The 229,975-nt window shown below is 72.9% G+C and carries 195 protein-coding genes, 4 tRNA genes, 1 pseudogene and 1 riboswitch (1 of these 201 only partly in view); of the genes and pseudogenes, 125 read left to right on the top strand and 75 right to left on the bottom strand.

The annotated features are described in order from the left end of the window. On the top strand, positions 1-1,030 hold the 3' portion of the coding sequence (locus ABFY03_RS16285; RefSeq protein WP_319008574.1) for an amidohydrolase family protein. 197 nt of this gene lie to the left of the window's left edge; 1,030 of the gene's 1,227 nt are visible here — the last part of the coding sequence; its start codon lies beyond the left edge, outside the window; its stop codon occupies positions 1,028-1,030. Between the two features lie 52 nt (positions 1,031-1,082). On the opposite strand, the gene ABFY03_RS16280 is transcribed toward ABFY03_RS16285, so the two are convergent. After that, a complete protein-coding gene (locus ABFY03_RS16280) occupies positions 1,083-1,400 on the bottom strand; it encodes a type II toxin-antitoxin system PemK/MazF family toxin (protein WP_319008575.1) in 318 nt (105 codons plus the stop codon). Then, a complete protein-coding gene (locus ABFY03_RS16275; RefSeq protein ID WP_319008576.1) occupies positions 1,397-1,702 on the bottom strand; it encodes a hypothetical protein in 306 nt (101 codons plus the stop codon). Before ABFY03_RS16275 ends, ABFY03_RS16280 begins: the two co-directional genes overlap by 4 nt. A 215-nt stretch (positions 1,703-1,917) precedes the next feature. Here ABFY03_RS16275 and ABFY03_RS16270 point away from each other — a divergent pair, with 215 nt between their 5' ends. The 6 genes from ABFY03_RS16270 to ABFY03_RS16245 all read left to right on the top strand — a co-directional run bounded on the left by ABFY03_RS16270 (position 1,918) and on the right by ABFY03_RS16245 (position 10,130). Continuing rightward, complete coding sequence (locus ABFY03_RS16270; protein WP_346170209.1) at positions 1,918-2,835, top strand: TIGR03619 family F420-dependent LLM class oxidoreductase; 918 nt, start codon at positions 1,918-1,920, stop codon at positions 2,833-2,835. An 11-nt stretch (positions 2,836-2,846) separates the two neighbouring features. Beyond that, entirely contained in the window at positions 2,847-3,608 is a 762-nt protein-coding gene (locus ABFY03_RS16265; RefSeq protein ID WP_346170208.1) for an SDR family NAD(P)-dependent oxidoreductase, read from the top strand. A 90-nt stretch (positions 3,609-3,698) separates the two neighbouring features. Further along, complete coding sequence (locus tag ABFY03_RS16260; RefSeq protein WP_346170207.1) at positions 3,699-4,823, top strand: LLM class flavin-dependent oxidoreductase; 1,125 nt, start codon at positions 3,699-3,701, stop codon at positions 4,821-4,823. Between the two features lie 270 nt (positions 4,824-5,093). Continuing rightward, positions 5,094-6,821, top strand: coding sequence for an N-acyl-D-amino-acid deacylase family protein (locus tag ABFY03_RS16255; protein ID WP_346170206.1), 1,728 nt, complete (start codon positions 5,094-5,096; stop codon positions 6,819-6,821). After that, on the top strand, positions 6,818-8,272 hold the full coding sequence (locus ABFY03_RS16250; RefSeq protein ID WP_346170205.1) for an aldehyde dehydrogenase family protein: 1,455 nt from the start codon (positions 6,818-6,820) through the stop codon (positions 8,270-8,272). The genes ABFY03_RS16255 and ABFY03_RS16250 overlap by 4 nt, the downstream gene beginning before the upstream one ends. A 292-nt stretch (positions 8,273-8,564) precedes the next feature. Beyond that, positions 8,565-10,130, top strand: a complete 1,566-nt coding sequence (locus tag ABFY03_RS16245) for an APC family permease (RefSeq protein ID WP_319008582.1) — start codon at positions 8,565-8,567, stop codon at positions 10,128-10,130. Between the two features lie 99 nt (positions 10,131-10,229). On the opposite strand, the gene ABFY03_RS16240 is transcribed toward ABFY03_RS16245, so the two are convergent. Continuing rightward, a complete protein-coding gene (locus tag ABFY03_RS16240; RefSeq protein ID WP_319008583.1) occupies positions 10,230-10,445 on the bottom strand; it encodes a hypothetical protein in 216 nt (71 codons plus the stop codon). Between the two features lie 58 nt (positions 10,446-10,503). Between ABFY03_RS16240 and ABFY03_RS16235 the strand changes: the two genes are divergently transcribed. After that, positions 10,504-10,986, top strand: a complete 483-nt coding sequence (locus tag ABFY03_RS16235; RefSeq protein WP_346170204.1) for a GNAT family N-acetyltransferase — start codon at positions 10,504-10,506, stop codon at positions 10,984-10,986. On the opposite strand, the gene ABFY03_RS16230 is transcribed toward ABFY03_RS16235, so the two are convergent. Further along, entirely contained in the window at positions 10,961-11,725 is a 765-nt protein-coding gene (locus tag ABFY03_RS16230; protein WP_346170203.1) for a GNAT family N-acetyltransferase, read from the bottom strand. The two genes, ABFY03_RS16235 and ABFY03_RS16230, sit on opposite strands and share 26 nt — an antisense overlap. Before the next feature lie 101 nt (positions 11,726-11,826). Here ABFY03_RS16230 and ABFY03_RS16225 point away from each other — a divergent pair, with 101 nt between their 5' ends. The 3 genes from ABFY03_RS16225 (at position 11,827) to ABFY03_RS16215 (ending at position 16,596) form a co-directional block, all read left to right on the top strand. Next, on the top strand, positions 11,827-12,660 hold the full coding sequence (locus ABFY03_RS16225; RefSeq protein WP_319008586.1) for a TIGR03619 family F420-dependent LLM class oxidoreductase: 834 nt from the start codon (positions 11,827-11,829) through the stop codon (positions 12,658-12,660). Positions 12,661-12,724: 64 nt separating this feature from the next. Then, entirely contained in the window at positions 12,725-15,331 is a 2,607-nt protein-coding gene (locus tag ABFY03_RS16220; protein ID WP_346170202.1) for a bifunctional FO biosynthesis protein CofGH, read from the top strand. A 170-nt stretch (positions 15,332-15,501) separates the two neighbouring features. After that, positions 15,502-16,596, top strand: a complete 1,095-nt coding sequence (locus ABFY03_RS16215) for an ADP-ribosylglycohydrolase family protein (RefSeq protein ID WP_346170201.1) — start codon at positions 15,502-15,504, stop codon at positions 16,594-16,596. Between the two features lie 52 nt (positions 16,597-16,648). On the opposite strand, the gene ABFY03_RS16210 is transcribed toward ABFY03_RS16215, so the two are convergent. After that, positions 16,649-17,434 carry an SDR family oxidoreductase gene (locus ABFY03_RS16210; protein ID WP_319008589.1) on the bottom strand — a complete coding sequence of 262 codons (786 nt, stop codon included), beginning with the start codon at positions 17,432-17,434 and terminating at the stop codon, positions 16,649-16,651. 86 nt (positions 17,435-17,520) lie between these two features. On the opposite strand from ABFY03_RS16210, the gene ABFY03_RS16205 reads away from it, so the two are divergent. Continuing rightward, positions 17,521-18,345 carry a hypothetical protein gene (locus ABFY03_RS16205; protein WP_346170200.1) on the top strand — a complete coding sequence of 275 codons (825 nt, stop codon included), beginning with the start codon at positions 17,521-17,523 and terminating at the stop codon, positions 18,343-18,345. Between the two features lie 123 nt (positions 18,346-18,468). On the opposite strand, the gene ABFY03_RS16200 is transcribed toward ABFY03_RS16205, so the two are convergent. The 3 genes from ABFY03_RS16200 to ABFY03_RS16190 form a co-directional block, all read right to left on the bottom strand. Next, positions 18,469-18,669: a DUF397 domain-containing protein gene (locus ABFY03_RS16200; protein ID WP_319008591.1), complete on the bottom strand. Its 201-nt coding sequence runs from the start codon at positions 18,667-18,669 to the stop codon at positions 18,469-18,471. Between the two features lie 341 nt (positions 18,670-19,010). After that, positions 19,011-19,871 carry a helix-turn-helix domain-containing protein gene (locus ABFY03_RS16195; protein WP_319008592.1) on the bottom strand — a complete coding sequence of 287 codons (861 nt, stop codon included), beginning with the start codon at positions 19,869-19,871 and terminating at the stop codon, positions 19,011-19,013. 253 nt (positions 19,872-20,124) lie between these two features. Next, a complete protein-coding gene (locus tag ABFY03_RS16190; protein ID WP_031013478.1) occupies positions 20,125-20,823 on the bottom strand; it encodes a GOLPH3/VPS74 family protein in 699 nt (232 codons plus the stop codon). 183 nt (positions 20,824-21,006) lie between these two features. Between ABFY03_RS16190 and ABFY03_RS16185 the strand changes: the two genes are divergently transcribed. From ABFY03_RS16185 to ABFY03_RS16170, 4 genes are all read left to right on the top strand, one after another. Then, on the top strand, positions 21,007-23,235 hold the full coding sequence (locus ABFY03_RS16185) for a D-alanyl-D-alanine carboxypeptidase family protein (protein WP_346170199.1): 2,229 nt from the start codon (positions 21,007-21,009) through the stop codon (positions 23,233-23,235). A gap of 153 nt (positions 23,236-23,388) precedes the next feature. Further along, positions 23,389-25,299, top strand: coding sequence for a DUF2339 domain-containing protein (locus ABFY03_RS16180; RefSeq protein WP_386723814.1), 1,911 nt, complete (start codon positions 23,389-23,391; stop codon positions 25,297-25,299). A gap of 99 nt (positions 25,300-25,398) precedes the next feature. Then, complete coding sequence (gene lepB / locus ABFY03_RS16175) at positions 25,399-26,172, top strand: signal peptidase I (protein ID WP_319008594.1); 774 nt, start codon at positions 25,399-25,401, stop codon at positions 26,170-26,172. A gap of 29 nt (positions 26,173-26,201) precedes the next feature. Further along, the gene (locus tag ABFY03_RS16170) at positions 26,202-26,495 is read left to right on the top strand and encodes a hypothetical protein (protein WP_346170198.1); all 294 of its coding nucleotides are present in this window, start codon (positions 26,202-26,204) and stop codon (positions 26,493-26,495) included. 52 nt (positions 26,496-26,547) lie between these two features. Here ABFY03_RS16170 and ABFY03_RS16165 read toward each other — a convergent pair. After that, positions 26,548-26,623, bottom strand: a tRNA-Arg gene (locus ABFY03_RS16165). A gap of 97 nt (positions 26,624-26,720) precedes the next feature. On the opposite strand from ABFY03_RS16165, the gene ABFY03_RS16160 reads away from it, so the two are divergent. Beyond that, positions 26,721-28,322, top strand: a complete 1,602-nt coding sequence (locus tag ABFY03_RS16160; RefSeq protein ID WP_386723817.1) for a class I adenylate-forming enzyme family protein — start codon at positions 26,721-26,723, stop codon at positions 28,320-28,322. 33 nt (positions 28,323-28,355) lie between these two features. Here ABFY03_RS16160 and ABFY03_RS16155 read toward each other — a convergent pair whose 3' ends face one another. Further along, a complete protein-coding gene (locus tag ABFY03_RS16155) occupies positions 28,356-29,627 on the bottom strand; it encodes a M6 family metalloprotease domain-containing protein (protein WP_319008609.1) in 1,272 nt (423 codons plus the stop codon). Between the two features lie 436 nt (positions 29,628-30,063). Between ABFY03_RS16155 and ABFY03_RS16150 the strand changes: the two genes are divergently transcribed. Together ABFY03_RS16150 and ABFY03_RS16145 are read left to right on the top strand one after the other, a co-directional pair. After that, positions 30,064-30,669 (top strand): TetR/AcrR family transcriptional regulator, encoded by a 606-nt coding sequence (locus tag ABFY03_RS16150; protein ID WP_319008633.1) that lies wholly within the window; start codon positions 30,064-30,066, stop codon positions 30,667-30,669. 121 nt (positions 30,670-30,790) lie between these two features. Continuing rightward, on the top strand, positions 30,791-32,332 hold the full coding sequence (locus ABFY03_RS16145; protein WP_346170196.1) for an MFS transporter: 1,542 nt from the start codon (positions 30,791-30,793) through the stop codon (positions 32,330-32,332). A 60-nt stretch (positions 32,333-32,392) separates the two neighbouring features. Here ABFY03_RS16145 and ABFY03_RS16140 read toward each other — a convergent pair whose 3' ends face one another. Beyond that, a complete protein-coding gene (locus ABFY03_RS16140) occupies positions 32,393-32,908 on the bottom strand; it encodes a MarR family winged helix-turn-helix transcriptional regulator (protein ID WP_346170195.1) in 516 nt (171 codons plus the stop codon). Positions 32,909-33,072: 164 nt separating this feature from the next. On the opposite strand from ABFY03_RS16140, the gene ABFY03_RS16135 reads away from it, so the two are divergent. Continuing rightward, positions 33,073-33,864 (top strand): dioxygenase family protein, encoded by a 792-nt coding sequence (locus tag ABFY03_RS16135; RefSeq protein WP_319008612.1) that lies wholly within the window; start codon positions 33,073-33,075, stop codon positions 33,862-33,864. Between the two features lie 18 nt (positions 33,865-33,882). Here the strand turns inward: ABFY03_RS16135 and ABFY03_RS16130 are convergent, their stop codons facing one another. Further along, complete coding sequence (locus tag ABFY03_RS16130) at positions 33,883-34,893, bottom strand: questin oxidase family protein (protein WP_346170194.1); 1,011 nt, start codon at positions 34,891-34,893, stop codon at positions 33,883-33,885. A 396-nt stretch (positions 34,894-35,289) separates the two neighbouring features. Here ABFY03_RS16130 and ABFY03_RS16125 point away from each other — a divergent pair, with 396 nt between their 5' ends. Continuing rightward, a complete protein-coding gene (locus ABFY03_RS16125; RefSeq protein ID WP_319008614.1) occupies positions 35,290-36,294 on the top strand; it encodes a sigma-70 family RNA polymerase sigma factor in 1,005 nt (334 codons plus the stop codon). Positions 36,295-36,485: 191 nt separating this feature from the next. Here the strand turns inward: ABFY03_RS16125 and ABFY03_RS16120 are convergent, their stop codons facing one another. Beyond that, positions 36,486-37,442 (bottom strand): helix-turn-helix transcriptional regulator, encoded by a 957-nt coding sequence (locus ABFY03_RS16120; protein WP_346170193.1) that lies wholly within the window; start codon positions 37,440-37,442, stop codon positions 36,486-36,488. 62 nt (positions 37,443-37,504) lie between these two features. Here ABFY03_RS16120 and ABFY03_RS16115 point away from each other — a divergent pair, with 62 nt between their 5' ends. The 4 genes from ABFY03_RS16115 (at position 37,505) to ABFY03_RS16100 (ending at position 42,966) form a co-directional block, all read left to right on the top strand. Then, positions 37,505-39,046 carry an MFS transporter gene (locus ABFY03_RS16115; protein ID WP_319008616.1) on the top strand — a complete coding sequence of 514 codons (1,542 nt, stop codon included), beginning with the start codon at positions 37,505-37,507 and terminating at the stop codon, positions 39,044-39,046. A 211-nt stretch (positions 39,047-39,257) separates the two neighbouring features. Beyond that, a complete protein-coding gene (locus ABFY03_RS16110) occupies positions 39,258-40,019 on the top strand; it encodes a DeoR/GlpR family DNA-binding transcription regulator (RefSeq protein WP_346170192.1) in 762 nt (253 codons plus the stop codon). After that, on the top strand, positions 40,016-40,969 hold the full coding sequence (gene pfkB / locus ABFY03_RS16105) for a 1-phosphofructokinase (RefSeq protein WP_319008618.1): 954 nt from the start codon (positions 40,016-40,018) through the stop codon (positions 40,967-40,969). The genes ABFY03_RS16110 and pfkB overlap by 4 nt, the downstream gene beginning before the upstream one ends. Next, positions 40,966-42,966: a PTS fructose transporter subunit IIABC gene (locus ABFY03_RS16100; protein WP_346170191.1), complete on the top strand. Its 2,001-nt coding sequence runs from the start codon at positions 40,966-40,968 to the stop codon at positions 42,964-42,966. Before pfkB ends, ABFY03_RS16100 begins: the two co-directional genes overlap by 4 nt. An 82-nt stretch (positions 42,967-43,048) precedes the next feature. On the opposite strand, the gene ABFY03_RS16095 is transcribed toward ABFY03_RS16100, so the two are convergent. Further along, a complete protein-coding gene (locus ABFY03_RS16095; protein ID WP_319008620.1) occupies positions 43,049-43,948 on the bottom strand; it encodes a hypothetical protein in 900 nt (299 codons plus the stop codon). A gap of 325 nt (positions 43,949-44,273) precedes the next feature. On the opposite strand from ABFY03_RS16095, the gene ABFY03_RS16090 reads away from it, so the two are divergent. Then, positions 44,274-45,350: a glycosyltransferase gene (locus ABFY03_RS16090; protein WP_319008621.1), complete on the top strand. Its 1,077-nt coding sequence runs from the start codon at positions 44,274-44,276 to the stop codon at positions 45,348-45,350. 24 nt (positions 45,351-45,374) lie between these two features. On the opposite strand, the gene ABFY03_RS16085 is transcribed toward ABFY03_RS16090, so the two are convergent. The 3 genes from ABFY03_RS16085 to ABFY03_RS16075 form a co-directional block, all read right to left on the bottom strand. Next, on the bottom strand, positions 45,375-46,151 hold the full coding sequence (locus ABFY03_RS16085) for a DUF6227 family protein (protein ID WP_346170190.1): 777 nt from the start codon (positions 46,149-46,151) through the stop codon (positions 45,375-45,377). Positions 46,152-46,294: 143 nt separating this feature from the next. After that, positions 46,295-47,377, bottom strand: a complete 1,083-nt coding sequence (locus tag ABFY03_RS16080; protein WP_319008623.1) for a P1 family peptidase — start codon at positions 47,375-47,377, stop codon at positions 46,295-46,297. 27 nt (positions 47,378-47,404) lie between these two features. Further along, the gene (locus ABFY03_RS16075) at positions 47,405-48,583 is read right to left on the bottom strand and encodes a low temperature requirement protein A (protein WP_319008624.1); all 1,179 of its coding nucleotides are present in this window, start codon (positions 48,581-48,583) and stop codon (positions 47,405-47,407) included. Positions 48,584-48,888: 305 nt separating this feature from the next. On the opposite strand from ABFY03_RS16075, the gene ABFY03_RS16070 reads away from it, so the two are divergent. From ABFY03_RS16070 to ABFY03_RS16030, 9 genes are all read left to right on the top strand, one after another. Beyond that, positions 48,889-50,310 (top strand): MFS transporter, encoded by a 1,422-nt coding sequence (locus tag ABFY03_RS16070; RefSeq protein WP_319008625.1) that lies wholly within the window; start codon positions 48,889-48,891, stop codon positions 50,308-50,310. A 178-nt stretch (positions 50,311-50,488) separates the two neighbouring features. Further along, positions 50,489-52,759: a formate C-acetyltransferase gene (pflB, locus tag ABFY03_RS16065; protein ID WP_319008626.1), complete on the top strand. Its 2,271-nt coding sequence runs from the start codon at positions 50,489-50,491 to the stop codon at positions 52,757-52,759. 157 nt (positions 52,760-52,916) lie between these two features. Continuing rightward, on the top strand, positions 52,917-53,702 hold the full coding sequence (gene pflA, locus ABFY03_RS16060) for a pyruvate formate-lyase-activating protein (protein ID WP_346170189.1): 786 nt from the start codon (positions 52,917-52,919) through the stop codon (positions 53,700-53,702). A gap of 110 nt (positions 53,703-53,812) precedes the next feature. Continuing rightward, positions 53,813-54,928 carry an MFS transporter gene (locus ABFY03_RS16055; protein WP_319012767.1) on the top strand — a complete coding sequence of 372 codons (1,116 nt, stop codon included), beginning with the start codon at positions 53,813-53,815 and terminating at the stop codon, positions 54,926-54,928. After that, a complete protein-coding gene (locus tag ABFY03_RS16050; RefSeq protein WP_346170188.1) occupies positions 54,929-57,241 on the top strand; it encodes a molybdopterin oxidoreductase family protein in 2,313 nt (770 codons plus the stop codon). It begins immediately after the preceding gene. Positions 57,242-57,247: 6 nt separating this feature from the next. Beyond that, on the top strand, positions 57,248-57,847 hold the full coding sequence (locus tag ABFY03_RS16045) for a 4Fe-4S dicluster domain-containing protein (protein WP_031007364.1): 600 nt from the start codon (positions 57,248-57,250) through the stop codon (positions 57,845-57,847). After that, positions 57,844-58,479 carry a QcrA and Rieske domain-containing protein gene (locus ABFY03_RS16040; RefSeq protein WP_319012765.1) on the top strand — a complete coding sequence of 212 codons (636 nt, stop codon included), beginning with the start codon at positions 57,844-57,846 and terminating at the stop codon, positions 58,477-58,479. Before ABFY03_RS16045 ends, ABFY03_RS16040 begins: the two co-directional genes overlap by 4 nt. Then, on the top strand, positions 58,476-58,889 hold the full coding sequence (locus ABFY03_RS16035) for a hypothetical protein (RefSeq protein ID WP_346170187.1): 414 nt from the start codon (positions 58,476-58,478) through the stop codon (positions 58,887-58,889). The genes ABFY03_RS16040 and ABFY03_RS16035 overlap by 4 nt, the downstream gene beginning before the upstream one ends. A 42-nt stretch (positions 58,890-58,931) precedes the next feature. After that, positions 58,932-59,150 carry a hypothetical protein gene (locus ABFY03_RS16030; RefSeq protein ID WP_319012763.1) on the top strand — a complete coding sequence of 73 codons (219 nt, stop codon included), beginning with the start codon at positions 58,932-58,934 and terminating at the stop codon, positions 59,148-59,150. Positions 59,151-59,169: 19 nt separating this feature from the next. Here the strand turns inward: ABFY03_RS16030 and mscL are convergent, their stop codons facing one another. The 6 genes from mscL to ABFY03_RS16000 form a co-directional block, all read right to left on the bottom strand. Then, complete coding sequence (gene mscL, locus ABFY03_RS16025) at positions 59,170-59,694, bottom strand: large conductance mechanosensitive channel protein MscL (protein ID WP_386723813.1); 525 nt, start codon at positions 59,692-59,694, stop codon at positions 59,170-59,172. 72 nt (positions 59,695-59,766) lie between these two features. After that, complete coding sequence (locus tag ABFY03_RS16020) at positions 59,767-60,318, bottom strand: hypothetical protein (protein ID WP_346170186.1); 552 nt, start codon at positions 60,316-60,318, stop codon at positions 59,767-59,769. Positions 60,319-60,417: 99 nt separating this feature from the next. After that, the gene (locus ABFY03_RS16015) at positions 60,418-61,284 is read right to left on the bottom strand and encodes an S-methyl-5'-thioadenosine phosphorylase (protein WP_346170185.1); all 867 of its coding nucleotides are present in this window, start codon (positions 61,282-61,284) and stop codon (positions 60,418-60,420) included. Between the two features lie 374 nt (positions 61,285-61,658). Beyond that, positions 61,659-61,970, bottom strand: a complete 312-nt coding sequence (locus ABFY03_RS16010; RefSeq protein WP_346170184.1) for an FmdB family zinc ribbon protein — start codon at positions 61,968-61,970, stop codon at positions 61,659-61,661. Between the two features lie 68 nt (positions 61,971-62,038). Then, positions 62,039-63,331 carry an MFS transporter gene (locus ABFY03_RS16005; RefSeq protein ID WP_319012758.1) on the bottom strand — a complete coding sequence of 431 codons (1,293 nt, stop codon included), beginning with the start codon at positions 63,329-63,331 and terminating at the stop codon, positions 62,039-62,041. Positions 63,332-63,592: 261 nt separating this feature from the next. Next, positions 63,593-65,122, bottom strand: coding sequence for a potassium/proton antiporter (locus ABFY03_RS16000; RefSeq protein WP_319012757.1), 1,530 nt, complete (start codon positions 65,120-65,122; stop codon positions 63,593-63,595). A 280-nt stretch (positions 65,123-65,402) separates the two neighbouring features. Here ABFY03_RS16000 and ABFY03_RS15995 point away from each other — a divergent pair, with 280 nt between their 5' ends. Beyond that, a complete protein-coding gene (locus ABFY03_RS15995) occupies positions 65,403-68,144 on the top strand; it encodes a penicillin acylase family protein (protein WP_346170183.1) in 2,742 nt (913 codons plus the stop codon). Here the strand turns inward: ABFY03_RS15995 and ABFY03_RS15990 are convergent, their stop codons facing one another. Further along, positions 68,145-68,729 carry a 5-formyltetrahydrofolate cyclo-ligase gene (locus ABFY03_RS15990; protein ID WP_346170182.1) on the bottom strand — a complete coding sequence of 195 codons (585 nt, stop codon included), beginning with the start codon at positions 68,727-68,729 and terminating at the stop codon, positions 68,145-68,147. It lies immediately after the preceding gene. A 117-nt stretch (positions 68,730-68,846) separates the two neighbouring features. Between ABFY03_RS15990 and galU the strand changes: the two genes are divergently transcribed. The 7 genes from galU (at position 68,847) to ABFY03_RS15955 (ending at position 74,224) form a co-directional block, all read left to right on the top strand. Further along, positions 68,847-69,758 carry a UTP--glucose-1-phosphate uridylyltransferase GalU gene (gene galU / locus ABFY03_RS15985; protein ID WP_319012754.1) on the top strand — a complete coding sequence of 304 codons (912 nt, stop codon included), beginning with the start codon at positions 68,847-68,849 and terminating at the stop codon, positions 69,756-69,758. Between the two features lie 4 nt (positions 69,759-69,762). After that, positions 69,763-71,130 (top strand): molybdotransferase-like divisome protein Glp, encoded by a 1,368-nt coding sequence (glp, locus tag ABFY03_RS15980; protein ID WP_386723812.1) that lies wholly within the window; start codon positions 69,763-69,765, stop codon positions 71,128-71,130. 59 nt (positions 71,131-71,189) lie between these two features. Continuing rightward, entirely contained in the window at positions 71,190-71,675 is a 486-nt protein-coding gene (gene moaC / locus ABFY03_RS15975) for a cyclic pyranopterin monophosphate synthase MoaC (RefSeq protein WP_031007335.1), read from the top strand. Then, the gene (locus ABFY03_RS15970; RefSeq protein WP_346170181.1) at positions 71,672-72,217 is read left to right on the top strand and encodes a MogA/MoaB family molybdenum cofactor biosynthesis protein; all 546 of its coding nucleotides are present in this window, start codon (positions 71,672-71,674) and stop codon (positions 72,215-72,217) included. The genes moaC and ABFY03_RS15970 overlap by 4 nt, the downstream gene beginning before the upstream one ends. Further along, on the top strand, positions 72,214-72,834 hold the full coding sequence (locus ABFY03_RS15965; protein WP_319012752.1) for a GNAT family N-acetyltransferase: 621 nt from the start codon (positions 72,214-72,216) through the stop codon (positions 72,832-72,834). Before ABFY03_RS15970 ends, ABFY03_RS15965 begins: the two co-directional genes overlap by 4 nt. 164 nt (positions 72,835-72,998) lie before the next feature. Then, entirely contained in the window at positions 72,999-74,060 is a 1,062-nt protein-coding gene (gene sepX / locus ABFY03_RS15960) for a divisome protein SepX/GlpR (RefSeq protein ID WP_319012751.1), read from the top strand. Positions 74,061-74,147: 87 nt separating this feature from the next. Further along, positions 74,148-74,224 (top strand) — tRNA-Ala (locus ABFY03_RS15955). Positions 74,225-74,300: 76 nt separating this feature from the next. On the opposite strand, the pseudogene ABFY03_RS15950 reads toward ABFY03_RS15955, so the two are convergent. Next, positions 74,301-75,053, bottom strand: a pseudogene (locus ABFY03_RS15950) (collagenase); the annotation flags it as partial. A 356-nt stretch (positions 75,054-75,409) separates the two neighbouring features. Then, complete coding sequence (locus tag ABFY03_RS15945) at positions 75,410-75,892, bottom strand: GNAT family N-acetyltransferase (RefSeq protein ID WP_319012750.1); 483 nt, start codon at positions 75,890-75,892, stop codon at positions 75,410-75,412. 50 nt (positions 75,893-75,942) lie between these two features. Here ABFY03_RS15945 and ABFY03_RS15940 point away from each other — a divergent pair, with 50 nt between their 5' ends. Then, positions 75,943-76,746, top strand: coding sequence for an exodeoxyribonuclease III (locus tag ABFY03_RS15940; protein WP_319012749.1), 804 nt, complete (start codon positions 75,943-75,945; stop codon positions 76,744-76,746). A gap of 237 nt (positions 76,747-76,983) precedes the next feature. Here ABFY03_RS15940 and ABFY03_RS15935 read toward each other — a convergent pair whose 3' ends face one another. Next, positions 76,984-77,607, bottom strand: a complete 624-nt coding sequence (locus tag ABFY03_RS15935; RefSeq protein ID WP_346172257.1) for a MerR family transcriptional regulator — start codon at positions 77,605-77,607, stop codon at positions 76,984-76,986. A gap of 199 nt (positions 77,608-77,806) precedes the next feature. On the opposite strand from ABFY03_RS15935, the gene ABFY03_RS15930 reads away from it, so the two are divergent. The 5 genes from ABFY03_RS15930 to ABFY03_RS15910 all read left to right on the top strand — a co-directional run bounded on the left by ABFY03_RS15930 (position 77,807) and on the right by ABFY03_RS15910 (position 82,169). Next, positions 77,807-79,330 carry a flavin-containing monooxygenase gene (locus ABFY03_RS15930; protein WP_346170180.1) on the top strand — a complete coding sequence of 508 codons (1,524 nt, stop codon included), beginning with the start codon at positions 77,807-77,809 and terminating at the stop codon, positions 79,328-79,330. After that, positions 79,327-80,235, top strand: a complete 909-nt coding sequence (locus ABFY03_RS15925) for an alpha/beta fold hydrolase (protein WP_346170179.1) — start codon at positions 79,327-79,329, stop codon at positions 80,233-80,235. Before ABFY03_RS15930 ends, ABFY03_RS15925 begins: the two co-directional genes overlap by 4 nt. Then, positions 80,232-81,140, top strand: a complete 909-nt coding sequence (locus ABFY03_RS15920; protein ID WP_319012746.1) for an SDR family oxidoreductase — start codon at positions 80,232-80,234, stop codon at positions 81,138-81,140. Before ABFY03_RS15925 ends, ABFY03_RS15920 begins: the two co-directional genes overlap by 4 nt. A 97-nt stretch (positions 81,141-81,237) precedes the next feature. Then, complete coding sequence (locus ABFY03_RS15915) at positions 81,238-81,432, top strand: hypothetical protein (RefSeq protein ID WP_346170178.1); 195 nt, start codon at positions 81,238-81,240, stop codon at positions 81,430-81,432. 212 nt (positions 81,433-81,644) lie between these two features. Continuing rightward, the gene (locus ABFY03_RS15910; RefSeq protein ID WP_319012744.1) at positions 81,645-82,169 is read left to right on the top strand and encodes a GNAT family N-acetyltransferase; all 525 of its coding nucleotides are present in this window, start codon (positions 81,645-81,647) and stop codon (positions 82,167-82,169) included. Here the strand turns inward: ABFY03_RS15910 and ABFY03_RS15905 are convergent. Then, entirely contained in the window at positions 82,112-85,402 is a 3,291-nt protein-coding gene (locus ABFY03_RS15905; RefSeq protein ID WP_346170177.1) for a S41 family peptidase, read from the bottom strand. The genes ABFY03_RS15910 and ABFY03_RS15905 overlap by 58 nt on opposite strands. Positions 85,403-85,592: 190 nt before the next feature. On the opposite strand from ABFY03_RS15905, the gene ABFY03_RS15900 reads away from it, so the two are divergent. After that, the gene (locus ABFY03_RS15900; RefSeq protein WP_319012742.1) at positions 85,593-86,165 is read left to right on the top strand and encodes a TetR/AcrR family transcriptional regulator; all 573 of its coding nucleotides are present in this window, start codon (positions 85,593-85,595) and stop codon (positions 86,163-86,165) included. A 103-nt stretch (positions 86,166-86,268) separates the two neighbouring features. Next, positions 86,269-88,431 carry an MMPL family transporter gene (locus ABFY03_RS15895; RefSeq protein ID WP_346170176.1) on the top strand — a complete coding sequence of 721 codons (2,163 nt, stop codon included), beginning with the start codon at positions 86,269-86,271 and terminating at the stop codon, positions 88,429-88,431. Between the two features lie 95 nt (positions 88,432-88,526). Here ABFY03_RS15895 and ABFY03_RS15890 read toward each other — a convergent pair whose 3' ends face one another. After that, positions 88,527-88,874, bottom strand: a complete 348-nt coding sequence (locus tag ABFY03_RS15890) for an SsgA family sporulation/cell division regulator (RefSeq protein WP_319012740.1) — start codon at positions 88,872-88,874, stop codon at positions 88,527-88,529. 167 nt (positions 88,875-89,041) lie between these two features. Between ABFY03_RS15890 and ABFY03_RS15885 the strand changes: the two genes are divergently transcribed. Genes ABFY03_RS15885 through ABFY03_RS15870 form a run of 4 tightly spaced genes read left to right on the top strand, consistent with a single transcriptional unit; the run spans position 89,042 to position 92,796 of the window. Further along, the gene (locus ABFY03_RS15885) at positions 89,042-90,091 is read left to right on the top strand and encodes an energy-coupling factor ABC transporter permease (RefSeq protein WP_346170175.1); all 1,050 of its coding nucleotides are present in this window, start codon (positions 89,042-89,044) and stop codon (positions 90,089-90,091) included. Positions 90,092-90,093: 2 nt separating this feature from the next. Next, a complete protein-coding gene (gene cbiQ / locus ABFY03_RS15880; protein ID WP_319012738.1) occupies positions 90,094-90,855 on the top strand; it encodes a cobalt ECF transporter T component CbiQ in 762 nt (253 codons plus the stop codon). Then, complete coding sequence (locus ABFY03_RS15875) at positions 90,852-91,595, top strand: energy-coupling factor ABC transporter ATP-binding protein (RefSeq protein WP_346170174.1); 744 nt, start codon at positions 90,852-90,854, stop codon at positions 91,593-91,595. The genes cbiQ and ABFY03_RS15875 overlap by 4 nt, the downstream gene beginning before the upstream one ends. A 40-nt stretch (positions 91,596-91,635) precedes the next feature. Beyond that, positions 91,636-92,796 (top strand): serine hydrolase domain-containing protein, encoded by a 1,161-nt coding sequence (locus ABFY03_RS15870; protein ID WP_319012770.1) that lies wholly within the window; start codon positions 91,636-91,638, stop codon positions 92,794-92,796. Between the two features lie 40 nt (positions 92,797-92,836). Here ABFY03_RS15870 and ABFY03_RS15865 read toward each other — a convergent pair whose 3' ends face one another. After that, the gene (locus ABFY03_RS15865) at positions 92,837-93,307 is read right to left on the bottom strand and encodes a hypothetical protein (RefSeq protein WP_346170173.1); all 471 of its coding nucleotides are present in this window, start codon (positions 93,305-93,307) and stop codon (positions 92,837-92,839) included. Positions 93,308-93,403: 96 nt separating this feature from the next. Here ABFY03_RS15865 and ABFY03_RS15860 point away from each other — a divergent pair, with 96 nt between their 5' ends. Continuing rightward, on the top strand, positions 93,404-94,150 hold the full coding sequence (locus tag ABFY03_RS15860) for an SDR family NAD(P)-dependent oxidoreductase (protein WP_319012735.1): 747 nt from the start codon (positions 93,404-93,406) through the stop codon (positions 94,148-94,150). Here the strand turns inward: ABFY03_RS15860 and ABFY03_RS15855 are convergent, their stop codons facing one another. Both ABFY03_RS15855 and ABFY03_RS15850 read right to left on the bottom strand, forming a co-directional pair. Continuing rightward, positions 94,151-94,804, bottom strand: a complete 654-nt coding sequence (locus ABFY03_RS15855; protein ID WP_346170172.1) for a YdcF family protein — start codon at positions 94,802-94,804, stop codon at positions 94,151-94,153. After that, positions 94,801-95,592 (bottom strand): GntR family transcriptional regulator, encoded by a 792-nt coding sequence (locus ABFY03_RS15850; protein WP_346170171.1) that lies wholly within the window; start codon positions 95,590-95,592, stop codon positions 94,801-94,803. Before ABFY03_RS15850 ends, ABFY03_RS15855 begins: the two co-directional genes overlap by 4 nt. Positions 95,593-95,725: 133 nt before the next feature. Between ABFY03_RS15850 and ABFY03_RS15845 the strand changes: the two genes are divergently transcribed. Next, positions 95,726-96,157, top strand: coding sequence for an ATP-binding protein (locus ABFY03_RS15845; protein ID WP_346170170.1), 432 nt, complete (start codon positions 95,726-95,728; stop codon positions 96,155-96,157). Positions 96,158-96,181: 24 nt separating this feature from the next. On the opposite strand, the gene ABFY03_RS15840 is transcribed toward ABFY03_RS15845, so the two are convergent. The 3 genes from ABFY03_RS15840 to ABFY03_RS15830 all read right to left on the bottom strand — a co-directional run bounded on the left by ABFY03_RS15840 (position 96,182) and on the right by ABFY03_RS15830 (position 99,212). Beyond that, positions 96,182-97,024, bottom strand: a complete 843-nt coding sequence (locus ABFY03_RS15840) for an EamA family transporter (RefSeq protein ID WP_346170169.1) — start codon at positions 97,022-97,024, stop codon at positions 96,182-96,184. Next, positions 97,021-97,509: a YbaK/EbsC family protein gene (locus tag ABFY03_RS15835; protein WP_346170168.1), complete on the bottom strand. Its 489-nt coding sequence runs from the start codon at positions 97,507-97,509 to the stop codon at positions 97,021-97,023. The genes ABFY03_RS15840 and ABFY03_RS15835 overlap by 4 nt, the downstream gene beginning before the upstream one ends. A 68-nt stretch (positions 97,510-97,577) precedes the next feature. Continuing rightward, the gene (locus ABFY03_RS15830) at positions 97,578-99,212 is read right to left on the bottom strand and encodes a penicillin-binding transpeptidase domain-containing protein (RefSeq protein WP_346170167.1); all 1,635 of its coding nucleotides are present in this window, start codon (positions 99,210-99,212) and stop codon (positions 97,578-97,580) included. 220 nt (positions 99,213-99,432) lie between these two features. On the opposite strand from ABFY03_RS15830, the gene ABFY03_RS15825 reads away from it, so the two are divergent. The 3 genes from ABFY03_RS15825 to ABFY03_RS15815 are packed head-to-tail and all read left to right on the top strand — an operon-like array spanning position 99,433 to position 102,889. Continuing rightward, complete coding sequence (locus ABFY03_RS15825) at positions 99,433-99,957, top strand: hypothetical protein (RefSeq protein ID WP_319012731.1); 525 nt, start codon at positions 99,433-99,435, stop codon at positions 99,955-99,957. Then, a complete protein-coding gene (locus ABFY03_RS15820) occupies positions 99,957-102,260 on the top strand; it encodes a DUF6571 family protein (protein WP_319012730.1) in 2,304 nt (767 codons plus the stop codon). The genes ABFY03_RS15825 and ABFY03_RS15820 overlap by 1 nt, the downstream gene beginning before the upstream one ends. A 2-nt stretch (positions 102,261-102,262) precedes the next feature. Next, a complete protein-coding gene (locus ABFY03_RS15815) occupies positions 102,263-102,889 on the top strand; it encodes a hypothetical protein (protein ID WP_346170166.1) in 627 nt (208 codons plus the stop codon). A 62-nt stretch (positions 102,890-102,951) separates the two neighbouring features. Here ABFY03_RS15815 and ABFY03_RS15810 read toward each other — a convergent pair whose 3' ends face one another. Further along, on the bottom strand, positions 102,952-104,709 hold the full coding sequence (locus ABFY03_RS15810; RefSeq protein ID WP_386723811.1) for a dolichyl-phosphate-mannose--protein mannosyltransferase: 1,758 nt from the start codon (positions 104,707-104,709) through the stop codon (positions 102,952-102,954). 90 nt (positions 104,710-104,799) lie between these two features. Here ABFY03_RS15810 and rsmI point away from each other — a divergent pair, with 90 nt between their 5' ends. The 6 genes from rsmI to ABFY03_RS15780 all read left to right on the top strand — a co-directional run bounded on the left by rsmI (position 104,800) and on the right by ABFY03_RS15780 (position 110,385). Next, positions 104,800-105,645 carry a 16S rRNA (cytidine(1402)-2'-O)-methyltransferase gene (gene rsmI, locus ABFY03_RS15805; protein ID WP_346170165.1) on the top strand — a complete coding sequence of 282 codons (846 nt, stop codon included), beginning with the start codon at positions 104,800-104,802 and terminating at the stop codon, positions 105,643-105,645. 253 nt (positions 105,646-105,898) lie between these two features. Then, positions 105,899-106,318, top strand: a complete 420-nt coding sequence (locus ABFY03_RS15800; RefSeq protein WP_319012727.1) for a hypothetical protein — start codon at positions 105,899-105,901, stop codon at positions 106,316-106,318. A 43-nt stretch (positions 106,319-106,361) separates the two neighbouring features. Next, positions 106,362-107,231 carry a TatD family hydrolase gene (locus ABFY03_RS15795; protein ID WP_346170164.1) on the top strand — a complete coding sequence of 290 codons (870 nt, stop codon included), beginning with the start codon at positions 106,362-106,364 and terminating at the stop codon, positions 107,229-107,231. 82 nt (positions 107,232-107,313) lie between these two features. Continuing rightward, a complete protein-coding gene (locus ABFY03_RS15790; protein ID WP_319012725.1) occupies positions 107,314-108,579 on the top strand; it encodes a resuscitation-promoting factor in 1,266 nt (421 codons plus the stop codon). 28 nt (positions 108,580-108,607) lie between these two features. Then, entirely contained in the window at positions 108,608-109,492 is an 885-nt protein-coding gene (rsmA, locus tag ABFY03_RS15785; RefSeq protein WP_319012723.1) for a 16S rRNA (adenine(1518)-N(6)/adenine(1519)-N(6))-dimethyltransferase RsmA, read from the top strand. Then, positions 109,489-110,385 (top strand): 4-(cytidine 5'-diphospho)-2-C-methyl-D-erythritol kinase, encoded by an 897-nt coding sequence (locus tag ABFY03_RS15780; RefSeq protein WP_319012722.1) that lies wholly within the window; start codon positions 109,489-109,491, stop codon positions 110,383-110,385. Before rsmA ends, ABFY03_RS15780 begins: the two co-directional genes overlap by 4 nt. A 30-nt stretch (positions 110,386-110,415) precedes the next feature. On the opposite strand, the gene ABFY03_RS15775 is transcribed toward ABFY03_RS15780, so the two are convergent. Continuing rightward, the gene (locus tag ABFY03_RS15775) at positions 110,416-111,384 is read right to left on the bottom strand and encodes an SMP-30/gluconolactonase/LRE family protein (RefSeq protein ID WP_319012721.1); all 969 of its coding nucleotides are present in this window, start codon (positions 111,382-111,384) and stop codon (positions 110,416-110,418) included. Between the two features lie 265 nt (positions 111,385-111,649). Between ABFY03_RS15775 and ABFY03_RS15770 the strand changes: the two genes are divergently transcribed. The 9 genes from ABFY03_RS15770 to ABFY03_RS15730 all read left to right on the top strand — a co-directional run bounded on the left by ABFY03_RS15770 (position 111,650) and on the right by ABFY03_RS15730 (position 123,836). Then, entirely contained in the window at positions 111,650-112,933 is a 1,284-nt protein-coding gene (locus tag ABFY03_RS15770) for an acyltransferase family protein (RefSeq protein WP_319012720.1), read from the top strand. Between the two features lie 75 nt (positions 112,934-113,008). Beyond that, positions 113,009-114,814, top strand: coding sequence for an ABC-F family ATP-binding cassette domain-containing protein (locus tag ABFY03_RS15765; RefSeq protein WP_346170163.1), 1,806 nt, complete (start codon positions 113,009-113,011; stop codon positions 114,812-114,814). A gap of 112 nt (positions 114,815-114,926) precedes the next feature. Beyond that, positions 114,927-116,792 carry an outer membrane protein assembly factor BamB family protein gene (locus ABFY03_RS15760; RefSeq protein WP_319012718.1) on the top strand — a complete coding sequence of 622 codons (1,866 nt, stop codon included), beginning with the start codon at positions 114,927-114,929 and terminating at the stop codon, positions 116,790-116,792. Next, positions 116,789-118,645, top strand: coding sequence for an outer membrane protein assembly factor BamB family protein (locus ABFY03_RS15755; protein ID WP_346170162.1), 1,857 nt, complete (start codon positions 116,789-116,791; stop codon positions 118,643-118,645). Before ABFY03_RS15760 ends, ABFY03_RS15755 begins: the two co-directional genes overlap by 4 nt. Before the next feature lie 248 nt (positions 118,646-118,893). Beyond that, entirely contained in the window at positions 118,894-119,577 is a 684-nt protein-coding gene (locus tag ABFY03_RS15750) for a helix-turn-helix transcriptional regulator (protein WP_346170161.1), read from the top strand. A 98-nt stretch (positions 119,578-119,675) separates the two neighbouring features. Beyond that, a complete protein-coding gene (gene galT / locus ABFY03_RS15745) occupies positions 119,676-120,719 on the top strand; it encodes a galactose-1-phosphate uridylyltransferase (RefSeq protein WP_346170160.1) in 1,044 nt (347 codons plus the stop codon). Further along, complete coding sequence (gene galE, locus ABFY03_RS15740) at positions 120,716-121,693, top strand: UDP-glucose 4-epimerase GalE (protein WP_319012714.1); 978 nt, start codon at positions 120,716-120,718, stop codon at positions 121,691-121,693. Before galT ends, galE begins: the two co-directional genes overlap by 4 nt. After that, entirely contained in the window at positions 121,690-122,829 is a 1,140-nt protein-coding gene (gene galK / locus ABFY03_RS15735) for a galactokinase (protein ID WP_319012713.1), read from the top strand. The genes galE and galK overlap by 4 nt, the downstream gene beginning before the upstream one ends. Positions 122,830-123,062: 233 nt before the next feature. Next, positions 123,063-123,836 (top strand): response regulator transcription factor, encoded by a 774-nt coding sequence (locus tag ABFY03_RS15730; protein ID WP_319012712.1) that lies wholly within the window; start codon positions 123,063-123,065, stop codon positions 123,834-123,836. Here the strand turns inward: ABFY03_RS15730 and ABFY03_RS15725 are convergent. Beyond that, positions 123,795-124,292, bottom strand: coding sequence for a MarR family winged helix-turn-helix transcriptional regulator (locus ABFY03_RS15725; RefSeq protein WP_030494707.1), 498 nt, complete (start codon positions 124,290-124,292; stop codon positions 123,795-123,797). The two genes, ABFY03_RS15730 and ABFY03_RS15725, sit on opposite strands and share 42 nt — an antisense overlap. 161 nt (positions 124,293-124,453) lie before the next feature. Between ABFY03_RS15725 and ABFY03_RS15720 the strand changes: the two genes are divergently transcribed. Continuing rightward, positions 124,454-125,290 (top strand): trans-aconitate 2-methyltransferase, encoded by an 837-nt coding sequence (locus ABFY03_RS15720; RefSeq protein WP_319012711.1) that lies wholly within the window; start codon positions 124,454-124,456, stop codon positions 125,288-125,290. Positions 125,291-125,366: 76 nt separating this feature from the next. On the opposite strand, the gene ABFY03_RS15715 is transcribed toward ABFY03_RS15720, so the two are convergent. The 4 genes from ABFY03_RS15715 to ABFY03_RS15700 all read right to left on the bottom strand — a co-directional run bounded on the left by ABFY03_RS15715 (position 125,367) and on the right by ABFY03_RS15700 (position 130,840). Continuing rightward, entirely contained in the window at positions 125,367-127,052 is a 1,686-nt protein-coding gene (locus tag ABFY03_RS15715; RefSeq protein ID WP_346170159.1) for an FG-GAP-like repeat-containing protein, read from the bottom strand. 217 nt (positions 127,053-127,269) lie between these two features. Further along, positions 127,270-128,970: an FG-GAP-like repeat-containing protein gene (locus tag ABFY03_RS15710; protein WP_346170158.1), complete on the bottom strand. Its 1,701-nt coding sequence runs from the start codon at positions 128,968-128,970 to the stop codon at positions 127,270-127,272. Positions 128,971-129,179: 209 nt separating this feature from the next. Continuing rightward, a complete protein-coding gene (locus ABFY03_RS15705; protein ID WP_078868049.1) occupies positions 129,180-129,860 on the bottom strand; it encodes a TetR/AcrR family transcriptional regulator in 681 nt (226 codons plus the stop codon). Continuing rightward, a complete protein-coding gene (locus ABFY03_RS15700; protein ID WP_346170157.1) occupies positions 129,857-130,840 on the bottom strand; it encodes an acyl-CoA desaturase in 984 nt (327 codons plus the stop codon). The genes ABFY03_RS15705 and ABFY03_RS15700 overlap by 4 nt, the downstream gene beginning before the upstream one ends. 237 nt (positions 130,841-131,077) lie before the next feature. Between ABFY03_RS15700 and ppc the strand changes: the two genes are divergently transcribed. Continuing rightward, a complete protein-coding gene (ppc, locus tag ABFY03_RS15695; protein WP_319011167.1) occupies positions 131,078-133,807 on the top strand; it encodes a phosphoenolpyruvate carboxylase in 2,730 nt (909 codons plus the stop codon). A gap of 65 nt (positions 133,808-133,872) precedes the next feature. Here ppc and ABFY03_RS15690 read toward each other — a convergent pair whose 3' ends face one another. From ABFY03_RS15690 to ABFY03_RS15655, 8 genes are all read right to left on the bottom strand, one after another. Beyond that, positions 133,873-134,742, bottom strand: a complete 870-nt coding sequence (locus ABFY03_RS15690; protein ID WP_346170156.1) for an LPXTG cell wall anchor domain-containing protein — start codon at positions 134,740-134,742, stop codon at positions 133,873-133,875. A 142-nt stretch (positions 134,743-134,884) separates the two neighbouring features. Then, positions 134,885-135,328 carry a hypothetical protein gene (locus tag ABFY03_RS15685; RefSeq protein ID WP_346170155.1) on the bottom strand — a complete coding sequence of 148 codons (444 nt, stop codon included), beginning with the start codon at positions 135,326-135,328 and terminating at the stop codon, positions 134,885-134,887. Between the two features lie 39 nt (positions 135,329-135,367). Beyond that, the gene (gene pth / locus ABFY03_RS15680; protein WP_319011170.1) at positions 135,368-135,970 is read right to left on the bottom strand and encodes an aminoacyl-tRNA hydrolase; all 603 of its coding nucleotides are present in this window, start codon (positions 135,968-135,970) and stop codon (positions 135,368-135,370) included. A 79-nt stretch (positions 135,971-136,049) separates the two neighbouring features. Then, the gene (locus ABFY03_RS15675) at positions 136,050-136,646 is read right to left on the bottom strand and encodes a 50S ribosomal protein L25/general stress protein Ctc (protein ID WP_319011171.1); all 597 of its coding nucleotides are present in this window, start codon (positions 136,644-136,646) and stop codon (positions 136,050-136,052) included. Between the two features lie 256 nt (positions 136,647-136,902). Further along, positions 136,903-137,877, bottom strand: coding sequence for a ribose-phosphate diphosphokinase (locus ABFY03_RS15670; protein WP_031007234.1), 975 nt, complete (start codon positions 137,875-137,877; stop codon positions 136,903-136,905). Between the two features lie 121 nt (positions 137,878-137,998). Then, positions 137,999-139,447, bottom strand: coding sequence for a bifunctional UDP-N-acetylglucosamine diphosphorylase/glucosamine-1-phosphate N-acetyltransferase GlmU (gene glmU / locus ABFY03_RS15665; RefSeq protein WP_319011172.1), 1,449 nt, complete (start codon positions 139,445-139,447; stop codon positions 137,999-138,001). A gap of 106 nt (positions 139,448-139,553) precedes the next feature. Continuing rightward, positions 139,554-139,628: transfer RNA gene (locus ABFY03_RS15660), tRNA-Gln, on the bottom strand. Between the two features lie 29 nt (positions 139,629-139,657). After that, positions 139,658-140,515 carry a hypothetical protein gene (locus tag ABFY03_RS15655; RefSeq protein ID WP_346170154.1) on the bottom strand — a complete coding sequence of 286 codons (858 nt, stop codon included), beginning with the start codon at positions 140,513-140,515 and terminating at the stop codon, positions 139,658-139,660. A gap of 128 nt (positions 140,516-140,643) precedes the next feature. Here ABFY03_RS15655 and ABFY03_RS15650 point away from each other — a divergent pair, with 128 nt between their 5' ends. Further along, positions 140,644-141,948 (top strand): sensor histidine kinase, encoded by a 1,305-nt coding sequence (locus tag ABFY03_RS15650; protein WP_346170153.1) that lies wholly within the window; start codon positions 140,644-140,646, stop codon positions 141,946-141,948. 158 nt (positions 141,949-142,106) lie between these two features. Here ABFY03_RS15650 and ABFY03_RS15645 read toward each other — a convergent pair whose 3' ends face one another. Together ABFY03_RS15645 and ABFY03_RS15640 are read right to left on the bottom strand one after the other, a co-directional pair. Then, positions 142,107-142,589, bottom strand: a complete 483-nt coding sequence (locus tag ABFY03_RS15645; protein WP_031007228.1) for an SUKH-3 domain-containing protein — start codon at positions 142,587-142,589, stop codon at positions 142,107-142,109. Between the two features lie 8 nt (positions 142,590-142,597). After that, a complete protein-coding gene (locus ABFY03_RS15640; protein WP_319007610.1) occupies positions 142,598-143,101 on the bottom strand; it encodes a YwqJ-related putative deaminase in 504 nt (167 codons plus the stop codon). Between the two features lie 306 nt (positions 143,102-143,407). Between ABFY03_RS15640 and ABFY03_RS15635 the strand changes: the two genes are divergently transcribed. The 5 genes from ABFY03_RS15635 (at position 143,408) to ABFY03_RS15615 (ending at position 150,742) form a co-directional block, all read left to right on the top strand. Then, positions 143,408-144,403 carry an SMI1/KNR4 family protein gene (locus ABFY03_RS15635; protein WP_319007611.1) on the top strand — a complete coding sequence of 332 codons (996 nt, stop codon included), beginning with the start codon at positions 143,408-143,410 and terminating at the stop codon, positions 144,401-144,403. A gap of 7 nt (positions 144,404-144,410) precedes the next feature. After that, a complete protein-coding gene (locus ABFY03_RS15630) occupies positions 144,411-146,879 on the top strand; it encodes an SUKH-4 family immunity protein (RefSeq protein ID WP_346170152.1) in 2,469 nt (822 codons plus the stop codon). Between the two features lie 147 nt (positions 146,880-147,026). Then, positions 147,027-148,061 (top strand): cellulose-binding protein, encoded by a 1,035-nt coding sequence (locus tag ABFY03_RS15625; RefSeq protein ID WP_319007613.1) that lies wholly within the window; start codon positions 147,027-147,029, stop codon positions 148,059-148,061. 9 nt (positions 148,062-148,070) lie between these two features. Next, complete coding sequence (locus tag ABFY03_RS15620; RefSeq protein WP_319007614.1) at positions 148,071-148,448, top strand: VOC family protein; 378 nt, start codon at positions 148,071-148,073, stop codon at positions 148,446-148,448. A 53-nt stretch (positions 148,449-148,501) separates the two neighbouring features. Further along, positions 148,502-150,742 carry a hypothetical protein gene (locus tag ABFY03_RS15615; protein WP_346170151.1) on the top strand — a complete coding sequence of 747 codons (2,241 nt, stop codon included), beginning with the start codon at positions 148,502-148,504 and terminating at the stop codon, positions 150,740-150,742. A gap of 18 nt (positions 150,743-150,760) precedes the next feature. Here ABFY03_RS15615 and ABFY03_RS15610 read toward each other — a convergent pair whose 3' ends face one another. Next, a complete protein-coding gene (locus ABFY03_RS15610) occupies positions 150,761-151,321 on the bottom strand; it encodes a nitroreductase family protein (protein ID WP_346170150.1) in 561 nt (186 codons plus the stop codon). Positions 151,322-151,365: 44 nt separating this feature from the next. Continuing rightward, positions 151,366-151,839, bottom strand: coding sequence for an ATP-binding protein (locus ABFY03_RS15605; RefSeq protein ID WP_346170149.1), 474 nt, complete (start codon positions 151,837-151,839; stop codon positions 151,366-151,368). A 103-nt stretch (positions 151,840-151,942) separates the two neighbouring features. On the opposite strand from ABFY03_RS15605, the gene ABFY03_RS15600 reads away from it, so the two are divergent. The 3 genes from ABFY03_RS15600 to ABFY03_RS15590 all read left to right on the top strand — a co-directional run bounded on the left by ABFY03_RS15600 (position 151,943) and on the right by ABFY03_RS15590 (position 153,553). Then, complete coding sequence (locus tag ABFY03_RS15600; protein ID WP_346170148.1) at positions 151,943-152,770, top strand: helix-turn-helix domain-containing protein; 828 nt, start codon at positions 151,943-151,945, stop codon at positions 152,768-152,770. Further along, positions 152,767-152,955: a DUF397 domain-containing protein gene (locus tag ABFY03_RS15595; protein ID WP_346170147.1), complete on the top strand. Its 189-nt coding sequence runs from the start codon at positions 152,767-152,769 to the stop codon at positions 152,953-152,955. The genes ABFY03_RS15600 and ABFY03_RS15595 overlap by 4 nt, the downstream gene beginning before the upstream one ends. A 118-nt stretch (positions 152,956-153,073) precedes the next feature. Continuing rightward, positions 153,074-153,553 carry a nuclear transport factor 2 family protein gene (locus ABFY03_RS15590; RefSeq protein WP_319007620.1) on the top strand — a complete coding sequence of 160 codons (480 nt, stop codon included), beginning with the start codon at positions 153,074-153,076 and terminating at the stop codon, positions 153,551-153,553. On the opposite strand, the gene ABFY03_RS15585 is transcribed toward ABFY03_RS15590, so the two are convergent. Further along, positions 153,543-155,057, bottom strand: a complete 1,515-nt coding sequence (locus ABFY03_RS15585) for an MFS transporter (RefSeq protein WP_319007621.1) — start codon at positions 155,055-155,057, stop codon at positions 153,543-153,545. The two genes, ABFY03_RS15590 and ABFY03_RS15585, sit on opposite strands and share 11 nt — an antisense overlap. Before the next feature lie 198 nt (positions 155,058-155,255). Here ABFY03_RS15585 and ABFY03_RS15580 point away from each other — a divergent pair, with 198 nt between their 5' ends. Both ABFY03_RS15580 and ABFY03_RS15575 read left to right on the top strand, forming a co-directional pair. Next, positions 155,256-156,044 carry an ABC transporter ATP-binding protein gene (locus ABFY03_RS15580; RefSeq protein ID WP_319007622.1) on the top strand — a complete coding sequence of 263 codons (789 nt, stop codon included), beginning with the start codon at positions 155,256-155,258 and terminating at the stop codon, positions 156,042-156,044. Next, positions 156,041-158,614 (top strand): ABC transporter permease, encoded by a 2,574-nt coding sequence (locus ABFY03_RS15575; RefSeq protein WP_346170146.1) that lies wholly within the window; start codon positions 156,041-156,043, stop codon positions 158,612-158,614. Before ABFY03_RS15580 ends, ABFY03_RS15575 begins: the two co-directional genes overlap by 4 nt. 66 nt (positions 158,615-158,680) lie before the next feature. Here the strand turns inward: ABFY03_RS15575 and ABFY03_RS15570 are convergent, their stop codons facing one another. Together ABFY03_RS15570 and ABFY03_RS15565 are read right to left on the bottom strand one after the other, a co-directional pair. Continuing rightward, positions 158,681-159,055, bottom strand: coding sequence for a type II toxin-antitoxin system VapC family toxin (locus ABFY03_RS15570; protein ID WP_346170145.1), 375 nt, complete (start codon positions 159,053-159,055; stop codon positions 158,681-158,683). Continuing rightward, positions 159,052-159,321 (bottom strand): type II toxin-antitoxin system Phd/YefM family antitoxin, encoded by a 270-nt coding sequence (locus tag ABFY03_RS15565; RefSeq protein ID WP_346170144.1) that lies wholly within the window; start codon positions 159,319-159,321, stop codon positions 159,052-159,054. The genes ABFY03_RS15570 and ABFY03_RS15565 overlap by 4 nt, the downstream gene beginning before the upstream one ends. A 247-nt stretch (positions 159,322-159,568) precedes the next feature. Here ABFY03_RS15565 and mfd point away from each other — a divergent pair, with 247 nt between their 5' ends. Next, positions 159,569-163,096, top strand: a complete 3,528-nt coding sequence (gene mfd / locus ABFY03_RS15560; protein WP_346170143.1) for a transcription-repair coupling factor — start codon at positions 159,569-159,571, stop codon at positions 163,094-163,096. 1 nt (position 163,097) lies between these two features. Here the strand turns inward: mfd and ABFY03_RS15555 are convergent, their stop codons facing one another. After that, the gene (locus ABFY03_RS15555; RefSeq protein ID WP_319007627.1) at positions 163,098-163,691 is read right to left on the bottom strand and encodes a TetR/AcrR family transcriptional regulator; all 594 of its coding nucleotides are present in this window, start codon (positions 163,689-163,691) and stop codon (positions 163,098-163,100) included. Between the two features lie 99 nt (positions 163,692-163,790). Between ABFY03_RS15555 and ABFY03_RS15550 the strand changes: the two genes are divergently transcribed. The 7 genes from ABFY03_RS15550 to ABFY03_RS15520 all read left to right on the top strand — a co-directional run bounded on the left by ABFY03_RS15550 (position 163,791) and on the right by ABFY03_RS15520 (position 179,374). Further along, positions 163,791-164,639 (top strand): SCO6745 family protein, encoded by an 849-nt coding sequence (locus ABFY03_RS15550; RefSeq protein WP_319007628.1) that lies wholly within the window; start codon positions 163,791-163,793, stop codon positions 164,637-164,639. Between the two features lie 45 nt (positions 164,640-164,684). Further along, entirely contained in the window at positions 164,685-165,446 is a 762-nt protein-coding gene (locus ABFY03_RS15545) for an HNH endonuclease family protein (protein WP_346172255.1), read from the top strand. A 55-nt stretch (positions 165,447-165,501) separates the two neighbouring features. Beyond that, positions 165,502-166,257 carry an N-acetyltransferase gene (locus tag ABFY03_RS15540; protein ID WP_319007629.1) on the top strand — a complete coding sequence of 252 codons (756 nt, stop codon included), beginning with the start codon at positions 165,502-165,504 and terminating at the stop codon, positions 166,255-166,257. 127 nt (positions 166,258-166,384) lie between these two features. Beyond that, positions 166,385-166,726, top strand: a complete 342-nt coding sequence (locus ABFY03_RS15535) for a hypothetical protein (protein WP_319007630.1) — start codon at positions 166,385-166,387, stop codon at positions 166,724-166,726. Beyond that, positions 166,723-167,337 carry a type 1 periplasmic-binding domain-containing protein gene (locus tag ABFY03_RS15530; RefSeq protein ID WP_319007631.1) on the top strand — a complete coding sequence of 205 codons (615 nt, stop codon included), beginning with the start codon at positions 166,723-166,725 and terminating at the stop codon, positions 167,335-167,337. Before ABFY03_RS15535 ends, ABFY03_RS15530 begins: the two co-directional genes overlap by 4 nt. A gap of 270 nt (positions 167,338-167,607) precedes the next feature. After that, on the top strand, positions 167,608-178,269 hold the full coding sequence (locus tag ABFY03_RS15525) for a LamG-like jellyroll fold domain-containing protein (RefSeq protein WP_346170142.1): 10,662 nt from the start codon (positions 167,608-167,610) through the stop codon (positions 178,267-178,269). A gap of 88 nt (positions 178,270-178,357) precedes the next feature. Continuing rightward, complete coding sequence (locus tag ABFY03_RS15520; protein WP_319007633.1) at positions 178,358-179,374, top strand: hypothetical protein; 1,017 nt, start codon at positions 178,358-178,360, stop codon at positions 179,372-179,374. A gap of 16 nt (positions 179,375-179,390) precedes the next feature. Here ABFY03_RS15520 and ABFY03_RS15515 read toward each other — a convergent pair whose 3' ends face one another. After that, complete coding sequence (locus tag ABFY03_RS15515) at positions 179,391-180,107, bottom strand: Rv1352/Rv1906c domain-containing protein (RefSeq protein ID WP_346170141.1); 717 nt, start codon at positions 180,105-180,107, stop codon at positions 179,391-179,393. A 189-nt stretch (positions 180,108-180,296) separates the two neighbouring features. On the opposite strand from ABFY03_RS15515, the gene ABFY03_RS15510 reads away from it, so the two are divergent. The 5 genes from ABFY03_RS15510 to ABFY03_RS15490 all read left to right on the top strand — a co-directional run bounded on the left by ABFY03_RS15510 (position 180,297) and on the right by ABFY03_RS15490 (position 186,574). Further along, entirely contained in the window at positions 180,297-182,354 is a 2,058-nt protein-coding gene (locus tag ABFY03_RS15510) for an N-6 DNA methylase (protein ID WP_346170140.1), read from the top strand. Positions 182,355-182,434: 80 nt separating this feature from the next. After that, positions 182,435-183,052, top strand: a complete 618-nt coding sequence (locus tag ABFY03_RS15505) for a hypothetical protein (protein WP_346170139.1) — start codon at positions 182,435-182,437, stop codon at positions 183,050-183,052. Continuing rightward, positions 183,049-184,614, top strand: coding sequence for a protein kinase domain-containing protein (locus tag ABFY03_RS15500; RefSeq protein ID WP_346170138.1), 1,566 nt, complete (start codon positions 183,049-183,051; stop codon positions 184,612-184,614). Before ABFY03_RS15505 ends, ABFY03_RS15500 begins: the two co-directional genes overlap by 4 nt. 57 nt (positions 184,615-184,671) lie before the next feature. Further along, positions 184,672-185,064 carry a VOC family protein gene (locus ABFY03_RS15495; protein ID WP_319007638.1) on the top strand — a complete coding sequence of 131 codons (393 nt, stop codon included), beginning with the start codon at positions 184,672-184,674 and terminating at the stop codon, positions 185,062-185,064. Between the two features lie 106 nt (positions 185,065-185,170). Then, entirely contained in the window at positions 185,171-186,574 is a 1,404-nt protein-coding gene (locus ABFY03_RS15490) for a collagen-binding domain-containing protein (RefSeq protein ID WP_346170137.1), read from the top strand. On the opposite strand, the gene ABFY03_RS15485 is transcribed toward ABFY03_RS15490, so the two are convergent. After that, on the bottom strand, positions 186,499-188,922 hold the full coding sequence (locus ABFY03_RS15485) for a YfhO family protein (protein ID WP_346170136.1): 2,424 nt from the start codon (positions 188,920-188,922) through the stop codon (positions 186,499-186,501). The two genes, ABFY03_RS15490 and ABFY03_RS15485, sit on opposite strands and share 76 nt — an antisense overlap. A 126-nt stretch (positions 188,923-189,048) precedes the next feature. On the opposite strand from ABFY03_RS15485, the gene ABFY03_RS15480 reads away from it, so the two are divergent. The 4 genes from ABFY03_RS15480 (at position 189,049) to ABFY03_RS15465 (ending at position 192,379) form a co-directional block, all read left to right on the top strand. Then, complete coding sequence (locus tag ABFY03_RS15480) at positions 189,049-190,044, top strand: glycosyltransferase family 2 protein (RefSeq protein ID WP_319007641.1); 996 nt, start codon at positions 189,049-189,051, stop codon at positions 190,042-190,044. A 122-nt stretch (positions 190,045-190,166) separates the two neighbouring features. Then, positions 190,167-190,859, top strand: coding sequence for a SurA N-terminal domain-containing protein (locus tag ABFY03_RS15475; protein WP_319007642.1), 693 nt, complete (start codon positions 190,167-190,169; stop codon positions 190,857-190,859). A gap of 26 nt (positions 190,860-190,885) precedes the next feature. Beyond that, positions 190,886-191,845 carry a nucleoside triphosphate pyrophosphohydrolase gene (locus ABFY03_RS15470; protein WP_319007643.1) on the top strand — a complete coding sequence of 320 codons (960 nt, stop codon included), beginning with the start codon at positions 190,886-190,888 and terminating at the stop codon, positions 191,843-191,845. A gap of 54 nt (positions 191,846-191,899) precedes the next feature. Further along, positions 191,900-192,379 carry an RrF2 family transcriptional regulator gene (locus tag ABFY03_RS15465; RefSeq protein WP_319007644.1) on the top strand — a complete coding sequence of 160 codons (480 nt, stop codon included), beginning with the start codon at positions 191,900-191,902 and terminating at the stop codon, positions 192,377-192,379. A gap of 69 nt (positions 192,380-192,448) precedes the next feature. Here ABFY03_RS15465 and ABFY03_RS15460 read toward each other — a convergent pair whose 3' ends face one another. Next, on the bottom strand, positions 192,449-193,654 hold the full coding sequence (locus ABFY03_RS15460; protein ID WP_319007645.1) for a globin domain-containing protein: 1,206 nt from the start codon (positions 193,652-193,654) through the stop codon (positions 192,449-192,451). A 207-nt stretch (positions 193,655-193,861) separates the two neighbouring features. On the opposite strand from ABFY03_RS15460, the gene ABFY03_RS15455 reads away from it, so the two are divergent. The 9 genes from ABFY03_RS15455 to ABFY03_RS15415 all read left to right on the top strand — a co-directional run bounded on the left by ABFY03_RS15455 (position 193,862) and on the right by ABFY03_RS15415 (position 204,441). Continuing rightward, positions 193,862-195,088, top strand: coding sequence for a cytochrome P450 family protein (locus ABFY03_RS15455; RefSeq protein WP_319007700.1), 1,227 nt, complete (start codon positions 193,862-193,864; stop codon positions 195,086-195,088). 151 nt (positions 195,089-195,239) lie between these two features. Then, positions 195,240-196,361 carry a transglycosylase family protein gene (locus tag ABFY03_RS15450; protein WP_428838192.1) on the top strand — a complete coding sequence of 374 codons (1,122 nt, stop codon included), beginning with the start codon at positions 195,240-195,242 and terminating at the stop codon, positions 196,359-196,361. A gap of 264 nt (positions 196,362-196,625) precedes the next feature. After that, a riboswitch (cyclic di-AMP (ydaO/yuaA leader) is annotated at positions 196,626-196,803 on the top strand. A 4-nt stretch (positions 196,804-196,807) separates the two neighbouring features. Then, positions 196,808-197,542, top strand: a complete 735-nt coding sequence (locus tag ABFY03_RS15445; RefSeq protein ID WP_319007647.1) for a transglycosylase family protein — start codon at positions 196,808-196,810, stop codon at positions 197,540-197,542. A gap of 288 nt (positions 197,543-197,830) precedes the next feature. Further along, positions 197,831-199,117 (top strand): phosphopyruvate hydratase, encoded by a 1,287-nt coding sequence (gene eno / locus ABFY03_RS15440; protein WP_031013622.1) that lies wholly within the window; start codon positions 197,831-197,833, stop codon positions 199,115-199,117. A gap of 119 nt (positions 199,118-199,236) precedes the next feature. After that, the gene (locus tag ABFY03_RS15435; protein ID WP_319007648.1) at positions 199,237-199,707 is read left to right on the top strand and encodes an FtsB family cell division protein; all 471 of its coding nucleotides are present in this window, start codon (positions 199,237-199,239) and stop codon (positions 199,705-199,707) included. 22 nt (positions 199,708-199,729) lie between these two features. Continuing rightward, a complete protein-coding gene (locus ABFY03_RS15430; protein ID WP_319007649.1) occupies positions 199,730-200,284 on the top strand; it encodes a DUF501 domain-containing protein in 555 nt (184 codons plus the stop codon). Next, positions 200,281-201,195 carry a Ppx/GppA phosphatase family protein gene (locus tag ABFY03_RS15425; protein WP_319007650.1) on the top strand — a complete coding sequence of 305 codons (915 nt, stop codon included), beginning with the start codon at positions 200,281-200,283 and terminating at the stop codon, positions 201,193-201,195. The genes ABFY03_RS15430 and ABFY03_RS15425 overlap by 4 nt, the downstream gene beginning before the upstream one ends. 370 nt (positions 201,196-201,565) lie before the next feature. Next, positions 201,566-202,957: an NAD(P)/FAD-dependent oxidoreductase gene (locus ABFY03_RS15420; RefSeq protein ID WP_319007651.1), complete on the top strand. Its 1,392-nt coding sequence runs from the start codon at positions 201,566-201,568 to the stop codon at positions 202,955-202,957. 185 nt (positions 202,958-203,142) lie between these two features. Continuing rightward, positions 203,143-204,441: a class I SAM-dependent methyltransferase gene (locus ABFY03_RS15415; protein ID WP_346170134.1), complete on the top strand. Its 1,299-nt coding sequence runs from the start codon at positions 203,143-203,145 to the stop codon at positions 204,439-204,441. A 51-nt stretch (positions 204,442-204,492) separates the two neighbouring features. Here ABFY03_RS15415 and ABFY03_RS15410 read toward each other — a convergent pair whose 3' ends face one another. Next, positions 204,493-207,024 carry an ABC transporter permease gene (locus tag ABFY03_RS15410; protein WP_346170133.1) on the bottom strand — a complete coding sequence of 844 codons (2,532 nt, stop codon included), beginning with the start codon at positions 207,022-207,024 and terminating at the stop codon, positions 204,493-204,495. Positions 207,025-207,102: 78 nt separating this feature from the next. Beyond that, the gene (locus ABFY03_RS15405; protein ID WP_319007654.1) at positions 207,103-207,873 is read right to left on the bottom strand and encodes an ABC transporter ATP-binding protein; all 771 of its coding nucleotides are present in this window, start codon (positions 207,871-207,873) and stop codon (positions 207,103-207,105) included. Between the two features lie 428 nt (positions 207,874-208,301). On the opposite strand from ABFY03_RS15405, the gene ABFY03_RS15400 reads away from it, so the two are divergent. After that, positions 208,302-208,387 (top strand) — tRNA-Leu (locus ABFY03_RS15400). A gap of 220 nt (positions 208,388-208,607) precedes the next feature. Further along, positions 208,608-209,510 carry a Bax inhibitor-1/YccA family protein gene (locus ABFY03_RS15395; protein WP_319007655.1) on the top strand — a complete coding sequence of 301 codons (903 nt, stop codon included), beginning with the start codon at positions 208,608-208,610 and terminating at the stop codon, positions 209,508-209,510. Between the two features lie 61 nt (positions 209,511-209,571). Here the strand turns inward: ABFY03_RS15395 and ABFY03_RS15390 are convergent, their stop codons facing one another. Next, on the bottom strand, positions 209,572-210,132 hold the full coding sequence (locus tag ABFY03_RS15390; protein ID WP_346170132.1) for a TetR/AcrR family transcriptional regulator: 561 nt from the start codon (positions 210,130-210,132) through the stop codon (positions 209,572-209,574). A 99-nt stretch (positions 210,133-210,231) separates the two neighbouring features. On the opposite strand from ABFY03_RS15390, the gene ABFY03_RS15385 reads away from it, so the two are divergent. Then, positions 210,232-211,104, top strand: a complete 873-nt coding sequence (locus ABFY03_RS15385) for an alpha/beta fold hydrolase (protein WP_319007657.1) — start codon at positions 210,232-210,234, stop codon at positions 211,102-211,104. A 23-nt stretch (positions 211,105-211,127) separates the two neighbouring features. Further along, positions 211,128-211,457: a hypothetical protein gene (locus ABFY03_RS15380; RefSeq protein ID WP_319007658.1), complete on the top strand. Its 330-nt coding sequence runs from the start codon at positions 211,128-211,130 to the stop codon at positions 211,455-211,457. A 72-nt stretch (positions 211,458-211,529) separates the two neighbouring features. Here ABFY03_RS15380 and ABFY03_RS15375 read toward each other — a convergent pair whose 3' ends face one another. The 3 genes from ABFY03_RS15375 to ABFY03_RS15365 form a co-directional block, all read right to left on the bottom strand. Beyond that, complete coding sequence (locus tag ABFY03_RS15375) at positions 211,530-212,357, bottom strand: hypothetical protein (RefSeq protein WP_346170131.1); 828 nt, start codon at positions 212,355-212,357, stop codon at positions 211,530-211,532. 385 nt (positions 212,358-212,742) lie between these two features. Continuing rightward, positions 212,743-213,963 carry an acetyl-CoA C-acetyltransferase gene (locus ABFY03_RS15370; RefSeq protein WP_319007660.1) on the bottom strand — a complete coding sequence of 407 codons (1,221 nt, stop codon included), beginning with the start codon at positions 213,961-213,963 and terminating at the stop codon, positions 212,743-212,745. A gap of 112 nt (positions 213,964-214,075) precedes the next feature. Further along, positions 214,076-215,146 (bottom strand): SGNH/GDSL hydrolase family protein, encoded by a 1,071-nt coding sequence (locus tag ABFY03_RS15365; RefSeq protein ID WP_346170130.1) that lies wholly within the window; start codon positions 215,144-215,146, stop codon positions 214,076-214,078. A 122-nt stretch (positions 215,147-215,268) separates the two neighbouring features. Between ABFY03_RS15365 and ABFY03_RS15360 the strand changes: the two genes are divergently transcribed. After that, the gene (locus ABFY03_RS15360) at positions 215,269-216,657 is read left to right on the top strand and encodes a cystathionine beta-synthase (protein ID WP_319007662.1); all 1,389 of its coding nucleotides are present in this window, start codon (positions 215,269-215,271) and stop codon (positions 216,655-216,657) included. Positions 216,658-216,960: 303 nt separating this feature from the next. Here ABFY03_RS15360 and ABFY03_RS15355 read toward each other — a convergent pair whose 3' ends face one another. Then, on the bottom strand, positions 216,961-217,716 hold the full coding sequence (locus ABFY03_RS15355; protein ID WP_346170129.1) for a DUF4232 domain-containing protein: 756 nt from the start codon (positions 217,714-217,716) through the stop codon (positions 216,961-216,963). A gap of 250 nt (positions 217,717-217,966) precedes the next feature. Here ABFY03_RS15355 and ABFY03_RS15350 point away from each other — a divergent pair, with 250 nt between their 5' ends. Next, complete coding sequence (locus ABFY03_RS15350; RefSeq protein WP_319007664.1) at positions 217,967-218,812, top strand: MurR/RpiR family transcriptional regulator; 846 nt, start codon at positions 217,967-217,969, stop codon at positions 218,810-218,812. 31 nt (positions 218,813-218,843) lie between these two features. Here ABFY03_RS15350 and ABFY03_RS15345 read toward each other — a convergent pair whose 3' ends face one another. From ABFY03_RS15345 to ABFY03_RS15320, 6 genes are all read right to left on the bottom strand, one after another. Beyond that, complete coding sequence (locus tag ABFY03_RS15345; RefSeq protein WP_319007665.1) at positions 218,844-219,215, bottom strand: hypothetical protein; 372 nt, start codon at positions 219,213-219,215, stop codon at positions 218,844-218,846. 42 nt (positions 219,216-219,257) lie between these two features. Then, positions 219,258-219,638, bottom strand: coding sequence for a roadblock/LC7 domain-containing protein (locus tag ABFY03_RS15340; protein ID WP_319007666.1), 381 nt, complete (start codon positions 219,636-219,638; stop codon positions 219,258-219,260). A 41-nt stretch (positions 219,639-219,679) separates the two neighbouring features. Further along, positions 219,680-220,447, bottom strand: a complete 768-nt coding sequence (locus ABFY03_RS15335) for a transcriptional regulator (RefSeq protein ID WP_319007667.1) — start codon at positions 220,445-220,447, stop codon at positions 219,680-219,682. Then, positions 220,444-220,851 (bottom strand): hypothetical protein, encoded by a 408-nt coding sequence (locus ABFY03_RS15330; RefSeq protein WP_319007668.1) that lies wholly within the window; start codon positions 220,849-220,851, stop codon positions 220,444-220,446. The genes ABFY03_RS15335 and ABFY03_RS15330 overlap by 4 nt, the downstream gene beginning before the upstream one ends. 177 nt (positions 220,852-221,028) lie before the next feature. Then, on the bottom strand, positions 221,029-221,496 hold the full coding sequence (locus ABFY03_RS15325) for an SRPBCC family protein (protein WP_319007669.1): 468 nt from the start codon (positions 221,494-221,496) through the stop codon (positions 221,029-221,031). Positions 221,497-221,528: 32 nt separating this feature from the next. After that, entirely contained in the window at positions 221,529-222,854 is a 1,326-nt protein-coding gene (locus tag ABFY03_RS15320; RefSeq protein ID WP_319007670.1) for a type III PLP-dependent enzyme domain-containing protein, read from the bottom strand. 193 nt (positions 222,855-223,047) lie between these two features. Here ABFY03_RS15320 and hutU point away from each other — a divergent pair, with 193 nt between their 5' ends. The 5 genes from hutU (at position 223,048) to ABFY03_RS15295 (ending at position 229,324) form a co-directional block, all read left to right on the top strand. Continuing rightward, on the top strand, positions 223,048-224,724 hold the full coding sequence (gene hutU / locus ABFY03_RS15315; RefSeq protein ID WP_346170128.1) for a urocanate hydratase: 1,677 nt from the start codon (positions 223,048-223,050) through the stop codon (positions 224,722-224,724). A gap of 17 nt (positions 224,725-224,741) precedes the next feature. After that, positions 224,742-225,932: an allantoate amidohydrolase gene (locus ABFY03_RS15310; RefSeq protein WP_319007701.1), complete on the top strand. Its 1,191-nt coding sequence runs from the start codon at positions 224,742-224,744 to the stop codon at positions 225,930-225,932. Then, positions 225,923-227,260: a formimidoylglutamate deiminase gene (locus ABFY03_RS15305; protein WP_319007672.1), complete on the top strand. Its 1,338-nt coding sequence runs from the start codon at positions 225,923-225,925 to the stop codon at positions 227,258-227,260. The genes ABFY03_RS15310 and ABFY03_RS15305 overlap by 10 nt, the downstream gene beginning before the upstream one ends. A gap of 60 nt (positions 227,261-227,320) precedes the next feature. Next, positions 227,321-228,490, top strand: a complete 1,170-nt coding sequence (gene hutI, locus ABFY03_RS15300; protein WP_346170127.1) for an imidazolonepropionase — start codon at positions 227,321-227,323, stop codon at positions 228,488-228,490. A gap of 84 nt (positions 228,491-228,574) precedes the next feature. Further along, a complete protein-coding gene (locus tag ABFY03_RS15295) occupies positions 228,575-229,324 on the top strand; it encodes a hypothetical protein (RefSeq protein ID WP_346170126.1) in 750 nt (249 codons plus the stop codon). Between the two features lie 3 nt (positions 229,325-229,327). Here the strand turns inward: ABFY03_RS15295 and ABFY03_RS15290 are convergent, their stop codons facing one another. Beyond that, positions 229,328-229,963 (bottom strand): phosphotransferase, encoded by a 636-nt coding sequence (locus ABFY03_RS15290; RefSeq protein WP_319007675.1) that lies wholly within the window; start codon positions 229,961-229,963, stop codon positions 229,328-229,330. Between the last annotated feature and the right edge of the window lie 12 nt (positions 229,964-229,975).

Raw genomic sequence — 229,975 nt, 5'->3', positions numbered from 1 at the left:
GATCGGCGACTGGTGGGTCTACGAAGACCTTCACCGTCCCCTCACCCGGCTCGACACGGCCGTCGGCTACGACCGGGACGAGATACGCCTCGAAGTCATCACCTACGAGCAGATGCGCCCGGGCTCCTTCTCCGTCCCGGACCGGCTCGCCGACATGGACGTCAACCACGTCCAGTCCGCGCTCTGCTTCCCGACCTTCCCGCGCTTCTGCGGCCAGACCTTCACCGAGGCGGCCGACCGCGAGCTCGGGCTCCTCTGCGTCCGCGCGTACAACGACTGGATGGTCGAGGAGTGGTGCGGCCCCGAGGCGCACGGCCGGCTCATCCCGCTGACCCTCATCCCGCTGTGGGACCCCGAGCTGGCCGCCGCCGAGGTGCGGCGGAACGCGGCGCGGGGCGTGCGGGCGGTCGCCTTCTCCGAGATCCCGCCGCACCTGGGGCTGCCCTCGGTCCACACCGACCACTGGGACCCCTTCCTCCGGGCCTGCGACGAGACCGGCACGGTCGTCGCGATGCACATCGGCTCGTCCAGCCGGATGCCGTCCACCTCGGCGGACGCCCCGCCGGCGGTGGGCTCCACGATCACCTTCGCCAACTGCTGCTTCTCGATGGTCGACTGGCTGATGAGCGGCAAGTTCGAGCGCTTCCCGAACCTGCGGATCATGTACGCGGAGGGCCAGATCGGCTGGATCCCGTACATCCTGGAGCGGGCGGACGTGGTCTGGGAGGAGAACCGCGCGTGGGGCGGGGTCGCCGACAAGGTCACCCGGCCGCCGTCGGAGCTCTTCGCCGGGCACGTCTTCGGCTGCTTCTTCGACGACGCCTTCGGGCTGCGCAACCTCGACGCGATCGGCGCGGCGAACGTCCTCTACGAGACGGACTACCCGCACTCGGACTCCACCTGGCCCCAGTCCAAGGAGGTCGGCGAGGCGCAGATGGGCCACCTGGCGCCGGACGTCGTCGAGCGGATCGTCCGCGGCAACGCGATCGACCTGCTGGGCCTGACGCCGGAGGGCCTCTGGAGGCCGTGACCCTGGATGCCGTGGAACGCCCCCCGCCGAGTGCGCCTGCGGGGGGCGTGCGCTAGATGGCCAGGACGTGCCGTAGTGCTGTAGCGACCTGCATCATCGTCTGCGCGGAGAGGGCGCCGAGGTCGGCCTTGATGTCGTCCCGGTACATCGGGCCGAGGTCATCGCAGAGAATCCGGCCGCCGACGGGATCATTCGGCCCCAGCCTGACGATGCTCGCAATGTCGGGCTTGTCGCTCGTGGTGATACGGACCACCAGGCATTCGTCCAGCTTCTGGTTGCGCGCGTTGTTGGAGACGACGAGCCAGGGCTTGAGGCCGAACCCCAGATCGGCGCGGTACAGCCGCCCGCGCACGGGAACGATCTCCGTCATTCGTCCACTCCGGCGTCGCTTCGCCTGCGAGCACGACGTGCGGCGGCGTAGGCGCGGTCTTCGTCGTCCTGAGCCGCGGCAAGTGCCGCGTAGCCGTTCTCCAAGGCCCTCTCCTGGACGGCGACCCGGCCGGCGTTGAGCAGTGCGCGGAGCACCTCGGCATCCGAGGTGTCGTCGCTCACGCTTATCCCGGTGACCTGGCGCAGGGCCGCATTCTCCGGGCTGGCATGGCGGCGTACGCGTTCCATCGTCTCTTCGACGAGGGCGTCGAGGGGAACGCTCTTACGGGTCATGGTGGCCATGCATCACAGAGTGCAGCAGATGATGCCGCATGTCAAGCTCGGGGTGATGCGGCATGCTGTCAGGTGGTCGTCGCCCGAGGGTGGCGGCGAGCGCCCCTGCTCGTCACGCGGCGAAGGGGTGAGAGGGGCTCCCCAAAGGCCTTGCCTGATGGCCCGTCAGGCGACAGCATGGCCCCGTCGCCATAACTGACGGTACGTCAGACAAGGGGGTCCCCATGGTGGTCTACGGGATGCAGCTGCCCGTCCAGTCCCAGTCCGCGATCTACGCCGAGCCCTGGGAGGCCGCCGCCGGGCCCGCCGATCTGCTCGCCGTCGCCCGGGCCGCCGACGCGCACGGCTTCGACTACGTCGCCTGCTGCGACCACGTGGCCATCCCGCGCCGGCTCGCCGCCGGGATGGGCACCGTCTGGTACGACCCGGTGGCCACGCTCTCCTTCCTGGCCGCCGCCACCGAGCGGGTCCGGCTGCTCTCGCACGTCGCCGTCGTCGGGCTGCGGCATCCGCTGGTCACCGCCAAGGCGTACGCGACCGTCGACCACCTCTCCGGCGGCCGGCTGGTCCTCGGGGTGGGGGCCGGGCACGTGCAGGAGGAGTTCGAGGCGGTCGGGGCGGACTTCGCCCGGCGCGGCGCGGTCCTCGACGAGACGATCGACGCGCTGCGGGCGGCGCTCGGCCCGGAGGAGTACCCGGAGCACCTCGGGGAGCGGTTCGCCTTCAAGGACCTCGGGCAGCGGCCGCGGCCCGCGCAGCGGCGGGTGCCGGTCTGGGTGGGCGGCTCCTCCCCGGCGGCGGTGCGGCGGGCCGCGCTCAAGGGCGACGGCTGGCTGCCGCAGGGCGACCCGCGGGACGTGCTGGCCCGCCGGATCGAGCGGATCCGGCGGCTGCGCGAGGAGGCCGGGCTCGCGGAGCCCTTCGTCCACGGCGCGATCGCCGAGCCGCTGTACGTCGGCACCCCCGGCTGGGAGGTCGGCCGGCGCACCCTCGCCGGCCCGCCGGAGGAGCTGGTGGCCTCGCTCCGGGCGTACGGAGCGATGGGCGTCGGCCAGCTCCAGGTGCGGTTCCGCAGCCGGAGCCGCACCGAACTCGTCGACCAGATGGCGGCCTTCGGGTCGGAGGTCGCCCCTCACCTGTAGGGAGTGGGCACATGGGCAAGCTGGACGGGCGGGTCGCGATCGTCACGGGCGCGGCGCGCGGGCAGGGCGAGCAGGAGGCGCGGCTCTTCGCCGCCGAGGGGGCCAGGGTGGTCCTCGCGGACGTGCTGGACGGCCCCGGCGAGGCGCTCGCCAAGGAGCTGGGGGAGGAGCGGGCCGCCTACGTCCACCTGGACGTGACCCGCGAGGAGGAGTGGGCGGACGCGGTGGCCGCCGCCAAGGAGCGGTTCGGGAAGATCGACGCCCTGGTGAACAACGCCGGCATCCTCCGCTTCAACGAGCTCCTCTCGACCCCCCTGGAGGAGTTCCAGGCGATCGTCTCGGTCAACCAGACCGGCTGCTTCCTGGGCATCCGGGCGGTCGCACCGGAGATCGCGGCGGCCGGCGGCGGCACGATCGTGAACACCGCCTCGTACACGGGCCTGACCGGAATGGCGGGGGTCGGCGCCTACGCGGCCTCCAAGCACGCCGTGGTCGGCCTGACCCGGGTGGCGGCGCTGGAGCTGGCCCCGAAGGGGATCCGGGTCAACGCGGTCTGCCCGGGCGCGATCGACACCGCGATGAGCAACCCGGAGGGGGTCGACCCGGCCGCCACCGCCGAGCTGTACCGCACGCTGGTGCCGCTCGGCCGGATCGGCCGCCCGGCGGAGGTCGCGGCCCTCGCCCTCTTCCTGACCTCGGAGGACTCCTCGTACGTGACGGGCCAGCCGTTCGTGATCGACGGCGGCTGGCTGGCCGGGGTCTCCCTGTTCTGACCTGACCTGACGAGCCGTCAGGTATTGACACGGCGCAGCGCATCCAAGAATCTGACGGCACGTCAGAAACTCACGAGGACGGTGACTTCCGTGGAATTCGGGATCTTCGTACAGGGATACGTCGGCAAGCGCGCCGAGACCGATCCCGAAGCCGAGCACAAGGCCCTCATGGAGGAGACCGAGTACGTCATCCAGGCCGACAGGTCGAACTTCAAGTACGCCTGGGCCTCCGAGCACCACTTCCTGGAGGAGTACTCGCACCTCTCGGCCAACGACGTCTACCTGGGCTACCTCGCCCACGCCACCGAGCGCATCCACCTCGGCTCCGGCATCTTCAACCCGCTCGCCCCGGTCAACCACCCGGTGAAGGTCGCGGAGAAGGTCGCCATGCTCGACCACCTCTCCGCCGGCCGCTTCGAGTTCGGCTCCGGCCGGGGCGCGGGCAGCCACGAGATCCTCGGCTTCTTCCCGGGCATCACCGACATGAACCACACCAAGGAACTCTGGGAGGAGACCATCGCCGAGTTCCCCAAGATGTGGCTCCAGGACGAGTACCAGGGCTTCCAGGGCAAGCACTGGTCCCTGCCGCCCCGCAAGATCCTCCCCAAGCCGTACGGCGCCTCCCACCCCGCCATGTGGTACGCCGCCGGCTCCCCGTCCTCCTACGCCATGGCCGGGAAGATGGGCCTCGGCGTCCTCGGCTTCAGCGTCCAGAAGGTCTCCGACATGGAGTGGGTCGTCGAGTCCTACAAGAACGCGATCAAGGAGGCCAAGGCGGTCGGCGACTTCGTCAACGACAACGTCATGGTCACCTCCACCGCGATCTGCGCCGAGACCCACGAGAAGGCCGTCGAGATCGCCGTCGGCGGCGGACTGAACTACCTCCAGTCCCTGCTCTTCCGCTACCACGACACCTTCCCCCGGCCCGAGGGCATCCCGGAGTGGCCCGAGCTGCTCCCCGAGTACTCGGCCGAGATCATCGAACTCCTCATCGCGGAGGAGCTGATGATCTGCGGCGACCCGTCGGAGGTCCTCGCGCAGTGCCGGCGCTGGGAGCAGGCGGGGGCGGACCAGCTGTCGTTCGGCCTGCCGATCGGGATCTCGTGCGAGGACACGATGAACACGATCAAGCTGATCGGCGAGCACGTGATCCCCGAGATCGACACGGACCCGATCCACCGCACCACCCGCTTCCGCCAGTCGGCCGGCTCCTAGCACCCCGGCACGGGCCGCCTCCGGCACGGGCCGCCCCGAGCGGGCCGCCCCCGGGCGGGACGGCGCCCGCCCCCACCCACCCCGTGTCGGCAGGCGTCCCGCCCCGGCCCACACCGGGCCGCGGAACGCCTGCCCCCAACGGGCGGCGGAACCGCACACGCGAGCCGTCCGGCTTCCCGGGTCGGCGGCTCGTCACCCGCCCCGGCCGGCGGCCGTTCCGCGGCGGCCCCGGCCGGGGCACACGCGTGGCCTTGGACAGAAAGGGACGTCATGCTCGACCACCTGATCAAGGGCGCCACCGTCGTGGACGGCACCGGCGCCCCCGCCCGCGTCGCCGACGTCGGCATCCGCGACGGACGCATCGTGCTCCCGCCTCCCGGCGCGGCGGCCCGCACCACCGAGGACGCCACCGGACTCGTCCTCGCCCCCGGCTTCGTCGACCCCCACACCCACTACGACGCCCAGCTCTTCTGGGACCCGTACGCCACCCCCTCCATGAACCACGGCGTCACCACCGTCGCCGGCGGCAACTGCGGCTTCACCCTCGCCCCGCTCCACCCGGACCGGCCCGAGGACGCCGACTACACCCGCCGCATGATGTCCAAGGTCGAGGGCATGGCCCTCGCCGCCCTCGAAGAGGGCGTCGACTGGAGCTGGTCCACCTTCGGCGAGTACCTCGACGCCCTGGAGGGCCGGATCGCCGTCAACGCCGGGTTCATGGTCGGCCACTGCGCCCTGCGCCGGTACGTGATGGGCGAGGACGCCGTCGGCGGCGAGGCCACCCCCGAGCAGCTGGCGCGGATGACCGCCCTCCTCAAGGAGGCCATGGAGGCCGGCGCCTGGGGCCTGTCCACCACCCAGTCGTCCACCCACTCCGACGGCGACGGCGCCCCCGTCGCCTCCCGGCACGCGAGCCCCGCCGAGCTGATCGCCCTCTCGAAGGCGGTCGGCGAACACGAGGGCACCCAGCTGGAGGCGATCCTCGCGGGCTGCCTCGACCAGTTCAGCGACGCCGAGATCGACCTCTTCGTCGAGATGACCGCCGCCGCCGGACGGCCCCTCAACTGGAACGTGCTCACCATCGACGCCGCCGTCCCCGAGCGCGTCCCCCGTCAGCTCACCGCCTCCGAACGGGCCCGCAAGTCCGGCGGCCGGATCGTCGCCCTCACCATGCCGATCCTCACCCCCATGAACATGTCCCTCGGCACCTTCTGCGCCCTCAACCTCATCCCCGGCTGGGGCGAGATCCTCGGCCTGCCGGTCCCCGAGCGGATCGCGAAGCTCCGCGACCCGGACGTCCGGGCCGAGATGCTGCGGCGCGCCGACTCCAGGGAGGCCGGCGTCTTCCGCCGCCTCGCGCACTTCGGCCGGTACGTCATCGGCGACACGTACAGCCGCGAGAACGAGGGCCTGACCGGCCGGGTGGTGCGGGACATCGCCGCCGAACGCGGCCAGGACCCCTTCCAGTGCCTCGTCGAGATCTGCGCCAACGACGACCTCAGGACCGTCCTGTGGCCGATGCCCACCGACAACGACCCGGCCTCCTGGGCGCTGCGCGCCGAGACCTGGCAGCACGAGGACGTCATGCTGGGCGGCTCCGACGCCGGCGCCCACCTGGACCGGATGTGCGGAGCCCCGTACACCACCCGCTTCCTCGGCGACTGCCTGCGCGGCCGGAAGCTGGTGCCGCTGGAGCAGGCCGTGCGGATGCTCAGCGACGACCCGGCCCGGCTGTTCGGCCTCCGCGAGCGGGGCAGGATCGCCGAGGGCTTCCACGCCGACCTGGTCCTCTTCGACCCGGAGCGGATCGACGCGGGACCGGCGACCCTCGTCCACGACCTGCCGGGCGACAGCCCGCGCCTGGACTCGCGGGCGGTCGGGATCGTCTCCGTCCGCGTCAACGGCGTGGAGACGGTCAGGGACGACGAGGTGACCGGGGCGATCCCGGGCAGGGTGCTGCGCTCGGGCCGCGACACGAGGACGGTGGGCACCCGGTGAGGACCGAGAAGCTCTTCATCGGCGGCGAGTGGACCGAACCCGACGGCGGCCACTACGAGGTGATCGACCCGGCCACCGAGGAGACCGTCGGACTCGCCCCCGAGGCGTCCCGGGCCCAGGTGTACGAGGCGGCCGCCGCCGCCCGCGACGCCTTCGGGCGCTGGTCCCGGACCAGGCCCGAGGAGCGCGCCGCGATCCTCGACCGGGCCGCCGCGATCATGGCCCGCGACGCCGACGCGCACACCCTGCTGGCCCGCGCCGAGACCGGCGCCACCACCGCCACCGCCCGCGGCATGCAGGTCGCCGTCGGCTCCTCCCGTTTCCGGCGGTACGCGAAGGGCGCCCTGGAACCGGTCGAGGAGGCCCTGCCGCCGCAGATCAACGAGGCCGGCCCGATGGGGCGGGCCGGCGTCTTCGGGGCCGTCGCGGTCCGCCGCCCGGTCGGCGTCGTCACCTGCATCACCTCGTACAACAACCCCTGGGCCAACCCGGCCGGCAAGATCGCCCCGGCGCTCGCCATGGGCAACACCGTCGTCGTGAAACCGGCCCCGCAGGACCCGCTGTCCGTCGTCGCCATGGTCCGCGCCCTGGAGGAGGCCGGCGTCCCGGCGGGGGTGGTCAACCTGGTGACCGGCTCCTCGCCGGCCGTCGGCGAGGCCGCCGTCGACTCCCCGGACGTCGACATGGTCTCCTTCACCGGCTCCACCGCCGTCGGCCAGGCCATCGGCGAGGTCTGCGGCCGGGCCGTGAAACGGCAGCTGATGGAGCTCGGCGGCAAGGGCGCCGCGCTCGTCTTCGACGACGCCGACCTGGACTCGGCCGTGCTGGGCATCGGCACCACCTTCGCCTTCTACAGCGGCCAGATCTGCACCGCCCCCACCCGGGTCCTCGCCCAGCGCGGGATCTACCGGCGGCTGGTCGAGAAGCTGACCGGCTACCTCGCCTTCATGAAGGTCGGCGACCCGGCCGAGCCGGGCACGGTCGTGGGCCCGGTGATCTCGGCCGCCCACCGCGACCGGGTGGAGTCGTACGTGGAACTGGGCCGCAAGGAGGGCGCCACGGTCGTCGCCGGCGGCGAGCGCCCAGCCCTCGACCGCGGCTTCTACGTGGCCCCGACGCTGCTCGCCGACTGCACCAGCGAGATGCGGGTGGTGCGCGAGGAGATCTTCGGCCCGGTCGTCGTGGTCGTCCCCTTCGACGACGAGGAGGAGGGCATCGCCCTCGCCAACGACAGCGACTACGGCCTGCTCGACTACGTGTGGTCCGGGGACGTGGCCCGCGCCTTCCGGGTCGCCGCCCGGCTGCGGGCCGGCGGGGTCGGGATCAACACCGTCGGCCGGAACATGGAGGCGCCGTTCGGCGGCTTCAAGAAGAGCGGGGTCGGCCGGGACGTGGGCTCGTACGCCCTCCACGCCTACAGCGAGCTCCAGGCGGTGGTCTGGCCGGGCTGACCGGTCGGTACAAAGGCCGGAACCCAGTTCTCCCAAGGGTTCCGGCCGCCCGGCCGGACGGCGGGAAAATTCCTCGGGAAAATTTGGAAACGGACATTCCGGGCTTTGCTGCGGTTCCCGCATATCGGACACCCGCCGGTCGACCTACCGGTTGGTCGGTCCCGTACGGTCGTCGATCTTTCAATCATTGGCGGCTGCCCCGATCTGACCTCGCAATGCAAGGCGTTGATCGATCAGCTGAGCGGAGTCTGATCCTCCGGATAAGGAAACCGCAGCACTTAACGTCCTGTTCATGACTCAGGTGGAAGCACGGCCCCAGGCCGGAGACACGGTAAGGGGCGTCAACGCCCCGGGCGTCACGCAGGACGTGCGCAAGAAGGGCCTCGGCGGCAACAGCGTCGGCCTCTTCGGAAACGCGATCATCGGCATCTCGACCGTCGCCCCGGTCTACTGCCTGACCTCCACCCTCGGCTCCACCGCCGGCGAGGTCGGCCTCCAGATGCCCGCCGTCTTCCTCGCGGGCTTCCTCCCCATGCTCCTCGTCGCCTTCGCGTACCGGGAGCTCAACAAGGCCATGCCCGACTGCGGCACCTCCTTCACCTGGACCGTGAAGGCGTTCGGCCCCAAGATCGGCTGGATGTGCGGCTGGGGCCTGGTGATCGCCACGATCATCGTCCTCTCCAACCTGGCCGGCGTCGCCACCTCGTACTTCTGGCTCCTGGCGGGCGAGGTCACCGGCAGCGAGTCCATCGCCGCCCTGGACGACAACAAGGCCGTCCACATCGTCACCTGCCTCGCCCTCATCGCCGTCGCCACCGCGATCAGCTACCGCGGCATGACGGCCACCAAGGGCGTCCAGTACGCCCTCGTCGGCCTCCAGCTCGTCGTCCTCGCCGTCTTCGTCGCCCTGGCCCTCTCCAAGGCCGGCTCCTTCGAGACCTCGGTCGACTTCTCCTGGTCCTGGATGAACCCCTTCGCGGTCCAGTCCTTCGCCGCCTTCACCGCCGGCCTCTCCCTCTCGATCTTCATGTACTGGGGCTGGGACGCCTGCATGGCGACCAACGAGGAGACCGTCGGCAGCGACAAGACCCCCGGCCGCGCCGCGCTCATCGCCATGGTCGTCCTGGTCGGCTCCTACCTCGCCACCGGCATCGCCGCGCAGATGGCCGTCGGCTCCGGCGACCAGGGCCTCGGCCTCGCCAACCCGGAGACCTCCGACAACGTCTTCGCCGCCCTCGCCGGCCCGGTCATGGGCCCCGCCCTCGGCGTCCTCCTCTTCGTCGCCGTCCTGGCCTCGGCCGCCGCGAGCCTCCAGACCACCTTCATCCCGGTCGCCCGCACGGTCCTCGCCATGTCCACGTACGAGGCCCTGCCGAAGTCCTTCACCAAGGTCCACCCCGTCTTCAAGACCCCCGGCAAGGCCACGATCGTGGCCGGCGTCGCCACCGGCGTCTTCTACACGGTGATGACCCTGGTCAGCGAGCACGTCCTGGTCGACACCATCTACGCCCTCGGCCTGATGATCTGCTTCTACTACGCGCTGACCGCCTTCGCCTGCGTCTGGTACTTCCGCGCCGAGCTCTTCCGCTCCGTCCGCGACCTCGCCTTCAAGGGCCTCATGCCGCTCCTCGGCGGCCTGATGCTCACGGCGGTCTTCGGCAAGACCCTCTACGACATGTGGGACCCGGCCTACGGCTCCGGCTCCGCCGTCCTCGGCGTCGGCTCGGTCTTCGTCATCGGCGTCGGCCTGCTCCTCCTCGGCGTGGTCATCATGCTGGTCATGCAGCGCCGCAGCCCCGCCTTCTTCCGCGGCGAGGTCCTCACCAAGGAGACCCCGTCCCTGGTGGTCGCCGACTGACCGGTCCGATCCGGACACACACCTGAGTCATCCAGAAACGCGAAGGCGGCGGTCCCGTGGGGGGTACCGCCGCCTTCGTCCGTTCTCCGGGTCTCCGGGTCAGCGCTGCCCCGGCAGCAGCTTCTCCACCGCCGCGTTGGCGGCCGGCATGTCGGCGGCCTGGGCGGGCTTGGCCTTCGGGGTCAGGACGCCGCTCAGCGGGACGACGGACGGGAGGTTCAGGCCGCCCGTGTCGGCGGCGGCCGTGCCGGCGGAGGCGAGGGCGCCGGTGGCGGCGACGGCGGTCAGGGCGGCTGCGGTGAGGATCCTCTTCATGACCGCTCCAACGGGGACCGGGCCGCAGCGGTTACGACGGCGCTCCTACGATCACGCCATGAGCGAGCGGTACGGGAACGGCAACGGGAGCGCGGACTGGTGGCTGCGGCCCGGGCGGGCCGAGGACGTCGAGGCCGTCGCCGAGCTGCGGGCGGTCGTGCTGCGCGCCGACCTGGAACGGCTCGGGCGGTACGACGAGCGGCGGGTCCGGCAGCGGCTGCGGGACGGGTTCTCCGCCGCGTACACCTCGGTGATCGAGATCCCCGGCGTGCCGCTCGCCGGCTGCGTCACCCTCCGGCCGGAGGGCACCGGCCTCTGCCTGGAGCACTTCTACCTCGCCCCGGCCCTCCAGGGGCGCGGGCTCGGCACGGCCGTCCTGCGCCACCTGCTCGACCGGGCCGACGCCGCCGCCGCCCCCGTCCGGCTCTCCGTGCTGCGGGGGAGCGCCGCCCGCCGCCTCTACGAGCGGATGGGCTTCACCCGGGAGGCGGAGGACGGCGTGGACGTGCACCTGGTCAGGGAGCCGGCGCCTCGGCGATGAGGGCGGTCGCGACCGTGCGGAAGCCGAGGCGGGCGTAGAGCCGCTCCACGTCCGCGTCCGAGGCCGTCAGGAAGACCAGCCCGGCCCCGCGCGCCCGGGCGTCCGCGACCAGCGCGGCGGTCACCGCGAGCCCCAGGCCCCGGCGCCGGGCCTCCGGACGGGTGCCGACGCCGACGATCTCCGCCACGTCCCCGACGGGCTGCACCTGGCCGCCCGCCAGGGCCTCCCCGCTCGCCGCGTCGAAACCGGCGGCGAGGACCGTCAGACCGGCGTCGATCCGGGCGGCCACCCGGGCCGCGTCGCCCGGGCCCGGGGCCGCGCCGAAGGCCGCGTACGGGGCGGCGACGGCCGCCGCCAGCTCCGGATCGTCCGCGCCGACGATCCGCACCCCCGCCCCCGCCGGCTCCGGCACGGGGAGCGGCGCGCCGTCCAGGACCATCAGCGGATGCGCGTGCACCACGAGCCCGCTCTCCTCCACGGCCGTCCGCAGCCCCGGCGTCGTCTCCGCCACCCACTCGAACGCCTCCGGCACCCCCAGCTCCCGCTGCCGGGCCCGCACCCGCTCCACGGCGGCCACCGGCACCGGCCCCTCGTGCCCCAGCGCGGGCCGCGCGTAGAAGGGCCAGCCGCCGGAGCCCTCGCGCACGAACAGGGTCAGCGGCCCGAAGTCCTCCCCGCGGGCGGAGGAGCGGGGCACGGCGTCGTAGTACGTCTCGATTCGGTTCAGCACGCGCGCCACGGTAGGCCCGCCGCCGGAGGCGGGCACCCGGATTTCGTCCCGCCGCCACCACGGCCGTCCGGCCCCTCGGAATCCCGCGCCGCAGCCCCTACCGTGCCGTCATGCGGATCTCGACCACGATCTTCCTGACCGACGAGACCATCTCGCCCGTGCGGCTCGCCCGCGAGCTGGAGGCGCGCGGCTTCGCCGGCCTCTACCTGCCCGAGCACACCCACATCCCCGTCTCCCGGGACACCGAGCACCCGGCGGGCGGCAGGGCCGCCCGCGAGTACGAGCGGACCCTGGACCCGTACGTCGCCCTCGCCCAGGCCGCGGCCGTCACCGACCGGCTCGCGCTCGGCACCGGCATCACGCTGCTCGCCCAGCACGACCCGATCGCCCTCGCCAAGCGGATCGCCACCCTCGACCACCTCTCCGGCGGCCGCCTCACCCTCGGCCTCGGCTACGGCTGGAACCGCGAGGAGGCCGCCGACCACAACGTCGACTGGCCCACCCGCCGCGCCCTCGTGCACGACCGGCTCGCCCTGATGAAGGCCCTGTGGGCCCCCGAACCCACCGCGTACGAAGGAGAGTTCGGCTACTCGGTACGCGCCTCGGAGGCATGGCCGAAACCGGCGGGCGGCGCGCCCCGGATCCTCCTCGGCGGAGCCGCCGGCCCGAAGCTCTTCCGGGCGATCGCCGAGCACACGGACGGCTGGATGCCGATCGGCGGCCGCGGCCTGACCGAGTCCCTGCCGGTCCTGCGCCGGGCCTGGGAGGAGGCGGGCCGCGACCCGAAGTCCCTCCGGGTCGTCCCGTACGCCGTCCTCCCCACCCCGGGCAAGCTCGCCCACTACGCCGACCTCGGCTGCGAGGAGACCGTCCTCCAGCTGCCGCCGGCCGGGGAGGCGGAGGTGCTGCGGGTCCTGGACGCGTACGCGGAGCACCTGGGGTGACGGACGGGCGCCGAGCCGCGGGGACCCCGGCCCGGCGCCGGGGCGCCGCTCGTATGCTCGGGGTATGACGGACCACCAGACCGGCCGCGCGGCCGACCAGCAGGGGGTTGCCCCTACCAGGAACTCGATGCGGCGGGCTCTGCGGCGGGCGCGGGACGGCGTCGCGCTCGACGTGGGCGAGGCGGCGGTGCTGCTGCGGGCGCGCGGCGAGGACCTGGACGAGCTGGTCGGCGTGGCGGGGCGGGTGCGGGACGCCGGCCTGGAGGCGGCCGGGCGGCCCGGGGTGATCACGTACTCGAAGAGCGTGTTCATACCCCTGACCCGGCTGTGCCGGGACAAGTGCCACTACTGCACCTTCGTCACCGTGCCGGGCAAGCTGCGGCGCGACGGGCACGGGATGTTCCTGTCGCCGGACGAGGTCCTCGACATCGCCCGGCGCGGTGCCGCGCTCGGCTGCAAGGAAGCGCTCATCACGCTCGGCGACAAGCCGGAGGAGCGGTGGCCGGAGGCGCGGGAGTGGCTGGACGCGCACGGGTACGACGACACCCTGGCGTACGTGCGGGCGATGTCGGTGCGGATCCTGGAGGAGACCGGGCTGCTGCCGCACCTCAACCCGGGCGTGCTGTCGTGGACGGACTTCCAGCGGCTGAAGCCGGTCGCGCCGTCGATGGGCATGATGCTGGAGACCACCGCCACCCGGCTGTGGTCCGAGCCCGGCGGCCCGCACTACGGCTCCCCGGACAAGGAACCGGCCGTGCGGCTGCGGGTCCTGGAGGACGCGGGGCGGTCGTCCGTGCCGTTCACCTCGGGGCTGCTCCTGGGGATCGGGGAGACGTACGAGGAGCGGGCCGAGTCGCTGTTCGCGCTGCGGCGCGTGGCGCGGGCCTACCACGGCGTCCAGGAGCTGATCATCCAGAACTTCCGGGCCAAGCCGGACACGGCGATGCGCTCGATGCCCGACGCCGAGCTGGACGACCTGGTCGCGGCGGTGGCCGTGGCCCGGCTGATCATGGGGCCGTCGGCGTGCCTCCAGGCGCCGCCGAACCTGGTGGACGCCGAGTACGAGCGGCTGATCGCGGCCGGCATCGACGACTGGGGCGGCGTCTCGCCGCTGACCATCGACCACGTCAACCCCGAGCGGCCGTGGCCGCGGATCGACGAGCTCGCCGCGCGCTCCCGCGCCGCCGGCTTCGAGCTGCGCGAACGGCTCTGCGTCTACCCGGAGTTCGTCCGGCGCGGCGAGCCGTGGCTGGACCCGCGGATCGTGCCGCACGTGCGGGCGCTGGCCGACCCGGAGACGGGCCTGGCGAACCCGGACGCGGTGGTGCGCGGCCTGCCGTGGCAGGAGCCGGACGAGGTCTTCACCGCCGCCGGCCGCACCGACCTGCACACCGCCGTCGACACCGAGGGCCGCACCGGGGACCGGCGCACCGACTTCGACGAGGTGTACGGCGACTGGGAGGCGCTGCGGGAGGCCGCCGCGCCCGGGATGCGGCCCGAGCGGATCGACGCCGACGTGCGCGAGGCGCTGGCGGTCGCGGCGGACGACCCGACGCGGCTGACCGACCCGCAGGCCCTGGCGCTGCTGCACGCCGACGGCCCGGCCCTCGACGCGCTGTGCGGGGTCGCCGACGACGTGCGGAAGTCCGTCTCCGGCGACGAGGTGACGTACATCGTCACGCGGAACATCAACTTCACCAACGTCTGCTACACCGGCTGCCGCTTCTGCGCCTTCGCCCAGCGCCGCACCGACGCCGACGCGTACACCCTCTCCCTCGACCAGGTCGCCGACCGCGCGCAGCAGGCGTGGGACGTCGGCGCGGTCGAGGTCTGCATGCAGGGCGGCATCCACCCGGACCTGCCCGGCACCGCGTACTTCGACATCGCGCGGGCGGTCAAGGAGCGGGTGCCCGGGATGCACGTGCACGCCTTCTCGCCCATGGAGGTCGTCAACGGCGCCACCCGCACCGGCCTGTCCGTCCGCGAGTGGCTGACGGCGGCGAAGGAGGCCGGGCTCGACTCGATCCCCGGCACCGCCGCCGAGATCCTCGACGACGAGGTCCGCTGGGTGCTGACCAAGGGCAAGCTGCCCACCGCCACCTGGATCGAGGTGATCACCACCGCGCACGAGCTGGGCATCCGCTCGTCCTCGACCATGATGTACGGGCACGTCGACCAGCCCCGCCACTGGCTCGGACACCTCCGCACCCTCGCCGGGATCCAGCAGCGGACCGGCGGGTTCACGGAGTTCGTGACCCTGCCCTTCATCCACACCAACGCGCCCGTCTACCTCGCCGGCATCGCCCGCCCCGGCCCGACGATCCGCGACAACCGCGCCGTGACCGCGATGGCCCGGCTCCTCCTTCACCCCCACATCCCCAACATTCAGACGAGCTGGGTGAAGCTGGGTACGGAGGGCGCGGCGGAGATGCTGCGGTCGGGCGCGAACGACCTCGGCGGGACGCTGATGGAGGAGACCATCTCCCGGATGGCCGGGTCGAGTTACGGCTCGTACCGCTCCATCCGCGACCTGGAGGCGATCGCGGAGGCGGCCGGGCGCCCGTCCCGTCCCCGGACCACCCTCTACGGCGAGGTCCCGGCCGAACGCCAGGCGGCCGCCCGCGCCTCCGACGGTCATCTGCCGGAGCTGCTGCCGGTGGTGGAGGGCTGAGAATCGGGTCTCCGCGCGCGCCGGGCGAAGCTCGGGTGAACTGTGGTCAAAAGCGGCCTGAAGGGCGTCCGATCACATAAGTGTCCGCACCCCGAACGGACACACCCGGTCGATTAGAGTGCTGCGGAGACCGGTGAGAGAACGGGACCTCGGACGGGGGAGGGCACGTCGTGACCACCACTGCCGCGGCCGTGTGGGGCCGCACCGAACAACAGGACTTCCGTTCGCGCGTCCGCGGCTGTCTGCTCGGCGCGGCCGTCGGCGACGCGTTCGGCGCGGGCGCGCACGACCGGACCCTGAAGGAACTCCGTACGGAACACGGCGACGCGGGCCTCACCGAACCCCCGGACGGCACCCTGCCCGTCACCGCCGCCACCCAGATGAGCCTCTTCACCGTCGACGGCCTCATCCGCGCCCACGTCCACCGCGACAGCGGCGTCTGGCACCCGCCCAGCGACGTCCACCGCGCCCAGCTGCGCTGGGCCGCCACCCAGCGCGACTGGGGCCCCGACGAACGGCGCCGCGACAACGGCTGGCTCGGCCGCCAGGAGTGGCTCTACGCCCGCCGCCGGCCGCCCCGCGCCTGCCTCACCGGCCTCGGCGACGAACGGCTCGGCACCCTCGACCAGCCCAAGAACCCCGACGCGGACGACTCCGGCGCGCTCGCCCGCTCCGCGCCCTTCGGCCTCCTCGTCGGCTGGGAGCCGCAGCTCGTCTGCCAGCTCGCCGTCGAGTGCGCCGCCCAGACGCACGGCGCCCCCGCCGCCACGCTGGCCGCCGGCGCGCTCGCCGTGACCGTCCACGGCGTGGCCCGCGGCGCCTCCGTCGAAGCCGCCGCCGGTACGGCCCTGGGGCTGCTGGCCGCCCGGGCCGGCCACGAACCGGTCACCGAGGCCCTGACCCGCGCCCTCGGAGCCGTCCGCGAGGGCGTCCCCGACGCGGACCGGGTCACCGCCCTCGGGGCGGACGAGGACACCGCGCAGGGCCAGCTGGCGGCGGCCGTCTACTGCGCCCTCGTCGGCGAGGACGTCCGCCACGGACTCCGCCTCGCCGCCAACCACGACGGCCCCTCCGCCGTGACCGCCGCGGCCACCGGCGCGCTCCTCGGCGCCCAGCACGGCGAGACGGCCCTCCCGCCGGCCTGGCTCGCGGCGCTCGAAGGCCGCGGCACGGTCCTGGAACTGGCCGACGACCTCGCGATGGAACTCACCCAGTCGGCCACCCTCCACACCCCCACCTGGCACACCCGCTACCCGACGCGGTGACCCCGTCGTGGGCTGCGCCCAGCCGCCGGCCCGCGCGCACCCGCACCCGCCCTCACCGCATCACCTCGCCCGCGTTCACGAGCAGCGACTGCCCCGTGATCGCCCGCGCCCGCCCCGACGCGAGAAACACGACCGCGTCGGCGACGTCCGCGTCCGTGGCCAGGTCCGGCAGCGCGACCCGGGAGGTGAGCCGGTCCAGGACCGCCGCCTCCTCCACCCCCTCCGCCTGCGCCGTGAAGCGGACGAACGCCTCCACCGGCGGGCCCCACATCCACCCGGGCAGCACCGTGTTGACGCGGATCCGGTCCGGTCCCAGCTCCCGCGCCAGCGAGTACATCGCCGAGGTCAGCGCCCCCTTGGACGCCGCGTAGGCGGCCTGCTGCACCTGCGTCGGCGCGGCGACGGCCGACTGGGTGCCGATGAGGACGACCGAGCCGCCCCCGCCCGCCCGCAGCGCCGGCAGGCACGCGCGGGTCATCCGCAGCGTGCCGAGCAGGTTGACGTCGAGGACGCCCTGCCAGGTGGCGAAGTCGGCGTCGGCGAGGCCGCCGAAGTACGAGTCCCAGGCGGCGACGTGGACGACCGCGTCGATCCCGCCGAACCGTTCGACGGCGAGCGCGGCCAGCGCCTCGCACCGCCGCTCGTCGGTGATGTCGGTGGCGAGGTGCGCGGTGCGCCCGCCCGTCGGGTCGATCGCGGCCGCGGACTTCACGAGGTTGGCCTCGGTGCGTGCGCCGAGGACCGCGTTGCCCCCGTCGCGTACCACCGCCTCCGCGACCCGGTGGCCGAGCCCGGTCCCGACGCCCGACACGACGACCGTCTTCCCCTGGAGCAGCATCCGGGTGCCTCCCGCCTCTGGTCACTCATCTGACGGTCCGTCAGAGTAGGTGCCCCGAGCCGCACTGGGAAGGGAGACGACGGAGGATGAGCGACGCCGAGACGTACGGGGAGCTGGCCGCCCACGGGCCGTACGGGGTCCGCCCCGGCCATGCCCTGATCACCCTGGTGGAACCGCACCCCGGGCACGAGTACGCGTACAACCGCTGGTACGAGGACGACCACTACTACGCCGGCGCGATGGCGATGCCCTGGATGTACGCGGGCCGCCGCTGGGTCGCCACCCGCGACCTCCAGGAGCTCCGGACGCCCGAGAAGTCGGCCGTCGCGCAGCCCGTCACCGCCGGCTGCTACCTCTCCACGTACTGGATCACCGAGGGCCGCTACGACGCGCACATGAAGTGGACCGTCGCCATCAACAAGCGCCTCAACCGCGACGCCCGCGTCTACCACGACCGCACCCACGTCTTCACGTCCTTCCAGGACCACGAGACGACGGTGTACCGGGACGGGGCGGCCGGTCCGCGCGACTTCCACGCCCTCGACCACCCCTACGCGGGCCTGGTCCTCCAGGTCGTGGACTGCGCGGGCCCGGCGGAGCGCGCCGCACTCCTGGAGCGGCTGGCCGCCCGTGAACTCCCGCGCCGGCTGGCCGGTTCACCGGCGGCGATGGTGACCGTCTTCCGCCCGACGCCGCTGCCCGGCGACCGCATGACGTACGTGAAGCAGGTGGAGGGCGTCGACACCCGGCTCACCCTGCTCTGGTTCCTGGAACGGGACCCGCGCGCCTGCTGGGCGGAGCACTTCGCGGACCTCGACGGCCTCGCGGGGGCGGAAGGGCGGGTCGAACTGGTCGCGCCGTTCGTCCCGACCGTACCGGGGACGGACCGGTACGTGGATCAGCTGAGGTGACGGACTCCGCCCGGTCCGGACCCGGGTCCGGACCGGGCCCGGACATGAGAGAGCCCTCTCGGCCAGGACGGCGGACCGGACGAGAGGGCGGCTCCACGGATGGTGCCTGCGGTGCTGCGAGGCTCAGAGGGCCCCGTTGCTCACCTGGCCGACGAAGGCGTTCCACGAGCCCGGTCCGAAAGAGAGCGACGGACCCTCGGGCGCCTTGGAGTCGCGGACGGCGATGGCGGCGACGACCGGGGACTTCACCTCGACGCAGGCGCCGTTGCCGCCGGAGTAGGAGGACTTGGTCCAGTTGTCGGTGGCACCCTGAATGATGGCCATGATGTGCTCAGCTCCGGTTCTGCCCCACGGGGCGTGAGAGTCGGTGCCGGCGTGTCCCCACCGGCCTGATCGACGCTACTCGCCGGTCCCGAGCGGCGGGACCGGCGTTCACACGACCGGGTGACATATGCCAACTGAGCTTCCGGCGGGCCGAGTCGGGGGTGTACCGTATCCGCCCCCACGCTGGTGCGCGCTGTCCGGTGCGCCTTCCCTGCCGGGCCTGTCCCCACCTGCCTGACCTGCCGGGACCGCCCCGGACCGTCCCCGACCGCCCCGGACCGTCCCCGACCGCCCCGGACCGTCCCGACCGTCCCGGGCCGCCCCGAGTGTCCGGGGGGCCGTCAGCCCTGGGCGTACCCCTTCGCGATGTCGGCGACGAACTCCCGCGTCTGCTCCACGCCCAGCGCCTGCGCCCGCAGGTGCTCGTACATGAAGCTGTACTTCGACACGTCCGGCCCCTTCTCCAGGTACAGGTCGCTCGTCACCCCCTCGATGTAGACGACGCTGGAGTCGGAGGCGTCCGGGAACTCCAGGATCGAGTACTGGCCGCTGATGCCCGGGTGCGCGCCCGTGTCGAAGGGCAGCACCTGCACCGTCACGTGCGGCAGGTGCGACTGCTCGACGAGGTGCTCCAGCTGCTCGACCATCACCTGCCGGTTGCCGACGACCCGGCGCAGCGCCGCCTCGTCGATGACCGCCCACAGCCGCAGCGGGTTCTCCTCGTTGTTGATCCGCTCCTGGCGGCGGGTGCGGACGTTGGTCCGCTTCTCGATGTCCGCGGGCGTCGACTCGGGGAGCGCGCCGGAGATGACGGCGGTGGCGTACGCGCGGGTCTGGAGCAGACCGGGGATGATCTGCGGCTCGTAGACGCGCAGGCTCTGCGCGTCCGTCTCCAGACCGATGTAGACGCTGTACGGGATGTCGCCGAAGGCGTGCCACCAGCCCTGCTGCCGTGAGTCCTTGGCCATCTGCATGAGGGAGTTGACCATGGCCTCGTCCTCGACCTCGTACACCCCGCACAGGTCGCGCACGTCGCGCTGGCTGATGGAGCGGCGGCCGTTCTCGAGCCGGCTGATCTTGGACTGGGAGACGAGGAGGCGCTCGGCGACCTGTTCGGCCGTCATGCCCTTGCCCTCGCGGAGCTTGCGCAGCTCCTGGCCCAATCGGCGTCGCCTGACGGTGGGGTTGACACTGGACGCCACGGAAACTGCACCTCCGGCTGCATGTCTGCGATGCGTAGCTGTGAGTATCTACTGCTTGGCAGACTGCCACCAAAGGTGTGGCCAGCGCTGGGAAAACGCGACAACGCCCGTGCGGGTGCTCGGATTCGACGCGGATGTGCGGGACGCCCGAAGGCGCCCCGCACACCTCTGTGCGGCTCCCGGAGGGTACGTGTGCGTGGTGCGTGTACGCCGCGCGGTGCGGGTGCGTACGGGTGGGTCGGGTGCGCCGGCCTCAGTGGGCGGCGGCGCGGGCCATGCTGCCCCGCGGCTGGGCGGGGACGCCCTGACCGCTCCGGCGCGGCTGTGCGGCCGCGCCGTTCTGGACGTCCATGACGGCGTGCGCCACCAGACCGCCCATGGGGTCGTGCCGGATCAGGTCGCGCAGCCGGGACCGCGACGACCGTCCTTCGTTGCCGGGGTACAGGTGCTTGCCGAGACCGACCGCGTGGGCCAGTGCGGCGAGCGCCGCGGTCCGCGGGTCCGGTGGTACGCCGGTGCGGATCGCACTGTCCAGCCGGGCCCTGATCTCCCGGCTGATCGCCGTGTCCGTCGCCTGGTAGCGAGTCGTCGGCAGCACCCCGCACATCTGGCCCTCCACGGCATGCACCATGCCGCATCGCTCCAGATGCGAGAGATACGTCTGGCGGAGCCCCAGCCGGGGCCCGCCGATCCAGTGGACGGCCCGGACCGGACTGCCGCGCCTGCGCAGCAGTTCCAGTGCGGAGTCCAGAGTCGGATCTCCGGTCGGCCGTGGCATCACCACGGCGATACGATCCCCGTCAGGGGCTATCCGTCCTGCCAGAGCCAGCTCCACTAGCTGTGCTCCGGCAAGGCCCAGGTCGAGCGACTGCGGCTGCGCTGTGGTACCCGTGGCCGGGTCCAGAGCGAGCAGCAGAAGCTCCTCCGGAATGGTTCTGCGGCTCCTGCCCATCCATGCCTCCCCGCGTGGATGAATGACAGGGTGACCCCTCTCACATTCATCTGTCGAGAGTGCCTGGGTGGTTCGTCCTGGAACCAGTAGGTATGTCGTTCTCGTCTAGCACGGGAGCCAAGGGGTTCACACAGGACACTGGTAGACGGTTCGGACGTACGTATGACGCATGGAGGAGGCACGGTGGCGGGCGAGTCCCCCGACAGGGCGGAGCAGCAGGGGTCGTCGGAGGGGAAGACGACGGCAGCGGCGCCGACGGTTGCGTCCTCGGGGACCCCGGCGTCCGGGGTGTCCGCGCCGGACCGGGTGGACCAGCCGACGGCCGTCTTCAAGACCCTGGCGCCGCGCGCCCCGGAGGACGACGCGGAGAAGCCGGCCGACAAGCCCGCGGCGGAGCCGCGGGGCGAGGGCGGCGACCGTCTGAAGCAGGCCGTGGCGGCCTGGGTCGCGACGGCGGCGCCGGAGGAGACCGAGGACGGTCCTGCGGAGGACGAGGCCGGGGACGGGGCCTCGGACGGTCGTGCCGACGCCGAGGAGGCCGAGGCCGACGACGCGGCGCCTGAGGCGTCCCGGACGCCCGAGGAGCCCGCTTCCGCGCCGGAGGAGCCCGCGGCGGCCTCCGAGGCCGACCGGGACGCCGACGACGCGCCGAAGGCGGCGGAGCCGTCCTGGTTCGCCGCGAAGAAGCCGGAGACGCCGAAGCCCGCGGAGCCGAAGCCGGAGACGCCCAAGCCGGAGACGCCGACGTCCGGGACGAAGCCCTCGTCCGGGACGAAGCCCTCGTCCGAGCCGGAGGCCGCCGCGCCCGCGCCCGTGGCCGAGGAGCCGGTCGACCAGCCCACCACCATGTTCCGGGCCGTCCGTCCGCCGGCCGCGCCCGCCGTGGACCAGCCGACGACCGCGTTCAAGCTGCCGCGCGACGCCGCCGCCACGGGCGCCGCCGCCGACTCCGACAGCGAGCGGACGAGCACCTTCGTACCGCTCCGCCCGGACCTCCCGACCGAGCGGAAGACGCCCTCCACCGGGGCCTCCACCCCCGCCTCCGCCGACAAGCCGGCCGCGTCCGCCCCGGCCGCCGCCCCCGTCCTCGGCGAGCCCGAGCGCACCCGGCAGCAGCCGCTCCCGCCGCTGCCCCCGCTCGACCTCCTGGCCGAGCTCACGAACACGCCGCCCCCGCCGCCGAACGCCTGGCGCACGACCCTGCGCCGGGTCCGCATCTGGACCCCGCTGGTCCTGCTCCTCCTGATCGTCTTTGCGATCGTGCAGATGGTCCGGCCGCTTCCGGCACCCGCGCTGAAGCTCTCCGCCGCGCCGACGTACACCTTCGAGGGCGGCCCGCTCCAGATGCCGTGGCCGGACGAGGGCCAGGGCGCGGTGGAGGTCGAGGGCGTCGGCTCCATGGGCACGTGGGGCGCGCAGAAGCCGGCCCCGATCGCGTCCGTGACGAAGACGATGACGGCGTACGTGATCCTCCGCGACCACCCGATCAAGGGGAACAAGGAGGGCCCCGAGATCACCATCGACAAGAAGGCCGCCGACCAGGCGAACGCGGTCCACGAGTCGACGGCGGCGGTCAAGGAGGGCCAGACCTACTCGGAGAAGGAGCTCCTGCAGCTCCTGATGATCCCCTCGGCCAACAACGTGGCCCGGCTGCTCGCGCGCTGGGACGCCGGCTCGGAGCAGGCGTTCGTCGACAAGATGAACGCCGCCGCCAAGGACCTGGGCATGACCCAGTCCCGCTACACGGACCCGTCCGGCCTGCTCGACTCCACCGTCTCCACCCCGCGGGACCAGCTGAAGCTGGCGAAGGCGGTCATGCAGTACGACGTGTTCCGCGAGATCGTGAACATGCCGAACGTGACCGTGGACGGCATCAACGGCCGCATCGAGAACAACAACAACATCCTGCTCCACGACGGTGTGAACGGCATCAAGACCGGCTCGTCCACCCCGGCCGGCGGCAACCTGCTCTGGTCGGCGAACACCGTGGTCGACGGCCAGAACCGCCGCATCCTCGGCATCGTGATGGGCGCGAAGAACGCGAAGGTCCTCAACGACAAGCTCCAGCTCGCCATCGACAACAGCCTCAAGCTGATCCAGAAGGCGCAGAACGACGTCACCTCCGCCACCTTCGTCAAGAAGGACCAGGTCGTCGGCTACATCGACGACGGCCTCGGCGGCCGGACGCCGGTCGTCGCGACGAAGGACCTCAAGGCGGTCGGCTGGCCGGGCCTGGAGGTCCGGCTGGCGCTGACCGACGGCGGAAAGGCCGTCCCGCACTCCGGCAAGGCCGGGGACGTCGTCGGCACCGTCTCGATCGGCACGGGCACCGGCAAGGTCAGCGCCCCGGTGGCGCTCCGGACCGACCTGGTGGAGCCCGGCTTCGACAAGAAGCTGACCCGGGTGCGCTGACGCGCGGGCCGCGCGGCCGGCTGACCTGATCGGGTGGGCGCCCCGGACGACCGGGGCGCCCTGCTGTTAGCGTCTTCTGGGGACGAGACGCGACACGCGGAACCGCGCGGGACGCGAGACGGGCAGAGGGAAGCAGCACGGGAAAGGGCCGCAGTGACCACCGCCGAGCCGACACGCGCGGGCCGCAGCACGGCCGCCACGCCCCGTCCCGCGGGGGAGTCCGAGCAGGACGCCCACCCCCCTTCCCCACCCACGACCCCCGGTTCACCCTCGCGAATAGTGCTCCCGAACCAGCGCTCCGCCCCCGAGCGGACCACGCCCCCGACGCCGCCGTCCCCGCCCCCGACGCGCCGGCGCAAGCGCCGCTACCCGGTGATGGTGGCGACGGGCGTCGCCGCCCTCCTCCACATCGTGTGGTTCTTCTACTTCGCGAACAGCGGCGGCGACCTGGCGGCGCAGGACGCCTGGGCCGAGTTCGTCGGCCGGCACCCCGACTCGGCGTACAACCTGGCCTGGTACGGGGGCATGCACCCGGTCTCGTACAGCGTGGTCTCGCCGTACGTCATGTCGGTGCTCGGCGTCCGCTCGACCATGATGATCGCGGGGACGCTCTCCGCCGCCCTGACCGCGCTGATCCTCGTGCGGGTCCCGGCCGTGCGGAACCCGATGGCGTGCTCCCTCGCGGGCGTCTTCGCCTTCCTCTGCAACGCGCTGTCGGGCCGGGTGACCTTCGGGCTCGGCATGATGTTCGCGCTCGGCGCGGTCGCCGCCGTCTTCTGCTGGCCGCACCGCTGGCGCCGCAAGCGCTGGGCGAAGGCGGCCGTGGCGGTGCCGCTGTCCGGGCTCGCGACGGCGTGCAGCCCGGTCGCCGGTCTGTTCCTCGGGGTCGTGGCCGCGGCGCTCTTCCTGAACAAGCGGCGCCCGGGCGCGTACGCGGTCGGCCTCGCCCCGGTGGCGATCGTCGCCCTCTCCTCCTGGCTCTTCCCCTTCTCCGGCACCCAGCCGATGGCCTTCGCGTCCACGGCGCTGCCGCTGGCCTTCGGGATCCTCGTCCTCGTCCTGGTGCCGAGGGACTGGCTCACGGTCCGCACCGCCGCCGCCTGCTACACCGTCGGCACCTTCCTGACCTGGCTGATCGACTCCCAGATCGGCTCGAACATCTCGCGGCTCCCGATGCTCTTCGCGGGCGTGGCGCTGCTGGCCGCCCTGCCGTACACGCGCCCGCGCTCGCGCCGCTGGTACGCGCTGGTCGTCGCCTTCCTCGGGCTGAACTTCTGGATCGGCTTCAAGGGCGTCGACGACGTGATCCGCACCCGCCCCGACGCCTCCTGGGCCTTCGAGGTGGCGCCGCTGATCAACCAGCTCCAGGTGCGGGACGCCCGCAAGGCGCGGGTCGAGGTCGTGCCGGCCTCCAGCCACCGCGAGTCCTCGGCGCTCAGCCCGTACATCAACCTGGCGCGCGGCTGGAACCGCCAGGCGGACATGGAGCGCAACCCCCTCTTCTACGACGACACCCTCAACGCCGTGAACTACCGGGAGTGGCTGCACCGCTGGTCCGTCCGGTACGTCGTCCTCCCGACGGGCGCCCCCGACTCGGGCGCGGAGCGGGAGGCGGAGCTCGTCGCGCAGGGCCTGCCGTACCTGAGCCAGGTGTGGGCCGACGCGAACTGGCGGCTGTACGAGGTCGCCGACGCCACGCCGCTCGCGGACGCCCCGGCGCAGGTCGAGCGCGCCGCCGAGAACGAGGTCGTCCTCCGCCTGGACCGCCCGGCCCGGATCACGATCCGGGTGCCGTGGTCGCCCTGGCTGGCGCTGATGGACGAGAACGGCGGCAAGCTGGAGCCCCCGCAGGAGACGGAGGCGTCCAAGCTGGCGCGGGAGGAGTCCGAGCACGAGATCCCGAAGGTCTTCGCCAACGAGAACGGCTGCCTGCTGAAGGCGGAGCCGGACGAGCAGGGCGACGAGTGGACGGAGCTGATCGCCCCCAAGGCCGGTACGTACCGCCTGGCCGCCCCGTACAAGCTCTTCCCGCGCGGCACGGCCTGCCCGGAGGAACTCCGCTGAGGCGCAGGGCGGGCACCGACGACCCCGACGGTCACTCATAAGGAGGGTGAACGCCCGGGAAGGCTGCGACCCGGTGGACTCCGGGCCTAGGGTCGTCCCATGCGGCAGGAACCAACTGAATCGGGGACGGCGGACGTGACGGACGCGGGAGACGTGGCGACGGACTTGCGGCCCGAACCCGAGGCGCCGGCCTCCGGCACCCGGCCGCCGAAGCGCCGCCGCCTCTCCCCCTGGGTGGAGTACCCGCTGCTGGCCGCGGTCGCGCTGGTGCTGGCCTTCCTGATCAAGACCTTCCTGGTGCAGGCGTTCCTGATCCCCTCGGGGTCCATGCAGAACACCCTCCAGGAGGACGACCGGGTCCTGGTCGACAAGCTCACCCCCTGGTTCGGCTCGGAGCCCGACCGCGGCGAGGTCGTCGTCTTCCGCGACCCCGCCGACTGGCTCGCCGGCCACGAGCTGAAGCCGCCCAGCACCACCCAGAAGGTCCTCGGCTTCGTCGGCCTGATGCCGGCGGCCGGCGAACAGCACCTGATCAAGCGCGTCATCGGCGTGGCCGGCGACACGGTCGAATGCCAGGGCACGGGTCCGGTCAAGCTCAACGGCAAGCCGCTGGACGAGCCGTACGTCTACGAGGGCAACACCCCGTGCAGCAACGACGCCGGCGGCCAGTTCAGGATCACCGTCCCGGCCGGCCACCTCTGGGTGATGGGCGACCACCGCCAGCACTCCCAGGACTCCCGCTACCACCAGAACGACGGCCGGGGCGGCATGGTCCCCCTCACCGACGTGGTCGGCCGGGCCATCGTCGTCGCCTGGCCGGTCCCGAACTGGTCCACCCTCCCGGTCCCGGACACCTTCGAAGCCCAGGACTGACAAGACCACCGCACCGAAAGAGACCCCAGATGGCCATCATCGTCACCTTCGACTTCCCCGGCGCCGGCCCCGACCTCTACGACACGGTCATCCACCGCGTCACCGCCGGCCAGGGCTTCACCCGCTTCGAGGACGTGTCCAACCCCGGCCTCATCTCCCACGTCGGGGGCCCGGTGGACGGCGGCTTCCGGGTCACCGAGGTCTGGGAGAGCCCCGAAGCCCTCGAATCCCACGCCAAGACCTTCGCCCCCATCCTGGCCGACCTCGGCTACGCCGACGCCCAGCCCACCATCACCCCGGCCCACAACGTCGTCGTCAACTGACCCCCACACACGAGAAGGACCCCTACCGATTCCCGGTAGGGGTCCTTCGCGCTGGTGCCCCCGGCAGGATTCGAACCTGCGACACCCGCTTTAGGAGAGCGGTGCTCTATCCCCTGAGCTACGGAGGCGGGGCCGGGGACAGCCTAGCGGATGGGGGGTTGGGGGGTGGGGTTGTGGGTCAGACTGGGGTGGTCGCGAGGAGGAGTGGTGGGGTTGAGCGGGGACGTGGGGCGGCTTGTGGGGGGTGGGGGGCCGTTCGAGGTGCGGGACGGGGTGTATGTGCGGGGGCCTCGGACCTTGCGGGAGTTCGTCGAGGTGGTGTGGGGGTTCGGGGACCGGGTCTTTCTGGTGGATGACGGGGGGCGGGTCACCTATCGGGAGTTCTTCGACGCCTGCTGTGGGCTGGCTCGGCGGTTGGTGGGGGAGTACGGGCTCCGGCGGGGGGATCGGGTCGTCGTCGCCATGCGGAACCTTCCCGAGTGGCAGGTGGCCTTCTGGGCGGTGCAGCTCGCCGGGCTCGTCGCCGTGCCGTTGAACGCCTGGTGGACGGAGGACGAGTTCGCCTACGCGCTGGACGACTGCGGGCCCAAGGCGCTGCTCGTCGACGGCGAGCGGGTGCCCCGGGTGCGGGCGTGGGCGCGGCGGGCCGGGGTGCCGGGGATCGTGTTCCGGGGGGAGGCGGAGGAGGGGTTCGTCGCGTACGAGGCCGACGACGATCCGCTGCTCGGGCCGCCCGATGTCGAGGTGCTCGGGGAGGACGACGCCACGATCTTCTACACGTCGGGGACCACCGGGCGGCCCAAGGGGGCCGTCGCCACGCACCTCGCGCAGGCCGGCGCAGCCATGCATCCGCGGTACTTCGCCGCGGTCGCCGCGCTCGCGCGCGGGGAGCGGCCGGGAGGCGGGGCGCCGGTCGTGTCGCTGACCACCTTTCCCTTCTTCCACGTCGCCGCCTTCACCTCGCTGTACGCCGTGATGGCGGGCGGCGGGACGCTCGTCATGATGCGGAAGTGGGATCCCGCCCGGGCGCTGGAGCTGATCCGGGAGCACCGGGTCACCCATTACGCCGGGGTTCCCACCACGGCGCTGGAACTGCTCGCGCTCGCCCGCGAGAGCGGTGATCCGCTGGAGTCGCTGGTGCTGCTGAGCACGGGCGGGGCCGCCGCGCCCCCGGGGGTCACCGGCGGGCTCGCCGCGGGGTACGGGGAGCGAATCGATCCCCGGAACGGGTACGGGCTCACCGAGACCTGCGGCGGTGTCCTCGCCAACGTCGGCGCCGAGTACCGGGCCCATCCGGGCAGCGTCGGGCGGCCCTCGCCGGCCACCGAGGTGCGGATCGACGGGGCCGGCGAGGACGGGGTCGGCGAGCTGTGGCTGCGCGGGCAGTCGCTCTTCCGCGGCTACTGGCGGAACGAGGCCGCCACCCGGGCCGCCTTCGCGCCCGGCGGCTGGTTCCGCACCGGTGACCTCGCCCGGGTGGACGCCGAGGGGCGGGTCACCCTCGTCGACCGGCTCACCGACCTGGTGATCCGGGGCGGCGAGAACGTGTACTGCGTGGAGGTCGAGCAGGTGCTCCAGACCCATCCCGACGTGCTGGAGGCCGCCGTCGTCGGGGTGCCGCATCCGCTGCTCGGCGAGGAGGTCGGGGCCGTCGTACGGCTCCGGCCGGGCGCCGCCGCCGACGCGGAGGCGCTGCGGGCGCACGTCGCCGCGCGCCTCGCCGCCTTCAAGGTGCCCGCCCACGTCCTCGTACGGGAGGGGGAGCTGCCCCGGAACCGGGCCGGGAAGCTGCTCAAGGGGGAGCTGCGGGGGCTGGTGGCCGGCTGACGGCCCAGGGGAGGGCCTGGGGGCCGGGCCTCCTCAGCCTCTGCTCACGCGTACCCGGAAGCCGCCGTCCGCGCTCTCGTCGACCACGCCTATCCGGATGCCGTGGGTGCGGTCCGTGAAGGTCTCGCCCGGGCGGTAGGGGGCGTCGGAGAGTTCCGCGTGGACGTTGGGGCGGCGGGTGCAGCCGCCGCTGGCGTGGTCGCTGTCGGAGACCGTCACCGGGCCGTGGCCGGTGTCCACGTCCGACTCCACGCGGTAGACCAGGACGCCCGGCTCGCAGACGGCCTCGTCGTTGCCCTCGCGGGTGCGGACCTCGACGGCGTACCCGGTGGTGTCGGAGAGCGGGACGAAGACGAGTTTGGGGCCGCCGGCGACGGCCAGCGGGGTGAGCAGGTGCTCGCTGGTGCCGGTGGCGGAGGCGCAGCGGATCTGGTCGTTGTCGAGCCAGCCGAGCTTCCACTTGTGCCAGCCGAGCAGGTCGTTGTTGGCCCCCCAGTCCTCGGACATGATGTCCCAGTGGCCGACCGTGCCGCCGCCGTCGGCGGTGTACAGGTCGGGGAGGCCGAAGACGTGCCCGTTCTCGTGGGGGAGGACGCGGTAGCCGGTCTCCGGGTAGCTGCCCGAGCCGTCGTCCTGGCGGCTGTAGACGAAGGACGTGTTGGCGAGCGGGACGCCGTCGGCGTAGGGCGCGTCGTCGTTGCCGGAGAAGGTCACGGACAGGACGGTGTCCAGGGCGGAGGGGCCGGCGTTCGGCGTGACCAGGACGTTGACCAGGTCGTAGGCGCTGAAGTCGACCTTCGGGTCGGCCGCCTTCACGATGTCCTCGACGAAGGAGCGGTAGCCCGGCTCGTACGGGGCGCCGCGCTCGATCCCGTACGAGGAGAACGGCTTCGGCATCCGCAGCCAGTCGGCTATCGGGGTCTCGGCCTGGTACTGGAGCCGGCCGTAGGAGCTGACGCGGAACCAGTCGGAGGTCTGCGGGAAGAACTCGCGGAAGCGGGCCATGGCGGTGCCCTCGCCGCGTGCGTCGGGGAAGTCGACCATGAGCGTGAGGGCCCGGATCCGGCCGGTGGAGCGGGCGTACCCGGGGGCGGTCGGCAGCCCTTCCGACATCTGCACGCCCATGGCGGTGGCGATGCGGCACGGTCCGAGCCGGGTGGTGTCCGGCGCGGCGGCCACCGGGCCGGCCGAGGCCGGGGCGGGGCCGGGGAGCGTGGTGCTCGCCGAGACGAGCACGGTGAGCAGAAGGGCCGCGGTCGCCGCGAGGGCGACCGGTCTGGGTATCCGCCGGCGGGTGTGCTGCATGCGGTCGCCTCTCCGGTCGGGGCCAGGTCAGCGGCGTGTTGCCGTGCGATCAGCCTGTGCGGAGCGGTGCGGGGGCGCGCGCCGGGTGGACCGATCGTGGGTATCCGGCGACGGGGAGTGAGGCGCGAGTCGGTGTGAGTCAGGTCACAGCGGGCTTTGAAATATCCGGGGATTCCTTCCCCGTTTAGGAGAGAGTTCGACGAAGTGGGGACTGGTTCCCCGGATGACTCCGAAAGGCTGAGGAGGTCGTGGCGTGAGTGGTGTGACCCGCACCGACGGGCCGGCAGAGGCGGGCGTCGTGGACGCGACGGGCGCCGCAGAGGCGGCGCCTGCCGTACCCGCGCCCGCACCCGCCGTACCTGCCGCACCCGCACCCGCCGCACCCGCGCCCGACGCCCCGCCCGCGCGGCGCGTTCCGCGGCCGCGGGCCGACGCCCTGCGGAACCGCGAGCGGCTGGTGACGGCGGCCCGCGAGATGTTCGTGGAGTTCGGCCCCCTCGTCCCCTACGACGAGATCGCCCGCCGGGCGGGGGTCGGCAACGCCACGCTCTACCGGAACTTCCCCGAGCGCGCCGACCTCGTCCGGGAGGTCGTCCTCTCCCTGACCGCCCGGGTCGCCGGGCTCGCCGAGCGGGCCGCCGCGTCCGTCGTCGACGGCGGGGCGGACGCCTTCGAGGCGGTACGGGGCTTCGTCCACGGCGCCGCCGACGAGCGGGTCGGCGCGCTCTGTCCGATGCTCGACGCGGGCTTCGACCACGACCACCCCGACCTCGTCGCCGAGCGGGACCGGCTGGAGGAGTGCGTCGAGGAGCTCCTCGGCCTGGCGCGCGCGGCGGGCCGGCTCCGTCCCGACGTGGGCGCGGGCGACCTGATGGTCGCGGTCTCGCAGCTCACCCGGCCGCTGCCCGGCACCGGATGCGCCGCCTTCGCCCCCTTCGTCCACCGTCATCTGCAGCTCTTCCTCGACGGCCTGGAGGCGCCCGCCCGCTCCGTGCTGCCGGGGTCGGCCGTCACCCTGGAGGACCTGAGACGCGACGCGTGACGGCGGCCTCCCGCCCCTGAGCCGTCGCCGGACCTCCCCCCCCGGGCGCACGGACTCACCGACCTACCGAACGTTCAGAACGTCCTTTTCTTCGCTTTCGCACCAAGAGGTGGCTACCCCCATGCCCGGAACCGCCGAGACCGCACGGTCGACGGCCGCCCTCCAGCCCGACCCCGGCCGCTGGAAGGCCCTCGTCTTCATCGCCCTCGCCCAGCTGATGGTCGTGCTCGACGCGACCATCGTGAACATCGCCCTCCCCTCCGCCCAGCAGGACCTCGGCATCTCGGACGGCAACCGGCAGTGGGTCATCACCGCCTACGCCCTCGCCTTCGGCGGTCTGCTGCTCTTCGGCGGCCGCATCGCCGACCTCTGGGGCCGCAAGCGCACCTTCGTCGTCGGTCTGATCGGCTTCGCCGCCGCCTCCGCCCTCGGCGGTGCCGCGACCGGCGAGGCCATGATGCTCGGGGCCCGCGCGCTCCAGGGCGCCTTCGGCGCGCTGCTCGCGCCCGCCGCGCTCTCGCTGCTCGCGGTGACCTTCACCGACGCCAAGGAGCGCGCCAAGGCGTTCGGCATCTACGGTGCGATCGCCGGTGGCGGCGGCGCCGTGGGCCTGATCCTCGGCGGCTTCCTCACCGAGTACCTGAACTGGCGCTGGACCTTCTTCGTCAACATCCCGTTCGCCATCGTCGCCGCCATCGGCGCCTACCTGGTGATCCGCGAGCCGGCCGGCGGCCGCAACCGCTCCGCGCTCGACATCCCCGGCGTGATCCTCTCGACGCTGGGCCTGGTCGCGCTCGTCTACGGCTTCACCCGCGCCGAGTCCGAGGGCTGGAGCGACGCCGGCACGATCGGCATGTTCGTGAGCTCGGTGGTGCTGCTCGGCGCCTTCGTGCTCGTCGAGGCCAAGGTGAAGAACCCGCTGCTGCCGCTGCGCGTCCTCACCGAGCGCAACCGCGGCGGTGTCTACCTGTCGCTCGGCCTCGCCGTCATCGCGATGTTCGGCCTCTTCCTCTTCCTGACCTACTACCTCCAGGTCGTGAAGGGCTACTCGCCGGTCATGACGGGCTTCGCGTTCCTGCCCATGATCGCGGGCATGATCATCGGCTCGACCCAGATCGGCACGCGGCTGATGACCCGGGTCCCGCCGCGGCTGCTCATGGCCCCCGGCTTCCTGACCGCCGCCGTCGGCATGCTGCTCCTGACGCAGCTGGAGGTCGGCACCTCGTACGCGGGTCTGATCCTGCCGGCGCAGCTGCTGCTGGGCCTCGGCATGGGCACCGCGTTCATGCCGGCCATGTCGCTCGCCACGCACGGCGTGGACCCGAAGGACGCCGGTGTGGCCTCCGCGATGGTCAACACCTCGCAGCAGGTCGGCGGCGCCATCGGTACGGCCCTGCTGAACACGATCGCCGCCTCCGCGACGACCGCGTACCTCACCGACCACGCCGCCGGCGCGACCACCCCGGCCGCCCAGAAGCTGCTCCAGCTCCAGGGCATGGTCGAGGGCTACACCGCCGCGATCTGGTGGGCGGTCGGCATCCTGGTCGTCTCCGCGACGATCGCGGCCGTGCTGATCACCACCGGCAAGCCGGACACGGGTGTCGTCGCCAGCTCCGGCGCGGGTGCCGACGACGAGGTGAAGGTGCCCGTCATCGCGCACTGACGCCGCGTTCGCCTGCGGCCCCCCGCGGTGACGCCCCGCAGTGACCTGCCCTGGTTCCGCTCAGCGGAGCCAGGGCAGGTCCGCGTCCGGGCCCGTCGGCTCCAGGCCCTCCGCCATCACCCGCATGATCGCGCCGAGCTGTTCGACCTGCTCGGGGCTGAGCCGGTCGAACATCGCCTGCCGCACCGCCGCCACGTGCCCGGGCGCGGTGCGCCGCAGCACCTCCATGCCCTCGTCGGTGAGCTGCGCGAACTGGCCGCGCTTGTCGGAGGGACACTCCTCGCGCCGCACCCAGCCGTTCTTCTCCAGGCGGGCGACGGCGTGCGAGAGCCGGGAGCGGGTGATCTTGGCGCTCTTGGCGAGCTCGGTCATCCGCAGGCGCCGGCGCGGGGCCTGGGAGAGCTGGACGAGCAGGCCGTAGTAGACGTGCGGCATGCCCGCGTCCCGCTGCAACTGGCGGTCGAGGTGGTCCTCCAGGAGCGTGGTGGCGTGGAGGTACGAGCGCCAGACGCGCTGTTCGCCGTCGCTGAGCCAGCGCGGTCCGCGCGGTTCGGTGTTGTCTTCGGTGGCACCCATGCCGTCCATCGTACGACCCATTCTTGAAAGTTGAACTATGTAGGTTTACGCTGCATGTAATACGACGCTTGAAACTTCAAGTGATACTTGAGCGACGCTGCGGGCGGACCCTCAGGCGAAGCTCCAAGCGTCCCCCGAGACCGGCTGCGAAACGGAGGCCCGCCATGGACGCCGCCCTCGACGTGCGGATGCCCGCGCTCTACCTCTCCCACGGCGCGCCCCCGCTCGCCGACGACCCGGTCTGGCCCGGCCAGCTCGCCGCCTGGTCCGCCGGACTGCCCCGCCCCAAGGCGATCCTCATGGTCTCCGCCCACTGGGAGGAGGCCCCGCTCGCCCTCGGCGCCACCGAGACCGTCCCCCTCGTCTACGACTTCTGGGGCTTCCCCGAGCACTACTACCGGGTGGAGTACGCCGCCCCCGGCGCGCCCGAGCTCGCCGCGTCCGTCCGCAAGCTGCTGCGCGCGCCCGGCACCCCCGTGCAGGACATCCCCGACCGGGGCCTCGACCACGGCGCGTACGTGCCGCTCGTCGAGATGTACCCCGGGGCCGACATCCCGGTCCTGCAGATCTCCATGCCGACCCTCGACCCGCGCCGGCTCATGGACATCGGGCGCAGGCTGGCCCCGCTGCGCGACGAGGGCGTGCTGATCGTCGGCAGCGGCTTCTTCACCCACAACCTCGCCGCCCTCCGGCACACCGGCGGCGGCGTCCCGGGCTGGTCCGCCGAGTTCGACGCCTGGGGGAACGAGGCCCTCGCCGCCCGGGACGTGGACGCCCTCCTCGACTTCGAGCACAAGTCCCCGGCCGGACGCCTCGCCCACCCCCGTACGGAGCACTTCGCCCCGCTCTTCGTCACCATGGGCGCGGCGGACGCGGCCGGCGACCTCGACGCCGAGCGGTCGGTCATCGACGGCTTCTGGATGGGACTCGCGAAGCGGTCCGTCCAGTTCGGCTGAGCCCCGGCCGGACGGCCGTCACAGGAGCGGCGGGTTCAGCTCCACCGCGCGGACGGCGGCGGTCAGCGCGAGCGGACCGCCCACGTCGAGGGCGGTGTCGGCGAACTTGATCGTGTGGTCGTCGCCGTGCGCCGCCGCCCGCGCGAACACCTCCTCGGAGGTGAGGCCGACCGGCTCGTACGCGGCGGGCTCCCGGGGCGTGTACGCGGCCGTCACCGCCGCCGAGGCCGCCCAGGCCGCCGCCAGGCTCGGCGCCCACAGGGCGCGGGGGAGCGCCGGCAGGGTCCGCAGCACCGCGTTGGGCGCGGTCGCCGCGTGCACCAGCATGATCGGCTCGCCGTGCCCGTGCGTCGCGTACCGGTGCACGGCCGCCGCCACCAGCTCCGCCAGCCGCTCCCGCGCCGCCTCGGGCTCGGTCTCCGCGCCCCACGCGGGCAAGGCCGTGAGCTGCGCGAGCCGCTGCCGGATCCCGCCCTCCTGTTCCGGGACCGGCGGTACGGCGGCGAGCGCGGCGGCCGCGTCCGGCGCGGGGGCCAGCGCGGCGAGCGGCGGCAGCGGCTGGTGCCGCGCCGCCCAGTAGCCGAGCGCGTGCGCCAGCTCGGCCCGCCGGGGCGCGGTCTCCCCGCCGGGCGCGAGCAGCGTCCGTACGGCGTGCCCGGTGCGGATCACCGGATGCGTCGCCCCGCCCGCGATGCCGGGCAGCAGCCGCGGCCACCACTCCGCCAGCACGTCCCGCCACGGCCGGTCCGCCAGCTCGCGGCCGAAGTGACGGGTCCAGTCGGTGATCCGGGCGGGGTCGCCGAGCGCCTCCCGCCAGTTCCCGGCGGTGACCGGGGCGGACGGGGCGGGCGCGTCCTCCAGCTTCCCCGCGTACGCGTCGAGCCAGCGGTGCACGGCGGCGGAGTGCCCGTGCCGGGCCAGCGCCTCCACGGCCATCGGCGCGTGGTTGGTGAGCCAGCCGTTCCGCTCGGGTCCGGTGGTGTGGAGCCGTTCGAGGGCCTCGTCGAGGATGCCGGTGGTGTCGTCCATGGCCGGGACGGTAGGCCGGGCGGCACCGGCCCCGTAACGGGCTCGGGACCTACACCCGGGGGCGGAGGCGGGTCTCGGCCGGGGCCGGTGAGGTCGATGAGGCAACTTCCGCTCCCGTTCCGGCGTCGTAGGAGAAGAAGGGCGGACGGCCCGATCGTGTGACGGCCGTCTCACCGACAGAGCGGTCGGGGAAGGCCCGGAGGGTCGTTCCGTGGGCTCTGACCTGCGGATCCGTACCGGCGGCAGGCCGCCGGGCGGGGTGGCGGCCGCGCAGGATACTGCATGATCGCGAAAATCCTGAGCCTCCTGGGAATTCTGTCCCGATTCCGGTCGTTGTTTCCGTCGGATGCAGGGCACCCGCAAGGGTGTCGCGACCTACTCAGCAAGGGAGCACGCATGGCAACCCGTGCCGTCGCCCGTCGTCAGTCCACCGCCAAGAGCGGGGACAGCCGGGCAAGCAGCGTTCGCGCCGTGGGCGGGGAGATCGCCGACCGCGACCTGGTCGGCATGTACCTCGACGAGATCGCGCGCACGCCCCTGCTCGACGCCGCCAAGGAGGTCGAGCTCTCCCAGACCATCGAGGCGGGCGTCTACGCCCAGCAGATCCTCGACGGCGAGGTGGAGGACACCGAGGCGGCCGGGGCGACCCGCGAGGAGCTCGAGGCGCTGGCCGCCGAGGGCGAGCGTGCCAAGGACCTCTTCATCAAGTCCAACCTGCGGCTCGTCGTCGCCGTCGCGCGACGCTACCCGCGCAGCGGACTGCCCCTGCTCGACCTGATCCAGGAGGGGAACGCGGGCCTGGTGCGGGCCGTCGAGAAGTTCGACTACGCGAAGGGCTTCAAGTTCTCCACGTACGCCACGTGGTGGATCCGCCAGGCCATCACCCGGTCCATCGCCGACCAGTCCCGGACCATCCGGCTCCCCGTGCACCTCGTCGAGGAGCTCGGCCGGATCCGCCGGGTCCAGCGCGAGTTCAACCGCGAGCACGGACGCGAGCCGGAGCCCGCGGAGGTCGCGGAGGAGCTCGGCTCGACGCCGGAGCGGGTCACGGACGTCCTGGACTGGGCGCGCGACCCGGTCTCGCTCAACATGTCGGTCGACGACGAGGGCGAGACGCAGTTCGGCGACCTGCTGGAGGACACGTCGGCGATCTCGCCGGAGCAGTCCGTCCTCACGCTGCTGCGCAGCGAGGAGCTGGACGACCTGATCGACAAGCTCGACCACCGGACGGCGTCCATCATCCGGATGCGGTACGGCATCGAGGACGGGCGCGAGCGGACGCTGACGGAGGTCGGCAAGGAGCACGGGCTGACGCGGGAGCGGATCCGCCAGATCGAGAAGCACGCGCTGCTGGAACTGAAGAAGATGGCGCGGGACACGGGCTTCGACGCGGTGGCCTGAAGCGGCCGGCAACCAGACCGACGTCCGCGCGGGGCGCAGCTGCAGGGCGCCCGTCCGCCGGGCCCAGGCTTCCGCGCCTGAACCCGCACCCCCTGTACGGCTCCGTACGGGTGCGGGTCCAGGCCCGGGCCGCGGAGGCACCGCTTAGGGGTGCCTGCGGAACGATTGCCCACAACGGAACGGCGCGGCCGTTACGCGAGGGCCGTGGTCAGGCGGGTGGCCAGGGACTGGAGGTGGGTGCGGAGGGGGGTGGGGGCGTGGACCTTGAAGGGGACGTCCAGCAGGGCCAGGCGGACGGCCACCCACTCGACGGAGTCGGTGACGCGGCCCCGCAGCCGGCACGTCTCCGGACCGGTCGCGACCGGCGCGAGGTGCGCCGGGAGGCGCCCGGCGACGACGTCCGCCGGCGCGCCGAACTCGACGTCCAGGTCCACCTCCCCCTGCGCCCGCGTCATCGACCGCGCCAGGTACGCCGCCTCGTCCCCCTCCGGCAGCTCCCGCGGGGTGAAGCGCGCCCCGGTCGCGAGCGGGTCGGTGACGCGGTCGACCCGGAAGGTCCGCCAGTCCTCGCGCCCGAGGTCGTACGCGACGAGGTACCAGCGCCGGCCCGTCGACACCAGCCGGTACGGCTCGACGAGCCGCTTCGTCTCGGCGCCGTCGCCCGCGCGGTAGCTGAAGCGGAGCCGTTCGCGGCCGGTGACGGCGCCCGCGAGGGCCGTGAGGGTGGAGGGCGCGACGGTGGCGCCGTCGCCGCGGGTCAGCGGGATCGTCGCGTTCTGCAGCGTGGAGACCCGGTGCCGCAGCCGCGCCGGCAGGACCTGTTCCAGCTTGGCCAGGGCCCGTACGGACGCCTCGTCTACGCCCTCGATGGCGTGCCCGGCACCCGCCCGGAGGCCGACGGCGATCGCGACGGCCTCCTCGTCGTCGAGGAGCAGCGGCGGCATCGCCGTACCGGCGACGAGCCGGTAGCCGCCGACCGCTCCCCGGGTCGCCTCGACGGGATAGCCGAGGTCCCGGAGCCGGTCGATGTCGCGGCGGATCGTGCGCGGGGAGACCGAGAGCCGGTCGGCGAGCTCGCTGCCGGGCCACTCGCGCGGGGTCTGGAGGAGCGAGAGCAGATTGAGGAGTCGTGCCGGGGTGTCCGTCATGCGTTCTATGATGCTGGCTAAATAGGACGCGGTCTGACCTACATCACTCCTATGGTCCTCCTATGAGCGCACACGAGACCGAAGCCGCCGCGGGGGCGGGCAGCAGCGACACGGGGGACAGCAGACGCTGGATCGCCCTGGCCATCGTCATGACGGCCGCCTTCATGGACCTGGTCGACGCCACGATCGTGAACATCGCGATCCCGAGCATCGAGCACGACCTGGGCACCACGACCGCCGCGATCCAGTGGATCACCGCCGGATACGCGCTGGCCTTCGCGGCCGGCCTGATCACCGGCGGCCGCCTCGGCGACATCTACGGCCGCAAGCGGCTCTTCCTGCTCGGCACGGCGGGCTTCACGGTCGCCTCCGCGCTGTGCGGCGTCGCCGCGAACCCGGAGATGCTGGTCGCCTCCCGCCTCCTCCAGGGCGCGGCGGCGGCGATGATGGTGCCGCAGGTGCTGTCGATCGTCCACGTCACCTTCCCGCCGCACGAGCGCGGCAAGGTCTTCGGCCTGTTCGGCGCGATCGTCGGCCTCGGCGCGGTCTCCGGCCCGCTGCTCGGCGCGCTGCTCACGGAGTGGAACATCGCGGGTCTGGAGTGGCGGCCCATCTTCCTGATCAACCTGCCGGTGGGTGTCGCCGCGCTGCTGCTCGGCCGGGCGTTCATCACGGAGTCGAAGGCGCCGAAGGCGCTCCGCCTCGACCTGGTCGGCGTCGTGCTCGTCACGGCCGCGCTGCTGCTGCTGATCTACCCGCTGACCCGGGGCCGTGAGCTGGACTGGCCGCTGTGGGGGCACCTGATGATGGCGGCGAGCCCGGTCGTCTTCGGCGTCCTGGTCGCGTACGAGCGGTACAAGACGAAGAAGGACGGCTCGCCGCTGATCGAGCTGTCGCTGTTCCGGGTGAAGTCGTTCGCGGCCGGCATCGCCGTGCAGCTGACCTTCGGCATCGTGCTCGGCATCTTCTTCCTGGTGTGGACGCTCTACATGCAGCTGGGCCTCGGCTGGAGCGCGCTGCGGGCGGGCCTGACCGGGGTGCCGTTCTCGATCGCGGTCTCCATGGCGGCGGGCATGTCGGTGCAGCTGCTGGTGCCGCGGTTCGGCCGCAAGGTGCTCCAGGCGGGCGCGCTGACGATGGTCGCGGGCGTCCTGCTGTACTTCTTCGTCGCCGGGCGGTACGGCGCGGAGATCACGTCCTGGCAGATGATCCCGGCGCTGGTGGTGATGGGTCTCGGCATGGGGCTGATCGTGGCGCCGCTGACCGACGCGGTGCTGTCGGAGGTCCCGAAGGAGCACGCGGGCTCGGCGTCGGGCCTGATCAACATGACCGGGCAGATGGGTAACGCGATCGGGCTCGGCCTGGTGTCGGTCGTCTTCTTCGGCACCTTCGACGAGGAGCGCCTGAAGCAGGCGCCGCAGGAGGTCACGACGGCCTTCACGGACGCCTTCCGCAACTCGCTGGGCTGGGCGGCGGTGGTCCTCGCCGGGATCTTCCTGGTGATGTTCGCCCTGCCGGCCAGGCCGAAGCAGCACCTGGAGGGCGGCGCGGGCGACGACGAGCCGTCCGCCGCGGTGGAGAAGGAGCCGGCGCTCACCGTCTGAGCCGCACGGCACGCAGGGAGGAAGGGCCCCGGTCTTCGGACCGGGGCCCTTCCCGTGTCCCGGGGCCTTCGGACGTCCGGCGTGCGGGCCCTTGGACCTCGATGTCCGTTCATGCCCGTTTGAATGCCCGAATCCGTTTACTTCGTGGAAACGGGAGCGTAGCCTGACACTGAAACCACAGGTTCGGGCATCGAACGGACACGAAACCACCATGTACGCACCCGAGCGCCAGCAAGAGATCCTCCGGCTCGCCCGCGAGAGCGGCCGTGTCGACGTCCTCTCCCTCGCCGAGGAGTTCCAGGTCACCGCCGAGACCGTACGGCGGGACCTGAAGGCCCTCGACCGGGCCGGGCTCGTCCGCCGGGTGCACGGCGGCGCCATCCCCGCCGGCCGGCTCGACTTCGAGCCCGACCTCGCCGAGCGCGAAGCGGTCGCCGCCGACGAGAAGGACCGCATCGTCGCCGCCGCCCTGGCCGAACTGCCCGAGGAGGGCAGCGTCGTCCTCGACGCCGGGTCCACCGTCGCCCGGCTGGCCGCCGCCTTCCCCCTCGACAGCGCGCTCACCGTCGTCACCCACGCGCTGCCCGCCGCCGCCCGGCTCGCCGACCACCCCGGCATCGACCTGCACCTGGTCGGCGGCCGCGTCCGGCACCGCACCCGGGCCGCCGTCGACGCCTGGGCGCTGCGCGCCTACGGCGAGATCCGCGCCGACGTCGCCTTCGTCGGCGCCAACGGCTTCTCCGCGGAGCACGGCCTCACCACCCCCGATCTCGCGGAGGCGGCCGTGAAGCGGGCCGTCCTCGCCTCCGCCCGCCGGGTCGTCCTCCTCGCCGACTCCGCCAAGCACGGCGAGGAGCACTTCGCCCGCTTCGGCGCCCTCGCCGACGTCGACCTGCTGATCACCGACAGCGGCCTCGCCCCCGAGACCGCCGCGGCCCTGGAGGCCGCCGGAACGGAAGTCGTCCGCGCATGATCCTCACCGTCACCCCGAACCCCTCCCTGGACCGTACGTACGAGGTTCCCGGCCTCGACCGCGGCGAGGTCCTGCGGGCCACCGCCGAACGCGTCGACCCGGGCGGCAAGGGCGTCAACGTCTCCCGCGCGGTCGCCGCCGCCGGCCGGCGCACCGTCGCCGTCGTCCCCCTCGGCGGAGCCCCCGGCGCGCTCGTCGCCCAGCTCCTCGCCGGCCAGGGCATCGAGGTCGCCCCGGTCCCGGTCGCCGGCCAGACCCGTTCCAACATCGCCCTCGCGGAGCCCGACGGCACCCTGACGAAGATCAACGCCCCCGGCCCCGAACTCACCGCCGAGGAGGCCGAGTCGCTCCTCGCCACCGTCGGCGCCCACTCCCCGGCCGCCGCCTGGATCGCCTGCTGCGGCAGCCTCCCGCGCGGCCTCGCCCCCGAGTGGTACGCCCGGCTGGTCGCCCGCGCCCACGGCGCCGGCGCCCGGATCGCCCTCGACACCTCGGGGCCCTCGCTGCTCGCCGCCCTCACCGCCCGGCCGGACGTCGTGAAGCCCAACGCGGACGAGCTCGCCGAGGCCGTCGGCCGCCCCCTCACCACCGTCGGCGACGCCGTGAAGGCCGCCGAGGAGGTACGGGAGCGGGGCGCGGGCGCGGTCCTGGCCAGCCTCGGCGCCGACGGGCAGCTCCTCGTCACCGCGGCCGGCACCTGGTTCGGCACGGCCTCCGTCGCCGCCGTCCGCTCCGACGTCGGCGCGGGCGACGCCTCCCTGGCCGGCTTCCTGGCGGCGGGCGGCGAAGGCCCGGAGGCGCTGGCCGCGGCCGTCGCCCACGGCGCCGCCGCCGTCCAGCTGCCCGGCAGCCAGATGCCCACCCCGGCGGACCTCGACCCGGCCGCCGTGACCGTCACCTCCGACGTACCCCTGGACGTCGTCCTCAGCCAGCAAGGGAGCCCGCGATGAGCGCCATGATCACCGCGGACCTGGTCGACCTCGACCTGTCCGCCGACACCAAGGAGGCGGCGGCCCGCTCGCTCGCCGAGCGCATGGTCGCGCGCGGCCGGGTGACCGACCTGGACGGCTTCCTGGCCGACGTCGCCGCGCGCGAGGCCCAGATGCCGACCGGCCTGGACGGCGGCATCGGCATCCCGCACTGCCGCAGCGCCCACGTCACCGAGCCGACCCTCGCCTTCGGCCGGTCGGCCGAAGGCATCGACTTCGGCGCCCCCGACGGTCCGGCGGACCTCATCTTCCTGATCGCCGCCCCGGCCGGCGCGGACGACGCCCACCTGACGATCCTGTCGTCGCTGGCCCGGCAGCTGATGGACGAGCGGTTCACCGGCGCGCTGCGGACCGTGGCCTCCCCGGCGGAGGCCGCGGCGATGATCGCGGGCGAGGAGACCCCGGAGGAGACGGCCGCTCCGGACGAGACGGAGGCGGTGGCTCCGGTGGCTGAGGCTCCCGCGACCGCAGCTCCGGTCGCGGAGGCGCGTCCCTTCCGGATCGTCGCCGTCACCTCCTGCCCCACCGGCATCGCGCACACCTACATGGCCGCCGAGGCGCTGGAGAAGGCCGGCCGGGAGGCCGGCGTCGAACTCGTCGTGGAGACCCAGGGCTCGGCCGGCTTCACCCGGCTCGACCCGGCGGTCGTCGCGGCCGCCGACGGCGTGATCTTCGCCCACGACGTGCCCGTCCGGGAGAAGGAACGGTTCACCGGCAAGCCGACCGTCGACGTCGGTGTCAAGGCCGGCATCAACCGGCCCGCCGAGCTGATCGGCGAGGTACGCGGCCGGGCCGAGCGCGGCGAGACGACCGCCGCCGCGCCCACCCCCGTCGAACAGGCCGGGGAGCCCGAGGAGGGGTACGCCACCAGGCTGCGCAAGTGGCTGATGTCCGGCGTCAGTTACATGGTGCCGTTCGTCGCGGCCGGCGGTCTCCTGATCGCCCTGGGCTTCGCCCTCGGCGGCTACGACATCGACAAGGCCCCGTCCGTCGCCGAGCACTTCGCCTGGGGCCAGATCGACAGCTGGGCCGCGCTGATGTTCCAGATCGGCGGGCTCGCGTTCGGCTTCCTGGTGCCGGTGCTCGCCGGCTACATCGCGTACGGGATGGCGGACCGGCCCGGCCTCGTGCCCGGCTTCGTCGGCGGCTCCATCGCGCTCACCATCGACGCGGGCTTCCTCGGCGGCCTCGCCGCCGGTCTCCTCGCGGGCGGCAGCGTCCTCGCGATCCAGAAGGTCCGGGTCCCCGCCGCGCTGCGGGGCATCATGCCGGTGGTCGTGATCCCGCTCCTGTCGTCGATCGCCGTCGGCTTCCTGATGTTCCTGGTGATCGGCAAGCCGATCGCGGGCCTCCAGTCCGCGCTCACCGACTGGCTCTCCGGCCTCTCCGGCGCCAACGCGGTCGTCCTGGGCGTGATCCTCGGCCTGATGATGTGCTTCGACCTCGGCGGCCCGCTCAACAAGGTCGCGTACGCCTTCGCGGTCGGCGGCCTCGCCACCCCGAACGAGGGCTCCCTCAAGGTGATGGCCGCGGTGATGGCCGCCGGCATGGTCCCGCCGCTGGCGATGGCCCTGGCCACCGTGGTCCGCGGCCGGCTCTTCACGAGGACCGAGCGCGAGAACGGCAAGGCCGCCTGGGTCCTCGGCGCCTCCTTCATCACGGAGGGCGCGATCCCCTTCGCCGCCGCCGACCCGCTGCGCGTCATCCCCGCCGCGATGGCGGGCGGAGCGGTCACCGGCGCCCTGTCGATGGTCTTCGAGTGCACCCTGCGGGCCCCGCACGGCGGAGTCTTCGTGATCCCGCTGATCGGCAACCCGTTCCTGTACCTGCTCGCGATCGTGGCCGGCGTCCTGGTGAGCGCCGCGCTCGTCATCCTGCTGAAGAGCATGCGGAAGACCGCCCCCGAGGGCGTCGAGACCACCGCCACGGCCGCCCCGAAGGTGACCGTGGCCGCCTGAACCGGCCCCCGGACAGGGAGGGCCGGACCCCGAGAGGGGCGGTGCGCACCGCGAGCGCACCGCCCCTCCGGGCTCGTTCCGGTTACTTGTTGACCGCGCCGCGGTGGGCCAGGTCGCCCTTGAACTCCATCGCGCGCATCGCGAGCGGGGTCGGGGTGGCCTGCTGCACCCACGGCTCGTCCCAGACGAAGGTGCCGCCCATGATGTCGCCGTGCGTCTGCCAGACGGCCCCGGTCGGCGTGATCACCTTGACGAAGGCGTCGTTGCCCTGGGCTTCGATGGCGATCCCGCAGGCGGTGGCCGGGTAGTTCGGGTTGGCCGGGTCCGTCATGGTCGGCGTCGTGTTGGTGAGGTCCTGCCACACGATGGCGCCGCCAGGCGTGGCCGCCTTGCCGACGAAGGCGTTGCCGCCGTAGAGCGCGGCCTGGAAGTCCTCGGTGTTGGACGGGCTGTAGGTGTCGATGTCGACACAGGGGCCGGCCGGGCCGGTGGGGCCGGTCGCACCCGTGGCACCCGTGGCTCCGGTCGCACCGGTCGCGCCCGTGGCTCCGGTCGCGCCCTTGGGGCCGGCAGGGCCCGTCGCGCCCGTGGGGCCCTTGGGGCCGGTCGGGCCGGTGTTGCCCTTCGGACCCTTCGGGCCGGTCGGACCGGTGTTGCCCTTCGGACCCTTGGGGCCCGTCGGACCGGTCGGGCCCTTGCAGCCCGTCGTCGGGGCCGACGCCGTCCGCGGGTCGCCGGAGACGGCCTCCTGCTCCAGGGCCTCCGTGCCCGGCGAGCCCGGAAGGGCCTTGTGCTTGCAGCCCGTCATCGGGTTCGACGACGCCGAGTCCGCGACCGGGGTCTGCGGGGTGCCCCACGCCGAGGCGGTCGGCGCGAAGCCGGCCAGGACGAGCGCGACCGAGGCGAGCGCGCCGCCGCCGAGCCAGACGCGCCGCCGCGGCAGCGGACCGAGCGGGGACCGGGTCCTGGGGTCAGGACGCATGAGGGTGCTCCTTCCTCCGCCGACGCCCGGCGGCGCCGGCGCGAGTGCCGGTGGGGGATCCGTACGGGAACAGCTCCCGGAACCGGATCGTGGGATGAACTTCCCATCGGTTCATCGGGTCGCGACTGCGAAGCCTTGATGGCCCCGGGGGCACTCTCAGCGCCATGGCGTAGCGGTGCCAGCCGAATGGATGCGTACGCGGCGGCGAACGCGGAACCCCCCGTCGGCGCGCCGCCGCCGCGCCCCCGCCGGGCCGTGCCTACCGTCGCCCACCGACCGAACCGCGAGAAGTGGTGTTGCCATGCGGCCGTCCCTCTGCTTGTGCATGATCGTCAAGAACGAGTCCTCGGTCATCGAGCGGTGCCTCGCCTCCGTCCGAGACCTCGTGGACACCTGGGTCATCTCCGACACCGGCTCCACCGACGGCACCCAGGACCTGATCAGAAAGGCCCTCGACGGCATCCCGGGCGAGCTGGTCGAGGAGCCCTGGGTGAACTTCGGGCACAACCGCAGCCTGAACATCGCCCGCGCCCGGGCCCGGCTCGGCGCGGCCGGCCGGGACGGCTACCTGCTGCTCCTCGACGCCGACCACGTGCTGCGCCAGGACGGGCCGCTGCCCGAGCTGACGGCCGACGCGTACATGCTGCGCCACGAGGGCGAGGTGGAGTACCGGATCAAGCGCCTGGTCCGGGCGGAGCTGCCGTGGCGGTACGAGGGCGTCACCCACGAGTACCTGACCGCCGACCGCGACGACGAGCAGCGGAACCTGGACGCGCTGGTCGTCGAGGACCACGCCGACGGCGGCTCGCGGCACGACAAGTTCGAGCGGGACGCCCGGCTGCTCGGCGCCGAACTCGTCCGCGACCCGGGCAATCCGCGGACGGTCTTCTACCTCGCCCAGACCATGCGGGACATGGGCCGTACGGGGGAGGCGATCGGGCTCTACGAGCGGCGCGCGGCCATGGGCGGCTGGGCCGAGGAGGTGTACTACGCGCTGCTCCAGGCCGGGGTGCTGGCCGCCGAGGCCGGTGACTGGCCGGCCGGGCAGGACGCCCTCGTGCGCGCCCGGGAGGCCCGCCCGGAGCGGCTGGAGGCCGTGTACGAGCTGGCCTCACGGCTCCGGCTGGCGGGCCGCCACCACACCGCGCACGCGCTCCTGACGGACGCCGTCGACCGGCCCGCCCCCACCGACGACCTGCTCTTCGTCCAGCCGTGGGTGTACCGCTGGGGCCTGCTCTTCGAGTACTCGATCACCGCCTACTGGGTCGGCGACCACGCGGCCTCGCTCGCCGCCTGCGACCGCCTCCTCGGCCTGCCGGACCTGCCCGCGCCGTACCGCGAGCAGACCCTGGCCAACCGGGAGTTCGCGGTACGGGCGCTGGGGGTGCCGGCCCAGGTCTGAGCCGGGCCGGCGGTGCGGCGGGGCTCAGACGACCCGGGAGCGGGCCTCCATCGCCCCGCGGGCCGCGGCCTCCGTCTCGTACACCTCGCACATGTGCCGGCCGTCCGGGGTGGCGGTGTGCTCGACCTCCCAGAGGCTCACCTCGGTGCCGTCGAGCAGCAGGAACTGGTGCTCGTAGAGGGTGAAGCCGGCGTCCCGGCCGCCCTCCACGGGGCAGTGGCGGCCGAAGACCTGGGTGATGTGGTGGGCGAAGGCGATCCGCAGCCGGCGGGCGGTCCGCTCGCCCGGCCGGTCCTCGTTCTCCGCGCGGCGCAGGACGCGGCGGGCGTGGTCCGCCGAGTTGTCCGGCACGTACATCCGGGGCTGGGCGGGTATCGGACGGGCCAGCAGCGCGCTCAGCGCCGCCAGGTCGTCGTCCTCGCCGAGCGGCCGCCCGTCGGCCCGCTCCACCGTCCACTCCGGCAGCGGACCCGCGGGCAGCCGGGAGGTGGCCAGCCGCGCCTCCGCCTCCTCCGTGTACAGCTCGTGCTGCTCGGCGCCGTCCCGGCCCGCGTTGTGCGTCAGCTCCCACAGGACGAGGGCGCTGCCGTCGGCCAGCAGATAGGTGTGCCGGTAGGTGGTGCGGTGCAGCGAGGAGCTGTGGTGCGAGGAGTGCAGCGCGGTGGAGTGGGCGAGCGCCGACTCCAGGCGCTCCACCATCGCGTCGGGCAGGTCGAAGGAGTTGAGCGCCCGGCCGAGGAGCCGCTCGACGTGCGTCTCGGTCGTCTCGTACGGATCGAGGTGATCCCGCGGATCGTTCAAGAGGGTCTCCAGGCCGTCGCCGCATGTCACTTGGTGCTTGCTTAACGTAGTCCCTGGGTCCGACAACGGGGCCGGGGTTACGGAAAACGAGGGGCCGGCGACGGAAGTTCCCGACCCCGCGGCCTCCCCCAACTCCCTTGCTGTTACCGGGAGTACGGCTCCGGGGGCGGGCCGTACAGCTCCCCGTACGACGGGAAGTCGCCGCCCGGCCCGCGCAGCCCCGCCGGCGCCGCCAGGACCGCGCGCACGATCGCCCGGGTCACCAGGTCGGCGCCGGCCGCCAGCACCTCGTTCAGGGCCAGCGGCCCCGGCCCGGCGGGCAGCTCACGGGCCCCGGTCGCGAGCGCGAAGACCGTGTCGCCGTCGTTCATCAGATGCACCGGCCGGATCGCCCGCGCGATCCCGTCGTGCGCCGTCCCCGCCACCTTCTGCGCCTGCGCCCGGGTCAGCACCGCGTCCGTCGCCACCACCGCCAGCGTCGTGTTCAGCGGCGGACGCACCGAGGCGGCACGGGCCTCGGCCAGCCGCCGGACCGCCGCCTCGTGCACCGCCCGCGCCGGCCGGACGGCCCCCGCGGCCGCCGGACCCTCCTCGAAGAGGCCGCCGTACAGGACACCGGTCGCCGGATCGACGGCCGAACCCACCGCGTTCACCACCACCAGCGCGGCCACCGTGATCCCCGACCCCAGCCGCAGGCTCGCCGTCCCGACACCGCCCCGCATCCCGCCCACGACCGCCCCCGTGCCCGCGCCGACCGCGCCCGTCGCCACGCGCGCGTGCTCCCCCGACGCCGCCGCGGCCTCCACCGCCGCCCGGCCCGTGGCCGCGTCCGGGCGCGCCGCGAAGTCCCCGCCCCGCCCCAGGTCGAAGACGCACGCGGCCGGCACCACCGGAACCACGTGCGCGGGATCCGGGCCGACCCGCACCCCGCGCCGCCGCTCCTCCAGCCAGGCCATCACCCCGGCGGCCGCGTCCAAGCCGTACGCGCTGCCGCCCGTCAGGACCACGGCGTCGATCCGCTGGACCACGTTCCGCGGATCCAGCGCGTCCGTCTCCCGGGTGCCCGGGCCCCCGCCGCGCACGTCCACGGCGGCCACCGCACCACCCTCCGGCGCCAGCACGACCGTCGTCCCCGACAGCGCCCCCGGGCCCGCCACGCGCGCGTGCCCCACCCGGATCCCGGGCACATCCGTCAGACCGTCCGGAGAGAGCCGCTCAGCCGTCATGTCCCCTTCCTACCCCAGGTGCCCGCCTCAGGCCCGGGAGCCCGACCGGGTGGCCGGGTTCCGCGCGGTGAGCGTCACCCCGACCGCGACCGCCGCGGCCGCCACCAGACCGGCGAACAGCACCGCCCAGCGGCCCGCGAACGAACACAGCAGGATCGCCAGCGACGCCCCCGGCAGCACCGCCTGCTGCGCCAGGCCCACCTTGAAGTAGCGGGCGTGCAGCACCCACACCGACAACAGGAACACCGCCGTCGGGATCGTCACCGACGCCGACGCAGCGAGCGTGCTGATGTGCGCCTTGCCCACCGCCTGCTCCACGGCGATCTCCAGGCCCGCCCCGATCGCCGCCGCCGACATGAAGATCACGAAGTGCCCGTACCCCCACAGGAAGCCCTGCCGGCTGTCCGTCAGCCGGTCGTGCGCGGGCACCACGAAGTAGATCCACCACGCCGCGAACACGATCAGCAGCCCGCCCGCCGCGATCGGCAGCAGCTCGTTCAGCGCGTCGTTCTCCACCACGCCCGACTTCACCGCCACCGTCGCCGCCGCCACCGACTCGCCCAGCACGATGATCGTGAACAGGCCGTACCGCTCCGCGATGTGATGCGGATGCCACGTGCTCGGCGCGTCCTTCTCCGCGAACACCGGCACCGCCAGCTCCGCCAGCGCCATCACCAGGAACACCCACGGCACCGCCCCCTCCGGCACGAACAACAGCGCCAGCCAGCCGACCTGCACCGCGAGCACCCCGCCCGCGTACCGCCGGCACATCGTGCGCTCCTCCGCCGACGCCGCGTGCCGCGCCGCCCGCAGCCACTGCGACGCCAGCGCCACCCGCATCACCAGGTAACCCACGTACACGACGAGGAAGTCGTGCTCCTCGAACGCCCGCGAGACGCCCGCCGCAAGGATCAGCACACCGGCGATCTGCACCAGCGTCACGACCCGGTACAGCACGTCGTCGTTGTCGTAGGCGGACGCGAACCAGGAGAAGTTCATCCAGGCCCACCAGATCGCGAAGAACACCATGGCGTAACTCACGACGCCCTCGCCCGCGTGCCCCTCCGCGACCGCGTGCACGAGCGACGCGCCCGCCTGGGCGACGGCGACGACGAAACACAGATCGAAGAAGAGCTCCAGCGGCGTGGCGGTCCGGTGCGACTCCTCGCGGGAGCGCGCGGTCAACGGCAGAAACGGTTGTGTCATGGACCCAGCACACCAGAGTCGCGGCCGCGGCGTTTTCGAGCCACGCGGAACGGCACGGCCCCCGGCGCCGCCACCGTGCCCGCCGCACCGCGAACGGCGTCCGCCACGGCCGGCGCCCGCCCTGGCCGGAGGCCCGGACGGACCCGCCGGTACCGGGACCTATGGCCGCTCCGGGAGCCGACCTAGGCCCGCCCGCGGTCGCGACCATCGGCACTGACGACACCCCCGACCCGAGGCGGAGCCTGGAAAGGCAAGGAAGAGGCCTCGAAAGGGCTCGCAAACGTCAGGGAAGTCAGGGAAGCGCCATGAGTTCCGTAGTCCAGGACAGCAGAACCACGGGCGGGTCACCCGCCTCGTACGACACGGAGCAGTACCGCCCCGGCCGGACCATCAGCGACTGGGAGCCGGAGAACGAGCTCTTCTGGAAGTCGATCGGCAGCAAGGTCGCACACCGCAACCTGTGGATCGCGGTCCCCGCCCTCCTCGTCGCCTTCGTCGTCTGGCAGGTCTGGTCGGTCACCGCCACCAACCTCAAGGACGTCGGCTTCGCCTTCTCGACCTCGCAGCTGTTCTGGCTGACCGCCATCCCCGGCCTGACCGGCGGCACGGCCCGGATCCTCTACACCTTCCTCGGCCCGATGATCGGCCAGCGGCGGTTCACCGCCCTGTCGACCGCCGTCCTCGTCGTCCCGCTGATCTGGCTGGGCATCGCCATCCAGGACCCCACCACCCCGTACGGCGTGATGGTCGTCATCGCCGCCCTCTGCGGCATCGGCGGCGCCAACTTCGCCTCCTCCCTCGCCAACATCGGCTTCTTCTTCCCGAAGGCCAAGAAGGGCAGCGCCACCGGCATCAACGGCGGGCTCGGCAACCTCGGCGTCTCCGTCGTCCAGCTCCTCACCCCGATCGTCATCACCTGGTCGACGATCGCCATCGGCTCCGCCCAGCACAAGGCCGACGGCACCCCCGTGTACCTCCAGAACGCCGCCTTCCTCTGGGTGCCCGTGCTGCTGGTCCTGGCCGCCGTCGCCTGGTTCGGACAGAACGACCTGAAGGTGGCCTCCACCCCCTTCAAGCAGCAGAAGATCATCTTCAAGCGCAAGCACAACTGGCTGATGACCTGGCTGTACGTCGGCACCTTCGGCTCCTTCATCGGCTTCGCCGCCGCCCTGCCGATGCTGATCAAGACCACCTTCCCCGACTACTCCGTCGCCACCTACGCCTGGATGGGCCCCGCCGTGGGCGCCCTCGCCCGCTGGGCCGGCGGCTGGATCGCCGACAAGTGGGGCGGCGCCCGGGTCACCATCCTGTCCTTCGTCGGCATGGCGGCCTCCATCGTCGGCGTCATCAACTTCCTGCCCTCGGGCGGCGACGGCGGGAACTTCTACGGCTTCTTCTTCTGCTTCCTCGCCGCGTTCTTCTTCTCCGGCATCGGCAACGGCTCGACCTTCCGCCAGATCCCGGTGATCTTCCGCGGAACCCACCTGAAGGGCCTCACCGAAGGCACCCCCGAACACGCCAAGGCCCTCAAGCAGGCCGAAATGGAATCCGGCGCGGTCACCGGCTTCACCTCCGCGATCGCCGCCTACGGATTCTTCTTCATCCCGGCGCTCTTCGGCTCCGTCGCCGTCACCAGCGCGATGTGGGGCTTCGTCGCCTTCTACGTCAGCTGCATGGTCGTGACCTGGTGGTTCTACGCCCGCAAGGGCGCCGAGGCCCCCAGCTGACCAGCCCCGAAAACGCCCGCGAAAGGTCCCGCCACGGCGGGGCCTTTCCGCATGCCCGGAAACAGGACCTAGGGCCCTCCACCGGTGACCAATGCCGCCCCAAATGATCGATCAAAAGGGGTGGAATGAAGGCAGGCAACGACGCGATCGAACGAATCGAAGAAGGCGGTGCGGGAAAGTGACGGCGACCCCTGCTGAAACCACGGTGACCGAGCGGGCCTGGAAGGGCTTCAAGGGCGGACTCTGGCGCGACGCCATCGACGTCCGCGACTTCATCCAGCAGAACTACACCCCGTACGAAGGCGACGACGCGTTCCTCGCCGGCCCCACCGAGCGGACCACCGCCGTGTGGAAGGCGATCACGGACAAGTTCCCCGAGGAGCGCGCCAAGGGCGTCTACGACGTCGCCCACGACATCCCCTCCACCATCACCGCCCACGCCCCCGGCTACATCGACCGCGACAAGGACCTGATCGTCGGCCTCCAGACCGACGCCCCGCTGAAGCGGGCGATCATGCCCTACGGCGGCTGGCGGATGGTCGCCGGCGCCCTGGAGACGTACGGCTACCCGGTCCCCGAAGACCTGGAGAAGGTCTTCACCGAGTACCGCAAGACCCACAACGCCGGCGTCTTCGACGCCTACACCCCGGAGATCCGCGCCGCCCGCAAGGCCGGCATCGTCACCGGCCTCCCCGACGCCTACGGCCGCGGCCGCATCATCGGCGACTACCGCCGCGTCGCCCTCTACGGCGTCGACCGCCTCATCGAGGTGAAGAAGGAGGAGAAGGCCGGACTCGACGTCCTCCCCGCCGGGAACCGCTCCCTGGAGGAGACCATCCGGCTCCGCGAGGAACTCTCCGAGCAGATGCGCGCCCTCGCCGAACTGAAGGCCATGGCCGCCTCGTACGGCCACGACGTCTCCGGCCCCGCCACCACCGGCCGCGAGGCCATCCAGTGGCTGTACTTCGCCTACCTGGCCGCCGTGAAGGAGCAGAACGGCGCCGCGATGTCCCTCGGCCGCACCTCCACCTTCGTCGACGTCTACCTCCAGCGGGACATCGAGGCCGGCCTCCTCACCGAGGAGCAGGCCCAGGAACTCGTCGACGACTTCATCATCAAGCTCCGCATCGTCCGCTTCCTGCGCACCCCCGAGTACGACGAACTGTTCTCCGGCGACCCGACCTGGGTCACCGAATCCCTCGCCGGCATGGGCGAGGACGGCCGCCCGCTCGTCACCCGCACCTCCTTCCGCTACCTCCAGACGCTCTACAACCTCGGCCCGGCGCCCGAGCCGAACATGACCGTCCTCTGGTCGCCGCGACTGCCCCAGGGCTTCAAGGAGTTCTGCGCGAAGGTCTCCATCGACACCTCGTCCGTGCAGTACGAGTCGGACGAGCTGATGCGGCCGCGCTTCGGCGACGACACCGCCATCGCCTGCTGCGTCTCGGCGATGCCCGTCGGCAAGCAGATGCAGTTCTTCGGCGCCCGCGTGAACCTCGCCAAGACGCTCCTGTACGCGATCAACGGCGGCCGCGACGAGAAGTCCGGCGCCCAGGTCGGCCCCGCCACCGGCGCCATCGACTCCGACGTCCTCGACTACGACGAGGTCATGGCCAGGTTCGACGAGCAGATGGAGTGGCTCGCGAACGTCTACGTCCACGCCCTCAACGTCATCCACTACATGCACGACAAGTACGCGTACGAGCGCCTGGAGATGGCGCTCCACGACCGCGACGTGCGCCGCACCATGGCCTGCGGCATCGCCGGCCTCTCCGTCGCCGCCGACTCCCTCGCCGCCATCAAGTACGCGAAGGTCACCCCCGTCCGCGACGAGACCGGCCTCGCCACCGACTACACGGTGGAGGGCACCTACCCCGCCTACGGCAACAACGACGAGCGGGCCGACGAGATCGCCGTCTGGCTGGTCGAGGAGTTCATGCGCAAGATCCGCAAGCACCCGACGTACCGGAACGCCGAACACACCCAGTCCGTCCTGACGATCACCTCGAACGTCGTCTACGGCAAGAAGACCGGCAACACCCCCGACGGGCGCCGGGCCGGCGAACCCTTCTCCCCGGGCGCCAACCCGATGAACGGCCGCGACACCCACGGCTACGTGGCCTCCGCCCTGTCGGTCGCCAAGCTGCCGTACGAGGACGCCGAGGACGGCATCTCGCTCACCAACACCGTCACCCCCGACGGCCTGGGCCGCACCCCCGAGGAGCGGATCACGAACCTGGCCGGCGTCCTCGACGGCTACATGGCCGGCGACGGCTTCCACATGAACGTCAACGTCCTCAACCGGGACGTGCTCATGGACGCCATGGAGCACCCCGAGAACTACCCGCAGCTCACCATCCGGGTCTCGGGCTACGCGGTCAACTTCGTCCGCCTCACCCGCGAACAGCAGCTCGACGTCCTGAACAGGACCTTCCACGGGACGCTCTGAGCCGGGCGGTCCCGGCGGTGCGTCCGCCGGGGAGCGCACAACGCACAACGCACAACGAAAAAAAGGGGGGAGGGGGCCCCTCCCCCCTCCCCCTCCCCGCCCCACCCCTCCCACCCTCCGCCCCGCCCCTCCCTCTCCTCCCTCAGGAGGTCCTGCCATGACCGGCCTCACCACCACCCCCGTGACGCTCGCCGCGGCCGCGACCCATCGCCCGTCCGAGGGGTCGGTGCACTCCTGGGACCTGTCCACCGGTGTCGACGGGCCCGGCACCCGCTTCGTCACCTTCCTCTCCGGCTGCCCGCTGACCTGTCTCTACTGCCACAACCCGGACACCTGGCGGATGCGGAACGGCCGGCGGACCTCCGCCGACGACGTGATCGCCGAGGCGTCCAAGTACGTCCGCTTCATCTCCGCGTCCGGCGGCGGCGCCACCGTCTCCGGCGGCGAGCCGCTGCTCCAGCCCGTCTTCACCGGCGAGCTGCTGCACCGCATGAAGCACGAGCTCGGTCTGCACACCGCCCTCGACACCTCCGGCTTCCTCGGTGTCCGCGCCACCGACGCCCTGCTCCGCGACACCGACCTCGTCCTCCTCGACATCAAGTCCTGGGACCCGGAGACCTACCGGAAGGTCACCGGTCGGCCGGTGAAGCCCACCCTGGACTTCGCCCGCCGCCTCGCCGACCTGGGCCGGGACGTCCACGTCCGCTTCGTGCTCGTCCCCGGCCTCACCGACGACCCCGCCAACGTCGAGGGCGTCGCCGCCTTCGCCGGCGGCCTCGGCAACGTCTCCCGCGTCGACGTCCTCCCCTTCCACAAGCTGGGCGAGGCCAAATGGCAGGCCCTGGACATGCCGTTCACCCTCCACGGCACCCCGTCGCCCACCCCCGAGCAGGTCGCGTCCGTCCGCGAGACCTTCCGCGCCCACGGTCTGAACGCGGTCTGAGCACGGTCTCCGCGCGGCCTGGGGACGGCCTGCGGGCGGTCCCGGCGACGCGTTCACCCTTCAGGGGTCCAAAACAGGCTTAAAGGGTACATACGTCCTACCGTGGCCCCGTGACCGAGCCACCGCAGACCGCCGAGCCGACCACTCCCGAGCCGGAGGCGCCCGCCCCGGTCCCGGACGGCCGCGCGCCCCAGACTCCCGCCGCCGTCCGCCGCCGCGCCGTTCTCGTCGGCACGGCCGTCTCCGTCCTGCTGATCCTCGCGATCGTCTTCGGCAGCCGGCTGCTCCGCGACTTCGACTCGGCCCTGCTGCCCTACGCCGTCGCCACCGTCTTCCTCGCCTTCGGCGTCGCCTACCGCTACACCGTCTGGATCTCCGCCCCCGGCGCCCGGCGCCTCTTCCGCCAGGGCTGGCGCTCCTTCTTCTCCGCCGCGAACTTCCGCAGGGCCCCCACCGCCCTGCCGAGGATGATCGCCACCTATCTCGGCTTCCAGAAGTTCCTCGGCGCCCGCTCGCACGCCCGCTGGGCCGCCCACCAGCTCCTCTTCTGGGGCTGCGTCCTGGCCGCGCTCATCACCTTCCCCCTCACCTGGGGCTGGTTCACCTTCACGTCGAGCACCGGCGACGGCCCCGGCTACGAGATGCGGATCTGGGGCTTCAAGGTCCTCGGCTTCGACTCGCTGAACATCGTCGGCTGGCTCATGTTCCACGGCCTGGACATCGCCGCCGTCCTCGTCATCGCCGGCGCCGCCTACTTCCTGTGGCGGCGCATGAAGGACCGCGGCGCCATCACCGGCCAGCGTTTCGCCTACGACCTGATCCCGCTGATCGCCCTCATCGTCATCTCGGTCACCGGCCTGCTGCTCACCTTCTCGTCGATCTTCCTGCACGGCGGCGGCTACGAGTTCCTGGCGATCCTCCACATGGTCTCGGTCGTCTTCACCCTCATCTACATCCCCTTCGGGAAGTTCTTCCACATCGTCCAGCGGCCCGCCGCCGTCGGCATGCAGCTCTTCAAGTACACCTCCCGCCGCAAGGACGAGGAGCTCCGGACCTGCCGCCGCTGCCACGAGCCCATCGACACCACCGACTACGTCGACAACCTGCGCGGCACCATGAAGGACCTCAAGCTCGACTTCGACGCATGGGCCGAGTACTGCCCCCGCTGCAAGCGCGTCCTGCGCGGCAACGCCTACCTCACCCACGTCAAGAAGGGCTACAAGTAAGTGACCGCGACCGACCCTTCCCGCGCGCTGCCGCTCGACCCCTCCGTCGCCCCGCCCGGGACGCGCAACTTCCGGGACGCCGGGGGGATCCCCGCCGACCGGTGGCACGCCGACCAGAACGAGGAGACGCTCGTCCCCACCCACTGCTGCTTCTGCGGGGTGCAGTGCGGCATGTACCTGCGGGTGGACCGGGCCGGCAAGGTCTTCGGGGTCGAGCCCCGCAACCACGACATCAACCGGATGCGGCTCTGCCCGAAGGGCATCAACGCCTACCAGCAGGTCAACCACCCCGACCGGCTCACCGCCCCGCTGATGCGCCGCAACCGCGACGAGCCGTTCCGCGAGGTCAGCTGGGAGGAGGCGCTCGACCACACCGTCGCCGAGATCCGCCGCATCCAGGGCGAGTACGGCAACGACGCCTTCGGGCTGCTCGGCGGGGCGAGCCTGTTCTCCGAGAAGACGTACCTCGTCGGGAAGTTCGCCCGGGTCGCCCTCAGGACCAAGCACGTCGACTACAACGGGCGCCTCTGCATGGTCTCCGCCGCCGGTGCCAACAAGCTCGCCTTCGGCATCGACCGGGCCGGGAACCCCTTCTCCGACATCCTCCTCACCGACTGCCTCCTCATCGCCGGCTCCAACGTCGGCGAGTGCTTCCCGGTGATGACCCAGTACCTGTGGGGGGCCCGCGACCGCGGTGCCTCCCTCATCGTGGTCGACCCCCGGCAGACCGCCATCGCCCGCACCGCCGACGTCCACGTCGCCCTCAAGCCCGGCACCGACTCGGCCTTCTTCAACGCCGTGCTGCACGTCATCGTCGCCGAGGGCCTCACCGACGAGGCGTACCTCGCCGCCCACGCCACCGGCTGGGACGAGGTCAGGGCGACCGTCGCCGAGTACCCGCCGTCCCGCTCCGCGCGGATCTGCGGCGTGCCGGAGGAGCAGATCGTCCAGGTCGCCCGCATGTTCGCCGGCGCGGGCAAGGCCATGGCCTGGCACGCGCGCGGCGTCGAGCACCACTCGCAGGGCGTCGAGAACTGCCTCACCATCATCAACCTCTGCGTCGCCACCGGGAACATCGGCAAGCCCGGCGCCGGCTACGGCACCATCACCGGCCAGGGCAACGGGCAGGGCGGCCGCGAGCACGGCCAGAAGTCCGACCTGCTGCCCGGCGGGCGGTCCATCTCCAACCCCGAGCACCGTCGGCAGATCTGCGAGATCTGGGGCATCGAGGAGTCCGAGCTCCCGCCCGCCGGTACCTCCATGATGGAGATGGTCTGGCAGATGCAGCGCGCCGAGATCCGCGGCCTCATCGGCATCTGCAACAACCCCTTCGTCTCCCTGCCGAACTACGCCACGGTCAAGGAGGGCTACGACACCCTCCAGTTCCACGCCCAGTTCGACTTCTTCCTCTCCGAGACCGCCGCCAACGCGCACGTCGTCTTCCCCGTCACCGTGTGGGCCGAGGACGAGGGCGTCATGGCGAACGCCGAGGCCCGTGTCGTCAAGCACAACAAGGCCCAGGAGCCCCCGGCCGGCGTCCGCACCGACACCTGGGTCATCTGCGAGCTGGCCAAGCGGCTCGGCGCCGGCGACAAGTTCGCCTTCCCCGACTCCCGCTCCGTCTTCGAGGAGCTGCGGATCGCCTCCGCCGGCACGGTCAACGACTACTACGGCATCACCTACGAGCGGCTGGAGGAGACCGGCGGCATCTCCTGGCCCTGCCCGACCACCGAGCACCCCGGCACCCCCCGCCTCTTCGAGGACGGCCGCACCTACCACCCCGACGGCAGGATCCACCTGCAGGTCGTCGAGTGGCACCCGCCGATGGACCCGTACAGCGAGGAGTACCCCCTCTCGCTCACCACCGGCCGCACCGTCGCCCACTTCCTGTCGGGCAACCAGACCCGCCGGCTCGGGGCCCTCGTCGAGCAGACCCCGCGCCCGTGGGTCGAGGTCCACCCCTCGCACGGCTTCCGCAACGGCGACCCGGTCCGGGTGGTCACCCGCCGCGGCAGCGAGGTCTTCCCCGCCCTGGTCACCGAGGCCATCCGCCCGGACACCGTCTTCGTCCCCTACCACTGGCCCGTCCCCACCGCGGCGAACGCCCTCACCGTGGACGCCCTCGACCCCCGCTCGAAGATCCCCGAGTACAAGGTCTGCGCGGCCCGCATCGAGGCCGCCGAACGCGTCGACGAGGTGCCCGCGCCGCCGACCGCCCCGGGGCAGCTCGCCTACCCCGAGACCCAGGTCTCCCGCACCGACCCCCTGCCGCCCACGTCCCCGCAGGGCCGGGGCACCGCGGAGAGGAGCTGACCGCACATGATGGGCCGCACGATCTTCATCGACCCGGGCCGCTGCATCGGCTGCCAGGCCTGTGTCTCCGCCTGCCGCGAATGCGACTCGCACCGCGGCAAGTCGATGATCCACCTCGACTACCCCGACGAAGGTCACTCCGTCGCCTCCCTTCCCACCGTCTGCATGCACTGCGAGGACCCCGTCGCCCCGTGCGCCGAGGTCTGTCCCGCCGACGCGATCCTGGTGACCGCCGACGGGGTGGTGCAGCAGGCCGACACCACCCGCTGCATCGGCTGCGCGAACTGCGTCAACGCCTGCCCCTTCGGCGTGCCGAAGATCGACCTCCAGGCGAAGCTCCAGATGAAGTGCAACCTCTGTTACGACCGCACCGCCTACGGCCTCGCCCCCATGTGCGCGACCGTCTGCCCGACCGGCGCCCTCTTCTACGGCACCATCGACGAGCTCCGCGCCGAGCGCCCCGGCGTGCAGGTCGCCGACTCCTTCACCTTCGGCAGCACCACCGTCACCACCGGGGTGGCGATGGTCGTGCCCGCCGACAAGGTCCAGTGGCCCGTGCCCGGCGGGCTTCCCGTCGTCGAGATCAACGGAAGGGACGTCCGATGAGCGTCACCGACCCGCAGCCGCCCGCGCCGGAGGCCGGCGCCGACGCGGCGCAGGAGGCGCTCCGCGACCGGATCGCCGCCGACTCCCTCACCACCCGCCGCGACTACCTGCGGATCGTCGCCACGGTCTCCGGCGGTCTCGCCGTCGGCGGCGTCGCCGTCGCCTCCGGCGTCCTGCACCGGCACGGCGACAGCGACGGCCCGCCGGAGCCGAAGAAGATCGCCGACCGGATCCAGCCCGGCGAGTCCCTCGCCTTCCGCTACCCCGGCGACGAGGACCGGGCCATCGCGATCCGCATGGAGGACGGCACCCTCGCCGGCTACTCGGCCGTCTGCACCCATCTGGCCTGCGCCGTCCTCTGGCGCCAGGACCGGGGCAGCGAGGGCGAGCTGTACTGCCCCTGCCACGAGGGTGTCTTCGACGCCCGTACGGGAGAGGTCACGGCCGGCCCGCCGCCGCGCGGCCTGCCGAAGGTGATCCTGATCGAACAGGTCGACGGCAGTGTCTGGGCGATCGGCACCGCACGCTCCGGCGAGAGCCTGGAGGAGGGTCTGTGCCGGCAGCAGGGCGACGCGCTGCGGCTGTGCCGCGACCGGCAGCTGTCCGGTCCGGAGAGGAGTGAGCGCACGTGACGGAGAGCCCCTTCCCGCAGGACCCGGAGGCGCCGCGCCCGCCGGGCACCGCTTCGTCGCCCCCGCCGCCGTCGTACCGCCCGGGCAGCGCGCAGCCGCGGCTGAACCGGCCGGTGCACGAGCGCTATCCGCAGATCCGGCCCACCAGCGGGTACGGCGACCCGCGGATCCGGCACACGGGGCCGGGGCCGGGGGCGGGCACGGAGCAGGAACCGGAGCGCTCCTCGAAGCTGTCGGCGCGGCTGGCGCTGGCGCTCACGGTGGTGATCGGCCAGCTCTGGGGGCTGACCATCGTGGTGGACGAGTGGATGTCCGGCGACACCGGCACCGCGTGGTGGGGTGCGGGGTTCCTCGTCCTGTCGTTCCTGGTGGTCCTGGGCCTGTGGGCGCTGGACCCGAAGGACCGCTGATCAGGAGGGTCCTGGGCGGGGGAGCGGGCGTACCCTGAAGACATGAGCACCGCCCCCGCCCACGGACCGCGAGACGCGAAGCCGAACGGCATTCGGCCGAATTCCGAGAACCCTCCGAAGCCGGTGATCGTCTTCGACGATCCGCTGGACGCGCAGTCCGCGGACGACACGGACCGCGGGTGGGGCGAGCGGCCTCCGACCGGCGGCAGCGCCGCCGACCTCGCGCGCTTCCTCGACGAGAAGCCGCCGCACCACCTCTGACGCCGGAGCGTCCCTCCGGTCAGGGGGTGGAGTGCGTGCCCGTGCTGCTGCCGGAGCCGCGCTGCGCGACCAGGTGGTCGCGGATCTCCTTGAGCACCTCCAGCTCGCTGACCTCCATGGTCTCCTGGACGCCCTCCTTCGCCCTGTCGTGCGCGGCGCGCTTGGCGAGGACCTTGGCCATCGGCAGGACCATCAGGAAGTAGACGACGGCGGCGGTGATGAGGAAGCTGAGGATCGCGCTCAGCACCAGGCCCCACTGGAGCTGGATGCCCTGCATCTCGCCGTCGACGATCCGGCAGGGGTCCTTGATGCAGCTCGCGTAGCTCTCCAGGTCCTTCGTGCCGAAGGCGCCCACGATCGGGTTGATGATGCCCTTGACCACCGAGTTCACGATGTTGGTGAACGCGGCGCCGATGACGACCGCCACCGCGAGGTCGATCACGTTCCCGCGCATCAGGAAGGCTTTGAAGCCCGCCATCACGCTTTCCTTCTTCTCGGCCACCGAGGTGCCTTTCTCCGTATGCGCTGCTGTGTGCGCAGCCATTAGGCCGTGAAGGGCGCGGGGCCGTCCAATCCGTACACACGGGACGGTGACTTGACAGGGAGTCAGTGCGAATCAGCACAGGGTCACCGCCAGTTGGGATGTGACACCGGCACTCGCCAGCTCGGTCGCGGTCGTCCGGGGCACGGTCAGGACGATCAGCGCCCCTCCGTCCGGACGAGTCTCGCCGGGGGGCGGGACCTCGGCCACTCGGGCGGCCCGCGCCACCACCCGGACCGGGCTGTCGCCGTCTACGAGCGGGGAGTTGACGGTCGGTGCGGCGATGACGTCGACGCGGTCGCCGGCGCGCAGGAGTCGTACCGCCTCCGCGTCCGCGATGCGTACCGGCGCGGAGACGAGCCGGACGGGGGCGGGGGAGCGGGCCGCGGGGGCGGCGACGGGGCGGGGGCCGGGGTCGTACCGGCCGGGTGGGGCGGGTGGGCCGGGCAGGGCGGCGGTGAGGGCGAGCGCGGCGGCCGTCAGGACGAGGAGCGCGCCGGGGGCGCGGCGCAGCCGGGGCCGGAGCCGGCCGCCGCGGATCCGCAGCGGCGTGAAGTCCGGCACCTCGCAGGGGGCGGGGACGGAGACGTGGACGGGAAGGGGCGTGAGCGTCGTGTTCGTGTTCATGCGCTCACTGTCCCGCCCGATCCGCCGTCCCGCTCCGGCCTGTGGACAGTCCACCGCCTGTGGACAACTCGGCCACCCCTGCGAGGGGTTTGGCGAGATTTACGGGAGTTCGATGCCGAGGTCCCAGCCGTCGTGGGCATGGGTGCAGAGACAGTCGCGGTCGACCGTGGCCGGGAGGGCGGCGATGGTGTCGAAGAGGACGTCGCGGAGCCGGCCGATGTTCTGGCCGAAGACGCGGAGGACCTCGGTGTGGGAGACGCCCTCGCCGGTCTCGGTGCCGGCGTCGAGGTCGGTGACGAGGGTGAGGGAGGTGTAGCAGAGGCCGAGTTCGCGGGCGAGGACGGCTTCGGGGTGGCCGGTCATGCCGACGACGGACCAGCCGTTGGCGGTGTGCCAGCGGGATTCGGCGCGGGTGGAGAAGCGGGGGCCCTCGACGACGACGAGGGTGCCGCCGTCCACGGCCTGCCAGTCCCGGCCGCGGGCGGCCTTGATCGCGGCCTGCCGTCCGTCGGGGCAGTAGGGGTCGGCGAAGGAGATGTGGACGACGCGGGGGACGGCGCCGTCGGGGCGCGGTTCGCCGTCGAAGTAGGTCTGGGCGCGGTTCTTCGTCCGGTCGATCAGCTGGTCGGGGACGAGGAGGGTGCCGGGGCCGTACTCGGGGCGCAGTCCGCCGACGGCGCAGGGGCCGAGGACCTGGCGGACGCCGAGGGAGCGGAGGGCCCAGAGGTTGGCGCGGTAGTCGATCCGGTGCGGGGGGATGCGGTGGTCGCGGCCGTGGCGGGGGAGGAAGGCGACCCGGCGGCCGGCGACCTCGCCGAGGAAGAGGGAGTCGCTGGGGTCGCCGTAGGGGGTGGTGACGGGGACCTCGCGGACGTCGTCGAGGAAGGAGTAGAAGCCGGAGCCGCCGATCACGCCGATCTCGGCGTACGTGTCGTGGGCTGCGTCGCTGGACGGGGTGGTCGCCATGCCCGCCACCCTACGCAGGGGCCTCGGGCCCGGCGGACCGTTCCGGACACGCGGGCCCGCGGAGGGGCCCGGACGGGCTCGGCCTCCGTCAGGTCCAGGCGGGTGTTTCCGGGAACGCCGGTCCCGGAGTCCCGGGCATGCCGCAGTCCCCGGCCCTGCCCGTGTCCTGGGCATCCCGGAGTCCCCGACTGCCCGTGTCCCGGGCATGCCGCAGTCCCCGGCCCTGCCCGTGTCCCGGGCATCCCGGAGTCCCCGGGCATCCCGGAGTCCCGGGCATCCCGAAGTCCGCGGGCGTCGGCGTCCGCGGGCATGCCGGGGCCCCGGCTCCCCTGTGGGGGGCCGGGGCCGGGGCGGTGCTGCGGGGTGGGGTGGGCTCAGGCGGCCGGGGTCGAGGACGACGACGAGGACGCCGGGGTGGACGTCGTCGAGGCCGGCTTCGCGTCGGACGAGGAGGTGGACGTCGTGGAGGACGTCGAGCTCTTCGTGGCCGGGGAGCTGCTGGACGAGGCGCCGCGGCTGTCGTTCCGGTAGAAGCCGGAGCCCTTGAAGACGATGCCGACGGCCGAGAACACCTTCTTGAGGCGGCCGTGGCAGGCGGGGCACTCGGTCAGCGCGTCGTCCGTGAACTTCTGGACCGCCTCAAGGCCCTCGCCACACTCGGTGCACTGGTACTGGTAGGTCGGCACTAGTCTTCCTCCTGGCACTCACACTCATCGAGTGCTAACGACGATCCATAGTGACGTATTCCGTCGGTTCAGTCCACCGCCACCGGGACGCGGTGACCGACACCACGTGCCGCGACCCGCGTCGTGATCCGGTTCGCCGGGCGCGGCTTCAGCTTTCCGCGCAGGGCGACGAGCGTCACGAAGGCGAGCGCGGTGCCCGCGGCCGGGACGAGGAATCCGGCGGTGGAGCCGTGGGCGTCGGCGAGCCGGCCCGCGACCGTGACGGCGAGGGCCTGGCCGAGGGCGACGGCTCCGGTGAGCCAGGTGAACGCCTCGGTGCGGGCGGAGGCCGGGATGAGGGTCTCGACGATGGTGTAGCCGGTGATCAGGGCCGGGGCGATGCACAGGCCGACGACGAGGCCGAGGGCGCCGAGCAGCACCACCGAGTGCGCGGTCCACAGCAGGGACGCGGCGAGGGTGAGGCCGGTGTAGCCGAGGATCAGGCGGCGGCGGGGGCCGGTCTTCCAGGCGATGGCTCCCATGGCGATGCCGGCGAGCATGTTGCCGGCGGCGAAGACGCCGTAGAGCAGGCCGTTGGCGCCGGGGTTGCCGATCTCCTCGGTGAAGGCGGTGAGCGAGACCTGCATGCCGCCGAAGACGGCGCCGATGCCGAGGAAGGCGACGATCAGGACGCGGACGCCGGGGACGGACAGCGCGGAGCGGTGCGGCTCGGCGTCGCCGTGGGCGGCGGTGGCGAGCATGCCGTGCGGCGGCTGGGTGGCGCGCTGGGCGGCGAAGAAGAGGCCGCCGAAGAGGGTGAGGGCGGCTTCGGTGACGAGTCCGGCGGCGGGGTGGACGCCGGTGCACAGGGCGGTGGCGAGGACCGGGCCGACGACGAAGGTGAACTCGTCGGTGACGGACTCGAAGGCCGCGGCGGTCGGCATCAGCGGGGTGCCGTCGAGCTTGGCGGCCCAGCGGGCCCGGACCATGGGGCCGACCTGCGGGACCGAGGCGCCGGCGGGCACGGCGGCGAGGAACAGCGCCCACAGCGGGGCGCCGGCCAGCGCGAGCGCGACGAGCACCGACACGGCGGCGGCGTGGACGATGACGCCGGGGACGAGGACGGCGCGCTGGCCGAAGCGGTCCGCGAGCTTGCCGCTCTGCGGGGCGAAGAGCGCCATGGAGACACCGGTGACGGCGGCGACGGCGCCGGCGCTGCCGTAGGAACCGGTGGTGTGCTGGACGAGCAGGACGATGCCGATGGTCAGCATCGCGAAGGGCTGCCTGGCGGCGAAGCCGGGGATCAGGAAGGAGAGCGCACCGGGGGTGCGCAGCAGCTGCCCGTAGCCGGGCCGCTTCTCGGAGACGACCGTGGACGCCACGGTCCTGGCCTTTCTGCCGCCTGGTAGCGCGCGGGCACGGTGGTGCCGGTCTCGCCGAGAGCTGTCCTCTTGCGCGGAACTGCGGTAGATACCGGGAGGGCCCCACTGCGGGAGGGGGCGCCGGCCGCCATACGGTCGCGCCAGCTCTGCGTCAGGCAGAGTTGGTTCGATCAAGTGTGCCTTCATGGTACAGGGAGGAGCGCCCTCCCGCCTGTGATTCCACTGGGGAGAACGCTCCTGACCCCGAAATAATGCCGGGGATTAACGTTCGCGTGGCCTGTTCTTCCCGGTGACGGAGGCCGGCCGGTGGAAGCGGGTCGCGGTCGTCGTGGCGGAGGTCTCCTTCCCGTCCCCGGTGCCGAGCCAGCCGGCCAGCTTGCCGCCCTGGCCGACCGCGCGCAGCCGCCGTTCGGTGGCGTCGCGCACCGGGTCGGTGGCGACGACGAGCAGTTCGTCGCCCTTGCGCAGCACGGTCGCCGGGCCGGGGACGAAGCTGGTGTCCTCGCGTACGACGAGGGTGACGGCGGCTCCGGTGGGCAGCCGCAGCTCGGCGACCTCGACGCCGTGCATCCGGGAGCCCTCGGGGATGGCGACGGAGAGCAGGTGGCCGCGGAGCCGTTCCAGCGGGGCGGACTCGACGCCGAGGTCGGAGGCTTCGCTGGCGTCGCCGAGCCGGAGGGCCCGGGCGAGCCAGGGCAGGGTCGGGCCCTGGACGAGGGTGTAGACGACGACCAGGACGAAGACGATGTTGAAGATCCGCTCGCTGCCCTCGATCTGCCCCACCATCGGGATGGTGGCGAGGATGATGGGGACGGCTCCGCGCAGGCCGGCCCAGGACATCAGGGCCTGCTCCTGCCAGGGGATGCGGAAGGGCGCCAGGCTGACCAGGACCTCCATGGGGCGGGCGACCATGGTGAGGACGAGGCCGATGACGACGGCCGGCCAGAAGTCGTTGACGAGCTCGTGCGGGGTGACGAGCAGCCCGAGCAGGACGAACATGCCGATCTGGGCGATCCAGCCGAGTCCCTCGGCGAAGCCGCGGTTGGCGGGGGCGTGCGGCAGCTTGGCGTTGCCGAGGACCATCGAGGCCAGGTAGACGGCGAGGAAGCCGGAGCCGTGGGCGATCGCGCCGGCCGCGTAGGCGGTGACGGCGATGGCCATGACGGCGATCGGGTAGAGGCCGGACGCGGGCAGGGCGACGTGCTTGAGCCCGTACGAGCCGACGAAGCCGACCGCGAGGCCGACGGCGGCGCCGATGGCGAGCTCCAGGGCGATCTTCCCGACGAGCACGTACCAGTCGTCGACGGGTCCTGCGGAGGAGAAGGCGACGACCAGGATGACGACCGGGGCGTCGTTGAAGCCGGACTCGGCCTCCAGCACGCCGGTGACCCGGGGCGGCAGCGGCACCTTGCGCAGGACGGAGAAGACGGCGGCGGCGTCGGTGGAGGAGACGACGGCGCCGATGATCAGCGCCTGCCGCCACTCCAGGCCCACCAGGTAGTGGGCGCCGGCGGCGGTGATGCCGACGGAGACGGCGACGCCGAGGGTGGAGAGGACGACCGCGGCCGGCAGGGCCGGCTCGATCTCCTTCCACTTCGTGCCGAGACCGCCCTCGGCGAGGATGACGACGAGGGCCGCGTAGCCGATGACCTGGGTGAGTTCGGCGTTGTCGAAGGCGACGTTGCCGATGCCGTCCTGCCCGATGGCGACCCCGATGCCGAGGTAGAGCAGCAGGCTGGGGAGCCCGCTCCGCGACGAGATCCGGACGGCGGCGACCGCGATCAGCAGCACGAGTGAGCTGATCAGCAGGAGTTCGTTGAGCTCGTGGACAGTCAGTGCACCGTTCCTTCCCCTCGCACGCGCCGGATCGTTCCTCCAGCCGTAGGTACTTCGTTACCTTACCTAATCTTTAACGCTTTCTTGACGCCTTCTTTGCGCTCCGGGACTTCGATACGGTCATCTGTGCGGTCATCTGTGCGGTTCCTGTCCGACTCCGAGTCCGGGGCGCCCAGGCGCTGCGCCTAAGGTTGCTCCCGTACTCCAGGACCACCCTGCCCCTCGAAGGACAGCGATGCCCTCCAACACGACCGCGCCCCCCGCCAAGAAGAAAGGCAGGCGCGCCCGCCTGATCGTCCTGCTCCTGGTCCTCGCGCTGGTCGGGGCCGTCGGCTTCGGCGGCTGGTGGGGAGTCGACACCGTCCGGGCCTCGTTCCCGCAGACCACCGGCGAGATCCGGATCGACTCGCTCTCCGGCGACGTCGAGGTGAAGCGGGACGCCAACGGCATCCCGCAGATCTACGCGGACAACGAGACCGACCTCTTCCGCGCGCAGGGCTACGTCCAGGCGCAGGACCGCTTCTACGAGATGGACGTCCGCCGGCACCTGACCGCCGGCCGCCTCTCCGAGATGTTCGGCGAGAGCCAGGTCGACACCGACGCCTTCCTGCGCACCCTCGGCTGGCGCCAGGTCGCGCAGCAGGAGTACGACAAGGTCCTGTCGCCGGAGACGAAGAAGTACCTCCAGGCGTACGCGGAGGGCGTCAACGCCTATCTGAAGGACCGGCAGCCGAAGGACGTCTCCGTCGAGTACGCGGCGCTGGCCTTCACCAACGAGTACACGATCGAACCGTGGACCCCGGTCGACTCGGTCGCCTGGCTCAAGGCCATGGCCTGGGACCTGCGCGGCAACATGCAGGACGAGATCGACCGCTCGCTGCTCACCAGCCGGCTGAGCGCGGCCCAGATCAAGCAGCTCTACCCCGCCTACCCGTACGAGCTCCACCAGCCGATCCTCGACCGCGGCACGGTCGACCCGGTCACGCGCACGTTCGACCCGAAGGCCGGCAAGGGCGAGCAGTCCGACGGCGGCACGGGCACGGGCACGGGATCGGGCGACGGCACCGGCGGCCCGAGCGCCCAGCTCGCCGCGCTCTCCGGCCTCTCCGACGTCCTCGACTCCGTCCCGGCGCTGCTCGGCCCCAACGGCAACGGCATCGGCTCCAACTCGTGGGTCGTCTCCGGCGACCTCACCACCTCCGGCAAGCCGCTGCTCGCCAACGACCCGCACCTCGCGCCGATGCTGCCGTCGCTCTGGTACCAGATGGGCCTGCACTGCCGCTCGGTCTCGGCGACCTGCCGCTACGACGTCGCCGGCTACACCTTCTCCGGCATGCCCGGCGTGATCATCGGCCACAACGACTCCATCGCCTGGGGCCTCACCAACCTCGGCGCCGACGTCACCGACCTCTACCTGGAGAAGATCAGCCCCGAGGGCTACCTGGTCGACGGCAAGGTCAAGCCGTTCGACACCCGCGAGGAGGTCATCAAGGTCGCCGGCGGCGCGGACCGGCCCATCACCGTCCGCTCCACCGACCGCGGCCCGCTGGTCTCCGACCGCTCCTCCGAACTGGAGAAGGTCGGCCAGAAGGCCCCCGTGGGCAACTCGGCCCCCGACCGCGGCACCGGCTACGGCGTCTCCCTCCAGTGGACCGCCCTCCAGCCCGGCAAGTCGATGGACGCGATCTTCGCGATCGACCGCGCCCAGGACTTCGAGGACTTCCGGGCCGCCGCCAAGCACTTCGAGGTCCCCTCGCAGAACCTCGTCTACGCCGACACCAAGGGCAACATCGGCTACCAGTCCCCGGGCAAGATCCCGCGCCGCGCCAAGGGCGACGGCACCCTGCCCGCGCCCGGCTGGGACTCCTCGTACCGCTGGAAGGGCTACATCCCCTTCGAGCAGCTGCCGTACGAGTACAACCCCGACCGCGGCTACATCGTCACCGCCAACCAGGCCGTGATCTCCCCGGAGCAGTACGACGACCTGCTCACCGAGGACTGGGGCTACGGCTCCCGCAGCCAGCGGATCAACGACCTCATCGAGTCGAAGACCAAGGACGGCGGCAAGATCTCGCCGGACGACATGCGGACCATGCAGACCGACAACCGCAGCGAGATCGCCACGCTGCTCAACCCGCTGCTGCTCAAGGTCGACATCTCCGACCCGTACGTCCGTGAGGCGCAGAAGCTCCTGGAGGGCTGGGACTACACGCAGGAGCCCGACTCGGCCGCCGCCGCGTACTTCAACGCGGTCTGGCGCAACGTCCTCAAGCTCTCCTTCGGCGACAAGCTGCCCAAGGAGGTGCGCGCCGAGGGCGACTGCGTGATGGTCCGCCCGGTCGACGCCACCGGCCCGGTCGACGAGCAGAACAAGCTGGTCCGCGAGTGCGGCGAGCGCGACCCCGACTCGGCCCAGCCGGACGGCGGCGACCGCTGGTACGAGGTGGTCCGCCCGCTGCTCAAGCAGGAGAAGAGCGAGTGGTGGAAGACCCCCGCCACCCGCACCGACCCGGCCACCGAGACCCGTGACCAGCTGCTCGCCCGCGCCATGAAGGACGCCCGCTGGGAGCTGACCGCCAAGCTCGGCAAGGACGTCTCCACCTGGAGCTGGGGCCGGCTGCACCAGCTGACCCTGAAGAACCAGACCCTCGGCACCGCCGGCCCCGGCGTGGTGCAGCAGATGCTGAACCGCGGCCCGTGGAACCTGGGCGGCGGCGAGGCCGCGGTCGACGCGACCGGCTGGAACGCGGCCGGCGGCTACGAGGTCATCTGGGTGCCGTCGATGCGGATGGTCGTCAACGTCGGCGACTGGGACAAGTCCCGCTGGATCAACCTGACCGGCGCCTCCGGCCACGCCTTCCACGACAACTACACGGACCAGACGGACGCCTGGGCCAAGGGCGAGCTCTACGACTGGGCCTACGGCAAGGCGGCGGTCGACGCGGCGGCGAAGGACACGCTGACGCTCAGGCCGTGATCAGGAACGGCCGAATCGGGTCACCCCGTCCGGGGTGACCACCGCGTGCACGGGGTGGTCGTGCGGTTCCTCCGGGACCCGCGTGACCACCTCGTCCGCGTAGAGGAGCACCACCAGGGCCGGGTCCTTCCCGGCGCGGGCGAGCCGGGCGAGGACCCGGTCGTACGAACCGCCGCCCCGGCCGAGCCGCATGCCGCGCGCGTCCACCGCGAGCCCCGGCAGCAGCACCGCGTCCGCCGTGCACACGGCGTCCGGGCCGAGCCGCGGGCCGGTCGGCTCCAGCAGGCCGCGGCCGGCCTTCGCGAGCGTCTCCCGGCCCTCGTACACGGCCCAGTCCAGGTCGTTGTCGGGCAGCAGCACCGGCAGCAGGACCCGGACCCCGCGCGCGTGGAGGGCGTCGAGCAGCACGCGCGTGCCGGGCTCGCGGCCGACCGAGACGTACGCGGCGACGGTGGCGGCACCGGCCAGCTCGGGCAGTTCGAGGCCGTGCCCGGCCAGCGCCGCGGCGGTCTCCGCGAGGGCGTCGGGGGCGAGGGCGGCGCGGGCGTCGAGCAGCCGGCGGCGCAGGAGGGCCTTTTCGGACACGTCAGGATTCTCTTTCTGCACAGCGGATCCCTAGAAAACTCTCGTAACAGTCTTTATGGGGAGAAAGTTAATCGGAGCCACATCTTTCTCTCATTCCCTAACGGTTAAGGTGCCTGCATGAATCAGTCCCTCCCCCGCCTCGGCCGGATCAGCAAGGCCGTCATCCCGGCCGCCGGGCTCGGCACCCGCTTCCTGCCGGCGACGAAGGCGACGCCGAAGGAGATGCTGCCGGTCGTCGACAAGCCGGCGATCCAGTACGTCGTCGAGGAGGCCGTCGCCGCCGGACTCTGCGACGTGCTCATGATCACCGGTCGGAACAAGCGTCCGCTGGAGGACCACTTCGACCGGAACTACGAGCTGGAGGAGGCGCTGAGCCGCAAGGGCGACGACGAGCGCCTCTCCAAGGTGCAGGAGTCGAACGACCTCGCCACCATGCACTACGTGCGCCAGGGCGCCCCCCGCGGCCTCGGCCACGCGGTGCTGTGCGCCGCCCCGCACGTCGGAGACCAGCCCTTCGCGGTCCTCCTCGGCGACGACCTGATCGACCCGCGCGACCCCCTCCTGGCGCGGATGGTCGAGGTCCAGGAGCGCGAGGGCGGCAGCGTCATCGCGCTGATGGAGGTCGAGCCCTCGCAGATCCACCTGTACGGCTGCGCGGCGGTCGAGGCGACCGTCGACGGCGACGTGGTGCGGGTGACGGACCTGGTGGAGAAGCCGGAGCCGGCCGAGGCGCCCAGCAACTACGCGATCATCGGCCGCTATGTGCTCGACCCGGCGGTCTTCGAGACGCTGCGGGAGACCGAGCCCGGCCGGGGCGGCGAGATCCAGCTGACCGACGCCCTGCAGAAGCTGGCGAGCGACGAGAAGCTCGGCGGTCCGGTGCACGGCGTGGTCTTCAAGGGCCGCCGCTATGACACCGGGGACCGCGGCGACTATCTGCGTGCCATTGTCAGACTCGCGTGCGAACGTGAAGATCTGGGACCGGACTTCCGGGCCTGGCTCCGGAGATACGTCAGCGAGGAGATGTAGGACCTTGAGCAGCGACACGGCACCGTCCCAGGACCCCCGGGACCACGGCACCGGTCACGGCCACGGGCCCGGCGACCCCTGCGCGGGGCCGGACCGCACGGGCCTGTGGTCGGTCGACGAGCACCTGGCCGACATCCTGGCGACCGTCCGCCCCCTGGACCCGATCGAGCTCCCGCTGCTCGACGCGCAGGGCTGCGTCCTGGTCGAGGACGTGACGGTGCCGGCGGCGCTGCCGCCGTTCGACAACAGCTCCATGGACGGGTACGCGGTCCGGGTCGCCGACGTGGCGGGGGCGACCGGGGAGTTCCCCGCGGTCCTCACCGTCGTCGGCGACGTCGCCGCCGGCGCCGGCGGCCTGCCGGAGGTCGGCCCCGGGCAGGCCGCCCGGATCATGACCGGCGCCCCGCTGCCGCCCGGCGCCGAGGCCGTCGTCCCGGTCGAGTGGACCGACGGCGGCACGGGCGAGGGCGCGGCGACCGGCATGCGGGCCGCGAGCGCCGCCCCGGAGGGCGCCGCCGGCGAGGTGCGGGTGCACCGCGCGGCGGAGGCCGGCGCCCACGTCCGCCGGGCCGGCAGCGACGTGCGGGCCGGGGAGCTCGCCCTCGCGGCCGGGACGGTCCTCGGGCCGCCGCAGCTCGGACTGCTCGCCGCGATCGGCCGGGGCACGGTCCGGGTCCGGCCCCGCCCGCGCGTGGTGGTCCTCTCCACCGGCAGCGAACTCGTCCAGCCCGGTGAGGAACTGGGCCCCGGTCAGATCCACGACTCCAACAGCTTCGCGCTGGCCGCCGCCGCCCGGGACGCGGGCGCGCTGGCCTACCGGGTGGGCGCGGTCGCCGACGACGCCGAGTCGCTCCGCGCCACCATCGAGGACCAGCTGATCAGGGCCGACCTCCTCGTCACCACCGGCGGCGTCAGCGTCGGCGCCTACGACGTGGTGAAGGAGGCCCTGACCGCCGACGGGCAGGTCGACTTCCGCAAGCTGGCCATGCAGCCGGGCAAGCCGCAGGGCTTCGGCGCGATCGGCCCCGAGCAGATCCCGCTGCTCGCCCTGCCGGGCAACCCGGTCTCCTCGTACGTCTCCTTCGAGCTCTTCGTCCGGCCCGCGATCCGCGCCCTGATGGGCCTCGGCGACCTGCACCGCCCGGTCGTCCGCGCCACCCTGAAGGCCGACGCCCCGCTCACCTCGCCGGAGGGCCGCCGCCAGTACCTCCGGGGGGCGTACGACGCCGAGTCCGGCACCGTCACCCCCGTGGGCGGCGCCGGCTCCCACCTGATCGCCGCGCTCGCCCAGGCGGACTGCCTGCTCGTGGTCCCGGAGGACCGCACGGGCGCCGACCCGGGCGAGGAGCTGGACGTGGTCCTGCTCGGCTGAGGGGGGCGGGGCGGGGGTACGGTGTGTCGTCCCACACAGCGACCGGGAGTGTCACGGCCATGAGCACGCAGCAAGGTCTCACCCACATCGACGAGGCGGGCGCCGCCCGCATGGTCGACGTATCGGCGAAGGACGTCACGTCCCGCACCGCACGCGCCAGCGGGCGGGTCCTCGTCTCGCCGCGCGTGATCGAGCTGCTGCGCGGCGAGGGCGTGCCGAAGGGCGACGCGCTGGCGACCGCCCGGATCGCCGGGATCATGGGCGCCAAGAAGACCCCGGACCTCATCCCGCTCTGCCACCCGCTGGCCGTCTCCGGGGTGACCCTGGACCTCACGGTCGCGGACGACGCCGTGGAGATCCTGGCGACGGTCAAGACCACCGACCGGACGGGCGTCGAGATGGAGGCGCTGACCGCCGTGTCGGTGGCGGCGCTGACGGTCGTCGACATGGTGAAGGCGGTCGACAAGGGCGCGGTCATCTCCGACGTCCGGGTGGAGGAGAAGACCGGCGGCAAGTCCGGGCACTGGACCCGGGACGACGCGTGACGCGCGGCGGCCGGGTCGCGGGCGTCCACGAGGCCCACGGCGGCCACCGGGCGCTCGTCGTCACCGCCTCCAACCGGGCCTCCGCCGGGGTCTACGAGGACAAGGGCGGCCCGCTGATCGCCGAGGGGCTGCGGGGCATGGGCTTCGCGGTCGACGGGCCGCAGGTCGTCCCGGACGGGGCGCCCGTCGAGGCGGCGCTGCGGGCCGGGATCGCGGCCGGGTACGACGTGATCCTCACGACCGGCGGCACCGGCATCTCGCCGACCGACGAGACGCCCGAGGTCACCGCCCGGGTCCTGGAGCGGCACATCCCCGGCATCCCGGAGGCGATCCGGGCGTACGGCCGGGAGAAGGTGCCGACGGCGGCGCTCTCGCGCGGCCTCGCCGGGGTCGCGGGGAGCACGCTGATCGTGAACCTGCCGGGGTCGACCGGCGGGGTGCGGGACGGGCTCGCCGTCCTGGAGCCGCTGCTGCGGCACGCCGTGGACCAGATCCGCGGCGGCGACCACCCGAGACCGGCGGAAGCGGACCCGGCCTCATGACCACGCCCTGGCCGGTCGTCCTCGTCGACGGAGACGTGCTGCTCCGCCCGATAAGGATGCGCGACCAGCGGGAATGGCGCGAGGTGAACCGCCGCAACCGCGAGTGGCTGCGCCCCTGGGAGGCGACGGTGCCGCCGCCCGCGCCGGGCATGCCGCCCGCGCAGCGCCCCACGTACCGTCAGATGGTGCGCCATCTGCGGGCGGAGGCGAACCGCGGGCGGATGCTGCCGTTCGTGATCGAGTACCAGGGGCGGATGGCCGGGCAGTTGACGGTCGCCGGGATCACCTGGGGCTCGATGTGCTCGGGGCACGTGGGCTACTGGGTGGACAGCGCGGTCGCCGGGCGCGGGGTGATGCCGACGGCGGTCGCGCTCGCCGTCGACCACTGCTTCCGGACCGTGGGTCTGCACCGCGTGGAGGTGTGCATCCGGCCGGAGAACGGCCCCTCCCGCCGGGTGGTGGAGAAACTCGGTTTCCGGGAAGAGGGATTGCGGCCACGCTATCTGCACATCGACGGGGCGTGGCGGGACCACCTGGTGTTCGCGCTGACGGCGGAGGAGATCCCGGAGGGTCTGCTGGCCCGCTGGCACCGCGTCCGGCGCCGGGACGCCGCTTAGCGCCCCCAGCTCCGCGAATTCATATAACTGTTCGAATTCCAGCGGCATATGAACACCGATCGATCTGAACAATCACAAAAAAGTTCAGTGATATCAGCCAGATCGTGCGACACACCGGGCCAATTGGCCGATGCCCCGTCGCGAACCCCTCTACCGTGTGAGGCGTGAGCAGCAGCGGCCTCATCTACGCAGTCATCGTCGGGGCCTGGGCCGCCTACTTGGTGCCGATGTGGCTCCGCAGGCAGGACGAGCTGAACGAGGCCCGTCCGACGGAACGCTTCAGCACCGCCATCCGGCTGCTGTCCGGACGGGCGGGCATGGAGCGCCGGTACGCCAAGGAGCTTCGCGAGCGGGACCGTACGGCCCTGGAGGCGGCGCCCGACGTGGACCCGGACGCGGCGACCGAGCACTTGAGCTCGGTCGACGTCCGGGCCTTTTCCGCGCCTCCGGCCAGGACCGAGGCGCGCCTCGAACTCCCCGAGCCCGAGCCCCGTGCGGAGCCGGAGCGCCGGCCCGAGCGCGAACCGGAACCGGCGCCCGCCGCGGCGGCCCGGCCGGCCGCGGGCGGCGCCGCCGAGCGGGCCCGCCGCGGCAAGGCCCTGGCGCGCCGCCGGCGCACCACGATCGTGCTCTTCTCCGCCTTCACCCTCGGGGCGGTGGTCGCCGCCGTCGGCGGCGTCGCCTTCCTGTGGGCGCCGGGCGTCCCCGCCGTGCTGCTCAGCGCCTACATCGTGCATCTGCGCGGCCAGGAGCGCCGCCGGTTCGTCTATGTGATGGACCGGCGCCGCGCCGAGGCCGCCGCCGCCCGGCTCCGTGAGAGCCGCCGGGCCGCCGCGCCGGCGCCCGAGCCGGAGCCGACGCCCGCGCCGGTGGTCTCGCCGCAGGAGGCCGACCGGCGGGCGCTGGTCGAGCAGACGGACCACGCGGAGTGGGTGGACCAGCAGCGCGAGCGCGGCCCGGCCCGCGGCGACAGCTGGGACCCGGTGCCGGTGCCGCTGCCCACGTACGTCACCGCGCCGGTCGCCCCCCGCGCCTCCCACGGCGTGGACGTCACCGACCCGGAGACCTGGAGCGCGGCCCGCTCCTCCACCGCCGAGCAGCCCCCGGCCGCCGCGCCGGCCCCGCGCCGCCGTCCGGCGCCGCCGCGCCGGGGCCGCGACCACGGCAGGACCCCGCTCTTCGACCAGTACGCGGACGAGGACCGGCCCCGCGCCGCCAACGAATGACGGCGGTGCGGCGGGTCCTCGCCTGACCTGCGGCGGAAGCGATTTTTCTTCTCGCCGACCGAGATGCTAATGTTTCACACGTCGCAGGGGCCTGTGGCGCAGTCCGGTAGCGCACCTCGTTCGCATCGAGGGGGTCAGGGGTTCGAATCCCCTCAGGTCCACCAGCGGAAGACGAAGATCCCGTCCGATCGAAAGATCGGGCGGGATCTTCGTCGTTCACGGGGTGGGTCAGGCCGTCGTGGCCACCGCCGTCAGCCAGGCGTTCCAGTCGCTCTCGTAGTCCAGCGAGGTGAGGAAGGAGCGGGCGGCGGCCCAGTTGCCGGTGCGGTAGTGGCCGAGCACGGTGGCGACGTCGGCCGGGTGCCGCTCGACCATGTAACGGGCGGCGAGGTAGCCCCAGTTGTAGGTGCGGTTGACGTCGCTGTTCTCGTAGGTGGTGTCGAACAGCGTGCGCAGGGCGTACGTGTGCTTGCCGGCCTCGGCGAGGGCCTTGCTGTAGGGGATGCCGCGGTAGGAGTAGGAGACGTACTCCGCGATGCCCTCGCCCCACCACACGGTGGGGGTGGTCTGGCTGGCGCCGAAGTCGCCGTACAGGTCGTAGCGGCCGTCGAGGTAGTGGGTGTACTCGTGGTTGAGGTTCCAGATCTGCCAGCCGGGGCTCACGTCGGTGCGCTCGTAGCAGATGAACCGCGCCTGGTTGCCGGCCCGGGAGGGGTCGCCCTCCAGGTACATGCCGCCGTTGTCGGTGTTGATGCCGTAGATCTTCCGCGCGTAGTTCTTGTAGTCGGCGCTGGAGTTGAAGACGTCGACCTCCAGCCGGGTGTTGTAGTCGTCGGCGACCGGCCCGGAGTCCTTGACCACGCCGTGGAAGAAGGCGTCCTGGTTGTCGAGGCTCGCGCAGGTCGCCGCCAGCTGGGCGGCGGTCATCTCCTGGGCCCGGATCCGGAGCGACGGGCTGCAGTCGTGGACGACCGGCAGGATGCGCGACTCCAGGCCGCCGCCGCCCGCGGGAGCGAGCGCGCCCTTGCCGTGGGCCGGGCGCTGGCCGGGGTCGGCGAAGACGTGGGGCGGCTCGGGGGCGGCGGGGGCCGCGGCGGCCTGGGCGGGGGCGGCCGCGGCGGCCGCTATGAGCAGGGCGGCGGCGGTGGAGGCCAAAGCACGCACAATTCACTCCTGGGGATGGGGAGTCGGAGACCGTCGTCGACGGCTGCGGAGTAAAATTGCACATGTCACATGGCTGGGCAAGGGGTTGCGCACGTCCCGTCGGGGCGGCCCTCGCGAGGCAGTCCGCGCACGACGAGGCCCCGCCCGGTCGAGGACGACCGGACGGGGCCTGGTGACGTGCGGGATCAGACCAGCGGCTTGGCGAAGCAGCGGCTGTTCTCGTAGTGGCGGTAGTGGCCGAACTTGGCGCACGGCTCGTAGCCGCTGGAGACGTAGAGGGCGATGGCCTCGGGCTGGGCCGTGCCGGTCTCCAGGACCATGCGGGTCCGCCCGGCGGCGCGCGCGTCCTCCTCCAGCAGGGCGAGGAGCCGGCGGGCCAGGCCCAGGCCGCGCGCCTCGGGTATCACGTACATCCGCTTCAGCTCGGCGTCCCCGTCCGCGTACCCCTCCTCGTTCTCGTCCTGGCGGCGCCAGGCCCCGCTGGCGACCGGCCGGTCCCCGTCGTCGTACGCGAGCAGGTAGAGACCGCGCGGCGGGACGAACATCCCGGGGTCGAGCGGTGTGGCGTCGCCCTCACCGTCGCCGTAGCGGACGACGTACTCGGCCTGCACCTCGTCCTGCAGTTTCACGGCGTCGGGGTGGTCGTAGGAGGTCGGCTGGATGCGCATGCCGTCGATCGTACGTGTATGCGAGTGGCGGGTGTCGGTATTCTCCCGGGATGTTCACTGTCACGTCCGCGAACGTCAACGGCCTCCGCGCCGCCGCCAAGAAGGGCTTCGTCGAGTGGCTGGCGGGGACCTCCGCCGACGCCGTCTGCCTCCAGGAGGTGCGCGCCGAGGAGGCGCAGCTGCCCGCGGAGGTACGGGCCCCCGAGGGCTGGTTCACCGCCCACGCCCCCGCCGCCGCCAAGGGCCGTGCCGGCGTCTCCCTCTACCTGCGCCGCGAGCCCGACGCCCTCCGCGTCGGCTTCGGCTCGACCGAGTTCGACGGCTCCGGCCGCTACATCGAGGCCGACCTGCCCGGCGTCACCGTCGCCAGCCTCTACCTGCCCTCCGGCGAGGCCGAGACCGAGAAGCAGGACGAGAAGTACCGCTTCATGGGCGAGTTCCTGCCCTACCTCAAGGAGCTGCGGGTCCGCGCCGCCGCCGACGGGCGCGAGGTCGTCGTCTGCGGCGACTGGAACATCGCCCACCACGAGGCCGACCTCAAGAACTGGCGGGCCAACCGCAAGAGCGCCGGCTTCCTCCCCGAGGAGCGCGCGTGGCTCACCCGCGTCCTGGAGGAGACCGACGGCGGCTACGTCGACGTCGTGCGCGCCCTCCACCCCGACCAGGAGGGCCCCTACTCCTGGTGGTCCTACCGGGGCCGCGCCTTCGACAACGACACGGGCTGGCGCATCGACTACCAGATGGCCACCCCCGGCCTGGCGGCCAAGGCGGTCAAGGCGTACGTGGAGCGGGCCGCCAGCCACCCCGAGCGGTGGAGCGACCACGCTCCCGTCACCGCCGTCTACGACCTCTAGGACCCCGGCCGGCTCGCCCGGGGTGCCGTGCGGCGACGTCACGGACCCGGGCGGGGGATTCGTGGGCGCGCGCAGCCTGGTCGCCGAGGGCGACGGGAGGCGGTCCCGGCTCATCCGCCCTGGCGTCGACGTACGCGGCGATGTCGGCCCCACCGCCGGTCTGCCGCAGGGCGGAGGTGAGGAAGGACTTTCGAAGAACCTGTCAGGTGCCGGAGAGGGTCCGGGCGGCCCCGCGCGTCAGCCGGGCGCGCCGCGCAGCCGCCGGTCGAGGGCCATGGAGAGCTCCGCCTCGACGACGCTCTTGGCGAGCGGGCGCAGCCGCTGGAGGTCGGCCTCCTCGGCGTGGGCGGTCAGCAGTTCGGCGAAGAGGGCGGCGAGGGCGTCGGCGTGTTCGCGGACGCGGGCGCCGGCCTTGAGGACCTCGGCGAGCGGGACGCCCTCGCGGACGAGGGAGGCGGAGACGTCGAGGAGCCGGCGGCTGACGTGGACGATGTCCTCGCCGTCGGTGGCGAGGTAGCCGAGGTCGAGCGCGGCGGCGAGGTTCTCCGGGGTGACCTCGCCGGCGAAGCGGTCGGCGAGTTCCTCGGGGGTGAGCCGGACCGGCTCCTCCTCGGTCGGCGGGCCCAGCTCCAGGACCTCGCCGACGTCCCGGCCGGACTCGAAGGCGGTGGTGAGGTCGGCGATCCCGGTGAGGGTGTGGCCGCGTTCGAGGAGGGCGGCGATGGTCCGCAGCCGGGCCAGGTGCCGCTCGTCGTACCAGGCGATCCGGCCCTCCCGGCGGGGCGGCGGGATCAGCCCGCGCTCCCGGTAGAACCGCAGGGTCCGCACGGTGATGCCGGCCGCCTCGGCCAGTTCGGCCATGCGGTACTCGTGCGGGGGCTCCGGGGCCTCCGGGGGCTTCGCCTGTTCTCCTGATCGTTCCGCCACGCCCGCCAGCCTATGTTGTACCGCCGGTAACTTTCCCTCGCCCGACCCCTACCGCTCGGTATGGAGCTGCTCTACAGTCCCGACTGTGCCAGTGATTGCTGGCGGAATCTTGGCCGGGCGCACGGGAGGCGGCATGGCGAAGCACGAGCACGTTCGGGTGGCGGTGATCGGATCGGGGTTCGGCGGGCTCGGGGCCGCCGTCCGGCTGCGCCGCGAGGGGATCACCGACTTCGTCGTCCTGGAGCGGGCCGACTCCGTCGGCGGCACCTGGCGGGACAACAGCTACCCCGGCTGCGCCTGCGACGTACCCTCGCACCTCTACTCCTTCTCCTTCGCCCCCAACCCGGACTGGCCGCGCACCTTCTCCGGCCAGCGGCACATCCGGGCCTACCTGGAGCACGTCGCCGACACCTTCGGGCTCCGGCCGCACCTGCGGCTGAACCACGAGGTCGAGCGGATGGAGTGGGACGCCGACACGCTCCGCTGGCGGATCACCACCGGCTCCGGGTCCTTCACCGCCGACGTCGTCGTCTCGGCCACCGGCCCGCTCTCCGACCCGAAGATCCCCGACATCCCGGGGCTCGACGGATTCACGGGCAAGGTCTTCCACTCGGCCCGCTGGGACCACGACTACGACCTCCGCGGCAAGCGCGTCGCCATGATCGGCACCGGCGCCTCCGCCATCCAGATCGTGCCCGCCATCCAGCCCGACGTCGCGAAGCTGACCCTCTTCCAGCGCACCGCGCCCTGGGTCATGCCCCGCATGGACCGCGCCATCAGCGGCCCCGAGCGCTGGCTGCACCGCACGCTGCCGCTCACCGCCACCCTGCGCCGCGGCATCCTCTGGGGCATCCGGGAGCTGCAGGTCGGCGCCTTCACCAAGCACCCGGGCGAGCTGGGCCTGGTCGAGAGGCTGGCCAAGGCCAACATCGCCAAGTCCGTGAAGGACCCGGAGCTGCGGGCCAAGCTCACGCCCTCGTACCGCATCGGCTGCAAGCGGATCCTGCTCTCCAACACCTACTACCCGGCCCTCGCCCAGCCCAACGTGGACGTCGTCGCCGGCGGCCTCAAGGAGGTCCGCGGCGATGTCGTCGTCGGCTCCGACGGCAGCGAGACCGAGGTCGACGCGATCATCTTCGGCACCGGCTTCCACGTCACCGACATGCCGGTCGCCGACCTCGTCTTCGGCGCCGACGGGCGCTCGCTCGCCGAGCACTGGAAGGACGGCGTCCAGTCGCTGCGCGGCGCCACCGTCGACGGCTTCCCCAACTGGATGACGATCATCGGGCCCAACACCGGCCTCGGGAACTCCTCCATGATCCTCATGATCGAGTCCCAGCTGAACTACATGGCCGACTACCTCCGCCAGCTGAACGTGCTGGGCGGCCGGGCCGCCCTCGCCGCCCGCCCCTCCGCCGTGCACGCCTGGAACCGCAAGGTGCAGAACCGCATGGAGCGGACCGTCTGGAAGGCCGGCGGCTGCGACAGCTGGTACCTCGACGCCAACGGGCGCAACACCACCCTGTGGCCGGGCACCACCGGCGAGTTCCGCCGCGAGACCCGGCAGGTCGACCTCTCCGAGTACGAGGTCGTCCGCGCCCCCGAGCCGGTGCGGGCCACCGCCCGCCCGGCCCGCGCGAAGGAGGCCGCCCAGTGATCCGCCTGCCCGCGCCCCGCACCCACACCGTCCGCTCCGCCGACGGCGCCGAGCTGCACACCGAGGTGTACGGCCCCGAGGGCGCGCCCGCCGTCGTCCTCGCCCACGGCTGGACCTGCTCCCTCGCCTTCTGGGCCGAGCAGATCCGGGCCCTCGCCGCCGACCACCGGGTGATCGCCTACGACCAGCGCGGGCACGGCCGCTCCCCGGTCCCCGCCGCCGGCGGCTACTCGACCACCGCGCTCGCCGACGACCTGGAGGCGGTGCTCGCCGCCACCCTCGGCCCCGGCGAGCGGGCCGTGATCGCCGGCCACTCCATGGGCGGCATGACGATCATGGCCGCGGCCGGCCGGCCCGGCTTCGTCCAGCACGCCGCCGCCGTCCTGCTCTGCTCGACCGGCCCGTCCCGGCTCACCGCCGAGGCGACCGTGGTGCCGCTCGGCCCCGGCGGCCTGCGGACCCGGCTGACCGGAGCCGTCCTCGGCTCGAAGGCGCCGCTGGGCCCGGTCACCGTCCTGTCGAAGAAGGTCCTCAAGTACGCGACGATGGGACCGGGCTCCGCGCCCGACCGGGTCGACGTCTGCGCCCGGATCGTGCACGCCTGCCCGCGCCCGTCCCGGTACGGCTGGTCACAGGTGCTCGCCGGGCTCGACCTGGAGGCGGGCGTCCGCGACCTCCGGGTGCCGGCCGCCGTCCTCGTCGGCACCGCCGACCGGCTCACCCCGCCCGTCCACTCCCGGGCCCTGGCCGAGGCGCTGCCGCACTGCACCGGCCTGACCGAGCTGGCCGGCATGGGCCACATGACGCCGGTCGAGGCCCCGGAGGCCGTCACCGCGCAGATCCGCGAACTCACGCTCACCTACCTCGGTGCGCGTCCGACCACCAGCAAGGAGGCAAGGGCATGAGCAGGGTCAGCCTGGAAGGACAGGTCGCCGTCGTCACCGGCGGCGCCCGCGGCGTCGGCGAGCTGCTCGCCCGCAAGCTCTCGGCGCGCGGCGCGAAGATCGCGCTCGTCGGCCTGGAGCCGGAGCTCCTGAAGGAGGTCGCCGGCCGGCTGCACACCGAGGCCGACTGGTGGGAGGCGGACGTCACCGACCACGAGGCGATGGCCCGGGTCGCCGGCGAGGTCAAGGAGCGCTTCGGCAAGGTGGACGTCGTCGTCGCCAACGCCGGCGTGGCGGCGGGCGGTCCGTTCGCCGACTCCGACCCGGTCGCCTGGCGGCGGGTCATCGAGGTCAACCTGATCGGCGGGGCGGTCACCGGCCGCGCCTTCCTGCCGGTCCTCATGGAGTCCCGGGGGTACTTCCTCCAGATCGCCTCGCTCGCCGCGATCACCCCGGCCCCGATGATGACCGCGTACTGCGCCTCCAAGTCCGGCGTCGAGGCGTTCGCGCACAGCCTGCGCGCCGAGGTCGCCCACAAGGGCGTGAAGGTCGGCGTCGGCTACCTCTCCTGGACCGACACCGACATGGTCCGGGGCGCCGACCAGGACGACGTGATGAAGGAGCTGCGGCAGCGGCTGCCGTGGCCGTCCAACCGCACGTACCCGCTCGGCCCGGCCGTCGACCGGATCGTCGAGGGCATCGAGCGCCGCTCGGCGCACGTGTACGCACAGTGGTGGCTGCGCGGGATGCAGTCGATCCGGGGCTATCTGCCCGGCGTGATCGCGACCGTCGGCAAGCGCGAGGTCGCCCGCTTCGAACCCCGGCTCTCCACGGTCTCCAAGGGCCTGGTGGGCGCCGGCGGCGCGGCCGACGAGCAGGCCCGGAAGGAGAGCGCCCGACCGGGGCCGGACACGGACCGTGACTGATCGACATGCGGGGGGTATCCGCTCGTGCGAGGCTGGTCGAGGCCCAGGGGCAACACCCGCCCCGTCCCCCTCACACCCCTCATAGGAGTGAACCTTCATGGGCATCAAGGACCAGTTCCAGGACAAGGCGCAGGAGATCCAGGACCGCGCCAAGAAGGCCATGGGCAACGCCAAGGACGAAGCCTCCGAGCGCGCCTCGCGGAGCCGCGAGGGCTCGCAGGAGGCGAAGGAGCGTGCCCAGCGCGAGGCGCGGGAGCGCATGGACCGCGGCGAGCGCGACCGCGACGCCTGACGCCGTCCTGAGACGAGGGGCGCACCCGGGACGCCGGGTGCGCCCCTCGCGCGTGCGCGCGGGGCCCTCAGGGCCCCCGGTCCGCGTGCGGTGTGCCCCTTCCGCCCAGGCCCGCGTGCGCGCGGCGCCTCTCCGCCTCCGTGAACGCGTGCGCGTGCGGGCGTGGCGCAATTCACGCGCGCCGCGCGGGGGGATCTCCGTACCGTGTCCCCATGCCGGTACTCGAACTCCTGCGCCATGACCACGCGCCCGCCCTGCTCGCCTTCGAGCGGGAGAACCGCGCGTACTTCGCCGCCTCCGTGCCCGACCGGGGGGACGCGTACTTCGACGAGTTCGCCGCCCGCCACCAGGCCCTGCTCGACGAGCAGGAGAACGAGGGGACGATCCGCTTCCACGTCCTGGTCGCGGAGGACGGCGCGATCCTCGGCCGGATCAACCTGCTGGACCTCGCCGACGGCGCGGCCGAACTCGGCTACCGCATCGCCGAGTCGGCCACCGGCCGGGGGCTCGCCACCCAGGGAGTCCTGGAGGTCTGCCGGCTCGCCGTGGAGGAGTACGGGCTGCGCCGGCTGTACGCGAAGGCGTCGCCGGACAACGGCGCGTCCCGGGCGGTGCTCGCCCGGGTCGGTTTCGGGGCGGTCGGCCGGGAGACGCTGAAGACCGGGGAGACCGCGATCGCCTACGAGCTGGACCTCGGGGGGAGTTTCGGCCGGGAACGGTCCGGCACGTCCTCGTAGCCCGGCGGGACGGCGGCCGGTTCCGCGTCGAGCAGGGCGAGCGCCTTGTGGACGGCGTCGTCGAGCTGGGCGTGCCGGCCCTCGGCCCAGTCGAGCGGGGTGCGCAGCACGGCGAGGTCGGGTTCGACGCCGTGGTTCTCCACGGACCACCCCCAGGGGGCGAACCAGGCCGCGTTCATGGGGACGGTGATCTGGGTGCCGTCGCCGAGCTTGTGCCGGCCGGTCATGCCGACCACCCCGCCCCAGGTGCGCTGGCCGACGACCGGGCCGAGGCCGAGCAGCCGGAAGGCGGCGGTGATCATGTCGCCGTCGGAGGAGGTGGCCTCGTCGGCGAGGGCGACCACGGGGCCGCGCGGGGCGTTGGAGGCGTAGCTGACGGGCTGGGCGTTGCGGGTGAGGTCCCAGCCGATGATCTTCCGGGTGAGGGTCTCCACGACGAGTTCGCTGATGTGGCCGCCGGCGTTGCCGCGCACGTCGACGATGAGGGCGGGCCGGGAGACCTCCATCCGCAGGTCGCGGTTGAACTGGGCCCAGCCGGAGCCGCCCATGTCGGGGATGTGGAGGTAGCCGCAGCGGCCGCCGCTGACCTCGCGGACCACGGCCCTCCGCTTGGCCACCCAGTCCTGGTAGCGCAGCGGGCGTTCGTCGATCAGCGGGACGACGGCGACCCGGCGGGAGCGGCCCTCGCCGCCGGCCGGGGTGAAGGTGAGCTCGACGGTGGTGCCGCCGGTGCCGGCGAGCAGCGGGTAGGGGCCGGTGACGGGGTCGACGGGCCGGCCGTCGACGTGGGTGAGGGCGGCGCCCTCGCGGATGCCCGTACCGGCGAGCGGGGAGCGGGCCTTGGAGTCGGAGGACTCGCCCGGCAGGATCCGCTTCACCAGCCAGTTGCCGTCCCGGCAGACCAGGTTGGCGCCGAGGAGGCCCTGGGGGCGCTGGTAGTGCGGGGGGCCCTCGTTGCGCCGGGCGGGGGTGACGTAGGCGTGGGAGGTGCCGAGTTCGCCCATGACCTCGCGGAGCAGGTCGGCGAACTCGTCGGGGGAGGCGACCCGTTCGAGCAGCGGCCGGTACTGGTCGAGGATCGCGTCCCAGTCGACGCCGCCCATGCCGGGCTCCCAGAAGTAGGCGCGGACGATCCGGCCGGCCTCGTCGTAGGACTGGCGCCACTCGGCGCCGGGGTCGACGTCGTGGAGGATGCGGCGCAGGTCGAGGTAGACGGTGGAGTCGTTGTCGCCGGGTTCGGTGGCGGGCACGGCCCGCAGTTCGCCCTCGTCGAAGACGACGAGCCGGGTGCCGTCGCCGCTGACCGCGAACCAGTCGAGGTCGCGGGCGAGTTCGGTGCGGCGCGCCTTGACGACGGAGAAGTGCTCCAGGGTGGGGCGGCCGGAGGTGTCGGCGGGGTTGGCGAAGGTCTCGCCGAGGGCGCCGGAGATGGGCCAGCGCAGCCAGACGAGCCCGCCGCCGGAGACCGGGGCGAGCGCCGAGTACTTGGAGGCGGCGACGGGGAAGGGGGTGACCCGGTCGGGCAGGCCCTCGATCTCGACGGTGACCGTGCCGTCGCCGCTGTCGGCGCCGTCGTCGGCCGGGTCGAGTCCGCCGGCCGCCGGGCGCCCGTCGGGGAGCAGCGCGAAGGGCGAGGGGGTCGCGGAGGAGAGCGGCACCAGGTAGGGGCGGCAGCCGAGCGGGAACGACAGGTCGCCGGTGTGGACGTCGTACACCGGGTCGAAGCCGCGCCAGGAGAGGAAGGCGAGGTAGCGCCCGTCGCTGGTGAAGACCGGGTTCTCGTCCTCGAAGCGCCCGTTGGTGACGTCGATGACGGTGCGCGGGCCGGGGCCGGCGATGCGGACCAGCTTGATGGAGCGCAGGGAGCGGCCGATGCCGGGGTGGGACCAGGTGAGCCAGGCGCCGTCGGGGGAGAAGGCGAGGTCGCGGACGGGGCCGTTGACCGAGCGGATGAGTTCGGTGACCTCGCCGTTGGAGTCCTCGGTGGCGTCGATGAGGAGCAGTCGGCCGTCGTTCGAGGCGAGGGCGAGCCGTTCGCCGTCGGGGTCGGCGACCAGTTCCTCGACCCGGCCCAGCTCCCCGGCGGCGAGCCGGCGGGGCGGCCGGTCGCCGCTGGCCCGGGGCAGGTAGGCGATCTCGACGGCGTCCTCGCCCTCGGCGTCGGTGACGTAGGCGATCTGGCCGCCGCTGCCGAGCATCTCGGGCAGCCGGACGCGGACGCCGGGGGTGTCGGTGATGGCGCGGGCGGGTCCGTCGCGGTGGGTGAGCCAGTACAGGCTGCCGCGGACGCCGACGGCGCTGGCGCGGCCGGTCTCGTCGACGGAGAGCGCGTCGACGTGCCGGGCGGCGGGCACCTGGTAGCGCCGCCGGCCGGCCCGCTGGCCGCCGAGGCGGATCTCCAGGCGGCGCGGCTCGGCGCCGGCGGCGAGGTCCTCGACGATCCACAGCTCGCCGGCGCACTGGTAGACGACCCGGCGGCCGTCGGAGGAGGCGTGCCGGGCGTAGAAGTCGGCGTGGTCCGTGTGGCGGCGCAGTCCGGTGCCGTCGGGGCGGCAGGAGTACAGGTTGCCGATGCCCTCGTGGTCGGAGAGGAAGGCGATCCGGTAGCCGTCCTCGCCGGGCGGGGCGGTGACGAACATCGGGTCGGCGAGGTGGCCCCCGAGGTCGGCGAGGAGCCGTTCGCCGTGCAGCCAGAGGCGGCCGGTGGCGCCGCCCCGGTACCGCTTCCAGGCGGCGGGCTCGTGCGGCGGGGTGCCGGTGAGGAGCAGGGTGCGGCGCTCGCCGCCGACGTCCCGGACGGCGATGTCGGAGACGGGGCCCCAGGGCATCCGGCGGCCGGGGGAGCCGTCGGTGGCCACGGTGTAGGCCCAGGAGAAGTACGAGAAGGGCTGGCCGTGCGAGGAGACGGCGAGGATGTCCCCGTCGGGTGACCAGCCGCAGACCCGGGTGTCGGTCGAGCCCCAGTGGCTGAGCTGGCGGGCGTGGCCGCCGTCGACCGGGACGAGGTGGATCTCGGGGTCGAGGCTGCGCCAGTTCGTGTACGCGATGTGGCGCCCGTCCGGGGAGAAGCGGGGGTGCCCGGCCCGGGTGCGGTCGACGGTGAGCCGCCAGGCGCGGCCGGGGCTCTGTCCGTCGGGGACGAGCGGGGCGACCCAGAGGTCGTCCTCGGCCGTGAAGCACAGCAGGTCGTCGTGGAGGTGCGGGAAGCGGAGGTAGGCCACGTCGTCTCTCACCCGTTCATGCTTTCCGCGCGGAGGGGGTGCGGCAACTCGTACGGGCGTACGGAAGGTGGCGGGGGGTGTGGCCCAGACCACGTACGAAACGGTTTCGTTTCGCTGGGGGCCGGGGTATCTTCGTACCGTACGCAGAGTACGAAACCGTTTCGTTCGCTCTGCTCGTCCCCGCAGCACCGGAGGTCCGGACATGGCCCGCAGCAGACTCACTCCCGAGCGGGAGTCCGAGCTGTACGCGGCCGTCCTCGACCTCCTCCGCGAGGTCGGCTACGACGCCCTCACCATGGACGCCGTCGCCGCCCGCACCCACTCCAGCAAGGCCACCCTCTACCGCCAGTGGGGGAGCAAGCCGGAGCTGGTCGCCACGGCCCTGCGCCACAACAAGCCGTCCGGCTTCGATCAGATCGACACCGGATCCCTGCGCGGCGACTTCCAGGAGCTCCTGGCCCTCGCCGACGACTGTCAGATGGAGAAGGACACCGCGCTGATGCGGGGTCTGGCCCATGCCGTCCACACCCACCCGGACCTCCACCAGGCGCTGCGGGAACTGCTCATCGAACCCGAGCTGAACGGTTTCGACGAGTTCCTCCGGCGCGCGGTCCGCAGGGGCGAGGTCGCGCCGGACAACCCGGCCCTGGCCTTCGTCCCGCACATGCTGATCGGAGCGCTCGTCGCCCGCCCGCTGATCGACGACCAGCCGGTCGACCACGCCTTCCTCAGCAGATACGTCGACGCCGTCGTGCTCCCCTCACTCGGCGTCTGACCCGCACCACCCGTACATCCTGCTCCACCTGACTGCGCACCGCTCACGCCGTCGGGCCGGCTCCCCATGCCCTTGTCCCACCCCACTATGGGAGTACGCACCCGTGGCCACCTTCCTGTACAAGCTGGGCCGCACCGCCTTCCGGCGCCGACGGCTCGTCGCCCTCCTCTGGGTGGCGCTCCTGGCGATCGCCGGAGTCGGCGCCGCCACCGCGCCCGCCGCGACCTCCAGCTCCTTCTCCATCCCCGGCACCGAGGCCCAGCGCGCCTTCGACCTGCTCGAAGAGCGGTTCCCCGGCGCCGGCGCCGACGGCGCCACCGCCCGCGTCGTCTTCAAGGCCCCCGACGGCGGCAAGATGACCGACGCGGCCCCCAAGGCCGTCGTCGAGGAGACCGTCGCCGCCCTCACGTCGGGCTCCGACCAGATCGTCTCCGTCACCGACCCGTACACGGCCCAGGCCGTCTCCCGGGACGGCTCCACCGCCTACGTCTCCGTCGCCTACAAGGTCAACGCGATGGAGCTGACCGACGAGACCCGCGAGGCCCTCGAACAGGCCGGCCACGCCGCCCAGGGCAAGGGGCTGACGGTCGAGGTCGGCGGCGACGCCCTCCAGACCATGCCCGAGACCGGCACCGGCGAGATCGTCGGCGTCGTCATCGCCGGCATCGTCCTCGTCATCACCTTCGGCTCGCTCGTCGCGGCCGGACTGCCGCTGCTCACCGCGATCATCGGCGTCGGCATCGGCGTCTCCGCGATCACCGCGCTCGCCAACGTCCTCGACCTCGGCACCACCACCTCCACCCTCGCGATGATGATCGGCCTCGCCGTCGGCATCGACTACGCCCTCTTCATCGTCTCCCGCTACCGCTCCGAGCTGGCCGACGGGCGCAGCAAGGAGGAGGCCGCGGGCCGCGCCACCGGCACCGCAGGATCGGCCGTCGTCTTCGCCGGACTCACCGTCGTCATCGCTCTCGTCGGCCTCGCCGTCGTCAACATCCCGATGCTGACGAAGATGGGCTTCGCCGCCGCCGGCACCGTCGTCATCGCCGTCCTCATCGCCCTCACCCTGATCCCGGCGCTGCTCGGCTTCGCCGGCGACAAGGTGATCGGCCGCAAGCAGCGCAAGGGCGCCGAGGCGCCCGAGAAGTCCGGGAAGCCGAACGCGGGCACCCGCTGGGCCCGCTTCGTCATCCGCCGCCCGCTCTTCGTGCTCCTCGCCGGCGTCCTCGGCCTCGGCGCCGTCGCCGTCCCGGCCGCCTCCCTGGAGATGGGCCTGCCCGACGACGGCGTGAAGCCGGTCTCGGCGACCGAGCGCCGCGCCTACGACCTGCTCTCCGAGGGCTTCGGCCCCGGCTTCAACGGCCCGCTGCTCGTCGTCGTCGACGGCGACAAGGCCACCGCCGACCGGACCGTCGCCACCATCAAGGAGCTCGACGGCATCGCCGCGGTCACCCCTGCCACGCCCAACAAGGCCGGCGACGCCGCCATGATCACGGTGATCCCGAAGGACCGCCCGTCCTCCGCCGCCACCGAGACCCTGGTCCACGACATCCGCGACGCCACCGGCGACGACGTCCTCGTCACCGGCGCCACGGCGATGAACATCGACTTCTCGGCGAAGATGAACGACGCCCTCGTGCCCTACCTGGCACTCGTCGTCGGCCTCGCCTTCGTCCTGCTCACCGTGGTCTTCCGCTCCATCCTCGTCCCGCTCAAGGCCGCCCTCGGCTTCCTGCTCTCGGTGGTCGCCGCCCTCGGCGCCGTCGTCGCGGTCTTCCAGTGGGGCTGGCTGGGCAGCCTGTTCGGCGTCGAGCAGACCGGCCCGATCATGTCGATGATGCCGATCTTCATGGTCGGCGTGGTCTTCGGCCTCGCGATGGACTACGAGGTCTTCCTGGTGACCCGGATGCGCGAGGCGTACGTGCACGGCGAGCGGCCCGGCGAGGCGATCGTGACCGGCTTCCGGCACAGCGCCCGGGTGGTCACCGCCGCCGCCGTGATCATGATCGCGGTCTTCTCCGGCTTCATCGGCATGAGCGACCAGATGATCAAGATGATCGGCTTCGGCCTCGCCGTCGCCGTCCTCTTCGACGCCTTCGTCGTCCGCATGGCGATCGTCCCGGCCGTCCTCGCGCTCCTCGGCCACAAGGCCTGGTGGCTGCCGAAGTGGCTCGACCGCGCGCTGCCGAACGTGGACGTGGAGGGCGAGGCGCTGGCCGGCCACGACACCGCGGCCACCGCGAAGCCGGACCTCGTGAAGGCCTGACACCCCCTGGATCCCGGGGCGCCCCCTGAGCGGGGGGTGCGCCCCGGACCGCGCCGGGACCTGTGGGGACGGGGAGCCGACGCGGCCGTACGCCGTCAGTGCGTCGTGAGCGACGACGCACCGGCGGCGTACGTGTGCTCCAGGAACCGGGAGAGGGCCACGCTGTCGAACTGCACGACGGAGACCTGCTCCGCGCCGTGGAACTCGACCACCGTCTGCGCCCGCCCGCACGGCCAGACCGCGATGTCGCCGCGGTGGGCCGGCTCCTGGATCCCGTCCTCCAGGAGGGCGCGGGGGAAGGACCACTCGACGCCGCCGGGCAGGACGAAGCGGACGGTGGCGGGGGAGGAGCCGGGGTCGTAGCGGAGGGCGATCGGCACGGCCCGGGCGACCGGTGCGTCGCTGATGAGGCGGCCTCGGGCGTGGTCCTCGACGGCGGCCATCACGTACTCCTCACCTAGAGCTGCGATTTGTCACTCAATGTCGCATTCTTCCCCGGCGGCCGCATGGTCACTCCCCGAGCGCCCGGACAGTGTCCGGGCTCACATCCGGCATCTTGTGATCCGGACGCTCTTGCAAGTCTTTTGCAGGAGCGCTCATCATTCGGGACGTGCATGTACCCGACGGATTCATCAACGCCCCCGTGTCGGCCGCGGCCGGCGTCGTCGCCGCCGGCGCGGTCGCCGTGAGCCTGCGCGGCGCGCGACGGGAACTCGACGAGAAGATCGCGCCGCTGGCGGGGCTCGTCGCGGCCTTCGTCTTCGCCGTCCAGATGCTCAACTTCCCGGTCGCCGCCGGCACCAGCGGCCACCTCCTCGGCGGGGCGCTCGCCGCGATCCTCGTCGGACCCTGGACCGGGGTCCTGTGCATCGCCGTCGTCCTGCTCATGCAGGGCGTCCTCTTCGCCGACGGCGGCCTCACCGCCCTCGGCGTCAACATCACCGTCATGGGCGTGGTCACCGTCGTCACCGCCCACCTCGTCTTCCGCGGCCTGCGGCTGGTGCTGCCCCGCACCCGCGGCGGCGTCACCGCCGCCACCTTCGTCGCCGCGCTCGTCTCCGTACCGGCCTCGGCCGCCGCCTTCACCCTGATCTACGCGATCGGCGGCACCACCGAGGTGCCGATCGGCAAGGTCCTGACCGCCATGCTGGGCGTGCACGTCCTCATCGGCGTCGGCGAGGCCGTCATCACCATGCTGACCGTCGGCGCGGTCCTCGCCGTCCGCCCCGACCTCGTGCACGGCGCCCGCGGCCTCACCGCCCCGCTGAAGCTCCGGATCGACGGCGAGCTGGTCGACGCGGCGCCGGCGCCGCTCGCCGCCCCGGTCGCGGCCTCCGCGCGGAAGAGCCCGCGGAAGGTGTGGATCGGCGGCGTCGTCACCGCCCTCGTCCTCGCCGGCGTCGTCTCCTTCTACGCCTCCGCCAGCCCCGACGGCCTGGAGAAGGTCGCCGCCGACCAGGGCATCGACGCCCAGGCCCGCGACCACGCCGCCGCCGACTCCCCGCTCGCCGACTACGGCGTCCGCGGCATCGACTCCGCACGCCTCTCCGGCGGCCTCGCCGGCGTGATCGGCGTCGGCGTCACCCTCGCCGTCGGCACCGGACTCTTCTGGGCCGCCCGCCGCCGCAGGCGGCCGGCCGACACCGGCGCCCGGGTCTGACGATGGGAGCGGGCCACGCGCACCGGCTGTACCGGCGGGGGGACTCGCCGGTGCACGCCCTGCCCGCGCACACCAAGCTCGTCGCCGTCCTCGGCTTCGTCCTGGTCGTCGTCTCCACCCCGCGCGAGGCCGTCTGGGCCTTCGCCGGCTACGCCGCCCTGCTCGGCGCCGTCGCCGCACGCGCGCGCGTGCCCGCCGGATTCCTCCTCCGGCGGCTCGCCATCGAGCTCCCCTTCGTCGCCTTCGCCCTGCTCATGCCGTTCGTGGTCCCCGGCGAGCAGACGGAGCTCCTCGGCGTCCCCCTGAGCGTCCCCGGCCTCTGGGGCGCCTGGAACATCCTCGCCAAGGGCACCCTCGGCGTCGCCGCCTCCGTGCTCCTCGCCGCCACCACCGAACTCCGCGCCCTGATCCTCGGGCTCCAGCGCCTCCGCCTGCCCGCGCTCCTCGTCCAGATCGCCTCGTTCATGATCCGGTACGGAGACCTCATCACCGACGAGATGCGCCGGATGTCCATCGCCCGCCGCTCCCGCGGCTTCGAGGCGAGCGGCGTCCGCCACTGGGGCGTCCTCGCCAAGTCCGCCGGCGCGCTCTTCATCCGCTCGTACGAGCGCGGCGAACGCGTCCACCTCGCCATGGTCAGCCGCGGCTACACCGGCACCATGCCGCTCCTCGACGACCGCCCCGCCACCCGCGCCCAGTGGGCGACCGCCCTGGCGCTCCCGCTCGCCGCCCTCCCGATCTGCCTCCTCGGACGGACCCTATGACCGCGCCCTCGCTGGACGTCTCCGGCCTCGCCTACGCCTACCCCGACGGCCACCAGGCGCTCTTCGGCGTGAACCTGACCATCGGGCGCGGCGAGCGGGTCGCCCTCCTCGGCCCCAACGGCGCCGGCAAGACCACCCTCGTCCTCCACCTCAACGGCATCCTCACCGCCGGCGCGGGCAGCGTCACCGTCGCCGGGCTGCCGGTCGGCAAGCAGCACATGGCGGAGATCCGGCGGAAGGTCGGCATCGTCTTCCAGGACCCCGACGACCAGCTCTTCATGCCGACCGTCCGCGAGGACGTCGCGTTCGGCCCCGCCGCGGCCGGGCTGCGCGGCGCCGCACTGGACGCGGTCGTCGAGCGGGCCCTCGACCGGGTCGGCATGGCCGCGTACGCGGACCGGCCCCCGCACCACCTCTCCTTCGGGCAGCGGCGCCGGGTCGCCGTCGCGACGGTCCTCGCCACCGAGCCGGAGATCCTCGTCCTCGACGAGCCGTCCTCCAACCTCGACCCGGCCTCCCGCCGCGAACTCGCCGACGTGCTGCGCTCCCTCGACGTCACCGTCCTCATGGTCACCCACGACCTGCCGTACGCCCTGGAGCTCTGCCCGCGCTCGCTGATCCTCAGCGAGGGCGTGATCGCCGCCGACGGGCCGACCCGCGAGATCCTCGCCGACGAGGAGCTCATGGCCCGCCACCGACTCGAACTGCCCTTCGGTTTCGTTCCGGGTTCCGTCGCCTGAGACCATGGGTCCCGTTCGTACGAAAGGATGAGTGGGTCAGGTGGACGTCCAGGGCACGGTGGCACCGGGCTGGGAGCCGGTGCGGGACGCGTTCCTGCGCAACTTCGAGCAGCGCGGCGAGAAGGGCGCGGCGGTCGCCGTCCACCACGACGGGGCCAAGGTCGTCGACCTCTGGGCCGGCACCAGGGACGCGGACGGCGCCGACCCGTGGACCGAGGGCACGGCCCAGATCGTCCGCTCCGCCACCAAGGGCGTCGCCGCCGCCGTCCCGCTCCTCCTCCACCAGCGCGGCCGGATCGACCTGGACGCCCCGGTGGCCACGTACTGGCCCGAGTTCAAGGCGGCCGGCAAGGACCGCGTGACGGTACGGCAGCTCCTCGCCCACCAGGCGGGCGTCCCCGTCCTCGACCGCCCGCTCACCCTCGCCGAGGCCACCGACCTGGAGACGGCCACCGCCGCCGTCGCCGCCCAGGCCCCCGCCTGGGACCCCGGCACCGCCCACGGCTACCACGCCCACACCTTCAGCTGGCTCCTCTCCGGCCTGGTCCACCGCGTGACCGGCCGCACGATCGGCCGCTGGGTCGCCGAGGAGATCACCGCCCCGCTCGGCCTCGACCTGTGGATCGGCCTCCCGCCCGCCGAGGAGCACCGGGTGGGCCGGCTGGCCCCGGTGGACGCCCCCGAGGACACCGGCGCCCTCCGCCTGCGCCCCAAGCGCTCCGTCACGGAGGCGTGGGAGGACCCGGCGTCCCTCACCCGCCGCGCCTTCGAGGTCATCACCCCCAGGCCCGACGAGAACGACCCCGCCTACCGGGCGGCCGAACTCCCCGGCTCGGCCGGCGTGGCGACCGCCCGCTCCCTCTCCCGCTTCTACGCCGCCACCCTCGGCCCCCTCGCCGACGGCACCCCCCGCCTCTTCGCGCCCGCGACCCTGGCCCTGGCCCGCACCGAGGAGTCGGCGGGCACCGACCGGGTCCTCCTCGTCGGCACCCGTTTCGGCCTCGGCCACATGCTCCACGGCCCCGCCTCCCCGCTCCTCGGCCCCACCTCCTTCGGCCACCCGGGCCGGGGCGGCTCCCTCGCCTTCGCCGACCCCGAGTCCGGCACGGCCTTCGGCTACGTCACCAACGGCATGCGGAAGACGGTCACCTCGGACCCCCGCGCCCAGGCCCTGGTCCGGGCGGTCAAGTCGCTGCTCTGACGGCCGGGCTAGCGGTCCGTCCCCGGCTCCGACGGCCGGGCTAGCGGTCCGTCCCCCAGCGCCACAGCAGCTCCCCGCCCTCCGGCACGGCGGCCCAGCGGGCGGCGGCGGCGTCCAGGCGCGGCCCCGTCCTCGCCAGGGCGTCCGCGTCCAGGAGCGCCGGGCCGAGGCCGCGGCCCTCCACGGGGAGGCCGCGCCACACCCGGTAGGCCCAGTTCACGGAGAGCTCCGCGGCCAGCACGGCGTCGCCGCCCCGGCGCAGCACCTTCAGCCCCGACCGGCGGTGCCGGCCCGGGACGACGGGCTCGAAGCCCTCGAAGGTGGCGCCGCGCGCCGTCGCCCCCCAGAAGCCGTCCTCGATGCCGAGCGCGGTCTCCACGACGGCGTGGACGAGGTCGTGCGGCAGGGTCGGGCCGACGGGCCGGGCGGGCAGCCTGACGTCCGGGCCCCTGCGGGCGCGGACCAGGATCTCGTGCCGATGGTCCGGCAGCTTCCGGAAGGAGATCTCCATGCGCCCGACGGTAGGCCCGGATCCGGCCGCCGCCCAGCGATTTCCCGACCGCACGGGGGCTGGCCCCGGCACCCGCGCCGATGCTGAGATCGGACCATGGATCTCACGGCACGGTTCGCGGGGAAGACCGCCCTCATCACGGGCGCCGGCAGCGGCATCGGCGCGGCGACCGCCCACCGCCTGGCGGCGGAGGGCGCGCACGTCCTGGTCACGGACATCGACGAGGCGGCGGCCCGGCAGGTCGCGGACGGCCTCCCGCACGCGACCCCGCACCGCCTCGACATCACCGACCGCGCGGCGATCGACCGGCTGATCGGCGGGCTCCCCACCCTCGACGTCCTGGTCAACAACGCCCTGGTCCCGTTCGCCGACGACCCGGACGAGAACTGGCACCGCCAGCTCGACGGCACCCTCCTCGGCGCAGTCCACTGCGCGCAGGCCGCCCTGCCCCACCTGGCGGCGACCCGGGGAGCGATCGTCGCCATCGGCTCGGTCAACGCGGAAGCCTCCTTCGGCGACCACGCCTACAGCGCCGCGAAGGCCGCCCTCGGCTCCTACACCCGCACCCTGGCCGCCGAAGCGGCCCCGCTGGGCGTCCGCGTCAACCAGATCAACCCCGGCACGATCGCCACCCCCGCCTGGTCGGGCAGGGAGAAGGGACTCGCCGCCCTCGCCGACCGCGCCTACCCCCTCGGCCGCGTCGGCACCCCCGACGACATCGCCGCCGCCGTCGCCTTCCTGGCCTCCCCCGACGCCGCCTGGATCACCGCCACCACCCTCCGCGTCGACGGCGGCCTCCTCGGCGTGAACCGGCACTTCCGGGAGATCCTGGACGGCGGCTGATCAGGCTGTCGCCACCAGCCGGCGGGTGAACCCCCGGTCCCGCAGTCGTTCAAAGGCGTCCATGACGGGGGCCGGGACGGGCAGCTCGATCATGAAGCCCTGGGCCGGATAGACCATGAGCCGCTGTACGGCTCCGACGAGCATGTCCAGGACGAGCCGGGGATCTCCGACCGCGTCCGCGTACTCCGGCAGGTCCATCGGCGCCGAGGCGCAGACGAACTCCACGCCGGGCCACAGCTTGCGGGCGGTCGCGTACGCCCGGCGCTCCTCGTACGGCTTGCTGACGAGGAGGACGGAGTCCACCGGCGTGCCCCGCTCGGCGAGCAGGTCGCGCGAGAACCGGATGTTCTCCCCGGTGTTGCGCGCCCGGGGCTCCACCAGCACCACGTCCCCGGGCACGCCCAGCTCCAGGGCCCGTTCCCGGTAATGCACGGCCTCGCCCCGGGGCATCCGCTCGCGGGTGGTGGGGCTGGTGGCCCCGGTGAAGACGATGAGCGGCACCAGCCCTCGCCGGTGCAGCCTGACCATCACATCGGCGACGCCGAGGTCGTGGCTCCCGAGGCCGACCCCGACGGAGCAGGGCCGGGGCTCGTGCCCCATCAGCTGGAAGTCCCAGAGGAGACGGGCGTCCGCCCAGTCCCGCGCGGTGATCACCGGTCCGCCCCCGGCTTCGCGCTGTCGGGGACCTGGAAGTCGTACGTCCAGGCGAAACGGGTCGCCGCGTGGACGCCCACGGCGAACTCCACGACCGTGCCGTCGGCGGTGTACGCGGTGCGGTGCAGTTCCACCACCCACTCGCCGGGCGCCAGTTGGAGATGCGCCGTCTCCTCCGGCGTGGCCGCGCGTGAGCGCAGTTCCTCCCGCATGCGGTCGATCTCGTACCCCGCGTCGTAGAGCACGCGGAAGCCGCCGCCCCGGCCGGCGGGCCCGGGAGAGGGGTCGACGAGCCGGGTGCCCAGGACGTGTTCGGGCCGGTAGTAGCTGGTGAGCGTGTGCGTCGGCCGACCGTTCTCCTTCACCAGGCGAGCGCGGACGTAGACGTCGGCGCCCTCGGGCACGCCCAGCGCGTCGGCGACGAGCGGCGGAGCGGGCACCCGTTCCACGGTCTGCGTCTGGTCGCCGCGCCGGTACGACCGGCCGGACGCCACGCGGTCGGCGACGAAGGCGACCTCGTCCCCGTCACGCCACTTCGCCTTGTCGTACCGGGCGATCCCGAGCCGCTTCAGTGGCACGTGCTCCCGGACGACGGTGCCGTGCCCGCGCGAGGACGTCACGAGCCCCTCCGCCTCCAGGGCCTTGTAGGCGGCGTGGACGGTGGACTTCGAGCCTTCGCCGGCCTCCACAAGCTCCCGGATGTGCGGAAGCCGCTGCCCGGCGGCCCACTCGCCGGCCCGGATCCGCTCCGCGAGCCTGTCCGCCAGCTCCCGCCACTTGGGTGCCACACCAGCTCCTTTCGTCGCCCGCAGTCAAACACAGTCCCAGGATTGTTGACAGTCCCAGGACTGTGGACCCAATCTAGGACTCTAGGGGTCGGCAGTCCTGGGACTGTCGCTGACTGTGTGTAAGGAGTCTGGAGTGACGGAAGCGCATGGGGTGACCCCGGACGACGAGACCGTGGTGCTGCGCTGGCGGTACGTCGCCAGGAGCGTTCCGGTGGCTCGCCGCGACTTGCGCCGCACACTGGAGCGCTGGGAGTGGGGCGCCGTCGCGGACGTCGCCGGGCTGCTGCTGTCCGAGATGCTGACCAACGCGGTGCGGCACGCGAGGGTCCCCGGCAGGGAGATCGAGACCCGTTTCTCGCGCGTGGGGCCGCTGCTGCGCATCGAGGTGCACGACGCGTCGGAGACGCGTCCGCTGATGGGCCTTCCGGCCGAAGGCCTCGACGGGGTCGAAGGGGGCTGGGGCCTGCCCCTCGTCGACTCCCTGGCGGCCGAATGGGGCATCGGTGACCGACAGGGGCCCGGCAAGGTCGTCTGGGCAGAGGTGGCGGTGCGAGGAGAACCGTAGGGACGGGCGGCGGCTGATCCCGGGTCAGGCGAGCATCAGGCCGATGCCGACCACCATCAGGCCGGCCGCGGCGACCCTCGGGCCGCCGAAGCGCTCCTTGAAGAAGAGGGCGCCGATGGCGGCGCCGACGATGATGGAGGACTCGCGGAGGGCGGCGATGGGGGCCAGCGGGGCCCGTGTCTGGGCCCACAGGACGAGGGCGTACGCGGCGACCGAGAGGGCCGCGCCGAGGAGACCGCGGGCCGCGTGCGGGCGGAGGGCCGGGAGCAGGGCGCGGCGGCGGACCGCCAGGGCGTACGCGGGGATGACCAGGCCCTCCAGGACCATCAGCCAGGCGATGTAGCCGAGCGTGGTGCCGGAGGCGCGGACGCCGACGCCGTCGACGACCGTGTACAGGGCGATCGAGAGGCCCGTGGCGAGGGCGGCGAGGAGAGCGGGCCGGTGCGCGCCGCCCTTCCCCCGTACGCCCCACAGCGCCAGGCCCGTCAGCCCGGCGCACGCCACGGCCACGCCGAGGAGCTGCCGGCCGTCCGGCACCTCGTGCACGAAGGCGGCCGCGAGGAGCGTCACGACCAGCGGGGCCGTGCCGCGCGCGATCGGGTACATCTGCCCGAAGTCGCCGAGCGTGAAGGACTTCATCAGGAGGGCGTAGTACGCGACGTGCAGGACCGCCGAGGCGATCAGGTACGGCCAGGCCCCCGCCGCCGGGACGGGCGTGAAGGGCACGAGGACCAGGCCGATCAGCGCCCCGCCGCCGGCGATCAGGGTGAAGGAGAGCAGCTGGTCCCGGATGTGGTGGGCCAGGGCGTTCCACGACGCGTGCGTGACCGCCGCGACCAGCACCACGCACGCGACCAGCGGCGTCACGCCGTGCGCTCGCGCACGTCCGCGAGGGTCGCGCCCGCGTGGGCGATCAGTTCCTTCGGAGGGAGGGCGAAGACGGAGTGCGGGGTGCCGGCCGCGGCCCACACCAGCGCGTGGTCGAGCAGGCCCTCGTCGGCCAGCACCCGGGTCCGGGTGCGGTGCCCGAAGGGCGGTACGCCCCCGATCGCGTACCCGGTCGTCTCCCGCACCACGCGCGCGTCGGCCCGCGTGACCTCCCCGGCGCCCAGCGCCTCCCGCACCCGCTCGACGTCCACCCGCGAGGCCCCGTCCATGAGCACGAGCACCGGGACCCCGTCGGCGGCGAAGATCAGCGACTTCACGATCTCGGAGACCGCGCAGCCGATCGCGTCGGCGGCCTGTTGCGCGGTGCGCGTCTCGTCCGGGAAGCGCCGGACCTCGACGTCGAGGCCCAACTCGGCGAGGGCGGCGGCGAACTGGGGGTGGGCGGCGGAGGCGTCGGTCGTCATGCCCGGCACGGTAGCGGTAGGTGTACGGGGCACGCGACCGCCTTTCCGCCGCCGGAGCCCTCCTGCCGTCAGCCCGCCTTCAGGACGGCCGCCACCACGGGCCCCGCCGCGTCGCCGCCGTGCCCGCCGGCCTCGACGACGGCCGCGGCGGCGAGGTCGCCGGAGTAGCCCGTGAACCAGCTGTTGGAGGTGGACTGGTCCCCGACCTCCGCCGAGCCGGTCTTCGCGCCCTTCGGCGACGGCACCCCGGCCATGGCCTCCCGGGCCGTGCCCTGCGGGGCGGTGGCGGCTGCGTTCATCATCTTCCGCAGCCCGCGGGCGACCTCGCCCGGCAGCGGCTCGGCGGTGGCGAACTCCCGTCCGTCCACGTCCTTCGGGATCAGATACGGCTGGAGGAAGCCGCCGTTCTTCACGGTGGCGGAGACCGACGCCATGTTCAGCGCGTTCATGGTGATGGCGCCCTGCCCGATGTACGAGGCCGCGGTCTCGGTGCCGCTGGACTCGGGCACGGACCCGTCACTGGTCTGCACGCCGACGGACCACACCTCGCCGAGGCCGAACCACTTGCGGGCGGTGTCGCCGAGCGCGGTGTTGTGGACGCCCTTGGCCTTCAGCGGGTTGATCGCCTTGATGAAGGCGGTGTTGCAGGACCTGGCGAAGGCGTTGGTCAGGTCGCCCTCGGTGGAGAAGTCCTTCAGGTTGTGGAACGTGTACCCGTCCCACTGCACGGTGGGCGGGCACTTCACCTGCGAGTCCGGCTCAGCCACCCCGTACCGCATCATCATCGCCCCCGTCACGATCTTCATCGTGGAGCCCGGTGCCTGCTTGCCCTGGAACGCCGTGTTGAACCCGCCGGCCGGGTTGTTGGCGACCGCCCGTATCGCCCCCGTGGACGGCTCGACCGCCGCCACCGCCGCCGTCGGGAAGTCCTTCACCGCCTTCTCCGCGGCGGCCTGCACGTCCGCGTCGATGGTCGTCCGCAGTTCGCCGGGCTTGCCCGCCGACAGCACCAGGAGGGTGCTGGTCGGGGTGCCGTTCGCGTTCTCGATCCAGGTCTCGACGCCGGCCTTGCCGCCCGCCTTCGCCCCGTACCGCTGCCGCAGCGCGTCCAGGACCGGCGCCAGCGACGGGTACTTCTCGGGCGGCAGCGCGGCACCCTTGTGGTCGAGCGCCTTCACCGCCGGGGTCTTCGCCTCGCCCGTCCGCAGCGTGGCGCCGGCGGTCAGCTTCGGGTGGAGCACGGTGGGCGTCCAGCGCACCAGCGGGCGGCCGGTGGACTCGCCGCGGACGACGGTGAGCCTGGACTCGTACGTCCACGGCTTCGACACCCCGTCGTACGTCACGGTCGCCTTCACCGTGAACGGCACGACCGCCCCCGTGGGCGTCCCGGGCGTGATCTCCGCCGCCGAGACGCCGACCTCCTCGTGGTACGCGGCGACGGCCGGCCCCGCCGTCACCGGATCGTTCGTCAGCTGGCCGGCCCGTTCGGCCTCGCCGCCGGCCCAGGCGGCGAGGAAGTCCCGCGCGGTGGACGTGACCTCCTCGGCCGTCACCGGCCCGGTCCGCGCCGCCGCCGTCCGCGGACCGTCGCCCGACGAGCCGCCCGTGATCCCGTTCCAGAGGTTGTACCCCCCGTACGCGACCCCGCTCGCGACGACCGCGAACACGCCCCCGACGACACCGACCTTCACGCCACTGCGCATGACTGGGTTCCCCTCCCCGTGTGGACCATCGAGTGAAGCAGCCGCCACTGACAACTGTCGAGCAAGAACGGTCACACCTGTCACATCCGGCGCAAACGGAATTTCCCGTTGCGAAGGAGTCGTGAAAGACAGCGAACTCGGGTCCCACCCGTGGCGCCGCGCGCCTCCCTCCCTAGGATGCCTTCTGGCGTTGCTACCGCATCGACGGGGAGGAGCCACCATGGCGTGGGACGAATGGAACCAGCTCAAGGCGGAGGCGGCCGGGGCGTCCTCGACCCGGATGCAGCTGAACCGGGTGCCCGACGAGCCGGACGGCAAGACGCTGTCCACGAACAGCCAGGGCGACCTCAAGGTCGTCAACGAGCACCTGTCCAAGATCGGCGACCACGCCTTCGGCCTCTACAACCGCCTGTGGCGCGAGGGCCGGGTGGCCGAGACCACCACGGACTCCGCCGCCTCCGACCTCTCCACCCAGGGCTTCGAGCTGGGCGGCGCGCTGTCCCACGTCTCCCTCAGATGGGCGTCGGCGCTCGCCGACCTCATGGACGCCTGCGCGCACATCTCGAACCACATGGACTACACGAAGAACGCCCACGCCGGCGACGAGATCTTCATCGAGCGGCGGATGAGCAGCATCGCCATGCTCGACGCGGGCTTCGACGAGCGGGCCTCCGAACCCGGCAAGCCGAACGACCTCGTGTACGGCGACAAGGAAGACAAGGGCGACAAGAAGGACGGCGAGTGATGGACTTCGACACCCTGCTGCACGCCAAGTTCGGCACGCTGGACACCGCGCTGACCGACTGGAACACCCTTGTCACCAACCTGGAGAAGCTGGAGAAGGACGCGAGCGAGGGCCTGAAGGGCGCCGCCGCGAAGGCCGACTGGCAGGGCGTGAACTCGCAGGTCGGCCGCAGGTTCATCGACAAGACCGCGGGCGAGTTCGGCGACGCGCACACCCAGGCCACCTCCATCCGCAACATCCTCCGCGACACCGTCGGCGAGCTGAAGAAGTTCAAGGGCGACCTGGAGCAGGCCATCTCCTCGGCACGGCAGCGGAACGTCTCCGTCGTCCCGTCCGGGAAGAACTACCTGGTCAAGGCCGCGGACGGGGACGCCGGCAAGGACGTCACCCAGGCCACCGTCGACGGCGTGCGCGACGAGATCGACCGGATCCTCAAGAGCGCCGCCGAGAGCGACAGCTCCGCCGCCAAGGTCCTGCGCGCCCTCGTCGACCAGGCCGAGAAGGGCTTCGGCGACGCCAAGTACGCCGACCGGGACCAGGCCGCCGACGCCATGAGGACCGCGGAGGACCTCGCCGCCCTCGCGAAGAAGGACCCGAGCAAGCTGACGGAGGCCGAGTTCGACAAGCTGCTCGCCGGCCTCACCAAGTACAGCGGCGACGACCTCTTCGCCACGACCTTCGCGCAGACCCTCGGCGCGCAGAAGACCCTCGAGTTCTGGTCCGAGCTGAACGACCCGAACAACCGGGACCAGCCCGCCGACGGCAAGCGCTACGACCAGTACAAGGACCTCCAGAAGCAGCTCGGCCTCACCCTCGCCAACGCCACGCAGAGCGGCAGCACGGACATGTCGCGCTGGAAGTTCGAGATGCTCCAGGCCGTCGAGAAGCCGGTCGGCGGCACCTACGGCGTCTCCGGCTACGTCGTGATGAGCAACCTCATGCGCTGGGGCGACTTCGACGACGACTTCCTCACCAGCTACGGCAACAACATGCTGGCCAAGGAGCAGGAAGGCGTACGCGACGGCCGCCGCCCCGAACAGATCTGGGGCTACCACGGCGGCGGCCTCTGGCCCCACCTGAACACCACCGGCACCGACTTCGGCTTCGACCCGATGACGGGCTACATGAAGGCCCTCTCCAACAGCCCCGACGCGGCCACGGACTTCTTCAACGCGGAGTTCATCGGCAAGGACACCGAGAACAACCCCTTCACCCGCGACACCGACGGCAACGGCAAGAAGGGCCACATCGGCCTCTCCAACTTCCAGTACCTCTTCGAGGAGCGGGAGTGGATCCAGGAGGAGGACTCCGAGGGCGAGGACAGCATCTCCGGAAAGAACTACCTGGCGGCGGCGCTGGAAGCGGCGACGACGGGCCACCCGGCCGGCGAGCTGCCCACCTCCGCGACCAGCGTCCACTCGGAGGAGCAGGCGAAGCTGTACGCCGACATCGTCAAGTCGGTCTCCGAGAACCCGTCCCGCCTCACCGACAACAGCTTCATGTCGGACAGCATGGGCCAGATCTCGGCGGAGTACATGGCGGACATCCACCGCGGGCTGCGCGCGGGCGACGCCGGCGAGGACAAGCTCTACCCCATCGCGGGGGCGGCCGCGCCCCTCAACGAGCAGGACCTCACCCGCTTCCTCTACACCGTGGGGCAGAACCCCGAGGGGTACGCGGCCGTCAGCGTCGGCCAGCACGCCTACACCTCCGGGATGCTGGAGTACCACTTCGCCCACCCCGACGCCTTCGTCGACCAGAAGGGGAACACCGACGCGCAGAACCTGGAGAAGGCCACCGGTGCCATCGCGCACAACGCCGGCGAGATCCAGGGCATGCTGGGAGCCGGCCGCGCGTACGCCGCCGAGCTGGACGCGGGCAACAAGGACGCCGAGTTCAACGACGCCATCACGAAGGCGGGCGAGCTCGGTGAGTCCCTCGTCGGCATCGGCGTCGGCGTCGGCACCGCTTCGATGGTGGGGCCGGGCGGGGTCATCGTCGGCGGCGTCGCGGAGACGGTGGCGGGCGAGATCATCGGCAGCCTCACCGACGGGCTGATGAAGGACAGCTCGGGCGAGGTCATCTACCGCAACGGCGAGGAGATCAACGCCACCCGCGAGTCGACCTTCGCCCTCGTGGAGAAGGCCGCCCAGGAGTCGGAGAAGAAGTCCGGCGCGTCCTACCCGAGCGTCGTGTCCTCGATCGCGGGACAGGCCGAGGCGGGCTTCACCTCCGCCCAGACGAACATCCGCGACTACTGCGAGGGCGTGGGCGTCCCGAACGAGCTGGAGAAGGACAAGTGACCATGACGCCGACGAAGAAGCGCGGCATCGCCGCGCTCGTCGTCCTGGCGCTGGTCGCCGCCTGGGCGGCGATCAGCTACGCCACGAACACCCCGCCCTTCAAGAAGGCACGGGGCACGATCGAGGCGGCCGACCTCTGCCCGTCCCTCGGGACGTCGCAGGAGGCCGCCGACATCCTGAACCGGCTCCTCCCGTACGCCCCCTCCTACCGGATCCCCCGGGAAGAGGGCACGCGCCGGGGCACCGGTCCGACCGACGTGGACCACCGGTCGAGCTGCACCGTCAGCGGCGACGGCCGCCGCCTGCTGACCCTCCGCACGGAACTCGCCTCCTGGAGCAGCGAGGAGAGCTGGCGGCAGGACGTGCTCGACGCCACGGACGGGCGGCGGCCGGAGTCCTTCGACGCCGGTCGCTGGGCCTTCACCACGACCCCGGAGATCCTGCGGGTCGGGGCCGTCTTCTCCGCCTGCCTGCCGTACCGGGACGCGGGTCTGAGCACCACCGTCCAGCTCTCCGAACCCGCCCCCGCCGACCGTCTCGACGACCTCCGCCGCCTCGCCGAGATCGCCGCCGAGCAGGCCCACGAGGACGCCCGCTGCACGATTCCGGCGGACACCCCCGCGAAGTGACGTAGCCGGAGAACGGAAGAGGGCGCGACCACCGGTCGCGCCCTCTTCTCACGTCCGCCCCGCTAGACCCACGTATCGAGCCACATCCGCGCCCGCCACTGGTCCATCGGGATCGGGGTGGCGGTGTAGATCGGCCAGAAGTAGATGAAGTTCCAGACGATCAGGAGGACCAGGCAGCCGGCCGCCACCGCGCCGAAGGTGCGGCGTCTCTCCGTGGCGCCCTTCGGGCCGATGATCGCGCCGATCATCATCGCCACGGCCAGGCACAGGTAGGGGACGAAGACGACGGCGTAGAAGAGGAAGATCGTGCGTTCCTGGTAGAGGAACCAGGGGACCCAGCCCGCCGCCACCGCGCAGGCGATCGCGCCCGCGCGCCAGTCGCGGCGGAAGGCCCAGCGCCAGAGGACGTACACCAGGGCGAAGCAGGCGGCCCACCAGAGGAGGGGGGTGCCGAGTGCCAGGATCTCCTGGGCGCACTTCTCCTTCGCGGAGGCGGGGCAGCCGCCGGCGCCGGGGGCGGGGGACTCGTAGAAGTAGGAGACCGGGCGGCCGAGGACGATCCAGGACCAGGGGTTCGACTCGTAGGTGTGGGGCGAGGTCAGGCCCACGTGGAAGTTGTAGACCTCGGTCTCGTAGTGCCAAAGGCTGCGCAGCCACTCCGGCAGCCAGGACCAGGTGCCGCCGCCGTTCGGCAGGGCGTCCTGCTTCTCCGCCCAGTCGCGGAAGTAGCCCTTGTCGGTGACGAGCCAGCCGGTCCAGGTCGCCAGGTACGTCGCCAGCGCCACCGGCACCACCGACACGAACGCGGGCAGCACGTCCTTCTTGATCACCGCCAGGTACGGGCGGACCGCGCCGGCCGTGCGGCGGGCGCCGATGTCCCACAGGACCGTCATCAGGCCGAAGCCGACCATGACGTACAGGCCGTTCCACTTGGTCGCCGCCGCGAGGCCCAGCATCACGCCGGCCGCGATCCGCCAGGGGCGCCAGCCGAGGCGCAGGGTCTCGGCGATCTCCGCGTCGGGGCGGAGCACGCCCTCGTCGTCCTCCGGGAGCGCGGCCGCGATCCGCTTCCTGGTGCGGTCCCGGTCCAGGACCAGGCAGCCGAACGCGGCCAGCACGAAGAACATCAGCACCTGGTCGAGGAGCGCGGTGCGGCTCATCACGAAGTGCAGGCCGTCGACGGCGAGCAGCAGCCCGGCGAGGCAGCCGAGGAAGGTGGAGCGGAAGAGGCGGCGGCCGATGCGGCAGAGCATGAGGACGGAGAGCGTCCCGAGCAGCGCCACCATGAACCGCCAGCCGAACGGTTCGAAGCCGAAGATCTTCTCGCCGAGGCCGATGACCCACTTGCCCATGGGCGGGTGCACGACGTAGCCGGGGTCGGTCGGGATCAGGACCGAGCCCGGGTCCTTCAGGATCGTCTTGTCGATGTCCTTGGGCCACGCGCCCTCGTACCCCTGGTTGATCAGGGCCCAGGAGTCCTTCGCGTAGTACGTCTCGTCGAATATCACCGCGTGCGGCTTGCCCAGGTTCCAGAACCGGAGCACGCCCGCGACGGCCGCGACCAGCAGCGGGCCGCCCCACGCGGCCAGCCGCCACAGCCGGTCGGCGGCGGCCGGGCCGAGGCCGAGCAGCGACATGACCCGCGGGGAGGGCCGGGTGTACGGCGGGTCGAGCCGGTCCCTCGTGCCGATGGAGAGCGTGCCGGCGGCGGGCGGACGGTAGCCGAAGCGCCGCAGCCGCAGCTGCCACGACGAGGGCTCGGCCACGGTCTTCGCCATGGAGTGCTGGCCCTCCAGGGCCTCGGGTGCGGTACGGGTCACCGCGCCATCGTAGGGACTGCGCCTGTGCGCGTCGCCTGTCCGGGCGGTACGGGGCGCCGTCACGGGTGAGACTCCTGGGAGGATGGGCGGGTGACAGGAACGCTGGTACTCGCAGGCACCCCCATCGGCGACATCGCGGACGCCCCGCCCCGGCTCGTCGCCGAGCTGGAGGGCGCGGACATCGTCGCGGCCGAGGACACCCGCCGGCTGCGGGGGCTGACCCGGGCGCTGGGCGTCCACACGACGGGGCGGGTCGTCTCCTACTTCGAGGGGAACGAGTCGGCCCGTACGCCGGAGCTGGTCGAGGCGCTGGCCGGCGGCGCGCGGGTGCTGCTCGTCACCGACGCGGGCATGCCGTCCGTCTCCGACCCCGGCTACCGGCTGGTCGCCGCCGCGGTCGAGGCGGACATCAAGGTGACGGCCGTGCCCGGCCCGTCCGCCGTGCTCACGGCGCTGGCGCTCTCCGGGCTGCCGGTGGACCGGTTCTGCTTCGAGGGCTTCCTGCCGCGGAAGGCCGGCGAACGGCTCGGCCGGCTGAAGGAGGTCGCCGCCGAGCGGCGCACCCTCGTCTACTTCGAGGCGCCGCACCGGCTCGACGACACGCTCGACGCGATGGCCGAGGTGTTCGGCGCCGAGCGCCGCGCCGCGGTCTGCCGCGAGCTGACCAAGAAGTACGAGGAAGTGAAGCGGGGCCCGCTCGGCGAGCTGGCCGCCTGGGCCAAGGAAGGGGTGCGCGGCGAGATCACGGTCGTCGTCGAGGGCGCCCCGGAGACCGGCCCGGAGGAACTCGACGCGGCCGAACTGGTCCGCCGCGTCCGCGTCCGCGAGGAGGCCGGCGAGCGCCGCAAGGAGGCGATCGCCGCGGTCGCCGCCGAAGCGGGCCTCCCCAAGCGCGAGGTCTTCGACGCGGTGGTGGCCGCCAAGCACACCCCCTGAGCCCCACGGGCCCCGGGCCCGGGGCCGCGTGCCCCGCGTGTCGGTCGGCGGGGCGGGGAAAGGGTTCGGGGAAACTCCGGGAAGGCTCTGGAATCGGTAAAGGGATAACCTTTAAGGCAAAGCCGAATCCGGCGCCGGGAGTCGTCACGGGGCGCTTGGCAAGGGAACGCCCAAAACCGCTCCATTCTTCTTTCCGTGCTGATGCGCTCCGGGCCGAAAAGGCGTCCACTGGACCCAGTGGAGAGGAGCTGGCATGAGCGAGACCACCGGCACCGGAACGCCCGTCGTGCACGAGGCGTACGCCTTCGCCTGTATGAGGTGCGGGTACGGCTGGGAGCAGTCCTACGACATAGAGCACCACACGGACGCGCGCGGTGAGGCGTTCGTCGTGTACAAGGCGGACGGCGAGCGGGTGCCCTCACCGCTCTCGAACCCGACCTGCATGAACTGCGGCGGCCACGTGGTGCGGATCATGCGCGCCGGCCAGGTGTCCACCGTCCTCGACCTGATCGCGTCGATGGAGCACCACGGGCGCGGGTCGAAGGAGGCCCGGCCCGTCGCGATGACCGGGCCGATCGGGCAGGAACTGACCCAGGGCGACGACGAGACGCCGCCGGTCCCGCACCACTGGCACCTCTCCGACCTGCTGCACCCCTTCCGCTCCCGCCGCTGAAACCACCGCGCGGACCCGCTCGCGGCCCTCGTACGATCGGACCATGAGTGCCAAGGACGCCCCGCCGCCGCTGCCCGAACCCCTCCTCGTGGAGGTCGCGGACTCGCACACGCATCTGGACATGCAGTCCGGGACGGTCGAGGAGGCGCTGACGAAGGCGGCGGCCGTCGGCGTGACGACGGTCGTGCAGGTCGGCTGCGACGTGAAGGGCTCCCGGTGGGCCGCCGAGACGGCCGAGCGGTACGCGAACGTGCACGCGGCCGTCGCCCTGCACCCGAACGAGGCCCCCAGGATCGTCCTGGGGGACCCCGACGGGTGGTCGCGGCAGGGGGCTCGGGACGCGGGCGGCGACGCGGCGCTCGATGACGCGCTCGCCGAGATCGACCGGCTCGCCGCCCTCCCGCACGTCCTCGGCGTCGGCGAGACCGGCCTCGACTTCTTCCGCACCGGCCCCGAGGGCATGGCCGCGCAGGAGCGTTCCTTCCGCGCCCACATCGAGATCGCCAAGCGGCACGGCAAGACCCTCGTCATCCACGACCGGGAGGCGCACGCCGACGTCCTGCGCGTCCTCGACGAGGAGGGCGCCCCCGAGCGGACCGTCTTCCACTGCTACTCCGGTGACGCCGCCATGGCGGAGATCTGCGCCGCCAAGGGCTACTACATGTCCTTCGCCGGCAACATGACCTTCAAGAACGCCCAGCCGCTGCGGGACGCGCTCGCCGTCGCGCCGCTGGACCTCGTCCTGGTCGAGACCGACGCGCCCTTCCTCACCCCGGCGCCGTTCCGCGGCCGCCCCAACGCCCCCTACCTCATCCCGGTCACCGTCCGGGCGATGGCGGAGGTCCGCGGCATCGACGAGAACGCGATGGCGGAGGCGCTCGCCGTCAACACCGCCCGCGCCTTCGACTACTGATGGTCACCGTCGCATAACGGTTACGTGTCGTAGTCGGGTCGCTGTGGAGCGTGACCGCGCCGGGGGCTAGGGTCCCGGCCTCGTGAGCACTTCCCAGGGCAGTCACCGCGCCGGACGGCGGGGGGCGGCGGCCACGCTGCCCGTCCACGAGCAGCCCACCCTCCTCGCCGTGGACCCCGCCGCCGCCTCCGTGCCCGCGCAGGGCCGGGCCGCCGCCCGCCGCGGCGCCCGGCGCCGCAAGCCCGCCCGCCCGGCCGGGGACGGGCTGCGCCGGCTCGTCCCGCAGGCCCTGGTCGTCGCCTTCCTGGCCGGCGGCACCACCGCCTTCGTCGCCGACGACAAGGCCGTCCGGCTCTCCGTCGACGGCGTTCCCCGCACCCTGCACACCTTCGCCGACGACGTCGACGAACTCCTCGCCGACGAGGGCCTGACCGTCGGCGCCCACGACCTCGTCGCCCCCGGCCCCGGCGAGGCGCTGGCCAGCGGCGACGAGATCGTCCTCCGGTACGGCCGGCCGGTCGCCCTCACCCTCGACGGCTACCGCCGCCAGGTGTGGACCACCGCCGACACCGTCGAGGGCGCCCTGCGCCAGCTCGGCGTCCGCGCCGAGGGCGCCCACCTGTCGGTCTCCCGCTCCGCCGCGATCTCCCGCACCGGCCTCGCCCTCGACGTCCGCACCGAACGCGCGGTCACCTTCCTCGCCGACGGGCGTGAGCGGACCGTCCGCACCAACGCCGCCACCGTCGCCGAGGCCCTCGACGAGGCCGGCATCACCCTCGGCGGCGAGGACACCACCTCCGTGCCCCGCGACGCCTTCCCGCGCGACGGGCAGACCATCACCGTGCTGCGGATCACCGGCTCCACGCAGACCCGCGAGGAGGCCGTCCCGTACGCCGTCGAGCGGATCCGCGACCCCGAGCTCTTCGCCGGCACCGAGGTCGTCGAGCGGCAGGGCGTCCCGGGCCTGCGCCGGGTCACGTACCACCTGCGCTCCGTCAACGGCGTCAAGCAGCGGCCCCGCCGCACCGGCGAGGAGCTCGTCCGCGAACCCGTCTCCCGCAAGGTCCGCGTCGGCACCCGCCGGCTGCCCACCTCCGTCGCCGGCGCCGACGGACTGAACTGGGGCGCGCTGGCCGCCTGCGAGTCCGGCGGCCGCCCGAACGCCGTCGACCCCTCGGGGACGTACGGCGGCCTCTACCAGTTCGACCCCGGCACGTGGCGCTCCCTCGGCGGCAGCGGCGTCGCCCAGAACGCGCCCGCCGCCGAGCAGACCTTCCGGGCGAAGAAGCTGTACGTGCAGCGCGGCGCGGGACCCTGGCCGCACTGCGGGCGCAGGCTTTTCCAGTGACGCGCCGGACAGGGCCTACGCTGTACCGGTGAGCACCACCACCGGCCCCGACGGCCCCGACGCCCTCCTCGGCCCCGCCGACATCCGTGAGCTGGCCGCCGCCCTCGGCGTGCGCCCCACGAAGCAGAAGGGCCAGAACTTCGTCATCGACGCCAACACCGTCCGGCGCATCGTCCGCACCGCCGGCGTGCGCCCGGACGACGTGGTCGTCGAGGTGGGGCCCGGACTCGGCTCCCTCACCCTGGCACTCCTGGAGGCCGCCGACCGGGTGACCGCCGTCGAGATCGACGACCTCCTGGCCGCCGCGCTGCCGGCGACGATCGCCGCCCGGATGCCGGAGCGGAAGGACCGCTTCGCGCTGGTCCACTCCGACGCCATGCTCGTCCAGGAGCTGCCGGGCCCGGCGCCGACCGCGCTCGTCGCCAACCTCCCGTACAACGTGGCCGTGCCCGTCCTGCTGCACATGCTCGACCGCTTCCCGACCATCGAGCGGACCCTCGTCATGGTCCAGGCCGAGGTCGCCGACCGGCTCGCCGCCGGACCGGGCAACAAGGTGTACGGGGTCCCCTCCGTCAAGGCGAACTGGTACGCCGAGGTCAAGCGCGCCGGGGCCATCGGCCGCAACGTCTTCTGGCCCGCGCCCAACGTCGACTCGGGCCTCGTCTCGCTCGTCCGCCGCACCGAGCCGATCGCCACCACCGCCACCAAGGCGGAGGTCTTCGCGGTCGTCGACGCGGCCTTCGCGCAGCGCCGCAAGACCCTGCGGGCCGCCCTCGCCGGCTGGGCCGGGTCGCCCGCCGCGGCGGAGCAGGCACTGGTGAAGGCGGGGATCTCGCCGCAGGCCCGCGGCGAGTCGCTGACCGTCGAGGAGTTCGCGCGGATCGCGGAGAACAAGCCGGAGGCGACGGCGTGAACGCGGTGACCGTACGCGTCCCGGCCAAGGTCAACGTCCAGCTCGCGGTGGGCGCGGCCCGCCCCGACGGCTTCCACGACCTGGCCAACGTCTTCCTCGCCGTCTCCCTGTACGACGAGGTGACCGCCACCCCCGCCGACGGCCTGACGATCACCTGCGAGGGCCCCGACGCGGACAAGGTCCCCCTCGACCGCACCAACCTGGCCGCCCGGGCCGCGGAACTCCTCGCCGCCCGGCACGGCCTCTCCCCGGACGTCCACCTCCACATCGCCAAGGCCATCCCGGTCGCCGGCGGCATGGCCGGCGGCAGCGCCGACGGCGCCGGCGCGCTGCTCGCCTGCGACGCGCTGTGGGGCCTGGACACCCCCCGCGAGGTCCTCCTGGAGATCTGCGCCGAGCTGGGCTCGGACGTCCCCTTCAGCCTGGTCGGCGGCGCCGCGCTCGGTGTCGGGCGCGGCGAGCGGCTGACGGAGCTGCCGGTCGGCGGGCCCTTCCACTGGGTCTTCGCGGTCGCCGACGGCGGGCTGTCGACCCCGGCGGTGTACGGCGAGTTCGACCGGCTCGCGGAGGGCGCCGAGATCCCGGAGCCCGCGGCCTCCCCGGTGCTCCTGGACGCGCTGGCCTCCGGCGACACCACGGCCCTGGCGGCCGCCCTGTCGAACGACCTCCAGGCCGCGGCGCTCTCCCTGCGCCCCTCGCTCGCCGCGACCCTCGCGGCCGGCACCGAGGCCGGCGCCCTGGCGGCCCTGGTGTCCGGCTCGGGCCCGACGACCGCGTTCCTGGTGAAGGACGCGGAGTCGGCGGACCAGGTGGCGAAGGCGCTGCGCGCCTCCGGCACCTGCCGGGCCACCCACACCGCCACCTCCCCGGCGCCGGGCGCGACGGTCCTCTAGCGCCCGGTCCTGCCGGGAGCCCGTTCCCGCCTAGAGCTTGTTCTTGGAGAGCGTGGCCAGGAGCAGGTTCGGGTCGGGGTCCAGCGTGTTGAAGAAGGCCGCGCTGTTCACGTAGACGGTCTTGTGGCGCACCGCGACGGAGGTCGGGTTGTCGAGCCCGTCCGCCGCGGTGAGCACGGTCTTGTGGGTGCCGTCGGGCCGGACGAGCTCCAGCCGGTCGGACATGATCAGCGCGGCGAGGACCGTGTCGCCGTGGCCGGTGAAGGCGAAGTCGTCGATGAAGTCGAGCCCGGTCGCCCGGGTCTCGACCGGCCCGGCGGTCAGGTCCTTCCGGACCGGGATCCGCAGCAGGGTCCCCCGGGCGGTGTTCGACACCCAGACGGCGCCGTCGTGGAGCTTGACGCCGTTGGCGCCGAACGGGACCTGGCCGGTGGGTTCGAGCGCGGCCCCGGTGGCCCAGACCGTGGGCTCGCCGCCGGTCACCGGCAGGCTCCACACCACGCCGAGCCGGGTGTCGGCCGTGTAGAGGGTGCCGCACTTCTCGTCGAGGGCGAGGCCGTTGGGAAAGGCGCCGGCCGGGAAGAAGCCGATCTGCTCCGGCGTGCCGCCGCCCGGCGGGACGCGCCAGACGCCGGTCTCCTTCGTGCCGGTCACGTAGGTGACGTACAGGGTGCCGTCGTGGGCGCGGGCGATGCCGAGGGCGACGGCCCCGCCGACGGGCGTCTGAGCGCCGGGCACGTCGGGCAGGGACGCGACGGGCGTCCTGACTCCCTCCCTGGTGACGCGGACGACCCGGTGCGCGCCGGCGAAGGTGATGTCGGCGGAGCCGTCGGGTTCGAGGGCGATGTTCTCCGCGTTCTCGCCCTCCGCGAAGAGGAAGTGGGCGACGACGCGGGGATCGGTGACGGTCGGGTCGCCGGCCGACGCGGGACCGGCGGCCAGCACGGCGAGGGCGACGGCGGCGCCGGCGACGGCCGCCGGACGTGGGTGTCTCGGCATGGATCTCTCCTCGGGGGTGGTGGGGGACCTGAGGAGAACATGACGGTGCGCGGGGCGGCCCTCCCCGCAGCCCCGGCCGCGAGGTCGCCCGCGGGGTGGACGGCGTGAGCCGGTTGGCAGGCGCGCGGGGGCGCGGGTGCGCGGGAGGCGGACGGGACGGCCGGGACGGAGGGTGCGCGGACGGGGCGCCGACGCCCCGTACTCAGACGCCGGTTGAGTATCCGCGCCCTGACGGGGCCCCGGGCCGGCGCGGGACCGTACCGGCATGGGAATCAGCGCGCGTGAGCTCGCCGCCGCCACCCCGGCGGCGCGCGACCGGTATGTGGACCTGCTGCGGGTCGTCTCGCTCGGCGTCGTCGTCCTCGGCCACTGGCTGATGGCGGCCGTCACCGCCGACGGGGTCGGGAACCTGCTCGCCGTCGTGCCCGGGCTCCAGGTGGTCACCTGGGTGCTCCAGGTGATGCCGGTCTTCTTCTTCGTGGGCGGCTTCGCGCACGCCCTGGCCCACCGCTCCCGCCCCGGCTACGCGGACTTCCTGCGGGCCCGGCTGCGCCGCCTGCTGCGGCCGACGATGGTCTTCGTCGGCGTGTGGGGCGCGGCGGCGCTGCTCCTCCAGGCCGCCGGCGCCGACGGCGGCCTGACCGGGGTGGCGCTGCGGCTGGTCACGCAGCCGCTCTGGTTCATCGGGATCTACCTGGCGATGGTCGCGTTCACGCCGCCGCTGCTGCGGGCGCACGAGCGGTACGGCTGGGGCGCCTTCGCGGGGCTCGCCGGGGCCGCCGTCCTCGTCGACGTGCTGCGGTTCGCCGCCGGCGTCCCCTACGTCGAGTTCCTGAACTTCGCCTTCGTCTGGCTGGCCGTGCACCAGCTGGGCTTCCTGCGCGCCGACGGCATGATCCGGCGCCCGGCGCTCCTCGCGGCGGCCGGGCTCGCGGGCGCGGGCCTGCTGGTGGCCCTCGGCCCGTACCCGCTGTCCATGGTGGGGATGCCCGGCGAGAAGGTGTCGAACATGGCGCCGCCGACGCTGGCCCTGCTCTGCCACGGCCTGTGGCTGATCGGCGCGGTGGAACTGCTGCGCGGCCCGGGGGCGCGGTTCGCGGCCCGGGCGCGGGTCTGGCGGGCGGTGGTCGCGGCGAACGGCATCGCGATGACCGCGTTCCTGTGGCACCTGACGGCGATGCTCGGCGTGTACGGCGGGATGCTGGCGCTCGGCGTACGGCTCCCGGCCCCGGCGACCGGCGCCTGGTGGGCGCAGCTGCCGCTCAGGCTCGCCGCGGCGGTCCTGCTGACGGCCCTGCTGGTGGCGGCCTTCCGCCGCTTCGAGGCCCCGTCGCCCGTGCCCCGCGCCGGCGGCTCCGGCCCGCTCGCCGCCCTCGGCATCGCGCTCGCCCTGCTGGGGATCCTGGGCCTGTCGATGACCGGTTTCGGGGGCCTCCTGGAGGGCCACACCGCGACCCTGGTGGCCGTCGAGCTGACCGCCCCGGCGGCGGTCGCGATGGCCCTGGCCGGCTGGTTCCTGGTGGACCGCCCGGGCCGGCCCCGGCCCTGACCTCGGCGGCGGGCCGCCGAGGGCCCCGGGGACGTACCCTGGTACGTCGATCGATCACCCCGCACTGGAGTCAACGTGGCCGTCAACCTGGTCAATGTCGAGAACGTCAGCAAGGTGTACGGCACCCGTGCCCTGCTCGACGGGGTCTCGCTCGGCGTGTCCGAGGGGGACCGGATCGGCGTCGTCGGGCGCAACGGCGACGGCAAGACCACCCTCATCCGGATGCTGGCGCGGCTGGAGGAGGCCGACACCGGCCGGGTCACGCACAGCGGCGGACTGCGGCTCGGGGTGCTCACCCAGCACGACTCGCTCGATCCGAAGGCCACCATCCGGCACGAGGTCATCGGCGTCATGGCCGACCACGAGTGGGCCGGCAGCGCCAAGATCCGCGACGTGCTCACCGGCCTCTTCGGCGGCCTCGACCTGCCCGGCTTCGAGAACGGCCTCGACACGGTCATCGGCCCGCTCTCCGGCGGCGAGCGCCGCCGCATCGCGCTCGCCAAGCTCCTCATCGAGGACCAGGACCTGATCGTCCTCGACGAGCCCACCAACCACCTCGACGTCGAGGGCATCGCCTGGCTCGCCGGCCACCTCCAGAACCGCCGCTCGGCGCTCGTCTGCGTCACCCACGACCGCTGGTTCCTCGACCAGGTCTGCACCCGCATGTGGGACGTGCAGCGCGGTGACGTGTACGAGTACGAGGGCGGCTACTCCGACTACGTCTTCGCCCGGGCCGAGCGGGAGCGGATCGCCGCCACCGAGGAGGTCAAGCGGCAGAACCTGGTCCGCAAGGAGCTGGCCTGGCTGCGCCGCGGCGCCCCCGCCCGGACCTCCAAGCCCCGCTTCCGCATCGAGGCCGCCAACGCGCTCATCGCGGACGTGCCGGAGCCCCGCGACTCCAGCGAGCTGATGAAGTTCGCCAACGCGCGGCTCGGCAAGACCGTCTTCGACCTGGAGGACGTGACCGTCACCGCCGGTCCCAAGACGCTCCTCCAGCACCTGACCTGGCAGCTCGGCCCCGGCGACCGCGTCGGACTCGTCGGCGTCAACGGCGCGGGCAAGACCTCACTCCTGCGGGCACTGGCGGATGCCGCCGTCTCCCAGGGCGAGAAGCAGCCGCCGGCCGGCCGGATCGTCGTCGGCAAGACCGTCCGGCTCGCCTACCTCTCGCAGGACGTCACCGAACTCCCCTCCCAGCTGCGCGTCCTGGAGGCCGTCCAGCAGATCCGCGACCGGGTCGACCTCGGCAAGGGCCGCGAGATGTCCGCCGGGCAGCTCTGCGAGCAGTTCGGCTTCGGCAAGGAGAAGCAGTGGACGCCGGTCGGCGACCTCTCCGGCGGCGAGCGCCGCCGCCTCCAGCTGCTGCGCCTCCTCATGGACGAGCCCAACGTCCTCTTCCTCGACGAGCCCACCAACGACCTCGACATCGAGACCCTGACCCAGCTGGAGGACCTCCTCGACGGCTGGCCCGGCTCCATGGTCGTCATCTCCCACGACCGCTTCTTCCTGGAGCGCACCACCGACCGCACCTTCGCCCTGCTCGGCGACCGGACGCTGCGGATGCTGCCGCGCGGCATCGACGAGTACCTGGAGCGGCGGCAGCGGATGATCGAGGCCGCCGCCCCGGCCCCGGCCGCCGCCGCGGCGCAGCCCGCCACGGGCCTCTCCGCCGCCGACGCCCGCGCCGCGAAGAAGGAGCTGCAGAAGGTCGAGCGGCAGATCGACAAGATCTCCGAGAAGGAGTCGAAGCTGCACGCGCAGATCGCCGAGAACGCGACGGATTTCGCGAAGGTCGCGAAGCTCGACGCCGAGTTGCGGGAACTTGCGGGAGAACGTGAAGAGTTGGAGATGCGCTGGCTGGAACTCGCCGAGAACGCATAACGACGGCATCACGGACCGGTCCTCCCTTGGGCACAAGGGATGGACCGGTCGCTTTTGCGCCACCCCGTGAGTGGTAGAAAGAAAACCCGCTCACAGCAAGGGGGAAGCGCTGATGACCCAGCCGCCCAGCAACCAGCCGCCGGGGGGCTTCGGAGCTCCCCAGGATCCGAACCAGGGCGGGATGCCGCCCGTCCCGCCGCAGATGCCGGCCCAGCCGCCGCAGATGCCGCCGACGCCGCCTCAGTCCCCGGCCCAGCCGCCCGCCCAGCCTCCGCAGGGCGCCCCGCAGGGCCAGCCCGGCTACGGCTACCCGCAGTCGGCGCCGCAGCCCGGTCCGTACGGCTACCCGCAGCAGCCGCAGCAGCCGGGCCCGTACGGCCAGCCGCAGCAGCAGCCGGGGCCGTACGGCCAGCAGCCCGGCCCGTACGGGCAGCAGGGCAACCCCTACGGGGGCTACCCGGGCCAGACCCAGCCGATGTACCCGGCCCCGGCCGCCCCGGCCGGCGGTTCCGGCGGCGGTGGCCCGTTCAAGAACCGCACCGCGCTCGTCGCGGCCGTCGCGGCGGCCGTCGTCGCCGTCGCCGCGGTCACCACCTGGGCCGTCGTCGGCAAGGGTGACGACGAGGACCCGAAGGTCGCCGCGCCGACCACCAGCGCGAGCACCGGCGCCACCATGGACCCGAAGCCGACCGAGTCCGCCGACCAGGGCGACGGCTCCGGCGACGGCGACACGGGCGGCGGCGAGGACGACCTCAACGCCGCCCGCCAGCCGGGCGAGGCGAAGGTCAACTTCCTCACCACCAACGACGTCGACCTGCCCCGCAACGGCTCCGAGGTCTTCGGTCCCTGGATCGTCGGCGACACCGTCGTCAAGGCCATGTACAAGGGCGTCGCCGGCTACAGCCTCGCCGACGGCAGCAAGAAGTGGTCGGTCGACGTGCCGTTCAAGCTGTGCGCCGCCCCGGCCCAGCCCGGCGCCAACGGCCTGATGGTCTTCGGGTACGAGGAGAGCGCCAAGGACGGCGCCAAGTGCACGATGCTCCAGCAGATCGACCTCAAGACCGGCAAGGCGGGCTGGAAGAAGGCCGTCCCGAAGCCGACCGGCCTCTTCGCCTTCTCCGACAACACCCTCGCCATCGGCGGCAACACGGTGACCGCGGCCGGCAGCAGCAGCGCCTACGGCTTCTCCCTCACCGACGGCCGCCAGGTCTTCACCGGCCCCACGGGCGACTGCAAGCCGTACGCCTACGCCGGCGACGCCACCCGCCTGATCGCGGCCAACCAGTGCCGCACCGCCGACGTGAGCAAGGAACAGCACACGGTCAGCGAGGTCGACCCGAACACCGGCAAGCCCAAGTGGACCTACAAGCTGGCCGCCACCTGGGAGGTCGACAAGGTCTACTCGGTGAACCCGCTGGTCGTCTCCGCCTTCCAGCGCGAGCAGAAGAAGTGGTCGATCGTCGCGCTCAACCCGAACGGCACCGTGCGCTCCACCATCGTGAGCAAGGACAAGTTCGCGCCGCGCTGTGGCGGCGGCTTCGTCATCTTCGGCCGCAACCTCCAGGGCTGCACGGGCGTCGCCGCCGCCGGCGACACCTTCTACATGGCGACCGACACCTCCTACGGCACCTCCAACGAGGTCGTCGCCTTCGACCTGAAGACCGGCAAGCCGAAGTGGCGTTCGAAGGCGCCCGAGGAGCAGCAGATGACGCCGCTGCGCATGGAGGGCGGCGAGGTCCTGGTCTACGTCGCGCCCAAGTACGACAAGGGCGGCGCGGTCGCGACGATCGCCCCGGCCGGCGGCGCGCCGAAGATCCTCCTCAAGCACCCGGTCTCGGTCGCGCAGATCGAGAGCGGCTTCTTCAGCGCCGGCTACGCCTACGGCAACGGCACGTTCGTGGTGGCGGCGGGTCGCGTCTCGGCCACCAACGACGCCGAGGAGAAGGAGACCAAGACGATGATGGGCTTCAGCAAGTGACCCAGCCGCCCCCGCCTCCGAACCAGCCGCCGAACCAGCCTCCGGGCGGTTTCCCGCCGCCGAACCAGCCCCCCGGCGGCTACCCGCCGCCGGCGGGCGGCTTCGGCGCCCCGCAGGGCCCGGCCCAGGGCCAGGGCGGCTTCGGCGCCCCGACGCCGCCGCCCCCGCCGCAGGGCCAGCCCGGTTACGGCTACCCGCAGGCGCCGCAGGCCCCGCAGCCCGGTTACGGCTACCCCGAGCAGCAGCCCCCGCAGCCTTACCAGCAGTCGGTACCGCCGCCGTACGGCTATCCGAACCAGCCCCAGCAGCCGTACGGCTACCCGACCGCGCCCCAGCAGCACGTCCCGGCCCCCGCGCCGGGCGGCGGGAAGAAGCTGTCGGCGCAGGCGCAGATCGTCATCGCGGCGGTCGTGGCCGTCGCGCTGATCGTCGGCGGCGGCATCTGGTACGCCAACTCCGGCGCGGACACGCCCCCGGACGCCAAGACCACGGGCGGCACCACCCAGTCCCCGAACGGGGGCGCCGACGGCGGCGGCTCCGGCGGTGGCGGCGGCAACGGCCTCGGCGGCAACGGCAAGGAGAAGCCGGGCGAGAAGACGAACGCCCGCCTCGCCTTCCGCGTCGACGTGCCGAAGGTGCCCGACACCACACCCGTCGACGGCTCCTGGATCACCGACAAGACCTTCGTGAAGACCGGCATCAACTCGGTCGTCGGCTACGACATCGACAAGGGCACGGTCGCCTGGACCATCCCGCTGCCCGGCCAGGTCTGCGGCGCGTCCCGGCACACGACCGCGGACCACAAGGTGCCGGTGCTCTTCGAGGAGAAGAAGCGCGTCGCGCCCCGCTACTACCAGAGCTGCAACCAGGTCGGCATGCTCGACCTGAACACCGGCAAGCTGCTCTGGTCCGCCTCCGTCAGCGGCGGCGGCGACGAGAAGGCCCGCTTCAGCGAGGTGACGCTCGGCGCCGGCACCGTGGCGGCCGGCGGCACCGACGGCGGCGCGGCCTTCGACGCGGCCACCGGCAAGGTGCTGTGGAAGCCGCAGTCCAACGACCAGAACTGCTACGACATGGGGTACGGCGGCGGCGCCGGTCTCGTCGCGGTCCGCAAGTGCGGCAAGTACGGTGCCCAGACGGTCACCGTGCAGAACCTGGACCCGAAGTCGGGCAAGCCCCTCTCGCAGTTCAAGATGCCCCAGGGCGTGGAGTACGCGTCGGTCGTCTCGTCCAAGCCGCTGGTGGTCGCGGCCAACGTCGGCGACGCCGCCGACGACGGCAGCAGCATCTCGGACTTCTTCTCCATCGACGAGAAGACCGGCAAGCTGCGGACCAAGATCACGGCCAACGCGGACCGCTACGCGGCCGAGTGCGGCTCCACCTCGGTCGAGGAGTGCTCTCAGGTCCTCGTCGGCGACGACCGGCTCTACCTGCCGACCGAGGAGCACGACGGCTCCACCGGCGAGTACGGCGACGAGACCAACGAGATCGTGGCCTTCAGCCTCGCCGACGGCAAGATGGCGCCGGAGAAGGCCGACGCGGGCGACGGCTACGTGCTGATGCCGCTGCGCATGGACGGCGGTGACCTCATCGCGTACAAGGTGCCCCCGTACGACAAGGGCGGGCAGCTCGTCTCCGTCCACGCGGGCACCATGAAGTCGACGCTGCTCCTGGAGACCCCGTCGGACAAGGCGAACCGGTCCATCGAGACCAGCTTCTCGATCACCGGCGCCGAACTCCTTTACGGAGACGGCCGGTTCTTCATCTCGGGCACCTACGCCAACAAGCCGAGGGAGTCCGGCTCGACGCTCGACAAGAAGTACCTCGCGGTCTCGTTCAGCACCAGGGGCTGACGTCCGCGACCCACGCGAAGGGCCTCCCCGGAGTACGTACCGGGGAGGCCCTTCGTCGCGTCCGGGCCGGCAGGGCGACGGTGCCACGCCGCAGGCGCGGGGGTGCCGTCCGGCGCGTGTGAGGTGATCACGCCGGACATCCCCCTTTCGGGGCGCGGAGGTTGGCGGACCGTGGGGCGGGGGAGCGTGTAGCTTGCCGGGTCAGAGGTGCCGGGGTGCGGCACGCCCGGGGGATGGGGGATGACGGGATGGGCGTTCGGCTCGTGGTCGTGGACGACCACCGCCTGCTCGCGGAGGCGCTCGCCTCGGCACTGAAGCTGCGCGGGCACCGGGTGCTCGCGGCGGCCGCGCCGGCGGCGGGGGCGGCGGAGGTGGTGGTCGGCCGGGCGCCGGAGGTCTGCCTCTTCGGCACGGCCGCGCCGGCCGCGCCCGGGGCCTTCGACCCGGTCGCGCGGATCAAGCGGGAGCGCCCTCAGGTGGCCGTGGTGGTGCTGGGCCCGGTGCCCTCGCCGCGCGGGATCGCGGCGGCCTTCGCGGCCGGGGCCTCCGGGTACGTCCGGCACGACGAGCGGATCGAGGGCGTCGAGCGGGCGCTGCTGAAGGCGCGGGCGGGGGAGACGGCGGTGGCGCCGCAGCTGCTCGCGGGGGCCTTCGCGGAGCTGCTGAACCCGGCGGCCCAGCCGGACGACGAGGCGCAGCGGCTGCTGCGGCTGCTGACCCACCGGGAGGTCGAGGTCCTGGTGCGGGTCGCGGAAGGGGAGGACACCCGGCTGATCGCGGCGGGGATGGGCATCGCCCCGAGCACGGCACGGACCCACGTCCAGCGGGTGCTGATGAAGCTCGGCGTGGGGTCGCGCCTGGAGGCGGCGGCCCTGGCGGCGCGCACGGGCCTGCTGGAGCGGGCGGTACCGAGCCAGCGCACCCCGCGCTGACCCCGCCGACAGCCGGCGCGCGGCCCCGCCATTGACTCCGATGTTCGGTTGTGATTCTTTGTGCGTGGTTCTGTTTGTTCGCGCCCGGAGGGTACCCCGTGAAGAAGACCGTCACCACGCTCGCCGACGGGCGCGAGCTGATCTACTACGACAGCCGCGACGACACCGTCCGCACCGCCGTCGACCCGCGCCCGCTCGCCCCCGTCACCTCCCGCTCGGAGATCCGGTACGACGAGCTGACCGGCGACCACGTCGCCGTCGCCTCGCACCGGCAGAGCCGCACCTACCTGCCGCCGGCCGACGCCTGCCCGCTCTGCCCGGCCCGGGACGGACGCGAGAGCGAGATCCCCGAGGAGAGCTACGAGGTCGCGGTCTTCGAGAACCGCTTCCCCTCCCTCTCCGGCGGCGTCGGCCGCTGCGAGGTCGTCTGCTTCACCGACGACCACACCGCCTCCTTCGCCGACCTCGACGAGGAGCGGGCCCGCCTGGTCCTCGACGCCTGGACCGACCGCACCGCCGCACTCTCCGCCCTCCCCGGCGTCGAGCAGGTCTACTGCTTCGAGAACCGGGGCCGGGAGATCGGCGTCACCCTGCCCCACGCGCACGGCCAGATCTACGCCTTCCCGTACGTCACCCCCCGCACCGCCCTGACCCGCCGCCGCCTCGACGAGCACCGCCGGCGGACCGGCCGGAACCTCTTCGACGACCTCGTCGCCCGCGAGCGCGCCGACGCCGAACGGGTGGTCCTGGAGACCGAGCACTGGATCGCCTTCGTCCCCTACGCCGCCAAGTGGCCGTACGAGGTCCACCTGCACCCCACCCGGCGCGTCCCCGACCTGCTCGCCCTCGACGAGGCGGCGCGGACGGACTTCGCACAGGTCTATCTGGAACTCTTGAGGCGCTTCGACCGGATCTTCGGCCCGGCGGAGCCGCCCACGCCCTACATCGCCGCCTGGCACCAGGCGCCGTTCACGGACGAGCGGCGGGAGGACTTCGGACTGCACCTGGAGCTGTTCACCGTCCGGCGCGCCTCCGGCAAGCTGAAGTTCCTCGCGGGCACCGAGTCCGGCATGGGCGCGTTCATGAACGACATCCGGCCGGAGGACGCGGCCCGGCGCATCCGAGAGGTGGCAACCGCATGACGACGCCCGAGAAGTACCTGGTCACCGGCGGGGCCGGCTATGTGGGCAGCGTGGTCGCCGCCCACCTCCTGGAGCGGGGCCACCGCGTCACCGTCCTCGACGACCTCTCCACCGGCTTCCGGGAAGGCGTCCCGGCCGGCGCCGAGTTCGTCGAGGGCCGCGTCCAGGACGCCGCCCGGTGGCTCGACGGCTCCTACGACGGCGTGCTGCACTTCGCCGCCTTCTCGCAGGTCGGCGAGTCCGTGAGCAAGCCTGAGAAGTACTGGGAGAACAACGTCGGCGGCACCATGGCGCTGCTCGCCGCGATGCGCGCCGCCGGCGTCCGCAAGCTGGTCTTCTCCTCCACCGCCGCCACCTACGGCGAGCCGGCGACCGTGCCGATCACCGAGACCGCGCCGACCGCCCCCACCAGCCCGTACGGGGCGAGCAAGCTGGCCGTCGACCACATGATCACCGGCGAGTGCGCCGCCCACGGCCTCGCCGCCGTCTCGCTGCGCTACTTCAACGTCGCCGGGGCGTACGGGCCGCTGGGCGAGCGCCACGACCCCGAGTCGCACCTCATCCCGCTCGTCCTCCAGGTCGCCCTCGGCCGCCGCGAGGCGATCTCCGTCTACGGCGACGACTACCCGACCCCCGACGGCACCTGCGTCCGCGACTACATCCACGTCGCCGACCTCGCCGAGGCCCACCTCCTGGCCCTCGACGCGATGACCTCGGGCGACCACCTCATCTGCAACCTCGGCAACGGCAACGGCTTCTCCGTCCGCGAGGTGATCGAGACCGTCCGCGAGGTCACCGGCCACCCGGTCCCGGAGGTCACCGCCCCGCGCCGCCCCGGCGACCCCGCCGTGCTGGTCGCCTCCGCCGAGGCCGCCCGCGACCGGCTCGGCTGGACGCCGTCCCGCCCGGACCTCGCCGAGGTCGTCGCCGACGCCTGGGCCTTCGCCCGCCACCGCCAGAAGGAGAACGCGTGAGCGTCGCCGCCGACTTCGAGGCGCTGTACGGCGCCCGCCCCGACGGCGTCTGGGCCGCCCCCGGGCGCGTCAACCTCATCGGGGAGTACACCGACTTCAACGACGGCTTCGTGCTGCCGCTCGCCCTGCCGCACACCGCGGTCGCCGCCGTCTCCCGCCGCGACGACGGCGTGCTGCGCCTGCACTCGGCCGACGTCGACGGCGGCATCGTCCAGCTCGACGTGGCGGAGCTCGCACCCCTCTCCGGCGGCGGCTGGGCCGCCTACCCGGCCGGGGTCGTGTGGGCGCTGCGGGCGGCCGGGCACCCGGTGACGGGCGCCGACGTCCACCTCGCCTCCACCGTGCCGACCGGCGCCGGGCTCTCCTCCTCCGCCGCCCTGGAGGTCGTCACCGCGCTCGCCCTGAACGACCTCTTCGACCTGGGTCTCAGCCGCCCCGAGCTGGCCCGGATCGCCCAGCGCGCCGAGAACGCCTTCGTCGGCGTGCCCTGCGGCGTCATGGACCAGATGGCCTCCGCCTGCGCCGAGGAGGGCCACGCCCTCCACCTGGACACCCGGGACCTGTCGTACCGCCAGGTGCCCTTCGACCTCGCCGCCGAGGGGCTCGCGCTGCTCGTCGTCGACACCCGCGTGAAGCACGCGCTCGGGGACGGCGCGTACGCCGAGCGGCGCGCCGGTTGTGAAGCGGGCGCGCGGGCGCTCGGGGTGAGCGCCCTGCGCGAGGTGGACGCCGCGCATCTGCCCGCCGCGCTCGACCGTCTGAGCGACGAGACGATGCTGCGGTACGTCCGGCACGTCGTCTCGGACAACGACCGGGTGGTCCGGGTGATCGCCCTGCTCGACGCCGGCGCGACCCGCGCGGTCGGCCCGGTCCTCACCGAGGGCCACGCCTCGCTCCGGGACGATCTGCGGGTCTCCTGCCCGGAGCTGGACCTGGTCGTCGAGGCGGCGAACGCGGCGGGCGCGCTGGGCGCCCGGATGACCGGCGGCGGCTTCGGCGGCTCCGCGGTGGTCCTCGTCGAGGCGGACCGGGCGGAGGAGATCGGCGCCGCGGTCCGCACGGCGTTCGCCGCCGCCGGGTACGCGGAGCCGGGGATCTTTCCGGCCGTCCCCTCGGCGGGCGCCCGCCGCCTCTGATCCACCGTCCGGACACACGGACGCCCGACTTCGGACACTTCCGCCAATCGGCCCCCACGGTGCCGCCCCGCCCCTACTCTGTGGGGCAGCACCGGTGGGGGCCGGTGCCGTTCAGGGGAGCGAGACCCGTCGGGTACGGCGCCGGGAGCGGGGTAGCAGTCTGGGCACGGCGGCGGCCGTGCACCCGACGGACCCGCCCCCGGCGTCGTACCGCGCCGGTCTCTCCTCGACACTTGGGGGTGTCCGTGGCACGAATCCGGGTCCTGGTGGTGGACGACCACCGCGTCTTCGCCGAGTCGCTGGCCGCCGCGCTCGCGGCCGAGCCCGACGTCGACGTCGCCGCGGCGGGCAGCGGTCCCGCCGCCCTGCGCTGTCTGGACCGGGGCGTCGCGGAGGGGCGGCGCTTCGACGTGCTGCTCGTCGACGCCGAGCTGGGCGCGGCGCCCGCGGCCGTCCCCGCCGCGCCGGAGGGCGAACCGGCCGTGGACGGGATCGCCCTGGTCGCCGGGGTGCGGAAGGCCCAGCCCGCGGTCCGCGCGGTGGTGCTCGCCGAGCGCGACGACCCCCGCAGGGCCGCGTTGGCGCTCCAGGCCGGGGCGTCCGGCTGGGTGGCGAAGGACTGCTCGCTCCAGCGGCTGCTCGCCGTGGTCCGGGGGGTGCTGCGGGACGAGACGCATCTGCCGCCGGCGCTGCTGACGGGGGTGCTGCGGGAGCTGACGGCGGACCGGAAGCACCGCACGGAGAGCGAGCGCCTGGTGGAGTCGCTGACCCCGCGCGAGCGGGAGGTGCTGCGCTGCATGGTGGCGGGGCTCGGCCGGAAGGCGGTGGCGGAGCGGCTCTTCCTGTCCCCGCACACGGTGCGGACGCACATGCAGAACGTGCTGGGGAAGCTGGGCGTGCACTCGACGCTGGCGGCGGTCGCCCTGGCCCGGCGGGCGGGTGTCGGCCCGGCGCCGCTGCCGGAGCTAGCCGGGAACGTTGTCGAACGGGGCGGTCAGCCGGCGTAGCAGGGCGGCCAGCTCGGCCCGCTGCGGGCGGCTGAGCTGGGCGAGGATGGCCCGCTCCTGGGCGAGCAGTCCGGCCAGCGCCTCGTCGGCGCGGTCGCGCCCCTCGGGGGTGAGCCGGACCAGCACCCCGCGCCGGTCGCTGGGGTCGGGCAGCCGCTCGACCAGGCCCTTCTTGGTGAGCCGGTCGATGCGGTTGGTCATGGTGCCGGAGGTGACCAGGGTCTGGGTGAGGAGCTGGCCGGGGGAGAGCTGGTACGGGGCTCCGGCGCGGCGCAGCGAGGTGAGGACGTCGAACTCCCAGGGCTCCAGCTGGTGCTCCGAGAAGGCGAGGCGGCGGGCGCGGTCGAGGTGCCGGGCCAGCCGGGAGACGCGGCTGAGGACCTCCAACGGTTCCACGTCGAGGTCCGGGCGCTCGCGGCGCCATGCAGCGACCAGACGGTCGACCTCGTCCTCCATGTGATCAGTGTAGTGGGTCTGTTGACATAAAGTCTCTTGTATTCGAGTTTCTCGACGTCATGAATCTCGACATCGAGATATAGTTCCCGCAACTATGGGGAAGAGACCCGGCCGGAACCGGTTCCGTTTGGCCGACTCTCGCCTGCAAGGGGGCTTCGAACATGTATTCCGTCGACTCCGTCGTCGCGCCGGTGTGGGATCCACGGCAGTACCTCCGCCACGCCGCCCACCGCACCCGCCCCTTCCTCGACCTCCTCCACCGAATACCCCCGCTGCCGGGCCACGGCGGCCCCGCCCGCATCGCCGACCTCGGCTGCGGCCCCGGGAACGTCACGGCCCTCCTCGCCGAGCGCTGGCCCGACGCCCACATCACCGGTTTCGACCTCTCGCCGGAGATGCTCGAACAGGCCGAGAAGGACTGGGCCGGCACCACCTCCGGCGGCGGCTGGCTCGACTTCCGCCCCGCCGACGCCGCCCACTGGACCCCCGCCGAGCCCTACGACCTGATCGTCTCCAACGCGGCCCTCCAGTGGGTCCCCAACCACCCCGAGTCCTTCGCCTCCTGGATCGACGGCCTCCGCCCCGGCGGCACCCTCGCCTTCCAGGTCCCCGCCAACTTCACCTCCCCCAGCCACGCCCTCCTCGGCGAGCTGTGCGCCCTCCCCGAGTGGCGCGCCCGCCTCCACGACCAGGGCCGCCGCTTCGTCCACATCCTCGAACCCGCCGACTACCTGGCCCGCCTCACCGCCCTCGGCTGCGAGACCGACGTCTGGGAGACGGTCTACTGCCAGCTCCTCCAGGGCGAGGACGCCGTCCTGGACTGGGTCAAGGGCACCGCCCTCCGCCCGGTCCTCACCACCCTCGGCGACGACCACGAGGCGGTCGAGGCCTTCCTCTCCCAGTACCGCGCCCTCCTCCGCGACGCCTATCCCCAGGGCCCGAACGGCACGGTCTTCCCCTTCCGCCGCGTCTTCGCGGTGGCCCGCAAGCCGGGCTGACGCGGACGGGCCGGAAACGCGGCCGCCCCGCACCGGAGCGATCCGGTGCGGGGCGGCCGTCGGCTGCCGGGAGGCGTCAGGAGAAGGTGTTGTAGATCTGGTAGCCGGGGCCGATCTTGGCGCGGGTGGAGAACTTGTTCGGGCTGGTGCCCAGGTAGCGGTACAGGTCACCGTTGGTGGCGACGCCGAGCAGGTCGGCCTTGCCGTCCGAGTTGAGGTCGCCGGGGGCGGCCAGGTGCTTGTACGTGTTCCAGCCGCCGCCGATGTGGATGCGCGTCTTGAACGGGGTGGTGGCGTTGCCGGTGCCCGGGTACAGGTACAGGTCGCCGCCGGTGGTGCGGGCCAGCAGGTCGGTGCGGCCGTCACCGGTGTAGTCGCCGGCGCCGAGGATCTTGTTGTACGCGCCCCAGCCGGAGCCGACGCGGATCCGCGTGGCGAGCTTCTCGCCCGTGCCGTCGCCCTTGTACAGGTACAGGACGCCGCTCTTGTCGCGGGCGAGCAGGTCGGCCTTGCCGTCGCCGCTCAGGTCGCCCGGACCGACGAGGGTGTTGTAGATGCCCCAGCCGGTGCCGATGGGGTTGCCCTCGATCCACAGCTCGCCGCCGTCGACCACGGCGACGTCGGAGGACGCATCCGGGTTCATCGAGGACAGGTGCGCGTAGGTGACGCCCTGGAACCAGCCCGTGTCGAAGAGCATGTCCCGCGGGTAGAGGCCGCCCTTGGTGTTGTTCGTGTACCACCACAGCGTGCCCTGGGAGTCGCGCCCGATGGCGCCCTCCTTGCCGGTGTACGGGTTGCTGCCGGCGCCCGCGAAGTGCGCGATGCCCTCGAAGTCGCCCAGACCGCCGTACATCTGGCGGCCGGAGAGGGTCCCGTCGCCGTTCGGGAGGTAGAGGTACATCGTGCCCGAGTTGTCGCGGCCGAACAGGCTGCCGTCGCCGCCGGGCAGGATCTGGTTGTACGTGTTCCAGCCGGTGCCGATGGCCTTGCGGGTGCCGAACGGCTTGGCGTTGACACCGGTGCCGGCGTACCACCAGAGGGTGCCGGTGTAGTCCCGGGCGTAGAGGTCGGCGCGGCCGTCGCCGTTGCCGTCGCCCACGCCGACGATCTGGTCGTAGACCCCCCAGCCGGGGCCCACGGCGATCCGGCCGCCGAGCGGCTTGGCCAGGTCGCCGGTGGCCAGGTACAGGTACAGCTGGCCGTCGTGGGTGCGGGCGACGACGTCGGCACGGCCGTCGCCGTTCACGTCACCGGGCGACGTGATCTTGTTGTAGACCTGCCAGCCGCCGCCCACCCGGTACTCGTACGGGGTGCCGGACGGGTCGACGTCCTGGTAGAGCGTGAGCGTGCCGTCCTCGGAGGTGACCAGCACCTCGGGCTCGGTGGTGTAACCACCCTGGTCGCCGATCGGGACGATCTCCTTCGCCACGCCGGCCTGGTAGCGGTGCAGCTCGAACGTCTCCTCACCGGGGATGTCCGTGTACAACTGACCGTCGATCGCGCGGAAGATGAGGTCCTCGATGCCGTCACCGTTCAGGTCCGACAGCAGCGGCGAGACGGCCTCGGCCGCGGTGGCACCCGCACGGGCGCCGTCCTGGCCGGGGCGCGGCAGCTGCTTCGGCGGCGTGAAGGACGGGGCCTGCTTCTCGGCCGAGGAGCTCGGGGCCGGCTCGGCGGCCGACGCCGGGGTCGACAGGAGCATGCCGGCGGAGAGGGCGAGCGCGGTGCACGCGGCGACACGGCGGCCACGCCCGGAGAACATGGATCGCAAAAGATCCCCCCCTGGGGAACGAAGAGAAATGGGTATCCGCGCAGGTTCGCGACGCCTTCGCACGCGTATGCGCGTGCGCGGGGCGAACATCCACCCGAATATGAGCGTGAGTGTAACGCGCCCCACCGACACCGAAGCGAACGGATAAAAAACGGGGTGCCCCGTACCGGGAAACCGGCACGGGACACCCCGACGGGGCCCGAAGGCGTCAGCCCATCAGGTTGTAGACCTGGAAGCCGGTACCGAGGTGGGCGCGCGGCGCGAACGTGCCGGGCGTGGTGTTGGTGTAGCGGTACAGGGCGCCGCCGTACGTGCCGGCCAGCAGGTCCGCCTTGCCGTCGGCGTTCAGGTCGCCGGCCGCCACCAGGTGCTTGTAGCCGCCCCAGCCGCCGCCGATCTTCACCCGGCCCTTGAACGGCGCGCTCGCCCTGCCCGTACCCGCGTACAGGTACAGGTCGCCGGCCTTGGAGCGGGCCAGCAGGTCCGTGCGGCCGTCACCGGTGTAGTCGCCGGCGCCGAGGAGCTTGTTGTAGGCGCTCCACCCGTCGCCGACCCGGATCCGGGACGAGAACGCGCTGCCGAGGCCGTTGCCCTTGTACAGGTACAGGACGCCGTTCCTGTCCCGCGCCAGCAGGTCGCCCCTGCCGTCGCCGCTCAGATCGCCCGGGCCGACCAGGGCGTCGTACGCGCCCCAGCCCCAGCCGATCAGCGTGTTGTCGACGTACAGGCCGCCCTGGTACACCTCGGCGAAGTCGGACTCGCCGTCCGGGTCCAGCGACGAGAGGTGGGTGAGGGCGGCGCCGGCCCAGGCGCCCTCCTGGCTGTACTGCTGACGCGGGAACAGGACGCCGCGCGTGGTGTTCGTGTACCAGTACAGCGTCCCGCCGTTCGAGCGGGCGATGATGCCTTCCTTGCCCGTCGTCGGGACGCTGCCGGCGTTCGCGAACTGCGCCACGCCGGACCAGCCGCCCGTGTCGCTGGACTTCACCCGCGGGGACAGGATGCCGCCGCCCCGGGAGGTGTACGTGTACACGGTGCCGGCGTTGTCCCGGGCGCCCAGCCGGCCGTGGCCCGCCGGGACCAGCTGGTTGTAGGTCCCCCAGCCCTGGCCGATGTACCGGCGGGTGGAGAACGGGTGGCTCAGGTCGCCGGTGCCGGCGTAGAACCACAGCCGGCCGGTGAAGTCACGCGCGTACACGTCGGCGACGCCGTCCCCCGTGTTGTCACCGACGCCGACCACCTGGTCGTAGACGCCCCAGCCGCCGCCGATCCGCTTCCGGGTGGAGAACGGACCCGTCCTGTGGCCGGTGCCCAGGTACAAGTACAGCTCACCCGCGGGCGTCCGGGCGAGGACGTCCGCGCGGCCGTCGCCGTTCACGTCGCCCGGCGAGACGACCTTGTTGTAGATCTGCCAGCCGGTGCCGACCCGGGTCTCCGAGTACGAGCCGCCGTAGGACGCGTCCTCGTACATCATCATCGTGCCGTTCTCGGAGAGGACGAGCACCTCCGGACCGGTCCCGCCGTACTGGTTGCCGACCGGGATCAGGTCCTTGGCGACCTCCGTGCCGCGGCCGCCCAGCTGGAACGCGCCGTCGTAGCCGTGGTCCTGCGTCGTCGCCGCGTAGACCTTGCCGTTGATCGAACGGAGCAGCGTGTCCTCGTAGCCGTCGCCGTCGACGTCCGACAGCAGCGGGTCGAGCGCGCCGGCCGCGGCGGCGCCCGCGCGGCCCTCGGCCGCGGGCAGCAGCGCCCGCTTCGGCACCTCGGACGAGACGGCCGGCTTCTCGGCCGACGGACGCGGGACCGGAGAGCCGGCCGACGCGGGGGTCGCCAGCAGCATGCCGACGGAGAGGGCGAGCGCGGTGCACGCGGCGACACGGCGGGCGCGCCCGGAGAAAGCGGTACGCAAGATGATCCCCCCCTGGGGAACGTGAGAACAGGTATCCAGGTCGGGGCTCCGCACCACCTCCGCGCGGCACGCACAGGGGCCACGTGCGGAGGGCGAAACACCCCCCCCGGATGTGGGGGGATCATAGCGTTGATCGTTGAGGCGGAAACGAATCTTTTCGTGAGACGCCGGACCGGGCCCGGCGGAAGGCCGCCGGCCCGAACACCTGCTCAGTTCTTCCGGTGCCCTATCAGCCGCGGCTTCTGCTCCAGGCCGTCCAGGCCGTGCCACGCCAGGTTCACCAGGTGCGCCGCCACCTCGGCCTTCTTCGGCTTGCGGACGTCCAGCCACCACTGGCCGGTCAGCGCCACGCTGCCGACCAGCGCCTGCGCGTACAGCGGCGCCAGCTTCGGGTCGAAGCCGCGGGCCTTGAACTCCAGACCCAGGATGTCCTCGACCTGCGTGGCGATGTCGCTGATCAGCGACGCGAACGTGCCCGTCGACTGCGCCACCGGCGAGTCCCGGACCAGGATCCGGAAACCGTCCGTGTAGTTCTCGATGTAGTCGAGGAGGGCGAAGGCCGCCTGCTCCAGGAGCTCACGGGGATGGCCGGCGGTCAGGGCGCCCGTCACACCGTCGAGCAGCTGCCGCATCTCCCGGTCGACCACGACCGCGTACAGCCCCTCCTTGCCGCCGAAGTGCTCGTACACCACCGGCTTCGACACCCCGGCCTTCGCCGCGATCTCCTCCACCGACGTGCCCTCGAAGCCCTTCTCCGCGAAGAGCGTCCGGCCGATGTCCAGAAGCTGCTCCCGGCGCTCGGCGCCGGTCATCCTCACCCGGCGGCCACGCCGGGGCTTCTGCTCGCTGGTGCTGCTGGAACTGCCGTCGATCGCCACGTCGTCCATCATGCCGCGTCGGAGGGCGCGGCCTGCCGCCGGGCGTCGATACGGGACTGCGCGGGCCAGCGCACGTCCGTCGCCCAGCCCGCCAGCTCGAACCAGCGGATCAGCCGGGCGCTGGAGTCGATCTGCCCCTTCAGCACGCCGTGCCGGGCCGACGTCGGGTCCGCGTGGTGCAGGTTGTGCCAGGACTCCCCGCAGGAGAGGACCGCCAGCCACCACACGTTCCCGGAACGGTCGCGCGACTTGAACGGACGCTTGCCCACCGCGTGGCAGATCGAGTTGATCGACCACGTCACGTGGTGGAGGAGCGCCACCCGGACCAGCGAGCCCCAGAAGAACGCCGTGAAGGCGCCCCACCACGACCACGTCACCAGACCGCCCACCACCGGCGGGATCGCCAGCGACACGATCGTCCACAGCACGAACTGGCGCGAGATCCGCCGGATCGCCGGGTCCTTGATCAGATCCGGGGCGTACTTGTGCTGCGGCGTCTGCTCCTCGTCGAACATCCAGGCGATGTGGGCCCACCACAGGCCCTTCATCAGCGCCGGGACCGTCTCCCCGAACCGCCACGGCGAGTGCGGGTCGCCCTCCGCGTCGGAGAACTTGTGGTGCTTGCGGTGGTCCGCCACCCACCGCACCAGCGGCCCCTCCACCGCCAGCGAGCCCATGATCGCCAGCGCGATCCGCAGCGGCCGCTTCGCCTTGAACGAACCGTGCGTGAAGTACCGGTGGAAGCCGATCGTGATGCCGTGGCAGCCGATGAAGTACATCGCCGTCATCAGTCCCAGGTCCAGCCAGCTCACCCCCCAGCCCCAGGCCAGCGGCACCGCCGCCACCAGCGCCGCGAACGGCACCGTGATGAACAGGAGCAGCGTGATCTGCTCGACGGAGCGCTTGCTGTCCCCGCCGAGCGTGGCGGAGGGCAGGGCCTGGACCGGATCGGTCACCTCGGACGCCGAGGTCACCTCGGGGCTGATGGTCATACGTGTCCCTGGGGGTGAGGGGAAGGGGGGCATACGGTGCAGAGCGGGCCGAGGCTACGGCTGCGTAACCTACGGCGTCGTAAGTATGGCAGCGCCGCGGCACGCGGCAAGAGGGCACAAGCGGGGGGCTCCCCGACGTCCAGGGATTGGACACCTATCCTGGGACCGTCGGACAGCGCGGTCCGCAAGCCTCCAGAACCCTCCAGACGTGCTTGAACACTGCAAGGAGCCGCACCTGTGAGCAGTGCCGACCAGACTCCCACCACCAACGCCGAGCTGCGCGCCGACATCCGCCGACTGGGCGATCTCCTCGGCGAGACCCTCGTGCGCCAGGAGGGCCACGAGCTCCTCGACCTCGTCGAGAAGGTCCGCCGCCTCACCCGAGAGGACGGCGACGCCGCCGCCGAGCTGCTGCGCGGCGTCGAGCTGGAGACGGCCGCCAAGCTCGTCCGCGCCTTCTCCACCTACTTCCACCTGGCGAACGTCACCGAGCAGGTCCACCGCGGCCGCGAGCTCCGCGAGAAGCGCGCCGCCGAGGGCGGCCTGCTCGCCCGCACCGCCGACATGCTCAAGGACGGCGACCCCGCCCACGTCCGCGAGACGGTCAAGAACCTCAACGTGCGCCCGGTCTTCACCGCGCACCCCACCGAGGCCGCCCGCCGCTCGGTCCTCAACAAGCTCCGCCGCATCGGCGCCCTCCTGGAGACGCCGGTCATCGACTCCGACCGGCGCCGCCACGACCTGCGGCTCGCCGAGAACATCGACCTCATCTGGCAGACCGACGAACTCCGCGTCGTCCGCCCGGAGCCCGCCGACGAGGCCCGCAACGCCATCTACTACCTCGACGAGCTGCACGCGGGCGCCGTCGGCGACGTCCTGGAGGACCTCGCCGCCGAACTGGAGCGCGTCGGCTTCGAGCTGCCCGCCGGCACCCGCCCGCTCACCTTCGGCACCTGGATCGGCGGCGACCGCGACGGCAACCCCAACGTCACCCCCCAGGTCACCTGGGACGTCCTGATCCTCCAGCACGAGCACGGCATCACCGACGCCCTGGAGCTCATCGACTTCCTCCGCGGACTGCTCTCCAACTCCATCCGCTACACCGGGGCCACCCAGGAACTCCTGGACTCCCTCCAGCGCGACCTGGACCTCCTCCCCGAGATCAGCCCCCGCTACAAGCGGCTCAACGCCGAGGAGCCGTACCGCCTCAAGGCCACCTGCGTCCGCCAGAAGCTCCTCAACACCCGCGAGCGCCTCGCCGCCGGCACCCCCCACCAGGAGGGCCGCGACTACCTCGGCACCGCCGAGCTCATCCGCGACCTCACCCTCATCCAGACCTCCCTGCGCGAGCACCGCGGCGGCCTCTTCGCCGACGGCCGCATGGACCGCACCATCCGCACCCTGTCGGCCTTCGGCCTGCAGCTCGCCACCATGGACGTCCGCGAGCACGCCGACGCCCACCACCACGCCCTCGGCCAGCTCTTCGACCGCCTCGGCGAGGAGTCCTGGCGGTACGCCGACATGCCGCGCGACTACCGGCAGCGGCTGCTCGCCAAGGAGCTCCGCTCCCGCCGGCCGCTGGCCCCCACGCCCGCCCCGCTCGACGCCCCCGGCCAGAAGACCCTCGGCGTCTTCCACACCGTCAAGGAGGCCTTCGAGCGCTTCGGCCCCGAGGTCATCGAGTCCTACATCATCTCGATGTGCCAGGGCGCCGACGACGTCTTCGCCGCCACCGTCCTCGCCCGCGAGGCCGGCCTCATCGACCTGCACGCCGGCTGGGCCAAGATCGGCATCGTGCCGCTCCTGGAGACCACCGACGAGCTCCGCGCCGCCGACGTCATCCTCAACGACATGCTCGCCGACCCCTCCTACCGGCGCCTCGTCTCGCTGCGCGGCGACGTCCAGGAGGTCATGCTCGGCTACTCCGACTCCTCCAAGTTCGGCGGCATCACCACCAGCCAGTGGGAGATCCACCGCGCCCAGCGCCGGCTGCGCGACGTCGCCCACCGGTACGGCGTCCGGCTCCGCCTCTTCCACGGCCGCGGCGGCACCGTCGGCCGCGGCGGCGGCCCCTCGCACGACGCCATCCTCGCCCAGCCCTGGGGCACCCTGGAGGGCGAGATCAAGGTGACCGAGCAGGGCGAGGTCATCTCCGACAAGTACCTGATCCCCTCCCTCGCCCGGGAGAACCTGGAACTGACCGTCGCGGCCACCCTGCAGGCGTCCGCCCTGCACACCGCGCCCCGCCAGTCCGACGAGGCCCTGGCCCGCTGGGACGCGGCGATGGACGTCGTCTCCGAAGCCGCCCACGCCGCCTACCGCGCCTTCGTCGAGGACCCCGACCTCCCGACGTACTTCCTCGCCTCCACGCCGGTCGACCAGCTCGCCGACCTGCACCTGGGCTCGCGGCCCGCCCGCCGCCCCGGCTCCGGCGTCTCGCTCGACGGCCTGCGCGCCATCCCGTGGGTCTTCGGCTGGACCCAGTCCCGCCAGATCGTCCCCGGCTGGTTCGGCGTCGGCTCCGGGCTCAAGGCCCTGCGCGAGGCGGGCCTCGACGCCGTCCTCGGCGAGATGCACGAGCAGTGGCACTTCTTCCGCAACTTCCTCTCCAACGTGGAGATGACGCTCGCCAAGACCGACCTGCGGATCGCCCGCCACTACGTCGACACCCTCGTCCCCGACGAGCTCAAGCACGTCTTCGACACGATCGAGGCCGAGCACGCGCTCACCGTCGAGGAGGTCCTGAAGGTGACGGGCGGCGAGAAGCTGCTCGACTCCAACCCGGTCCTCCAGCAGACCTTCGCCATCCGCGACGCCTACCTGGACCCGATCTCCTACCTCCAGGTCGCCCTCCTGGCCCGCCAGCGGGCCGCCGCCGAGGCCGGCGAGGACCCGGACCCGCTGCTCGCGCGGGCCCTGCTCCTCACCGTCAACGGCGTGGCGGCGGGCCTCCGCAACACCGGCTGACGCCACCGGACAGAGAAGTGCCCCCACGGGAATCCCGTGGGGGCACTTCTCGTACGCGGGGTACGTCAGTTCTGCGCGGCCTTGCGGCGGCGCAGCACCAGGAACGCACCGGCGGCCGCGAGAGCGGCGGCCACGCCGGCCAGCACGCCGACCGGCGCGCTCGAACCGGTCTCCGCGAGGTTGCCCTCCTCGGAGCCGCCCTTGGTGTCGGTCTCGCCCTTGACCTCGCCCGTGGCGGTGGTCTCGCCCGTGGCGGTGGCCGTGGTCTCGCCGGTGGTGGAACCGCCGGTCGCGGTGGTCTCGCCCGTGGCGGTCGACTCGCCGGTCGTGGTCTCACCGGTGGTGGCCTCGCCCGTCGTGGTCTCGCCGGTCGTGGTCTCACCGGTGGTGGTCTCGCCGGTGGTGGTCTCACCGGTGGTGGTCTCGCCGGTCGTGGTCTCACCCGTGGTGGTCTCACCGGTGGTGGTCTCACCGGTGGTGGTCTCGCCCGTGGTGGTCTCACCGGTCGTGGTGCCACCCGTGGTGGTCTCACCCTCCGCGGCGCAGGTGTGGGACAGGTTGAAGAACTTCACCTGCTCACCCTTGACGGTCGCGACGGCGGAGGTCAGCTCCGCGCCGGCCTCGGAGGCCACGTACGCGTGGTCGTCCTTCGGCGGACCGAAGGACGTGATCTCGATCGGGGCACCGTTGTCGAACGTGACCGTCAGCTTCACAAAGTCCGTGCCGCCGCCGGGGATCACGAAGTGCCACCCGTCCTTGTCGGCCGGGATGGTGTCAGGGCACTCGCCCTGCTGGAAGTCGGCGGCCTTGATCGGCGTCTCCTGGTGGAGCTGGAGCTCGTACTCACCGCTGGTGGCCGAGGCGGTCGTCGCCAGGGCCAGGGAGCCCGCCATGGCCGCGACAAGCGTGGCGGCGGGAATCAGGGAGCGTCGCATGTGCAGTCGTCCATCTGTGGGATGAGGGATGCCGTGGGAGGTGGCGGGGGCAGCCTATCCGTCGCTTTGAGCCACGCTTAACCCAGAGGGCGATAACGATCCCGCCAGGAACTGGTTGAATCCGGTCGTACCTTACGGTCCGTCAGAGCGCGACGAACGCCGCCACCCACAGGCCGGCCCCGGCCCCCGCCAGCGACCAGGCCGTCCGCCGCAGCCGCAGACCCCCCGCCACCAGCGGCGCCGCCAGCACCAGCGCGCCGCCCAGCGGCAGCCAGGCGTGCAGCCCGCCGCCCCAGCCGGTCCGGACGCCCTCGTCCGTCCCCGGCTTCACCACCACCGGGATCACCGACCCCGGCCCCGCCGCCACCGACCGCTCGACCGTCAGCGTCCGCCGCGGCGAACCGGCGTCGTCCGGCGCGTACGCACCCGAGCACCGCTCGTCCGTGCACCCGGTCACCGTCAGCGTCCCGTGCTCACGCCCCTTCGCCAGCAGGACGTGCTGCGCCGACCCCCAGGACGCCCACACCCCCGCCACGACGAGCAGGACGGCGACGAGGACCATGGCGGCGTTCCGGACGTGCGTCATGACCCGCGATCGTACAGTCGTACGGCCGAAAGTCGACGGTCAGGAGTTGTACGCCGACTGGGCCCGCTCCAGGCCCTCCGTCACCAGGCACTCCACCGCGTCCGCCGACCGGTCCACGAACCAGTCCAGCTCCTTGCGCTCGGTCGACGAGAAGTCCTTCAGCACGAAGTCCGCCACCTGCATCCGGCCCGGCGGACGCCCGATCCCGCACCGCACCCGGTGGTAGTCGGGACCCATCGACTTCGTCATCGACTTCAGGCCGTTGTGGCCGTTGTCCCCGCCGCCCAGCTTCAGCCGCAGCGTCGCGTAGTCGATGTCCAGCTCGTCGTGGACCGCCACGACGTGCGCGGTCGGCACCTTGTAGAAGTCCCGCAGCGCCGTCACCGGACCACCGGACAGGTTCATGTACGACATCGGCTTCGCCAGCACCACCCGGCGGTTGGCCGGACCCACCGGACCCAGCCGGCCCTCCACGACCTGCGCCTGCGCCTTCTGCGCCCGCTTGAACTTCCCGCCGATCCGCTCCGCCAGCAGGTCCACCACCATGAAGCCGATGTTGTGGCGGTTGCCCGCGTACTCCGGGCCGGGATTGCCGAGGCCGACGATCAGCCAGGGCGCGTTCGCGTCGTCGGTCACCGACATCTCCTCGCGTCGAAAAAGAGAAACGGGGTGACGGGCCGCACGGCCCGTCACCCCGTCACGTCAGACAAGAGCCTACGGCTCAGGCCTCGGCGGCGGCCTCGTCGCCCTCGGTGCCCTCGGCGGCCGGCTCCTCGGCCTGGGCGGCCAGGACCTGGAGGACGACGGCGTCGGCCTCGGTCACCAGGGTGACGCCCTTCGGCAGCGTGATGTCGGCGGCGGTCACGGACGCACCGGCCTCCAGGCCCTCGACGGAGACCGTCACGGACTCGGGCAGGTGGGTGGCCTCGGCCTCGACGGAGAGGGTGTTGAGGACGTGCTCCAGCAGGTTGCCGCCGGCGGCCAGCTCGCCCTCGGCGACGACCGGAACCTCGACGGTGACCTTCTCGCCGCGCTTCACGAGGAGGAGGTCGACGTGCTCCAGGTCACCCTTCAGCGGGTCGCGCTGGGCGGCCTTCGGGATGGCCAGCTCGGAACCCTTGCCCTCGATGTCCAGGGACAGCAGGACGTTCGGGGTGCGCAGCGCCAGCGTGGTCTGGTGCGTCGGCAGCGTGATGTGGATCGGCTCCGAGCCGTGGCCGTAGACGACCGCGGGGACGTTGCCGGAACGACGGATCTTGCGGGCGGCGCCCTTGCCGAACTCGGTGCGGACGGCGGCGGCGAGCTTCACCTCGGACATGTGCACTCCTCGTGATGGTGGTGACGATGGCGACTGTCACCCGGCCGCCGACTGGCGATGGCCTGCTACGAAGAGCGCGTCGATAACGGAGCGCCGACCCTTGACGGGCACGGCCTCCCTCGCCGAGCAACCTCAGCAGTCTACCCGGCCGCCCCCGGCCCCCCAAATGGATCACCCCGGCCGAGAACGGCGGAGAACGGCGGAGGGCCGCCTCCCCCGAACGGGGAAGGCGGCCCTCCGAAGCGGTTCCCGGGGCTCAGTGCTCCTCGAAGAGGCTCGTCACCGAACCGTCCTCGAACACCTCGCGCACCGCGCGCGCGATCGTCGGCGCGATCGACAGCACCGTGATCTTGTCCAGCTCCAGCGAACCCGGCACCGGCAGCGTGTCCGTGAACACGAACTCGCTCACCTTCGAGTTCTTCAGACGGTCCGCGGCGGGGCCCGACAGGATGCCGTGCGTCGCCGTCACGATGACGTCCTCGGCGCCGTGCGCGAAGAGGGCCTCGGCCGCCGCGCAGATCGTGCCGCCGGTGTCGACCATGTCGTCCACCAGGACGCAGACGCGGCCCTTCACGTCACCGACGACCTCGTGGACGGTCACCTGGTTGGCGACGTCCTTGTCGCGGCGCTTGTGCACGATCGCCAGCGGCGCGTCCAGACGGTCGCACCAGCGGTCGGCGACCCGCACGCGGCCCGCGTCCGGGGAGACGATCGTCAGCTTCTCGCGGTCGACCTTGCCGCCCACGTAGTCCGCCAGCACCGGCAGCGCCGACAGGTGGTCCACCGGGCCGTCGAAGAAGCCCTGGATCTGGTCCGTGTGCAGGTCCACGGTGAGGATCCGGTCCGCGCCGGCCGTCTTCATCAGGTCCGCCACCAGACGGGCCGAGATCGGCTCGCGGCCGCGGTGCTTCTTGTCCTGACGGGCGTAGCCGTACGACGGGACGATCACGGTGATGCTCCGGGCCGAGGCCCGCTTCAGAGCATCGATCATGATCAGCTGCTCCATGATCCACTTGTTGATCGGAGCCGTGTGGCTCTGGATCAGGAAGCAGTCCGCGCCGCGCGCCGACTCCTGGAAGCGGACGTAGATCTCACCGTTGGCGAAGTCGAACGCCTTGGTCGGAACGAGACCGACACCCAGCTGGTGCGCGACCTCCTCGGCCAGCTCGGGGTGGGCGCGGCCGGAGAAGAGCATCAGCTTCTTCTCGCCGGTCGTCTTGATCCCGGTCACAGCACTGTCTCCTCAGACTGTTCTCTGGCCGCGAGACCCCGCGCTCCCGTGCGCGTGTGCGAACCAGCCGAATTTGTGTGCACGTATCACGGTACGCCGACTTCGACGTACCTGTTTCCGGTCAGCTTGCGCCGGCGGACCCTTCGGAGCTCGCCTCGGCCGCCTGCGCGGCGGCGCTGCCGGGCCGCTTCCGGGCGACCCAGCCCTCGATATTCCGCTGCTGGCCCCGGGCGACGGCCAGCGCACCCGCCGGCACGTCCTTCGTGATCACGGACCCCGCCGCCGTGTAGGCGCCGTCCCCGATCGTGATGGGAGCCACAAACATGTTGTCCGAACCGGTCCGGCAGTGGGACCCGATCGTGGTGTGGTGCTTGGCCACGCCGTCGTAGTTCACGAAGACGCTCGCCGCGCCGATGTTCGAGTACTCGCCGATCGTCGCGTCGCCCACGTACGACAGGTGGGGGACCTTGGTGCCCTCGCCGATCGTCGCGTTCTTCATCTCGACGTAGGTGCCGGCCTTCGCCTTCGCGCCGAGCTTCGTGCCCGGACGGAGGTAGGCGTACGGGCCCACGGAGGCGCCCTCGCCGATCACGGCGGAGTCGGCCACGGTGTTGTCCACCCGGGCGCCCCGGCCCACGGTGGTGTCCTTCAGCCGCGTGTTCGGCCCGACCTCGGCGTCCTCGGCGACGTGCGTCGCGCCGAGCAGCTGCGTACCCGGGTGGATCACCGCGTCCGGCTCGAACGTCACCGTCACGTCGACGAGCACGGACGACGGGTCGACCACGGTCACGCCGGCCGTCATCGCGGCCTCCAGGAGCCGCTGGTTCAGCAGCGCGCGGGCCTCGGCGAGCTGCAGGCGGTTGTTGATCCCGAGGATCTCGCGGTGGTCCGGGGCCACGGACGCGCCGACCCGGTGCCCCGCCTCGCGCAGGATCGACAGCACGTCGGTGAGGTACTCCTCGCCCTGGCTGTTGTCCGTCCGCAGCTGCTTGATCGCCTGCGCGAGCAGCGGCCCGTCGAAGGCGAACACGCCGGAGTTGATCTCCCGGATGTCCAGCTGGCCCGGGGAGGCGTCCTTGTGCTCGACGATCGCGGTCACGGCGCCGCTGGCCACGTCCCGCACGATCCGCCCGTAGCCGGTCGCGTCCGGCACCTCGGCGGTCAGCACGGTGACGGCGTTCCCGTCGGCGGCGTGCGTCTCGGCCAGCGCCCGCAGCGTCGCGCCGGACAGCAGCGGGGTGTCGCCGCAGACGACCACGACGGTCCCCTCGGGCGCGGCCCCCAGCTCCTCCAGCGCCATCCGCACCGCGTGCCCGGTGCCGTTCTGCTCCTCCTGCACGGCGGTACGGGTCCCCGGGTACACCTCCTCCAGGTGCCCCCGCACCTGCTCCCGCGCGTGCCCCACGACCACCACGAGGTGCTCGGGCTCCAGCTCGCGGGCGGCGGACACGACGTGCCCGACGAGCGAGCGCCCGGCGATCTCGTGCAGCACCTTGGGGGTCTTGGACTTCATGCGGGTGCCCTCACCCGCTGCGAGGACGACGACGGCGGCCGGGCGTGTGGCGCTCACGGATATGCCCTTCGGCTCTGGGTGGTGGACGCACGAAGGATACCGGGGCGCCGGAGGGCGGCCACGAGGAAGGGCCCTGACCTGGGAGGTCAGGGCCCTTGCGTAATGGCTCCCCTGCCAGGACTCGAACCTGGAACATATCATCCAAAGTGACATGTGTTGCCGATTACACCACAGGGGATGGCATTACCGGCCAAAACGGACAAGTTGTTAGTCCGCTGACGCGACGGCCCCTACTATGCCGCACCATGCGCCCTCGATGCGACGGTACAAGTCGGCACTGCCGAGAACGCGCATGACAAGGCATCCTCGGTACTCCGTGCCGATGTTCTTGCGGATCGTCTTCGGATTGTGTCGCTTGAGGGTCGTCTTGCCGAAGCGGGCCGGATCGGCGCCGAGGAGTTCGGCCCAGTAGCGCTCCGCCTCGGCCACGTTGGCGGTCTCGTGGATCATGAGGCTGTAGGTCCGCCGTTCGGGCTCGACGCCGAGGAGGTCGAGCCAGGCGCTGAACACTCGCACCATCCCAGGGTCGCTGTTGACGAAGGTGACGCGCTCGCGCCGCGCGTGCGGCTTGTCCTTCGTGCCCTCGGCCCAGTACAGCCCCACGCCCAGCAGGAAGAGCTCACGCTCCGACAGGGCGCCGATCTCCTCGGCCGCAGCGCTCTTGGTCGCCCGCCGCTCTTCCTCGCGTCGGCGCATCGTGGGCTCCCACCCGCGCCGGGCGATCTCGGATGCCTGATCCGGGGTCCGTTTCCGCTCCGGCCTCGGCAGGTCGCGTACCCACAAGCTGATCGAGCTCTTCGAGCAGCCCAGCTCGACCCGGATCTGGTCGTACGTCATGCCCTGGAGGCGCAGCTTGCGGGCGCGGTCTCGGAGGTCGTCCTTGGCGTTGGGGCGCTTGGTCCACTCCGGTGGAGGTTCTCCCTTGACCAGACGCTGAAGGAGGTCGCTGTTGAAGATCTTCAGGCGGTCGCGGATCTGGCGGAGGCTGAAGCCCTCGCGGCGCAGCGCCACCGCCTGGGCGCGCAGGTCCTCGAAGTCCGCGTACCTGTTCATTTCTGCGGTCATGTGATGAGCGTCGTCCGGAATGCGGACGCTTGGGTCGAAAACTCAGGCGATTCGTTAGTTCGAGGGACTGGTGTGCGGGGTGTTGACGGACCACGGAAATCGTTGGCGGCCGCCCGTAGGGTGGGGGCATGACCGCAACGGGGGCAGATCGGGACGCGCCGGGCGCGCGGGCCGTGTGGTGGTGGGAGCGGCGGCGGAGCGTCGTGCTCGATGTCGGGCTGGCGCTGGTGTCGGCGGTGGAGTGTGCCGCCGAGGGGGTGTCGTTCGCCGGGAAGGCGGGGGCGCCGGCGGCGCTGGGGGCGCTGTTCGGGTTCCTGGTGGGGTCCGTGCTGCTGGTGCGCCGGCGCCGGCCGATCACCGTGGTGCTGGTGTCGATCGCGGTGGCGCCGGCCGAGATGGGCTTCCTGATGGGGATCGTCGGGCTGTACACGCTGGCGGCGTCGGAGGTGCCGCGGCGGTACACGGCGGTGCTGGCGGCGATGGCGACGGTCGCCGTGTTCGTCGTGACGGCGGTGGAGATGCGGCGGGACATCGCCGCGCAGGCCGACGACTTCGATCCGAGCACGTGGTACGTGCCGGTGATGGCGTTGTTCATGACCCTGGGGCTGAACGCGCCGCCGCTGCTGTTCGGGCTCTACATAGGGGCGCGGCGCCGGCTGATGGAGAGCCTGCGGGAGCGGGCGGACTCGCTGGAGCAGGAGCTGTCGCTGCTCGCGGACCGGGCGGAGCAGCGGGCGCAGTGGGCGCGGCAGGAGGAGCGGCGGCGGATCGCTCGGGAGATGCACGACGTGGTGGCGCACCGGGTGTCGCTGATGGTGGTGCACGCGGCGGCGTTGCAGGCGGTGGCGCTGAAGGATCCGGAGAAGGCCGTGCGGAACGCGGCTCTGGTGGGTGACATGGGGCGCCAGGCGTTGACGGAGCTGCGGGAGATGCTGGGGGTGCTGCGGGAGGAGGCGCCGGCGGTGGGTCCGGCGGCTCCGGCGGCGGTGCCGCTGGCGGCGGTGGGGCGGGCGGCCGCGGCGGCCGCGGAGGCGGCGGCGGGACCGGGCCTGGGTGCCCTGGAGGAGCTGTGCCAGGAGTCGCGGCTGGCGGGGACCGCGGTGGAGCTGGTGGAGCTGGGGGAGCCGGGGGCGTATGCGCCGGAGGTGGAGCGGACGGCGTACCGGGTGGTGCAGGAGGCGCTGACGAACGTGCACAAGCACGCGCCGGGCGCGGACGTGGTGGTGCGGCTCGCGCACCGGGGGTCCGAGGTGGCGATGCAGGTGGAGAACGGTCCGTCGGACGCGGGCGCGGCGGACGCGGGGCTGCCGAGCGGGGGCAACGGCCTGGTGGGGATGAAGGAGCGGGTGGCGCGGCTGGGCGGCGTCTTCGTGTCGGGCCCGACGGACGCCGGGGGTTTCAAGGTGTCGGCGGTGATCCCGGTCGGGGGCTAGGCCGTCTCTTCCGGATCATGCCGGGCTCGCGACGCCTGGCACGCACCCTCGCGGCGTTGTCGTCGGTCGCCAACGCTCCGCGTCGGCTCCCTCCTCCGCCTTGCGAGCGCACGCACCAGACGCCGCTCCCTGATCCGGCCTGATCCGAAAGAAACGACCTAGCCGGCCGTGAGGCGGGTGGGCTGGGTGCCGGTGACGAGGGTGGCGAGGGCGGCGTCGATGTCGCGGCCGAGGTACCAGTCGCCGGCGTGGTCGAGGCTGTAGACGCGGCCTTCGGCGTCCATGGCGAGGACGGCCTGGTGGTCGCCCTCCTCGCCGAGGGGGGCGAGTTCGGTGCCGAGGGCGCGGCCGAGGTCGGCGAGGGTGCGGGCGAGGTGGAGGCCGGCGAGCGGGTCGAAGTGGAGGGTGGCGGGCGCTATCTGGCGCCCGTGGCCGGGGGCGGTGAGGCGGAGGCCGCCGAATTCGGCCCAGGCCTCGACGGCGGCGGGGAAGACGCTGTGGCGGTGGCCGGCGGGGGAGACGTGGGCGCGGAGGGTGTCGGCCCATTCCTCGGCGCGCTTGATGTCCCAGCGTCCGGGCTGCCAGCCGGCGTCGCGGAGGGCGGCGTCGACGTTGACGGGGAAGCGGGTGGTGTCGGACATGGGCCGGGTCAGCCGTTCTCGGTGGGGGTGACGGTGCGCACGCCGAAGTGGTCGAGGAGCGCGGCGCAGGAGCGGCAGGGGGCGGCGTAGCTGCCGTGCAGCGGGTCGCCGTCCTCGCGGATGCGGCGGGCGGTGATCTTGGCGTGCTTGAGGCTGCGGCGGGCCTCGCCGGCGGTGAGCGGCTTGCGCTGGGCGCGCTTGGAGCGGTTGTTCTCGGCGGCGCTGAGGTGCCGGGAGAGCAGGATGGCCTCGGGACAGCGTCCGGTGAAGCGTTCGCGCTGGCCGCTGGTGAGCGTGTCGAGGAAGTCCTGCACGAGGGCGTGGAGGACGGGCGGGGTGTCCCCGCGGCCGGCGGTGCAGGTGAGGGTCTCGCCGCGGACGGACAGGGCGGCGCCGACGGCGGGGAGGATGCCGTCGCGGCGGTGGAGCAGTAAGGGGGCGCGACCGTGGTCGGTGTCGCTGCTCCAGTTGAGGCGTGGGTCACCCTGCGTGGGCGTCGTGCTGGCGTACATGGTGCTGGTCTTCCCCTCCTGCAATCCCCCGAGTTGCGTTGCACAGCCTGCCAAATAGGGAGCCATGTGGGGAAGCTGGGTGGGGGTTTCGGCTCGTCGGTGTGTCGGAGCCGTGGTCGCCCCGTCATGGCTTCGTGACGGTTGGTGACGGTGCGTGTGCGGGGTGGGCCGGTGGGGGCGCGGGCCGGTTCGTGGTCTTGTGGCAGCGCATAGGCTGTGCGGGATCGGTCGGGCGCGGCTGCGTGCAGTGGCGTCCGGCAGCAGGAGCAAGCAGCAGCCAGTGACGCCATGCAGGGAGCAACCGCCATGACGACAGGTCGGCTCGGGCAGTCCGCGCCACCGAACGCGGCCTATGCCGGGCAGGTCGTGCGTTTCCCGGATCCGGTGCGCGCCTCGCGGCATCCGCGCGGGGTGCGGGTGGACGAGCGAGGGTTCCCGGACTTCTCTCCGTACGCGCGCGCGGCGGCGGAGATCGCGGAGCCTCCGGAGGGGTTCGGCGTCGACGAGCTGCGGCTGACGGACTACGTGTCGGCGAACGCGGCGATGGCGGCGACCGGTCACGAGCTGTGGGACACGATTCCGGCGGTGGCGACGCCGCACGGCTGGACGTGGCACCACGTGGCGGGGTCGCGCCGTCTCGAGCTGGTGCCGGTCGAGGTGAAGGCGCTGCTGCGGCACCACGGTGGTGTGGCGACGGCGGCGGTGGACCACGCGAAGCGGGGTACGCGGCCGCTGCAGGAGACGCGTCCGGTGCACTTCGGGCTGCCGAAGGGCCGGGTGGCGGTGTCGGAGCAGCAGCTGCAGGGCGTCGAGGAGGACCTGGGCTACCGGCTGCCGGGGGCGTACCGCTCGTTCCTGAAGGCGGCGGGGGGTTGTGCTCCGGTGGGCGCGGCGCTCGACGCGGAGCTGGGGCTCCTGGTGGACCAGCCGTTCTTCACGGTGCGCGAGGAGGCGGGGGTCAACGACCTCGTCTACGTCAACAAGTGTCTGCGGGACCACCTGACGAAGGACTACCTGGGGGTGGCCTTCGTGCAGGGCGGTCTGATCGCGGTGAAGGTGCGCGGTACGGCGGTCGGTTCGGTGTGGTTCTGCGCGTACGACGACGTGCGGGACTCCGGCGAGGAGGCCGCGGGCTGGTCGGTGAACGAGCGGGTGGAGCGGTTGCTGCTGCCCTGTGGTGTGGACTTCGACGCGTTTCTGCTGCGGCTGGCGGGCAATCCGCCGGAGCTGGAGACGGTCGCGAACCTGATGGTGGACGGCGGGTTCGCGCGTGCGGTGCCCGTGGTCCCGGTGGGAGGCTGAGCCGGCTGTGGTGACGTTCGCGCAGGCGCAGGAGCGCGCCGAGGAGTGGATCAACGGCGACCTGCCTCCGTACCAGCACCAGGAGGTGCGGGTGCGGGAGTTCGCGCTGGGTTTCGTGGTGTGGGCGGAGGACCGCGAGGGTGGTCCGACGGCGGACACGGGCCGGCAGCGGCTGGTGATCGCGCGGGACTCGGGCGAGGGCACCCTGTGGCCGGGGCTGCCGGTGGGCGAGGTGATCCGGCGGTACGAGGAGGAGTACGGGGCCGCCGGTGAGGAGGCGGCGCCGGCCGCGTCGGCGCCGTTGGCGCGGATCGACCTGAACCAGACGTCGTTCCTGCTGAGTCCGCCGGAGTGGCTGCAGGACGCGGCGGACAAGATCGGTCTGCCGCAGCGGCCGAACGCCTCGCAGGAGGAGCGGGGCGAGGCGGAGTCCGAGGCCGACGCCGACACGGGCGGTGTCGCCGGTTCGGTGTCGTCGGCGGAGTCCGGCGCGTCGGAGGGGCGTGCGGTGGGGTCGGGGCCGGCCGGGCCGGAGACGCCCGCGTCGCCGACGCCGCTGTCGGCCGTGCCCTCCTCGTCCTCCTCGGTGTCGTCGGAGGAGTCGGACGCGGAGTACGAGCCGACGGCGATGGACGGGGTTCCCGCGTCGGCGCCGGCCAGTCCGTGGGTGGACGCGAACGCGTCGTCCGGCGGGGTGGAGGGGGTGCCGCTGCCGGCGACGGTGTTCGCGCCGCCGCTGTCGGGCGCGGACGACGAGGACGCGCCGGCGCCGGTGGTGGGCGCGGACGCGCCCACGGCGCTGATGCAGGGCGGGAGCGCGCTGCCGAAGACGGCCGTGGCGCCGCGGCTGGACCCGGCGTCGCCTCCGCCGCCGGGTGCGACGCCGCCGCCCGTGGCACCGGGCGCGATGCCGCCTCCGCCGGGTGCGACGCCGCCTCCGCCGGCGGTTCCGCCGGTCGTGCCGGGGGCGGGGGACATCGCGGACGCGGCGACGAGCAAGGCGACGCTGCCGCCGAAGAAGGCGGCCGCCCGCGGGCCGGTGGCGCCGCCGCCTCCGCCGGGGGCGCCGGGGGTGCCCGGCGGGACCTCGGGCGGGCCGGCGCCCGCGCCCGCCTACGTACCGACGCAGCTGACGCCGCAGACGCCGCCGCCCGTCCCGGGGCGGCCGGGGACGCCTCCGCCGCCCGCGCCGCCGGGTCCGGCGACGCCTCCGCAGCCGGTGCACCACGCGGCGACGATGCTGGCCCACCCGGGGCCGGCCGGTCCCGGTGGCGGTCAGACGCCGCCGCCTCCGCCTCCGCCGCCGGGCGCGCCCGGCGGTCCGGGGACGCCGGCGCACGGGATCGAGCACGCGCCGACGATGCTGGCCCAGCCGGGTCCGGCCGGTCCGGGCGCCCCGCTGCCGCCGCCGGGGCCCGCCCCGGCCGCGCCGCAGCCGCCCGCGCCCGCCCCCGCGCCGGGGCCGGCTCCCGCGTACGGGTATCCGCAGCAGCCGCCGGCCGGGGTGCCGACGGTGGGGCCGGGGTACCAGGCGGTGCTGCGGTACCGGGCGCCGGACGGTTCGGAACAGCAGATCATCCGGCGTTCGGCGCCGGGCACCCCGCATCCGGAGTGGCAGATCCTGCACGAGCTGCGCGGGCTCGGCGTGCCGCCGCAGCAGGTCCTCGAACTGCACACGGAGCTGGAGTCCTGTGAGCTGCCCGGCGGTTACTGCGCGCGGATGATCCGCGAGACGTGGCCGCAGGCGCGGATCACCAGCATCGCCCCGTACGGCCGGGATCACGCCGGCCGGCAGCAGGGCATGCGTCAGCTGCTCACCCACCAGGGCGAGTTGCACCAGGTGGCGGACGGTCCGGCGCGCCCCGCGCCGGTACGGGCTCCGCTGCCGCAGGTGCAGCCGGCGCCGCCGGTGCCGCCGGAGGGCGTGGCGCAGGAGCTGGCGGGCGCGTTCGGGCCGGGGATCCTCCGGTTCGACCAGCGGGCGGTGTCCCGTCAGGGGGTGCCGGAGCTGGTGGCGGTGACGCTCATGTGGGCGGGTCTGCCGGCGGACTTCGGGCCGTTCTTCTGGGCCCAGCCGGCGCTGCCGGTGGTGCCGACGCTGGCGGAGCTGGCGCAGCAGCGGCAGGTGCAGGCGGCGCCGGACGCGAGCTCGTACCTGGTGCTCGGTTCGGACTTCGGGCGGGCGATCTGCGTCCAGTACGGGACCGCGCACATCGTGGCGGTGCCGGTGGAGGCCGGGCCCGGCGGGGCGTCGGTGCCGCCGCAGTTCGTGAACACCGGGCTGCCGGAGTTCGTGCGGTCCATGGCGCTGCTCGGCCGGATGTGGAGGCTGCGGTTCGGGCTGACGCCGGAGCAGGCGGGGCGCTGGACGGTCGACTTCCAGGCGCAGCTGGCGATGCTGGATCCGGCGGCGCTGTCGTCGCCGGAGAACTGGTGGTCGGTGCTGCTGGAGCAGATGTGGGACGGCTTGCTCTGACGCCTCGGCTGATGCCTCGGCTGTTGTCTCGGCTGACGCCGGGTTAGGCGGAATGTGACGAAGGGCGCTCGATGTGTGATCACGTCGGGCGCCTTTTGTCCGTTGTTATGCCGCATCCTGGAGGGGACCGGAGGGAAGGGGCGCAGGATGAGTTTCGCCGTCGGACGGGGGCGGGGGTACCGCCCGGAGCAGGTCGACCGCTACCTCGCCGCGCTGTCGGGGGACCGCGACGAGGCGTGGGAGCGGGCCGCGCGGCTCACCGTCCTCGCCAAGGAGATGGAGGCGGAGCTGGCCGCGCTGCGGGAGGTCGTCGCGGCGCTGAAGCCCCAGCGGTACGAGGAGCTGGGCGAGGCCGCCCAGCAGATCCTGAGGCTCGCGGAGCAGGAGGACGAGCGGCTCGTCCGCGCCGCCGAGGCGGAGGCCCAGGCGCTCGCGGAGGCGGCGGACGCGGCGGCCCGCGAGGCCCGGGAGGCGGCCGACGCCTACGCGGAGGGGGTACGGGCCGCGGCCGAGGCGCAGGCCCGCGCGACCCTGGAGGCCGCCCGGGAGCGGGCCGAGGAGTTCGCCACCATCGCCCGCCGCGACGCCGAGGGCGCCAGGACGGCGGCGGCGGAGGCGTACGAGGAGACCGTGCACCGCGCGGCCGAACTCCTCGACCGGCAGGCCGAGGAGCACCGCACCGGCCGCGCCGAGGCGGAGCGCGCCGCCGAGACCGCCGCGGCGGAGCTGGACGCCCGGCACGCCGCCCAGGTCGCGGAGGCCGAGGCCCGCCTGGAGGAGGCCCGCCGCGCCCTCGCCCGCACCGAGGAGGAGGCACGGCACGGCCAGGAGGACGCCGAGGCGCGGGCGGAGGAGATCCTGGCGGAGGCCCGGATGAGGGCCGAGCGCACCGAGCGCGAGACGGACCGGGTGCTGCGCGAGCACGACGAGGCGCGCGAGGAGATCCACGCGCACATGGAGCACATCCGCACTTCGCTGGCGGCGCTGACGGGCCGGGTGACGGCGCCGGCATCCCGCGACGAGGAGCGGGGCGAGGCGCCGGCCGAGGACGAGCGCGGCGAGGCGGCTCCCGAGGGCGCGGCGGACGCGGAGGGCACGGAGGACGCGAAGGACGCGGAAGGCACGGAGAACGCCGGACCGGCGGCGAACCCCGCCCCGGAGGGCAAGACCACCGGCTCCTAGGCTCCCGCCATGGAGATGCGACTGACGGCCGTGAACCTGGACTGCCCCGACCCGCTCGCCCTCGCCGCGTTCTACGCGGAGGCGACCGGCCTGCCGCTGCACGAGCGCTCCGGGGCCGACTTCGCCGGGCTGGTCGGGGAGCACGGTCTGGTCCTCGGCTTCCAGCGGTCCGCCGGTCACCGCCCGCCGACCTGGCCGGACGGCGAGGTCCCGGCCCAGCTGCACCTCGACTTCGAGGTCGACGACGTCGACGCGGCGGTGACCGCCCTGACCGCCCTCGGGGCCACCCTCCCGCCGGCCCAGCCCGCCTCCGGCCGCTGGCGCGTCCTGCTGGACCCGGCGGGCCACCCGTTCTGCGTCTCGCCCCGGAGACCGCGCCGTCCCTGAAGGCCGGAGGCGGTACTCTCTCGATCTTCATCAGGGGAGGGGAACCCGCACACATGATCTACGCACGTCCGCGCGGCGGCAGAATCGCCGCCGCCGCTCTCACCGTCGCCCTTGCCGCCGCAGGCGTCACCGCCCCGGCGTTCGCCGCGCCGTCCGCACCGCTCGCGGCCCAGGACGGGCAGGGGACGACGGTGCCGTACCCGGCGGGGTATGCGGAACTCCTCGGGGGAGGGGAGAAGGGCTTCTTCACACGGTTCCGGTACACGGTGAGCTGGACCTCCTACGCGACCGGCGTCTCTCAGGTGGTGCACGACGCGCCGACAGGCGACCGGTACGTCGTCGGCGCCTCCGACGTCCTCGTGACGGGGAACCACCCGACCTCGCTGCGGGAGGCGCGGGTGTTCACCGTCCGCGACCTGGCCTCGGGGGCGCAGCCGTACGTCGTGGACCTCGACGCGCTGGCAGAGGACGGCGAGCGGTACTTCTACCAGGGGGCCGTGGGCGGGACCCTCGTCACCCACCTGGCGAAGGCGGACGGGACCGTGGAGGGGCGGCTGGTCACGCCGGGCCCGGACGGCCCGCAGCAGCGCCCGGTGGCGGGGCTTCCCGCCGACACCAGGGGGTTCCGGGTCACCGAGACCACCGCGGCCACGGCCGCCCTGGTCGTCGTGGCCGGACCGGACAGCGCTCCCCGGTACACCCGGAGCGTCCTCGACGTCGCCTCGGCCGCGGTCACCGACGACTTCCCCCGGGCCGATCCCTACAACAGCGCACCCGTCTCCGTCTCGGAGTCGTACGTCGCCTGGCCGGACGAGACGGCTCCGTCCCGCGTGGCCGTCGCCGCCCGGGGGACCGGCGGGACGGGGCCGGTCCGGACGACCGAGGTCGCGGCCTCCTACCCGTACGCCCTGCTCGGCGGGTGGCTGGTGCACGGCGGGACGACCCGGCCCCAGACGGTCGGCGACGGCGGGCCGTTGATGGCGGAGCGCGCGGACGGCAGCGGGACGCCCGTGCGGGTCCTCGACACCATGGGCTGGCTCGTGCCGGGGCCGGGCGGGTCCCTGATGGCGCGCGGCGGCTCGGTCGAGCACGGCGAGGGGCTGTACCGGATCACCCTGGACGCGGCGGGGCTGCCCGTCGCGGAGCTCGTCGCGAGCACGGGTGAGCCGTCCGTCCTCGTGTACGGGGGCGCCGAGGTGCCGGCCACGATCGACCTGAGCCGGACGAAGTCGGAACTGCTCCGGTGGAAGCTGGCCGGGCGGGTCGGGAACGCACGCGTCACGATCACCCGCATGGACGGCCCCCGCGGCGACGAGCCGGTCGTGATCAGGGACTTGGTGCCGATGGGGCCGGACGGGATCGGCTTCACCTGGAAGGGCCAGGACTTCAACACGCCGGGTCGGCCCGCCGAAGCCGGCCGGTACAGCTGGAAGTTCGAGGCGACGCAGTTCAGCGGGCTCGGCGAGCCGGTCCGCGACTACGGGACGTTCACCGTCCGCCGCACGGTCGGGCTGCACGACTTCGACGGCAACGGCTCGCCTGAGCTGCTGACGCGGGCCGGCGGGCGCGTAGAGGCCGTGGACCTCGTCCTCGACCCGGAGACCAGGGCGCCCTACGCCTTCCAGAAGGCGGAGTTCGGCCGCGAACTCGGCTGGGCGGCGTACGACCGCCTGGAGTCGGTCGGCGACGTCGCGGGCTCGCGGCTCGCGGACGTCGTCACCCGGGACCGGGGCGGCGTGCTCTGGTTGCACCAGGGCGCGGGCGACGTGCGGTATCCGCTTCTCCCGCGCGTCCGGGTCGGCGGCGGGTGGAACGTGTACGACCGGATCACCGGCGGCTCCGACCTGACCGGCGACGGCCGGGCGGACCTCGTCGCCACCGACCGGGCGGGCGTGCTGTGGCTGTACGCCGGCACCGGGAACGCGTCGGCGCCGTTCAAGACCCGCAAGCGGGTCGGCGGCGGCTGGGGGATCTACAACGACCTCACCGCCACGGGGAACCTCGGCGGCGCCGGGGCCGGCGACCTGGTCGCCCGGGACCGGACGGGCGTGCTGTGGCTGTACCTCGGCAAGGGCGACGGCACGTTCGCGCAGCGCGTGCGGATCGGCGGCGGCTGGGGGGCGTTCCGCCAGTTCACCGCCATCGGCGACGCGAACGACGACGGACGGCAGGACTTCCTCGCCTCCGGTGACACCGGCGACGTCTTCTACACCGGTACGGGCGACTGGCGGGCTCCGTTCAAGTCGCCCCGCTGGACGTCCCTGGCCCCAGGGGTCGGGGTCGACCTGTTCTGACCCGTCGGCTCCCCTCCGCTACTCCGCCTCCGTCCACGGCGCCGCCAGCAGGTCGGCGACGCTGCGGCGGAGGCGGCCGGCCGGCGCCTCCCCGGCCGCCTTTCCCACGGCCACCATCGAGACGATCGCCCAGCCGGGGGACGGGTCCAGTTCCTTGGTGAGGGCGTCCAGGTCGAAGGCGCGGAACTGGTGGGCGGAGAGGCCCATCGCCTGCGCCTGCACCGTCATGTGGGCGATGGCCTGGCCGAGGTCGTAGTCGGCGAACTCGGAGTACTGGATCTCCGGGTCTCCGACGTACCGGCGCGTGAGCGTGACCACCAGCAGTCCCGCGTCCGTTGCCCAGCGCGCCGAGCTGGGCGCCAGGTGGGGGACGAGCCGCGCGTGGTCCGGCTCCCCGGGCCGGGCCGTGAAGAAGCCCCACGGCTGGGAGTTGCCGGCGGACGGCGCCCAGCGGGCGGCCTCCAGGAGCAGCCCCAGCGTCCGGTCGTCGACGGCGGCCGACGGGTCGAAGCGGGAAGGGCTGAACCGGCCGGCCAGCAGGGGGTGGAGCGAGTCGGGGCTCTCCGGGGCGGGTCGCATGTCCGGGCCAACCGGCCGCCGTACGGGGCTATTCCGCCCCGCCTTCAGGCGAGCGCGCACTCCGCCCACACCGTCTTCCCCGGCGCGCCGGGCCGGGGATGCCACCCCCACCGCTGGGCGAGCCCGGCGACGAGCAGCAACCCGCGCCCGCCGTCGCCGAGTTCGGCTTCCTCCGGGCGGTGGGGTACGCGCTCGGCACGGGTGTCGCTCACCTCGACCCGCGCGACCGGCCGGGGCGCCTCCGTGACGCGGAGCGAGAGGTGGAAGTCCCGCCCCGGCACCCGCCCGTGCCGCACCGCGTTCGTCGCCAGCTCGGCCGCGACCAGGACGACGCCGTCGTGCGCCTCGGTCCCGTATGGCACGCCCCACTCGTCCAGCCGGACGGCCACCAGTCGCCGCGCGAGCCGCGCGCCCCGGGGAGTGGACGTGAACCGCATGGCGAAGGCACGGGAGCCCAAGTAAGGGGAGAGGGAAGTGAGTTGGGCGTTGCCGGTGGGGCTGTCGATGTTGCTCGTCATGCCCTCCACGCTCCTCTTGGTGGCGTAGCGTGACCAGTGGTGACGCACTGACGCGATGCGGTTGTACGTGGGGTGTCGGTGCCGGTACGAGGGGCAGGGCGCGATGACGGAAGAACTGGCAACGGCCGACAAGTCCGCTCAAGGTGTGGTGGCGGCGTTCGGGCAGAGCCTGAAGACGTTGAGGGTGCGGGCGAAGATGGAGCGGGAGGAGCTGGGCAAGCGGCTGGGCTACTCGGCGTCGTCCATCGCGTCCTTCGAGCAAGGGAGAAGGATCCCGCCGCCGAGGGCGATCGACCGCTCGGACGACGTACTGGACGCGGGCGGGCTGCTGAAGGTCTGGAAGGAGCAGCTGGAGCGGGCGCAGTACCCGGTGTTCTTCCAAGGGATGGCGCAACTGGAGAAGCAGGCGATCGAGCTGCTGGCGTACGACACCCTGGTGGTTAACGGTCTGCTGCAGACCGAGGAGTACATGCGGGCGCTGGTGGGCAATCGCCGCCCGCCGGTCGACGTGGAGATGATCGAGCAGCGTGTGACCGCCCGCCTCGCCCGGCAGGACATCTTCGACCGGCACCCCGCGCCCTTCCTCAGCTTCGTCATGTGCGAATCGGTGCTTCGACGGAAGGTCGGTGGCGGAGGGGTGCTGCGCGGGCAGCTGGAGCACCTTCTCCTCATCGGACAGCGGAGGAACGTCGAACTCCAGGTCATGCCACTCGACTGCGTGGACAACGCGGGCCTGGAAGGGCCGTTCACCGTCGTCACCCGCAAGGACGGCAAGAGGTTCGTCTACGCCGAAGTCCAGGGCAACAGCTCCCTGGAGACCGACCCCGAGCAGGCCGTTCTCGCTGCGGCCCTCTATGGGATCATCCGGTCGCAGGCTCTCAGCCCGCGAGAGTCGCTGGAGTTTGTCGAGAAGTTGCTAGGAGAGCTATGAACAGCACGGAATCTCTCGCCTGGTTCAAGAGCAGCTACAGCGGTGGCGACGGCGGCCAGTGCGTCGAGGTCGCCGCAGGTGCGGGCGCCGTGCACGTCCGTGACTCCAAGGACGTGGCCCGGCCGGCCCTGCGCGTCTCGCGCGACGCGTGGGCCGGGTTCCTCGGGCTCACCTCGGCGGAGTAGTACAGCCGCCGCTTGTACGTACCGGAGCCCTGCCTGTCCGCGCCGGACGGGCAGGGCCCCCGTGTCCTCTGCGAGAGGCGCTTGACCTCAAGTGGACTTGAGGGACGAGAGTTTCCGCATGGACACCGAAGAGATGCGGCGACAGCTGCGGGCCCTGACCGACCGTGCCGAGATCACCGACCTGATGGGCCGCTATCTGCGGTCCCTGGACGCGGGCGTCTTCGACGAGGCGTGGGCCGACGCGTTTCACACCGAGGACGTCACCGCCGAGATGCCCATCGGCGCGGTGCGCGGACGGGACGCCCTCCTGGCTCATGTCCGGCAGGCCATGGCGCTGTTCGACCGGACCGTGCACATGGGCACCGACCTCGTCGTCGAGGTCGACGGCGACCGGGCCACCGCGCGCGGCGCGCAGCTGAGCACGCACGTCCTGGCGGACGGGTCGGGCGGTCTGTTCGTCTCCGCCGGGCACGTCGACAACCACCTGGTCCGGACGGCCGACGGGTGGCGGATCGCCGCCTCGGCGCTGCGGGTGGTGTGGACCCGGGGCACCCCGCCCCGGCTGCCGGACGGCTTCGTCCCCGCCCTCACGGCCTGAGGTCGCCCGTGCCCTCCTTCAGGACCGGGAAGCGGCGCGGCGCCAGGACCAGGAGGGCCAGCAGGGCGAGGGCCGCCGCGCCCGCCGCGCCGAGGTAGACCATGTCGACGGCGGCGTCGACAGCCCGGCGGACGGCCTCCGTGGTGTGGAGTGAGCCGGCCAGGGAGTCGAGGTCCGTGTCGGCGCCGAGGCGGGCGGCGAGGACGCCGTTCGCGACCGCGCCGAACGCCGCCGCGCCGAGGCTCTGGCCGACCTGCCGGCAGAACAGCACGGACGCGGTGGTGGTGCCCCGCTCCTCGTACGGGACGGTGGACTGCACGCCGACGATCAGCGGCAGCTGGAAGAAGCCGAGGCAGCCGCCGAGCACCAGCATCAGGAGGGCCGGCTGCCACGCCTCGCCCGGGTAGGGGAGGAACGGGAAGGCGAGCAGGCAGGCCAGGGCGCCCGAGATGCCGAGGACGGCGGTCAGCCGGAAGCCGATGCGGGTGTAGACGCGGTTGGAGAAGGCGGCCGTGATCGGCCAGCTCAGCGTCCACGCGGAGAGGACGAAGCCCGCGGCGACGGTGCCGAGGCCGAGCACCGACTGCGCGTAGGTCGGCAGGAAGACGGTCGGGGCGACCATCAGCAGGCCGAGCGCGCCGAGCGCCACGTTGACGGCGGCGATCGTGCGGCGCCGCCACACCCAGCCGGGGATGATCGGCTCCGCCGCCCTGCGCTCGACGACCACCGTGACGGCGGCGGAGAGCGCCGCGCCGCCCAGCAGCGCCAGGGACGGCGCCGACAGCCAGGGCCAGGCGACGCCGCCCTGCACCAGGGCGGTCAGCAGCAGCACGCCGGTCGCGAAGACGCCGAGCGCGCCCGGCCAGTCGACGCGGACCGGGACGGTGCGGGGGGCCCTTGCGGGTTCCCTGAGGTGGCGGAGGATCAGCCAGAGGGCGAGCCCGCCGACCGGCAGGTTGACGAGGAAGATCCAGCGCCAGTCCGCGTACCCGGCGAGGAGGCCGCCGGCCGCGGGGCCCGCGACGGCGGCGGTGGCCCAGACCGAGGAGAGCTTCGCCTGGATCCTGGGGCGTTCGTCGAGCGGGTACAGGTCGGCGGCGATGGTCTGGACGGTGCCCTGGAGGGCGCCGCCGCCGAGGCCCTGGACGACGCGGAAGGCGATCAGGGCGGCCATGTTCCAGGCGGCGGCGCAGAGCAGCGAGCCGACGAGGAAGAGGACCGTGCCGGCGACGAGGACGGGCTTGCGGCCGAAGGTGTCGCTGAGCTTGCCGTAGACGGGGAGGGTGACGGTGACGGCGAGGAGGTAGCCGGAGAAGAGCCAGGAGAAGACGGAGAGCCCGCCGAGGTCGCCGACGATCTGCGGGACGGCGGTGGCGACGATCGTGCCGTCGAGGGCGGCGAGCGCCATGCAGAGCATGAGCGCCGCGACGACGGCGCCGCGCCGGCGGTCCGCGGGCGGCTTCTCCCGGCCGGTCCGTCTCGGGGCCGTTCTCCCGTCTGTCACCACGCGACGCTTCCTTTCTTCGTACACCTAAATGTGCGCGGACAGGGTCTCACTCCGACCAGGGGCCGAGGAACCCCTAGGGGGACCTCCCTCATACGGGCCAGGGAACGGTCGTTCCGGCGGAGGACGAGAACCGGCCGGGTCCGTTCTTAGCTTGTTCTTACAAGCCACTCGCACCCGATTCCCTAGGAGAAGACCGTGACCACGGCTGTGACCACCCCCAGGCACGGGGGAACCGGAGGACTTACGGCCGTCGCCGCGCGGGCGCGACAGGTCGTCAAGGCGTACGGTTCCGGGGAGACCCGGGTCCTCGCGCTGGACCACGTCGACGTGGATATCGCCCGCGGCCGGTTCACCGCGATCATGGGGCCCTCGGGGTCCGGCAAGTCGACCCTGATGCACTGCCTCGCCGGGCTCGACACCGTCACCGGCGGGCAGATCTTCCTCGACGAGACCGAGATCACCGGGCTCAAGGACAAGAAGCTCACCCAGCTGCGGCGGGACCGGATCGGCTTCATCTTCCAGGCGTTCAACCTGCTGCCGACGCTGAGCGCCCTGGAGAACATCACGCTGCCGATGGACATCGCCGGCCGCAGGCCGGACCGGGAGTGGCTGGACCGGGTCGTGGACACGGTCGGGCTCGCCGGCCGGCTGAAGCACCGGCCGACGGAGCTCTCCGGCGGCCAGCAGCAGCGCGTCGCCGTCGCGCGGGCGCTCGCCGCCAAGCCGGAGATCATCTTCGGGGACGAACCGACCGGAAACCTCGACTCCCGGGCCGGCGCCGAGGTCCTCGGCTTCCTGCGGCAGTCGGTGGACGAGCTGGGGCAGACGATCGTCATGGTCACCCACGACCCGGTCGCCGCCTCCTACGCGGACCGGGTGCTCTACCTGGCGGACGGGCGGATCGTGGACGAGATGGAGCGGCCGACCGCCGACGCCGTCCTCGACCGTATGAAGGACTTCGACGCGCGCGGGCGGACGTCGTGACCGTCTTCCGCACCTCGCTGAGAAACCTCCTCGCGCACAAGGGCCGGATGGCGCTCTCAGCCGTCGCCGTGCTCCTCTCGGTCGCGTTCGTGTCCGGCACGCTGGTCTTCACCGACACGATGAACACGACCTTCGACAAGCTCTTCGCCGTCACCGCCTCCGACGTGACGGTCTCCCCGAAGGGGGCCGACCCGTCGGACGAGTCCCCGGACACCGGCCGCCCCGAGTCCTTCCCCGCCTCGGTCGTGGCCGAGGTGCGGAAGGCGAAGGGCGTCGCCGAGGCGCAGGGCTCGGTCACCTCGCTGGGCGTCACCGTCGTCGACGCCGGGAACAAGAACGTCGGGCCGACCAGCGGCGCGCCGACGATCGCCGCCAACTGGAGCCCGTACGAGCTCCGTTCGGTCGAGATCGCCGAGGGCCGCGAGCCGCGCGGGCCGACCGACGTGGTCGTGGACCGGGGCACCGCCGACAAGCACGGCCTGAAGCTCGGCGCCACCCTCCGCACGATCTCCGCCGCCGGTGACTTCACCGCGAAGGTCTCCGGCATCGTCGAGTTCAAGGTCACCAACCCGGGCGCCACCGTCGTCTACTTCGACACCGCCACCGCGCAGCGGCAACTGCTCGGCAAGGAGGGCCTGTTCACGCAGGTGATGGTGGAGGGGAAGCCGGGCGTCGCCGACGAGACGCTGAAGGCGGACGTCGCCGCCGCGCTCGGGGGCGGCTACACGCTGCAGACCGCCGCCGAGGCGGCCGACGCGGGCCGGGAGGACGTGGCCGGCTTCCTCGACGTCATGAAGTACGCGATGCTCGGCTTCGCCGGGATCGCCTTCCTCGTCGGCGTCTTCCTCATCGTCAACACCTTCTCGATGCTGGTCGCCCAGCGCACCCGCGAGATCGGCCTGCTGCGGGCCATCGGCGCCGGCCGCAGGCAGATCAACCGGTCGGTGCTGGTCGAGGCGGTCATGCTCGGCGTGATCGGCTCCGTCGCCGGTGTCGCCGCCGGCGTCGGCCTCGCCGTCGGCCTGATGGAGCTCATGTCCACCATGGGCATGGAGCTGTCCACCCGCGACCTCACCGTCGCCTGGACGACCCCCGTCGTCGGCCTCGCCCTCGGCGTCCTCGTCACCGTCCTCTCCGCCTACGTCCCGGCCCGCCGGGCCGGCAAGGTCTCCCCGATGGCCGCCCTGCGCGACGCGGGCACCCCCGCCGACGGGCGGGCCGGCCGGCTCCGCGGCGCCCTCGGCCTGCTGCTGACGCTCGCCGGCGGCGGCGCGCTGTGGGCCGCGACTCAGGCCGAGAAGGCCGGTACGGGGTCCCTGTGGCTCGGCGTCGGGATCGTGCTGTCGCTGCTCGGCTTCGTCGTCGTCGGCCCGGTCCTCGCGGGCGGGGTCGTCCGGGTGCTCGGCGCGGTCGTCCTGCGGGTCTTCGGACCGGTCGGCCGGATGGCCGAGCGGAACGCGCTCCGCAACCCGCGCCGGACCGGCGCGACCGGCGCGGCCCTGATGATCGGCCTGGCGCTGGTCGCCTGCCTCTCGGTCGTCGGCTCCTCCATGGTCGCCTCGGCCACCGAGGAGCTGGACCGGTCCGTCGGCGCCGACTACATCGTGCAGCACCCGATGGGCGCGCCGATCGTGCCGCAGGCGCAGGCCGCGGTGGAGAAGGTGGCGGGCCTGGACCACGTCACCGAGTACCGGCCCGTCGACGTGCGCATCACGGACCCGGCGGGCAAGGTCTCCCGGGAGCGGCTGGCCGCGACCGAGCCGGAGTACCCGCGGGACCTGAAGCGCGAGGTCGCCTCCGGTGACCTGGCGGCCGCCTTCGGGCCGGGCGCGATGTCCGTCGGCAGCGACTACGCGACGGCGCACGGCGTGAAGGTCGGCGACACCCTCTCCGTCGCCTTCGCGCACGGCTCGACGGCCAGGCTGAAGGTCGTGGCGATCACGGTCGACAGCGGGAACGTCGACAACGGCGCCCTGTACACGAACGTCACCACCGCCCGGGCGCACGTGCCGGCCGAGCGGATGCCGGCCCCGGTGCTGCTCCTCGCGAGCGCCCGGGACGGGCAGGAGGAGGCGGCGTACGCGTCGCTGAAGACGGCGCTCGCGGAGTACCCCCAGTACAAGGTCGCCGACCAGGCCGACTACAAGGAGTCCCTGCAGAAGCAGGTGGGCCAGCTCCTGAACATCGTCTACGGCCTGCTGGCGCTGGCGATCGTCGTCGCGATCCTCGGCGTGGTGAACACCCTGGCCCTGTCGGTGGTGGAGCGCACCCGCGAGATCGGCCTCATGCGGGCCATCGGTCTCTCGCGCCGCCAGCTGCGGAGGATGATCCGCCTGGAGTCGGTGGTGATCGCGCTCTTCGGCGCCCTGCTCGGACTCGGCCTGGGCATGGGCTGGGGCACGGCGGCCCAGCAGCTCCTCGCCCTGGAGGGCTTCGGCGTCCTGGAGATCCCCTGGCCGACGATCGCCACGGTCTTCGTCGGCTCGGCCTTCGTGGGCCTCTTCGCGGCCCTGGTCCCGGCCTTCCGCGCGGGCCGGATGAACGTCCTGAACGCGATCGCGAGCGACTAACGGCGGACGCGGCGGTACGCGTACGGCCCCGGTGCGGCATCCCGCACCGGGGCCGTACGACTGCCCTCAGACGGACAGCACCGGCACGTCGTAGAGCGGGATGTTCTTGTCCCGGGTGACGAGCGTCAGCCCTTCGGCCCGCGCCTGGGCGACCAGGATGCGGTCGAAGGGGTCGCGGTGGTGGTGGGGGAGCCGGGCGGCGGCGATGCCGTGCTGCCCGGTCACGGGCAGGTTCCTGAGCTGGGAGTTCGCCGCCCGCTCCGGCAGGTCGGCGGGGCCTTCGAGCTTGCCCAGCGCCTGCTTGATGGCGATCTCCCAGGGGGTGACCGCGCTGAGGTGGGCGTGTTCCTCGGTGTCGAGGAGATCCTTGATCTCGTCGGTCAGCTGCGGGGAGTCCAGCAGCCACCAGAGGGCGACGTGCGTGTCGACGAGCAGCTTCACTCGGAGTCGTCCTCCGTGCCGTCGAGTCCGAACGCCTCGGCGAAGCCGGGGTCATCGGAGAGGTCGTCGAAGTCGTCGTGGAAGACGACGGGCTCGGTGAGGGAGCCCCGCGCGGTGCGCCGGACCTTCCCTCGGAGGGGGACCACCTTCGCGACCGGCTCCCCGGCCTTGCTGATGATCACCTCCTCGCCGGTGGCGACCGCCTCCAGGATCTTGGAGAAGTGGGTCTTCGCGTCGTGGACGTTGTACTGCCGGGCTGCTTCCATCGCGGCCTCTCACAGTTAGGTGGACTAAGCGTCGGACTAAGGGTATCGGGGTCGCCCGATCGGCCGCCGCTTCCCTCACCGTCCGGAGTGACGCCATCACTCCGGACGGTGAGGGCCGTCCCCCGCGCCGGTGTCGGCCCGGCGTCGTAGGGTGGGAGGCCCCGGCCCGTACGACGTGTCGGGCCGTTCGCGTTGTCCGCTTTGCCCGCTTGTCCGTTCGCTCTCGTACGTATCGGGATGGAAATCCATGAGCCTGCACGGTCTGCTCGACCTCGTCGTCAAGGACGCGGCCCTTGAGGAGGCGATGACGGCCGCTTTCGACGGGAACCGTCCGCACGTGGACCTGGTCGGGCCGGCCGCCGCCCGGCCCTTCGCCGTGGCCGCGCTGGCCCGGGACTCGGGGCGGACGGTGCTCGCGGTGACGGCGACCGGCCGGGAGGCCGAGGACCTGGCGGCCGCGCTGCGGTCGCTGCTCGACCCGGACACCGTCGTCGAGTACCCGTCCTGGGAGACGCTGCCGCACGAACGGCTCTCGCCCCGCTCGGACACCGTCGGCCGCCGCCTCGCGGTGTTGCGCCGGCTCGCCCACCCCAGCCCGGACGACCCGGCCGCGGGGCCCCTCTCCGTGGTCGTCGCGCCCGTCCGGTCCGTCCTCCAGCCGCAGGTGAAGGGGCTCGGGGACCTGGAGCCGGTGGCACTGAGGACCGGGCAGACGGCGGATCTGAACGACGTCGTCGAGGGGCTCGCGGCCGCCGCGTACGCGCGCGTGGAGCTGGTCGAGAAGCGCGGCGAGTTCGCCGTCCGCGGCGGCATCCTGGACGTCTTCCCGCCGACCGAGGAGCACCCGCTCCGGATCGAGTTCTGGGGCGACGACGTCGAGGAGATCCGTTACTTCAAGGTCGCCGACCAACGCTCCCTGGAGGTCGCCGAGCACGGCCTGTGGGCGCCGCCCTGCCGTGAGCTGCTGCTGACGGACGAGGTGCGGAGGAGGGCCGCGGCCCTCGCCGAGGAGCACCCCGAGCTCGGCGAGATGCTCGACAAGATCGCCGAGGGCATCGCGGTGGAGGGCATGGAGTCCCTGGCGCCGGTCCTCGTCGACGACATGGAGCTGCTGCTCGACGTCCTGCCCACCGGGTCGATGGCGGTCGTCTGCGATCCGGAGCGGGTCAGGACCCGGGCCGCGGACCTCGTCGCCACCAGCCAGGAGTTCCTCCAGGCGTCGTGGGCGGCGACGGCCGGCGGCGGCGAGGCGCCGATCGACGTCGGCGCGGCCTCCCTGTGGGGGATCGCGGACGTCCGGGACCGGGCGCGGGAGCTGGGGATGATGTGGTGGTCGGTGTCGCCGTTCGCGGCGGACGCCGAGGCCGACGGCGACACCCTCACGCTGGGCATGCGGGCCCCGGAGGCGTACCGCGGCGACACCGCCCGCGCGCTCGCCGACACCAAGGGCTGGCTGGCCGACGGCTGGCGGACGGTGTACGTCACGGAGGCCCACGGTCCGGCGTCCCGCACCGTCGAGGTGCTGGGTGGCGAGGGCGTCCCGGCCCGGCTGACGGGCGACCTGACGGACGTGGACCCGGCCGTCGTGCACGTGGCCTGCGGCTCGATCGACTTCGGCTTCGTCGACCCGGCGCTGAAGCTCGCCGTGCTGACCGAGACCGACCTGTCCGGCCAGAAGGCGGCCGGCAAGGACGGCCGGCGGATGCCGGCCAAGCGCCGCAAGACCATCGACCCGCTGACCCTGGAGGTCGGCGACTACATCGTGCACGAGCAGCACGGCGTGGGCCGCTACCTGGAGATGGTGCAGCGCACGGTGCAGGGCGCGACCCGCGAGTACCTGCTCGTCGAGTACGCCCCCGCCAAGCGCGGCCAGCCCGGCGACCGGCTCTACATCCCGACGGACCAGCTGGAGCAGGTCACCAAGTACGTCGGCGGCGAGGCGCCCACCCTGCACCGGCTCGGCGGCGCGGACTGGACGAAGACCAAGCAGCGGGCGAAGAAGGCGGTCAAGGAGATCGCCGCCGACCTGATCAAGCTGTACAGCGCCCGGATGGCGGCCCCCGGCCACGCCTTCGGCCCCGACACCCCGTGGCAGCGGGAGCTGGAGGACGCCTTCCCGTACGCGGAGACGCCCGACCAGCTGTCGACGATCGCCGAGGTGAAGGAGGACATGGAGAAGACGGTCCCGATGGACCGGCTGATCTGCGGCGACGTCGGCTACGGCAAGACGGAGATCGCGGTGCGGGCCGCGTTCAAGGCGGTGCAGGACGGCAAGCAGGTCGCGGTCCTGGTGCCGACGACCCTCCTCGTCCAGCAGCACTACGGCACCTTCTCCGAGCGGTACGGGCAGTTCCCGGTCAACGTCCGCGCGCTCTCCCGGTTCCAGACGGACACGGAGGCCAAGGCGACCCTGGAGGGGCTGAAGGACGGTTCGGTGGACGTCGTCATCGGCACCCACCGGCTCTTCGCCTCCGAGACCAAGTTCAAGGACCTGGGCCTGGTCATCGTCGACGAGGAGCAGCGCTTCGGCGTCGAGCACAAGGAGCAGCTGAAGAAGCTCCGGGCCAACGTCGACGTCCTCACCATGTCGGCGACGCCGATCCCGCGGACGCTGGAGATGGCGGTGACGGGCATCCGGGAGATGTCCACGATCACCACTCCGCCGGAGGAGCGGCACCCGGTCCTCACCTTCGTCGGCCCGTACGAGGAGAAGCAGATCGGCGCGGCGATCCGCCGCGAACTCCTCCGCGAGGGCCAGGTGTTCTACATCCACAACCGGGTGGACTCGATCGACCGGGCGGCGGCGCGGCTGCGCGAGATCGTCCCGGAGGCGCGGATCGCCACGGCCCACGGCCAGATGAGCGAGAGCGCCCTGGAGCAGGTCGTGGTCGACTTCTGGGAGAAGAAGTTCGACGTGCTGGTGTCGACGACGATCGTCGAGTCCGGCATCGACATCTCCAACGCGAACACGCTGATCGTGGAGCGCGGCGACAACTTCGGCCTCAGCCAGCTGCACCAGCTGCGCGGCCGGGTCGGCCGGGGCCGCGAGCGCGGCTACGCCTACTTCCTCTACCCGCCGGAGAAGCCGCTCACGGAGACCGCGCACGAGCGGCTCGCGACCATCGCCCAGCACACCGAGATGGGCGCGGGCATGTACGTGGCGATGAAGGACCTGGAGATCCGCGGCGCGGGCAACCTGCTCGGCGGCGAGCAGTCCGGTCACATCGCGGGCGTCGGCTTCGACCTGTACGTGCGGATGGTGGGCGAGGCCGTCGCCGACTACCGGGCCTCCCTGGAGGGCGGCGCGGAGGAGGAGGCGCCGCTGGAGGTCAAGATCGAGCTGCCGGTCGACGCGCACGTGCCGCACGACTACGCGCCCGGCGAGCGGCTGCGCCTCCAGGCCTACCGGGCGATCGCCTCGGCGAACTCGGAGGAGGACATCAAGGCCGTCCGGGAGGAGCTGACCGACCGCTACGGCAAGCTGCCGGAGCCGGTGGAGAACCTGCTCCTGGTGGCGGGGCTGCGGATGCTGGCGCGGTCCTGCGGGGTGGCGGAGATCGTCCTCCAGGGCCCGAACATCCGCTTCGCCCCGGTGGAGCTGCGGGAGTCGCAGGAGCTGCGGCTGAAGCGGCTCCACCCGAAGTCGGTGATCAAGCCGGCCGTCCACCAGATCCTGGTGCCGCGCCCGGCGACCCGTCCGATCGGCGGCAAGCCGCTGGTCGGGCGCGAACTGCTCGCCTGGACCGGGGAGTTCCTGACGACGATCCTCGACTGAGTCAGTCCGTGGGGCCGTCGGTCCCGGTCTCGCGGTCGCCGGTGAGGAAGCCGGTCAGGGAGGCGAAGTACTCCTCCGGGGGCAGGGCGCCCACGGCGTCGTCCACGTTGTGCGTGAGGTACAGGGTGGCGAAGCCGTGGGCGAGGGACCAGGCGGCGATGCCGGTGGCCCGGGCGTCCCGGCCGGCCGGGACGGTGACGCCGGCGCGGAGTTCGGCGCCGGCCCGCTCGCGGGCGGCGGTCAGGTCCGGGTCGTCCGCGCGCAGCAGCGCCGGGGCGAACATGACCTGGAAGTGGGCGGGGTGGTCCGCCGCGAAGCGGACGTAGCGCCGGCCCCGGTCCGCGAGCGAGGCGCCGCCGGCCAGTGCGTCCGCGAGCAGGCCGAAGCCCTGGGCGGCGATGGCGGTGAGGAGGCCGGTCCGGTCGCCGAAGTGGTGGGCGGGGGCGGCGTGCGAGACGCCGGCCCGGCGGGCCAGGTCGCGGAGGCTGAGGGCGCCGGGGCCGTCCGCCGCGATCACGTCCAGGGCCGCCGTCAGGACCGCCTGGCGCAGGTCGCCGTGGTGGTAGGTGCCGCGTTCCGTGCTCCGAGGTGTCATGGGCGCAGCCTAGCCCGTATCTAGTCATTGACAAGTTGCCCCGGCCGGGCGCAGTCTTGTCAGTGGCTAGATTCGCGCACCGTCGTCCCGGAGGTCCCCATGGACACCGCTCGCACCCGCCAGATGTGGCACCTGCTCGAACCGCTGCACGCCCTGCACTACTACGCCCCCGAGGCGTTCGAGGAGGCCGCCGCGCTCGGCTACGACACCGGCGAGCGCTGGCCCGCCTACTTCGCCTGGCGGGCCGCCCCGCTGGGGCCCGTCGGACCCGCCCGGGTCGCCTCGGCCTTCTACAGCTTCAGCCCGGCCATGGTCGCCCGGTACGTGCCCGCCGCCTGGGAGACCGCCACGCCCGGCGCGGTGCTCGCCGCGCGGCTGCGGGGCGTGGACCGGAGCTACCGGGGGCTGCTCGACGTGACCGGGCTCGACGAGGCCGCCGGGCTCGCCCGCCGCGCCGCCGAGGCCGCCGGCACCGCCGGGCGACCGCTCGCCGCCGCCCACGCCGAGCTGGACTGGGCCGACGCGCCGCACCTCGTGCTCTGGCAGGCCGCGACCCTGCTGCGCGAGCACCGGGGCGACGGGCACGTCGCCGCGCTGCTCGCGGCGGGGCTCGACCCGGTCGAGGCGCTGGTGTCCTTCGCCGCCGTCGGGGCCGCGCCCGAGAGCGTCTTCGCGAGCCGGGGCTGGAGCGAGGAGGAGTGGGCGGCCGCCCGCGAACGGCTCGCCGGGCGCGGCCTCGTGGACGCCGAGGGCACCGCCACCCCGGCCGGCCGGGAGCTGCGGGCCGAGGTCGAGCGGCGTACCGACGAACTCGCCGCCGCGCCCTGGGCCGCGCTCGGCCCGGACGCCACCGCCCGGCTCGCCGAACTCCTCGGCGGGCCCTGGCTCGCCGCGATCGGCTCGGGCCTGCTGCCCTCGGAGAACACGCTCGGGATCGGCAAGATCTGATGAAATGATCGCTATCGGCGCTTTCACGCCTAGGATTCCCGGGTGCTGATACGCCGAAAGCCCCACCGCGCCGCCGCTCCCGCCGCCGCCCTCGCCGGCCTCGTCCTGCTCTCCGGGTGCGCCCTGCCCGGCGACGGCGGCCAGGAGTCCTCCGGCGGGCCGGCGCCCGCCGGCCGGGTCGCCGGCCCCTTCCGGAACCCGGACGGCACGCGGCCGGGCCTCGCGCCGGTGACGGCGGAGGCCGAGCGCGCCCGGGCCCGCGCGCTGATCGAAGGGCTCGCCACCAAGGGGCGCGGACCGCGCACCGGGTACGCGCGGGACGCGTTCGGGCACGCCTGGATGGACAAGGCCGACGGCGTGCCGTTCGCCCGGAACGGCTGCGACACCCGCAACGACCTGCTCCGCCGCGACGGCCGCGACCTCCGCTTCCGGGACGGTTCGGACTGCGTGGTCGTGGCGATGACGCTGGACGACCCGTACACCGGCACCACCATCGACTGGCGCAAGCAGAAGGCCGCCGAGGTCCAGATCGACCACGTCGTCCCGCTCTCCTACGCCTGGCAGATGGGCGCCTCCCGCTGGTCCGACGCCAAGCGGCGGCGGCTCGCCAACGACCCGCTGAACCTGCTGCCGGTGCAGGGCCGCGCCAACTCCGCCAAGGGCGACTCCGGTCCGGCCTCCTGGCTGCCGCCGGCCAAGGGCATCCGCTGTGCCTACGCCGTCCGCTTCGCGCAGGTGGCGGAGAAGTACGAGCTGCCGGTGACCGCCCCGGACCGGACGGCGATGGCACGGCAGTGCGGCGGGTGAACCGCCAGTCCGATAATCGGTTGGCGTACCGTCAGGGCCCCTCTAGCCTGCGGGCATGGACCAGGAACTGACGATCACCACGCTCGCCGAGCGGCCCGAGCTCGAAGGGCCGATGTGGTCCATGAAGGACCTCTGGCCCGAGTTCATGATGTACGACCCGGTGGGCTGGTCCCACATGGGCCGGATCGTCCGCGAGTTCCCCGAGTACGTGCTCGTCGCCACCGACCCGGACGGCTCCGTCGTCGCCCGCGGCTTCAGCGTGCCCTTCCGGCTGCACGCGGACGGGCGGCGGACCCTGCCCGACCGGGGCTGGGACGAGGTGCTCCTGTGGGCCTTCTCCGACCTGCGGCACGGACACGCCCCGGACACGGTGAGCGCCATCGAGATCACCGTCGACACCGGCGCCCTGGGGCGCGGGATCTCACACCGGATGCTCGCCGCGATGCGGGAGAACGTGCGCCGGCGCGGCTTCTCCGAGCTGGTCGCGCCGGTCCGGCCCAACGGCAAGCACCTGGAGGCCGCCGCCTCCATCCACGAGTACGCCTTCCGCACCCGCGAGTCCGACGGGCTGCCGCACGACCCGTGGCTGCGCGTCCACGTCCGCGCGGGCGGCCGGATCGAGGCGGTCGCGCCCGCGTCCATGACGGTCTCCGGCTCCCTGGAGCAGTGGCGCGAGTGGACCGGGCTGCCCTTCGACACCGACGGCCCCGTGGAGGTCCCGGGCGCGCTGCTGCCCGTCCACTGCGAGGCCGCGCGCGGCTACGCGGTCTACGTCGAGCCCAACGTGTGGGTGCGGCACGCGGTGGCGTGACCGCCGGGGCGGAGCTCTGAGGAGCCCCGCGGGGTGATCTCCGGGGCGGGCGCTGTACCGTACGGCGTCCCCTGTCGTACGCGCGCGCAAAGCAGCGCGCGGCCGCGAGCCTGAGAGGTCCCGACCCGTGAACCAGCCCGTCGTCCTGGAGAAGGGCGCCGCCCCGCGCCGCGAGGGGCCGCCCCCGCTCGCCGCCCGGGCGGCGCTGGCCGCCGTGCCGGTGCTCAGCCTCGGCGTCCTCGGCTTCGTGCCCGCGCTGGCGCTCGCGCTGTACCGGGGGACCCGCGCCGAGTGGCTGGCCGCGCTCCTGTTCACGGCCGTCTCGGTCGGCTGGGGCTTCCAGATCGCGCTGACCCCCGTCGAGACCTCGGGCGGCGCCTTCCTCCTCGACCTGCTGCTGCTCACCCTCTCCACGGTGGGCGCGGCCGCGCACGTCCTGCTCGCGCGCGGGAAGGGACGGGCCGCGTGAAGACCAGGCGTACGTGGCGCACCCGCGCCCCCAAGGCGGAGACCCGCTCCACCACGCCCGACGTGCTCGCGGCGGCGGCCGGGATGCTGCGCGGCCGGGCCGGCTGGGCGGTCGGCTCGGTCCTCGTCGTGCTCCTCGGGCTGCTCGGGGCCCGGCTCGTCTCCGGCGCCGTCGGCGACGAGCGCGGCACGCCCCCGGACCCCCGGTCCCGTGCCTACGCGGACCGGGACGCCTGCCTCCTGACGGACGAGCGGGGCATCGTGTCGGGCGCTCCCGCCGCGCCCCTGTGGGAGGGCATGCAGCGCGCCTCCGCGGACGGGCGGGTGCGGGTGACGTACGTGCCGGTGATGGGGGAGCGGACGGTGGCGAACGCGCGCCCGTTCCTCAACGGGCTGGTGCAGCGCGACTGCGAGATCGTCGTGGCCTCGGGCCCGGCCCAGGTGACGGCGGCGACGGAGGCCGCGGCGAAGAACGGCGGCGTCCGGTTCGTCGTGGTCGACGAGGGCGCGGGTGCCGGTGAGGTGCCGGAGAACGTGACGCGGATCGCGGCCGGCGAGAAGGCCGGCGGCGAGGTCGAGGCGGTCGTGGCGCGACTGGCCGCGGAGAAGTGACCGTTCGGGGCGAAGGCGACGGAGGGGGCGGATCGGCCCTTTGCGGATGTTCCCCCTCCGGTTTCTAAAGGCAAAGTAAAAAAGGTACCCCTGGATCACACGCGTGATCGACCATCGGGAAGGCTCGCGAGGCTTTGTAAGCAACGCGTAAGTAAAGGCCGACCCATGAAGACACGCCGGGTCCGTGGCCCTCGCCTCTTCCCGCCAGGCCGAACTGGCAGAAGAAGGCTGAGGGCTACGGCTCTTTCCACGCTCATAGCGTTCTTCCTCATGCTCACGACCGAGACGGCGATGGCGAGCGGAGCCGTCCTCGAACCGGTGCGCATGCCCGAGCTCTCCCTCTCGGGCCTGTGGAAGTGGCTGAAGAGCGACGATCCCCTCGACACCCCCGACCAGCAGGGCGGCACCGCCCGCGGCAAGAGCCACAAGGCGTCCGCCGACGCCACCAGCGCCGAAGGCGGCGCCGGACGCAAGCCCGGCAAGGGCAAGGGCGAACTCGCGCCGTTCCAGCGCGAGACCGACGACCCCGCCGAGGTCCGCACCGGCAAGGCGCCGGGCGACGCCAAGAGCTTCGACGAGCGCACCAGCAAGCGGGACGCCAGGAAGTCGACGGCCACCTCGGACTACTACGTCAACGCCGACGGCTCCACCAGCGTCCGCCACTACACCGGCCGGACCAACTTCAAGGCCGCCGACGGCACCTGGAAGCCGATCGACACCAGCCTGACCGAGGACAAGGACGGCCGCCTCCAGCAGACGGCCAACTCCCTCGACGTCGAGTTCGCGCCGACCGCCGCCGACAAGGCCCTCGCCTCCGTCGACTTCGGCAAGGGCCGCACCCTGGCCTACGCCCTGCGGGACGCGGCGAAGAGCGCGCCCGTCGTCGACGAGAAGAACGGCACCGTCACCTACGCCGGCGTCCTCCCCGACACCGACGTGCAGCTCGTGCCGCTCGCCGAGGGCTTCAAGGAGAACGTCGTCCTGCGCTCCCCGCGGGCCGCGAACTCCTGGACCTTCCCGCTCGACGTGAAGGGCCTCACCCCGCGCGTCGCCGCCGACGGCGACGTCGAGTTCACCGACGCCGACGGGAAGGTCGCCGCGACCATCCCGCACGCGTACATGGAGGACTCCAAGGTCGACCCGCGCTCCGGCGACGCCGCCCAGTCGCGGAACGTCACCTACGAGCTCACCACCGTCGACGGCAAGCCGGCCCTGCGGATGACCGCCGACCGCGCCTGGCTCGACGACCCGGCGCGCGTCTACCCGGTGACCGTCGACCCGACCGTCACCGCGTCGAACTCGACGTACACGCAGAACACCATCGGCGGGGACCACTCCACCGAGACCCAGATCAAGGTCGGCTCGTACGACTCGGGCACCAACAAGGCCAACTCCTTCCTGCAGTTCAGCACCCTGGGCACCACGCTCGCCGGGCAGCGGGTCACCGCCGCCACCCTGAACGTGTACGCCCTGTGGTCCTCGACCTGCGCCGCCCAGTCGTTCTCGGTCCACCCGGTCACCCAGTCGTGGACGCCGTCCGGCGTCACGTCCTACCCCGGCCCGTCCTACGGCGCCGCGATCGGCTCGGCCACCCCGGCGCCCGGAGCCTCCTGCTCCAACAGCTCGGGCTCGGCGAGCGTCGGCGTCAAGATGCCGGTGACGCTGTCGACCACCTGGTTCAACAACGTCGCCGGAGGCGCGGCCAACTACGGCCTCGCGCTCACCGCGCCGACCAACGACATGCTCCACTGGAAGAAGTTCCACTCGGACAACTCGGCGACCGCCGGCTACCGTCCGGCGCTGGTCCTGACCTACACGGCGAACACGGCGCCGCAGATCAACGCCCAGTACCCGCCGGCCAACTTCCAGGCCAACACGCTCCAGCCGGAGCTGCTCGTCTACGCGAGCGACGCCGACAAAGGCCCCAACCCGCTCTCGTACACCTTCGAGGTCTACGACGACGCCGGCGCCCTGGTGGCGACCTCCGGCGCGATCGCCAAGGGCAGCTGGAAGGTGCCCGCGGGCAAGCTGAAGTGGTCGGAGAGCTACGACTGGTACGCGGAGGCCAGCGACGGCACCTCCGCCGTCGTCGAGGGCAGCCGCTTCACCACGGCCGTGCCGCAGCCGCCGGTCACCTCCGGCCTGTCGATGAACACCGACGGCCACGAGTTCGACCCCTCGGACGGCAACTACACGACCGAGGACACCGACGCCGACGTGCCGGTCATCGGCCCGTCGCTGGAGATCGACCGCTCCTACAACAGCCTCGACCCGCGCGTGGACTCCGCGTTCGGCGCCGGCTGGTCGACGATCGCCGACATGAAGGCCGTCGAGGTCAAGGACGGCAGCGGGGCGCTCACCAGCGTCGTCATCACCTACCCCGGTGGTGAGCAGGTCGCCTTCGGCCGCAACTCCGACGGCACCTTCGTGCCCCCGCTGGGCCGCTACGCCCGCCTCGCGGCGGTCACCGGCGGCTACGCGCTCACGGACAAGGACTTCACGGAGTACGCCTTCAAGCAGGCGACCGCGACGACCGGCACCTACGCGCTGAGCACCATCAAGGACTACGCGGGTCGCACGGAGACCTTCACCTACGACGCGAACAAGCGCCTGACGAAGATCACCAACGTCACGTCCAAGCGGAACCTGGGCCTCACCTGGTACCAGCCCGCCGGCGCGACCGCCTGGCACGTCCAGACCGTCTACACCGACCAGGCCACCGTCGGGGACGCGAACTCCGTCCAGACCTGGCAGTACACCTACACCGGTGACCAGCTCACCAAGGTGTGCCCGCCGGCCGACTGGTCGAAGTGCACCACGTACGCCTACGCGACCGGCAACCACTACCGCACCACGGTCCTGGACGCCGACCCGTTCGCGTACTGGCGGCTCGGCGAGACCACCGGCACGGTGGCGAAGGACGCCCTCGACGCCAACCAGGGCCAGTACAACGGCACGTACAAGAACGTGACGCTGGGCGGCACCGGCCCCCTCGCCGGCTCCACCCAGAAGGCCGCGACCTTCAACGGCACCACCTCGTACGTCGAGATGCCGGCCGCGCCGGGCGCCACGCCCTCGTACACGACGGTCTCGCTGTGGTTCAAGACGACCACCGCGGGCGGCGTGCTGTTCTACTACGGCGACAAGCCGCTCAGCGACCCCGACCCGGTCGCCAACACCACCAAGAACACCCCCGCGGTGTACGTCGGCATGGACGGCAAGCTCCGCGGCTGCCTGGCGATGTCGCCGGGCTGCATGACGACGATCACCTCCACGCCGACCGTCACCGACGGGCAGTGGCACAACGCCGTCCTGACCGGTGTCGCCAACGGGCAGACGCTGTACCTCGACGGCGCCGTCGTCGGCTCCCTGTCGGGCACGATCAACGACTGGGCGCAGCCCTACATCTCGCTCGGCGCCGGTGTGAACACCGACGGCTGGCCGTCGATGAACCCGAACGACAAGCTCGGGCACTTCAACGGGCAGATGGCCGAGGTGGCGATCTACTCCGAGCCGCTCTCGGCCGGCGTGATCTCCACGCAGTACCAGGCCGCCAAGCGGTCCGCCGGACTGCTCCAGAAGATCACCACGCCCAACCTGAAGACCCAGGCGTCGGTCGTCTACGACACCACCGACGACCGCGTCCTCCAGGCGACCGACGGCAACGGCGGCACCTGGAAGCTCAACCCGCCGACCATCACCGGCTCGTCCCAGGTCTACCGCTCCGCCGTCATGGGCTCCGCCCCGGCCGGCTACTGGCGCCTGGACGACACCGACGGCGCGGCGCAGGCCGCGAACCAGGTGAACACCGGGTTCGGCACGTACAACAACGTCATCCAGGGCGCGGAGGGCCCCTTCGGCCCCGGTGACGCGAGCGCGGCGACCTTCGACGGGGCGACCTCCTTCGCGGAGCTCCCGTACGGGCCGCTGCACGCCAAGGCCGACCGCTCGGTCGAGCTCTGGTTCAAGACCGCCGAACCCGGCGTGATCATGAGCGACCAGAGCGTCGCCCCGAACAACCCGGGCGGCGTCACCGGCAGCTGGAGCGACCTGCTCTACGTCGGCGCCGACGAGAAGCTGCACGGCCACTGGTGGTCGAGCACCTGCAACGGCAACGCCACCCTCGGCTCCACGGGCACCGTGACCGACGACAAGTGGCACCACGCCGTGCTGTCGGCCGCGGGCACCACCCAGACGCTGTACCTGGACGGCGTCAAGCAGGGCACCTGCACCGGAGCGCCGAACGACCAGACGACGTCCCGGACGTTCATCGGCGCCGGCTTCTCCAAGTGGTACAGCTCCCCGGGAGACGTCTCCTTCTTCACCGGCTCCCTCGCCGAGGTCGCGGTCCACGCCAAGGGCCTGACCGACGCGGACGTGGCGGCGCACTGGTCGGCCTACAAGGCGTCCTCCGGCATCGCCCCGGTCAAGACGGTCAAGCTGACCGACCCGACGGACAAGACCCTCACCTACGTGTACGACGCCGAGATGGGCAACCGCCTGCTCGCCGCGATCGACACCGAGGGCGCCCGCACCACCTACGGGTACGACACCGGCGGCTTCCTGCACACCGTCACGGACGCCAACGGCAACCGCTCGATCACCGGCCACGACGTGCGCGGCAACGCGGTCTCCCAGACCACCTGCCAGAACACCGCGGCCAACAAGTGCTCGACGGAGTACTTCACCTACTACCCGGACGCGACCACGGCCTTCCCGCCGATGGACCTGCGCAACGACCTGCTCCTCACCGAGCGCGACGGCCGTTCCTCGGGCCCGACGGACAACACGTACCTGACCAGCTACAGCTACGACACCGGCGGCAACCTGCTGTCGGTGACCACGCCCCCGGTGGCCGGGCACCCGAACGGCCGCACCGCGACGACCACCTACACCACCGCCACCACCCCGGCGGCGGAGGGCGGCACGGCGGTCGCGCCGGCGGGCCTGGTGGCCACCGTCACCACCGCGGGCGGCAAGAAGACCTCGTACAGCTACTTCGCCAACGGAGACCTGGCGGAGATCACCGACGCCAACGGCGCCAAGGTGCGGTACACGTACGACAACCTGGGCCGCCAGATCACGAAGACGGAGGTCAACGACGCCTTCCCGGCCGGCCTGACCACCTCGCAGACGTACGACAAGAACGACCAGGTCCTCACCGAGACGACGCCGAAGGTCACCAACCGGGTCACCGGAGCGGTCCACCAGGCGAAGACCACCACGGCCTACGACCCGGACGGCAACATCCTGTCGCAGTCGGTCGCGGACCTCACCGGCGGTGACACGGCCCGTGTCACGTCGATGACGTACGACGCCCACAACCAGCTGGCGAGCCGGACGGACCCGGGCGGCGACACCACGTCGTTCGAGTACGACGCCTACGGCAACAAGGTGAAGGAGACCGACCCCATGGGGACGGTCAACACCTACACCTTCGACGGCGAGCAGCGACCGCTCACGACCAACCTGCTGAACTACACCGGCGACCCGTACAGCCCCTCGCCGGCGACCACGCTCGTGCAGGAGTCCCGGGCCTACGACCCGGCCGGCCGACTCGCGTCCATCACGGACGCCATGGGCTGGGTGACCGCGTACACCTACACCGACGACGGCCTGTCGGCCACGGTGGTCCGCAAGGACCCCAAGTCCGGCAAGTCCTTCACGGAGCAGGCGAACACCTACGACGCCGCCGGCAACCTGATCGAGCAGATCACCAACGACGGCCAGACCCGCACCACCTTCACGGTGGACGCGGCCGACCGTACGACGTCCTCGGTCCTCGACCCGAACGGGCTCGGGCGTTCGACGAAGGTCTCGTACGACCCGGACGACAACGTGGTCTCGGAGACGGAGACCGACCCGGCGACCAACGACGTCTCCACGACGGACACCCGGTACGACAACCTGGGCAACGTCACCGGCACCACCGTCCACGACGGCACCACGGCCCCGGTGGCCCGCTACAAGCTGGACGAGACCACCGGCTTCGGCCTCGCGGACTCCTCCGGCGCCAACAACACCGGCAGCCACGGCACCGGCATGCACTGGAACACCGACCGGGGCGGCAGCGCCGTCTTCGACGGCAACGCCGAGTCGTGGGCGCAGACCACCGGCCCGGTGGTGAACACCAACGGCAGCTTCACGGTCTCCGCCTGGGTCAAGCTGGGCTCCACGACGGCCAACCGGACCTTCGTCGCGCAGGACGGCAAGGAGGCCTCCGGCTTCCAGCTGTACTACTCGACGGCCTACGGCTGGACCTTCAACCGGCACGCCACCGACACCTACGACCCGGCCATCGTGCGGGTCTCGTCGGGCACCGCCGCCGTCACCGCCAACACCTGGACCCACCTCGTCGGCGTCTACGACCAGGCGAGCGCCAAGCTGCGCCTGTACGTGAACGGCGTCGAGAGCGGCACGGCCGCCACCTTCGCCACCCCGTGGGAGGCCACCGGACCGCTCCAGCTCGGCCGCCGCTGGTACAAGGGCGCGTACGGCGAGAACCACCTCGGCGGCCTGGACGACGTCCAGGTGTACTCCGAGGCCCTCGCCCCGGCGCAGATCACGGCGCTCAAGGGCGGCACCCTGCCGGCCGCGGGCTCCTCGGTCCGCACCAGCACGTGGAAGCTGGACCAGCGAGGTCTGCCGACCTCGATGACGGACCCCGCGGGCAACGTCACCGACTACGGCTACGACGAGGCCGGCCAGCAGACCTCGGTCACCGAGCCGGCGGTCATGGCCGAACAGAACGGCGGGGCCGCGGTCTCGGTCCGTCCCGTCTCCATGACCGGCTACAACACCTTCGGCGAGCCGACGGAGACCTCGGACCCGCTCGGCAACGTGACGACGACGGCGTACGACGCCGAGGGCCAGGAGACCTCGACCACCTCGCCCGAGTACCTCGCGCCGGGCGCCACCGCCCCGATACGGGCCACGTCGTACAACGAGTACAACAAGCTCGGCCAGGTGACGGCGGAGGTCGACGCGCTCGGCAACCGCACCACCTACACCTACACGCAGCTCGGCGACCTGGCCTCGGTCACGGAGCCCGGCAGCGGCACGACGAGGTACACCTACGACACCAACGGCGACCAGCTCTCGGCCACCCGGCCGAACGGCGCCCGCGAGGAGACCACCTGGGACTACCTGGAGCGTCCGGTCAGCAGCACGCAGATCGTGCGCCAGCCGACGGCGCGGGCCTACACGTCCTTCAACGAGTACGACGCCCCGGGCGGTGAGCTGTCCCGGACGGTCTCCCCGACCGGCGTGACCCACTCGTACAAGTACGACGCGGTCGGCGAGGTCGTCGAGTCCACCGACGGCGCGGGGAACGTCTCGACGTTCACGTACAACGCGGACGGCGAGGTCCTCACCGCGAAGGACGCGGACGGCACCAGCACCCGGAACACATACGACGGCTTCGGGAACCTGGTCAAGACCGAGGACCTGGATGCGCAGGGCGCGGTCCTGCGCTTCAGCTCCAGCACGTACGACCGGGTCGGCAACGCCGTCTCGATGACCGACTACCGGGGACACACGAAGACCTTCACGTACGACGCCTCGGGGCTCGTCACGAAGCTCGTGGAGCCGGTCTCGGCCACCGAGTCGATCACCACGTCCTACGGCTACGACGCGGCCGGCAACCTGACCCGGTTCACGGACGGACGGGGCAACCCGTTCATCACCACGTACAACACGTGGGGCATGCCGGAGAAGACCGTCGAGCCCTCGACACCGACCCACCCGAACATCGAGGACCGCACGTTCACCGCGGTCTACGACGGGGGAGGCCGGGCGAAGGAGATGCGCTCGCCGGGCGGCGTGACCGTCTCCTACGAGTACGACGCGAAGAGCCGTCTGATCCGTCAGTCGGGTACGGGGGCCGAGGCGGAGACGCTCGACCACACGTACACCTATGACGACGACGACCAGATCACGTCGGTCGCGGGCGCCGGAACGGAGAAGAACACCTTCACCTACGACGACCGGGGTCTGCTGCTGACCGCCGCGGGTCCCTCGGGTTCGTCCTCCTTCGCCTGGAACGGCGACGCCGCGCTCACCCAGCGGACGGACGCGGCCGGCACGTCGACCTTCGGGTACGACACCGCAGGCCGGCTGAAGACCGTCGACGACGGGGCGACCGGCGCGAAGGCGACGTACACGTACAACAAGAACAACGACGTCACCGAGATCGACTACGGCACCGGCAAGGCGAAGCGGAGCTTCGGCTACGACTCGCTCCAGCGGCTCACCAGCGACAAGCTCACCTCGCCGTCCGGCAAGGTGCTCGCCTCGGTCGCCTACGGCTGGGACGCCAACGACAACGAGGTCTCCAAGACGACCACGGGGGTCACGGGCGCCTCGGTCAACACGTACACCTACGACTGGGCCGACCGCCTCACCTCCTGGAACAACGGAACGACCACCGAGGTCTACGGCTACGACGCGTCGGGCAACCGCACGCGCGTCGGCGGCGACACGTACACGTACGACGCCCGCAACCGGCTCACGTCCGACGGCCACAACACGTACACGTACACCGCGCGCGGCACGCTGAGCTCGGTGACGGACGACGCGGGCCAGACCAGCCAGGTGAAGGCGGACGCCTTCAACCGGGTGATCAAGGAGGGATCGCGCACCTACGCCTACGACGGGCTCGACCGTGTCCTGGAGGCGAAGGACGAGACCGGCGCGGCGATTCACACGTTCCAGTACAGCGGTGCCGGCAACGACGTGGCCTCGGACGGCGTCTCGTCCTACAGCCGCGACGCCTCCGGTTCCCTGGTCGGGGTCAAGACGGCGGTCTCGTCGGTGCTGGCCTTCACGGACCTGCACGACGACGTGGTGGCGCAGTACACCGCGGCCGGCGAGGCGCTCACCGGCTCGACCACCTACGGCCCCTTCGGCAAGGTGATCCAGTCGGCGGGCATGCTCGGCGCGCTGGGTTACCAGTCGGGCTGGACCGACCCGGAGACGGCCAAGGTCAACATGGCCGCGCGGTGGTACTCGCCGCAGACCGGCCAGTTCAACAGCCGTGACACCGAGGCCACCGGCGGCGTGCCGAACTCGATCAACGCCAACCGGTACGCCTACGCCAACGGCAACCCGCTGACGGGCGTCGACCCCACCGGCCACTGGTTCGAGTGGGCGAAGAAGGCCGTCAAGAAGGTCACCAAGAAGGTCAAGAAGACCGTCAAGTCCGCCTGGAAGAAGACGAAGGCCACGGTCAAGAAGGCCGCGAAGGTCGTCAAGCGGGCTGCCAAGGCGGTCAAGAAGGCCGTGAAGAAGGCGGTGAAGCGGGCGAAGAGGGCCGTCCGGAAGGCGGTCCGCTACGTCGCCGACAGCGTCAGAAAGGTCAAGAGATACGTCAAGAGGACGTACAAGCGTGTGAAACGAGCCGTCCACCGGGTCGTCAAGCACGTGAAGAGGGCGGTCCGTAAGGTCGCCAAGGCCGTCAAGCACGTCGCCAAGAAGGTGGTCAAGGCAGCCAAGAAGGTCGGCCGGGCCGTCAAGAAGGCGGCGAAGGCGACAGCCAACTTCGTCAAGCAACACGCCTCGACCATCGCCTCCGTGGCGACGGGCATCGCGGTCTTCGCCGGGTGCACGGCGATCACGGCCGGTGTCGGCGCGATCGGCTGCGCGGCCCTCGCGGGCGCGGCGGCCAACGGCGTCGGCTACATGATGGGCGACGGCCCGAAGACGCTCGGCGGCCTCGCCATGGCCGTCGGCATCGGCGCCGTGACCGGCGCCGTCGGTGGTGTGGCGGGCAGGCTGGCGGCGAACGCCGCGGGCAAGCTCGTCTCCGGCACCATCGGCAAGGTCATCAGCGGTGCGGCGGAGGGCGCGGCCGAAGGAGCCGCGACCGGCGCCGTCGAGTACGGCACCTCCTGCGTCCGCAGCGAAGAGGGCTGCAGCGTGGTCGGCGCGGCCAAGGCCACGGCGATCGGCGCGGGTATGGGCGGTGCCTTCGGCGCCGCCGCGTCGAAGGGCTCGGGCTGCCACAGCTTCACCGGCGGCACGCGCGTCGTCCTGGCGGGCGGTGGCACCAAGCTCATCAGCAAGGTGCAGAAGGGCGACAAGGTCCTCACCGCCGAGCCCGGCGAGAAGGGCCGCACGGCCAAGGAGGCCCACACGGTCTCCAAGGTCCACGTCACCACGCACGACCGTGACTACGTGGAGGTGAAGGTCGCGACGGCCGGCGGCGTGAAGACGCTGCAGACGACGGCCCTGCACCAGATCTACGACGCGACCACGAACACGTGGACCCGGGCGATGGACCTGAAGAAGGGTGATCGGCTCCAGACGGCCGACGGCTCCCGGGCCGAGGTCGTCAACACCCGGACGTACATCGACACCACGGTCACGTACGACCTGTCCGTCGACGGTCTCCACACGTACTACGTGGTGGCCGGCGACGCGGCGCTCCTGGTCCACAACTGCACCAACCCGAAGCTGAAGCAGGACCAGTACGCCTGGGACAACCAGGTCCGCTACCGCGGTCTGGACGACCTGGGCCGCCCGCAGGGCATCGACGCCCAGGTCACGCCCAACATGCTGGACAAGGGCTCCGAGGCCGGCAAGACCCGCACGCCGGGCTGGCGCGGCAACGGCACCCTGTACAACGAGGCCCGCGGGCACCTGCTCGCGGGACGTCTGGGCGGCGCGGGCAAGGGCAAGTACGCCCGCCGGAACCTGGTCACCCTGACCCAGGATCCGGTGAACAGTCCGCTCATGCGTGACCTCATCGAAGGCCCGATCTACGACGCCGTGAAGAAGGGCGAGGCCGTGCAGTACTCGGTCAAGCCCGTCTACGCCGGCGGAAACCCGATTCCGATCAGGCTGGAGTTCGAGGCCTTCGGCAACCGGGGCTTCCAGCTGAGCGGCTTCCTCGACAACCCGGCAGCCGGGGTGAGGACGCCGGTCAGGAGATGAGAGGGACGGTGAGTTAGCACACCGCGAGAAGGTCTGGGCGCAACGGGCGGGATAGCCTGTTGCGCCCAGGCTGTTTCGAGGGAGCCGCATGACCCGCACCACCCCACCCCGTCCGGTCGACGCCGAGGCGTTGTTCCCGGAGCTCGCGGCGTACCGCGGGCGTACGACCCGGCTGCACCCCCGGCCGGGGACCCCGACCGTGGGAGAGTCCTCGGTCGGCGGCCCCTTCCTGTGGCCGGCGGACGAACCGTGGCCGGTGTGTGTCGAGCCGCACCGGCGCCGCTACGGCGACCGCACGCAGGACGTGCGGACGGAGCGGCGGATCCTCGCGGAGGCGTGGGCCCGGACCCCCGCCCCGGGAGCCATGCCGGGGCCGACGCCCGAGGAGGGCGAGATCCTGAGCTCCTTCAAGCGTGGGCGCCACGCGCCGTGGCTGGAGGACACCGACCCCATCCCTCTGCTGGCCGTCGCGCAGCTGTACGCGCGGGACGTGCCGGGGCTCGGGACCCCCGCGGGCCAGGACCTGCTCCAGCTGCTGTGGTGTCCCTTCGACGCCCATCACGGGCGTCACGAGCCCGCCGTGGTGCTGCGCCGGCGCCGGTCGGCCGATGTCACGGACGCGCTCGCCGAGCAGCCGGAGCCGGTGGTCGTCGGTGCGAAGGGGTACGTTCCCTCGCCCTGTGTCCTGGATCCCGAGATCGTCACCGAGCACCAGGACCTCGCCCTGCTGCCCGACGAGCTCCAGCAGCGCATCCTGGACTGGGAGGGCGACGAGGAGGAGCAGGACGAGGACTCCGTGCTGTACCACTCCGACCTCTCCGTCGCGCCGGGCTGGAAGGTCGGTGGCTTCGCGGCCTGGAACGCGGGGGACCCGACGCTGCCCGGCTGCGACTGCGGGCCCATGGAACTGCTGCTCACGGTCGCGAGTCACGAGTGGGACAACGGCAGCCGCAGCTGGATCCCCCTGGAGGACCTGGCCGGGGCCGACGCGATGGACGCGAGCGTCCCCACCCAGGTGACCGTGGGCCGCTGGGGCTCGCTCCTCGTCTACACCTGCCCGACCGCCGACCCGGCGCACCCGCCCCGCTTCGTCTTCCAGGGCTGATCCGCTCGGCGACCCGTCAGCCCGTCTTCGTCCAGTCCGCGCAGCCCGCCGTCTTGAAGTAGGCGTCCTTCGCGGTGATCTTGACGACCGCGGTGCCCGTCACGTTGTCGTTGGCGAGGATCGAGTCGACGCCGTGGCTCGCGTCCTTCGAGCGCTCCCAGTAGCACTCGGCGTCCTTGTTGCCCGTCGACTTGTAGGTGCCGGGGGCGATGTCGACGCCGACCTTGAGCGTGCCGGCGGAGCCCTTGACGGTGGTGCCGGAGGGGGTGCCGGCGGCCTTGGGGTCGACGGCCTCCCAGGTGCCGCAGCTCGTGGACGTGAAGAGCTTGTCGGAGCTCTTGATCTCCACGTAGGCCGTGCCCGTCACGTTGTCGTTCGCGAGGATCGAGTCGACCTCGCCGCTCGCGTCCTTGGCGCGCTCCCAGTAGCACTCGGCGTCCTTGTTGCCCGTCGAGCGGTAGAGGCCGGGCTTCACGTCCGAGCCGACCTCGAAGTCGCCGTCGCCGTCGATGGTGACGGCCTTCGGCTTCTCCGGGGCCTTGGAGGCGGTGGCGCCGGAGTCCTTCGAGCCGGAGGCGGCCGGGGCGGAGGACTTCGCCTCGGGCGTCTTCGCGTCCTCGCCGCCTCCGCCCATCGCCGCGCCGATGGCGACGACGACCACGATCGCGCCGGCCGCGGTCAGGACCTTGTGGCGGGCGAACCAGTTGCGCTGCTGCGTCTGCGACTTCGACATGGCTGTGAACACCTTTCAGGTGTCGAGGGGATTCCTTGTGGACTCCGTGCTTCGATGACGTAATCACAGCAGAGCTTGTGAACCGAGTCAACCGTGTTCACGAACTTCGACTCGACTCACATCGTGAACGGGGTTCGTCGGTATGCTCGCTGTGCTCGGAGTTCCCCACACAACGGACGGAGGGTGCAGGTGCCCGAGGACAGCGCTACAGAGGTCACCGCCGCCGGCATCGCCCGGCTCGCGGGCGTCGGCAGGGCCGCCGTCAGCAACTGGCGCCGCCGCCACGCCGACTTCCCCAAGCCCGTGGGCGGCACCGAGACCAGCCCCTCCTTCTCCCTCGCCGCGGTCGAGCAGTGGCTCCGCGAGCAGGGCAAGCTCGCCGAGGTCCCGCTCCGCGAGCGCGTCTGGCAGCAGCTCGCCGGCCACCCCGCCGGCACGGTCGCCGGCCTCGTCCACACCGGCGGCGTCCTGCTCCTGCTGCGCGAGCGGCCCCCCGCCCTCGCCGCGCTCGCCGCCCTCCCCGACCCCCGCTTCACCGAGGCCCTGCCCGCCGCCCTCGACGAGGTCCTCACCGTCCGCTTCGGTCTCCCCCGGGCCGTCGCCACCCCCACCGCCGCCGAACTCGCGCCCGGCGCCGCCCTGCTGCGCGCCGCCGTCGAGCTCGCGGGCGAACTCGGCGGGCCCCGCCAGTGCTTCGAGTTCCTCCTCGGCCGCCACCTCGACGCCAACCCCCGGCAGTACACGCTCACCCCGCCGCCGCTCGCCGAGCTGATGGCCACCCTCGCCGCCGCCGCGACCGCCGACGCCGGCGACCCGCCCGCGACCGTCTTCCTCGACCCGGCCTCCGGCACCGGCGGCCTGCTCCGCGCCGCAGCCCGCCCGGCCGAGCTCGCCGTGCAGGACGCCGATCCCGAGCTGGCCGCCCTCTCCGCCCTCCGCCTCGCCCTCCACAGCGACGCCGCCATCCGCTCCGCCGCCGGCGACACCCTCCGCGCCGACGCCTTCCCCGCGCTGCGCGCCGACACCGTCCTCACCCACCCGCCGTTCAACGAGCGCGCCTGGGGCCACGACGAACTCGCCTACGACCCCCGCTGGGAGTACGGCTTCCCCGCCCGCACCGAGTCCGAGCTCGCCTGGGTCCAGCACGCCCTCGCCCGGCTCCGCGACGGCGGCACCGCCGTCCTCCTCATGCCCCCCGCCGTCGCCTCCCGCCGCTCCGGCCGCCGCATCCGCGCCGACCTGCTGCGCCGCGGCGCCCTGCGGGCCGTCGTCGCCCTCCCGGCCGGCGCCGCGCCCCCGTACGGCATCCCGCTCCACCTCTGGGTCCTGGTCCGCCCCGCCGCCGACCGCCGCCCGCCGGCCGAGACCCTCTTCGTCGACACCGCCGGGCTCGTCCCCGACGCGGGCCGCGACAAGCTGCCGTGGACGGCCCTGCAGAACGCGGTCCTCGACGCCTGGGCGGGCCGCGCAGCCGACGACACCCTGGCCCGCGCCGTCCCGGTCATCGACCTCCTCGACGACGAGGTCGACCTGGCCCCCGCCCGCTACCTCACCGCCCCCGCCGCCGGCGGCTCCGCCGCCGAACTCGCCGCCGTCCGCGAGCGCCTGGACGCCACCCTGGTCCGCACCCGCGCCCTCGCCCCGACCCCCGAACCGTCCCGCCCCGCGCCGCGCCCGCTCACCACCGTCGGCGAACTGGCCCGCACCGGCGCCCTCCAGCTCCGCACCGGCGGCCAGGGCACCGCCGTCGCCGGCCGCGAGGTCCCCGTCCTCACCGAGCACGACGTCCTCACCGGAGCCGCCCCCTCCGGCACCCTCCCCGAGGCCGCCGACGGGCAGACCGAGGACCCGGTCCTCGTCCGCGAGGGCGACGTCGTGGTGCCCGTCCTCGGCGGCGGCCCCGCCGCCCGCGTCGTCGACGCCGCCACCGCCGGCGCCGCCCTCGGCCGCAGCCTCCAGCTGCTCCGCCCCGACCCCGACGCCCTCGACCCCTGGTTCCTCGCCGGCTTCCTGCGCGGCACCGCCAACAACCGGCAGGCCAGCAGCTTCGCCTCGACCGCCACCCGGCTCGACGTCCGCCGCCTCCAGCTGCCCCGGCTGCCGCTCGCGGACCAGCGCCGGCACGGCGTCCAGTACCGCGCCCTCGCCGACTTCGAGGAGGCCCTGCGGCTCGCCGCGCGGCTGGGCGAACAGCTGGTCCAGGGCCTCTACGACGGCCTCGCCGACGGGAGCGTCCGGTCCGACTGACGGCCCCCGCCCGGGCGGGTGACGGCCCCCGCCCGGTCCCTTACCCTCGAAGCCTGATCAGCTTCCTGGGGGGAACACGCATGTACGGACCGTCGCCCGCTCCCGCGCCGAGACCGGGCGGTTCGTCCGCCGGCGCCATCGCCGTCCGCGTGCTCCTCACCGTCCTCGTCGTCGTCTCCCTCGGCTTCCTCGCCTGGGTCGCGATGCTCCGGATCGCGATCATGCGCCGTACGGGACGGGACTGGGCCCTCTTCTGGGCCCAGCTCGTCCTCAACGTCGCGTGCGTGGTCCCGCTGGAACAGCGCTTCGCCGGCACGTGGATGAACACCGCGGGCATGATCGTGCTGCTCGTCCAGATGGCCGCGGTGGTCTGCTACTACCTCATCGTCGACACCCGCCACCACCACGCCCCGGCCCCGGCCCTGCCCCCGGTCCCGCAGACGCACGCGCCCGCGCCCGTACCCGGGTACGGCTACGGGTACCCGGCCGTCCACCCCGGCACGGCGACCACGGTGCCGAGCCCGCACCCGGTCCCCGCGCCGAACCCGTACGCCCAGCAGCCGCAGCAGCCCCACCCGTACGCGCCGGCCGCGCCGCCCCCGGCCGCCCCCGCCGCCCCGCCCTCCCCCCGCATCGACCAGGTCCGCGCCGAACTCGACGAGCTCAGCGACCTCCTCCGCCGGGAAGGGGAGAAGTGAACGGCCGTGTCGTCGGCGGGCGGTACGAGCTCGCCACCGTCATCGGCCAGGGCGGCATGGGCCAGGTGTGGACCGCGTACGACACCCGGCTCGACCGCCGGGTCGCCGTGAAGCTCCTCAGCCCCGCCGCCCTCACCGGCCCCGCCACCGCCGCCGACGAACTGCGCCGCCGCTTCGTCCGCGAGTGCCGGGTCACCGCCCACGTCGACCACCCCGGCCTGGTCACCGTCCACGACGCCGGCAGCGACGGCGACGACCTGTACCTCGTCATGCAGTACGTCGACGGCGCCGACCTCGCCGACCACCTCGCCGAACACGACCCCTACCCGTGGGAGTGGGCCGTCTGCGTCGCCGCCCAGCTCTGCGCGGTGCTCGCCGCCGTCCACGCGGTGCCGATCGTCCACCGCGACCTCAAGCCGCGGAACGTGATGGTCCGCCCCGACGGCACCGTCACCGTCCTCGACCTCGGCGTCGCCTCCGTCCTGGACTCCGACACCACCCGCCTCACCCACACCGGCGAACCCATCGGCAGCCCCGCCTACATGGCGCCCGAACAGGCCATGGGCGGCGCCGTCGGCCCCCGGACCGACCTGTACGCGCTCGGCATCCTGCTCCACGAACTGCTCTCCGGGAACGTGCCGTTCGCCGGCTCCACCGCCCTCGGCGTCCTCCACCGCCACCTCTACGAGCCGCCCCTCCCGCTCCGCCAGGTCCGCCCCGAGGTCCCCGACGCCCTGGAGGCCCTCGTCCTCCGCCTGCTCGCCAAGGACCCGGCCGCCCGCCCCTCCGGCGCCCACGAGGTGTACGAGGCGCTGCTGCCGCTGCTCCCCGCGCGCGGCACCCCGTCCGGCCCGATGGACCCCACCCGCCCGTTCCTCCGCCCGCACGCCCCCTGGCCCGCCGCGCCCCGCCCGGCCGCCCCGGCCGCACCCGCCCCGGCACCCGTCACGGACCCCCGGGTCGCCGTCCCCGCCCATCCCCCGGCCCCGGCCCAGCCCCCCGCCCAGGCCGCTCCCCGGGGCGCGGACGTGGCGGGCACGGTGGAGGAGGTGAAGCGGCTCCTCGGCGAGGGCGCCCTCACCCAGGCCGTCGACCTGCTCGGCGGGATCCTCCCGGCCGCCGCCGCCGCGCACGGCGAGGGGTCCCCGGTCGTCCGGATCCTGCGCAAGCAGTACGCCTCCACCCTCCTCGACGACGGGCAGTACCGGCGCGCCCTGCCCGAGCTGCGCCGGCTCTCCGCCGACGACCCGGGCAACGCCCAGTTCCGCTACGACATCGCGCTCTGCCTGGAACAGCTCGGCGAGACCGCCGAGGCACTCGCCGCCTTCCGCGCCGTCCTCCCCGCCTTCGAGCAGGGGCCCGGCCAGGACCCCGGCCGCGCCTTCGACGTCCGGCGCCGCACCGGGCTCCTGCTGGTCGCGACCGGACAGCACGAGGAGGGCCAGGCGGAGCTGCACCGGCTCCTGCTCGACACCGAGCGGCTGTACGGGCCCTACCACCCGCCGGCGGCGGAGCTGCGGCGCGCCCTGGAGCACCAGCGCCAACTGGGGCGCCGCGTCTGACGACTTCGGCCGATATGCGGTGGTCGGGGGCGGAAAGGATCACGTACGGTCGGGAGGGTGACACTTCCTCAGGTCCAGCTCAACCACACCGTCATCCACTCCTCCGACCGCTCCGCCTCCGCCCGTTTCCTCGCCGGGATCCTCGGCCTGGAGGTGGGCGCCCCCTTCGGCCCCTTCCTCCCCGTCGACCTCGCCAACGGCGTGACGCTCGACTTCTACCAGGCGCCCGAAGGGCCCATCCAGGGCCAGCACTACGCCTTCCTCGTCCGGGACGAGGACTTCGACCCGATGATCGACCGCCTGGAGGCGGCCGGGGTCACCTACTTCGCGGACCCGGGCCACACCCGGCCGCACGAGGTGAACAGCCTCTTCGGCGGCCGGGGCGCGTACTTCGACGACCCGGACGGCCACAACATGGAGATCATGACGGTCCCGTACCAGCGCCCGTAGCGGTCCCGGCGGGGCGGGGCCGGTCCGTACGCTGCGCTACTGCATTCGACGGCAGGGGTGGGCGTGTCACGGGGGCCGGGTCACGGGCACGGCGCAATCTGCTCATATGAAGAAGTCGTACCCGCTCCTCGGGATCGCCGCCTGCACCGTCGCCGCCACGCTGGCCACGGGAGTCCGCCCCGCCGCCGCCGCGACCGTCGACGTCGGCAACCCCGTCGCCGGCAACCACGGCTTCGGCGTCGTCGTCGAGACCGACGCGCTCCTCGGCTCCACGGAGTCCGAGGGGCCCGTCGCGATCGGCGGCGACCTCTCCTACGGCGCCGGCTACAACGTCTCCCTGCACACCCCCGGCACCTTCAGGGCCGACGGCGACGCGCAGCCCACCGCGCTGCTCGTCGGCGGCCGGATCGACTACGGCGCCGCCAGCCCCGTCGGGGTCCTCAAGGTGCTCCAGAACGGCTACGTGAAGGTCGGCGACCTCACCGGCAGCGAGGTCGTCACCAAGGACGCCAACAACGCCACCGTGAAGACCCAGGTCGTCGCCGCGGGCCAGGGCCACGGCTCCACCCCGCGCATCGAGCTCACCGTCGAGCAGCCGGCCCTCTCCGTCGGCCCCCACCCCGGCCTCATGGACTTCACCGGCCTCTTCGCCGCCTACCGGGACCGCGCCGACGCGCTCGCCTCCTGCGCCGCCACCGTCGAGCTCCAGGACCCCGGCCGCATCACCCTGGACGACGGGCGCACCAACGTCCTCCGCCTGACCGGCGAGGAGCTGAACGCGCTGTCCGAACTGACCTTCCTCGACCGTCCGACGGCCCGGAGCCCCCTCGTCATCGACGTCGACACCCGCGCGAGCGGCTCGGTCTTCACCTGGGACGTCCCCAACATGGCGGGGGTCAGCGGCGCGGACGCGCCGTACATCCTGTGGAACTTCTCCGACGCGACGGCCCTCACGATCGCCACCGGGGACTCGGTCGAGGGCACGGTCTACGCCCCCCGCGCCCACGTCACCGACCTCGACCCCGCGAACATCGAGGGCGACGTCGTCGCCAAGGCCCTCACGGCCGGACCGCTGGAGGCGACCCGCGCCGCCGACGTCAACGCCGGCGAGATCCACTTCTTCCCCTTCGCGGCCGACCTGAGCTGCGAGGGGGGCACCTCTCCCACCCCCGACCCGAGCCCGTCCACGAGCGAACCGGCCCCCGAGCCGACGGACGAGCCGACGGACCGGCCCACGGACGAACCGTCCCCGGAGCCGTCCACCACGGAGCCGACCGACGAGCCGACCGAAGAGCCGACCGTCGAGCCCTCCGTCGAGCCCTCCGTCGAGCCCACCGACGGGCCCACGACCGAGCCCGCCCCCGAGCCGTCCACCACCGAGCCCGGCGGCTACGGCGACGACGAGCTGGCCGAGAGCGGTCCCGGTCTGCCCGCCTACGCCGCCGCCGCGCTCGCCGTGCTCTCCGCGGCCGCCGGAGTCCTGCTCGTCCGCAGGGCCCGCCGCCGCTGATTCCGCCGGACCCCCAGGAGCAGCACCGCCATCGCCACCACCGCGCCTCCCGCCACCGCGAGGCCGGGCAGCAGCCCCGGCGGGCGGAAGGAGCAGCTCAGGGAGGTCGCGCCGGTGACCGGGACGGCGAGGAGACCGGCGTACGGCTCCACCGCCCGGCCCCCGCAGCTCCAGCCGGGGATCGCGGGGGCGGCGACCACCGCCGTGCCGGTCACGGGGTGCGGGAAGCGGGCCGTGAGGCCGGTCGCGGTGGGGGTGACGGCGACGGCCGCCGAGGGCCGCAGCGCGTCCACGGCGGTCCGCAGCCGCGCCCGGTCCAGGCAGCCGGTCTCCGCCGGGCCCCGCCCGGCCGGGACCTCCGGGCGGACGCCGGGGACGGTCTGGACGCCCAGGGAGGTCATCGCGGCCCGCCGCTTGGGGCCGCCGCCGAGGAGCCGCACCGGGGCGCCGGCGCCGAGCCGGGCCTCGCCGGTGCGCTCCGGCGCCCAGAGGAAGACCTCCGTACCGGGCGGGCAGGCGCCGGCGGCGGACGGGGCGGTGTACACCCGGGCGCCCAGGAGGAGTTCCTGGTTGCGGAAGGGGGACGGGCCGAGGGCGGGCGCGGGTCCCGGCGGCCGTACCGTCACGAGCGGCAGCCGCGTCGCCGTCCGGACGACCTCGCCGTCCCGCCATCGGGCGCCGACCGCGAAGAGGGCGTCCGTCACCGGGTTGTCGAGGCTCTGCAGGTTGCGGCCGCGCGAGGTCCAGCCGCCGCCGAGGGCGGTGAGCAGTCCGGTGAGGACGGCGGGGGTGTGGCTGCTGTAGGAGGCGGCGCCCTGGCCGCCGAGGAGCAGCGGGTCGTTGCCGGCGACCCGGGGGAGGCCCGGGTCGGTGCGGTACGCGGGCCAGCCGTCGGCCGCCGCCAGGGCCGCCGCCCGGCGCCGCTGCTCCGGGCCGTACGGCGGGTAGTCGTCGAGGTGCGCCAGGCGCTTGCGGTCCGCGTACGCGGTCGTCGCGGCGGCCTGGCCGAGCAGCGTGCCGGTGACGAGCAGCGCGGCGAGGAGGGCGTACCGGGGGCGGCGGGGGAGCGCGAGGGCGCCCGCCGCGGCGGCGAGCCCGGCGACGCCGAGGAGCAGCGCGGGCCGGGTGGCGAGGTCGCTGGGGAGGGCGCCGGCCGTCAGCGCGAGGACCACGGCGCCGCCTCCGGCGAGGGCCCGCGGGCCGGGCAGGCCGCGGGCGAGACCGGTGTGGGCGGCGACGACGAGCAGGCCGGAGAGGACGAAGGTCTGGCGGTACGGGCTGCCGTTCGGCGTGGCGAAGAGGTGCCACACCAGGTGCGTCGGGCCCCACTGGAGGGAGAGCGCCGTGCCGAGGACGAGGCCGGTCCACACCCACCGCTCCCGGCCCGGCACGTCCCGCCGGAAGGCGAGCGTCGCCGCGAGCAGCAGCACCGGGGCGGCGACGAACGCGGCCGGGGTGGCGAAGCCGTACGTGCCCGGCAGCAGCCGGGCCAGCGCGTCGGCCGCGCCCGCCGCCTCGAAGTTCCGGACGACGCCCGGGTGCGCCTGCCGGGTCGACAGCAGGACGGGCACGAGCACGGGCGCGGCGAGGCCGACTCCGAGCACCGTGGACACGGTCGCCCGCAGCAGCGCGCGCGGCCGGAAGGGGCCGGTGGCGGCCAGGCGGGCGAGGAGGAAGAGGGCCGCCCCGAGGGTCGCCATGTAGGCCGTGTAGAAGTTCGCCGTCCAGCAGACCGCCACGGTCAGCACGGACAGCAGCGGGCGGACACCCTCGCGGGCCCACTCGGCCACCAGGCACAGCAGCGGGAAGGCGATCAGGCCGTCCAGCCACATCGGGTTGTACGTGCCCTCCACCACCGACCAGCCGCACAGGGCGTACCCGGCGCCGAGCACCGCCGGCCACCACGGGGCGGGGACGGTGGAGAGCCGGCGCAGCAGGAACGCGGTCGCGGCGGCCGCGAGGGCCGTCTTCAGGACGGTGAGGGCGTAGACGGCGTACTCGACGTCCGCGCGCGGGGCCAGCGCGACGAGGGGCGCCAGCGGGCTCGACAGGTAGGTGCCGTGGTCCGGGAGGAAGCTCGTGCCCCAGCCCGCCTGCCAGTTCAGCAGGAGCCCGCCGTCGGCGCGCCCGTGCAGCAGGTCCCACAGGTGGGCGTGGAAGGGGACGAACTGGTTCGCCAGGTCGTTCACCGACCGGTGGCGCGGGCCGAAGGGGAAGACCCGGGCCGCCGCGTCCCCGGCGCAGACGGCGACGGCGGCGAGGAGCCCGGCCAGGGCGGAGGCGGCGGCCGTCGCGCGGCGCGGGGCGGAGGGCGTCCCGGAGGACGTGGTGCGCAGGGGAGTTCGCATGGCGGGTCGAATATCGCAGCGCCGGAGGGGTGCGGGACGGCCCCCGCGGGGCAGTTCACGCAATGGTCTTCTCGGCGTCACCCCGGCGGGGCGGGCGGGTCACCGGCCTGCCTTTGGGTGTCCGGTGTGCTGCTCTCTCTCGTCGTCCCCTGCTTCAACGAGGAGGACGTCCTCGCCCGCTTCCACTCCCATGTGACGAAGGAACTCGACGCCCTGGAGGGCGACTTCGAGATCGTCTACGTGGACGACGGAAGCCGGGACCGGACCCTTCCGATCCTGCGGGACCTCGCCGCCGCCGACCCCGCCCGGGTCCGCTTCGTCTCCTTCAGCCGCAACTTCGGCAAGGAGGCCGCCATGCTGGCCGGGCTCCGGCACGCGGCGGGCGACGCCGTCGTCATCATGGACGCGGACCTCCAGCACCCGCCGGAGCTGGTGCACCGGATGGTCGCGCTGCACGCCGAGGGGTACGACCAGGTGGTCGCCCGCCGCACCCGCGAGGGCGACCGGGTCACCCGCACCCTCACCGCCCGCGTCTACTACTGGGCGATCAACCGGCTCGTCGACGTCGAACTCGTCGACGGCGTGGGCGACTTCCGGCTGCTGTCCCGGCGCACGGTCGACGCGATCCTCGGCCTGGGGGAGTACAACCGCTTCTCGAAGGGCCTGTTCTCCTGGGTCGGTTTCCGGACCACGACCTTCGCCTACGAGAACGCGGTGCGCGAGGAGGGCCGGTCCAAGTGGACCTTCGGCAAGCTCCTCAACTACGGCCTCGACGGCCTGCTGTCCTTCAACAACAAGCCGCTGCGCGCCGCCGTCTACCTCGGCCTGCTGCTGGTCTCGCTCGCCCTCGCCTACGCCGGCTGGATCGTCGCCGACGCCCTCGCCCACGGCGTCGACACGCCCGGCTACGTCACGCTCCTGGTCGCCGTCACCGCCCTCGCCGGCGTCCAGATGGTCATGGTCGGCCTGATCGGCGAGTACGTCGGCCGCATCTACTACGAGGTGAAGCGCAGGCCCCACTACCTGGTGGCCGAGACGCACGCGGGCCGCGAGAAGGAGGGGGCCCGGGCCGACACCCGGGCGGCGGGTGCCTCGTTGTGGGAGACGGTCGTCCGGAAGTGACCCCCGTTCCGCGGTGACGCGCAAGTTGTCGCTGCGAAGGAGTGGCTACGGCCTCGGCGACTCCCTACCATCGATCACCGCAAGGTCGTCCAACTGACGCACGACCAGCCCGGGAGGCTCCTTTGCACCGCCGCGACCGCCGCCACGCCAGCCCCGCACGCCGCCGCACCGCGCTTGCCCTCTCCGCCGCGCTCCTCGCCGCGGCCCCGCTGCTCACCGCGTGCGGCGGCGAGGCCCATCCAGGGGCGGCGGCCGTCGTCGGGGGCGAGCGGATCGACGTCTCCAGCCTCCAGGCCGAGGTGAAGGCGGCCCGCGACGCCCAGGCGGCGTCCCCGCAGTCCGCCCAGCTGATCGCCGCCACCGGCGACCTCGGCCGGCAGAAGCTCAACGGCATGATCTTCGACCGGATCCTCGGCAAGGTCGCCGCCGACCAGGGCGTCACCGCCAGCCGCGCCGAACTCCAGGAGACCCGCGAGGCGTTCGTCCGCGAGAACGGCGGCGAGGAGGGCCTGGAGGCCGTCCTGCTCCAGCAGCAGGGCGTCGCCCCGGGCCAGGTCGGCGACGTCGTCCGGCGCAACGTCCTCATGACGAAGATCATCGAGAAGCTGGGGATCACCGAGACCCCCGAGGGCCAGCAGAAGCTCCAGGAGCTGTTCGCGAACGCGTCGAAGTCCCTCGACATCGACGTGAACCCGCGCTACGGCGCCTGGGACGACACCAAGGTCCAGCTCGACACCGGCGCCGACACCGCCCCCTGGCTGGTCCAGGTCACCCGGGGGCAGGGCGCCGCCGGGGCGGAGCAGCTTCCGGGCTGACCCCGCTCCCGGGGTAGGTTCGAAGGGTGACTTCCGAGAACCCCGGCCGCGTCGTCCTGCTCACCGCCAGCCACCGGGTGGCGCCCGGACTGCTGTCCTGGCCCGCCTGGGAGGCGCTGCGCGGCGCCGACCGGGTCCTCTGCCCCGACGAGCACCACCCCCAGCTGCCCTACCTGCGGGAGGCGGGCGTCGCCGTCGAGCACCTCCGCCCCACCGCGGAGGAGCTGGTCGCCGCCTGCGCCGGAGGCCGTACCGTCCTGGTCCTGCCCTCCGGCGAGGGCGACCGGGGCCTCACCGACGGGCTCGCGCGACTGGCCGGCTCCGGCCGGGTCGCCATGCCCGACCTGGAGCTGCTGCCCGGCTCGTACGACCTGCCGGGCGCCCGCCTCCTCGACCTCGTCCAGGTCATGGACGTCATCCGGCGCCGGTGCCCCTGGTCCTCGCTGCAGACGCACCAGGGCCTCGCCAAGTACGCCATCGAGGAGGCGTACGAGCTGGTCGAGGCGATCGAGGCCGGCGACCGGCACGAGCTGCGCGAGGAGCTGGGGGACGTCCTCCTCCAGGTCGTCTTCCACGCGCGGATCGCCGAGGAGGACGCCGAGGAGCCGTTCTCCGTCGACGACGTGGCCGGCACGCTGGTCGAGAAGCTGATCCAGCGCCACCCGCACATCTTCGGCGACGAGACCGCCGAGACCCCCGAGGACGTCCGCGCCCACTGGCTGGCCGCCAAGGCCGTCGAGAAGGGCCGGGAGTCCGTGACCGACGGGGTGCCGGTCGGGCAGCCGGGGCTGGCGCTCGCCGCGAAGCTCGCGAGCCGGGTCCGCACGGCGGGCCTCGACGTGCCGCTCCCGGAGGGCGCCGGCATCGGCTACGAGCTGCTGGCCCTCGCGGCCCGCGCGGAGGCCGACGGCGTCGACCCGGAGGCGGCGCTGCGGGCGGCGGCCCGGGCCTACCGGGACGCGATCCGGGCGGCCGAAGGGCTGTGAGGGCCCGCGACGGCCGGCCGCCGCCGCGGGTTTCGGATGGGTAGTATCCAGAACATGCAGATGAGCGAGGGCGTCGAGTGGGCGCTGCACAGCTGCCTCAACCTGACCTGGGTGGAGGACGGGGCAGCGGTCAAGGCGAACCGGCTCGCCGCCTTCTACGACCTGCCCGCCGCCTATCTCAACAAGCAGCTCCAGGCCCTGGTCCGGGCCGGCATCCTCACCTCCACCACCGGCCCGCGCGGCGGCTTCCGGCTGGCCCGCGACCCGGGCGACATCACGGTGCTCGACGTGGTGACCGCGATCGAGGGGACCGAGGACGCCTTCCGCTGCCAGGAGATCCTCCGGCAGGGACCGGGCGGCCGCGCGGACGTGGACTACCGCAGGACCTGTGCCGTCTCGGGGGCCATGCGCCGGGGCGAGCTGGCCTGGCGCCGGGAGCTCGCCGCGCAGACGCTCGCCGACCTCAAGGCGGAGGTCGAGGGGCGGCGGCCGCGCACCCCGGAGCTCACCCGCCGCCGGTTCGCGAGCCTCTGACCCGCGCCGTCAGCCCCAGGCCCTGTCCGACAATTCCCGCCGGATCCGGCGCGCATTGCCGGACAGGGCCTATCGCGGGGCGCGTGCCGCGGGGTCGTGCCAGCGCACCGCGGGCGGCTGGAGCAGCCACTCGGCGCGGGAGGACGGGCGGGTGGTGAACCGGCCCACCGGCGGAAGGACGTCGTAGTGGGTGCGGGCCGGGTCCGCGCCCAGCTCCGCGAGGACCTCGGCGACCTCGGTGACGAAACCGGGCGGGCCGGCCAGGTGGACGTCGTGGTCCGGCCAGCGCCCGCAGGCCCGCAGCGCGGTCAGCAGGCGCTCGGTCGCCTGGTCGCGGGGGTGGCGGGGGGCCGAGGTGATGTGGGTGACGCTCAGGCCGGGGAGCCGGGCGGCCAGCCGGTCCAGGTCCTCCCGCCCGTACAGGTACTCGCGGGAGCGGGCGACCATGAAGATCCGGCCCCCGGCCGCCGGGTCGGCAACGGCCGCCTCCTCCAGGAGGGCCTTCACCGGCGCCCAGCCCGTACCGGCGCACACGTAGGTACGGAGCGCGCCCGGGGCCGTACGGCGGACCGCCGCGCCGCCGGCCGCGCTCAGCCGCAGCGTCTCGCCCGGGCGGACCCCGTCCACCAGGGCCGTGCTCATCGCCCCGCCCCGGATGCGGCTCACGTGCAGGTCGAGCGTGCCGTCCGCGCGGGGGGCGTTGCCGAGCGAGTAGGTGCGCCACACGCGGGGGACCCGGAGCGAGCTGACGCCGGCGTACTGACCGGGGAGAAAGGGGAACGGCCTGCGGGGACGGAGGGTCAGGACGGCCAGGTCGTCGCCGTGCCGCCGGTGGCCGACGACGTCCGCGTCCCACCAGGCGGGCTCCCCGGCCCCGGCGGACTCCTCCGCGCCCCGCAGCATCATCCCGGCGACCCGCCCGTACGCCTCGGACCACGCCTTCTCCGCCTCGATCGTCCACGCCGACCCTGCGGCGTGCGCGAAGGCGGCGAGCAGGCTCTCGCCGACGGCCGCGTAGAGGGCGGGGGTGGCGAGGAACTTGCGGTGGTCCCTGCCGAGCCGCCCCAGGTAGTCGGGGAGCCCGGGCTCGTCGAGGCCGGTCACCACGTGGGTGAGCGCGGCGAACAGCCGGTCGCGCTGCGGGGCCATGTCCTCGGGGAAGAGCTCCCGCACGCCGGGGTTGCGCCAGAAGAGGTGCGAGTAGAAGTACGTGACGGCGTGTTCGGCCCGTCTTTCGACGACCGCGAACGTGCTTCTGAGCAAGGGGAGGTCCACGCGGGGAAATGTAGGGCACGGGCCGTCACGGCGTGATCACCGGGCGGTGATGACGTCAGGTCGGCCGAGGGGGCCCGGGGAACCGGACGGTACGGTCGGGGCGTGAGTGAAGGACCCGCCCCGACGCCCGGTACGCCCGGAAAGCCCCCTGCGAGCCCCGCCCCGGCCGCCGCCTCCTGCCCGGTCTCCGGCGCCGGCGACGGCCCGGTGCCCGCGCTCTTCAGCTGGGAGTTCGCGAGCGATCCCTACCCGGCGTACGCGTGGCTGCGGGAGCACGCGCCGGTGCACCGGACCACTCTCCCCAGCGGCGTCGAGGCCTGGCTCGTCACCCGGTACGCGGACGCCCGGCAGGCCCTCGCCGACCAGCGGCTCTCCAAGAACCCGGTGCACCACGCCGAACCGGGCAAGACCGGCATTCCGGGCGAGCGCAGCGCCGGTCTGATGACCCACCTCCTCAACATCGACCCGCCGGACCACACCCGGCTGCGGCGGCTCGTGTCGAAGGCGTTCACCCCGCGCCGGGTCGCCGCCTTCGCCCCCCGCGTGCAGGAGCTGACGGACCGGCTGATCGACGGCTTCGCCGGGCGGGGGAGCGCCGACCTCATCCACGAGTTCGCCTTCCCGCTGCCCATCTACGCCATCTGCGACATGCTCGGCGTGCCCGCCGAGGACCAGGACGACTTCCGCGACTGGGCCGGGATGATGATCCGGCACGGCGGAGGGCCGCGGGGCGGGGTCGCGCGGTCGGTGAAGAAGATCCGCGGGTACCTCGCCGAACTGATCCACCGGAAGCGCGGCGATCTCGGCGACGACCTCATCTCCGGGCTGATCCGCGCCTCCGACCACGGCGACCACCTCACCGAGGCCGAGGCCGTCGCCATGTGTTTCGTGCTGCTCTTCGCCGGCTTCGAGACGACCATCAACCTGATCGGCAACGGCACCTACGCCCTGCTGCGCCACCCGGAGCAGCGGGCCCTCCTCCAGTCCTCGCTCGCCGCCGGGGAGACCGGACTCCTGGAGACCGGGGTCGAGGAACTGCTCCGGTACGACGGGCCGGTCGAGCTGGCGACCTGGCGGTACGCGACCACCGGGCTCACCATCGGCGGGCAGCCCATCCCGGCCGGCGACCCGGTCCTCGTCGTCCTCGCGGCGGCCGACCGCGACCCGGACCGCTTCGGCGCGCCCGACACCCTCGACCTCGCCCGCAAGGACAACCAGCACCTCGGGTACGGGCACGGCATCCACTACTGCCTGGGCGCGCCGCTCGCCCGGCTGGAGGGCCAGACCGCGCTCGCCACCCTCCTGACCCGCCTGCCGGACCTGCGACTTGGCGCCGATCCGGACGAACTGCGGTGGCGCGGCGGGCTCATCATGCGGGGATTGCGCACGCTTCCGGTGGAGTTCACCCCTTCCGCACCCCGGCACGGCGGGTGACGGCGTGTCAGAAATGTGATCTTCGCGTGATCGCGAAGCCATCGACTTGTGACGGACGTTCGAATGCGGCTACGTTCGCGCCAACGTTCGGCCCGATCCCGGCCGTCCCCGGCGCACCCGCCGTCCCCGCCGTCACGCGAAAGGCCCCGACATGCTTTCCGGAAACGGACGACACCGTCGACCCCGCCAGGCTCCCGCGCTCGTCGTCACCGCGGGAGTGACCGGATCCGCCCTGGCGCTGCCGCTGCTCGCCACCGGATCCGCCTCCGCCGCCGACGCGGCCACCTGGGACCGGGTCGCCGCCTGCGAGTCCGGGGGCCAGTGGAGCGCCAACTTCGGCAACGGCGCCTACGGCGGCCTCCAGATGACGCAGGAGGCGTGGGAGCGGCACGGCGGCCTCGCGTACGCCCCCAGCCCCGACCTCGCCAGCCGCGCCCAGCAGATCACCGTCGCCGAGAAGGCGCTCGCCTCCGGCAGCACCGACTGGGCCACCTGCGCCCCCATCGCCGGCCTGGAGAACGACGGCAAGGCGACCGGCGTCCACCCGGGCCCCGCCGTCCAGGAGGAAGAGGAGGGCGGCGTGGCGCCCGAGTCGAACTGGACGGGCGGCACGCCCACGGGGACCGCCGCCGACGCGCGGCCGGAGGTGGAGGAGACCGCCGGGACGACCGCGCCGGCCACCGGGCGGGCCGAGAAGACGGAGCGGGCGGGGGAGGGGGCGGCGGCGACCACCACGGCCCCGGCCGCGCCCACCACGCCGTCGAAGCCCGCCACCACCCCCGCCGCGCCCACCGCCCCCGCGGGGACGGCCACGCAGCCGCCGGCGACCACCGCGCCCGGCGCCCCGGACGCCTCCACGGGCACCCCGGACGCCCCGGTGACGTCGCCGGACGCCCCGACGTCCCCCGTGGCGCCCACCACCCCGGTGACCCCCGGTACCGACGGGTCTGACGTGTCGTCGGCCACACCCGGTACGGGCAAGCACCGGGGTGAGGCGGCACCGGAGGAATCCGGCACAACGGACACTGCTCAGGAATCCGGGCGACATGCCGCGTCTGCGGACAAGGTCACCTCAACCCCCGTCAGCTCGGACGAAAGTGACGCCTACACCGTGCGGCCGGGCGACAGCCTGTCCGAGATCGCGCAGGCGAACGACCTCCCCGGCGGGTGGGACGCCCTCTATGACGCCAACCGTCAGACGGTCGGCACCGACCCGGATCTCATCCTCCCTGGTCAGAGCCTTGAACTGACGGTCCCTTCAGCGGAGAAGTGAGGCCGTTTCAGGGGCGTATGTCCGATTTTGGGAAAGTGAGACATGGGTCTCTTCGTCCCAACTGGCGTGTCACGTCCGCAAACTTTGCTTCCGTCAGCCCTCACCTGCGCAAACGAGGTCTGACGGAAGGCAAGTAAGGGCGATTTGTCCGTCGTAAGGCCCTTTGAACTTCGAGCACCTGTGTGTCTACGGTCGACACCGCTCGCCACCGCGGGCCCCGTCGACCGAAACGCCGAGTCCTGCCGTCGGCCGCCGGGAACTGTCGTCGCGAAAGCGCCGCAGGCAGGAGTGGGGGACCCAAGGTTTGCGCCGGTCCCGGCCGTTGACAGTGACGGCCGACGGGACCGGCTAGGGGTGAAGCCGCGTGCAAGGACACGCGGCCGGGCGAACTCTTCAAGCCCGAACCCGACAGCTCACCTCACAGGCGTCGGTGAAGAGGAAACTCCATGCTGTTCTCCGGCACGGGCAAGCGTCGTCGTCCCTCCAAGGCCACCCGCGTCGTCGCCCTCGTCGGCGTCACCGGTGCGGCCGTCGCCGCCCCGCTGATGGCCGCCGGCACCGCCTCGGCCGCCACCGCCTCCGAGTGGGACCGCGTCGCCCAGTGCGAGTCCGGCGGCAACTGGTCCATCAACACGGGCAACGGCTACTACGGCGGCCTCCAGTTCTCGGCCTCCACCTGGGCCGCGTACGGCGGCACCGCCTACGCCTCCACCGCCGACCAGGCCAGCAAGTCGCAGCAGATCGCCATCGCCGAGAAGGTCCTCGCGGGCCAGGGCAAGGGCGCCTGGCCGAGCTGCGGCGTCGGCCTCTCCTCCGCCTCCTACGACGGCGGCTCCGCCGAGGCCGCTCCGCAGCAGAGCACCCAGCAGGCCGCCCCGCAGCAGAGCGCCCCCGAGCGCTCCACGGAGCGGTCCGCCACCCGCAGCGAGCAGCGCCAGGCCCCGAAGCGCACCACCCAGGCCGCCCCGCAGGCCGCCGCCAAGAAGACCGTCACCACCCCGACCGGCAAGAAGGTCAAGAAGGGCGACGGCGAGTACAAGGTCGTCGCCGGTGACACCCTCAGCAAGATCGCCGAGGCGCAGGGCGTCGAGGGCGGCTGGGCGAAGCTCTTCGAGCTCAACAAGGACGTCGTCGAGAACGCCGACCTGATCTACCCGGGCCAGCAGCTCCACCTGAAGTAAGGCCCGCGGTGGCGGTGAGTCCGGCGGCTCACCGGCACCCGACGACCCTCCCGCGGTGACCACCCCGGTCCCGAGCCCCCTTCCCCCGTGGCTCCGGACCGGGGTTCCGGCGTTACCGTCCAGTAGAAGCCGGGTCTTTCGTCCCCCGATGCGTGCGCTTGGGCCCTTTTTCGTCCCAGGGGACGGGCGGTCGGCTGGCCGGAGCGCCGGAGCCGGTTAGGCTCTTGTCGCAAGGCGAACGAGACCTTGCGACCATGCGTCACACCTAGCGTCACATCCCAGAAGGAGATGCTCGTGCCGTCCATCGACGTCGTCGTAGCCCGGGAAATCCTGGACTCCCGAGGCAACCCCACGGTCGAGGTCGAGGTCGGCCTCGACGACGGCAGCACCGGCCGTGCTGCCGTGCCGTCCGGTGCCTCCACCGGTGCGTTCGAGGCCCTGGAGCTCCGCGACGGTGACCAGAACCGCTACCTCGGCAAGGGTGTCGAGAAGGCCGTCCTCGCCGTCATCGAGCAGATCGGCCCGGAGCTCGTCGGCTACGACGCCACCGAGCAGCGCCTGATCGACCAGGCCATGTTCGACCTGGACGCCACCCCGGACAAGTCGTCGCTCGGCGCCAACGCCATCCTCGGCGTCTCCCTCGCCGTCGCGCACGCCGCCTCCGAGGCCAGCGACCTCCCGCTCTTCCGCTACCTGGGCGGCCCGAACGCGCACCTGCTGCCCGTTCCGATGATGAACATCCTGAACGGTGGGTCGCACGCCGACTCCAACGTCGACATCCAGGAGTTCATGATCGCCCCGATCGGCGCGGAGTCCTTCTCCGAGGCCCTCCGCTGGGGCACCGAGGTCTACCACACCCTCAAGTCCGTCCTGAAGACCAAGGGCCTCTCCACCGGCCTCGGCGACGAGGGCGGCTTCGCCCCGAACCTCGGCTCCAACCGTGAGGCGCTCGACCTCATCCTGGAGGCCATCAAGCAGGCCGGCTACGTGCCCGGCAAGGACGTCGCCCTCGCCCTGGACGTCGCCGCCTCCGAGTTCTACAAGGACGGCAAGTACCTCTTCGAGGGCAAGGAGCGCTCCGCCGCCGAGATGACCGAGTACTACGAGGAGCTCGTCTCCGCGTACCCGCTCGTCTCCATCGAGGACCCGCTGTTCGAGGACGACTGGGCCGGCTGGAACGTCATCACCGAGAAGCTCGGCGACAAGGTCCAGCTCGTCGGCGACGACCTCTTCGTCACCAACCCCGAGCGCCTCGCCCGCGGCATCGAGGAGAAGTCCGCCAACGCCCTCCTGGTGAAGGTCAACCAGATCGGCTCGCTGACCGAGACCCTCGACGCCGTCGAGCTCGCCCAGCGCAACGGCTTCAAGTGCATGATGTCCCACCGCTCCGGCGAGACCGAGGACGTCACCATCGCCGACCTCGCCGTCGCCACCAACTGCGGCCAGATCAAGACCGGCGCCCCGGCCCGCTCCGAGCGCGTCGCCAAGTACAACCAGCTGCTGCGCATCGAGGAGATCCTCGACGACGCCGCCGTCTACGCCGGCCGCAGCGCCTTCCCGCGCTTCAAGGGCTGACCTGCCCTGACGCCGTAGTTCCGTCCGTCCCCGCACCCGGTCCCGTACCGTGTGCGGGGACGCACGTTTGAGGGACACCGGAGACAAGCGACACCGGAGAAAAGGGGAGGCGACACGACATGGCCGTGAAGGACCGGGACCGGTTCTCGACCGCGACCCGGATCAGGCTGATCGGCGAGCAGACCGCCGCCCGTGTCTACCGCTCCCAGACCCGGCGCCAGGCCCGGCGCTCCCGGCTCACCGGCCGCGCCGCCTTCCTCGCCCTGGTCGTCTGCTCCCTCGTCGTCGCCCTCGCCTACCCGATACGGAGCTACGTCTCCCAGCAGGGCGAGATCGCCGACCAGGAGCGCAGGGCCGCCGAGGCCGCCCGGCGGGTCGAGGAGCTGCGGGACGAGAAGGCCCGCCTCCAGGACCCCGCCTACGTCCGCCGCCTCGCCCGTGAACACCTCCACTACGTGCTCCCCGGCGAGACCGGCTTCACCGTGAACGACCCCGGGGCGGCCGACCGCCCCCGCGCCGACCAGGGCACGGCCGACCGCCCCTGGTACGACAACCTCTGGGACGGCGTGGACAACGCCGACCGCCACTGACCGACCCGACTCAGGATCCACGATGGAAACGCCCCCTCCGCAGACCGAACGCACCGAGCCCACCGAGGCGGACGTCGCCGCCTTCGAGGCCCAGCTCGGCCGGCCGCCGCGCGGCCTGCGCGCCATCGCGCACCGCTGCCCCTGCGGCAACCCGGACGTCGTCGAGACCGCGCCCCGGCTGCCCGACGGCACCCCCTTCCCCACCACGTACTACCTCACCTGCCCCCGGGCGGCCTCGGCCATCGGCACCCTGGAGGCCAACGGGGTCATGAAGGAGATGCAGGCCCGGCTCGCCACCGACCCGGAGCTCGCCGCCGCCTACCGCGCGGCGCACGAGGACTACATCGCCCGCCGCGACGCCATCGAGGTCCTGGAGGGCTTCCCCAGCGCCGGCGGCATGCCCGACCGCGTGAAGTGCCTGCACGTCCTCGTCGGCCACTCGCTCGTCGCCGGCCCCGGCGTCAACCCGTTCGGCGACGAGGCCCTGGCCATGCTCCCCGAGTGGTGGGCCAAGGGCCCGTGCGTGAACCCGTGCGCGGACAGGGAAGCGGACAAGGAAGAGGAGAAGGGCGCGTGACCCGGGTCGCCGGAATCGACTGCGGCACCAACTCCATCCGCCTCCTCGTCGCCGACGTGCACCCGGAGACCGGCGAGCTGATCGAGCTGGACCGGCGGATGACGATCGTCCGGCTCGGCCAGGGCGTCGACAAGACCGGCCGGCTCGCCCCCGAGGCGCTGGAGCGGACCTTCGCCGCCTGCCGCGCGTACGCCGCCGTCATCGAGGAGCTCGGCGCCGAGCGGATCCGCTTCGTCGCCACCTCCGCCTCCCGCGACGCCGAGAACCGGCAGGAGTTCGTCGACGGGGTCGTCGCGATCCTCGGCGTCGAGCCCGAGGTCATCACCGGCGACCAGGAGGCCGAGTTCTCCTTCACCGGCGCCACCGGCGAGCTGCACGGCGACGACCGGCGCCTCGTCGTCGACATCGGCGGCGGCTCCACCGAGTTCGTGGTCGGCAACCGGCACGTCGAGGCCGCCCGCTCCGTCGACATCGGCTGCGTCCGCCTCACCGAGCGGCACGTCCGGCACGACCCGCCGACCGCCGAGGAGGCCGAGGCCATCCGCGCCGACGTCCGCGCCGCCCTCGACCTGGCCGCCGAGACCGTCCCGATCGAGGCCGCCGACACGCTCGTCGGCCTGGCCGGCTCCGTCACCACCGTCGCCGCCATCGCCCTCGGGCTGCCGGAGTACGACTCCGAGAAGGTCCACCACTCCCGGATCTCCGCCGCCCAGGTCGCCGAGGTCACCGCCCGGCTGCTCGCCTCCACCCACGACGAGCGGGCCGCGATCCCCGTCGTCCACCCCGGCCGGGTGGACGTCATCGTGGCCGGCGCGCTCGTCCTCCAGGAGATCGTGGAGCGGGTCGGAGCCACCGAGGTCGTGGTCAGCGAGCACGACATCCTCGATGGGATCGCCCTATCCGTGGCATAGCGGGCACCTATCGAAGCGCCCGGCGACACCCCGTCGGGAAAGCTTCGTGAAGTTCTTCACAAGGAAAAGGGCCCTGATGGCGCCGGAGGGAGGTCTTTGGGCCTCCCGAGGGGGTCATCAGGGCCCTTTCGCAGGCGCGGAGGCCACTTCGCTCGAAGTTTCCATCGTGTGAACGCACCCGCTGGTTCCGCGTTAACGGGGGCTCTCCAGGCCAGTTCAGTGGGGGTGAATAACGTTCACCACTGCATCCCGGTTCCTTTGCACGACCATGACGTGGATCACGTGGGCGGCGGAGTGTAGCAGAGCACCCCGGGAAGCTTGTGAAGGGGCGCACGAGGTGACCCCCGGCGGTGGGTGGATACTCGATGGCATGAGCACCACGGAGCGTCCCAGGATCCTCATCGTAGGCGGCGGGTACGTTGGCCTGTACGCCGCGCGGCGCATCCTCAAGAAGATGCGTTACGCCGAGGCGACCGTCACGGTCGTCGACCCGCGGTCGTACATGACGTACCAGCCCTTCCTCCCCGAAGCCGCCGCCGGCAGCATCTCGCCGCGCCACGTCGTCGTCCCGCTGCGGCGCGTCGTGCGCGGAGCCGAGGTGCTCACCGGCCGGGTCACCACCATCGACCAGGACCGCAAGGTCGCCACGATCGCGCCGCTCGTCGGCGAGGCGTACGAGCTGCCCTTCGACTACCTGGTCATCTCGATGGGTGCCGTCTCCCGCACCTTCCCGATCCCCGGCCTCGCCGAGCAGGGCATCGGCATGAAGGGCATCGAGGAGGCCATCGGGCTGCGCAACCACGTCCTCGAGCAGCTGGACAAGGCCGACTCGACCACCGACGAGGAGGTCCGCCGCAAGGCCCTGACCTTCGTCTTCGTCGGCGGTGGCTTCGCCGGCGCCGAGACCATCGGCGAGGTCGAGGACATGGCCCGCGACGCGGCCAAGTACTACACGAACGTGTCCCGCGAGGACATGCGCTTCGTGCTGGTCGACGCCGCCGACAAGATCCTCCCCGAGGTGGGCCCCAAGCTCGGCCAGTACGGCAAGGAGCACCTGGAGAGCCGCGGCATCGAGATCTACCTGGAGACCTCCATGGACTCCTGCGTGGACGGCCACGTCGTGCTCAAGAACGGCCTCGAGGTCGACTCCAACACCATCGTGTGGACCGCCGGCGTCAAGCCGAACCCGGCCCTCGCCCGCTTCGGCCTCCCGCTCGGCCCCCGCGGCCACGTGGACTGCAACGAGAAGCTGCAGGTCAACGGCCTCGACTACGTCTGGGCCGCGGGCGACAACGCCCAGGTCCCGGACCTGGCCGCGATCAAGGCCGGCGTCCCGGCCGAGCGCGCCTGGTGCCCGCCGAACGCCCAGCACGCGCTGCGCCAGGCCAAGGTCCTCGGCGACAACGTCGTGTCCGGCATGCGCGGCTTCGAGCAGCGCGCGTACAGCCACGCCAACAAGGGCGCGGTCGCCGGTCTCGGCCTGCACAAGGGCGTGGCCATGATCGTCATGGGCAAGTTCAAGATCAAGCTCAAGGGCCGTCTCGCCTGGTACATGCACCGTGGCTACCACGGCATGGCGATGCCGACCTTCAACCGCAAGATCCGCGTCTTCGCCGACTGGACCCTCGGCATGTTCCTCAAGCGCGAGGTCGTCTCGCTCGGCGCCATGGAGACGCCGCGCGAGGAGTTCTACGAGGCCGCCAAGCCCGCCCCGGCCCCCGCCGCGGCCGCGCCGGCCCCGGAGAAGGCCAAGGCGTCGTAACACCCCGAGCAGTACCGAAGGGCCGTCCGTCATCCGTGGTGCGGGCGGCCCTTCGGCGTGTTTTCGGCGCGTTTTGCCGAGTCCTTGCGTCGCGGCGGGATGGGAAATCCCTACGGACGGTGTTCCCTTGATGACGGAAGGACGACGGACGACTGTCCGGGGCAAGACCACGGAGGTGTGTCACCATGGCCGACGCCGCGACGCGGCTCGCGACTCTCGCCGAGGAACTGCTGGGAAGTCCCCTCCCGGTGCGCCTGCGCGCCTGGGACGGCAGCGAGGCGGGCCCCGCGGGAACCGGCCCGGTCCTGGTCATCAGGGATCGCAGGGCGCTGCGCAGGATGATCTGGAAGCCGGGCGAACTGGGCCTGGCCCGTGCCTGGGTGGCGGGCGAGATGGACGTCGAGGGGGACCTCTACGAGGCCCTGGACCGCCTCTCCGGACTGCTCTGGGAGCGCGACGGGGAGACCGGCGGCGGGCTGCTCGCCGCCGCCCGCGACCCGCGCGTCCGGGCCGCCGTGGCGGCGCTGCTCCGGCTCGCCGGGCCGCTGCCGCCGCCGAAGCCGCCGGCCGAGGAGGTCAGGGGCCGCAGCGGCGGCCGGCACAGCAAGCGCCGCGACAAGCGGGCGATCAGTCACCACTACGACGTGGGCAACGACTTCTACGCGCTGGTGCTCGGCCCGTCGATGGTCTACTCGTGCGCCTACTGGACGGACGGCGGCACGCTGGAGGAGGCCCAGCGGGACAAGCTGGACCTCATCGCCCGCAAGCTGGCCCTGAAGGAGGGCGACCGGCTGCTCGACGTGGGCTGCGGCTGGGGCTCGATGGCGATCCACGCGGCCCGCGAGTACGGCGCCCGGGTGGTCGGCATCACCCTCTCCCGCGAACAGGCCGCCTTCGCGCGCAAGCGGATCGCGGAGGAGGGGCTCGCCGACCGGATCGAGATCCGGGTCCAGGACTACCGCGACGTGTCCGACGGGCCCTTCGACGCCATCTCCTCCATCGGCATGGCCGAGCACGTCGGCGCCGTGCGGTACCGGGAGTACGCCGACATCCTGTTCGGCCTCCTGAAGCCCGGCGGACGGCTCCTGAACCACCAGATCTCCCGCCGCCCGGAGCCCGACGAGGAGGCGTACCACGTGGACGCCTTCATCGACGCGTACGTCTTCCCGGACGGCGAACTCGCCCCGATGGGCCGCACCCTGACGACCCTGGAGGACGCCGGCTTCGAGGTCCGGGACGTGGAGGCGATCCGCGAGCACTACGCGCTGACGCTGCGCCGGTGGGTGGCGAACCTGGAGCGGGAGTGGGACCGGGCGGTCCGGCTCACCTCGCCCGGGCGGGCCCGGATCTGGCGGCTCTACATGGCGGCCTCGGCGGTCTCCTTCGAGCGCAACCGGATCGGCGTGAACCAGTTCCTGGCGGTGAAGACGCCGGTGTCGGGCGTGAGCGGGCTGCCGCGGCGGACGCGGGAGTGGACGGAGTAGCGGAAGGGCCGGAGTCCCCGCGGGGACTCCGGCCCTTGCTCGTGTCCGGACCTACTCGGCCTTGATGGCGGTGAGCATGTTCAGGCGGGCGGCGCTGCGGGCCGGCCAGAGCGAGGCCAGCACGCCGACCAGGCCGGCCAGCACCAGGAAGATCCCGACCCGGTCCCACGGCACGACCAGGCCGTAGCCCGGCAGGCTCGACTCGAAGGTCTTGCCGATGGCCCAGGCGAGGAAGGTGCCGAGGCCGATGCCGACGATCGCGCCGAAGACCGAGATGACCACGGCCTCCAGGCGGACCATGCGCTTCACCCGGCGGCGGTCGAGACCGATCGCCCGGATCATGCCGATCTCCTGCTGGCGCTCGAAGACGGACATCGCGAGGGTGTTGACGACGCCGAGGACGGCGATGATCAGGGCCATCGCGAGCAGGCCGTACATGATGTTGAGCATCAGGTTGATCTGGCCGCCGAAGGTGTCGCGGATGTCCTTCTCGTCCATGACGGAGATGGCGGGGTTGTCGCCCAGGGCCTTGATCAGGGCCTGCTCGCGGGCGTCGCTCGGACCGCCGTCGGTGGAGACGAAGATCTGCGGGATGTACTTCTCCGGGTCGTGCGCGTCGAGGATCTTCGTGTCCACGAGGACGGGGGAGAGGAACTCGCTGTCCTTGTAGACCGCGGCGATCCTCAGCTCGCCCTTCTTCTTGTCCAGGTACTCGACCGGGACGGTGGCGCCGACCTTGAGGCCGCGCTTGTCGGCGGTCTTCTCGGCGACGGCGATCTGTCCGTCGGCGAGCCCGGCCAGCGAGCCGTTCACGACGTCGACCTTGAGGACCTTCTCGATGGCGCCGGGGGTGACGCCGGAGGCGGAGGTGTAGGTGCCCTTGATCTCGAAGGCGCCGGCCTGCTGCGGGGAGACCGCGGTGACGCCCGGGGCCTTCTCCAGGGCCGTCAGGGCCTCCTGCGACAGGCCGTCGCCGCTGGCCATGGTGACCATGTAGTCGGCCTTGATGTTGTCGACGGTCATCTTGTCGAGGGCCTGGCCGGCGCTGACGCCGATCACGGTGAGGCCGGTGACCAGGGTGAGGCCGATGGCGAGCGCGGAGGCGGTGGCGCCGGTGCGGCGCGGGTTGCGGACCGCGTTGAGGCCGGCGAGCTTGCCGGAGATCCCGAAGACCTTCACGAAGAAGGGGCGGATCAGGGCGATCACCGGCCGGGACAGGAAGGGGATGAGGATGATGACGCCGACGAGGGTGGCGAAGGCGCCGCCCGCGATGATCATGCGGCCCTCGTCGCCGCCGGTGTTGGCACCGAGCACGATGAGGACGGCGCCGATCGCGGTGACGGCGGCCCCGATCGCGTTCCGTACGACGAGCGACTTGGTGTTCGGGGTGGCGTGGACGCTGTTCATCGCGGCGACCGGCGGGATCTTCGCGGCGCGGCGGCCGGGCAGCCAGGCGGCCAGCACGGTGATGAGGACGCCGACGCCGAAGGCGGCGAGGACCGGAGTGGCGCCGAGCACCAGCTCGCCGTCCGGGACCTTCAGCTCGAAGGCGGCCATGCCGGAGCGCAGGCCCACGGCGAGCCCGATGCCGAGGACGTAGCCGACGGCGGAGGCGACCAGGCCGACGACGCCGGCCTCGGCGAGGACGGAGCGGGTGATCTGCTTGCGCGAGGCGCCCACCGCGCGCATCAGGGCCAGTTCCCTGGTGCGCTGGGCGACCAGCATGGTGAAGGTGTTGGAGATCAGGAAGATGCCGACGAAGAGCGCGATGCCGGCGAAGCCGAGCAGCATCTGGTTGAGGCTGCCGAGGCCGGACTCGATCTCGCGGGCCTGCTCGTCGGCGAGGGCCTGGCCGGTCTGGGCGGTGGCTGCCTTCGGGACGACCTTCAGGATCTCGTCGCGGAGCTTCCCGGCGTCGGTGCCCTTGGCCGCCGAGACGTTCAGGTCGGAGTAGTAGCCCGGCTTGAGGTAGAGCTTCTGGGCGACCGGGGCGTCGAAGACGACGAGGCTGCCGCCGGCGTTGACGGCGCCGTCCTCGGTGGTGAAGACGCCGGAGAGGGTGTACTCCTTCACCGGGCCGTTGGTGGCGACGCGGACCCGCTCGCCGACCTGGTAGCCGCCCTTGTCGGCGGTCTCCTTGTCGAGGGCGATCTGGTCCGCCGCGGCGGGGCCGTTCCCGGTGGTGAAGGAGAGGGCCGGGTCCTTGCCGTCGGGGCCGGGGGCGAAGTTGGTGCCCTTGTTGGACCAGCCGGAGCCGATCAGCTTGCCCTTCGCGTCCGGGACGCCGGCGAAGCCGTCGACGCGCGGCCGGACGCCGGTGACGCCGTCGAGCTTCGCGACCTTGTCGACGGTGGCCTGGGAGAGGCCGGGGTTCTTGGCGGCCTCCTCGGGATCCGGCCGCAGGGCGACGGCCACGGCGACGTCGTCGTAGCTCTTCGCGGACTGGCCGCGGAAGGCCTGGGAGAGGGTGTCGGTGAAGACGAGGGTGCCGGAGACGAAGGCGACGCCGAGCATCACGGCGAGCACGGTCATCAGCAGCCGCGCCTTGTGCGCGAGGACGTTGCGCAGGGCGGTACGGAACATGGGTGAGGTCCTGGAGGAAGGCGGGACGGGAGTCGGGTGCGGGGCCCGCGGCGCCGGCGGGCGCGGGGCCGCGGCGCGTCAGCTCGTACGGCCCTTGGCGTCGAACGCCTTCATGCGGTCGAGGACGCCGTCGGCGGAGGGGCGCAGCATCTCGTCGACGATCCGGCCGTCGGCCAGGAAGATCACGCGGTCGGCGTAGGAGGCGGCGACGGGGTCGTGGGTGACCATGACGACGGTCTGGCCGAGCTCGCGGACCGAGTTGCGGAGGAAGCCGAGGACCTCGGCGCCGGAGCGCGAGTCCAGGTTTCCGGTGGGCTCGTCGCCGAAGATGATCTCGGGCTGGGAGGCGAGGGCGCGGGCGACGGCGACGCGCTGCTGCTGGCCGCCGGAGAGCTCGGTGGGGCGGTGCTTGAGCCGGCCCGAGAGGCCGAGCATGTCGATGACCTGCCGGACCCAGGCCTGGTCGGGCTTGCGGCCGGCGATGTCCATGGGGAGCGTGATGTTCTCCATGGCGGTCAGGGTCGGCAGCAGGTTGAACGCCTGGAAGATGAAGCCGATCTTGTCCCGGCGGAGCTGGGTGAGGTGCTTGTCCTTGAGGGTCGACAGCTCGGTGTCGCCGATCCGGACCGAGCCGGAGGAGAAGGAGTCGAGGCCGGCGACGCAGTGCATGAGCGTCGACTTGCCGGAGCCGGAGGGGCCCATGATCGCGGTGAACTCGCCCTGGCGGAAGTCCACGCTGACCCGGTCGAGCGCGACCACCTGGGTCTCGCCCTCTCCGTAGACCTTCGTGAGCTCCGTGGCGCGGGCGGCCACCGCGGTGGTGCGGGGCACGGTGGGGGTGGTGGTCACGAGGGGGACTCCTGTCACGACGGTGATCGCGGCTGATCGCGCTGGCTGATCGCGGCTGATCGCGGCTGGCTGGTCCGGAACCGGGTGTCCCGGGAACCACTCCATCGTTTCGGACGTTCCTGCCCGGGTCGTCCGTCCACGTGCCCGTTCGAGGGGCCGCCTTGGGTCGGACCGGGACCCCCGTGGGTCCTCCTCTGGTATGACGGCGACCCCGACGGCGGACGTGACACACATGCGTCGAGATCTGGTCAATCCGGGGGTGGTCGCTTTGCGCCTGCGACCCCGGTCACAGTTTGCGAAAACGCTGCTCACCTGCGCTGACGCACCCTCAGACGTCAATAAAATAAGACAACATCGGTCGCTCGTTCCGCCGGACGAGGGAAGGGGCCCCGATAGGCTCCTGTGCCAACGCGGAGCATCGCGGCAACGCCCGGATGGTGGAATAGCAGACACGGCGAGCTTAAACCTCGCTGGCCTTCGGGCCGTACCGGTTCAAGTCCGGTTCCGGGCACCACCACGGCCTCAGGCGCACGCCTGCGGCCCGGCCCACGAGCCCGTCCTCCCGCCCCTCTCCCCCTCTCCTCCTCCCTCCTCCTTCCTCCCCGAGGTCGCCGGTGGCCGAGGAAGGTCGAAAGCTGTCGCAAAAGATCCTCCCCGAGCACTAGAGAGTTTCTTTTGCCTACGCATTACCCTTGACGCAAGGCCGCGCGCGCGGCCGTCCATGGAGGAGTGAGATGAGGAGCAGCAACCCGGTCTTCTCGCGACGGGGGTTCAGCCGCGACAACGGCTACGCGGGCTTCAACGCGCAGCAGCCGCAGGCCGGGGGCCCCGCCGTCGGAGCCAACCCGTACGCGACCGGCAACCCGTACGCGGACGGTGCGACCAACCCGTACGCCACCAACCCCTACGCGCCGCAGGACGTCCAGACGGGCGCCCCGCAGCAGGCCCGCGGCAACGTGATGACGATCGACGACGTCGTGAGCCGTACGGCCATGACGCTCGGTACGGTCGTGCTCACCGCTGTCCTGTCCTGGCTCCTGCTGCCGGTCGACCCGGCGAACCTCGGCAAGTCCTACGGCATCGCCATCGGCGCCGCCCTGGTCGCCCTGGTCCTGTCGCTGGTGCAGTCCTTCAAGCGCAAGCCGTCGCCGGCGCTCATCCTGGGCTACGCGGCCTTCGAGGGCGTCTTCCTCGGTGTGATCTCCGCGGCCGTCTCGACCTACATCGCCGACGGCGTGGTCATCCAGGCGGTCCTCGGCACGATGGCGGTCTTCGCCGGTGTGCTCATCGCCTACAAGATGGGCTGGATCCGGGTCAACCGCCGCTTCACCGGCTTCGTGATCGCCGCGGCCATGGGCTTCATGCTGCTCATGGTGGCCAACCTGCTCTTCGCGGTCTTCGCCGGCGGTGACGGCCTCGGCTTCCGCAGCGGTGGCCTCGGCATCCTCTTCGGTGTCATCGGCATCATCCTGGGCGCCTGCTTCCTGGCCCTCGACTTCAAGCAGGTCGAGGACGGCGTGACCTACGGCGCGCCGCGCGAGGAGGCCTGGCTGGCCGCCTTCGGTCTCACCATGACCCTGGTGTGGATCTACCTGGAGATGCTGCGTCTGCTGTCGATCCTGCAGGGCGACGACTGACGCACCCCGTGACGGGGGAAGGGCCCGTCCGGCTTCGCGCCGGGCGGGCCCTTCCGCGTGCTCAGGGGCGCGCCGCGTCGAGCAGGACGCGGGCCGCCGCCTTCGCCTGGGCGGCCGGCTCCGCGGAGCCGGTGATGCCCGCGATCGCCATGGCGCCGTTGGCGAGCAGGGCCAGCTGGTCGGCGAGCTCCCGCGGGGCGCCCAGGGCGTCGGTCTGCTCCGCGAGGTAGCCCCGCAGGGCCTCCTTGTGGTCGCGGGCGATCGCGGCCACGGACGGGGTCACCCCGCCCAGCTCCCCGAAGGCGTTGATGAAGGCGCAGCCGCGGAAGCCGGGCTCCGCGAACCAGTCGCCGAGCCAGTCGAAGACCGCCAGGACGCGTTCGTACGGCCCCTCGGCGGTCCGGGCGCCGTGGGCGGTCAGCGAGCCCCTGACGGCCTCGTCCCGGCGCTTCAGGACCGCCTCCACGAGCAGTTCCTTGGACGGGAAGACCTGGTACAGCCGCTTGAGCGAGACGCCGGACGCGGAGCGGATGGCGTCCATGCCGACGGCCTGCACCCCCCGTTCGTCGAAGAGCCGCTCCGCGGTGTCCAGCACCCTCAGCCCGGCGGTTTCCGCATCCATTCGCTCACCCCTTGCGTGGAGAACCATCGTTCTCCTACTCTACAGGGCATCGGGAGAACGACCGTTCTCCCGATCGGAGACCAGAACGGGGAGTCAGCCATGTCCAGCTTCGCCCTGCGCGCCCACACCGTCACCGTCGACGGGCTCGACGTCTTCTACCGGGAGGCCGGCGACCCGGCCAACCCCACCCTCGTCCTGCTGCACGGCTTCCCGTCCAGCTCGCACATGTACCGGGGGCTCATCGCCGAGCTCGCCGACTCCTACCACCTGATCGCCCCCGACCACATCGGCTTCGGCGCCTCCGCCGCCCCGGCCGTCGAGGACTTCGCGTACGGCTTCGAGAAGCTCACCGAGATCACCCTCGGACTCCTCGACCGGCTCGGCGCGGAGCGCTTCGCGCTCTACATCCAGGACTACGGCGCCCCCATCGGCCTGCGGATCGCCTCCCGGCACCCCGAGCGCGTCACCGCGATCGTCACCCAGAGCGGCAACGCCTACCTGGAGGGCTTCACGCCCTTCTGGGACGTCCTCTTCGCCCACGCCGAGGACCGGGCCGCCCACGAGCCGGCGGTACGCGAGCTGCTCACCGCCGAGGCCACCCGCTGGCAGTACACCCACGGCGTCCCCGCCGACCGGCTCGACCGGATCGCCCCCGAGACCTGGACCCTGGACCAGGCCGGCCTCGACCGGCCCGGCAACAAGGAGATCCAGCTCCAGCTCTTCTGGGACTACCAGTTCAACCTCGACGGCTACCCGGCCTTCCAGGAGTACTTCCGCACCCACCGGCCGCCGCTGCTCGCCGTCTGGGGGCGCAACGACGAGATCTTCGGCCCGGCCGGTGCCGAGGCCTTCGCCCGGGACCTGCCCGACGCGGAGATCCACCTGCTCGACGCCGGGCACTTCGCGCTGGAGACCCACGGCGAGGAGATCGCGGCCCTGGTCCGCGACTTCCTCGGACGCCACGCGAAGTGACCGGCCCCGGTAGGGTCGGGCGCGTGCTGGATACGAGTGACCTGACCGCCGCCGTGGAACGTTTCGCCGACCGGCTGCGGGCGGCCCCGCAGAGCCGCCTCCAGCAGGGGGCGGCGGCGGAGGGGCTGGCGCTGGCGCGGGAGCTGGCGGTGCGGGCGCAGGCGGTGGAGACACCCGGCTCCGAGCCGCGGATCATCCCCGACGCCGGGGTCTTCGTCGTGGCCGACCAGCTCGCGGTCGCGGGCGCGGACCTGGCCGAGGCACTGCGGACGGCCCCGTCCCCGTCCCGCGAGCGGGAACGGGACGAGGCCGTGGCGCTGGTGCGCGAGGCGCGGGAGCGGTCGGGGCTGTAGCGGCGGCGGGGCCTCCCGGCGGGGTCCGCGCGGGGCAGGCCCCCAGGGCCTCGCAGCGCGGAGCCCGGTCGATCAGAGGGACGCGATCACGCGGTCCGCGAGGATGTAGACGTTCTCCTCGTCCGACTCGCCGTACGAGAACGTCAGGGCGAACGCGCCCGAGACGCCCGAGCCGCCCAGGAGGACCGGCGTGCGGCCCGCGCGGAGGGCCTCCGCGAGGCGCTCCGCGGTCTCGCGGTGGCCGGGGGTCATGCAGAGCGTGGTGCCGTCGGCGAAGACGTACACGTCGAGCGTGCCCAGCGGGCCCGGGCGGACGTCCGTGAGGGCAGTGGCCGTGTCGGCCAGCTCCTCCAGGCGCGCCACCGTGCGCTCGTGGTCCGTGACGACCGGCGTCTGCACCGGCACGAAGTCCGGGTGCGAGGGGTGCCGGCGGCGGGCGGCGGCCAGCTCGGGCGAGTCCTCCGGGTACTCCGGGAAGTCGTCCGCCGGGTCGATGATGCCGTCGAGCGCGGCCGCCTCGGCCTCCATGGCCTCCAGCGCCATCGCCTCCAGGCCCACGAGGTCCGTCTGGCGCGGGACGAAGAGGCCGCCGGCCTCCTCGCCGGCCGGGCCGCCGAGCAGGGCGGAGGGCGCGTCGGCCGCGTCCCGGGCCTCCTGCGCGGCCCAGAAGGCCCGCGCCTCGGCGAGCTCGCGCTCGCGCTCCTCGGCCAGCGCCTCCGCGACCGCGGCCCGTATCTCGGCGGCGGGCGTGGCGCGGGCCGCGGGGACCGTCACGCCGTGGCCGGCGGCCAGCTCGGTGCGCAGGGCGGTGACCTCCTTGCGGAGACCCCGCACGTGGTGCAGGGCAGCGGCGCCCACGGCCGTGGCAGCGGCCGTGGTCAGCAGCAGGGCAAGAGACATGGCGCTCACTGACGTACTCCCGGTTCGAGTCGATCCCCCGACTTCCTACATCAGCTTGTCGTGGGGTGGGGCTGCCTGTCAGTGCATTACGTCACGAAATGGACAGGTATTTCGGCCGGGTGTTTAGTCCCGAAATGGCTCTGACCTGGGAAAACGAACTCCCCCGGGATGTAGGTCACATCCTGGGGGAGATTCGGTCACGGCTCGGACGCGGTGAGGTTGACGCGCTCGGCGCGTGGAGAGGCCGCCCTCGTTCCTCGGGCGGCCCCTACCCTCCGCTGCGGCTCAGCTCAGCCGCTCGACTCTTCTGTCGCGCTGAGCTTCGCCTTCGCTGCGGGCAGGTGCCGCCCTCGTTCCTCGGGCGGCCCCTACCCTCCGCTGCGGCTCAGCTCAGCCGCTCGATGACCATCGCCATGCCCTGGCCGCCACCCACGCACATCGTCTCCAGGCCGAACTGCTTGTCGTGGAACTGGAGGCTGTTGATCAGGGTGCCGGTGATGCGGGCGCCCGTCATGCCGAAGGGGTGGCCGACGGCGATGGCGCCGCCGTTGACGTTGACCTTGTCCAGGTCGAAGCCGAGGTCCCGGTAGGAGGGGATGACCTGCGCGGCGAACGCCTCGTTGATCTCGACCAGGTCGATGTCGGAGGTGGTCAGGCCCGCGCGCCGCAGGGCCTGCTTCGACGCCTCGACCGGGCCGAGGCCCATGATCTCGGGGGAGAGGCCGGAGACGCCGGTGGAGACGATCCGGGCGAGCGGGGTGAGGCCCAGCTCGCGCGCCTTCGTGTCCGACATGATGACGAGCGCGGCGGCGCCGTCGTTCAGCGGGCAGCAGTTGCCGGCGGTGACCAGGCCGTCGGGGCGGAAGACGGGCTTCAGGCCGGAGACGCCCTCCAGGGTGACGCCCGCGCGCGGGCCGTCGTCGGCGGAGACGACGGTGCCGTCCGGGAGGGTCACCGGGGTGATCTCGCGCTCCCAGAAGCCGTTCTTGATGGCCTGCTCGGCGAGGTTCTGCGAGCGGACGCCGAACTCGTCCATGTCCTGGCGGGTGACGCCCTTCCAGCGGGCGAGGTTCTCCGCGGTCTGGCCCATGGCGATGTACGCGTCGGGGACGAGGCCGTCCTCGCGCGGGTCGTGCCAGGTGGAGCCCTCGGAGGCGGCGACCTCGGCGGTGCGGGCCTCGGCGTCGGCGAAGAACGGGTTGTGCGTGTCGGGCAGCGAGTCCGAGTTGCCCTTCACGAAGCGGGAGACCATCTCGACGCCGGCCGAGATGAAGACGTCGCCCTCGCCCGCCTTGATCGCGTGCAGCGCCATCCGCGAGGTCTGCAGCGAGGAGGAGCAGTAACGGGTGATGGTGCAGCCCGGCAGGTGGTCCATGCCCATCTGCACGGCGACGATCCGGCCCAGGTTGTTGCCCTGCTCGCCGCCCGGGAGGCCGCAGCCCAGCATCAGGTCGTCGATGTCGCGCGGGTCCAGCTCGGGGACCTTGGCCAGCGCGGCCTGGATGATCGTGGCCGTGAGGTCGTCGGGGCGCAGGTCCTTCAGGGAGCCCTTGAAGGCCCGGCCGATGGGGGAACGGGCGGTCGAGACGATCACGGCTTCGGGCATCACGGCTCCAGGGGGCTGGTGGGCGGTCGGACTCACTGGGAAGTTACCCGTACGTACCGGGCGGGGTCACCGGGATCGTCATGTGATGCGGACCTCTTTTCTAAGCGCTTGCTCAGGGTTGCGGGGAGTCCTGCGGCAACGGCTCCCCGTGACCGCCCGGGGCCCCCGCCGCGGAGCCGTCCTCCACCGCCCCGGCCTCCACCGCCTCGGCCGCCCCGGCCGGCTCCGTCAGCCGCCGCCGGCGCCGGTGCTTCAGCAGCGCCCACGGCGCCCGGGCCCCGGTCACCTCCGTGCCCGCCTGCTTCGCCGCCTCGGCCGCCGCCTTCGCCACCGGCAGCATGTCCTCGCGGCGCCCCGGCTCCACGCGGTCCGGTTCCGGCCACACGCCGAGCGAGGCGCACAGCGTCGGCAGCACCGCCATCGCCGCCGTCGCGTACCCCTCCGCCGACGGGTGGAAGAGGTCCACCCCGAACATCTCCCGCGGGTTCGCCGCGAACTCCGGGCCCAGCAGGTCGCCCAGCGACACCGTCCGCCCGCCCTGCTCCACCACCACGATCGTCTGCGCCGCCGCCAGCTGCCGCGAGGCCCGCCGGGCCAGCCAGCGCAGCGGCTGGTAGACCGGCTCGATCGTGCCCAGGTCCGGGCAGGTGCCGACGACCACCTCCGCGCCGGCCGTCCGCAGCCGCCGCACCGCCGCCGCCAGGAGCCGTACCGACTCCGTCGCCGGCATCCGGTGCGTCACGTCGTTCGCCCCGATCATGATCACGCAGACGTCCGGGGGGCCCAGCGGCTGCGCGAGCAGCAGCGACACCTGCCGCTCCAGGTCGTCCGAGCGGGCCCCGGAGAGCGCCACGTTCCGCAGCGCCACCGGGCGCTCCGCGACCGCCGCGAGCCCCGAGGCCAGCAGCGCGCCCGGGGTCTGACCCGCCCGGCGCACCCCCTGGCCCGCGGCCGTCGAATCACCCAGAAGGGCCAGCCGCAGCGGGTCCTCGGTGCCGTACGCCCTGCCGTACAGACCGTCCACCGCGGGTGGCAGGGGAGCCGTCCCGGTGCCCACCGTCCGCTTCGCGAGCTGCGCCTCCGCCAGCACGATCCCGACCGCGGCCACGCCGATCAGACCGATGCTCCCGCCGCCGTACGCCGCTCCCGCCGCGATCCGGCGCGCCACCCTCGCCCTGGACATCGGGGACGCCACCTCCTTCGAGCCGTACAGGCCCTTCTCGCCGTTCAGGGTCTAACTGCCCCGAAAGGCGTCCCGACTACGCATACGCTGGCCACACCATTACGGAGACCCCGGAGAACACGGTGCAATTCCACGACTCGATGATCAGCCTCGTCGGCAACACCCCGCTGGTGAAGCTCAACAACGTGACGGCAGGCCTTCAGGCCACCGTCCTCGCCAAGGTGGAGTACTTCAACCCCGGCGGGTCGGTCAAGGACCGCATCGCCCTGCGCATGATCGAGGCGGCCGAGCAGAGCGGCGAGCTGAAGCCCGGCGGCACCATCGTCGAGCCCACGTCCGGCAACACCGGCGTCGGCCTGGCGATCGTGGCCCAGCAGAAGGGCTACAAGTGCATCTTCGTCTGCCCGGACAAGGTGTCCCTCGACAAGATCAACGTGCTGCGGGCCTACGGTGCCGAGGTGGTCGTCTGCCCCACCGCCGTCGACCCCGAGCACCCGGACTCGTACTACAACGTCTCCGACCGCCTGGTCCGCGAGACCCCCGGCGCCTGGAAGCCCGACCAGTACTCCAACCCGAACAACCCGCGCTCGCACTACGAGACCACCGGTCCCGAGCTGTGGGAGCAGACCGAGGGGAAGATCACCCACTTCGTGGCGGGCGTCGGCACCGGCGGCACCATCTCCGGCACCGGCAACTACCTGAAGGAGGTCAGCGGCGGCAAGGTCCAGGTCGTCGGCGCCGACCCGGAGGGCTCCGTCTACTCCGGCGGTTCCGGCCGCCCCTACCTGGTCGAGGGCGTCGGCGAGGACTTCTGGCCCACCGCCTACGACCGGAACGTGACGGACCGGATCGTCGCGGTCTCCGACAAGGACTCCTTCCAGATGACCCGCCGCCTCGCCAAGGAGGAGGGCCTCCTGGTCGGCGGCTCCTGCGGCATGGCCGTCGTCGCCGCCCTGGAGGTCGCCAGGGACCTCGGCCCGGACGACGTCGTCGTCGTCCTGCTGCCGGACTCCGGCCGCGGCTACATGTCGAAGATCTTCAGCGACGAGTGGATGGCCGGTCACGGCTTCCTGGAGGACACCACCACCGCCACCGTCGCCGACGTGCTCCGGCACAAGGAGGGCGGCCTGCCCTCGCTCGTCCACATGCACCCGGACGAGACCGTCGGCCAGGCCATCGAGGTGCTGCGCGAGTACGGCGTCTCCCAGATGCCCATCGTGAAGCCGGGCGCGGGCCACCCCGACGTGATGGCCGCCGAGGTCGTCGGCTCGGTCGTCGAGCGGGAGCTCCTGGACCACCTCTTCACCCAGAAGGCGAAGCTGGAGGACCCGCTGGAGGACCACATGTCCGCGCCGCTGCCGCAGGTCGGCTCCGGCGAGCCGGTCGCCAGCCTGATGTCCGTCCTCGGCGAGTCCGCCGACGCCGCCATCGTCCTCGTCGAGGGCAAGCCCACCGGTGTCGTCAGCCGCCAGGACCTGCTGGCCTTCCTGGCCAACGGCGGCGCCAAGTAGCACCCGGCGGGTGCCGGCGGGGGCCGGCGCGGGCGTTCGCGCAAACGGTACGAGCGTGACACGTCCGCGCAGCACCCGCTTAACACGCGTCCGGCAGAGTGTTCCTCGTCGGCGTCACGGAACCTCCGGAGCGGCTCCCGGACCTCTGAAGACGCCACGGACGCGGAGACCGGCCCTGACCCGGGCCCGTGTCCCCCGCGGGGACCGCCGTCGTCCCGCCCCCCAGTGATGGGGGTGCGGCGGTCCCCGCGTCAGTCTTTCCGGCGCCGGTCCTCCCGGCGCCGGTTCTCTTCCTCCCGGCGTTCAGAGCAGGCTGATCGGGCGCATCGCCAGGCCTTCGGTGCCGGCCCAGCCGTTGAGGCGGGCGGCGTCGTCGACGGAGACGGTGTCGAGGCCGTCCGGCAGGTCGAAGATCAGCGTGCCGGCCAGTTCGGTGCCCTCGCCGGCGACCAGGGTGGCGGTGAAGCGGTCGGACTGGTCGTACTCGGCCTCGCCGCCCTCGTCGTTGCCGAAGACGTACAGGCCGGCGTAGGCCTTGCCGCCGCCCTCGACGACGACGGGCTCGGTGTCCGGCTCGCCGAGGGTCTCCACGATCGGGGCGTCGTTGCCGGCCTTGAGCCGCAGCACCGGGGCGTCGTTGAGGACGCACGGCTTCCTGGTGTTGTTGGTGACGGTCAGCAGGAAGTGGCGGGGGGTCTCCCCGGCCGGGTCCTGGAGCTCGACCTCGGTGTTCAGGTCGGTGGCCCGGCAGTCCGGGTGCTCGGTGCCGTTGCCGCCGCCGGTCTCGCCGCTGTCCCCGGTGCCGGTCTCCGTGGCCGAGGGGGTGCCGGCCGGGGTGGCCGTGCCCGTGCCCGTCCCGGAGTCGGTCGTGGGCGCGGTGGGCTCCGGGGCGCCGGTCGCCGTCGCGGACGCGGTGGGCCGCGGCGGGGCGGCGGCGTCGCCGTCGTCGTCGGACTGGCAGGCGGTGACCGTCAGCAGGGCCGCGGCCACGGTCGCGCCCAGCACCGCGGCGCGCAGCCGGCGGCGCGGTGAACGGGCTGTGGGCATGGTCGAGTTCATGTCGTTTCCTCTTCCCCCGTGACCGGCCCGCGGCCGGTCGTCGTGTCGGCGACACGGCTATTGTTGCCACCGGGGCGGGACCGCTCACCGGCGTGCGGCGTTTGTTACAGCCCTCGCACGAACCGGACGTCATGGCGTGACCATGACCGCTTGCTTCCGCTTCTCCGTCGCTTCGTCCCTCCCTTCCGCCCCACCCTCTGCATATCCTTATGCAGACAGGGTCAGGGATGAATGGATGAAGGGGGACGGCATGAGCGACAGCCCGGCCGGGCGGCTCCAGGCGCTCTTCGAGGGGCACCGGCTCACGCCCACCCAGCGGCGGATCGCCCACTGCATGGTCCGGCGGGCCGCCGACGCGCCCTTCCTCTCCAGCGTCGAGCTCGCCGAGCTGGCCGGCGTCAGCCAGCCCTCCGTGACCCGCTTCGCGGTCGCCCTCGGCTTCGACGGCTACCCCGCGCTCCGCCGCCATTTGCGGGAGGTCGCGCCGCCCGAGCGGCCGGCCGCCGCCGAGGAGGACGCCGGGCACAACGCGTACCAGCAGGCCGTCCTCGCCGAGATCGAGAACCTCCGGCACCTCGCGGGGCTGCTCGCCGACCCGGCGCCCGTGGAGCGTGCCGGGCGGCTGCTCGCCGGCTCGCGGCCGCTGCTCGTCCTCGGTCTGCGCGCGGCCTCCTCGCAGGCCCGCGGCTTCGCCTACTTCGCCGCCAAGGTGCACCCGGACGTCCGGCTGCTCGACGAGGGCGGCTCGATGCTCACGGACCGGATCGACGCGGCCGTACGGGCCGGGGCCACCGCGCTGCTCTGCTTCGCGCTGCCCCGCCACCCGCGCGAGGTCGTCGAGGCGCTGGAGTACGCGCGGACGGCCGGGCTCCTGGTGGTGACCGTGGCCGAGTCCGCGTTCGCGCCCGTCGCCGCCCACTCCGACCTGCTCATCCCGGCCGCCGTCGGCACCGGTCTCGCGTTCGACACCGCCTGCGCGCCGATGCTCCTCGGCCGGGTCCTGCTGGAGGCCATGGCGGACGAACTGCCCGACGCGCAGGCGCGGCTGGAGCAGTTCGACGCGAAGGCGGCGGAGCGGGGCCTCTTCGTGGAGTGAGCGGCGGGCTCCGTGGCGCGGCCGGGGCGGGTCACACCTCCAGCTCGGCCTCGATCTTCTTCAGCTGGTGGCGGGCCATCGCCAGGTTGGCCCGGTCCTTCGAGAGGGCCAGGTACAGGAACAGGCCGCCGGTGCCGCGGGCCTTCAGCAGCCGGATGAGGTGGTACTGGGTGCCGAGGGTGATGAGGATGTCCTCGATCTCCTCGTTCAGGCCCAGCATCTCCATCGTCCGGACCTTGGCTCGGACGACGTCGGTGTTGCCCGCGGCGGCGACGGTGAGGTCGAGTTCCTTGCCGCCGCCGATGGTGCCGAGCGCCATGCCGCTGGTGTAGTCGACGAGGGCGGCGCCGATCGCGCCCTCGATCGCGGCCGCTTCCTTGAGGGAGGCTTCGGTGTTCGCCATGGTGTGCTCTCTCTTCTTCGTACGGGACGGGTGAGGGGTGGGTCAGAGGTTCAGGGCGCCGTCGACGAGTTCGCCGATGCGGGTGCTGGAGCGGCGGGCCTCCAGGTGGAGCCGGCCCACGTTGATGCGGGGCTCGGCGAGCAGGGTGAGGACGGCGGAGCCGCCCGCCGCGTAGGTGGCGACGTAGCCGTCCTCGCCGCGCACGAGCAGTTCGCGGAAGCCGCCCTGGCCGGTGGACTCGGTCAGCCGCCGGCCGACGCCCAGCGCGGCGGCCGTCAGCGCGGCGACGCTCTCGGCGGCGCCGTCCACGGTGTCGTGGGCGAGGACGAGTCCGTCGGCGCTCGCGGCGAGCGCCCCGGTGAGCTGCGGCAGCCGGGCGCGCAGGCGTCTGAGCTCGCCGAGCACCTCGGCTTCGGCTGTCATCAACTGTCTCCTCTCGGCGCGCAGGCGCAGAGCACGCCTCATCACAGGTGTGCCTCCAGGGCGTCACGGAGCCGGCGCAGCAGGGCGATGTCGGGGTCGGACACCGGGGGGACCGGTGACCACTCCCGGGCGGGCGGTGCGGGGGTGGCGTCGGGGGGCGCGTCGAGCGGCGTCTCGACGAGTCCGGCGGCGGCGAGCCGGCGGACGTCGAGGAGGGTGTGGAACGCGGGGCGGCCGAGGAGCCGGGCCAGCTCGGCGGGGGTGCGGACCCCGTCGGCGGCGGCGAGCAGGGCGCGGCGGCGGGCGCCGACGCCCTGGCCGGGGGCGGCCGGGCGCGGTACGACGGGGGCGGTGTCGACGGAGGCGTACGGCCAGACGGCGTCGAGGAGTTCGCGGCGGCGGAGGGTCTCGCGCTCGACGGCCTCGGCGGAGACCGGGCGGACGGTGCCGAACCAGTGGCCGACGCCGTACCGGAAGCGGGTGGGGCCGCTGGTGGGGGAGAGGGCGAAGAAGGCGGCGTCGAAGACGGCGCCGAGGTGGCATATCTCCAGTTCGCCGTCGCGCAGCCGGCCGCTGTCGACGAGGAAGCGGCCGACGGCGCGGTGGGCGCCGGCCCGGTCGACGGCCTCGTCCCAGCCTTCCCGGGGGAGCCGTCCCGCGGTGGTGAGCAGGACGTCCATGCCGGGGGCGGCGGGGCTCTCGGCGTGCACGACGCGGCCGTCGACGAGGTAGAGGGTGCCGTGGTCGCGCAGCAGGGCGCCGGTGGCCCGCTCGGCGGCGAGCCGGACGAGCATCGGGGAGACGCTCATCCGAGGACCAGTCTCTCGGCGAGGTCGCCGAGGCGGATGCGGGCGAGGGCGAGGTTGCCGGTGTCGCGGTCGAGCCAGAGGTGGAGGAAGACGCTGGAGTCGAAGGAGGTCCGGACGAAGCGGAGGACGTGGTAGCCGGCGCGGGTGGTGACGATGAGGTCCTCGACGGGCGGGGTGCCGTCGGCGGCGGCACCCCCGGGGTCGTCGCCGGAGGTGGTGAAGGAGTCGAATTCGGCAGCGGCGCGGGCGAGTTCCGCGGTCTCGGCGGCGGTCGTCTCGTGGTCGCCGACCGGTGACTCGCCCGCGGTCCCGAGTGCGAGGCCGCTGTTCCAGTCGACCAGGGAGGCACCGCGAGCACCCGGCAGGGTCATGGCCTCCATGAGGCACTCGTCGATTCCGGGCACGCGGGTTCCCCTCCCGATACGGCGTGCGAGCAACGGCAGTGACGGTGACGTTACTGAACGGCGCCGTGCCGGGGAGTGGTTCTGGCATTTTCCATCGGAACATGCCCGAAGGAGGCCGGAATTGGGCCAAGCTGGAGGGTGGACCGCCGGACGGGGCGGGCTTGCGGGGCCGGCGGCTCAGTAGCGGGACTCGACCGCCCGCGCGATGTCGTCCAGGTCCTTCGCGAGCGCCCTGGAGACGGCCTTCGCGCCGAAGCGGGCGAGGAGACGGGCGACGAGGCCGGGCGCGCGTCCGCCCGCGGGGCGGGCGGAGAAGGACATCCGCAGCACGCTGGCGTCCGGCCCGTCGGGGCGCAGGGAGAGCTCGGAGACGTAGTGCATGCCGTGCGAGTCGGCGACCGTCACGTACCGGTCGGGCGGCTCGCACTCGGTCACGGTCATCTCCTCGGTGGCTTCCTTGCCGAGCATCCGCCGGGTCTCCCGCCAGCGGGTGCCCACGCCGAAGCCGCCCTCGGTGAGCACCTCGACGCTCTGGACGCCGGACAGCACCCGGGGCATGTCCGGCAGGTCGGTGATCGACTCCCAGACGCGGCCGGGCGAGGCGGCGACCCGGCGCTCCACGACGACGGTTGTGGTGGTGGTCATGGCTCCATCGAAGCCGCGGGGTACGCGCGGCGCTACCGGACGAGCGCGTCGGCGTACGCGCCGCCGGCCTCGGCGACGATCTCCTCGGGGGTCTGCGCGGGGCGGACGAGGGCGAAGGAGACGGTGCCGTCGTCGGCGACGGTGAAGCCGTGCACGGCGGGGCGGGGCAGGCTGTTGTAGGCGTAGTGGTGGGCGAAGGCGTACGCGCCGGTGTCCGGGACGGCGACCACGTCGCCCGGGTGGAGCAGCGGCAGGGCGCGGCCGGCGGCGAGCAGGTCGCCGGAGAAGCAGGCGGGGCCGGCGATGTCCTGGACGGCGACCTCGTCGGTGCGGGGGCGGCCCTCGGGGTCGTACGCGAGGATCCGCAGCGGCCAGGCCTCGGGGGCGTACACGGTCCGGGTGGCGAGCTGGACGCCGGCGTGGGTGACGGCGATGGGGCGGCCGCCGGAGGTCTTGGTGTACTCGACGCGGGTGAGGACCGTGCCGTGCTTGGCGAGCAGGGAGCGCCCGAACTCGGTGACCAGGCGGTAGCGCCCGTCGAGCAGGCCGGGGACGGTGGCGGCGAGCAGCCGGGCGTAGTCGGCGTAGGAGGGGGTCTCCTCCTCGGAGGAGAAGTTGACCGGGAGGCCGCCGCCGATGTCGAGGGTGTCGATCTGCGGCCGGCCGGCCTTGGCGTTGATCTCCTCGGCCAGGTCGTGGGCGGCCCGGACGCCTTCGGCCATCAGGGTGAGCGGGATGCCCTGGGAGCCGGTGTGGGTGTGCAGCCGGGTGAGCCAGGGGCGGTCCAGGTAGGCCTGGACGACGGCCTCGCGGGCGCCCTCGTCGCGGAGCGCGATGCCGAACTTGGAGGTGGCGGTGGCGGTGGAGGTGGAGCCGATGGCGCCGGCGCCGATCTGCGGGTTGACCCGCAGGCCGAGCGGCGAGGCGGTGGGGGCGGAGGCGACGAGGGCGTCGATCCGGGCCAGTTCCTGGAGGTTGTCGGCGTTGACGGCGATCCCGAGGGCGAGGGCCTCGCGGAGTTCGGCGGGGGTCTTGGCGGGCGAGTCGAGGACGGTACGGGACGGGGGCAGGCCGGCGGCGCGGGCGAGGGCCAGCTCGCCGGGGCTGGCCACCTCGGCGCCGAGTCCGGCGTCGGCGAGGAGGCGCAGGACGGGGACGAGCGGGGCGGCCTTCACGGCGAAGGCGTGCAGCACCCCGGCCCGGGTGACGGCGGCGAAGGCGCTGGTCAGGGCGGCGGCGGAGGCGCGGATGCCGGCGGTGTCGAGGAGGGCGACGACGGGGGCGGCGGGGGTGAGGAGCCCCTGGGCGACGGCGGCTCGGACGGCGAGGTCACGGCGATGGGAGGCCATGGGGTCCATCCTGGCGGCCCCGGCGCCGCCCGTCACCGGGGCGTACGGCGGGGATCCGGGCGCGGTGTCCCCGGCGCGCGGCGCCCGTGCGGAGGCGGCCGGATTCCGCCGGTCCGCGGGGGGTGCGGGCCGCGCCCTGTTGACTACAACTATTCATCAGGTCAGGATGTGAATATCTGAACGACATTCGAGGAGGCACGCCATGTCAGGACCCCGCCCCGTACGGGCCCCGCGCGGTACGGAACTGAGCGCCCTGGGATGGCAGCAGGAGGCCGCCCTCCGGATGCTCCAGAACAACCTGGACCCCGAGGTCGCCGAGCACCCCGACAAGCTCGTCGTCTACGGCGGCACCGGCAAGGCCGCCCGCGACTGGCGCTCCTTCGACGCCATGGTCCGCACCCTGCGCACCCTCAAGCAGGACGAGACCATGCTGGTCCAGTCCGGCCGCCCGGTCGGCGTCATGCAGACCCACGAGTGGGCGCCCCGCGTCCTCATCGCCAACTCCAACCTGGTCGGCGACTGGGCCAACTGGGAGGAGTTCCGGCGCCTGGAGGCCCTCGGCCTCACCATGTACGGCCAGATGACGGCCGGCTCCTGGATCTACATCGGCACCCAGGGCATCCTCCAGGGCACCTACGAGACCTTCGCCGCCGTCGCCGCGAAGAAGTTCGGCGGCACCCTGGCCGGCACGATCACCCTCACCGCCGGCCTCGGCGGCATGGGCGGCGCCCAGCCCCTCGCCGTGACGATGAACGACGGCGTCGCGATCTGCGTCGACGTCGACCCGCGCGCCATCGAGCGCCGCATCGAGCACCGCTACCTGGACGTGAAGGCCGACGACCTGGCCCACGCCCTCCAGCTCGCCGTCGAGGCCCGCGACGCCCGCCGCCCGCTCTCCATCGGCCTCCTGGGCAACGCCGCCGAGCTGGTCCCGCAGATGCTCGCCGAGGGCGCCCCGATCGACATCGTCACCGACCAGACCTCGGCCCACGACCCGCTCTCCTACCTGCCGGTCGGCGTCGCCTTCGAGGACATGGCCGACGCGGCCGCCAAGGACCCGGCGGGCTTCACCGCCCGGGCCCGCGAGTCCATGGCCCGGCACGTCGAGGCCATGGTCGGCTTCATGGACGCCGGCGCCGAGGTCTTCGACTACGGCAACTCGATCCGCGGCGAGGCCCAGCTGGCCGGCTACGACCGCGCGTTCGCCTTCCCCGGCTTCGTCCCCGCGTACATCCGCCCCCTCTTCTGCGAGGGCAAGGGCCCCTTCCGCTGGGCGGCCCTCTCCGGCGAGGCGTCCGACATCCACAAGACGGACAAGGCGATCCTCGACCTCTTCCCCGAGAACGAGTCGCTGCACCGCTGGATCAAGATGGCCGGCGAGCGCGTCCACTTCCAGGGCCTCCCGGCCCGCATCTGCTGGCTCGGCCAGGGCGAGCGCGACAAGGCCGGTGCCATGTTCAACGACATGGTCGCCGACGGCAGCCTCGCCGCCCCCCTCGCGATCGGCCGCGACCACCTCGACTGCGGCTCCGTCGCCTCCCCGTACCGCGAGACCGAGGCCATGCTCGACGGCTCCGACGCCATCGCCGACTGGCCGCTGCTCAACGCCATGGTGAACGTCGCCTCCGGCGCCTCCTGGGTCTCCATCCACCACGGCGGCGGCGTCGGCATGGGCCGCTCCATCCACGCCGGCCAGGTCTCCGTCGCCGACGGCACCAGGCTCGCCGGCGAGAAGATCCGCCGCGTGCTCACCAACGACCCCGGCATGGGCGTCATCCGGCACGTCGACGCCGGCTACGACATCGCCGAGCGCGTCGCCGACGAGAAGGGCGTCCGCGTCCCCATGCGCGAGGGTGCCGGCGACGAGGCGTCCGCGTGAGCGACAGCTTCCACGCCATGTGGCGGTCGCTGCGGCCCCTCGGCCGCAGCGCCGCCACCGGCGGCTACCGCCGCTACGCCTGGACCGGGGCCGACGCCGACTGCCGGCTCTGGTTCCGGATGCAGGCCGAGGCCCGCCGCCTGGACGTCGAGACCGACCGCAACGGCAACCAGTGGGCCTGGCTCGGCGACCCGACGGCCGGCGACGCCGTCGTCACCGGCTCCCACCTGGACTCCGTCCCCGACGGCGGCGCCTTCGACGGCCCCCTCGGCGTCGTCTCCGCCTTCGCCGCCCTCGACGAACTCCGCGCCCGCGGCGTCTCGTTCAAGCGGCCCCTCGCCATCGTCAACTTCGGCGACGAGGAGGGCGCGCGCTTCGGCCTCGCCTGCGTCGGCTCCCGCCTCACCGCCGGCCGGCTGACGAAGGAGCAGGCGTACGAGCTCCGCGACGCCGACGGCATCACCCTGCCGCAGGCCATGGAGGCGGCCGGCCACGACCCCGAGGGGATCGGACCGGACCCCGAGCGGCTGGCCCGGATCGGCGCCTTCGTCGAGCTCCACGTCGAGCAGGGCCGCGCCCTCGACCTGTCCGGCGACGCCGTCGGCATCGCCTCCGCCATCTGGCCGCACGGCCGCTGGCGGTACGACTTCGCCGGCGAGGCCAACCACGCGGGCACCACCCGGCTCGTGGACCGCCGCGACCCGATGCTGACGTACGCCGAGACCGTCCTCGCCGCCCGCCGCGAGGCCGAACTCGCGGGCGCCGTCGCCACCTTCGGGAAGATCGCGGTCGAGCCGAACGGCGTCAACGCCATCCCGTCGATGGTCCGCGGCTGGCTCGACGCCCGCGCCGCCGACCAGGGCTCCCTGGACGCCGTCACCGCCGGCGTCGAGGCCGCCGCCCGGGCGTACGCCGACCGGCACGGCATCGACCTCGCCGTCGTCCAGGAGTCGTACACCCCGGTCGTCGACTTCTCGCACACCCTGCGCGACGAGCTGAGCCGCGTCCTCGGCGAGAAGACGCCCGTCCTCGGCACCGGCGCCGGACACGACGCGGGCATCCTGTCCGAGTCGATCCCGACCGCCATGCTGTTCGTACGGAACCCCACCGGCGTCTCGCACTCCCCGGCCGAGTTCGCGGCCGAGGACGACTGCGTCGCCGGGGTCCGCGCACTCGCCGACGTACTGGAGGAGCTGGCGTGCCGCTGACGACGTACTGGCTGGAGCACGCCTGGCTCGGCACCCACGCCGAGCCGGGCGTCGCCCTGGACGTGAAGGACGGCCGCATCGCCGCCGTCCGCACCGGCGTGGACACCCCGCCGCCCGGCGCGGTCGTGCTGCGCGGTTTCACGATCCCGGGCCTCGCCAACGCCCACAGCCACGCCTTCCACCGGGCCCTGCGCGGCACCGTCCAGGTCGGCTCCGGCACCTTCTGGACCTGGCGCGAGGTCATGTACGGCGTCGCCCAGCGGCTCACCCCGGACGGCTACTTCGCGCTCGCCCGGGCCGTGTACGCCGAGATGGCGCTGGCCGGCATCACCGCGGTCGGCGAGTTCCACTACCTCCACCACGCCCCCGGCGGCACCCCCTACGACGACCCCAACGCCATGGGCGAGGCCCTGATCGCGGCGGCGCGGGAGGCGGGCATCCGCATCACCCTCCTCGACACCGCCTACCTCTCCTCCGGCTTCGGCGCCGCCCCGGAGCAGCACCAGCTCCGCTTCTCCGACGGCACGGCCGAGAAGTGGGCCGAGCGGGTCGGCGCGCTGAAGGACCGGGACGGCGTACGCGTCGGGGCGGCGATCCACTCCGTCCGGGCGGTCCCCGCCGACCAGCTCTCCACGGTCGCCCGCTGGGCCGAGGAGCGGCAGGCCCCGCTCCACGTCCACCTCTCCGAGCAGACCGCCGAGAACGAGGCGTGCCAGGCCGCCCACGGCGTCACCCCGACCCGGCTCCTCGCCGACCACGGCGTCCTCGGCCCGCGCACCACCGGCGTCCACAACACCCACATGACCGACGCGGACATCGCCCTCGTCGGCTCCACCTCCACCGGCACCTGCATGTGCCCCACCACCGAACGCGACCTCGCCGACGGCATCGGCCCCGCCGTCGCCCTCCAGAAGGCCGGCTCCCCGCTCTCCCTCGGCAGCGACAGCCACGCCGTCATCGACCTCCTGGAGGAGGCGCGCGCCATGGAGCTGAACGAGCGGCTGCGCACCCACGTCCGGGGCCACTGGACCGCCGCCGCGCTGCTCCGCGCCGCCTCCGCCGACGGCCACGCGGCCCTCGGCTGGGCGGACGCCGGCGCCCTGGAGACCGGCGCCCTCGCCGACTTCACGACGATCGCCCTCGACTCGGTCCGCACGGCCGGCCCGGTCCCGCGCCTGGCCCCGGAGACGGCCGTCTTCGCGGCGAGCGCGGCCGACGTCCGGCACGTGGTCGTCGGCGGCCGCACCGTCGTCCGCGACGGCGCCCACGTCTCCGTACCGGACACGGCGACCGCCCTGACGGACGCGATCTCCGCCCTCAGAAGCTGACCGCAGGGTTGTGCCCACCCGCCCGCACCCGAACCGACCGCCCCCCACCGGAGCGCACCCATGACGACGACGCTGATCACGAACATCCGCAGCCTGGTCACCAACGACCCGGCCCTCGGCGACGGCCCCCTCGGCCTCGTCGAGGACGCCGCCCTCGTCCTGGACGGCGAGACGGTCGCCTGGGCGGGCCCGGCGGCGCAGGCCCCGGCCGCCGACCACCGCGTCGACGCCGGGGGCCGCGCCGTCCTCCCCGGCTTCGTCGACTCCCACTCGCACCTCGTCTTCGCCGGCGACCGCACCGCCGAGTTCAACGCCCGCATGTCCGGCCGGCCTTACGAGGCCGGCGGCATCCGCACCACGGTCGCCGCCACCCGTGCCGCCACGGACGCCGAACTCTCCGCCAACGTGGCCCGGTTCATGCGGGAGGCGCTCCGCCAGGGCACCACCACCTTCGAGACCAAGTCGGGCTACGGCCTGACCGTCGAGGACGAGGCCCGCGCCCTGCGCATCGCCGCCGAGCACACCGACGAGGTCACCTACCTCGGCGCCCACATCGTCTCCCCGGACCACGCCGACGACCCCGCGGCCTACGTCGACCTGGTCACCGGCCCGATGCTGGACGCCTGCGCCCCGTACGCCCGCTGGGTCGACGTCTTCTGCGAGAAGGGCGCCTTCGACGGCGACCAGGCCCGTGCGGTCCTCACCGCCGGCATGGCCAGGGGCCTCCTCCCGAGGATCCACGCCAACCAGCTCTCGTACGGCCCCGGCGTGCAGCTCGCGGTGGAGCTGGACGCGGCGAGCGCCGACCACTGCACCCACCTCACGGACGCCGACGTCGACGCGCTGGCCTCCGGGAACACGGTGGCGACGCTGCTGCCGGGCGCGGAGTTCTCGACCCGCGCCGCGTGGCCGGACGCCCGCCGCCTCCTCGACGCGGGCGTGACCGTGGCGCTCTCCACGGACTGCAACCCGGGCTCCTCGTTCACCTCCTCGGTCCCCTTCTGCATCGCCCTCGCCGTCCGCGACATGGGCATGACCCCCGACGAGGCCGTCTGGTCCGCGACGGCGGGCGGCGCGGCCGCCCTCCGCCGCACCGACGTCGGCCGCCTGGCGCCCGGCACCCGCGCCGACCTCACGGTCCTCGACGCCCCCTCCCACGTGCACCTCGCCTACCGGCCCGGCGTGCCGCTGGTGGCGGAGGTGTGGCGGAGGGGCGCGCGCGTCGTGTGACGCAGCGACAACTGAGTGACTCGCACGGGGCGTTGAGTAGGCGTACTCATGTGGGCGGTTCGGGGCCGGCCGCATGATTCCGGCATGCCCACTTCGAAGCACCTCCTCCGGTCCCTCGCCCTCACCGCCACCGCCCTCGGCGCGCTGACCCTCACCGCCTGCGGCACGCAGAACGCCGGCGCCGCGCGGAACGCCGCCGAGCCCGCCGCCGCGGCGGCCGTCACCGCGAGCCCGTCCCCGCGGATGCTCTCCGGCAAGGACCTGGAGAGACACCCCGACCCGGTGGTGCGGGCCGAGGCGCTCGCCGTCCGCCTCGCGAACACCTGCGCCCCGGGCACGGCGATGGAGCTGCCCCCGCTGCCGGAGGTCGCGAACGTCGCGGAGACGGTGCCGGGGACGCCCCCGGCCGCCGAGGAGCCGCCGACCCCGGCCCAGCCCCCGGCCTCCGCCGACGCGCCCGCCGACCTCCCCTCGGACCTGCCGCCGCCCCAGCCCGAGGCCCCCGTCTCGCTCGACGAGGTGCCGCTGGCCGACGTCGACCGGTGCGTCGCGGACGCGCACGCCGACCGCATCCGCGCGGCCTTCACCGCGGCCCCGGCCGACGAGGCCGCGCTGCGGAAGACGCTGACCGGTCTCGACTACCTGCCGGAGACCGTCCACCGGATGCCCGGCGACGCCCTGGAGTTCCGGATCGACCTCCGCGAGCTCTCCCCGGGCGACTCCCTGGCCCTGGAGGTCACCGCCACCGGCACGGGCGTGCGCGTCGACGCCTTCGGCGCCCCCACGGCGGACACCCCGGAGATCACCGAGATCCGCCGCAAGCAGGGTGCCTGACCGTCACCCGGTCAGCGACCGCACCAGCTCCTCCGCCGCGCCGAGCGCGCCGACCTCCGCCGCCGTCAGGTGCGGGTCGGCGGCCCGGCGCGCCCGCGCCTCCGCGAGCAGCAGCGGGCCGGCCGAGGCCGCGAGCAGGGCGGCGAGTCCCGCCCGGGCGCCGGGGGCGTGCGGGGCGGCGGAGACGGCGACCTCGGCGAGGATCAGCGCCGACATCGCGCGGTCGAGCCCCGGCTCCGCGTCCTCCTCCGCCGTGCGCCAGTCGATGACCACCGGGCCCCGGTCCTCGGCCAGCACCACGTTCCCCGGGTGCAGGTCCAGGTGGACCACCCGGCCCGGCAGCGCGTGCAGCCGGTCCAGCAGGCCGGCCAGCAGCACCCCGGCCGTCTCGGGCTCGTACGCCCCCGCCAGCAGCGCGTCCATCAGCGAAGGGCCCCGCAGCCGCTCCAGGACCAGATCGGGCCCGGCCGCCTCCCGTACCGCCGGGACCGGATAGCCCGCGTCGGCCAGGCGAGCCATCAGCCGTGCCTCGCGGGCGGTGCCGCCGCCGTCCCGGTAGCGGCGCAGCACCCAGCGCCCGTCGTCGCCGACCGCGTACACGTCCGCCGAACGCCCCTGACCCACAAGCCTCTTGCTCACCAAAGTCCCCCT

The organism is Streptomyces roseofulvus (assembly GCF_039534915.1).
Taxonomy (GTDB): domain Bacteria; phylum Actinomycetota; class Actinomycetes; order Streptomycetales; family Streptomycetaceae; genus Streptomyces; species Streptomyces roseofulvus.
The sequence above is the reverse complement of the archived record's forward strand: the minus strand, read 5'-3'. Positions and strand labels throughout refer to the sequence as shown.

Excerpts from the sequence above, each read along its gene's own strand:
- ABFY03_RS16280 (WP_319008575.1), bottom strand. The coding sequence starts at position 1,400 with ATGACGGAGATCGTTCCCGTGCGCGGGCGGCTGTACCGCGCCGATCTG.
- ABFY03_RS16275 (WP_319008576.1), bottom strand. The coding sequence starts at position 1,702 with ATGGCCACCATGACCCGTAAGAGCGTTCCCCTCGACGCCCTCGTCGAA.
- ABFY03_RS16270 (WP_346170209.1), top strand. The coding sequence starts at position 1,918 with ATGGTGGTCTACGGGATGCAGCTGCCCGTCCAGTCCCAGTCCGCGATC.
- ABFY03_RS16265 (WP_346170208.1), top strand. The coding sequence starts at position 2,847 with ATGGGCAAGCTGGACGGGCGGGTCGCGATCGTCACGGGCGCGGCGCGC.
- ABFY03_RS16255 (WP_346170206.1), top strand. The coding sequence starts at position 5,094 with ATGCTCGACCACCTGATCAAGGGCGCCACCGTCGTGGACGGCACCGGC.
- ABFY03_RS16245 (WP_319008582.1), top strand. The coding sequence starts at position 8,565 with ATGACTCAGGTGGAAGCACGGCCCCAGGCCGGAGACACGGTAAGGGGC.
- ABFY03_RS16240 (WP_319008583.1), bottom strand. The coding sequence starts at position 10,445 with ATGAAGAGGATCCTCACCGCAGCCGCCCTGACCGCCGTCGCCGCCACC.
- ABFY03_RS16235 (WP_346170204.1), top strand. The coding sequence starts at position 10,504 with ATGAGCGAGCGGTACGGGAACGGCAACGGGAGCGCGGACTGGTGGCTG.
- ABFY03_RS16225 (WP_319008586.1), top strand. The coding sequence starts at position 11,827 with ATGCGGATCTCGACCACGATCTTCCTGACCGACGAGACCATCTCGCCC.
- ABFY03_RS16220 (WP_346170202.1), top strand. The coding sequence starts at position 12,725 with ATGACGGACCACCAGACCGGCCGCGCGGCCGACCAGCAGGGGGTTGCC.
- ABFY03_RS16210 (WP_319008589.1), bottom strand. The coding sequence starts at position 17,434 with ATGCTGCTCCAGGGGAAGACGGTCGTCGTGTCGGGCGTCGGGACCGGG.
- ABFY03_RS16205 (WP_346170200.1), top strand. The coding sequence starts at position 17,521 with ATGAGCGACGCCGAGACGTACGGGGAGCTGGCCGCCCACGGGCCGTAC.
- ABFY03_RS16200 (WP_319008591.1), bottom strand. The coding sequence starts at position 18,669 with ATGGCCATCATTCAGGGTGCCACCGACAACTGGACCAAGTCCTCCTAC.
- ABFY03_RS16190 (WP_031013478.1), bottom strand. The coding sequence starts at position 20,823 with ATGGGCAGGAGCCGCAGAACCATTCCGGAGGAGCTTCTGCTGCTCGCT.
- lepB (WP_319008594.1), top strand. The coding sequence starts at position 25,399 with ATGCGGCAGGAACCAACTGAATCGGGGACGGCGGACGTGACGGACGCG.
- ABFY03_RS16170 (WP_346170198.1), top strand. The coding sequence starts at position 26,202 with ATGGCCATCATCGTCACCTTCGACTTCCCCGGCGCCGGCCCCGACCTC.
- ABFY03_RS16155 (WP_319008609.1), bottom strand. The coding sequence starts at position 29,627 with ATGCAGCACACCCGCCGGCGGATACCCAGACCGGTCGCCCTCGCGGCG.
- ABFY03_RS16145 (WP_346170196.1), top strand. The coding sequence starts at position 30,791 with ATGCCCGGAACCGCCGAGACCGCACGGTCGACGGCCGCCCTCCAGCCC.
- ABFY03_RS16140 (WP_346170195.1), bottom strand. The coding sequence starts at position 32,908 with ATGGGTGCCACCGAAGACAACACCGAACCGCGCGGACCGCGCTGGCTC.
- ABFY03_RS16135 (WP_319008612.1), top strand. The coding sequence starts at position 33,073 with ATGGACGCCGCCCTCGACGTGCGGATGCCCGCGCTCTACCTCTCCCAC.
- ABFY03_RS16130 (WP_346170194.1), bottom strand. The coding sequence starts at position 34,893 with ATGGACGACACCACCGGCATCCTCGACGAGGCCCTCGAACGGCTCCAC.
- ABFY03_RS16125 (WP_319008614.1), top strand. The coding sequence starts at position 35,290 with ATGGCAACCCGTGCCGTCGCCCGTCGTCAGTCCACCGCCAAGAGCGGG.
- ABFY03_RS16120 (WP_346170193.1), bottom strand. The coding sequence starts at position 37,442 with ATGACGGACACCCCGGCACGACTCCTCAATCTGCTCTCGCTCCTCCAG.
- ABFY03_RS16115 (WP_319008616.1), top strand. The coding sequence starts at position 37,505 with ATGAGCGCACACGAGACCGAAGCCGCCGCGGGGGCGGGCAGCAGCGAC.
- ABFY03_RS16110 (WP_346170192.1), top strand. The coding sequence starts at position 39,258 with ATGTACGCACCCGAGCGCCAGCAAGAGATCCTCCGGCTCGCCCGCGAG.
- pfkB (WP_319008618.1), top strand. The coding sequence starts at position 40,016 with ATGATCCTCACCGTCACCCCGAACCCCTCCCTGGACCGTACGTACGAG.
- ABFY03_RS16100 (WP_346170191.1), top strand. The coding sequence starts at position 40,966 with ATGAGCGCCATGATCACCGCGGACCTGGTCGACCTCGACCTGTCCGCC.
- ABFY03_RS16095 (WP_319008620.1), bottom strand. The coding sequence starts at position 43,948 with ATGCGTCCTGACCCCAGGACCCGGTCCCCGCTCGGTCCGCTGCCGCGG.
- ABFY03_RS16090 (WP_319008621.1), top strand. The coding sequence starts at position 44,274 with ATGATCGTCAAGAACGAGTCCTCGGTCATCGAGCGGTGCCTCGCCTCC.
- ABFY03_RS16080 (WP_319008623.1), bottom strand. The coding sequence starts at position 47,377 with ATGACGGCTGAGCGGCTCTCTCCGGACGGTCTGACGGATGTGCCCGGG.
- ABFY03_RS16075 (WP_319008624.1), bottom strand. The coding sequence starts at position 48,583 with ATGACACAACCGTTTCTGCCGTTGACCGCGCGCTCCCGCGAGGAGTCG.
- ABFY03_RS16070 (WP_319008625.1), top strand. The coding sequence starts at position 48,889 with ATGAGTTCCGTAGTCCAGGACAGCAGAACCACGGGCGGGTCACCCGCC.
- pflA (WP_346170189.1), top strand. The coding sequence starts at position 52,917 with ATGACCGGCCTCACCACCACCCCCGTGACGCTCGCCGCGGCCGCGACC.
- ABFY03_RS16045 (WP_031007364.1), top strand. The coding sequence starts at position 57,248 with ATGATGGGCCGCACGATCTTCATCGACCCGGGCCGCTGCATCGGCTGC.
- ABFY03_RS16040 (WP_319012765.1), top strand. The coding sequence starts at position 57,844 with ATGAGCGTCACCGACCCGCAGCCGCCCGCGCCGGAGGCCGGCGCCGAC.
- ABFY03_RS16030 (WP_319012763.1), top strand. The coding sequence starts at position 58,932 with ATGAGCACCGCCCCCGCCCACGGACCGCGAGACGCGAAGCCGAACGGC.
- mscL (WP_386723813.1), bottom strand. The coding sequence starts at position 59,694 with ATGGCTGCGCACACAGCAGCGCATACGGAGAAAGGCACCTCGGTGGCC.
- ABFY03_RS16020 (WP_346170186.1), bottom strand. The coding sequence starts at position 60,318 with ATGAACACGAACACGACGCTCACGCCCCTTCCCGTCCACGTCTCCGTC.
- ABFY03_RS16015 (WP_346170185.1), bottom strand. The coding sequence starts at position 61,284 with ATGGCGACCACCCCGTCCAGCGACGCAGCCCACGACACGTACGCCGAG.
- ABFY03_RS15995 (WP_346170183.1), top strand. The coding sequence starts at position 65,403 with ATGCCCTCCAACACGACCGCGCCCCCCGCCAAGAAGAAAGGCAGGCGC.
- galU (WP_319012754.1), top strand. The coding sequence starts at position 68,847 with ATGAATCAGTCCCTCCCCCGCCTCGGCCGGATCAGCAAGGCCGTCATC.
- moaC (WP_031007335.1), top strand. The coding sequence starts at position 71,190 with ATGAGCACGCAGCAAGGTCTCACCCACATCGACGAGGCGGGCGCCGCC.
- ABFY03_RS15965 (WP_319012752.1), top strand. The coding sequence starts at position 72,214 with ATGACCACGCCCTGGCCGGTCGTCCTCGTCGACGGAGACGTGCTGCTC.
- ABFY03_RS15945 (WP_319012750.1), bottom strand. The coding sequence starts at position 75,892 with ATGCGCATCCAGCCGACCTCCTACGACCACCCCGACGCCGTGAAACTG.
- ABFY03_RS15940 (WP_319012749.1), top strand. The coding sequence starts at position 75,943 with ATGTTCACTGTCACGTCCGCGAACGTCAACGGCCTCCGCGCCGCCGCC.
- ABFY03_RS15935 (WP_346172257.1), bottom strand. The coding sequence starts at position 77,607 with ATGGCCGAACTGGCCGAGGCGGCCGGCATCACCGTGCGGACCCTGCGG.
- ABFY03_RS15930 (WP_346170180.1), top strand. The coding sequence starts at position 77,807 with ATGGCGAAGCACGAGCACGTTCGGGTGGCGGTGATCGGATCGGGGTTC.
- ABFY03_RS15920 (WP_319012746.1), top strand. The coding sequence starts at position 80,232 with ATGAGCAGGGTCAGCCTGGAAGGACAGGTCGCCGTCGTCACCGGCGGC.
- ABFY03_RS15915 (WP_346170178.1), top strand. The coding sequence starts at position 81,238 with ATGGGCATCAAGGACCAGTTCCAGGACAAGGCGCAGGAGATCCAGGAC.
- ABFY03_RS15910 (WP_319012744.1), top strand. The coding sequence starts at position 81,645 with ATGCCGGTACTCGAACTCCTGCGCCATGACCACGCGCCCGCCCTGCTC.
- ABFY03_RS15900 (WP_319012742.1), top strand. The coding sequence starts at position 85,593 with ATGGCCCGCAGCAGACTCACTCCCGAGCGGGAGTCCGAGCTGTACGCG.
- ABFY03_RS15890 (WP_319012740.1), bottom strand. The coding sequence starts at position 88,874 with ATGGCCGCCGTCGAGGACCACGCCCGAGGCCGCCTCATCAGCGACGCA.
- cbiQ (WP_319012738.1), top strand. The coding sequence starts at position 90,094 with ATGGGAGCGGGCCACGCGCACCGGCTGTACCGGCGGGGGGACTCGCCG.
- ABFY03_RS15875 (WP_346170174.1), top strand. The coding sequence starts at position 90,852 with ATGACCGCGCCCTCGCTGGACGTCTCCGGCCTCGCCTACGCCTACCCC.
- ABFY03_RS15865 (WP_346170173.1), bottom strand. The coding sequence starts at position 93,307 with ATGGAGATCTCCTTCCGGAAGCTGCCGGACCATCGGCACGAGATCCTG.
- ABFY03_RS15860 (WP_319012735.1), top strand. The coding sequence starts at position 93,404 with ATGGATCTCACGGCACGGTTCGCGGGGAAGACCGCCCTCATCACGGGC.
- ABFY03_RS15835 (WP_346170168.1), bottom strand. The coding sequence starts at position 97,509 with ATGACGACCGACGCCTCCGCCGCCCACCCCCAGTTCGCCGCCGCCCTC.
- ABFY03_RS15830 (WP_346170167.1), bottom strand. The coding sequence starts at position 99,212 with ATGCGCAGTGGCGTGAAGGTCGGTGTCGTCGGGGGCGTGTTCGCGGTC.
- ABFY03_RS15825 (WP_319012731.1), top strand. The coding sequence starts at position 99,433 with ATGGCGTGGGACGAATGGAACCAGCTCAAGGCGGAGGCGGCCGGGGCG.
- ABFY03_RS15820 (WP_319012730.1), top strand. The coding sequence starts at position 99,957 with ATGGACTTCGACACCCTGCTGCACGCCAAGTTCGGCACGCTGGACACC.
- ABFY03_RS15815 (WP_346170166.1), top strand. The coding sequence starts at position 102,263 with ATGACGCCGACGAAGAAGCGCGGCATCGCCGCGCTCGTCGTCCTGGCG.
- ABFY03_RS15800 (WP_319012727.1), top strand. The coding sequence starts at position 105,899 with ATGAGCGAGACCACCGGCACCGGAACGCCCGTCGTGCACGAGGCGTAC.
- ABFY03_RS15795 (WP_346170164.1), top strand. The coding sequence starts at position 106,362 with ATGAGTGCCAAGGACGCCCCGCCGCCGCTGCCCGAACCCCTCCTCGTG.
- ABFY03_RS15775 (WP_319012721.1), bottom strand. The coding sequence starts at position 111,384 with ATGCCGAGACACCCACGTCCGGCGGCCGTCGCCGGCGCCGCCGTCGCC.
- ABFY03_RS15770 (WP_319012720.1), top strand. The coding sequence starts at position 111,650 with ATGGGAATCAGCGCGCGTGAGCTCGCCGCCGCCACCCCGGCGGCGCGC.
- ABFY03_RS15760 (WP_319012718.1), top strand. The coding sequence starts at position 114,927 with ATGACCCAGCCGCCCAGCAACCAGCCGCCGGGGGGCTTCGGAGCTCCC.
- ABFY03_RS15750 (WP_346170161.1), top strand. The coding sequence starts at position 118,894 with ATGGGCGTTCGGCTCGTGGTCGTGGACGACCACCGCCTGCTCGCGGAG.
- galE (WP_319012714.1), top strand. The coding sequence starts at position 120,716 with ATGACGACGCCCGAGAAGTACCTGGTCACCGGCGGGGCCGGCTATGTG.
- ABFY03_RS15725 (WP_030494707.1), bottom strand. The coding sequence starts at position 124,292 with ATGGAGGACGAGGTCGACCGTCTGGTCGCTGCATGGCGCCGCGAGCGC.
- ABFY03_RS15720 (WP_319012711.1), top strand. The coding sequence starts at position 124,454 with ATGTATTCCGTCGACTCCGTCGTCGCGCCGGTGTGGGATCCACGGCAG.
- ABFY03_RS15715 (WP_346170159.1), bottom strand. The coding sequence starts at position 127,052 with ATGTTCTCCGGGCGTGGCCGCCGTGTCGCCGCGTGCACCGCGCTCGCC.
- ABFY03_RS15705 (WP_078868049.1), bottom strand. The coding sequence starts at position 129,860 with ATGATGGACGACGTGGCGATCGACGGCAGTTCCAGCAGCACCAGCGAG.
- ABFY03_RS15700 (WP_346170157.1), bottom strand. The coding sequence starts at position 130,840 with ATGACCATCAGCCCCGAGGTGACCTCGGCGTCCGAGGTGACCGATCCG.
- ABFY03_RS15690 (WP_346170156.1), bottom strand. The coding sequence starts at position 134,742 with ATGCGACGCTCCCTGATTCCCGCCGCCACGCTTGTCGCGGCCATGGCG.
- ABFY03_RS15685 (WP_346170155.1), bottom strand. The coding sequence starts at position 135,328 with ATGACGCACGTCCGGAACGCCGCCATGGTCCTCGTCGCCGTCCTGCTC.
- pth (WP_319011170.1), bottom strand. The coding sequence starts at position 135,970 with ATGTCGGTGACCGACGACGCGAACGCGCCCTGGCTGATCGTCGGCCTC.
- ABFY03_RS15675 (WP_319011171.1), bottom strand. The coding sequence starts at position 136,646 with ATGTCCGAGGTGAAGCTCGCCGCCGCCGTCCGCACCGAGTTCGGCAAG.
- ABFY03_RS15655 (WP_346170154.1), bottom strand. The coding sequence starts at position 140,515 with ATGACCGCAGAAATGAACAGGTACGCGGACTTCGAGGACCTGCGCGCC.
- ABFY03_RS15650 (WP_346170153.1), top strand. The coding sequence starts at position 140,644 with ATGACCGCAACGGGGGCAGATCGGGACGCGCCGGGCGCGCGGGCCGTG.
- ABFY03_RS15645 (WP_031007228.1), bottom strand. The coding sequence starts at position 142,589 with ATGTCCGACACCACCCGCTTCCCCGTCAACGTCGACGCCGCCCTCCGC.
- ABFY03_RS15640 (WP_319007610.1), bottom strand. The coding sequence starts at position 143,101 with ATGTACGCCAGCACGACGCCCACGCAGGGTGACCCACGCCTCAACTGG.
- ABFY03_RS15635 (WP_319007611.1), top strand. The coding sequence starts at position 143,408 with ATGACGACAGGTCGGCTCGGGCAGTCCGCGCCACCGAACGCGGCCTAT.
- ABFY03_RS15625 (WP_319007613.1), top strand. The coding sequence starts at position 147,027 with ATGAGTTTCGCCGTCGGACGGGGGCGGGGGTACCGCCCGGAGCAGGTC.
- ABFY03_RS15620 (WP_319007614.1), top strand. The coding sequence starts at position 148,071 with ATGGAGATGCGACTGACGGCCGTGAACCTGGACTGCCCCGACCCGCTC.
- ABFY03_RS15615 (WP_346170151.1), top strand. The coding sequence starts at position 148,502 with ATGATCTACGCACGTCCGCGCGGCGGCAGAATCGCCGCCGCCGCTCTC.
- ABFY03_RS15610 (WP_346170150.1), bottom strand. The coding sequence starts at position 151,321 with ATGCGACCCGCCCCGGAGAGCCCCGACTCGCTCCACCCCCTGCTGGCC.
- ABFY03_RS15605 (WP_346170149.1), bottom strand. The coding sequence starts at position 151,839 with ATGACGAGCAACATCGACAGCCCCACCGGCAACGCCCAACTCACTTCC.
- ABFY03_RS15600 (WP_346170148.1), top strand. The coding sequence starts at position 151,943 with ATGACGGAAGAACTGGCAACGGCCGACAAGTCCGCTCAAGGTGTGGTG.
- ABFY03_RS15595 (WP_346170147.1), top strand. The coding sequence starts at position 152,767 with ATGAACAGCACGGAATCTCTCGCCTGGTTCAAGAGCAGCTACAGCGGT.
- ABFY03_RS15590 (WP_319007620.1), top strand. The coding sequence starts at position 153,074 with ATGGACACCGAAGAGATGCGGCGACAGCTGCGGGCCCTGACCGACCGT.
- ABFY03_RS15565 (WP_346170144.1), bottom strand. The coding sequence starts at position 159,321 with ATGGAAGCAGCCCGGCAGTACAACGTCCACGACGCGAAGACCCACTTC.
- mfd (WP_346170143.1), top strand. The coding sequence starts at position 159,569 with ATGAGCCTGCACGGTCTGCTCGACCTCGTCGTCAAGGACGCGGCCCTT.
- ABFY03_RS15555 (WP_319007627.1), bottom strand. The coding sequence starts at position 163,691 with ATGACACCTCGGAGCACGGAACGCGGCACCTACCACCACGGCGACCTG.
- ABFY03_RS15550 (WP_319007628.1), top strand. The coding sequence starts at position 163,791 with ATGGACACCGCTCGCACCCGCCAGATGTGGCACCTGCTCGAACCGCTG.
- ABFY03_RS15540 (WP_319007629.1), top strand. The coding sequence starts at position 165,502 with ATGGACCAGGAACTGACGATCACCACGCTCGCCGAGCGGCCCGAGCTC.
- ABFY03_RS15525 (WP_346170142.1), top strand. The coding sequence starts at position 167,608 with ATGCTCACGACCGAGACGGCGATGGCGAGCGGAGCCGTCCTCGAACCG.
- ABFY03_RS15520 (WP_319007633.1), top strand. The coding sequence starts at position 178,358 with ATGACCCGCACCACCCCACCCCGTCCGGTCGACGCCGAGGCGTTGTTC.
- ABFY03_RS15515 (WP_346170141.1), bottom strand. The coding sequence starts at position 180,107 with ATGTCGAAGTCGCAGACGCAGCAGCGCAACTGGTTCGCCCGCCACAAG.
- ABFY03_RS15505 (WP_346170139.1), top strand. The coding sequence starts at position 182,435 with ATGTACGGACCGTCGCCCGCTCCCGCGCCGAGACCGGGCGGTTCGTCC.
- ABFY03_RS15490 (WP_346170137.1), top strand. The coding sequence starts at position 185,171 with ATGAAGAAGTCGTACCCGCTCCTCGGGATCGCCGCCTGCACCGTCGCC.
- ABFY03_RS15485 (WP_346170136.1), bottom strand. The coding sequence starts at position 188,922 with ATGCGAACTCCCCTGCGCACCACGTCCTCCGGGACGCCCTCCGCCCCG.
- ABFY03_RS15465 (WP_319007644.1), top strand. The coding sequence starts at position 191,900 with ATGCAGATGAGCGAGGGCGTCGAGTGGGCGCTGCACAGCTGCCTCAAC.
- ABFY03_RS15450 (WP_428838192.1), top strand. The coding sequence starts at position 195,240 with ATGCTTTCCGGAAACGGACGACACCGTCGACCCCGCCAGGCTCCCGCG.
- ABFY03_RS15445 (WP_319007647.1), top strand. The coding sequence starts at position 196,808 with ATGCTGTTCTCCGGCACGGGCAAGCGTCGTCGTCCCTCCAAGGCCACC.
- eno (WP_031013622.1), top strand. The coding sequence starts at position 197,831 with ATGCTCGTGCCGTCCATCGACGTCGTCGTAGCCCGGGAAATCCTGGAC.
- ABFY03_RS15435 (WP_319007648.1), top strand. The coding sequence starts at position 199,237 with ATGGCCGTGAAGGACCGGGACCGGTTCTCGACCGCGACCCGGATCAGG.
- ABFY03_RS15430 (WP_319007649.1), top strand. The coding sequence starts at position 199,730 with ATGGAAACGCCCCCTCCGCAGACCGAACGCACCGAGCCCACCGAGGCG.
- ABFY03_RS15420 (WP_319007651.1), top strand. The coding sequence starts at position 201,566 with ATGAGCACCACGGAGCGTCCCAGGATCCTCATCGTAGGCGGCGGGTAC.
- ABFY03_RS15415 (WP_346170134.1), top strand. The coding sequence starts at position 203,143 with ATGGCCGACGCCGCGACGCGGCTCGCGACTCTCGCCGAGGAACTGCTG.
- ABFY03_RS15410 (WP_346170133.1), bottom strand. The coding sequence starts at position 207,024 with ATGTTCCGTACCGCCCTGCGCAACGTCCTCGCGCACAAGGCGCGGCTG.
- ABFY03_RS15395 (WP_319007655.1), top strand. The coding sequence starts at position 208,608 with ATGAGGAGCAGCAACCCGGTCTTCTCGCGACGGGGGTTCAGCCGCGAC.
- ABFY03_RS15390 (WP_346170132.1), bottom strand. The coding sequence starts at position 210,132 with ATGGATGCGGAAACCGCCGGGCTGAGGGTGCTGGACACCGCGGAGCGG.
- ABFY03_RS15385 (WP_319007657.1), top strand. The coding sequence starts at position 210,232 with ATGTCCAGCTTCGCCCTGCGCGCCCACACCGTCACCGTCGACGGGCTC.
- ABFY03_RS15375 (WP_346170131.1), bottom strand. The coding sequence starts at position 212,357 with ATGTCTCTTGCCCTGCTGCTGACCACGGCCGCTGCCACGGCCGTGGGC.
- ABFY03_RS15370 (WP_319007660.1), bottom strand. The coding sequence starts at position 213,963 with ATGCCCGAAGCCGTGATCGTCTCGACCGCCCGTTCCCCCATCGGCCGG.
- ABFY03_RS15365 (WP_346170130.1), bottom strand. The coding sequence starts at position 215,146 with ATGTCCAGGGCGAGGGTGGCGCGCCGGATCGCGGCGGGAGCGGCGTAC.
- ABFY03_RS15355 (WP_346170129.1), bottom strand. The coding sequence starts at position 217,716 with ATGAACTCGACCATGCCCACAGCCCGTTCACCGCGCCGCCGGCTGCGC.
- ABFY03_RS15350 (WP_319007664.1), top strand. The coding sequence starts at position 217,967 with ATGAGCGACAGCCCGGCCGGGCGGCTCCAGGCGCTCTTCGAGGGGCAC.
- ABFY03_RS15345 (WP_319007665.1), bottom strand. The coding sequence starts at position 219,215 with ATGGCGAACACCGAAGCCTCCCTCAAGGAAGCGGCCGCGATCGAGGGC.
- ABFY03_RS15340 (WP_319007666.1), bottom strand. The coding sequence starts at position 219,638 with ATGACAGCCGAAGCCGAGGTGCTCGGCGAGCTCAGACGCCTGCGCGCC.
- ABFY03_RS15335 (WP_319007667.1), bottom strand. The coding sequence starts at position 220,447 with ATGAGCGTCTCCCCGATGCTCGTCCGGCTCGCCGCCGAGCGGGCCACC.
- ABFY03_RS15325 (WP_319007669.1), bottom strand. The coding sequence starts at position 221,496 with ATGACCACCACCACAACCGTCGTCGTGGAGCGCCGGGTCGCCGCCTCG.
- ABFY03_RS15320 (WP_319007670.1), bottom strand. The coding sequence starts at position 222,854 with ATGGACCCCATGGCCTCCCATCGCCGTGACCTCGCCGTCCGAGCCGCC.
- hutU (WP_346170128.1), top strand. The coding sequence starts at position 223,048 with ATGTCAGGACCCCGCCCCGTACGGGCCCCGCGCGGTACGGAACTGAGC.
- ABFY03_RS15310 (WP_319007701.1), top strand. The coding sequence starts at position 224,742 with ATGTGGCGGTCGCTGCGGCCCCTCGGCCGCAGCGCCGCCACCGGCGGC.
- hutI (WP_346170127.1), top strand. The coding sequence starts at position 227,321 with ATGACGACGACGCTGATCACGAACATCCGCAGCCTGGTCACCAACGAC.
- ABFY03_RS15295 (WP_346170126.1), top strand. The coding sequence starts at position 228,575 with ATGCCCACTTCGAAGCACCTCCTCCGGTCCCTCGCCCTCACCGCCACC.